The following is a 228,125-nucleotide window of genomic DNA, read 5'->3' on the forward strand; positions in this document are numbered from 1 at the left end:
AGCCCTTGGCCGCCCGCCCAGGCGAATGCCCAGAAAGGCGGCGGCAGGCCGATTTCCGCAAGCTCCTCTTCCGTCTTTAGCCATAGCTCGTGGGCTTCGTCCGCCAGATGCAGCCGAATTTCGGGCACATGCGGCGGCGCCATTGGACTGGTATTCGCGCGGATGAAGACCTCGGGTTCGGTTTTCAACGGCGGCTCACCGCGGCGGATTGTCGAGGCCACCCAGCCGGCAAATCTCGAGATACTCTTCGTCCGTTACCGGCTGGACCGAAAGCCGCATGGAAGTGACGAGCGACATCTTGGCAAACTTCTCGTTGGCCTTGATGTCCTTCAGCGAAACCGGCTTGCGGATATCGCAGACGGCGCGAATGTCGACGCAGTCCCAGCGGTCATCGCCGGCTGCTGTCGAGTCCGGGTGAGACAGAGCGCAGACCTCGACGATACCGACGATCTCGAGACCTTCGTTGGAGTGGTAGAAGAAACCCTTATCGCCAAGCTGCATCGCCCGCATGTTGTTGCGGGCGAGATAGTTGCGGACACCGGTCCATTCGGTGCCCTTCTCGCCGGCCGCCTTCTGCTGCTCCCACGACCAGGAAGCGGGTTCTGATTTGTAGAGCCAATGCGCCACGCTCAAGCCTCCGGATTGTTGAAGACCCAATTGAAGGGCTTGATGTCGACGCTCTCAAAAAGGCCGGCCTTGGCGTAGGGGTCGCTGTCCGACAGCGCCTTCGCCGCTTCGATCGTATCGGCATGAATGATGACCAGGCTGCCGCAGGGCTTGCCATCAGCGTCGAGAAACGGGCCAGCCATCTTCAACACACCCTCGGCATTGAGCTTGTTGAGATGTTCCACATGGGCGGGCCGCGCTTCCATGCGGACGTTGAGGTGATCGGGCTTATCCTTGCAGAGGAGGGCAAAAAGCATATCGGAACTCCTATTCAGTCGTAATCGGACGCGTCATGAGCTGATCGATGGCCTCGGCAATTCCGAGCTTGCCTTCGATGATAGCGGATACGGCATCGGTAATCGGCATGCTGACATTGAGCGACTGCGCAAGGCGCGACGCAACAGCCGCCGCAAAGGCGCCCTCTACGAGTTCGCCATGAGTGGGATCGACGGTCTCGCCGCGACCAAGGGCAATGCCGAAGCGCAGGTTACGAGATTGATGGCTGGTTGCCGTCAGCACCAGGTCGCCAAGGCCGGACAACCCGCGCACCGTGTCCGCCTGCCCGCCTTTGGCGACGACAAAACGCGACATCTCGGCAAGCCCGCGCGCAATCAGCGCCGCCCGCGCAGAGTCTCCGATACCGGCGCCTTCGACAATGCCGCAGGCGATCGCCAGAACGTTCTTCAGCGCTCCGCCGAGCTGGACGCCGATCCGGTCTGACGAGGCATAAAGCCGGAATGTTCGGCCAGAGATCGCATGCGCCAGCCTTTCGGCAACATCGATATCCGCAGCGGCGATCGCCATGGCAGTCGGCAAGCCCTTGGCGATATCGGCGGCAAATCCCGGCCCCGATAGCACGGCGATAGGGTGGCCCGGTATTTCGCGCTCCAGCATGTCGGTCAGCAGATTGCCGGTTGTCCGCTCAATGCCCTTTGCACAGGTCACGACGATCGCATTGTTCTGGAGATAGGGGCGGTATTGTCTTGCCGCATCCGCCTGCGCCTGTGAGGGCATCGCGAAGAGGACGATGTCGGCGTCGCTGATCGCGGCCGGCTCGGCAGAGAAGGCGAGCGACTCCGGCAAGGCGATGCCTGGCAAGACAGCGTCATGCAAATGCTCAGCCTTCAAGTCCGCGATCAGCTCAGGATCTCGGCCGACGAGCGTCACCGCATTGCGCTCGGTGAGCGCGATCACCGCGGCAAGCGCGGTTCCAAAAGCACCAGCTCCGATAACGGCGATCTTCTCGCTCATGCTTTCGCTCCCCGTTTGCCAAAGCCAAGCAGCGTTTCGGCGTTGGAATCCAGCGGCCAGCGCGAACGCGGCTGCACGTCGAGATCATCCGGCTCGACGCCTGTCGCCATGCGCTCCAGACCCGCCCAGGCGATCATCACGGCGTTATCGGTGCACAATCTGAGCGGCGGCGCGACAAAGCGAAAGCCATGCTTGTCGCAAAGCGACTGCAGGGTGCTGCGAACCTCCAGATTGGCAGCGACCCCGCCAGCAACCACAAGGGCCGGTCCGCCGTCGACCTGCGGAAACTCGGCCTTGAAGCGCTCCAGACCCCGGCCAATACGATCCTTCAGCGTTCGCGAGATCGCCTTCTGGAATGAGGCACAGATGTCCGCGACATCCTGCTCCGTCAATGGCGCGATTTCGGTTGCGGCCTGGCGTACGGCCGTCTTCAGGCCGGAAAACGAGAAATTCAGTTTCGCCTCGCCAACCAGAGGGCGCGGAAAGTTGAAGCGGTCCGGGTCACCGCTCTTGGCCGCGCGCTCGACCGCCGGTCCGCCTGGATACGGCAGGCTCAGCAACTTCGCCGTCTTGTCGAAAGCTTCGCCGAGGGCGTCGTCGATCGTCGTGCCCCAGCGCTCGTATTGCCCGACACCCCGGACAAGAATAAGCTGCGTATGGCCGCCGGAAACGAGCAGCATCAGATAGGGAAATGCGAGCCCATCCGTCAGCCGCGCCGTCAATGCGTGCCCTTCGAGATGGTTGACGGCATAGAGCGGTTTTCCGGACGCCTTGGCGATTGCCTTTCCGGTCATGAGGCCGACAAGCAGACCGCCGATCAGGCCAGGCCCCGAGGTTGCCGCGATGGCATCGATATCGGAGAGCGACACATTGGCGCGTTTCAAGGCTTCGTCGATCAGCGTATCGAGTGCCTCGACATGGGCGCGGGCCGCAATCTCCGGCACAACGCCGCCATAGGCGCTGTGCTCCTCGAGCTGGCTCAAGACGACGTCCGAACGCACCGTCGGCTGCCCGTCGACGGCTCGCTCGACCACAGCCGCGGCGGTTTCGTCGCAGCTTGTTTCGATGCCGAGAATACGCAGAAAGGGCGCCATGAAACCTGATCGTTGATTGCGATGGATCTTAAACCTGTTTACGAGGAACTCCGGTAACAACGGATCAATGCGGATGCAAACAAAACCTTTCCGGATCGGTACTCGAGGCAGCCCGCTGGCGCTTGCCCAGGCTCACGAGGCACGTGACAGGCTGATGGCGGCGCATGGACTGCCCGAAGCAATGTTCGAAATCGTCGTACTGAGCACCAAGGGCGATCGCATCACCGACCGTTCGCTGGCCCAGATCGGCGGCAAGGGACTTTTCACCGAAGAGCTGGAGCAGCAACTTGCGAGCGGCGACCTCGACATTGCCGTGCATTCCGCCAAGGACATGCCGACACAGCTTCCGGAGGGGCTCTGTCTTTCGGCCTTTCTGCCGCGCGAGGATGTCCGGGACGCGGTGATCGGACGCACTGCGCCAAAACTGATGGACCTGCCCCACGGCGCGACGGTCGGCTCCTCTTCGCTTCGCCGTCAGGCGCTTATCCGCCGCATGCGTCCAGACATCAACGTCATCACCTTTCGTGGCCTCGTCGATACGCGGCTTAGAAAGCTGCAAGAAGGCCAGGTCGACGCCACGCTGCTTGCGCTTGCCGGCTTGAAGCGGCTCGGCAAGGTCGAGGTGATAACCGATATCCTCCCTGCTGAAACCTTTCCGCCTGCGCCGGCACAGGGCGCCATCTGCATTGAAAGCCGCATCGGCGACACCCGCATCGATAGCCTGCTTGCGCCCATCAACGATGCCGCGACCTTCGACGCGGTTTCCTGTGAAAGGGCCTTCCTTGCCGCCTTGGACGGCTCCTGCCGCACGCCGATCGGCGGTTACGCCGTCTGCGAAGGCGACCAGGTCCGCTTCTCCGGCTTGATCATCACACCTGATGGCCGCAACCAGCATGCCATCAGCGTCGATGGCCACAGGCGCGATGCGGCCGCTTTGGGCACCCGCGCAGGGCAGGAGATCCGCGCCCGCGCCGGCAGCAGTTTCTTCGACGACTGGAGCTGATGTCCTAATGCGCGTGCTCGTGACCCGTCCTCAGCATTCGGGCGAGCGCACCGCCAAGCGTCTTCGCGAGCTAGGACACGAACCGATACTGCTGCCCCTGTCGCATCCGGTTCACGACGCCAACGCGGCGTTGCGCGGCTTGAGCACGAGCAAGGGCAGCATCGCGATCACCAGTGCCGAAACGATCCGGGCGCTCACAGCCCATGACGCCGAGCTGGCCGTTCACCTCGCTCGCCCCCTCTTTGCGGTCGGTGATGCGACGGCTGAGGAAGCGCGGGCGATCGGCTTTAGCTCCGTCACGGCATCGGGCGGCAGCGGCGCCGAGCTTGCTGAGACGATTGCGAAAAAAGCGGGCTCCGTTCTCTATCTGGCGGGATCGCCGAGAGCGGAGACCTTCGAGAAGCGTGCAAGCGAGATCGGCCTGCGGATTACCGTCGCGGAGTGCTACCGGATGGAGCCGACACCGATCGCGCCGCAAGTGCTGGACACAATCTTTGAGCAGCGGCCGGATGCGATCCTGTTTTTCTCGCGCCAGACAGCAGAAGACTTCTTCCGTGTCGCTGAGCCGCAGATGCGACCCGATCGGGTAGACGGAATACGTCTTCTCTGCCTCAGCAAATCCGTTGCAGAGATGGTCCCCGCGTCGCTGCGGGGCGCTGTGAGCATCGCGGCGATGCCGGAGGAGCGCAGCCTTTTGTCGCTCCTTTGAACGCGCTGCGTGCCCAAATTTCGTCTAACCTCTTTCCTTGTCTGGCATCACTGACTAGTTTCGTTGCATTGCATAATTAAGAGGGTCTCATGGCACCAGGAAATCCGCCTCGCCACTCGAAGAGCACCGAGAAGCCGGTCACTATCGATCTGGATAAGCAGGAATTTGCTTCTGCCAAGGATGCCGAGACGAAAGCCGAGGAACCGGCCGATGTGCCGAAACCCGGTGCCGTGGATGAGCCTCAAGCGCAGCCTGAATTGACCGACGAGCCATCGCCTGACGAAGCGCCAAAGGCTGCAGCCGAACCCGCACCCGAAACGAGCGAGCCGGCACCGCCAGCACCGCCCACCTTCCCGCGCAACAGCACATCGGGCCTGATCGCCGCCGGCATTGTCGGCGGTCTGATCGCACTTGTCGGCGCCGGAGCCATTCAATATGCCGGGTTACTGCCCGGCTCGTCCGCGCCTGCTTCACCCCCTGCCGATGTCTCCAATCTCTCGGCTGAAATCGACGGGCTCAAGCAATCGGTCGCCAATCTCGCCGCTGCCCCCTCCACGCCAGATAACGGCGCGCTGGAACAGCGTATTGCTGCGCTGGAAGTGACGGCCAAGACCCCGCCGGCTGCTGCCGACACGGCTGCGGTCGATGCTTTCAATCAGAAGATCGCCGACCTGACCGGCCAGATCGACCAGCTGCGGGCCGCGGTCTCCCAGACAACGGAACAAAAAGCCGCCGACGGCGCCGATATCACGCAACACCTGGCCGAAATCGAGAAGAGGCTGAACGAGCCGCGGCGCGACGTTGCCGTCGCTAAGGCCATCGCGGCCGCCGCTTTGAAGGCGGCGATCGATCGCGGCGGACCGTTCGTCGCCGAGCTCGACACCTTTGCCGGCGTCTCTCCTGACGATCCGGCCGTTGCAGATCTGCGCAACTTCGCCGAAACCGGCGTTCCCTCGCGCGCCGAACTGATCCGCCAGGTCCCGGATGTTGCAACCGCCATCGTCGGTTCCGTCAATCAGGCCGCTCCCGACCAGACTTGGTCCGACCGGTTGATGGCAAGCGCCAAGTCGCTGGTAACGATCCGCCCCGTCGGCAATATTGAGGGTGAGAGCGTCGAGGCAATTGCCGCGCGCATGGAAGACAAGGTGAAGAACGGCGACCTGCAGGGCGCCGCGTCCGAATGGGCCGATCTGCCTGCTCAGGCAAAACAGGCCTCCGCCGCCTTCAAGCAATCGCTGGAAGCCCGCATCCGCGTCGAGGATCTTGTGGGCAGCGCCCTGTCCAACGCGGTCTCCAGCGCCGGCAAGGAGGGCTGAGGCATGGTCAGGCTCGTCATATTTGCCCTCGTCGTCCTCGCACTCGGCTACGGATTTTCCTGGCTGGCAGATCGCCCGGGCGATCTTTCGCTGGTCTGGGAAGGGCAGCTTTACCAGACCCGGCTGGTCGTGGCGGCAAGTGCCCTGATCGCGCTCATCGCGGCCGTGATGGCCGCGTGGTGGCTGCTGCGCACACTCTGGACGTCGCCCTACTCCGTCACTCGCTATTTCCGTGCCCGCAAGCGCGACCGCGGTTATCAGGCTCTGTCGACTGGCCTGATCGCGGCTGGTGCCGGCAATGCGCTGATGGCGCGCAAGATGGCCGCCCGTTCGCAAGGATTGCTCCGCGCCGATCAGGAGCCGCTGATCGCCCTCCTTGAGGCGCAGGCGGCGCTGATCGAAGGTCGCCACGACGAAGCGCGCGCCAAGTTCGAGGCGATGACCAATGATCCCGAGACCCGCGAGCTCGGGCTGCGCGGACTGTATCTGGAAGCCAAGCGGCTCGGCGCCAATGAGGCGGCGCGTCAATATGCGGAAAAGGCCGCGGACAACGCGCCCTATCTGCCTTGGGCAGCACAGGCAACGCTTGAGTATCGCAGCCAGGCGGGTCGCTGGGATGATGCGATGCGACTGCTGGAACAACAAAGGGCTGGCCGCGTCATCGAAAAGGCTGAGGCGGATCGGCTTCGCGCGGTTCTGCTTACCGCCCGCGCCACCGAGAAGCTCGAGAACGATCCGGCGGGAGCACGCGACGACGCCACGCATGCCCTGAAGCTCGCCGCCGACTTCGAGCCTGCCGCGATTGTCGCCGCGAAGGCGCTGTTCCGCGAAGACAAGCTGCGCAAGGCGGCATCCATCCTCGAACAGGCATGGAAATCGGCCCCGCACCCGGACATCGGCCGCACCTATGTTCGCGCCCGCAGCGGCGATTCTGCCGCTGATCGCCTGAAGCGCGCCGAGCGACTGGAGGGGATACGGCCGAACAACGTCGAATCCCTGCTTCTCGTGGCGCAGGCTGCCCTCGACACGCAGGATTTCGCCAAGGCCCGCACCAAGGCGGAGGCTGCCGCCCGGATTGAGCCGCGCGAAGCAACCTTCCTGCTGCTCGCGGACATCGAAGAAGCCGAAACGGGTGATCAGGGCCGCGTTCGCCACTGGCTTGCCCAAGCCCTCAAGGCGCCGCGCGACCCGGCATGGGTCGCCGATGGTTACGTTTCCGACAAATGGTTGCCGCTTTCGCCTATTACCGGTCGGCTGGATGCCTTCGTCTGGAAGGCACCGTTCGACCATGTGGATAATGTTGCCGATGAAAGCAAGACGATCTCCATAGACCGCGCCCTGAAAACGCTGCCGCCGGTGCGCGAAGCTCGCTCCGAAGGCCCGGCCAGCGATCACCGCATCATCGAACTCGAGCGGGCTGCCACGATCGCTGAGGCGGCGCGTCCATCGCCGAAACCGCCGGCATCAAGCAAGCAGGCGGCGGAAGCTGCAACTTCACCCGAACCGCGCCCCTTCTTTGGCGGCCTGCCGGACGATCCCGGCGTTCGCAATCCAGCGGCGGAGCCAGAACCCAAGACACGGCTTCGCCTTTTCTAGACAAACAGGATCTAAATGTTCGAACGCTTCCAGGAATTCTTTCAGAATCTGACTTCCGACAACACAAAGAAAGGCTTCGCGCCGGACGACCCGCGCATCGCGGTGGCCGCGCTCTGTATGCAGGTCATGGAGGCGGACGGGCAGGTCAAGGACAGTGAGACGAAGCGGCTTCGCAAGCTGTTGAAGGACCAGTACGGGCTTGACCGCAAGCAACTCGACGCGCTGATGGCCGCGGGCCGTGAGGCGGAAAGCGATGCCGTCGACTACTACCGCTTCACGTCGGATCTCAAGCGCCACCTCAACACGGAACAGCGGCTCGAGCTGATTGGGGTCCTCTGGGACATTGTCTATGCCGATGGCGAGCGCAGCGAAATGGAAGATGATGCAATCTGGCGCATTGCCGAACTCCTCGGTGTTTCCGCGCGCGAGCGGATCCAGAAGCGGCAGGAAGCAGCACGACGGGTCACGGATACCGAGGTAGTGGGGGACGATGCCGACTGACCGCTTACCGGAGCACGAGAAGCGCCCAGTCCTGATTGTTCTGCATCAGGAGCGCTCGAGCGCTGGCCGGGTCGGTCAGCTGCTGGCCGAGAAAGGGTATCGGCTCGATATCCGGCGCCCGGTTCTCGGCGACAAACTGCCCTCCACACTTGCAGAGCATGCGGGCGCCGTTGTCTTCGGCGGCCCGATGAGTGCCAACGATACCGAGGACTTCGTCAAGTCGGAGATCGACTGGCTGGACGTGCCGCTCAGGGAGAAGCGCCCGCTACTCGGGATCTGCCTCGGCGCACAGATGCTGGTGAGGCAGCTCGGCGGCAAGGTTCAGGCGAACGCCGATGGTTCCACGGAGATCGGTTGGTATCCGCTGCGCCCGACGGAGAAAGGCCGGCTGCTGATGCACTGGCCGAGGATGGTTTACCACTTTCATCGCGAAGGGTTTGACCTGCCGCATGGTGCCGAACTGCTGGCTGAGGGCGATACCTATCCCAATCAGGCGTTTCGCTACGGCGGCCATGCCTGGGGGCTGCAGTTCCATGCCGAGCTGACACGCGCGATGATGCACCGCTGGGTGGTTCACGGCGCCCACCGCTTCATTCTTCCCAATGCGCAGCAGGGTCGTGAGCATCTGGAAGGACGTATGCTCTTCGACGCGCCGCTGAAGGCATGGCTGAACGAGTTCCTCGACATCGTCTTCGAGGGCAAGACGTCCAAATCCGTCGCAGCAGCCAAGGCCGCCACACTTCCCGCCTAGACGGGTGCGCCAGGCACCGCGTCGTGCTAAGGTCGGCGCGTACCATCACTCTGGCTATATTCACCAGCAGGAATGCGTTCCGATCCACGACCCGGTCTTGGAATTGCCGCGCGCGCAATGACGGACCAAAGCTATGTCCGGAGGAATTCCATGGCCAACTATGAGCAGAGACTTGCCGCGATGGGATTGGTTCTACCGCAGCCCCTGAAACTGCCCTCCAACATGGTCCTTCCTTTTCCGTGGGTGAATGTGCGCGGCAATCGCGCATTCGTCTCAGGCCATGGCCCGCAGAATACCGATGGAACACCTGCCGGCCCGTTTGGAGCCGTCGGTGAAAACATCTCCATCGAGGAGGCCAAGGCATCTGCGCGGAAAGTCGCGCTTTCCATGTTGGGCAGCCTGAAGCGGGAGCTGGGTAGTCTCGATCGCATTACTGGCTGGTGTCGTGTGTTCGGCATGGTCAATTGCGCGCCCCGCTTTGCCAATCCGCCAGCCGTAATCAACGGCTTCACCGAGCTGATCATCGAGGTATTTGGACCTGAGGTGGGCAGTCACTCCCGATCCGCGATTGGCGTTGCCGGTCTGCCGCTGAACTTTCCGGTCGAAATCGAAGCGGAAGTCATCGTCTCGACCTGAAGGCCGTCACACCGGCTCCAGCCGCTCCGGCGCATCAAGCGTGTCGATCTTGCGCAGCTTCGGAAAGCTCGTGGACCAAATTGCCGCGACGGCAAGCGTTCCGATGCCGCCGATAATAACCGCAGGGACGGCGCCGAAAATGGAAGCCATCGTGCCCGCGCGGAATTCGCCGAGTTCGTTGGAGGCACCGACGAAGACCATGTTGACGGCATTGACACGGCCGCGCAGTTCGTCCGGCGTCCAGAGCGCGATCAGGCTCTCCCGCACATAGACGGAAATCATGTCGGCCGCACCCATGATGGCGAGCGCCGCGATCGACAGCTCCGTGCTGGTCGAAAATCCGAAAACGATCGTACCGATGCCGAACAGGGCAACGCCGATGAACATGGCAATGCCGGCACTGTGCTTGAGCGGATAGGCGGCGAGAAAAATCGCCATGGCGATCGCGCCGACCCCGGGTGCCGCGCGCAGGAGACCGAGCCCCCAGGGCCCGAGTGTCAGGATATCGCGCGCAAAGATCGGCATCAGCGCCGTCGCACCGCCGAGGAGCACCGCGAAGAGATCGAGCGATATGGCACCCAGCACGACTTTCTCGGCACGAATGTAGCGGAAGCCGCCGAGGATCATATCCCAGCTCTTGGCTTCACCCATCGTCTTCTGCGGCGGCTTGGGGATCATGTAGAGCAGCGCTGCGCCAAGAGCAGCGAAGATGACCGCGACCGTATAGGCTGTATGAGGGTTGATGCCATACAAAAGACCACCGAGAACGGGGCCCGTGATCGCCGCCAGCTGCCATGAAGACGAATTCCAGGCGATGGCGTTTGACAGATCCTCCGGCGGCACAAGGTTCGGCGCCAGCGATTGCACAGCCGGCGACATGAAGGCGCGCTCGATGCCGAAAACCAGCAGGACGGCAAATACCGGCAACGGCGAGAACGTCCCTGTGATCGTCATCAATAGCAGCGCCAGCGTGCACAAGGCGCTGATGAGCGAGCAGATGGCGGCGATCGCACGTCGATTGTGCCGGTCGGCTACGGATCCGGTGACAAGGATCAGGACCAGCGAAGGCAGAAATTGCACTAGGCCTATCAGTCCGAGATAGATGGCACTGCCGGTCTGGTCGTACATCTGCCAGCCGACGGCCACACTGACGATCTGCTGCGAAAAAGACAGCAGAAACCGCGCGAAAAAGAACCGGGTGTAAGACGGATACCGGAACGCGGCAAAACGATCTCCGGTTGGCGAAAAAGACATGGAGACTTTCCAGAAAACAGGCCAGACGCCAACGCACGACGCCGCTGTTAAACATGATTTACAATGCGTTTCGAGACAGCACTTGCCGGTTTAGTCGCCAATGTCTACATGTCTGTCAACAACGAACTGGAGATTGCAATGCTTGCGCTTTTTCAAACCATTGATTTGGCTTTGAATCTCTACACTTGGGTGCTGATCGCCAGCGCTATTTTTTCCTGGCTGTATGCGTTCAACGTAATCAACTCCAGCAATCAGTTCGTCAATTCGGTTGGCATGTTCCTCTACAATGTGACGGAACCGCTGCTGCGTCCGATCCGCCGCGTACTGCCAAATCTCGGCGGCATCGACATCTCACCGATCATTTTGCTGCTGATCATCTTCTTCGTGCGCTCTCTGATGTGGAATTCAATCTTCCCGCTGGTGGCATGAGCCAGCCCTGGGCGGCGTTCAACGACCACATTGCTCTGACCGTTCGTCTGACGCCGAGTGGCGGACGCGACGCAATCGACGGCGTGGAGACAGACGCCGAGGGCAAAGCCCATCTCAAAGCCAGAGTGACTGCCGTTCCCGAGAAGGGCAAGGCGAACAAGGCGTTGATCGAGTTCTTGGCGAAATCGCTTCGCATCGCAAAGTCATCGGTCAGCCTCGCCTCAGGCGAAATGTCGCGCAAAAAAATCCTCCGGATCGACGGCGACCCGGAGGATTTGATCAGGAAATTACAAACTCTTCTCGAAAGCTGATCAGGCCTTTGCCTTCTTGGCGCGTTCGATCGCCTCGAGGATCAGTGCGCCGGCTTCCTTGGAATCACCCCAACCGAAGATCTTCACCCACTTGCCGGGTTCGAGGTCCTTGTAGTGCTCGAAGAAGTGCTCGATCTGCTTCAGCGTGATCTCGGGAAGGTCGGTGTAGTCGTTCACCTTCTCGTAGCGCAGCGTCAGCTTCGGCGACGGCACGGCGATGATCTTCTCGTCCTTACCGGAATTGTCTTCCATCTTGAGAACGCCGATCGGGCGCACGTTGATGACGCAGCCCGGAACAAGCGGACGCGTGCTGGCGATGAGGACGTCGATCGGATCGCCGTCTTCCGAAAGCGTGTGCGGCACGAAGCCGTAGTTGCCCGGGTAGGTCATCGGCGTATAGAGGAAGCGATCAACAACCAGCGTACCAGCTTCCTTGTCCATCTCGTACTTGATCGGATGGCCGCCGACGGGCACCTCAACGATTACGTTGACATCTTCCGGCGGGTTCTTGCCGATGGAAATCGCGTCAATGCGCATAGAGCTTCCCTTTAACGGTTAAGTCGATGGTTGCCAGATACTGGGAATCATCCCGCAACGCAACACGCCAATGTGGATTGGCCCGTCTAAGAGGGCCGTCAAGGTGACACGCGATTTCTCTGCTGTTCGCTTGCAAGAGGCGGAGCGGATCCGAACGACACCCCCTGTCGGCCTGACGGTAGATGGCGCAGGTAATCACCGAGTCGGCTCAACCCTGCCCATAATCGTTGGCCAAGCATGATGCGACGCTGGAGCTGATAGGCAAGTATGCCGCTCAATAGACCGGACACGACCGATACTGCGACCGGTAGCGGCGCGGTAAAAGTCGCGGGATTGGCGCGATCAAACAGGGCCTCCGGCAGAATCCGGTGCAGCAGGTAAATGTGATAGCTCGCCGCAGCGATCGAGACCAGCGCGGCGGCAAGCGTTGCGGGCAGCTTGACCCGAGACACGTAAAGAAGGACGGCAAGTACCGGCAACTGCATACCATAGAGGACCCATGACCCTGCCCAGTTTCCGCCGGTATAGGCCATAAGCGGCATGACCGCGCATCCGGCGGCGATTACCGCAAGTCGTCGTCGTCTCGAATTTGCAAAGGCGGCGCACCATCCGAAAGCCGCAAGGTGCAACACCCAGGCAAGGGTGAATATTTGCCGCTGCCCAACTGGCGAGAGCGCCGGGACCGCGAAATGCGCGAGGACGGCAAACGCCAAAAACAGCATGCCGAAACGGAAAGGATCCCTTGCCGCGGAACGCCGAACGCTCGGCACAGCAAACAAGGCTCCCCAAAGCAGCAGAAGCTGCGCGAAAGCTTCCACGAACCAGTACAGATAAGGCAGCATTTCATGTCGATCAGGTTCAGCGAAGCCAAGGTTGCCGACTAGGAAGACCGAGGCCCACGGTATTGCGCCCCAGGCAACACTGAAACCCAGGACGACAAGGTAGTAGGGCCAGAGAACAAGGCCGAGCGGCTGCAGAAATCGCCTCAGGTCGCCGGCGAAAAGCGCGCTGGACTGGAAGCGCGCCAGCCCGTATCCGCACAGCACCAACATTGTGCCCGCACCGCCGGGAATGGGCCACGGCGTGGCGTGATGTAGCACGACCAGCAGGATTGCGATGGACTTCAGGAGAATGTCACTGGCGATCGTTCGTTGGGGGCTCGTCGAATGCGATAGACTCGCCAGAACACCGACACACATCTTTTCCCAACCGTCCGGCACCCTGCCAAACAGCCCCTCGAGACCAACCGTAAGCTCGAGGTAACGCAACGAATCCCCACCAAGCTCTGCAAAGCTGTCGTTGGGGAGATGCGTCACGGAAAAAACACTTCACGAAACAGGCTCAGGACCGTGGCTTGTTCGCACGCCGTCGGGGATTTCATGCGTAAGCGGAGATGTTCGTAGTCAATCTTACCGTTGGCGAGCCGCGGCAGCTTCTCAAAGCCAATCGCGCGCACCTGCGGCAAGCCGATGCCTTCAATCACCGCCAGCGACTCACGAACATCTTCCTCGCGTTGCGACCCTGCAAAGGCCGCAAGCAGCTGCTCGTCGCTGCCCACAACCGCGGCTGTGATGCCTTTCGCAGCGAGCGCTGCTTCGAGCGCATCGTGGCCGAGACGGACACCGCCGATCTTCGACATCCGCCGCAAACGGCCCGTGATCCGAAACAGGCCGTCCGCGTCGCGCGCGGCCAGATCACCGGTCCGAAGCTCCTCGATATCAGCACCGCGCGCCAGATCTTGACGAGTGTCGGCGTAGCCGAGCATGACGTTGGGCCTACAATAGACGAGTTCGCCGGCAATGTCGGTGTCCGTGATTATTGCATCCTTCCCGTCGACCAGCCACAGCTCACCGCCCGGCACCCGTCCCAATCCGATCGGCACTCCCGGGCCGATGCTCAGGAGGGACGTAAGCAATTCGTGCGGTCGCTTCTGTCTGTCCATACATCACGTAGAAGCGCTGCCCTTCGTTCTGCAGCCAGACATGGTAGCGCCGGGTCGCCTCCGGCTCCATACGTCCTCCGGCAACCGTCATGAAGCGAAGATCGGGATAGTGCTGCTCGCGAAACCCGCGTTGCTCGAGGAGCTCGTAGGAATGCGGAACGCCTGCGAGGCTCGTGCATCGGGCCGCGCTGAAATCATCAAGAAATGCCGGTTCAAGGACAGATGTCCCGGGCATCCAGATCGCAGCACCGACGGCAAGGTGGGAATTGAGAACAGACAAACCGTATGAATAATGAAGCGGCAGGACCAACGCGCCGATATCGCCTGCCTGCAGGCTAAGATAGCCGGCGATCTGTTCAGCCTCTATCCAAAGTGGTTTCGTTGACACCATCTAGTTCACGCCTGGAAGATTGATAATGGCATCGACATTCGATTTACTAATGCCATGACGGAATAAATCGGAATTGAAAGGCTGGCAGGGTTGATCGCGTTTGCGCGCGCTGGCTCTATGGGTAGTTACACGGCCGCGGCTCGATCGCTGGGCATCTCACCCTCTACGGTCAGCAAAAGCATCCAGCGACTGGAGCGTCAGCTCGGCGTCTCCCTGTTTACCCGGACAACCCGGTCCCTGGCGCTTACGAACGAGGGCCGCGATCTACATGAGCGGACGCTCCGCCTGTTGCGCGACGCCGAAGAGGTCGAGCAGGCAGCCAAGGCCGCCCGTGCCGAACCGGCCGGCACGCTGCGGATTGCGGCATCGTTGCCTATTGGTCTGCATGTGATTGTGCCTGCGCTTCCAAGGTTTCGCACGCTCCATCCGAAGGTGTCGATCGACCTCAGGCTGAGCGATCAGAGGATCGACCTAACCGAGGAGGGCATAGACCTTGCCGTTCGGATCGGTGACCAACCCGATTCACGGCTTCTATCGCGGCGCCTCTCGCCGCATCGGCTTTGTTGCTATACCTCACCGGGTTATCTGGGCCTCAAGGGCACGCCGAAATATCCTGATGATCTGCCCGCGCACGATACTGTTAACCTGCGCTATCAGAGCACCGGCCTTATATTTCGCTAGCCATTCCAAATTGGCGAACGGGAGATAGAGATTGTACCGTGCTCTGCGATCGTCGTAGATGCGAGTGAGGCTGTCATTGGATCGATCGCTGCTCGTGCAGGGATTGGCATGGCCACAAGCTTTATGGTCGCCCCTTGGGTCATGCGAGGGATCTGGTCCCCGTTCTTTCCGACTTTGCCGTCGAGCGCCACAACATCGCGGCCGTCTGGCCGGAGAGCCGCCGGACCAACCCTGCCGTCCGCGCTTTCCTTGATGCGATGGTAGAGCTGCTCTGAGCGAGACGGGCCGCTTCAGTCCATGAAAGCCATTCTGGAGAAGTAGGCTATGTCGATTTACGTGGGCCCTTGTCGATGAGCAGCGCGCATTTGATGCGTCAGCGGTTCGAATACCTTCAAGAGCATCATTTTTTAAAACGGCTTAAGTAGCTCGGCCGCATCAGTCCCGAGCGCTTTGGCGAGCTTGTCGACGACTTCGATGGTAGGGCTGTAGACTGCTCTCTCCAGTGAGCTAACGTACGTTCGATCAATGTCGGCTTTGTAAGCGAGGTCCTCCTGCGACAGGCCCTTGGCCTGACGCATCCGCCTCAAGTTTCGCGCGAATGTCTCCCGAATTTCCATCTAAGCAGGAAAATTCTTGTGGAGTATTTCTCCACGGAGTATACTCTACAAAATCGCTGTCGATTGATTTTATTGGCCTGGAGGAGCACAACAAGTGGAACTGCGCCAACTCTCCTACTTCAAAGCAGTGGCCGAGGAACTGCACTTCGGCCGGGCGGCAGCCAGGATGCGCATTGCCCAGCCGGCACTCAGCAATCATGTGATGTCGCTGGAAAGGGAGCTTGGCTGCCCGCTGTTCATCCGCTCGACCAGAAGGGTGGAACTGACCAGGGCAGGGGAAACCTTTTACGATCGCTGTGTGCGGATCTTAAGCGACATCGACCTGACCACCGAACTGACGCGGGCAGCCGGCGGCAGTCGCATCCGCCAGATCAGGATCGGCAGCATCTATCCGGCCACCATGGGCATGCTGCCAACCTTCCTTGCCAAGATCGCCCGCAAGTTTCCCGATGTCCGCATCCATATCGCGTCTGGCAATACCGGCGAGATCATTCGCGGCCTGGAGACCGGCCAGCTCAATCTGGGCTTCATCCGCCCGGTGGAAAACATCGGCTCGTTGCGCTTCGTCTCGCTTGCGCATGAGCGCTACTATCTGGCGGTCGGCCATGCCAATCCACTGGCCGCCAGGGAGGAGATCACGATCGACGATCTGCGCACTCAGAAGATCATCGCCTTTAACCGGCAGAACCTGTCGTTCTCAGAACGCTACTTCAATGAGAAGTTCGCCGAATACGAGCTCACCGCCAACATCGCCTTCAGCTGCGATGACACCTATGCGCTGGTGTCGCTGGTCTCTGCCGGGCTTGGCATCGGCTTTGCCCCGGAATGGACGCTGGATCTTCCCAATCGCGGCTTCGAGCTGAAGAAGGTAAGCGGGATCGACTTTAGGATCGGGCTCGGCATTGCCTGGAGCAAGGAAGATCCAACCGCTGGCCGCGACGACATCGTCGACATCGCACGGTCGCTGGCCAGGCGCGGCTGACAGCATATCCTAGCCGGATGCCAGGGAGGGTCGGTGCAGGGCACACTGGGTTAGCGCTGGCAGAGCCGCTGCGGCTGGAGATCGACACAGGGATTCCTACTGGGCAGCGTCGTGGCCATAAACAACGAACGCAACGTCTTCGATTTTTGCTAAGTCAGATATTTTGGGGGTGCTCTGTCGAATTCGACGTTCGTCGTCCATATCGGTAACGAAGATTGGGCGCGTTTCCGCGTCCGCCAACTGTGCATGACCGCATCTGCCGCAATCAACACATTGCCTGTCACAGGAAGGATTGATGCCGTTTCAGGGGCTCAAATGGAGAATTGCCGTCTTAGCGATCGCGGCTGACTTCGGAGAGCGATTTACGGCGCGCGATGAATTCGCGCAGTATCGGCAGGAAGAAGGCCTTGCTGAACCGGCCAATTGGCGGTTCCGGTTCGAGATAGAACGAGTGACCGATGACGTCGCTGTTGAATTCGTCCATGATGATCCAGAGATGGCGATCTGCATCGAGGCCGGCGCGACGTTTTTCGATTGCCGGGATCTCGAAGGCGAACCGGTCCCGCTCGGGCTGTTTCGTGGTGATCGGGAAAAACAGCACCAGGTCACCATCGGCACGCGCTATCCGCACGCCGACCGCGACGGGGCGCTCCTTGCGTCCCTCCCTCTCGCCTTTTCCTGCTTCTCGATGCCAGAGATGTTGGTGTGGACGGCCCCCGAACGGCATCGAAACGTGCCAGAGTGAGTCGTTAAGATCTCAAACAAAGGAAGCCGCCCATGGAAAAGATTATTCGCATCGGCATGGATACGTCAAAGCATGTTTTTCAGCTGCATGGCGTGGATGCCGCTGAGAAACCGGTCTTGCGCAAAAAGCTGCGCCGCAAGGAAATGATCGACTTCTTCAGGATCTGTCCGCCAACCGTGATCGCCATCGAAGCCTGTGGCGGCTCCCATCACTGGGCTCGGCTGCTGACCGACCTCGGGCATGAGGTGAAGTTGATCGCGCCGCAACTCGTGAAGCCTTATGTCAAGCGGAGCAAGAACGACGCTGCGGACGCTGAGGCGTTATGCGAGGCGATGAGCCGCCCGACGATGCGGTTCGTACCGGTCAAGGCAGCCGATGAGCAGGCCGCCACCATGTTGGTCGGCGTCAGGGATCGCTTGATCCGCAATCGCACCCAACTCGCTAATGCAATCCGAGGTTACGCCGCTGAATTCGGCATTTCCGTCGCCAAGGGACTGGCGCATATTCCCTTGCTGCTTGAACGAACACAGTCCGACGAGACCGTGCCGGAGCTGGCACGGGCATTGTTCGCGAGCCAGGCGGAGGAATACGCCCAGTTGCAAGAAAAGATTACGGATGTGGATGCCAGGCTCATGGCGTGGCAGCGAGCTGACGAACGCTGCAAATGTCTCAATACTATTCCTGGCATTGGTCCGATCGGCGCAGCGCTTCTGATCATGAAGACACCGGCGCCAGAACTCTTCCGATCCGGCCGCCAATTCGCGGCGTGGATTGGGCTGACGCCAAAGGATCACTCGACCGGCGGCAAGCTGCGACTCGGACGCATCACGAAGGCAGGCGATGAGGCATTGAGAGCGGTGCTGGTGGCCGGGGCGACGACTGTCATTCAGCATGCTCGCCGACACGGCAAGACTTCTCCGTGGCTGGCCGAATTGCTCAACCGCAAGCCGTCGAAGCTGGCAGCCGTCGCCCTCGCCAACAAGATGGCGCGTATCGCCTGGAAGCTCATGGTGACCGGGGAAAGTTACAACGCAAAATATGCGTCAGCCCTGATGGTTGGCGCCACATGAAAATCAGCACGATACGGAAAGTTCTAACTTAAGATTCACGTTGGGTTGCTGACAACCGAACTTGCAAGATAGGAGATTAGATGGTGTGATCGATCGATCCAAGACGTGAGACACTCCGTCCTATCCTTTGGCCTTCTGCAAGGTCGTAGAGATGTTTGGAACTCACGCTGCGGAAACCATCTTGGCCAGCGCTCATGTGCGAGCACAACAAAAGGCCGGACATATGGGCGCAAGCGATCGGATCAAATCCGTCTCAGAATATCTTGCGAGCAGGGGGCCGTCCACATAAAGGATAGCGAAGACGGCTGCGGTCTGGATGTCGTCGTAAACACTCATCGCCCGACCTCGTCGTCCTCAGCATATTGTTCGACCGCGCGCTCCATGTCGGCGAACAAGGCGTCGGACATGGTGTCGATCGACCCGATCGCTCGGGCATCGGCACCCTTCGTGAGCCGCTCGTAGTCGTTTATGTTCAAGATTTGCAAGTTTTCGTGACGACAGCAACTGTCAATTTCGCTGGAAAAAGCGATAGGGCAAGGAAGAGCCTCAACCCCAAATGAAGCCAATTTTCTTTAGCCGCTTCTGGTCGAACGTTTCCATGCCCTCGCAATAGTCGACGCCGCCATGGCTGCGATAGAACTGCGCGCCGGTCTCATTCTCCTCGAGGCACCAGACGACCAATCCGTTGCAGCCAAGCGACTTCAGGAGCCGCCGTGCTTCGCCGAACAGCATGTGGCCGAGGCCAATGCCCTGGTACTCCGGCCGAAGATAGAGTTCGTAGATCTCGCCCTCTTGGGGCAGGGCGCGGGCGCGATTGAGGCCGAGCGTTGCGTAGCCTGCGACAGTGCCGGCCACGTCGAGAACGAGAAGCGTTGCCGGCCCGCGGGTGGCCTTGCGCCACCAGTTCTCGCCGCGACGCTCGATCATCTGCCGCAACGCACGATGCGGAATGATCCCCGCATAGGTGTGCTGCCACGCAAGCCGATGCACTTCCGATATGGCTCGGGAATCGTGCGGTTCGGCCCGCCGAACATCGATCGACAACGTCTTCATAACGCGTACTCTGGTCCCATTGTCGGCAATTAACCATATGCGCCCGGCGCATTCAGGTTGTTTGCCCACAGGCTAAACATGTGGACGACAGCTGAAATTTAACGCTTTTTTAACTATTGCGACAAGCGAGATTCGGCAGACTGCACAAATAAAAAACCCCGGCGCAATGGCCGGGGTTGAAGGCTGAAAGACTTCAGTCGCTTAGGCGGACTTCGCCTTGGCGAAGCGCTTGCGGTCGTTGGCGTCGAGATACATCTTGCGCAGGCGGATCGACTTCGGCGTCACTTCCATCAGCTCGTCGTCCTGGATCCAGGAGAGAGCGCGGTCGAGCGTCATGCGGATCGGCGGCGTCAGCTTGACGGCTTCGTCCTTGCCGGCGGCGCGGATGTTGGTCAGCTGCTTGCCCTTGAGGACGTTGACCTCGAGGTCGTTATCGCGCGAGTGGATACCGATGATCATGCCCATGTAGACCTTTTCGCCGGGCTCGATCATCATCGGGCCGCGATCTTCCAGGTTGAACATGGCGTATGCAACGGCTTCGCCCGGAGCGTTGGCCAGGAGAACGCCGTTCGTGCGGCCGCCGATTTCACCCTTGTAAGGCTGGTAGTCCTTGAACAGGCGGTTCATCACGGCAGTGCCGCGCGTATCCGTCAGGAGTTCCGACTGGTAGCCGATCAGGCCGCGGGTCGGCGCGTTGAAGACCAGGCGAACGCGGTTGCCGCCCGAAGGACGCAGCTCGGTCATTTCAGCCTTGCGCTCGGACATCTTCTGCACGACGACGCCGGAATGCTCTTCATCGACGTCGATGACGACTTCCTCGATCGGCTCCATCAGCTGGTCGTTCTCGTCGCGGTGCATGACGACGCGCGGACGCGACACGGCGAGCTCGAAGCCTTCGCGGCGCATGGTTTCGATCAGAACGGCGAGCTGCAATTCGCCGCGGCCGGAGACGTAGAACGAATCCTTGCCTTCGGCTTCTTCGATCTTCAGCGCGACGTTGCCTTCTGCTTCCTTGAACAGGCGGTCGCGGATGACGCGCGAGGTGACCTTGTCACCTTCGGTGCCGGCGAGCGGGCTGTCGTTGACGATGAAGGACATGGTGACGGTCGGCGGATCGATCGGCTGCGCGGTCAGCGCCTCGGTGATCGCGGGATCACAGAAGGTGTCGGCAACCGTGCCCTTGGAGAGGCCGGCGATCGCGACGATGTCGCCTGCATGCGCTTCATCGATCGAGGTGCGCTCGATGCCGCGGAAGGCGAGGATCTTGGAGATACGACCGGATTCGATCAGCTTGCCATCCTGGCCGAGAACCTTGACAGCCTGGTTCGGCTTGATCGAGCCGGAATTGATGCGGCCGGTGATGATGCGGCCGAGGAAGGGGTTGGCTTCGAGGATCGTGCCGATCATCGTGAACGGGCCTTCGGCAACCGTCGGCTCCGGAACGTGGTTGAGCACGAGGTCGAGCAGCGGTGCCAGACCCTGGTCCTTCGGGCCTTCAGGATTGACGTTCATCCAGCCATCGCGACCCGAACCGTAGAGGATCGGGAAGTCGAGCTGTTCGTCGGTCGCGTCGAGGCTGGCGAAGAGGTCGAATACTTCGTTGATGACTTCTTCATGGCGGCCATCGGGACGGTCGATCTTGTTGATCGCAACGATCGGACGGAGGCCGACCTTCAGCGCCTTGGAGACGACGAACTTGGTCTGCGGCATCGGGCCTTCGGAGGAGTCGACCAGAACGATCGCGCCGTCCACCATCGAGAGAATACGCTCGACTTCACCACCAAAGTCGGCGTGGCCGGGGGTGTCGACGATGTTGATGCGAACGCCCTTCCACTCGACCGATGTCGCCTTGGCAAGGATCGTGATGCCGCGTTCCTTTTCCAGGTCGTTCGAGTCCATGACGCGTTCTGCAACGCGCTGGTTCTCGCGGAACGAGCCGGACTGTTTCAGGAGTTCGTCAACCAGTGTCGTCTTGCCATGGTCAACGTGCGCGATAATCGCGATGTTGCGAAGTGCCATATGTCTATATCTCTGAAGCTGGGGCGCCGCGCTGGGAGAAGGCGCCAATTTCATTTGGGCGGCTCATACAGTGTTTTTCGCGTTTGCGAAAGGGGGGAGGCCGGATTGCCTGCCATGCATGGACGTCAACTCGATATCTGCGGATCGAGCGTCGTCCGCCACAGCTCGGTATCGTTCCGATCCATCAGCCTCACGGTCAGTTGCTCGGTCTGCCCGTCGATGTCGACAAGCCCGAAGAACTGCATGCCTGCCGACGGCGGCAGGTTCTGCTCCGCACCGCCGGGTGCGGCTTTCATGAACTTCACCTCCGGTCCGAAAGTCATGTCGAGTTCCTGCGGCCCATAGGTTCCGGAATGCAGCGGACCCGCAACGAACTCCCAGAATGGCAGGAACTCGCGGAACTTGGCCTTACCGGGATCGCAATAGTGTACAGCCGTGTAGTGCACGTCGGCTGTCAGCCAGATCATGTTCGCTATGCCGGCATCGCGGATGAAGCGCAGCAGATCGGCGAACTCCAGCTCGCGGCCAAGCGGGGCGCCATTGTCGCCGTTGGAGATCGACTCGCTGCCCGTCCGGTGGCCGTAATCGTCCCAGATCACCAGCCCGATCGGCAGATCGCAGGCGATCACCTTCCAGGTCGCGGTCGAGCGCACCAGTTCCCGCTTCAGCCACGCCAGCTGGCGCTCGCCCAAAAGCCGCGACTCCGGCGTCGACTCGGCATCGAGCCCATGACTGTTCGGGCCGCGATAGGAGCGCAGGTCGATGAAGAAGACATCGAGCAGCGGACCGTAAGACACCTTGCGGTAGATCCGACCGGGCTCATCGGCCACGTAACGGATCGGCGTCATCTCGTGGAAGGCACGGCTTGCGCGGGCAGCAACCGTGGCGATCGATTTTTCCTTGTAGCGATCATCATCACGGAGGTCGGTCGAGGGCGACCAGTTGTTCAGCACCTCGTGATCGTCCCATTGGTAGAAGACAGGGCAGACCGCATTGAACGCCTTCACGTGCTCGTCGAGCAGATTATAGGTCCACTGGCCGCGAAACTGGTCGAGCGTCTGCGCGATGTCGCGCTTTGCCTCGGTGACGACGCGGTTTTTCCAAACGCCGCCATCTCGCAGCCTGACCTCGTCCGTGATCGGATTGTCGGCGTAAATAGTGTCGCCCGAATGGATCATGAAATCCGGGCGATGGTAGGCGATCGTCGAATAGGTGCGCATCCCCTCCTCGTCGATGCCCCAGCCCTGGCCGGCCGTATCCCCAGACCACGCGAAGCGGATGCTGCGCTTGCCCGCCGGCGCCGTGCGAAACTGTCCATGGATGGGTTCCGACAGGTCGTTGAGGTCCTGCAGGTCGGCCGCACGAAAGCGATAGAAGATCTCTTGATCATCAGGGAGATTCTGGAGCAGCAGCTTTCCCGCAAGATTGGTGCCCGGTGTCACGTCTATGGGCGCGACGCGCACCGCGTTGGCGAACCGGTCGCTCGTCGAATACTCGACATGCAGTCGTGCCGGCCGGTTCACCTGCGCCCAGACCATACCCGAATTCGCATCGACATCGCCGGATTGCACGCCTGCTGTAAAGACCGGGCGACTTGACGAGCCGCGCGCGTAGTAGGGCATCGCCAGCCCCGCCAGTGCAAATCCGCCAACGGCGCCCATGGATGAGAGGAAGCGTCGGCGGGTTGTTTCAGTCAATGTCATGCCAAGGTCTATCCGGCTAACGGGAGGGCCGAACCTATGGCGGCTGTCATGTCATGCGTTTGAAGGCGGCATGACGGTTTTTCGAAACTTCAGCGACAGTTTTGCTACGAGGCGTCGCCGGTGAGGCGCTATTCCGCCACCAAACCACTGCGGCGAAGCAGCGTCAGCAGCAGAAGCGGCAAGAGCGACGTGATGAGGATAGCGATGAAGGCCATCGCCATGCCGAGCCCGATCGATCCCTGTTCGAACTGGCGCCAGATGAAGGTGGCGATCGTCTGCATGCCGACAGGCGCCACGACAACCGAGGCCACCAGTTCGCGCGAGGCGAGCGCAAAGACCAATAGCATCGCCGAAGCAAGGCTCGGGAAGACGAGCGGCAGGAGGATGCGGCGAAAGGCGGTTACCCCGCTTGCGCCGAAGACCCGGGCCGCCGCTTCCAGGCTATCCCCGATCTGCTGGAACGCCGCGGTCGTATAGCGCACCGGCTGCGGCAGCAGTATGCAGCAATAGGCGAGCAGCAGGATGAATGCCGTGTTGTAGGGGGTCGCCGGCAGCCATGGCATGTTCCAAGCAAGGATCAGCCCGACGGCAACGACGATGCCCGGCAGCGCATTCGGCAGGATCGTCATCGTGTCGATCGCCACGCGTCCGCGGATCTTCGTCTTGACGACCGTATAGGCGGCCAGCACGCCGATGAGCCCGGTAATCAAGGCCGTGCCGATGCCAAGCGAGAAGCTGTTGGCGAGCGCCCCCAGAGCGCCGGCGCTGTTGTTGAAGACCGACAGGAAGTTTTCGGCGCTGATGTTGTCGAGCGCCAGACCACCGGAAATCGTCCGCGACAGCGCCGTGAGCAGGATCGATAGCAGTGGCACGCCCGTTGCCAGGAAGGCAACCACGGCAAAGGCGATCATCACGGGAACCTTCATCGCCCCAAGCGGTCGCTTGTCCTTGGCAGCAGGTTTGCCGCCCACCGTTTGATAGGAGCGTCGGGCGAGGATCCATCGCTGCAGCAGGAATGTCAGCAGAGACATGACGACGAGCAGGATCGACAGGATCGCCGCTCCCGGCAGATCGATCGGCCAATCCGAGATCCGCAGGTCGATACCGGTGACCAGCACCTGGAAGCCGGCACGACGACCAAGGGCAGCGGGCGTACCGTATTCCTCGATCGCCGCGGCAAAGACCAGCATCAGGCTGGCAACGAGCCCGGGCGCCGACAGCGGCAGCGTGATCCGAAAGAAGGCGCGCGCCGGCGACGCGCCAAAGACGCGGCCGACATCCGCATAACGCGCACCAACAGCCTCAACCGTGCGCGACACGGCGAAATAGACCACCGGAAAGGTATTGAAGGCCATGACCATGGTCATGCCGAAGAGCGAGAAGAGGAAGGGCGCGAGGTTAAATCCCGCGATCTGCTGAAGATAACCGCGCGGCTGCAGCGCCATGATCCAGCCAAGCGTCGCGATGTAGGGCGGGATCATGAATGGGAGGAGCAGGAGCACATCCCACAGCGGTGCAAGCGGAATGCGGTAGAGTGCCCGAAACACGCCGAGCGGCACCGCCACCAGCGCCGAGGCCAGCACCACGCAACTGCCGAGCAGAATGGTGTTCCCGGCCATGTCGATCAGCGCGCTATCGAAAAGCGTCGCAGCAAGCGAGGAGAAAGGGCCCGCGAACGAGCCCTGTCCGATGTTGGGGAAGATGCCCTGAAGCACAACGGCGATGAATGGAACGGCGACGACAACGGTCAAGCTCGCGATCGCCAGCCAGGCGGCCGGCGCAGCACCGCTACTATCGTTCGTCCTCATCGCCCTGCCCTTATTTGCCGCCGAACGTGTCGGTGACCTGCTTCAGCGTTTCCTTCCGCTTGCCGTAAACGGCAGCGGTGTCGTACTTCAGCAGCTTCAGATCGCTGATCAGCGGACGGTTTGCCGGAATGTCGGTACGAGCCGGCATCAGCATCTGGTCGGCAACGAGCGTCTGGCCTTCGTCGGATAGCATGTAGTCGATGAACTTCTTCGCCTCGTCCTTGTTTTTCGACCAGTTGAGGATCATCGCCGGACGCGGCGCGATGACGGTGCCGGATTCCGGGAAGATCACATCGATGGCCTCGCCCTTTTCCTTGGCGTTGAGCGTGATGTAATCGACGGCGCCGAAGACAGCGGCCTTGGCACCCTGCAGAACCGGGTTCAGAGCCTCGGCATTGGCGCCGGCGATGATCGCGCCATTATCCTTCAGATCCTTGAAGAGCTTGAAGTCGTCCTGGCCGGCCAGTGCCGCCGTCAGCTCGAAGGACGAGCCGGATTGCGCCGGATCCGGAATATTGACGAGGTCCTTGTATTCGGGCTTCGTCAGGTCGGCCCACTCGGCGGGCTTCGGCGTGCCGCTCTTGGTGTTCCAGGCGATGCCGAGCGCCGAGATGCCCTGGGCAACGGCCGTGTCGGTCTTCAGGAAATCAGGAACCCTGGCGGCGTTCGGGCTGCTGTAGGACACGAGCCAGCCGCGCTTGGCGAAGTCGGTTGCCGTATCCCAGGAAGCCGAAATGAGAACGTCGACCACAGGGTTCGAGGCTTCTGCTTCGATACGGGCCATGACCTTGCCGGTCGTTGCCTGGAAGACGTTGACCCTGACCCCAGTCTGTTTGGTGAAGCCGGCCGACAGCTTGTCGATCAGCCCCTGCGGACCGGCGGTATAGACCGTGATGTCGGCGTGGGCGACGCCCGCCATCAACGTTACGGCGAGAACGCCGAAAGTGATGCTCTTCAACGACTTAAGCATGCTCCAAATTCTCCTCTTTGGACAAATGAATTTCTTTGCCGAACCAGCGGATCTGGCCGGGATCGATCGACAGACCGATGCCCTCGCCGGGCCGCAGCTTGGCGCGGCTCAAAACCTGCAATTCGATCTTTTCGGCGCCGACCAGCGAGACGGTCGCCAGATGACCATCCCCGCGGAACTGCGAACGCAGCACCGTTGCGGCAAGTGTGCCTGGCAGGATCTCGCCCGCGCTGATCGATCCGGTGGGGATGAGGACGCGAACGGCGCAATCGACACCATCGACGCCGCGCAGCAATGCAAGGCCGCTACCTTTGAAGAACCAGTGTTCGTCGCGGTATTCGAGTTCGGCGATACCGCCGAGGCGCAGGAAGTCGGCCACCTCGGGCGTTGCGGGCTTCTCGATCAGCTCGTCGGGCGATGCCAGCTGCTCGATCAGCCCGCCACGCATGACGGCAACATCATCCGCCAGCGTCAGCGCCTCGCTATGATCGTGCGTGACGTAGATTGCCGTCAGGCCGAGCGTCGCGATCAGCTCGGCAAGTTCGCCGACCATGTTTTCACGCAGTTCGCGATCGAGATTGGACAGGGGTTCGTCGAAGAGAATGAGCTGCGGTTCGGCAACGATCGCTCGCGCGATCGCGACACGCTGTTGCTGGCCGCCGGAGAGATCGCTCGGCCGGCGGTCTGCATAAGCACCGAGACCGACGCGTTCGAGCGCCCGCATCGTCCGCGACTGCCGTTCGGATTTACCGACGCCGCGCATTTCGAGCGGAAAGGAGACGTTGCCGCCAACGGTCATGTTCGGCCAGAGCGCATAGTCCTGAAATACCATGCCGAGGTTGCGCTTTTCCGGCGGCGAGAAGGCGCCAGTTGCGGCATCGGCAACGGTGCGTCCGGTAATCGCGATCGAACCTTTCGTAGGCGCGAGCAGTCCGGCGACGAGCCTCAGAAGAGTGGTCTTTCCGCAACCGGACGGCCCAAGCAGCGCCAGCGTCTTGCCCTTGGAAAGCGAGATATCAATGCCCTTCAGAACGGGGGTCGCCCCATAGTGCAATTCCACGCCGGCCGTCGAAACGGCCGCATTGGTCTCTGAAGGTTGAGGGGTCATGAAAAAACCGGCATCGGTTGAAAATCGATGCCGGTTGCTTATTAACCTTCAATGACAGTCATGTGACGAAGCGGCAAGAAGCCGTCTTCCATCAATACTTTAGCCGTCGCGTATCGATGACGCGCAATACCTGCCGCCTCAGGCGTCGCTGCCCGACAGTTCTTCAAAGGTCGCAAGACCCTTCTTCACCAGCATGGCATCCGGGCTTGGCAGCTTGCCGCGGAAACCCTTGTAGGCATCCTCAGGATCGATCGCGCCACCGACGGAATAGATGTTGTCCTTGAGCTTGGCCGCCATCTCGCGATTGAACGCGTCGCCGGTTTCCTCGAAGGCGGCAAAGGCATCCGCATCGAGCACTTCGGACCACATGTAGGAATAGTAGCCGGCTGAATAGCCGCCCGAGAAGATGTGCTGGAAGTGCGGCGAGGCATGCCGCATGACGATCGACTTCGGCATGCCGAGCTCCGACAAGACCTCCGTCTGCACGACCATCGGATCCTCCACCTTGTCGCGGGTGTGGAACGCCATGTCGACAAGCGCAGACGAGGTGAACTCGACCGTATTGAAGCCGGAATTGAAGGTGCGCGCGGCCAGAACCTTGTCGAGCAGGGCCTGCGGCATCGGCTCGCCGGTTTCGAAATGCACGGCATATTGCTTCAGGATCGCGGGCACCGTCAGCCAGTGCTCGTAAAGCTGCGACGGCAGCTCGACGAAATCGCGCGAGACGCCCGTGCCCGAAACCGAGGGGTAGGTGACGTTCGACAGCATCCCGTGCAGCGCATGGCCGAACTCGTGGAACAGCGTGCGCGCGTCGTCGAGCGACAGCAGTGCCGGCTTGCCTTCGGCGGGCTTGGCGAAATTGCAGACATTGTAGATGATCGGCAGTTCGCCGTTGCGGCCGTTCTTCAGCGGCAGCTTGTGCTGTGATTGGAAGGAACTCATCCAGGCGCCCGAGCGCTTCGAGCTGCGGGCAAAGTAATCGCCGAGGAAGAGCGCGACCAGCCTGTCTTCGCGATCGCGGATCTCGAACACGCGCACATCGGGATGGTACGCCGGAACACCTTTCTTCTCGACGGCGCGAATGCCGAACAGCCGGCCGGCGACGTCGAAGCAGGCGTCGATGATCTTCTCGAGCTGCAGATAGGGCTTCAGCTCGGCCTCGGAGAAATTGAACCGCTGCGCCCGGATCTTCTCGGCATAGTGCCGCCAGTCCCAGGGCATGACGTCGTGGTTCTTGCCTTCGTCCGCGATAAGCTTGGCGATATCGGCTTCTTCCTCGCCGGCACGCTTGACCGCCTTTGCCCATACCTCCCGAAGCAGGTGGTTCACGGCGTCGGGTGTCTTCGCCATCGTGTTGTCGAGCTTCAGTTCCGCGAAGTTGCCGTAACCGAGCAGCTTTGCCACTTCGTCGCGAAGCGCAAGCGTGTCACGGATAATGCCGCGATTGTCAGTCGCGCCATCGTTTTCGCCGCGCGCAACCCAGGCCTTGAACGCCTGTTCCCGCAGATCCCGCCGCTCAGAGAAGGTGAGAAACGGTTCGATGATCGAGCGCGACAGGGTGACGGCGAATTTGCCGTCTTCGCCGCGCTCGCGCGCAGCCGCCGCCATCGCATCCTTCAGAAATTCCGGAATACCGTCGAGGTCCGCGCCGTCGGACAGGATCAGCGCCCAGCTCTTCTCGTCGGCAAGCACGTTCTGACCGAACTGCGTACCGAGGCCGGCAAGCTTCTCGTTCATGCCCGCGAGCTTCTCCTGCTCGGGCTTCGGCAGTTTCGCGCCCGATTTGACGAAGCCCTTCCAGTGGCGCTCCAGCACGCGCGTCTGCTCCAGCGTCAGGCCAAGGCTTTCGCGCGCTTCCCACAAGGCATCAATACGCGCAAACAACGCCGCATTCATGCCGATCTTGGAATAGTGGCGCGACATCTTCGGCGAAATGTCCCGCTCCAGCGCCTGGATCGTATCGTTGGTATGGGCGCCCGCGCGGTTCCAGAACAGTGCCGACACCCGCGACAGCGCGTCGCCGGCGGTCTCAAGAGCAACGACGGTATTCTCGAATGTCGGCGCCTCGGGGTTATCAGCGATCCCGTCGATCTCTTTCTCATGCGCGGCAAGCGCTGCGTCGAATGCCGGCGCGAAGTCGCCGTCATTGAGAGCATCGAAGCGCGGCAGGCCGTGGAGACCGTTCCATTCGACAAGCGCCGGGTTGAATTCTGATGTGGAAGGCATGCGGAGATCCTCTGTGGCAGGCAACTGAACAGGCAATATAGGGAGGCACGTTCGCAATTGGTATTGCCGATCGGACGCACGTCCCGCGCCCGACTGCGAATAGTTCACGGCAAGAGAATCAACCAATCGCTAGGGATTGAAGCAATCCACGCGCGATCTCAGGCCTTCCGCCAACCGAGTAGGCCCGGCGTCGCATGCCAGAGTGCCTGCACGGCAAAACCCATGAACAGCACGCCGGAGCAACGGACGATCAGCCGCTCGTGCGAGCGATAGAAACGCCGCACCGTGCCCGCGCCGATAATCGTGACCAGGATCATGTCGGCAACAATGAAGCCCAGGAACGAAACGGCGAGCAGGAGCGGCAACGTATGAAACTGCAATGCGCTCGCCGAGCCAGCAACAAGGGCAGTAAACGTCGCGAGCGCGACCGGATATCCCTTCGGGTTCGTGACACCGAAGATCAAGCCGCGGCGGAACGGCCGCTCGACGACCATCAAGGCCTGTCCCTCTCCCTTCGGTTTCGCCCGAACCGCATTCCAGCCGATCCAGGCAAGGTAGAAACCACAAAGAAGACCGAGCGCGTCGAAGACGAAGGTACCGATCGTCCTCGCCCCGATGATCGCGATCAGCGCCAGCGATGCCCACAGCAGATCGCCGACCAAATGCCCGCCGACGAACATTGCGCCGGCACGGCGGCCCTGCCCGGCGCCGATACCAAGCAGCGCAAGGAAGGCAGGCCCTGGAATAAGCACGTAGAGGAGAGCTGCCAGAAAGGCGCCCGCGAGCAAGGATTGCGTCATCGAGAAACTCCGGAAAGGACCGTCGCAGCTTATGCGCCAATCGAAGGGCGTCAAGCCATGATGGCAATCCATGAGATTTTTGAATTGCCGGATCACGCCGCTTCCGACAGAAGAAAGTGCCGCCTCGCGCGGATCGCGCACGTTACCAGAGATCGAGTATCCCCATGCCCCCATTCCGGATGAGCGAACGGCGAACGAGCATGCTCGGCGCGCTTCTCGCAACCATCGGCCCGATCTCGATGTCGATCTACACGCCGGCTATGCCGGAACTCGTCCATGCGTTCCAAACCTCGGACTCGGCGATCAAGATGACGCTCTCCGTCTATTTCGCCGGCTTCTCGGTGGCACAGCTCCTTGCCGGTCCACTCTCGGACGCCTTCGGCCGCCGCACCGCGACACTCCTCTTCATCGGCATCTATGTCGTCGGAAGCCTGCTTGCCGCCTTTGCGCCCGGCATCGAGTGGTTGCTCGCCGGCCGCCTGATACAGGGCGTCGGCGCTTCCGTCGGGATTACGGTGGCGCGCGCCATCGTGCGCGACCAGTTCACCGGGACCGAAGCCTCCCGCATCATGAACCTCATCGGCATCATGATTGCCATCGGACCGGCCGCCGCACCAACGATCGGCGGATTGGCACTCGCTGCCTTCGGCTGGCAGTCGGTCTTCTTCGTGCTGATCGGCTTCGGACTCCTGATCTGTTTTGGCGTGATCGTCTTCATGTTGGAGACGAGCGTGCCGGATCCACGCCGCGCGCTCCCGGTTCCGCTGCTTCGCGCCTACCTGGAGCTTGCGCGCGAAACTCGCTTCGTCTCCGCCTCGCTCGTCCTCGGCGGCTCGATCGGCGCACTCTATGCGCAGGCGACGCTCCTCCCATTCATCCTGATCAAGGTCGTCGGCCTGTCACCGACAGCCTTCGGCTTGGGAATGCTGATGCAGTCGGGTTCCTACTTCTTGGGCTCCGTCTGCCTGCGTTACGCGGCGCCACGCTTGGGCGGCGACGGTTCCGTGCGTGTCGGGCTTGGCCTGCTCGGCTTCGCCGGCATCATGATCGCGCTGTCAGTCCATTTCGTCACGCCATCCTATCTTTCGATCATGGGGCCAATCGCGTTCCTGGCCTTCGGACTGGCGTTCCTGACGCCGCATATGACGACCTCGGGCCTCTACCCCTTCCCGCATATCGCCGGCTCGGCATCCGCGATGATGGGCTTCATCCAGATGGGTGGCGGCTTTGCCGGCGGCGTCGCCGGTTCGCTGATCGGCATGCCGCTTCTCGCCTTCGGAACGGTCATCCCGATCATGGCGCTGATTTCGATCATCAGCTACGTCTGGTTCGTTCGCGCGTCGCGGCACGCAGCAAAGCTCCCTCACGCCACGTCGTGCGAATGAAAAGTGTCCGTACGACGGGCCCTCAGACTGATGAGGACGTGTTCCTTTTTGCGGAACGATCGTTTTATCCGTCATGCCGGCCTTGAGCCGGCATCCAGCGGCACCGCGTCTGCGGTGCGAAAGGTCTGTTGCGCGCAAAGACTTGCGCGTGCTGCACCCCGGCTCGTCGGCCGGGGTGACGACGGGTGGGGCATAAGGCTTTGTCAACAAGCGGAAGGCCCGCACGAGGCGGGCCTTCGATCTCGTGCAAGCTGCTCGCGATTACTTCGAGAGATTACGCTTGGCGAGCGTGCGCAGGCGCAGCGCGTTGAGCTTGATGAAGCCGGCTGCATCCTTCTGGTCGTAGGCGCCCTGGTCGTCCTCGAAAGTAACCAGCTTGTCGGAATAGAGCGACTTCGGGCTCTCGCGGCCGGTAACCATGACATTGCCCTTGTAGAGCTTCAGCGTCACTTCGCCTTCGACATGCTCCTGGCTCTTGTCGATCAGCGCCTGCAGCATTTCGCGCTCCGGCGAGAACCAGAAGCCGTAGTAGATCAGCTCGGCGTAACGCGGCATGATCTCGTCCTTGAGATGCGCGGCGCCGCGGTCGAGCGTGATGGATTCGATGGCGCGATGCGCGGCAAGCAGGATCGTGCCGCCGGGCGTCTCGTAAACGCCGCGCGACTTCATGCCGACGAAGCGGTTTTCCACGAGGTCGAGGCGACCGATGCCGTTGTCGCGACCGTAATTGTTGAGCGCTGCGAGCAGCGTTGCCGGGCTCATGCGTACGCCGTTGATCGAAACGGCATCACCCTTTTCGAAGCCGACCTTGATGGTGGTCGCCTTGTCGGGAGCCGCTTCTGGAGAAATCGTGCGCATGTGCACGTACTCAGGCGCTTCCTGTGCCGGATCTTCGAGAACCTTGCCCTCGGACGAGGAGTGCAGCAGGTTGGCGTCGACGGAGAACGGCGCCTCGCCCTTCTTGTCCTTGGCAACCGGGATCTGGTGCGCTTCGGCAAAGGCCAGCAGGTCGGTCCGGCTCTTGAACGACCAGTCGCGCCACGGCGCAATGATCTTGATATCGGGGTTCAGGGCATATGCGGAAAGTTCGAAACGAACCTGGTCGTTGCCCTTGCCGGTGGCGCCATGCGCGATCGCATCGGCGCCGGTCTTGCGGGCGATGTCGATCAGGTGCTTGGAGATCAGCGGACGGGCGATCGAGGTGCCGAGCAGGTAGACGCCCTCGTAGACGGCGTTGGCGCGGAACATCGGGAACACGAAGTCCTTGACGAACTCTTCGCGCACGTCCTCGATGTAGATTTCCTTGATGCCGAGCATCTCGGCCTTCTTGCGGGCTGGCTCCAGCTCTTCGCCCTGGCCGAGGTCGGCGGTGAAGGTCACGACTTCTGCGCCGAGTTCGGTCTGCAGCCACTTCAGGATGATCGAGGTGTCGAGGCCGCCGGAATAGGCGAGGACGACTTTCTTTACGTCTTTGTGCGATGCCATGATGATGAGGTCCGTTGCAAGAGGGCAGCGGCAAACCCGCCAGGCCCGGTATGGCTGGGCACTTTTAGCGAGATTGGCGGACGACGCAAGGGCAACGGCGGCTATCGGCGACCCAGATAATGTTTGACAGGCCGAAAGCGCAGCCCATATCTGCCAGCGTCCTGACAATGCGGAGGAGAGCTGGCCGTGACGAGAATCCAAGACATCATCAAGAAATCAAACGTCGCTGTCATCACCGGTGGCGCCTCGGGCATCGGACTTGCCGCCGCGAAACACTTTGCCCGATCGGGCATGAGCGTCGCCATTGCCGATCTCGGCGGCGATCGGCTGGCAGCCGCCGCAGAGGAACTGAAAGCGATCTCGGGAGAGGAGCATGTGCTCGCCGTCGAAACCGACGTCGCACAGAAGGAGTCCCTCGAAGCGCTCGAACGGACCGTGATCCAGCGCTTCGGCCGAGTGCACATTCTCATGAACAACGCCGGCGTCGGCCCAGAGACATCGATCTTCAGCGCCCAGGCCAATTGGGACGGGATTCTCGGCGTCAACCTGCTCGGCGTCATCAACGGCACGCGGACCTTCGGCCAGCACATGCTCTCGCATGGCGAACCGGGCCTGATCATCAATACCGGCTCCAAGCAGGGCATCACCACGCCACCTGGCAACCCGGCGTATAACGTCTCGAAAGCCGGCGTGAAGGTATTCACCGAAGCGCTCGAGCATGAATTGCGCAATACCGAAGGCTCGAAGATCTCCGCTCATCTATTGATCCCCGGCTTCGTCTATACCGGCCTCACCAAGGGCGATCGCGCCGAAAAGCCGGCTGCCGCATGGACGCCGGAACAGACGGTCGATTTCATGATCGAAAGCCTGGAACGCGGCGACTTCTACATCCTCTGCCCCGACAACGACGTCGCCCGTCCGGTGGACGAACGCCGCATGGCCTGGGCGATGGGCGACATCATCGAGAACCGCCCACCGCTGTCGCGCTGGCACAAGGATTATGCCGACAAGTTCAAGGCCTATCTCGAACGCAAGGAATAGGTCGTATTAGAAGGTTTGATTAGACATTTTCTGAAAGCCGGATATGACGGCTAAGCTTTCATCCGGCTTTCAGAGTGTACCATGAGCTTCCTGCCCAGCTTTCCGACCCTTCTCGCCTTCGCAGCCGCGACCCTGCTGCTCGCTGCGACGCCCGGCCCCGACATGACGCTGTCCATCAGCCGCGCACTGGCGCAGGGCAAGAAGGCTGCGCTGTTCGTCGTTCTCGGTACGAGCCTCGGTATCGTCGTTCACACCATGCTGGTCGCCTTTGGCGTTTCGGCACTGATCACCGCGTCGCCGACAGCCTTCCTGATCCTGAAGACCGGAGGTGCTGCCTATCTCCTGTGGCTCGCCGTCCAGGCGATCCGCTTCGGCTCGAAGTTTTCGGTCAACAAGGTCGAAACGGCAAAGGGCACGCCACTCGCCAACGTTTCCTCGGGCTTCTGGGTCAACCTCCTGAACCCGAAGGTCATTATCTTCTTCATGACCTTCCTGCCGCAGTTCGTCAGCGCCGGCGATCCGACGGTGACGCAGAAGCTGCTCTTCCTCGGCTTCTGCTTCATCCTGATCGGCATGCCTGTCAACGCAGCCGTGGTCTTCGCGGCCGACTGGCTCGCCAGCTGGCTGCAGACCAACAAGAAAGTTTTGCGCGGCATGGACTTTACCTTCGCCGGCGTCTTCTCCGTCTTCGCGGCAAAAATCCTGCTGACGCAGGCGCGCTAAGCGATCGCCGGGAAGCTCTGGCTTCCCGGAAGCTGTCTATCCTCAGCCGATCAGCAGCGCGTCATCGTCCAGGGTCTGGCCGCGCATCTTGCGGAACATCGCGATCAGGTCTTCGACCTGCAGCGTCTTGCGGCTATCGCCGCTGACGTCGAGAACGACCTCGCCGCCATGCAGCATGATCGTGCGGTGGCCATAATCGAGCGCCTGCCGCATGGAGTGCGTGACCATCAGCGTCGTCAGCTTGCGCTCCGAGACGATCGTCTGCGTGAGGCCCATGACGAACTCTGCCATCCCTGGATCGAGCGCTGCCGTATGCTCGTCGAGCAGCAGCACTTCGGAGCCGGCAAGCGTCGCCATCACAAGCGACACCGCCTGACGCTGACCACCCGATAGCAGGTCCATGCGGTCCCGCATCCGATTCTCGAGACCGAGATTGAGCTCGGCAATCCGATCGCGGAAATGTTCGCGCCGCTTCGGACCAAGCGCTGATACGAGCCCGCGCCTTTCACCACGACGCGCCGCAAGCGCAAGATTTTCCTCGATCGACAGCGAGCCGCAGCTTCCCGTCAACGGATCCTGGAAGACACGGGCAACGAGGCCCGCGCGAGCGGCCGTCGATTTGCGCGTGACATCGGTATGGCCAATCAGGACTTGGCCTTCGCTGGCGAGAACATCACCGGCAAGAACGCCGAGCAGCGTCGATTTGCCGGCGCCGTTCGAACCGATAACGGTGACGAACGAACCTTCCTCGATCGTCAGGCTGACGCCGTTCAGCGCCTGCTTCTGCAGCGGCGTGCCCTTGCCGAAGACGACCTTGATGTCCTTGAGCGTGATCACGATGCGGCACCTCCGCGGCGAAGACGGGGAAGAATGAGCGCTATTGTCACCAGAACGGCCGTCACGAAATTAAGGTCCGAGGCTTGCAGCCCGATGACATCGGTGGAGAGCGCCAATTGGATGGCGATACGGTAGAGGATCGAACCGAGCACGCAGCCGACCAGCGCGATCAGCAGGCCACGACGGCCAAGCAGCGTTTCGCCGATGATGACGGCCGCAAGCCCGACGACGATCGTTCCGACGCCCGAGGTGACGTCCGCAAAGCCGTTGGTTTGCGCGAAGAGCGCGCCGCCGAAGGCAACCAGCGCATTCGAGATCGCCATGCCGAGATAGATCTGGCGGCTGGTGTCGACGCCCTGCGCGCGGGCCATGCGGGCATTCGCGCCGGTCGCGCGCATCGCCAGACCCGAGTCGCTTTCAAGGAAGCGCCAAACGACGATCACGGCAACCACGACAAGGACGCCGACGAACAGCGGTCGAACATAGAAATCCCGCAGGCCGTGACCGAAGAACGGACTGATCATCGTATCCGCATTGATCAGCGCGACGTTCGGCTTGCCCATGACGCGCAGGTTGACCGAGAACAGCGCGATCATCGTCAGGATCGAGGCCAGCAGGTTGAGGATCTTGAAGCGCACGTTGAGCATCGCGGTAACGAGACCTGCCGCAGCACCCGCGACCATGGCGATAAGCGCAGCAAGCCAGGCATTGACGCCAGCGATGATCAACACCGCCGTTACGGCAGCCCCGAGAGGGAAGGAGCCGTCAACCGTCAGATCCGGAAAATCCAGCACACGAAATGCGAGGTAAACGCCGAGCGCCACGAAGGCATAAACCAGCCCCAGCTCCACGGCTCCCCAGAATGCGATCTGACTCAAGGCTCATGCCCTTTCTTCTGACTCGGTCCGCCTGTTACCGGACCCAAGCTTTTAATACCATCAGCCGCCCCCGCGTTAAACGGGAGCGGCTGGATGGCTGGTTTCTCCAAAATATGCGGCGATCAGTCGATCGTCTTCGTCGCGCGCTTCAAGACACTTTCCGGCAGCGTGACGCCCATCTTGGCGGCTGCACCCTTGTTGACGACCAGATCGCTGCCGGCAGCAACCTTCACCGGGATATCGCCCGGGTTCTCGCCCTTGAGGATACGAACGACGATTTCGCCGGTCTGCTTGCCAACATCGTAGTAGTTGAAACCGAGGGCGGCGACCGAACCGCGCGAGACGGAATCCGTGTCGGCGGTGAAGAGCGGCAGCTTGCTCTCTTCGGCAACAGCAACCGCGCCTTCAAGTGCGGAGATGATCGTGTTGTCGGTCGGGACATAGATGGCATCGGCACGGCCGACGAGGGCACGGGCGGCACCCTGCACTTCCGCGGACTTGGTGGCCGCAGACTCGACGACCTTCATGCCTGCCTTCTCGGCTTCCGTCTTCAGAACGGCGAGCAGCGACACGGAGTTTGCCTCACCGGAGTTGTAGAGATAGCCGATCGTCTTGGCGTTCGGCAGAATTTCCTTGATGAGCGCGACATGTTCGGCAACCGGCGACATGTCGGACAGGCCGGTGACGTTGCCGCCGGGCTTGTCCATGTTCTTGACGAGCTGGGCGCCGAGCGGATCGGAAACGGCCGTGAAGACAACCGGAATGTCGCGCGTTGCGGAAACGACAGCTTGCGCTGATGGCGTGGAGATCGGAACGATAACGTTCGGGCCCTCGCCGGCGAACTGGCGGGCGATCTGCGCAGCCGTCGCCGGGTTGCCCTGGGCCGACTCGAACATGAACTTCAGGTTCTCGCCTTCCTTGTAGCCGGCGGCCGTCAGCACATCGAGGACACCCTTGCGTGCGGCGTCAAGCGCCGGATGCTCGACGATCGCCGTGACCGCGACGGTCACGTCTTCGGCCTTGGCAGGCAGGGTCAGGGCCAACGTGGCCGCAACAGCAAACAGAATGGAACGCATTGGGGTATCCTCCAGACATGATTTTGGCCTGCTTCTAGGAAAAGCAGGCCATGAAATCAATCATTAGAAAACACTGAACGGATCAAACTTGCTGATCAGTCGTCCGCGCCATGGTTGGCGATCATCATCGCCTCGAAGGCCAGCCGCTCGGTCTTGCGCATGCGCTCCGACTCCGACTTCAGCTGACCGCAGGCCGCGAGAATGTCGCGGCCGCGCGGCGTGCGGATCGGCGAGGCATAGCCGGCCGAATTGATGAAATCGGCGAACTTCTCGATCTGCGCCCAGTCGGAACACTGGTAGTTGGTGCCCGGCCAGGGATTGAACGGAATGAGGTTGATCTTCGCCGGCACACCCTTCAGCAGCTGAACGAGGCCCTTGGCATCCTCGAGGCTGTCGTTGACGTCCTTCAGCATCACATATTCGAAGGTGATGCGGCGGGCATTCGACAGGCCGGGATATTTGCGGCAGGCGTCGATCAGCTCCTTCAGCGGATACTTCTTGTTGATCGGCACCAGAATATCGCGCAGGTCGTCGCGCACCGCGTGCAACGAGATCGCCAGCATCACGCCGATCTCGTCGCCGGTGCGGAAGATCTCCGGCACCACGCCTGACGTCGACAGCGTGACGCGGCGCTTGGAGAGCGACAGTCCGTCGCCGTCGGTGGCGATCAGCAGCGCCTGCTTCACCGCATCGAAATTGTAGAGCGGCTCACCCATGCCCATCATCACGATGTTGCTGACCTTGCGGCCCTCGGCAGGCATGATCGTTCCTTGCGGCGCTTCGCGGTCCGGGAAATCGCCGAGCCGATCGCGGGCAAGCAAAAGCTGGGAGAGTATTTCTTCAGCGGTGAGGTTGCGGACCAGCCGCTGCGTTCCGGTATGACAGAAGGAACAGGTCAACGTGCAGCCCACCTGGCTGGAGATGCAAAGCGTACCGCGACCCTCTTCCGGGATGTAGACGGCCTCGATCTCGACCGGTCGCCCCGCCCCGCGCGGCGGGAAACGCAGCAGCCACTTGCGGGTGCCGTCGTTCGACACCTGCTCCTCGACGATCTCGGGACGCGCGATGGTGAAATGCTGCTTCAGCATCTCGCGCATGTCCTTGGCGACATTCGTCATGTGATCGAAATCGGAGACGCCGCGCACGTAGATCCAGTTCCAGAGCTGGGCAACGCGCATCTTGATCTGCTTGTCCGGGACGCCCTTTTCGCGCAGCGCAGCCCCCATCTCTTCGCGGCTCAGGCCGATCAGCGAGGGCTTCTGGCCGGCGTCGAGCTGCGGCAACACGCCGGCAGGCTTGGTAACAGTCATCGCATCCATGACGGACATAGTCTCTTATCCCGAATTCAACATGTAATCGCCCCGGTAAGCCGGATGACTTGCGGGCACGACAGGCATGATGGCAGAAATTGAATGCGGACCGGGCGGCAAAGCCGCAATCTATCCGCTGTTGCGCGGGCCTTTAGCATCATTTTCGCCGCGCGTCACTATAGATGGAAACGACGAAGGCCGGCACAAGGCCGGCCTCCTGAAATTTCGTCACCGTAACCGAAGGCTTACTTGCAGCCCTCAACCTGCTTCAGTGCAGCGGAAATGCCGGACAGCGAGTAGCTGTAGGAGGTCGGTGTGCCCTTGCGGGATGTCGCGTTGACCGTCATCGAGTGGCCACCCTTCATCGCCGCGACGAGCGCCGGCTCCTGGGCTGCGTTCTCGACCCAGCCGGCCTTGTCCTTGGTGAACATCACGAAGGTCTTGTTGTCGATCACGACATCGATCTTCGAGTTCTCCTTGACGGTGTAGCCCATCATTGCCTGCGGCTCGTAGGAAATGTTCTGGCCGGGGCGCTGCGAGACGATGAAGAAGTTGTCGCCGTGATCGATGCCGGCCGGCTTCTTTTCCGTCGGCACGGACAGAACGTAGCAGACAGTGCTCGCGCCGGACTTGTAGGAATAGGCGCCCCAAGCCTGGAACTGCTGGATCCGGGTCGGCGCTGTCGAAGCCTGAGTAGCCTGGGGCTGCGCTGCCTGTGGCTGCGCCGCGGGCTGCGACTTCTTGGTCTGAGCGGATGCAATGCCGGCGCCGGCGAGAACGAGGGAAATGGCGATTGCGGTACTTCTAAGAAACATGGATATCCTGCCGGTTCTTGCGATTCGAGCCCGAAGCGAACGGGCGGCGCATAATCACGATCTGCTTTATTTTGACTTAATTCAGGTTACCAAAGCGTCAACGGGGACTGCGAGAAGTCCCTGCCTGTTCCATTCTCACCCAAGTGTCAACATGGACGCGGCGCCTCGCCCGTAATGAAGTGACGCCGCGTGCGCACACGGCTCAACGTCACGGATGAATCTAAGACATAAAGATTCAGGCAAGAGTTTGACCTTTTCAGAAACCGTTGTACGTCAATAAGTATTAGAAATCCGCTGGAGAACTCGCTGAGCCAGGGGGCTTTAGGCCGGACATGGATGCCGAAGAGAAACAGCGCTTCGCCGCCCTCGCAAGGGCCGTTGCGGAACGCCGCGACCAGGAGGCATTCACCGTGCTGTTCGATTACTTCGCACCGCGCCTTAAATCGTGGTTACTTCGCCAAAGAATGTCGAGCGGCGAGGCAGAGGAGCTTGTTCAGGAAGTGATGATCGTGCTCTGGCACAAAGCCGAGCTTTACGATGCAGCGCGATCCTCTCTGTCGACCTGGCTTTTTCGCATCGCCCGCAACCGTCGGATCGATCTCCAGCGCCGGGCCAAAGCACGCACACTGGATCAGGCAGACCCGGCATTGCAGCCGGTCGCCGAAAGCGGCGCAGACGAGATCCTCGTAAACGACGATCGCGATGCCCATATTCGCGCCGCTGTCAGCCAACTCCCCGAAGAACAGCGAGAAATGCTCCGCGCCGCCTTCTTTCTCGGCCAGTCCCATTCGCAAATCGCCGAGGCGACCGGCTTGCCGCTCGGGACGGTAAAATCCCGCATCCGGCTTGCCTTCGGAAAGCTCAGAAAGGTTCTGGAGGCCGAGGGCGCCTGAGGTAACGCTAGATCGTCTTCATGCCTTCAGGCTTATCGGCGAGCGCACGGTCCGCCGCTTCATAGTGCTTCGGTTTCAGATGCCTGCTGACCATGGCGAAGGCCGCGGAAAGGACCGCTACGTCATCCGAAAACCCGATCACGGCAAAAACATCAGGGATCATGTCAACCGGCATGACGAAATAGGCGAGTGCCGCCAGCAGAACGCCGCGCACCCTTGTCGGCGTCTGGGGATCCATCGCGCAGTAGAATGCAGCGACGACATCGCGCGCGAACGGGATCTGCCGTACGGCCTTCTTGAAGGTCGGCCAGAATTTCTTGCGCACTGTCTCTTCACGCCGGCTTTGCGTATCATCGTCGCCCGGCAGCAGGATCTCACCGAATTTGACGTCGTCCATTCCGATTGGTCCTCTCTTTCACGCGCACATATGGTGACGGCGGCACCGGATTCAATCAAGTCGGCGCGCCGCCGCCTTCTCCATCGCTGCCGCCAGCTTGAAATCGAGTTCCGTCAAGCCGCCAGCATCATGGGTGTTAAGCTTTACATCGACGCGCGAATAGACGTTGAACCATTCGGGATGGTGATTGAGCCGTTCCGCAGCAAGTGCCGCTTCGGTCATAAAGCCAAACGCCTCAACGAAATTGCGAAACTTGAAGCTTCGCGATATCGCCGTGCCGGCGGCGTCGAGCGACCAGCCGTCGAGCTTGGCGAGCTCGGCAGCGATGGCTTGCCGTTCCAGTTTTTCCCGTTTCATGCGATTGTCCCTTCTCTTCCGTCATGGACCACAGATGAAACGCATTAGCATCCTGTTTGTTTGCATGGGCAATATCTGCCGCTCGCCTCTTGCCGAGGGGATCCTCTCGCACCTCGTCGATGTGGCCGGCTTTGCCGATCGTTTTGAGATCGACTCGGCCGGCACCGGCGGTTGGCATGAGGGCGAGCATCCGGATCGGCGCTCGATCGCCACCGCGAGAGGCCACGGGATCGACATTTCCCGGCAACGCGCCCGTCAGATCAGGATGAAGGATTTCAGCGGCTTCGACCTGATCCTCGCGATGGATCGCGCAAATGTCGCCGAACTGCATCGCATGAGCCCGGGAGCCGCAAATATCCACCTGTTCGGCGACTTCGCTTTGGCGAGCGGCGAGGATATACCCGACCCCTATTTCGGCGACAGCGACGGCTTCGAACGCGTCTACGCCAGGCTCTTTGCCGGCTGCAGGAAGCTGCTCGAGACGCTGGGCACCGACAATGCCTCATGGAGAGGGAAGATCTCTTCCGTCAAATAAGGCCCACCGCCGACCGATTCCCTCGACGACAAGAGAACGAAGCGCGGAACGGTGAAGGCCGACGTCTGGAAGTTTCCACGCCCGGCGAGATAGTGCACGACATCGTCGACCCGCGACGACTTCAACCGCGCCAGCGTGACATGCGGCGTGAACTTGCGGGGATCCGGCGGCAATCCGATGCGCTGGCAGATCCGCTCGATTTCCGCCTGGAGGGCGTACATCTCGGGTGAAGGCGAGACGCCGGCCCACACCGAATGCGGTTTTTTGGACCCGAATGCGCCGATACCATCGAGACGTATCTGGAATTCGGGCCGGTCGATGCGGTCGAGCCGATCGACAATTTCGTCTGCCGTGCGTCCATCGACATCGCCGATGAAGCGCAAAGTGATGTGGTAGTTTTCCACATCGATCCATCTTGCACCAGGGAGACCACCGCGCAGCAATGAGAGGCTCATCGCGGCATTGCGCGGAATTTCGAGGGCGGTAAACAGTCTCGGCATAACGAGCACTCCCCGAATCTTTTGCAGGTGCTCACACGGAATCACGCATTGAACACCTGCGCAAGTCCCTAATTCTTCACAGTAGAAATCGTTCCTAAGAATTGCGTGATAGCCGGCTCCATCTTTTCGACCATCACATCGATCCCTTTGCTGTTCGGGTGCATCCCATCCTCAAGCTTCAGACCGGCATCGAGGGCGACCCCGTCGAGAAAGAAGGGATATAGCGCAACGCCATGTTTTTGCGCGAGTTTCGCGTAGATCGGGTTGAAGCGCCCCGCATAGTCGTCGCCCATGTTCGGCGGCGCCAGCATACCGACGAGAAGGACCGCAACACCACGTTCCTTTAGCCGGGCAATCATCTGATCGAGGTTCGTTTCACTTTCCTCCGGAGGGATGCCGCGCAGGGCATCATTGCCGCCCAGTTCGAGAATCACGCCATCGGTGCCGTCGGGGACCGACCAATCGATTCGCGCAAGACCACCGGCCGTCGTGTCGCCGGACACGCCCGCGTTCGCGATCGATACCTCGACACCCTTGGCTGTCAGGGCTGCTTGCAACTTTTCTGGAAAGCCATCACCGGGAGGGAGTTGGTAGCCCGCCATCAGGCTGTCGCCAAAACCGACCAGGCTGATTGTCTTTGCATTGGCTACGACCGCAAAGGCCATCGACGCAACAATGACGGCGATGTGAAGGCCGGCAACTTTAAAACTCATTCCGCTTTCCCTAGATTGGCAAGACAATCGGCATCTATATAGGGCGAATACTGTTGGCAAAAACCATCATCGAGTTGAAGCGCGCCGATTTGACGCTTGGCAGCGCCGCCGCCTCCGTCCATGTTTTGAAGGGCATCGACCTCACGATCGGCACCGGAGAGTCGGTCGGCATCGTCGGACCATCGGGTTCCGGAAAATCGACGTTGCTGATGGTGCTCGCAGGGCTGGAAAGGCTCGATAGTGGCGAAATCAATGTCAGCGGCACACCGCTGCATGCCCTGAGTGAAGACGAGATGGCCGACTTCCGCGGCCGCAATATCGGTATCGTTTTCCAATCCTTCCACCTGATCGCCAACATGACGGCCCTGGAAAACGTCGCTGTGCCGCTGGAGCTCGCTAACCTTCCCAATCCGTTCGAAATCGCCCGCCGCGAACTGAAATCCGTCGGGCTTGGCGATCGGTTGAACCACTATCCCGGCCAACTTTCCGGCGGCGAACAGCAACGGGTGGCGATTGCACGCGCGCTCGCACCGTCACCGGCGCTGCTGATCGCCGACGAACCGACCGGCAACCTCGACACCGACACCGGCCGGCAGATTGCGGATCTCCTGTTTTCCAAACAGGCCGAGCGCGGCATGACGCTGCTGCTCGTCACCCACGACACCGCGCTCGCCAAACGCTGCTCCAGGCAGATTCGGGTTCGTTCGGGCCAGATTGAGAGCGATAGTGCGCCTGTCCAGCCTGAGGCGGCGATTGCATGACATTGCTGACCCCGCGCGTCTCCCTCGCCTTTCGTCTCGCGCTCCGCGAGCTGCGCGGCGGCCTTCGCGGCTTCTACATCTTTCTGGCCTGCATCGCTCTCGGCACCGGCGCCATTGCAGCCGTCAACTCGGTTTCGCAGTCCATCACCAACACGATCGCCACGCAAGGTCAGGAGATTCTGGCCGGCGACGCACGCTTCGAGCTCAACAATCGCGAGGCGACGGAAGCCGAAATGGACTTCTTGCGCGGCTTCGGCAAAGTATCGGTGTCGACGGGCCTGCGCTCGATGGCACGCAAGCCCGACGGCTCGGATCAGGCGCTGGTCGAGGTCAAGGCAGTCGATGGCGCCTATCCGCTCTACGGCACCTTCGCGGCCGAACCGAATTATCCGCTGCACGGGCTTCTGTCGGGGCAGAGCGGCACCTATGGCGCGGTAGCCGCTCCGCTTCTGCTGGATCGGCTCGGCCTCTCCATCGGAGATGAGATCCTCCTCGGCAATGTCATTCTGAACGTCACCGGTACGGTCAAGACGGAGCCGGACGCGGTTTCGGAAGGTTTTGGTTTCGCGCCCCGACTCCTTGTGAGCAGGGAAGCACTGAAGGCGTCCGGCCTCATCCAGACCGGTAGCCTGGTCGAGCATGCCTACAAGATTCGCATGGACAACCCGGCCGAAAGATCCACGCTGCGCGATCGCGCCGCGAAGGAATTTCCGTCGGCCGGCTGGTCTATCCGCACCAGCGACCGGGCGGCCCCTGCACTGACGGAGAACATTGAGCGTTTCTCGCAGTTCCTGACGCTGGTCGGATTAACGGCCCTGATCGTCGGTGGTGTCGGCGTCGCGAATGCCGTGCGTGCCTTCCTCGATTCCAAGCGCACGACCATTGCGACATTCAAATGCCTTGGGGCGCCCGCCGCGACCGTCGTGTTGATCTATCTTTTCCAGATCGCCATCATTGCCTTGGGCGGGATGGTGATCGGCCTCGTCATCGGGGCGCTGGCGCCAATCGTAGCGTCGCAATTTCTGGCGCAGTTCCTGCCGGTCTCCACGGCTCTGACGTTCTACCCCGGGGCTCTGGCCCTCGCAGTCCTTTTCGGTATTTTGACAACGCTGGCCTTTGCCATCATGCCGCTTGGGCATTCACGAAAGGTTCCGGCAACGGCCCTGTTCCGCGAGCAGGGCTTCGAGGCGCGGGGCTTGCCTTCCTGGCCCTACATCCTTCTCGCTGCGACCTTTCTTGTTGCCCTTGCCGGCCTTGCCGTCGTAACCGCGTATGATCGTTTCATCGCGATCGTCTTTGTCGGCGCGATCGCCTTCGCTTTCGTGATCCTGCGGCTTGTCGCAGCCGGCATTGCTTGGCTGGCGCGCCGCAGCCCGCGGGTGAATTCGCCAGCCTTGCGGCTCGCAATCGGCAACATCCACCGGCCTGGCGCACTGACGCCCTCCGTCGTCCTGTCTCTCGGTCTTGGCCTCGCACTGCTCGTGACGCTCACCCTCATCGACGGCAACATGCGCCAGCAACTGACCGGGCGCATGTCCGCCGGCGCGCCGAATTTTTTCTTCGTGGACATTCAGGGGTCGGAACTCGAGACATTTCGCAGCGTCGTCAAAGCCGGTTCGCCGGACGGCAAACTGGTCGAAGTGCCGATGCTGCGCGGCCGGATCCTCGCCTTCAACGGCGAGGATGTCACCAAGCGCAAGGTTCCGCCGGGTGGCCAGTGGGTGCTGCGTGGCGACCGCGGCATCACCTATTCGGAAACGCTGCCGGAAAATGCATCGCTGACCGAGGGATCATGGTGGCCGAAGGACTATAGCGGCGAACCGCTCGTCTCCTTCTCTGCCGAGGAGGCAAATGAACTCGGCCTGAAGATCGGTGACACCATCACCGTCAACGTGCTCGGCCGCAACATCACCGCGAGGATTGCGAGCCTGCGCAAGGTCGAGTGGGAGTCGCTTTCCATCAACTTCGTGATGATCTTCTCGCCGAATACATTTCGCGGCGCCCCGCACGCCTGGCTGGCGACGCTCACCGACCCGACGGCGACCTCTGGCCAGGAGGCCGCGATCTTGAAGTCCGTTACAAACACGTATCCGACCATCACAAGCGTGCGGGTCAAGGACGCGATCGACATCGTCAACACGCTGGTGGCGCAGTTGGCGACGGCGATCCGCGCCGCCGCCTCCGTTGCGCTGGTCGCCTCGGTCCTGGTTCTGGCCGGCGCGCTGGCCGCCGGTAACCGCGCCCGTACCCATGACGCGGTCGTCCTCAAGACACTCGGCGCGACGAGGCGAATGCTGATCCGTGGCTTCTGCTACGAATATTTGATCCTTGGGGCGGCGACCGCAGTCTTCGCCCTTTTTGCCGGCAGCGTTGCGGCCTGGTTCATCACCGCCCGGATCATGCGCATCCCCTCGCACTTCCTGCCCGATGTTGCCGGCCTGACACTTGTGACGGCTCTGGTCCTGACCGTTGGTATCGGACTCATCGGCACCTGGCGCATCCTCGGCCAGAAAGCGGCACCCGTTTTGCGCGAACTCTGATTGATCAAACGGAGAAATTTCCTTCACCTTACGGCGATTTAACCCGATCGCGGGTTGCAAGGGCCTTGTTTGCGAAAGCCGAAAGGCTCATATTGTGTGCAGGCATGCTGGGCTCCGCAGCGGCGCCCGGGTCGTTGACCCGCCACCGTGTCCACACCGGAGCTTATAAGAGGAAACTATGGCTGACCTTCGTAATTACCAAGGCCGCGTACAGACTGGCGAGATGATCGACCAGGGCCTGCGCAGCTATATGCTCAAGGTCTACAACCTGATGGCGCTGGGTTTGGCGATCACGGGTGTAGCCGCCTATCTGGGCTTCAATTTCGCCGTCCAGGACGGCCAGCTGACGCAGTTTGGCGTATTGCTTTTCCAGTCGCCGCTCCGTTGGGTGATCATCCTTGCACCGCTGGCTGCCGTGTTCTTCCTGAGCTTCAGGATTAACCGGATGAGCGTTGCCGCCGCGCAGACGACCTTCTGGGTCTACGCCGCGCTGGTGGGCCTGTCGCTTTCGTCGATCTTCCTGGTCTACACGCAGTCGAGCATCACGCAGACGTTCTTCGTGACGGCCGCCTCCTTTGGTGCGCTGTCGCTTTACGGCTACACGACCAAGCGTGATCTCTCCGCGATGGGCTCGTTCCTGATCATGGGTCTCTTCGGCCTGATCATCGCGTCGATCGTGAACATCTTCCTGGCATCGTCTGCCCTGCAGTTCGCGGTCTCCGCGATCGGCGTGCTGATCTTCGCAGGCCTTACCGCCTACGACACGCAGCGCATCAAGGAAATGTACTACGCAGCAGACGGCGCGGATGTTGCCGGCCGCAAGGCAATCATGGGCGCACTGACCCTGTATCTGGACTTCATCAACCTCTTCATGTTCCTCCTGCAGTTCATGGGCGACCGCAAATAAGGAACAGGAACGTTATCGAAAAAGGCGGCTTCGGCCGCCTTTTTTGTTGCTCGATCATGCCGAGGATGATTTCTGGAAGAGTCCATCGTCATATCTGCCGGCCGACCGAATGCCCATCTTCCTCCGCGACGCTTCCTCATCCGACCTCCCTGCCATCACGGCCATCTATCGCGAATCCGTACTGAACGGTGTCGCAAGCTACGAGATCGTCCCACCGGACGAGAGCGAGATGGCGGCACGATTTTCCGCAATCACGGGCCAGAGCTACCCCTACATCGCCGCGATCGATGAGAATGGCGGGCTGCTTGGTTACGCCTACGCCTCGGCCTTCCGCACGCGGCCGGCCTATCGCTGGATGGTCGAGGATTCGATCTACCTGGGGCCGGAAGCGCGCGGCAAGGGAATTGGAAGGCTGCTGCTCGCCGAACTGATCCAACGCTGCACCGATCTCGGCTTTCGCCAGATGGTGGCCGTGATCGGCGGCGCGCATCCGGCATCCATTGCCCTGCATCAGACACTGGGCTTTGCAGAAACCGGCCGACTCAAGGCAACAGGCTACAAGCACGGTCGCTGGCTCGACACGATGATCATGCAGCGTGCCCTGGGTGATGGGGCGGCGACCGACCCCGATGCCTCGACCTATCCAGGCACGCTGTTCAAGGCCTGAGCTCGAGCTACTTCTCGACCAGCTTCAACGCCTTGTTGAAGACCTTCAGAACCTGGGGGAGTTCGTGCCCACGCTTCAGGATAACGCCGTGCGTATTGATAACGGAATAAGCACCCTGCTTGGCAGTGAGCTTCGGATTCTTCTCGATGCGAAAGAGTGGCATTTCACCTGATCGCTTGAAAACGGAGAAGACGGCACGATCCTTCAGATGATCGATCGCATAGTCCCGCCACTCGCCCTCGCCGACCATGCGGCCATAAATCCATAAAATCGCGTCGAGCTCGCGTCGGTGGAATGTAACCGGCGCTGGATCCTTGCTCTGCTTGTATTCCTTGAGATCTACGACGACTGAGGAACTGTTGTCGGCTGACCGGCTCTCGCCGCGCCGCAAATCCGGCTGATCTGTCATCAGTCTCCCTGTGCCTCCGCTTGTGACGGGTACATGACAGTTTGCCTTAGCGTTTACAAATTGCAAGCGGGCGATCAGTCACATTAATCATAGTCTGTGCAATCTCCCGAGCGCCGCAATTCAGTCAAAACAGCGCCTCATTTGGAGGAGAAATTCCCTCACGACTGCGCCGCGGGGCCGTTCGGACCCGCGTCGCACCTGATTTGCGCATGATCTTTTTGCCGGATTTGGTCTGCTGAAAAGGTTTTGTGCGAGTTTGGCGCCAGCGCGCCAAAGGGCCCGGCTGACCGTATCGACCTTAACCCCAGCCCCGAATACGATCAGCCGGGCCGCCCCGTTTTCCATCCGCAAGGCAGATGAAACGGTCAGATATTCTTCCCAGCCATGACGACCGTCGCTCCGAGAATCGCCGATGGATTGCCGTCGGCGGTGGAGGATTGAAGTAGAATCGCGCAGCCCTCAAGATCCGGCTTCTGCATCACGCTGGCCGGCAGCGTCAAGCTCGTTTCCTTGCCCTCCCACATGCCGACGGTTTCGACATCGGCAACGCTGTTCAGATAAGCAATCTTCTGACCGCTGTTTTCGCCCTTCTCGACCTCGATGGTCTTCTCGCGGTTGAAATAGACCATGACGACATTGGCTTTGCCCTGGCCCGCGCCAATCTTGATCTCGAGTTGGTCGTCGCGCATCTGTGCGGTGACCGGCACCGACAATCCCTTGCCTTCGGCTGCATAGCTATCGATTTTCTTATTGATCGCGCCCAGGTCGGCCCCTGCCACATGATCACGACCATTGACGATCACCTGCGGCGTATAGACATTGGCGCGGCCCATGGTCTGCGCGTAGCCATACTGGCGCTCGGTGTTTTCTTTCGAACTCAGCGTGTCGGCCCAGCCCATGTAGTTCCAGTAGTCGACGTGATAAGCGAGGGCAATAACGCCGCCAGCCTCGACAATCTTGCGGAAAGCCGCATCGGCTGGAGGACAAGAAGAACATCCCTGCGAGGTGAAGAGTTCGACCACGCCTTTTGGCGCGTCCTGGGCAAACAGTGGGCCGGCAAGCGCCACACCTGCAACCAGAGAAATCAGAAACCGCGGGGACATTCACTGCACCTTTTCTTCAGCAACCACCGCCACCCTTCGCCATAGGTTCCGATGTCTGAACGTAGAGATAATGGTTCCCGATCTAAACGGAAAGTCACGAAGGGGTGAGACCAAGCTTCGGAGAAGCCAAGCTGAAACACATCAGCGTGACCGGGCATCTAAATACCTCGTACTCAAACAAAAAACCGCCGGAAATCTCTTTCCGGCGGCCATTGTCATGCAAGTCTGTTAACAATCAGGCAGCGAGATCGCGCAGAACCGTCTGCAGGATGCCACCGTTGTTGAGGTAGACCACTTCGTCGAGCGTATCGACGCGCGACAGCAGCGGAACTTCCTTCACGGTGCCGTCCCCGTAGGTAATCTTGGCGATCTTCTTTTCGCGCGGCTTGATGTTCTCAAGGCCCTCGATGCTGACGATTTCGTCGCCCTTCAGGCCGAGGCTTGCCCAGGTCGTGCCCTCTTCGAAGACGAATGGGATGACGCCCATTCCGACCAGGTTCGATCGGTGAATACGCTCGAAGGACTGTGCAATGACCGCCTTCACGCCGAGCAGGTTGGTGCCCTTCGCTGCCCAGTCGCGGGACGAGCCGTTGCCGTACTCGACGCCAGCAAAGATGACGAGCGGAACGCCCTCGGCCTTATACTGCATAGCCGCGTCATAGATCGATTCCTCTTCCTTCGACGGATAGTGGATGGTGTAGCCACCTTCCTTGCCGTTCGGGCCGAGCATGTGGTTGCGGATACGGATATTGGCGAACGTGCCACGCATCATGACTTCATGGTTGCCGCGACGCGTGCCGTACTGGTTGAAGTCGGCAACACCGACGTGGTTCTCAAGCAGGTAAGCACCAGCCGGAGACGCAGCCTTGATCGAACCGGCAGGCGAAATGTGGTCGGTGGTGATCTTGTCGCCGAAAAGGCCGAGAACGCGCGCACCCTTGATATCGGAGATGCCGGTGCCGGTCTTGCCCATGCCCACAAAGTAGGGCGGGTTCTGCACGTAGGTCGACTTGTCATCCCAGGCGTAGGTCTGTCCGGCCGGAACGTTGACGGCTTGCCAGTTTTCATCACCCTTGAAGACGTCGGCGTACTTCGTTTCGTAAAGTTCGCGGGTGACGTACTTCTGGATGAAGTCCTGCACTTCGTGCGAGGTCGGCCAAATGTCCTTGAGATAAACAGGGTTGCCGTTCTGGTCTTCACCGATCGGCTCCTTGGTCAGATCCTTCTGGACCGTGCCGGCCAGAGCGTAGGCAACGACGAGCGGCGGCGAAGCCAGGTAGTTCGCCTGAACATCCGGAGAAATACGGCCTTCGAAGTTGCGGTTGCCCGAGAGCACGCCTGAAACGATCAGACCCTTGTCGTTGATCGTCTTCGAGATCGGCGCCGGCAGCGGACCGGAGTTGCCGATGCAGGTCGTGCAACCGAAGCCGACGAGGTTGAAGCCGAGCTTGTCGAGGTCGGCCTGCAGGCCGGACTTCGCCAGATACTCACCAACGACCTGCGATCCCGGTGCCAGCGAGGTCTTGACCCACGGCTTGGACTTCAGGCCCTTGGCAACGGCGTTGCGGGCAAGAAGACCGGCAGCGATCAGAACCGACGGGTTGGAGGTGTTGGTGCAGGAAGTGATGGCGGCAATCGCCACGTCGCCATGGCCGAGATCGAAGTCGGTGCCTTCGACCGCGTAGCGATTGGAGAGCTGACCGGGCTTCTTGTAATCGGTGTCCATCGAGCCGGCGAAACCGGAAGCGATGTTTTCGAGCGGGATACGGCCTTCAGGACGCTTCGGGCCGGCCATGGCAGGCACAACGTCGCCGAGGTCGAGTTCCAGCGTATCTGTGAAGACGAGGTCCGAACCATCGCCTTCGCGCCACATGCCCTGTGCCTTTGAGTAGGCTTCGACGAGAGCGATGCGGTCCTTACTGCGGCCGGACATGTTGAGGTAGTTGATGGTTTCGCCGTCAACCGGGAAGAAGCCGCAGGTCGCGCCGTATTCCGGACCCATGTTGCCGATGGTCGCGCGGTCGGCGAGCGGCATGTTGTCCATGCCAGGGCCGAAGAATTCAACAAACTTCGAGACAACGCCCTTCTTGCGCAGCATCTGCACGACCATCAGCACGAGATCGGTCGCGGTGACGCCTTCCTTGAGCTTGCCGGTGAGTTTGAAGCCGATGACTTCAGGCAGGAGCATCGAGACCGGCTGACCGAGCATGGCCGCTTCCGCTTCGATGCCGCCGACGCCCCAGCCAAGAACGCCGAGACCGTTGATCATCGTGGTGTGCGAGTCCGTACCGACGCAGGTGTCCGGATAAGCAATCGTCTCGCCGTCCTCTTCCTTCGTCCAGACGGTCTGGCCGAGATATTCGAGGTTGACCTGGTGACAGATGCCGGTGCCCGGAGGAACGACGCGGAAGTTCTTGAATGCCTGCTGGCCCCACTTCAGGAAGCGGTAGCGCTCGCCGTTGCGCTGGTATTCCAGCTCGACGTTCTTGGCGAACGCCTGCGGCGTACCGAATTCGTCGACGATAACCGAGTGGTCGATGACGAGGTCGACGGGAACCAGCGGGTTGATCTTTTCCGGATCGCCGCCGAGCGACACCATCGCGTCGCGCATTGCAGCGAGGTCGACGACGGCGGGAACGCCGGTGAAGTCCTGCATCAGCACGCGCGCCGGGCGATAAGCGATTTCGTTTTCGACAGCGCCCTTGTTGTTCAGCCATTCGGCAACAGCAAGGATGTGGTCCTTCGTCACGGACTGACCGTCTTCGAAGCGCAGCAGGTTCTCAAGCAGAACCTTCATCGAGTAAGGGAGCTTCGAAACACCCGGCAGGCCATTCGCCTCAGCCTTGGGCAGGCTGTAATAGACGTAGTCCTTACCATTCACGGAAAGCGTGGAACGACAATTGAAGCTGTCAAGAGATTTAGACACGAGAGACCCCGTTTCTGATAGCGAACACAATCGTGCGGACGCCTATGCACGTAATGCACATCAGGATGCGGGTACGGCCATTTCCGCTGTCCGCACGTGGAGCGAAGCCCATGTTCGGCGCAAGGATGATATTCACGCCGACCGCTGGCGTGGTTGCGGGTCTTATAGATAATTTCTATGAAAGGTGCCAGAGAGTGCGTGACCCATTTCGGATTTTTTTGCGTTGCGATGACTGAAAAATTAAACCACGGAAAAGTCATGTCTCTCGAGGCCGCCAATCTGGCTGCGCGCCGGGGCGAAGACCTGATTTTCGAAGGCCTCTCCTTTCGCCTGGAATCGGGCGAAGCACTGGTTTTGACAGGCAAAAATGGATCAGGAAAGTCGACTTTGCTGCGCGTCGTCGCCGGTCTGCTGCATCAGGAAAAGGGCTCGGTCAGCTTCACCGATTCGCTCGGCAACACTCACCGGCGCGTCGGGGAAGTCAGCCACTATCTCGGTCACCGCAATGCAATGAAGAGCGAGTTGACGGTCGCCGAAAACCTCGATTTCTGGCGGTGCTTTCTTGGCGATAGCCATGGCGCTTCCACCGTCTCGATCGACGAGGCAGCCGAGGCGGTCGGTCTCGAGGGCATCACGCACCTTCCGTTCGGCTACCTCTCTGCCGGGCAGCAGCGCCGCTTCGCGTTCGCCAAGCTGCTTATCGCCCACCGGCCGGTCTGGATCCTTGATGAGCCGACTGCTGCGCTGGATAAAAGCGGCGACCGTCTGTTTGCCGAGCTTGTTGAAGCGCATCGCTGCAACGGCGGCATCGTGCTCGCGGCAACCCACCAGCCGCTAGGACTGGAAGGCGCGCAGGAATTGCGGATGGCGGGATTTGCCCACGCCGGACCGGGAGTGTGGGAATGACTGCCCTGCTTCTGCGAGACCTCAAGCTTTCGATACGCGCCGGCGGCGGCGCGCTGATCGGCGTTCTCTTTTTCTTGACCATTGTCGCGGTCATCCCCTTCGGTGTCGGGCCCGATCTCGCACTGTTGTCCCGCATCGGCCCGGCAATCGTCTGGATCGGTGCGCTGCTTGCGGCGCTGCTCGGTCTTGACCGCCTGTTTCAAGCCGAGCGCGATGATGGCTCACTCGATCTGATGCTGATGCAGGAAACGCCGCTGGTGCTGACGGTGCTCGTCAAATGCCTGGCGCACTGGGTCGCCACCAGCCTGCCGCTGGTTATCGCCTCGCCGTTGCTTGGCCTCTTCATGAATATGAGCGAGACCGCCATCGGCGCGACCATGCTGACGCTGCTCGTCGGTTCTCCCGCGATTACCTTCATCGGTGCCGTCGGCGCTGCCGTTGCCGTCGCCTTGCCGCGTGGCGGTCTGCTGGTGTCGATTCTGGTGCTGCCGCTGACGATCCCCGTGCTGATCTTCGGCGTCAGTGCCACTTACGCGGCGGTCGAGGGGCCATCGCCCTTTCTGCCGCCCTTCCTCATCCTGATGGCGCTGACCCTCTTCTTCGCGGTGATCGGACCGGTGGCTGCCGCGCTTGCGCTGCGTCACACGTCGGATTGATCGGGCACTCGATTGCGGCGTCAGGCATATCGCGGTAAGGAAAACGGCATGAGCGAAACGAGCCTTGCCATCACGAAATTCAGCGATCTCGCCAATCCGACACGGTTTCTGGCGCTGGCCGCACGCATCCTCCCGTGGATGGCCGGTTTCACGGCCCTCTGTTTTATCGTGGGGCTGTATCTCAGCTTCACGACAGAAGGCGACTACCAGCAGGGTGAAACGGTTCGCATCATGTATGTCCACGTGCCGGCCGCGTGGCTGGCGATGATGGGCTACACGATCATGAGCCTCTCGGCCGTCGGCACGCTGGTCTGGCGCCATCCGCTGGCGGATGTGTCGGCGAAGGCCGCAGCCCCGCTCGGCGCCGCCTTCACGCTGATTGCCCTGGTGACTGGGTCCCTCTGGGGCAAGCCGATGTGGGGCACCTGGTGGGTCTGGGACGCCCGGCTCACCTCCGTCTTCGTTCTGTTCCTGATGTATCTCGGGCTCATCGCCCTCAATCGCGCGATCGACGACCCTTCAAAGGCCGCCCGCGTCAGCGCCGTCCTCATTCTCGTTGGCTTCGTCAACATCCCGATCATCAAGTTTTCGGTCGAATGGTGGAATACACTGCATCAATCCGCGAGTGTGCTGCGCCTCGATGGTCCGGCCATCGATCCCGAGTTCCTGCGGCCGTTGCTGGTGATGGCGGTTGCATTTACCGCGCTCTTCCTCACGCTGCACATCATGGCGATCCGCAACGAGATCTGGCGTCGCCGCGTCGCCGCTCAGCGTCGACTGGCCGCCCGCCTGGCAAGCCGCGAGGGATAGTCATGACACACGCTTTCTATGTCTATGGCGCTTACGGCTTTGCCGCCCTTATCGCGGCCGCGGTTACCCTTTGGACCTGGGCCGATGGCCGCGCTCGGCGGAAAGAACTGGCAGCCCTTGAAGCCTCCGGCATCCGCCGCCGCTCATCGCGAACAACGGATGGCAAATGAGCACCACCCCTGAAACGAACTCCGCCAAGCGCGGATTTGGACGCTATGCCGTCGCCTTGATCCCGTTGGTTGTCTTCGCCGGCATCGCAGCCACCGCAGCAAAGATGCTCTACGATCAGGACGTCCACGGCAAGAATATCTCGGAAATCCCCTCCGCACTGATCGGCACGAAGGCGCCGGCGCTGAACCTTGCGCCGCTCGAAGGCGCCAACCTGCCGGCGCTGACCGACAGTGCCATCAAGGGAAAACTGACGCTCGTCAACGTCTTCGCCTCCTGGTGCATTCCCTGTCGCGACGAGCATCCGATCCTGATGCAACTGGCAAAGGACAGCCGGCTCAATGTGGTTGCCATCAACTACAAGGACAAGAACGACAACGCGCTTCGCTTCCTCGGCGAACTCGGCAATCCTTTTGCCGCCATCGGCGTCGATCCCAAAGGGCAGGCGGCCATCGATTGGGGTGTCTATGGCATCCCCGAGAGCTATCTCGTCGCCCCTGATGGCACGATCCTCTACAAGCGGGTCGGCCCGTTCGACGATGTCAGCCTCAGGGAAGGCCTCTTCCCCGCCGTGGAGACGGCGCTCGGCAAGCCGGCTTCCTGATCAGAGCGCACTCTGCCAGGTCTTGATCGCCTCGACAGGCCAGATCAGCATCAGCACGTTGAGCGTCAGGTTGTCGCGGATCAGGTAGCCGGTCAGAAGCTCGAAGAAGATCGCGATTGCGATCGTCAGTGCAACCGGCGCCCGCGAGGCGAAGAAGAACCCGATCACCATGAAGACCGTGTCCATTGCCGAGTTCAGGATGCTGTCGCCGTAATAGTCGAGCGAGATCGTCGCCGTTCGATAGCGGTCGATGATGACAGGCGAGTTTTCCAGCAGTTCCCAGCCGGATTCGATGACGAGCGCCAGAAGCAGCCGCACGGCAATCGGCTTGCCGCGCAAAAGAAGGTGCGTAACGCCGTAGAAAATGAAGCCGTGAATGATGTGAGACGGCGTGTACCAGTCGGAAATATGCTGAGAGTTACCGCTGGAATTGACGGTGCCTTCCCAAAGCTTGATGTATCCGCAGGTGCAGATGGGGGTGCGGCCCATCATATATTCGGCGATGATCTGGATCAGCAGGACCGCACCGCATGCGGCGAACCAGAAGGTCTGGTGCTTGGCTCTCTCTGCCGTATCCAGTGTCGTCACTTCTCGGTCTCTCCCGCCGAGGTCACAGTGTGCTTCATGATGAGCGGCATCTGCGCCATGGTGAAGATGATGGTGATCGGCATCGTGCCCCAGACCTTGAAGGCGATCCAGAAGTCATCGGAGAAGTTGCGCCAGACGACCTCGTTCAGCACCGCCAGGAAGAGGAAGAAGATTCCCCAGCGGATCGTCAGCTTGCGCCATCCCTCGGCATCGAGCTGAAAGGCCGCATTGAAGACGTAGCCGAGCAGCGACTTGCCGAAAGCCAGGCCGCCCAGCAGCGCAACGCCGAAGAGCGCGTTGACGATGGTCGGCTTCATCTTGATGAAGGTCTCGTTCTGCAGGTAGATCGACAGCGATCCGAAGATGACGACCACGATGCCCGACACGAAGGGCATGATCGGCAGATGCCCGAGAATGATCTTCGAGACCACCAGCGAGGTCACCGTCGCCGCCATGAAGAGGGCCGTCGCCACGAACAGTGGTCCGCCAAGCTCCGACAGAGCCGGAAACCTTTCGACCAGCCAGGCGCCGCGCAGGTTGGCGAAGAAGAAGATCAGCAGCGGGCCAAGCTCCAGCGCCAGCTTCAGCATCGGGTGATGCCGGTCGGCCGCGCTTGGGGTGATATCGCTCTCGGTCGTCATTCTATCTCAAATCCGTTTGTGCCACACGAGACGCTTGCCCGTGTTTGTCGGCATATCTGTGGCATTATTGACCGAGCCCGGCAATGGCGTGCGCGAAATCCTCGGCCTCGAAAGGTTCGAGATCATCGACACCTTCGCCGACGCCGATGAAATAGACCGGCAGCTTGTGCTTGGCAGAGATCGCCACGAGAATGCCGCCACGCGCCGTGCCGTCGAGCTTCGTCATGATCAGTCCGTTCACGCCGGCAACGTTCCTGAAGATTTCCACCTGCGACAGGGCGTTCTGCCCCGTCGTCGCATCGAGCGTCTGCAGCACCGTATGCGGCGCATCCGGATCGAGCTTGCCGAGAACCCGAACGATCTTCTCGAGCTCTGCCATCAGCTCCGCCTTGTTCTGCAGGCGGCCGGCGGTATCGATGATCAACACATCGCACTTCTTCGCCTTGGCCTGCTCGAAGGCATCGTAGGCGAGACCCGCCGCATCGGCACCGAGCTTGGTGCCGATGAATTCAGACTTGGTGCGGTCGGCCCAGATCTTCAGCTGCTCGATGGCAGCGGCGCGGAAGGTATCGCCGGCGGCAACCATCACCTTGAGGCCAGCGCCCGAGAGCTTGGCCGCCAGCTTGCCAATCGTCGTGGTCTTGCCTGTTCCGTTGACGCCGACGACGAGGATGACGTGCGGCTTGTGGGTGAGATCGAGCTGCAATGGTTTGGCGACCGGCTTCAGCACCTTGGCGATCTCGCTTGCCATGATGCGGCTCACGTCCTCGCCGGTGACGTCCTTGCCGTAGCGCTCGGAGGCCAGCGTATCGGTGACGCGCATGGCCGTCTCGACGCCAAGATCGGCCTGGATCAGCAGATCCTCGAGATCCTGCAGCGTGTCGTCATCGAGCTTGCGTTTGGTAAAAAGGGCCGCGATCTGGCCGGTAAGTTGCGACGAGGTGCGGGCAAGGCCGGCGCGCAGGCGCTGGAACCAGGAAAGTCTTGAGGCCGGCACCAGAGGCGCGGACTCGGAAGCCGCGGGACCGGTGGCAAATCCCTTTGGAAGAACGGGAGTCACGGAGATATCTCCGGAAACGCTATCATCCTCCGCCGGCGTAGATACCTCATGCTCGGCGGGAGAGGCCCGATCGGCGATAGGCTGCTGTTCCACATCGGCTTCAGCTGTAAGCTCTGCAGCCGACGTCTCTTCGGTTTCGCCGAGAGATGCTAGTTCCGCGACACTATCATCCTCTGCCTCATCGCCGATTTCCGGCTGCAGGGAAGGCGCAACAGGAACCGTCTCTCCCAGCGTGCTTCCAGCAGGAGTATCGAGCTCCGCTTCGTCTTCAAGCAACGAGAGCGGCACAAGACCCACATCGCCTACCTGCATCTCAGGCGGCAAGACCTCGGAAACGTCGTCCTCAACGGGTGTGAACGCTTCGGCCTGCTCGGCAAGCTCCTCGATCGAGGCGTCCTCAGCTACGTCATCGGCAGGCCCGCCGGCCGTATCCACCTCTTCCGCCAGAACCAGGTCTGCGGCAACCGGAAGGTTCTCCTCGCGCGAATGCGGCTCCAGCTCGGTTTCGAGCGCTTTCGTCTCGACCGCCCCCGGCGCCTGCTCTTCCTCCGGCTTGGGGCCGAAGGTGAAGACCTTTTTGATGAAATTGAACGCCATGAGGATTCCGTAAACTCAGGCCGCGTCGGCGGCCGTCAATTGCATGTCGAGGTGTTTGCCGTTGTGTCCGGTGATGACAGCCTGCACGAAGCTTCGGGGCGCAAGTCCCGCCGCTGCGACAAGCGTGAAGTTCTCGGTATGCGCCAAACCGTTGTTTTCCACCAGCAGCCATTGCTGCGTTCCGACCATTCCGTCGAGATGGGACTGATGCAGGCGATGTCCAGTGGCGCGCAGTCGCGCTGCCCGCTCCTTGACCAGCGCGCGATCGAGCTGCGGCATGCGCGCGGCAGGTGTCCCCGGCCGCGGGCTGTAAGGGAACACGTGGAGATGAGCGATATTGGCCTCTTCCGCCAGCCGCACCGCATTGGCGAACATTTCTTCGCTCTCGGTTGGAAAGCCGGCGATCATGTCCGCGCCGAAGCTCATCTGCGGCCGCAGACGGCGCACGTCGTTGACGAAAGCTAGGGCATCCGCGCTCGAATGGCGACGCTTCATCCGCTTCAGGATCATGTCGTCGCCATGCTGCAGCGAAAGGTGGAGATGCGGCATGAACCGCGCTTCGTCGGCAATGAGGTCCAACAGATGCTTGTCCGCTTCGATGCTGTCGATCGACGAAAGCCGCAGGCGGCGAATATCCGGCACCTGCTTCAACAGCGTCTTGGCAAGCAGCCCGAGCGTCGGCTCACCGGGCAGGTCAGCGCCATAGCTGGTCGCATCGACCCCGGTCAGCACGATCTCCCGGTAGCCGGTTTCGACGAGCTTTCGCGCCTGGTCGACGACCGCCCCCATCGGCACGGAGCGCGAATTGCCGCGGCCATAGGGAATGATGCAGAAAGTGCAGCGGTGGTCGCAGCCGTTCTGGACCTGGATGAAAGCCCGCACATGACCATCGATATGCTTGACCATCTGCGGCGCCGTCTGGCGCACGCTCATAATGTCGTTGACGCGCAGCTTCTCTTCCGCCGAAACGCCGAAATCCGGCAGGGAGCGATAGGAAGCGCTCTTCAGTTTCTCCTCGTTGCCGAGGACAGCATCGACCTCGGCCATATCGGCGAAGGTTTCTTTTTCCGTCTGGGCCGCGCAGCCAGTGACGATGATGCGGGCGTGAGGATTGTCGCGCCGCGCACGTCGGATCGCCTGGCGTGCCTGACGCACAGCTTCGCCGGTAACCGCACAGGTATTGACGAGGATGGCATTATTGAGCCCGGCCTTCTCGGCCTCCGCCCGCATCACTTCGGATTCGTAGGTATTGAGACGACAGCCGAAGGTGATGACCTCGACGCCGCTCACCGCGCTTCGGCTCCCGGCGCCGCATCGCGCGACCACGCACCCGTCGACGGATCGAGCGTGCCCGACCATTCCCATTCAGCCGGGCCCGTCATGATGACGTGAGCATCGCGTTCGCGCCATTCGATCGTCAGAACGCCCTGATTGGGGCTGCTTGCAACCTTCACCGCGACTTCGCGCCCTGTCCGACCAGTGCGGGCGGCGGAAACGGCCGTCGCACAAGCGGCCGAACCGCAGGCGAGCGTCAGTCCCGCGCCCCGTTCCCAGGTGCGCGTCGTGATCGAGTTCGGAGAAGTCACCTGCGCCAGCGTGATATTGGCGCGCTCCGGAAACATCGGATGGTTTTCGAGCAGCGGCCCGAAGCGGCCGAGATCGAACGACATCGGATCACGGTCAACCCAGAAGATCGCATGCGGATTGCCCATGGAAGCGACCGAGGGCGAATGCAGCACGGGATTGTCGATCGGCCCGATTTGCAGCTCGATGCGGCTGGTATCGTGGAATTCTTCCGCAAGCGGGATCTTGTCCCAGTCGAAGACCGGCTTGCCCATATCGACGGAGATCGTCCCGTCTTCATGCTCGGTGGCATTGAGGATGCCGGCCACCGTCTGGAATGTGAAAACCTTCTTGCCGGTTTCCGAAGCAAGCGCCTGCACAACGCAGCGCGTGCCGTTGCCACAGGCCTGCGCCTTCGAGCCGTCGGAGTTCAGAATATCGATCCAGGCATCTGTGCCAGCTGCCTTTGGATCATGGATCGCCATGATCTGGTCGAACTGTGTGTCGTCAGCGGCATTCAGCGCGATTGCCGCCGCAGGCGCTACCTTGTCTGTGCGGCCGCGCATGTCGACGACCAGGATCTTGTTGCCAAGCCCGTTCATCTTCGCGAATTCGACCGTTGCGCTCATAGTGTCATGTCCGTCTCTGTTTGGGCTGTATATGGCGGAAATGCGGGGGAATTACCAGTGGCTTGACTGGCGGTGGATGAGCCACACATTGCCAGAGAGCAAATGCCGTGACCTCATATTTAAGAATGAGTGCAGATATCTAGCGCTTTTCGCCGCTTCGGGGCATTCTTGCTCTGGGATGGTGCTTTTGGCAGGGAGGATCGCCGATGCGCTGCGTCACCGTACTTGGGCCCTCGCAGACGGGAAAAACGACACTCGTCGCAAAGCTGGCCTCGCTCGAGGGAACGCCCAGAAAGTCAGCCTCTCCATATGGATCAAGCCTGACGGAATTTGACTTCAAGGACGAAGCGTGGTGTGCGATCGACACTCCCGGGGCAAATGAGGCACTGGCCCTGGCGCAGGATGCCCTGCTCGTCAGCGACGCCTGTATCCTCTGCATATCGCCGACGCCTGATGAAGCCGTGCTGGCAGCACCCTATCTGCGCGCCATCGAGGCCTCCGGCACGCCCTGCCTGATTTTCATCAACAGGATGGACGAGCCGCGCGGCCGGTTGCGCGATGTCATTGCCGCACTTCAGACCTATTCCAACCATCCGCTTGTCCTGCGGCAAGTACCCATCCGCGAAGGCGACCGGATCGTCGGCAGCTGCGACCTGATTTCCGAACGCGCCTGGCGCTATCGGGAAGGTCAGCCGTCCGCGCTGATCGAGCTGCCGCAGGATGCCGTCGAGCGGGAGCACGAGGCGCGGGCCGAAATGCTGGAACAGCTCTCGGAGTTCGATGACTGGCTTCTCGAGGAGCTCATCGAAGACCGGGAGCCGGCAAGCGATACGCTGTTTACGATCTCTTCGCGAATTCTCAAGGAGAACCGGGTTATCCCCGTGCTGTTCGGCTCAGCCTCGCACAGCAACGGCATCATGCGCCTGATGAAGGCCCTTCGCCACGAAGCGCCGCCGGCAACGGCACTGCGGTCGAGGCTCGCAGGAAGTGTGGAAGAAGCGGCCCTTTCTGCCGTGAGTTTCCACGCCTACCACAAGGCTAATGTCGGCAAGACGGTGCTGGTGCGGGCGCTCGCCGACGGCTTGAAGCAGGGCGCTCCCTTGGGCGGCGCCACGCTGGGTCCGCTGCAGGAGGCCGGCAACGGAAAGCCAATCAGTGGCAGCGTGGAGGCTGGCAGCGTCTTTGCCGCACTCAAATCCGACCATCTGCCAGCGACTGCCCTGCTGACGCAGACAGCCAGCGTCGAGCCGCCCGATTGGACGACACCGCCGACACCGATGCTGGAAAGAATTCTCGTTCCCGGCAGCGAACGGGACGAAACCAAGCTTTCCGCGACGCTGGCGAAACTGGCGGAAACCGATCGCGGCTTGAAGGTGATGCAGGAGGAAGGCACAGGCGCGGCGCTGATCTGCGCCCAGGGGCCGGTCCATCTGCGTGATCTCCGCAAAACACTGTCGGAGGTCTTCCGCGTCGAAGTTTCCGAACGCGCACCAAACCCCGTATACCGAGAAACCATTTCCAAACCTTCGGATGTGCGCTACCGGCACCGCAAGCAAACGGGCGGCGCCGGACAGTTCGCAGACGTGCAACTCAGCGTCAGGCCGAACGAGCGCGGCCAGGGCTTCACCTTCGGCGAAAGCGTCAAGGGCGGGACCGTGCCCCGAAACTACATCCCAGCTGTTGAAGCCGGCGCCCGCGAAGCCATGGAGAAAGGTCCGCTCGGCTTCCAGGTCGTCGATGTCGACGTCGTGCTGACCGACGGTCAGTATCACTCGGTCGACAGCTCCGATTTCGCCTTCCGGACCGCTGGGAAAATGGGCGTCAAGCAAGCGCTTTCACAAGCTTCCGCCGTTCTCATGCAGCCTGTGGTGCGGGTGGAGATCCATATCCCCTCGGTCTATTCCGGCGGAATGGTGACGCTCGTCTCCTCGCTCAAGGGACAGGTGCTCGGCTTCGACCGGGACGAGAACGCGAAGGGCTGGGATATATTTCGAGCGCTCGTGCCTGGCGGCGTGCTTGATGAATTGGCCCGGTCGCTCAGATCGGCAACGCAGGGCATCGGCCACTTCTCCAAGACCTTCGATCATTTCGAAGAACTCTACGGCAAGGAGGCCGACACCATCATCAATGCGCATGGTGCCGGAGCCCACGCGCATTGATCATGCCGCTGGCACGTCGAATACCTCGCCGGCTCTAAGCGGCCTGAACCGCTCCTGCGGTATTTCGCGCTCGGCCAAGGCTGTCTTTAGCGCCTTGACCGGCGTCTCGATTGCCTCGTCGGTCAGCTGGAACGTCGCAAAGTGATGGCCGGCCACATAGGCAGCATTGGCAAGCTCCATTCCCATCACCGCTTCATCAGGATTCTGATGTTGGCCCTTCATGAACCAGCGCGGTTCATAGGCTCCGAAAGGCAGGACGGCGAGGCGAAAGGCACCATGCTTCTGCTGGGCAGCCCTGTAGTTGACGCCCCCATGAAAGCCCGTATCCCCGACATGGTAGATCTTCCCGGCTGGCGTTGACAGGACGAAGGCGGCCCAGAGCGCCATGCGACGATCCCCGGTGCCGCGTGCCGACCAATGATGCACCGGCTCGGCATCGATGCGGATGCCGGCAAGCGGGATGCGCTCGCCCCAATCCATCGCCGTCACCTGCATGGTGGGAACGGCGCGACGAATGATCGTATCGTTGCCAAGCGGCGTTACGACATGCGGCCGATGCCTCGCCTGCAGCCGCCTGAGCGTCGCGACATCGAGATGATCGTAGTGGTTATGCGAAACGAGAACGAGGTCGATCGGCGGCAGGTCGTCGAACGCGATACCGGGTGCCACGACGCGCTTCGGTCCGGCGAAGGCGAAGGGGCTGGCCCGATCGGACCATACGGGATCTGTCAGGATATTGAGCCCCGCGACCTGCACCAGCATCGTCGCGTGGCCGACCATGGTTACCCGCAGATCGTCGCCATCAACGCGCGCATCCGGCTTGGCCGGTACGAAGGGGCTCGGAACCGACTTCGGCCAGCGATCGCGGTTGCCGCCAAACTGCCATCGCATCAGATCTCGAAAACCGAGAGGCTCGATACCATCCGGATTGAAGAAATGCGTGCCGTCGAAGTGATCGGAGACAGGCCCTTGATAGTAGGGATTGCGTCTTTTGGCCGTAGGCATACGAAGCGATTCCGTTGCAGGGAAAGCAGATCTGGGATCGGGCGCGCGCTTTTGAAAGGTCGAAACGCCGTCTTTTCTTGGCGTTCCCTTGACTCGCGGTCCGTTTTCCTGTTTACCGCCGCTCAATCTGCGACGAGCTTCAAGACTCGAGCCACCGACCGGGACCCGTAGAGGTATAAAGAGATCCCGGAGGTCCACACCCGACAGCGCGATGCGCCCTCGGGTGCTTTTTGGCTATGCGTCTTGTTTTCGTCAAGGAAAAGCACAAGGTTTCCGTCTTCAGGAAATCACAAGGAAGAGCCGATGTTTGAGAACCTCCAGGACCGTCTTGGATCCATTCTGAATGGACTGACAGGCCGTGGCGCGCTTTCGGAAAGCGATGTTTCCGCAGCGCTGCGCGAGGTTCGCCGTGCGCTTCTGGAGGCTGACGTGGCGCTCGATGTCGTGCGCTCCTTTACCGATCGCGTCCGCGAAAAGGCCGTCGGCGCCGAGATCCTGAAGTCGATCAAGCCCGGCCAGATGGTCGTCAAGATCGTCCATGACGAGCTGATCGAGATGCTCGGCGGCGAAGGCGTCGGCGTCGACCTGCATGCGGCCGCCCCCGTCGTCATCATGATGGTCGGTCTGCAGGGCTCCGGTAAGACGACGACGACCGCGAAGATCGCCAAACGGCTCACCGACCGCGAGAAGAAGAAGGTGCTGATAGCGTCGCTTGATACGCGACGTCCGGCCGCCCAGGAGCAGCTGCGCCAGCTTGGTGTCCAGACTGGTGTCGACACGCTGCCCGTTATTGCCGGCCAGTCGCCGACCGATATCGCCGCGCGCGCCGTGCAAGCAGCCCGGCTCGGTGGCCATGACGTCGTCATCCTCGACACCGCCGGCCGCACGCATATCGACGAGCCCTTGATGGTCGAAATGGCCGACATCAAGAAGAAGTCGAATCCGCATGAAATCCTGCTGGTCGCGGACTCGCTGACCGGTCAGGACGCCGTCAACCTGGCGCGCAACTTCGACGAGCGCGTCGGCATCACCGGCCTCGTGCTCACCCGCATGGACGGCGATGGCCGTGGCGGTGCAGCACTTTCGATGCGCGCGGTGACAGGCAAGCCGATCAAGCTCATCGGTGTCGGCGAGCGTATGGGCGAACTCGAAGAGTTCCATCCCCGCCGTATTGCTGACCGCATCCTCGGCATGGGCGATATCGTTTCGCTCGTCGAGCGCGCCGCTGAAAACATCGACGCCGAGAAGGCGGCTGCCATGGCCGCCAAGATGGCCAAGGGCAAGTTCGATCTCAACGACCTCGCCGACCAGCTGCGCCAGATGCAGAAGATGGGTGGCATGGGCGGCATCATGAGCATGATGCCCGGCATGGCTGGGATGAAGGACAAGATGGCCTCGGCCGGTCTGAACGACAGCCTGTTCGGCCGTCAGCTCGCCATCATCGGCTCGATGACCAAGGCCGAGCGCGCCAACCCCGATATTCTCAAGCACTCCCGCAAGAAGCGCATCGCCGCCGGCTCTGGCACCGATGCCGCCGACATCAACAAGCTTCTGAAGATGCATCGCCAGATGGCGGACATGATGAAGATGATGGGCGGCAAGGGTAAGGGCGGCCTGATGAAGCAGATGATGGGTGGCCTTGCCGGCAAGATGGGCCTTGGTGGCCTTGGCGGTGGCATGCCCGATCTTTCGAATATCGACCCCAAGCAGCTCGAAGCGCTCCAGAAGCAAGCTGAAGCTGCCGGTCTAGGAAAGCCGGGCGGCGGGCTGCCCGGCCTCGGCGGTGGCGGTTTGCCGGGTCTGGGCGGCGCCAAGCTGCCGGGTCTCGGCGGTGGTTTCCCAGGCCTTCCCGGCCTGCCCAAGAAGAAGTGAAGGGGTCGCGTAGACAATGATTGATCCTGAAATCAAAGCCCAACTTTCGAACTATCGCCAGTCGATCGACAACATCGACGCCGCGCTGGTCCATATCCTGGCCGAACGCTTCCGCTGCACCAAAGAGGTCGGCGTTCTCAAGGCCAAGTACAAGTTGCCGCCGGCCGATCCGGCGCGCGAAGAATACCAGATCGAACGTCTCCGCCATCTGGCGAAGGATGCCAATCTGGATCCGGATTTCGCCGAGAAGTTCCTGAACTTCATCATCAAGGAAGTCATCCGGCATCATGAGCAGATCGCTGCAGACCACGCCGAAAACGGCGCCGCAGCAAAATGAACCATACCGCCGGATCAGGCGGTCCAGAAAAGTCCAAGGAGTAAAGAAAATGGCACTGAAAATTCGTCTCGCACGCGGTGGTTCCAAGAAGCGCCCGTACTACCACATCGTTCTCGCCGACGCCCGTTCGCCGCGCGATGGCCGCTTCCTCGAGAACCTCGGTTCCTGGAACCCGATGCTCGCCAAGGACAACGGCGCTCGCATCACGCTGAACAACGACCGCATCAAGCACTGGCTCGATCAGGGCGCACAGCCGACCGATCGCGTTCTGCGCTTCCTCAACGAAGCCGGCCTCGCAAAGCGCGATGCCAAGAACAACCCGGAAAAGGCAAAGCCGGGCAAGAAGGCTCAGGAGCGCGCTGCTGAAAAGGCTCAGAAGGCCGCCGACGCTGCTGAAGCTGCTGCTTCCGCAGAATAATCGGGAACCTTCCCTTATCGAACGGGCGGCATGGCGACATGCCGCCCGTTTTCGTTTCCATTCCGCTGCACTTCGTTTAAGAGAAGCCCAGATTTGCGGCTTCATGTGAAGGACGTCATGCCAAAGCTTGAAAATCCGGTTCTGATGGCAACGATCGGTGGCGCCCAAGGCCTGCGCGGCGAAGTACGCGCTAAGGCCTATACCGCCGATCCGACCGCGCTCGGCGACTACGGCAACCTGCACAGCCTTGATGGCCGCACCTTCGAGATTCTCGATATCCGGGAAATGAAGAACGTCGTCGTCGTCCGATTCCGCGGCATCAACGACCGCAATGCCGCCGAGGCGCTGAACGGACTGGAGCTCTACATCGAGCGCGACAACCTGCCGGACGAGGAGCTGGAAGAAGACGAATTCTTCTACGCCGATCTCGAGGGTCTGGAAGCGCTCGACGACCAGGGCGTCAGCTATGGCACCGTGACCGGCGTTTTCGACTTCGGCGCCGGCGATCTGCTGGAGCTCAAGGGTCCCGGCAAGCGCCCGGTATTGATCCCCTTCTCTGAAGCCTCGGTTCTCGACATCGACCTTGAAAGCGGCAGGATCACCATCGATCCGCTCGCCGCTGGCCTCGTCGATAGTGAGGATGACGCACCGAACTTCACGCCCGACAAGCCGAAAAAGAAGAAGTGAGGCCGTCGATGGCGTTTCGCGCGACCGTGCTGACCCTCTATCCGGAAATGTTTCCGGGCCATCTCGGCTACTCCCTCGCCGGGAAGGCGATGGAGCGTGGCCAATGGTCGCTCGATACCCTGCAGATCCGCGACTTTGCCACCGACAAACACCGCACCGTCGATGATACGCCCGCTGGCGGCGGCGCCGGCATGGTGCTCAAGCCCGACGTTCTCGCCCGCGCCATCGACAGCGCCTCCGAGAACGACAGCCGCCCCCGGCTGCTGATGAGCCCGCGCGGAAAACCGCTGACGCAGGAACGCGTACGCGAGCTTGCTTCCGGCGATGGCGTCATCATCGTTTGCGGTCGCTTTGAGGGTGTCGATCAGCGCGTCATCGATGCGCGCGAGCTGGAAGAGGTCTCGATCGGCGACTACGTGCTGTCGGGCGGCGAACCGGCTGCACTCACCATACTGGATGCGATCGTCCGCATCCTGCCTGGCGTCATGGGCAATGATCTTTCCGGACTGCATGAGAGCTTCGAAGGCGGCCTGCTGGAGCATCCGCACTACACCCGTCCCCAGGAATGGGAGGGCCGCGAGATTCCGCCGATCCTCACATCGGGCAATCACGGCGCGATCGAGAAATGGCGCCGCGAGCAGGCGTTGCAGCTGACCCGGGAACGACGCCCGGATCTGCTGGAAGAATAAAAAATGCCCGGCCGATGCCGGGCATTCGAGTTTTGGGTGTCAGTTGGTAGCGCCCACCGCAGAGCCGCGTGCGCTCGCGCGCAATGCGTAGTACACATCACCGCCGATGCCGACGCCGAAGAACCAGCCATAGGTCCCCCACCATTCCGGCAAGATCGACGTGAACGTCGGCAGGATCGATGAGAATAGCGAGCCGACCACGAAGGCGATGAAGGCATTCGTGTGCCAGCCATTCTGGAAGCGGAACTCGCCATACTCCTGATAAAGATCCGCGACGTTCAGCTCACCCTTCCGGATCAGATAGTAGTCGACCATCATGATCCCGAAGATCGGGCCCATCGTCGAACCGATGAAGTTGACGAAGTGCGCGGCACCCGTTTCCCACGGCGCGAACGGATAGAGCACCAACGCAATCAGGGCGGCAATCCAACCGCCCCGCTTAAAGCTGATCTGGCGGGGGAAGACATTCGAGAAATCGAAGGCCGGCGAGACGAAGTTGGCGACCACGTTGATGCCGAGCGTTGCAACGGCGAAGGTCAGCGCCGCAAGCAATGCCAAGAACCAGTTGTCGAACTTCGCGGAGATCGCCTCCGGATGCAGCAGTACTTCGCCGTAGACGGTGAATGCCGCCGTCGTTGTGACACCCGCGACGAGGCAGAAGGCGAGCAGGTTGATCGGCAGGCCCCAGAGATTGCCCTTGCGCAAGGTCTTGGTGTCCTTCGTATAGCGCGAGAAATCGCAGAAATTCAGGTAGAGAGCCGCAAGGTAGGGGATCCATGTCGCGGCAACCGCGGCAACAGCCGCAAACGAGCCTGGCTCGCCGGCGATGCTGCTCCCCTGTTGTGCATTTGACAAATATTTAATCAAATGAGTCACAGGCTTGATATCGTGCAGCACTGGCAAAAGCCCAGTTTGGCGGTCGGCGCTGCGAAATTTCCGGGCCAAAGGGGTGACAAAGCCTGCGCAATACGCTATGCGCACGCCCGGAATGGGAAAACTCCCATCAACCACGTAAAGAAAAACAGACGAATTCGCTCCTGCCCTCACCGGCAAATATCTGCGGCTCGACCAAGGATAGATCGTTCAGAGCGCTCTGGCTGTTGAACCAACAAAGAGGTTGAGTCATGAATATCATTCAGCAGCTTGAGGCCGAACAGGTCGCCAAGATCGAAGCCCAGCGCACGCTTCCGGAATTCTCCCCGGGCGACACCGTTCGCGTCAACGTCCGCGTCAAGGAAGGCAACCGTACCCGCGTACAGGCCTACGAAGGCGTTTGCATCGCTCGCTCCGGCGGCGGCCTGCAGGAGAACTTCACGGTTCGCAAGATCTCCTACGGCGAAGGCGTCGAGCGCGTATTCCCGGTCTGCTCCCCTGCTATCGAAAGCGTAGAAGTCGTTCGCCGTGGTAAGGTCCGTCGCGCGAAGCTCTACTACCTGCGCGATCGTCGCGGCAAGTCGGCTCGTATCGTCGAGAACACCGGCACCCGCGCTCGCAAGCTCAACGACGCCGAGCGTCAGGCAGTTGCCGAGGAAAAGGCGCGCCTGGAAGCCGAAAAGGTTGCAGCAGCTCAGGCGCTCGCAGCCGAAAAGGCAGCACAGGAAGCTGCAGAAGCCAAGGCAGCAGCAGAAGCTGCCGCAGCGGCTGAACCGGCAGCAGAATAAGTTTCAATCCTTCGAGATTGTGGGAAGGCGACCTTCGGGTCGCCTTTTTTGTTGCTCGCTAGCGCGCCACTGGCAGGTCGGATCGCGTCAGCCGCGCCCACCGCCATTGTCCGAAATTCCAAACAGCCCGTGCGGAATGCATGCCGTTATCGCAAGAGCCGGTCTGACCTATTTCTGCCCTGTCTTTAAACGGAGCAGATCATGTCCAATCTCGAAAAATCGGGCACATTCACACTCGGCGACAGCACGGTGGCGCGGCTTGGCTACGGGGCCATGCAACTTGCTGGCAAGGGCGTCTTCGGACCCCCGAAGGATCGCGCCGAGGCAATCGCTGTGTTGCGCGAAGCAGTCGAAAGCGGCGTCAACCACATCGACACCAGCGACTTCTACGGCCCGCACATCACCAACCAGATCATCAGGGAGGCGCTGCATCCTTATCGGGATAATCTTGTGATCGTCACGAAGATCGGAGCAACGCGTGGGCCAGACGCGTCGTGGAACCCGGCCTTCTCAAAAGAAGCGCTGACGCTGGCAATTCACGACAACCTCAAGAATCTGGGCCTCGAGGTGATCGATGTGGTCAATCTGCGAGCCATATTTGATGTCCATGGCCCGGCGGAGGGATCTCTGGAAGAACCCCTCACCGTCCTCGCCGATCTTCAGCGCCAGGGCCTTGTCAGACACGTTGGCCTCTCCAACGTCACCACCAAGCAAGTCGCGGATGGCAGAAAGATCACCGAAATCGTTTGCGTTCAAAACCAGTACAATCTTGTGCATCGCGGGGATGATCCGCTGATCGACCAGCTCGCGACGGAAGGAACAGCCTATGTGCCTTTCTTTCCGCTCGGGGGCTTCTCGCCATTGCAATCGTCCACGCTGTCGGATGTCGCTGCGGAGCTTGACGCAACACCGATGCAGGTTGCTCTTGCGTGGCTTCTGCAGCGCGCGCCGAATATCTTGCTCATACCCGGCACCTCGTCACGTCTCCACCTCAGGGAGAACCTCGCGGTCGCCGATATCACCTTGCCCACCGGAGCCATTGAGAAACTGGATGGTATCGCGTCTCGCTGACGACATTTGCGATCTGTCCCGCAAAAATCTTCGCATGGAAGGGCGGTCTTTGGACCGCCTTTTCTGATTTTGAACGGCGACATACGGCAATTCTCTTGCCATCCGCTTCGCAACTATGACAGGTTTCGCGAGCTATATTTCGGGGAGATATTTAATGCCGTTCCGTCGCACTGTCCTTGCAGGACTGACCGCCCTCGTCCTGTCGCCGCTGGCCGCCTTCGCCGCCGACCTTCCCGACCTCAAGGGCAAGTCGGTCGTCGTCGTCACCGAGAACGCCTATCCGCCGTTACAGTTCGTCGATCCGAAGTCGGGCAAGGCGATCGGCTGGGAATATGATGCGATGAACGAGATCGCCAAGCGGCTGAATTTCAAGGTCGAGTACCAGAACACCAGCTGGGACGCGATGATCCAGGCGGTCTCCGACAACCAGTACAACATCGGCATGACCGGTATCACCATCAAGGATGATCGCAAGGCCAAGGTCGATTTTTCCGATCCCTACATGCGTTCGCAGCAGTTCATGCTGGTGCGCGGCGATGAAAGCCGCTTCACCGACGCAAAGACCTTCGGCGCCTTCAATGAAGGCCTCGTCGGCGCGCAGCCGGGCACGTCGCCTTTCTACACCGCCGTCTACGAAATCCTTGACGGCAACGAGCAAAACCCGCGCGTCAAGCTCTTCGAAACCTTCGGCGCCACCGTCCAGGCGCTCAAGGCCGGCGACGTCGACGTGGTGCTGACCGACAGCGTCGCTGCCAAGGGCTATGTCGACGCCTCGAACGGCGGCCTGAAGGTCATTGGCGGCCCGCTCGGCACGGAGGATTTCGGTTTCATCTTCCCGAAGGGCTCCGATCTCGTCGCCGCGGTCAATGCCGCAATCGCAAGCCTGAAGGCCGACGGCACCTTCGACGCGCTGAACAAGAAGTGGTTCCTCGACTACAAGATGGGCGAATGATCCCGTCTTCGGTTAACGCGTGATGGCTCCGCAGCCAGCCCCTGGCGGGCATGTGAAGGGCGACTACCCCTGGTGGCTGGTCGCCCTTGTCGCGATCGGAATCGTCCTTGCCGTCGTCATCATCGCCAACGACATCTATGCGCAGGTCTTCCGCACCGTCTTCAATGGCGTCGGCGTTACCATCTTCGTGACGCTGGTGGGCTTTGCGCTGGCGACCCTTCTCGGCCTCGGCGTCGCGTTGCTCGGATTGTCCGACAGTGTCGCGCTCCGCCAGATCTCGCGTTTTTACATCGAGGTGATCCGCGGCGTGCCGATGCTGGTGCTGCTCTTCTATGTCGCCTTCGTCGGCGCCCCCGGCATCGTCGCCGCCTACAACTTCCTGACCAGTCCGCTGATCCAGGCAGGCTTTAGCGAACCAGTGATGGTGCGCGACTTCTCGCTGATGTGGCGAGCGATCATCGCCCTTATGATCGGCTACTCCTCTTTCATCGCCGAAGTCTTCCGCGCCGGCATTCAGTCCGTCGACCACGGCCAGATCGAGGCGGCCAAGGCGCTCGGCCTGTCGCGCTATCACCGCTTCCGCTTCGTCGTCTTTCCGCAGGCGATCAAGGTGATCTTCCCGCCCCTGTCGAACGATTTCGTAGCGATGGTCAAGGACTCGTCGCTGGTGTCGGTGCTCGGTGTCTCCGACATCACGCAGATGGGCAAGATCTATGCCTCCGGCTCCTTTCGCTTCTTTGAAACCTATTCGATCGTCACCTATATCTACCTCATCCTGACGATCGGTTTGTCGCTTGCCCTGAGGCAGGTGGAGAAACGGATGCGCGGGAAAGACCGGCGCTAGCGGCCGAATGATTCGAATTGCCGCCGTCGCGAAAAATTGGTATGTGACAGCGCATGGAATCCAAGTTCAGTTGCATTGGGGCGCATATTTTCGTGCTGCAGGATCACTACCGCCTGCCGGCACGTTTCTTTGCGGCCGTTTCCGGTGCACTCAACAGCCGACTTCGTTGATCGAATGACGGCCCGGCGGGCCTCACCGCCACCAACTCCATTTTTCCATACGCATCCAAGAACGGACCTACCGCCATGAGCGCACCGCGTACCCTTTACGACAAGATCTGGGACGACCACCTGGTCGATCAGCAGGACGACGGCACCTGTCTTCTCTACATCGACCGCCACCTGGTCCACGAAGTCACCTCGCCGCAGGCCTTCGAAGGCCTGCGCATGACTGGCCGCAAGGTTCGCGCGCCGGAAAAGACGCTGGCTGTGGTCGACCACAACGTCCCGACGTCACCTGATCGCCATCTCGGCATCAAGAACGAAGAGAGCCGTATCCAGGTCGAGCAACTCGCCATCAACGCCGCCGAATTCAATGTCGAGTACTACTCGGAAAACGACAAGCGCCAGGGCATCGTCCACATCATCGGACCGGAACAGGGCTTCACCCTGCCCGGCATGACGATTGTCTGCGGCGACAGCCACACCTCGACGCATGGCGCCTTCGGCTCGCTCGCCCATGGCATCGGCACGTCTGAGGTCGAGCACGTGCTCGCCACCCAGACGCTGATCCAGAAGAAGGCGAAGAACATGCTGGTGCAGGTCGACGGCGTACTGCCGGCTGGCGTCACCGCCAAGGATATCGTTCTCGCCATCATCGGTGAAATCGGCACCGCCGGCGGCACCGGCTACGTCATCGAATACGCCGGCGAAGCCATTCGCGCGCTGTCGATGGAAGGCCGCATGACGATCTGCAACATGTCGATCGAAGGCGGCGCCCGCGCCGGCCTGATCGCGCCCGATGAGACCACCTTCGAGTACATCAAGGGCAAGCCGCGCGCGCCGAAGGGCGAGGCGCTGGAACAGGCAATCGCTTACTGGAAGACCCTGAAGTCGGACGAAGGCGCGCATTTCGACCGCGTCGTGAAGCTCAACGCCGCCGAACTGCCGCCAATCGTATCCTGGGGCTCTTCGCCGGAGGACGTCATTTCCGTTCAGGGCGTCGTTCCGAACCCTGATGAAATCCCCGAAGAGACGAAGCGCGCTTCCAAGTGGCGTGCGCTTGATTACATGGGCCTGAAGCCCGGCACCCCGATCACCGAGATCAACATCGACCGCGTCTTCATCGGCTCCTGCACGAACGGCCGCATCGAAGACCTGCGCGCTGTTGCCAAGGTCGTCGAGGGCAAGACCGTTGCCTCGACCGTCAACGCCATGATCGTTCCGGGCTCCGGCCTCGTGAAGGAGCAAGCGGAGAAGGAAGGCCTCGACAAGATCTTCAAGGCGGCCGGCTTTGACTGGCGCGAGCCCGGCTGCTCCATGTGCCTCGCCATGAACGACGACCGCCTGAAGCCCGGCGAACGTTGCGCCTCGACCTCGAACCGCAACTTCGAAGGCCGCCAGGGCTTCAAGGGTCGTACGCACCTGGTGTCTCCAGCGATGGCCGCCGCAGCGGCGATCGCCGGCCACTTCGTCGATATCCGCGAGTGGAACTAAGCATAAGGGCCTCCCCTTCGGAAACGAGGGGGAGGCTATCTCAGCAGACACCGGACGTATTCGGTGCGACAATCGCCGCGTTCGACCCCCTGGCTCCTTTCAGGTGAGCATATGAGCGCCGCAAATCCCTCCACCAAACGACGCCTGCTTCTTCTTCGTCACGCCAAATCCGCATGGCCGGAGGACGTGGCCGACCACGACCGCCCGCTGGCCGGCCGTGGAGAAAAGACAGCGCCATTGATGGGCCGCTACCTCGCGCGTGAAAAGCTTATTCCCGATCTCGTGCTTGTATCGTCCGCGCGCCGCACGCAGCAGACCTGGAAACTCGTCGCCAAAAAGCTGCCGCCCTCGATCGCAAAGCAGGATTCGGAGGACTTGTACGAAGCCTCTGCGGCGAAGATCGCTGCCGTCGTACAGTCGATCGATCCATCGGTCCGGACCCTCATGCTGATCGGACACAATCCCGGTTTTCAGGATCTTGCGGATGGCCTGATCGGTGCAGGCGACCCGGAGGCATGTGTTGGCATCAGGGAGAAATTCCCGACAGCCGCACTTGCCGTCATCGAGTTCGATGTGGATCGCTGGAAAGGGCTAAAACCAAAGAGCGGCACGCTGGAGCGGTTCGTCACGCCGCGTTCGCTCGCCTGAGTGAAAACTGCGTCTCCCTCCTCCCCGCATAAAGAGGAGGGAGCCCAAACAGATCAGAAATTGGCCGTGTACGGATCCGGCCCCATGCGGGCGCTCTTGTCGTCAAGCTTGGCAATCGCCGCCATGTCGGCTGCATCCAGCTTGAAATCGAAGACCTTGAAATTCTCCTCAATGCGCGACGGCGTCACCGACTTCGGAATGACGACGAGACCGCTGTCGATGTGCCAACGGATGATGACCTGCGCGGGTGTCTTTCCGTGCTTCCTGGCGATCTCGCCAATCGTCGCATCGGCGATCAACTTGCCCTGACCGAGCGGGCTCCAGGATTCGGTGGCAATGTTCAGCTTCTTGTGCGCTTCCTGCGCCGCCCGCTGCTGGAAATCCGGATGCAGCTCGATCTGGTTGATGACAGGGACGACACCTGTATCGCCGATGATCTGTTCGAGATGGTCGGGATAGAAGTTGGAAACGCCGATCGAACGAGCGCGGCCCTCTTCCCGGATCTTCACGAAGGCCTTCCAGGTTTCGCGATAGAGCGCACGCTGCGGCGACGGCCAGTGGATGAGGTAGAGATCGACATAATCAGTACCGAGCTTCCTCAGGCTGCCTTCGAAGGCGCGCATGGTCGCGTCGTAGCCCTGGTCGGTGTTGCGGAGCTTGGTGGTGACGAAAATGTCCTTGCGATCGAGGCCGGACGAGCGGATGCCCTCGCCGACGCCTTCCTCGTTGTCGTAGCCGGACGCCGTGTCGATGTGGCGATAGCCGGCGGCAATGGCCGTGCGCACCGTCGGTGCCGCAATCTCCTGGGGCGTCTGCCACACGCCGAGACCGACCTGGGGAATGGAATGTCCGTCATGGAAAGTGATGATGGGTTGCTGTGCCACAATATGTCTCCGTAATTTTGAAGAATTGGACGAGGCATGATTGAATCCGCTTCTTGCGGATTTCCCTGCGCGCATTTCAGCCGTGCGCCGGTCGAAAGGGCATATAGGTAAGCGGGACTGGTTTATCACCCCCGAGCGTCAAAGAACACGAACGACAGTGCCTCTGCGCATGAAGGGCAGAAGACGCTGCATATCGCGCGGATGAACGGCGACGCAGCCGAACTGGATCAAAGCCCTGCTTTTTTGCCCGGCGCAGGACAAACGAGGAGGGTCGTCGACTTTATCCGCGTCGGACGCCTTGTTTTCTCCATTTTTCTCACATGTGTTTGCGATTGCTAGGATTGTGATTGAAATCACATAGCATCGTATACGACAACAGCTCGGTCGCCCGATCTTTGCCAATGCCGGAAAATTGGCGTAGGAGTGAGGGACCGTAGGCGAGGGAAAGAGCCGCATGACCGCACGCACCATTCTCTTGGTGGATGATGATGACGACCTCCGCGAGACACTCACGGAGCAGCTTTCGCTCTATGACGAATTCACGGTCCTCCAGGAAACGACAGCGGCCAAGGGTGTCGAGCGCGCGCGATCAACGCCGATCGACCTGTTGATCATGGATGTGGGCCTGCCTGACATGGACGGCCGCGAAGCCGTGAAGCTGCTGCGCAAGGGCGGCTTGAAAGCCCCGATCATCATGCTGACCGGCCATGACACGGACTCGGATACGATCCTGGGCTTGGAGGCTGGCGCTAACGACTACATCGCGAAGCCCTTCCGCTTTGCCGTCCTGCTTGCCCGCATCCGCGTGCAGCTCCGGCAGCACGAGCAGAGCGAGGACGCCACCTTCAATGTCGGCCCCTATGTCTTCAAGCCGAGCCAGAAGCTCCTGACGATGGACAGCGGGCAGAAGATCCGTCTGACCGAAAAGGAAGCCGCGATCATTCGCTACCTCTATCGCGCGGAGCAAAAGGTCGTCACCCGTGACGTGCTGCTGGAAGAGGTGTGGGGTTACAATTCGGGGGTGACGACACACACCCTGGAAACCCACGTTTACCGTCTCCGCCAGAAGATCGAACGCGATCCCTCCAACGCCGAGATTCTGGTAACAGAAAACGGCGGCTACAAGATCATACCGTAGCATGGCCCTAAACGACGACATCAGGCTACTGTCGCAGCTGCCGCTGTTCCACGGCATGTCCGAGGATCAGCTGCGTCTGATCGCCTTTGGTGCGGATCGCCGCGTCATGTCGGCCGGCCAGATGCTCTTCCGCGAGGGCTCGCCGGCAGAAAGCGCCTATGTGATCCTCAGCGGCAATGTCGAACTCAGCCGCACCGGTCGCGACGGTCAGCCCGAGATCCAGAACACCGTCGGACCCGGCACGCTTCTATCCGAACTTGCCCTGATCACCTTGGTCGAGCGCAAGTTTACGGCCGTTGCAACGGAAGACACGAGCATCATCCGCATCACGCGCTCACTCTTCCATCGGTTGATCGAGGAGTATCCGGATGCAGCCCGGTTGATCGAGAGCCGTATCCGCGACAATATTGCCGAGCTTGCGGCCAGAGCCGCGGCCCAGCTTCACCGCTTTATCTGACAGATCAGAGATTGAAGTGCGCCGTGACAGGCACGTGGTCGGACGGCCGCTCCCAGCCGCGCGCTTCCTTCAGGATGTCGATGCGCTGCAGGTGTGGCCCAAGATCCTTTGAGCTCCAGATGTGGTCAAGGCGGCGGCCGCGATCGGCCGCTTCCCAGTCCTTGGCGCGATAGCTCCACCAGGTATAGAGCTTTTCGTTCTCAGGCACGTGCTGCCGCATAAGGTCGAGCCAGGCGCCGCGCTGCATCACCTGGAGAAGGCCTTCCGTCTCCACGGGCGTGTGGCTGACGATCTTCAGCAACTGCTTGTGGGACCAGACGTCCTGCTCAAGCGGAGCGATGTTGAGGTCGCCGACAAGGATTGAGGATGTATTCGCCTCGCCATTTGCCTTGAGCTGCTTCATTTCCTCGATGAAATCGAGCTTGTGGCCGAACTTCGGATTGATCTCCCGATCCGGTTCGTCGCCTCCGGCCGGCACGTAGAAGTTATGCAGGCGAATGCGCCGGCTACCGCGCTCGAAGATGGCCGAGATGTGCCGCGCGTCACCGACGTTGCAATAGTCCTGCCGGTGGTCCTCGACCAATGGAACGCGCGATGCAATCGCAACGCCATGATAGCCCTTCTGGCCGTGGATGATGATGTGTTCGTAGCCCATCGCGCGCAACGGCGAGGCAGGAAACAAGTCGTTCGGAACCTTCGTTTCCTGGAAGCAAAGGATGTCCGGCTTATGTTTGAGGACGAATTGCTCGACGATCGGCATGCGCAGCCGCAGAGAGTTGATATTCCACGTCGTAACCGAGAAGCTCATTCCATCTTTGCCTTTCAAAACCGGACGAACTGGCTTTAGAGCAAAGGCTTTGCCGATGGAACGGATACGCGCAAAGAAAAACGCCCCGCGAGATCGCGAGGCGTTCTTCTCATAAAACAGCTGAAATCAATCTCGGTAAGCGGCCGTTCCCGGGATCACTTCATAGGGCACCCTGAACACCTTGTCGTCGAACTGGACGCCCGTCTTGACGTTGAACACCATCACCGAGGTGTCCTTGCCTTGGTTGTCGGTAATCGTCCACTGGCGGAGATCGTAGGTCTTCGGGTCGAACATCATCGTAATTGTCGAGTTACCGAAGATCGTGTTGTTGCCAAGGGCGATCGTCGTCAGGTCGGACTCCTGCTTCACGCTCTTCACCGAGCCGGCCGAGAGATCGATCCGTTGCGCCAGCAGCAGGCTGAGCGGCGTCTTCGACAATGGGTAGAGATCCCACGTCTTGAGCTTCATATTTCCAACAGCAACGTTCTTGCCGTCCGCGATGACACGGATCGGTGACGGATTGTCATAGTTGAAGCGCAGTTTGCCGGGGCGCTTAATGTAGAACTTTCCGCCGGTCTGCTCGCCACGCGGGCCGAATTGAACGAATTCGCCCTGCATCGTAGCGACGCTCGAAAAGTGATCCGCGATCGCCTGCGCGGTGCTGGCACCTGAAGCAGCGGATGCCGCTTGCGCATAGGCAGCAATCGGAATCGCAGATGCCGCAGCGGCGGCCAGCGAGCCGAGAAGATGGCGCCGGCTCAGCGAGATGCGATCCAAGATGGAATCGGAGTTGTTCATCTATGTCTCCTTTATGCAATTCGAATGCTGCGGAAACGCGGCGCCTTCATGGCGTAGTTCGCAGACCTGCATAAACTAACGGTTTCAGCGCGATCAGGTTTCCGTGATCCCGGCATCATTTTGATCGCTGTCGACCTCAACGGTCGAGAATATCGTCTTCGGTCGGAACCAGGATCTCGCGTTTTCCAGCATGGTTGGCGGGACCGATGATGCCTTCCTGCTCCATCCGCTCGATCAGTGATGCGGCGCGGTTGTATCCAATGCCAAGTCTACGCTGAATATACGACGTTGACGCCTTTCCGTCACGCAGAACGATGGCGACAGCCTGGTCGTACGGATCGTCGGAATCGGAGAGATTGGACGTCCCTGCCGGACCGCCGCCGTAGTCGCCGTCTTCGTCGTCATCGGCGGTGATGGCGTCGAGATATTGCGGCGAGCCTTGAGTCTTCAGATAGGAAACGATCTCCTCCACTTCCATATCGGCAACGAACGGACCATGGACGCGCTGAATGCGCCCGCCGCCGGCCATATAGAGCATGTCGCCCATGCCGAGGAGTTGCTCGGCGCCCTGCTCTCCGAGGATGGTGCGGCTGTCGATCTTCGACGTCACCTGGAAGGAAATGCGCGTCGGGAAGTTTGCCTTGATCGTGCCCGTGATGACATCGACGGACGGACGCTGGGTCGCCATGATGACGTGGATGCCGGCCGCGCGTGCCATCTGCGCCAGGCGCTGCACAGCACCTTCGATATCCTTGCCGGCGACCATCATCAGGTCGGCCATCTCGTCGATAATGACGACGATGTAAGGCATGGGCTGCAGGTCGAACTCTTCCGTCTCGTACATCGCTTCGCCGGTATGGCGGTCGAAACCGGTCTGGACGGTGCGCGAGATCACCTCGCCCTTGGCAAGCGCCTGCTCGACGCGGCTGTTGAAGCCGTCGATATTACGGACGCCGATCTTCGACATCTTCTTGTAGCGCTCTTCCATCTCGCGGACGGTCCACTTGAGCGCAACGACTGCCTTCTTCGGATCCGTCACAACAGGCGAGAGAAGGTGCGGAATGCCGTCGTAGACGGACAATTCGAGCATCTTCGGATCGATCATGATCAGGCGGCACTGCTCCGGCGTCATGCGGTAGAGCAGTGACAGGATCATGGTGTTGATGGCGACCGACTTACCGGAACCGGTCGTACCGGCAACCAGCAAGTGCGGCATCTTCGCCAGATCAGCAATCACGGCCTCGCCGCCGATCGTCTTGCCGAGCGCCATGGCAAGCTTGGCCTTGGAGCCCTCGAAGTCACGGGAAGCGATGAGTTCACGCAGATAGACGGTTTCGCGCGTGGAGTTCGGCAGTTCGATGCCGATCGCGTTGCGACCCGGCACGACGGCGACGCGGGCAGCGATCGCGCTCATCGAACGGGCAATATCGTCGGCAAGGCCGATGACGCGAGACGACTTGATGCCAGGCGCAGGTTCCAGTTCGTAAAGCGTGACGACCGGACCGGGACGAACGTGGATGATCTCGCCCTTGACGCCGAAATCCTCGAGCACGCCCTCGAGCATGCGCGCATTCTGTTCCAGCGCGTCGGCAGATAGTGTTGAATCTCGCACGACATTCTTCGGTTCCGCGAGAAGGTGCATCGACGGAAGCTGGAAGCCCTCGGGACGAATGAACGATCCCTGCTGCTCCCGTTCGAGACGCGCACCAGGTTTCGGCCGCGCCGGAGGCTGCACGACGCGCGGTTCCGCGCGCCCGGTCGCCTTGGCCGGCGCGCGAATCATCCAGTCATCGTCATCAGGCAGGATATCGGCCGGCCGCGGCGGCATGTCGTCGAACGGCAGATCGTCGTCATCGTCATCATTGTTCAACGAAATGGACGGCGTAGAAACAATGCGGCGCTGCGAGGCAGCGCGCGGCTCCATTGATGGCTCCATGCGATCGCCGCGCCCGGCCGGCGCCTTTGCGCGAACCGGTTCGTTCAGCTTGCCAAACTCGTCGTCGTTGAAGTCGTACGGCGACTCGAAATCATCCTGCCGGCGCTTGCGCGGACCCATGCCGAGCAGCCGGCGCATTCGGGCCTGGCTCATGTACCAGGCGTGCGTCAGCGCACCGAAGGCAAGCCAGCCGCCTTCATCGTCATCTTCATCTTCGTCGCCGACCGAGCGCAGCTTGGAGCGAGTGCTTGCGTAGGCTTCCTCGGCCTCCTCTTCATCGTCCTCGCTGCGACCGACGATGCCGGCAGCAAACAGCATCATCCAGACGGTCGGGACAGCGAACACGCAACCGACGGCGGTCGCAAAAGCGCCCGTCGGATAGGCACCGACGAACAAGGCAGGAAACCGCAGGATCATATCGCCAATAACGCCGCCGATGCCATTCGGGATCGGCCAGGTGAGTGGTGGCGGGAAGCAGCCAATAACGGCGGAGGAGAGCACGGAACCCAAGCCCCAGGCTGCGGCGCGCGCGGGAATGCGGCTGAAACGCCTGCCTGAGATCAGAGCGAGAGCCCAAGCGACAACCGGCAGAAGCGCCACGACACTGGCCAGGCCAAAGAATTGCATGGCGATGTCGGCGAACGCGGCGCCGCCATAACCCAGGATGTTCGTCGGTTGGTTCCCGGTCGCATAGGAATAGCTCGGGTCCGCGACGTTCCAGGTCGCGAGCGCTGCGACCGCCAATGCGAGCAGCAGGAAGATGGCGAAGCCAAAAAGGGTCTGCGCCTGCCGGAACATGAAACCCGAGAGGGAAAAACGGTCCGGCCGGCCATCCATTGCTGGCGATGTGCTTCTTGCCATGTGTGTACCCGTCCAATGCGTGAGAGCGTTCGAATCGCCAAGCGTCTGCGCTCAGTACCTTCGCCCCACCTAATCAGAGGACAGTTAAAGCGGTATTAACCATGCCGCCCCCACATCTTGCAGCGGAAAATAAAAAAGCCCGAACCTATGGAGGTCCGGGCCAAGAGCGGTCTATTCGGATGAATAGGCCGCGACGGGCTGTTCAGCGGCGCCGGCTTGCGCCAGCGCCGCAATGCCTTGATTACGCGTGGTAAGCGGCTTCGCCGTGGGTCGAAAGGTCGAGACCTTCGCGCTCGGCTTCGACAGAGACGCGCAGACCGATAACGACATCAACGATCTTGTAGAGGATCAGGGAACCGATACCCGACCATGCGATCGTTGTCAGGACGCCCTTCAGCTGAGCGAAGACCTGCGTCGCCGTGCCCGGATAGCCGGCGGCGAAATCGGCCGTCGAGTAATCGACAATGCCTGCGCCGCCGAGTGCCGGGTTGACCAGGATACCGGTGCCGATGGCGCCGAGGATACCACCGATGCAGTGAACACCGAAGACATCGAGCGAGTCGTCGTAGTTGAACTTGTTCTTCACGACGTCAACGAAGAAGTAGCAGACCGGCGAGACGATGAGGCCGAGAACGATCGAACCCATTGGGCCGGCGAAGCCAGCTGCCGGGGTAACGGCAACGAGACCAGCGACAGCGCCCGAAGCTGCACCGAGCATTGAAGCCTTGCCGCGGGTGAAGTTTTCAACGAGGCACCAGGACACAGCGGCAGCAGCCGTTGCGACAAAGGTGTTGATCATCGCGAGCGAGGCGTAGGCATTTGCTTCGAGGTTCGATCCGGCATTGAAGCCGAACCAGCCGACCCACAGAAGCGAAGCACCGACCATCGTGAGGGTCATGGAGTGCGGTGCCATGATTTCCTTCTTATAGCCCGTGCGCTTGCCGAGCATGATGGCGCCGATCAGACCGGCAATACCGGCATTGATGTGGACGACCGTGCCGCCGGCGAAGTCGAGCGCTCCGTAGGAGAAGATCAGGCCAGACGGCGAAGTGTAGGAGCTTGGGCCACCCCAGAACCAGACCATGTGTGCCATCGGGAAGTAGACGAAAGTGACCCACAGAACCACGAACAGCATGACGGCCGAGAACTTGATGCGCTCGGCAAAGGCGCCGACGATCAGGGCTGGCGTGATGCAGGCGAAGGTCATCTGGAAGCAAACGAAGGTCAGCTCGGGAATTGCAACGCCCTTCGTAAAGGTCTCTGACAGGGTGGTCGTGTCGACGCCTGCAAGGAATGCCTTCGAGAAGCCGCCGACGAAGCTGTTGAGCGAACCGCCGTCCGTAAAGGCCAGCGAATAGCCGTAGGTAACCCAGATGATCATGACCACGGCCGTGATCATGAAGACCTGCATGAGAACGGAAAGCATGTTCTTGGCGCGGACGAGGCCACCGTAGAAAAGGGCGAGGCCCGGAATTGTCATCAGCAGGACAAGCACGGTGGAGATGAGCATCCACGTGTTGTCACCCTTGTCGACCGTCATCGCAGGAGCAGCAGCGGCGGCAGCAGGCGCAGCCGTCGTGGCGGCATCCTGCGCGAAGGCGGCGACCGGCGCGAGCAGCGCGGCAGACGCAGCAGCAAGCCGCGCATATGTGGAGGAAAATTTCGAGATTGACATTGAAAGAGGCTCCCTTGCTCTGCCGCTCTTACAGCGCTTCTGTGTCGGTTTCGCCGGTGCGGATGCGCACGGCATGGTCGATCGAATAAACGAAGATCTTGCCATCGCCGATCTGGCCGGTCTTGGCGGATGACACGATGGCCTCAACGGCCTTGTCGACGAGTTCGGAAGCAACCGCGATTTCGATCTTGAGCTTCGGCAGGAAGCTCACCGCATATTCCGTGCCGCGATAAATCTCAGTATGCCCCTTCTGGCGCCCGTAGCCCTTCACTTCGGTCACGGTCAGGCCCTGGATGCCGATCGCCGTGAGGGCTTCGCGCACCTCGTCCAGCTTGAACGGCTTGATAATGGCCATCACAATTTTCATCTGGTTTCCCATCCTTCGTTATCCTCGGCGCGGAGCCGACTCTCCTTGCCGCTGACGTTCACGAACAGCGACCGGGGATATACATTCAAGGAGCGTGCCAGATTCCCACGAGGAAGCTAACATATTGAAATATAATGGTTATATAAAGCGGCACTAATAAACAGGCAAATGACTGCCCAATAATCGCTCAAAAAATACCCAAATGAACAAATGTGCCTACATTTTATTCATTTGCCCTTTTACGAATCAGCCCCTCCTGCGCCACCGACGCAATCAGGGTACCGTCCCTCGTAAACAAGCTACCGCGAGTGAGGCCCCTCGCGCCGGAAGCCGAAGGACTGTCCTGCGTATAAAGAAGCCAATCGTCGAGTTTGGTTGGCCGATGGAACCACATCGAGTGATCGAGGCTCGCAACCTGGATCGTCTGATCGAAGATCGACGTTCCATGCGGATAAAGCGATGTGTCGAGCAGGGTCATGTCGGAAAGATAAGCCAGGATCGCCGCCTGATAATAGCGATCGTCGGGAACCGGCCCCGTCGCCCGCACCCAGACATGCTGAACCGGATCGAGCTTCTCATCCGAGAAATAATGCGTCAGCGATATCGGCCGGATCTCGATCGGCCGTTCACGCTCCCAATATTTGCGAATCGGTGCCGGCGCGTTGGCAAGAAACTGTGCTGCGATCTGCCGTTCATCGAGCAGCTTCTCAGGAGCGGGAACATCCGGCATGAGGATCTGGTGGCCGAAGCCGGGCTCCTCGATCTGGAATGAGGCAGAGAGAGCGAATATCGCCTCTCCATGCTGGATGGCGACGGCGCGGCGTGTATTGAAACTCGACCCATCGCGAATCCGCTCGACCTGATAGACGATCGGCACCGAAGGATCGCCAGGGCGCATGAAATAGGCGTGCAGCGAATGTACAATGCGGTCGCGCGCCACCGTGCGCTGTGCTGCCATCAGCGCCTGCGCGATCACCTGACCGCCAAAAACACGCTGCCAACCAACCTGCGGGCTGCGTCCACGAAAGATGTCGACCTCGATCGGTTCAAGGTCCAGCGTGGAAAGCAGCGTCTCCATCGCAGTCGGTTTTTCGGTGTCACGCGTCATTTTGTATAGCTCCGGACGGTAGGAAGTGCGGCAGCGATGATCTATATAGATCAATACGATATTCACAAGAAACGGAACGGAACTCCATGCGGGACATGCTGGTTGTAGGCGCGGGTTATGTCGGTCTTTCCGCGGCCGTAGCGGTCAAGCAGGCAGCACCTCATCTCGATATCGTGGTCGTCGAGGCAGCACCTGCGGGCGTCTGGCAGAAGGACATGCGTGCCTCGGCGATTATCGCCGCCGCCACCCGGATGCTCGAGGTTTTCGGCATCTGGGATGAGATCGAGCCCGAGGCGCAGCCGATCACCAAGATGATCGTTACCGATTCGAAAACCGCAGATCCCGTACGGCCGGTTTTCCTGACCTTCGATGGCGAAGTGGAGGATGGACGGCCCTTCGCGCACATGATTTCGAATGTCACGCTCGTCCGGGCGCTGCGGGGCGCATGCGAGCGCCTTGGCATCGAAATTCACCACGGCTTCAGCGCAACCGGTCTCTCCGTGGAAGATACGCACGCAACCGTCACCGCCTCGGATGGCAGCGTGTTGGAAGCCCGACTTGTTGTCGCCTGCGACGGCGTCCGCTCACACTTAAGGGATCTGGCAGGCATCAAGACCGTGTCCTGGGACTATGGTCAGTCGGGAATTGTCACAACGGTCGAGCATGAGCGTCCGCATCACGGCTGCGCCGAAGAGCATTTCCTTCCGTCTGGCCCGTTTGCGATCCTGCCGCTGAAAGGAAACCGCTCTTCGCTCGTCTGGACGGAGCCAACGCCGGAAGCAAACCGTCTGGTCACGTCCGACGATCTCATCTTTGAAGAGGAACTGGAGCGCCGCTTCGGTCACAAGCTTGGCACGTTGAGAACTGTCGGTGACAAGCGCGCCTTCCCGCTCGGATTGACGCTGGCGCGGGCATTCGTCGCTCCGCGTGTGGCGCTCGCCGGCGATGCGGCTCACGGCATCCATCCGATTTCCGGCCAGGGCCTGAACCTCGGCTTCAAGGATGTCGCAGCCCTTGCCGAAACCGTTGTCGAGGCCGACCGGCTTGGCCTTGATATCGGCTCGATCAACATTCTCGAGCGCTATCAGGCATGGCGCCGCTTTGACACCTTCCGTATGGGCGTCACGACCGACGTACTCAATCGGCTCTTCTCGAATGACCTGGCGCCGCTGCGCATCGCCCGCGATTTCGGCCTCGGCATCGTCGATCGGCTTCCCGGCCTGAAGTCGTTCTTCATCGGCCAGGCGGCCGGCACCACAGCCAAGGACAATCCTCGCCTGCTCGCAGGACAGACGATCTAGTCAGTCGTCCAGTCCACGGGCCTCCGAGACCAGCATGATCGGAATGCCATCACGGATCGGATAGGCGAGGCGCGCCTTCTCCGACACGAGTTCATTGTGCTCGCGGTCATATGTTAGCCGACCCTTTGTCAGGGGGCATACCAACAGTTCGAGAAGCTTCGGATCAACGCGGCTGAGTTTTTCGTCCATGAATCCGTTTTACTGCAGAACGGTGTCCGAGTCACCGAAGACACGCGCCAGCACGATCTCGGTGATCGCGATCAGCGTTTCCGCTCGTGTCTTTAGGTCGGGCGCCTCCAGGAGCGCCTGCTTCTCGGCAGGCCCGAAGGGTGACATCATTGCCAGCGAATTGACGAGCGTCAGGTTGCTGGCGCGCTCGACGCTTTCCCAATCGGCCTCGAGCTTGTTTGCATCGAGATAGGCCTTGAAAGCAGCCAGAAGCGCGGCGCGATCGACAGCGTCCTCCTCATCGCGTGCCGAGAGATCGGCAATGAACGGTGCTATGCGGAAGGTCCGGAACGGATTGTGCGTCTCGCGCTCCTCTAGAAGGCGAAAACGGCAGATGCCGGTGAGGGAAACGATGTAGCGACCATCCCCTGTTTCGGCGAAGGATGTAATGCGTCCAAGGCAGCCAACCGGGGCCAGAACCTCGCCCTGCCCTTCCTGGTCCCCCAACGCGGGCTGGACCATGCCGATCAGTCGATTTCCCGACAAAGCGGCGTCGAACATCGCGAGATAACGCGGCTCGAAGATATTGAGGGGTAGCTGGCCTGTGGGCAACAGAAGCGCACCGCCAAGCGGAAAGACAGCGATCGTATCGGGCAGATCACCGGGCTTTAAGTATCGTGCATTCCCCACTTGCATAGAGACTGGTCCTGCGTCACCCGCGGACGCGACAGGATGCGCCCGCACAATCGGGAATGTGGGGCCCGCCCCCGAAAACGCAAGGGCAGGCGATCGAAACTTGAAGCCCGAATTACGAAAATAGCATGGCCGAGAGCTTGCGCCGTGCCGAAACCGTCGCAGGATCCTTGAAGCCCCAGACGTCGAAGAACTGCAGCAGTTGCCGGCGAGCGCCATCGTCGTCGAAAGCGCGGTCCTTGCGCATGATATAAAGCAGATGCTCTGCCGATTCTTCGCGCCGACCCTCGACGTTGCGGATTTTGGCAAGCTTCAGGCGGGCCTCATGATCGTCGGGATTTCGCGCTAGGTCCTGCTCCAGAGCGACGGGATCACCAAGCTTGCGCGCCTCCTCGATCTGATCGAGCTTCGTCGATACAGCCTGGATCGCCGGGTCCTTCGCCATCTCCTCAGGCAGGTCAGTCAGCGCCTCGCGCGCACGCTCGTGCTGGTTTGCGGCAATCATGCATTCGGCCATTCCCGCCAAAGCCTTCGCATTCTCGGGATCGGCCTGCATGACGGCGCCGTAAAGCTGTGCGGCACCATTGATATCGCCCGATGCCAACAACTCGTTCGCCTCCTTGAGGACGCCTTCGATTTCGGCCGCCTGGTCGGCGCCGGCCGGACCGGCGATCCGATCGATGAACTGGTTGATCTGGCTCTCCGGCACAGCGCCCATGAAACCATCGGCGGGACGACCGCCGACGAAGGCGATTACGGCCGGAATCGACTGGATACCAAGCTGGCCTGCGATCGACGGATGGTCATCGATGTTCATCTTGACCAGCTTGACGCGCCCTTGCGCTTCATTGACGACCTTTTCCAGCACTGGGGTCAGCTGCTTGCAGGGACCACACCACGGTGCCCAGAAATCGACCAGAACCGGCTGGTTGCGAGATTCCTCGATGACATCCTTCGCGAAATTCGCGGTCGTCGTATCCTTGATGTAACCGCCCGCGCCCGCAGCCGGGGCCGCCCCATAATTCGCCGTTGCCGTCATCTGGCCAAAGGAATTGCTGTAAGGATTGTCGTTGCCGCTCATGGATATCTCCCGCCGTGCCGGTCAGCCGGCTTTTCTAGCGCTAAAATCGTATGTCAGGACGTCACTTTCAAGACAAGCGGCTTATGTCCCGTCGCTTCCATAAAGCGAATAAGATCTCCGCTTGCAATCGAAGTCGTTGCATCATTGGACAGTGGGTGGCAATTGATGATCTCGTCCTTCATCAGATCGGCATCGAGAACGAACGTCACATTTCCACCGGTGTCATTGATGGCCCCAAAGGCCGTGACCGAACCGGGCGCAACCCCAAGATACTCCATCAGCCTTTCCGGCTTTCCGAAGGAGACCTTGCTGGCGGCGCCGATCAGCGTGTGCACCGTCTTCAGATCTACAGTCGCATTTTCTTCAACCGTCAGCAGGAAGAACTGATCCTTTTTGTCTTTGACGAAGAGGTTTTTCGTGTGGCCGCCGGGGATCTCGTCACGCAGTGCGACCGATTCGGCAACCGTAAAGACAGGCGCATGGTTTTTGGTGCTGTGCTTGATATCCAAGCCATCAAGAAAGGCAAAAAGGTCGTCTCTCGTCTTCGGCGTCTCGTCGGTCATCGGAAAATCCATGCGGTCGGGAAAGTGGATGCATGCCTGATTACGTCCCGCCATCATCTTTTGCAACGCTCCCAGTCGACGCTTTGCCCTGCATTTGCGGCACTTCCGATGTCTCCGAACGAGGCAGGCAAATTTTTCTTCGAATTTCCGTCATTTCCCTGTTGCATTTGAAAATCGTTTGGGCGATATAGCGCCCGTCGCCGCAAGGTGGCGCCCACGGTCCTCACAACTACCCCGGACCGATGCGGATTGAGCGGGTGTAGCTCAGGGGTAGAGCACAACCTTGCCAAGGTTGGGGTCGAGGGTTCAAATCCCTTCGCCCGCTCCAAATTTCCTTCTAACAAGTGATCTTTTTTCAGGCTTTGGCCTGACGATCGCTTGTGTTTTCAAGACATTAGAAATGCGTGCTGGGGCTTGGCGAGATCGCCGGGCAGCAAAAAACCGACGTTCGGCCGCGCCAAAGTCGTCGGTTCTCGGATCTCGAAAAACGGCCAGCGGAATTTAGTTGCGAGGCGATGTCCAGGCATCCTCCGCGCCTTTCTTGGTCGGGGCGGTTTCGCGCTCGTCACCACGCTCGGCATTGCCGCGACCCGCTTCACCTTGCCGGTCGGCGATGTAGGGTGCGAGCATTTGCTCCAAATGAGCTGCGGTCAGACCTGCTGCAAAACTTCTCACCTCATCCCTCCGACTGTTTACGCTTTGTAAACACTTAGCGGCTGTGAGCGGTGATCGAAACGGCTCGATCGAACTCTCCACGTGCTTTTGTTCCAGATGAGCGTTGGCCCCGAAGCTAGGGCATTGCGACGCCGAGCCGCTCGGCATGGGACGCGAGCGATGCCATGATGTTGGAGTGCAGGGCGACCCCATCCGCCAGGGCAGAGCGTTTGCGCGCCAGGCCGTTTTCCCCGGGCAGCCGAACGCGGGCAACGCCGGGTCGCGGCGGATTGCTGCGACACGCATCGGCGAGCCAGCCGGTCTGCCGCAGAAAGGCATCGCGACCCCCAAATGCGTCAGGATCGAAAACCTGGACGGTGACAGCAGCATTGGTACCCTTCAGCCCGTCGACGCGGCCAAGCCCTGAAAGACCTTGGGTGAAGGCTTCGACATGAAGCGCCATGCCATAGCCCTTCTGGCCATGATCGAGCCCTCCGACCGGCATAAGCGTGCCACCGCGTTCGATCACTCGCGGATCACGGCTGGGCTCGCCGTTCTCGTCCATCAGCCACGCATGATCATATTGTCGGCCCTCGCGGACCAGACGTTGCGCCATGTTGACCGTCGTGATCGAGGCGCTGATATCGATCAGGATCGGATCGCCGGGCGTCGGAATGCCATGGGCGACGGGATTCGGCGTGTAGATGCCCTTTCGCCCGCCGAAGGGCGCGACCTGCGCCCCCGATGGACTGGAACTCGCGATGCTGACCATATAGCCGCGATCGGTCGCGATGGTGAGATATGCGGCAAGGCAACCGATGTGATGGCTGTCGGCGATTGCGATCGTCGCCGTGCCGTAGGTCGCCGCACGCTCGCAGGCAAGCTTCACCGCCTCCGATGTCAGCCAGGCACCGGGCAGGCGCTGCCCCTGCCACGCAATGGCCGGCCCGCGGTCGGAGACCACCTCCGGCAGACCTTCGCGCTTCATCACGCCATCGGCGATACTTTGGAGATACCAGCCGGCCAATGCCAAACCATGCGTCGTGTGTCCCATCAGATCGGCTTCGAGGAGATAGTGGGCGACGGCGGCCGCTTTCTCCTCCTCGAGCCCGGCAGCGGCAAACACCGCCCGTGCAAATTGGCGCAGCCTATCTGGCGCGTAGCGGATGTCGGATGTCTCGCCCATGGCTTACTCCATTATTTGCCGGCACCGGGCCGCCGGGTCAGCGCGCCAGAAAGCGCGGGTGAAGCGTCACACCGTCGAGCGCGGCAAGCACGTTCTCGGCCGACATGATGGAAACGGCGCGTTTCGCGTCGAGCGTCACGCCCGCGACATGTGGCGTGACGAGCGTGTTCGAAAGCTCTAACAGGGGATTGTCGATGCCCGGCGGCTCGACGGCGAAACTGTCGAGACCGGCTCCGGCGAGGTGCCCATCTTCGAGGGCAGCGACCAATGCCTTCTCATCGACGACTTCGCCCCGCGCCGTGTTGATCAGGAACGCACCTTGTTTCATCAGGCCGATGCGGCGGGCGTCGATCAGGTCTTGCGTCTCAGGTGTCAACGGACAGTGCAAACTGACGATATCGGAGTCCGCAAGAAGCGTATCGAGATCTGTTTCGCGGCTGACCTCATCGCCAAAGGCGCTGTCCGGCGCGTGCGGATCGAAGGCTGAGACGGTCATGCCGATCGCGCCGGCCATTTTCGCCAGCGTCTGGCCGATGAAGCCGAAACCGACGAGGCCAAGCCGCTGGCCGCGCAGCTCGCGTCCCTTGTACTGGTTCTTGTCCCAGATGCCGTCCCGGATCAGCGCGTCCTGGCGCGGCAGATCCTTGACCAGCGCCATGATCAGCGCGAGCGCATGCTCGGCAACGGAGTGCCCGTTGCTGCCCGTAGCCATCGACACCGGAATGCCGAGCGCAGTGGCTGCCTTCACATCGATGTCATTCGTCCCGACGCCGTGCTTGGCGATGTGCCGGAGCTTTCCGCCCGCCTGCATTTCCTCCGAACTAAGAAGATCGGCCAGCAATCGCACGATGACGGCATCCGGTCGGTGGGCCTTCATTGTTTCGATAACGGCTTGCCGGTCGATATAGGGCGGTGTGGCAATGACGCTTGCTCCGGCCTCTTCCAGAAGCGAGCGACCTTCCGGCGCCAGTTCGCCACCGAGAATGACAACAGTCTTTTCCATCGCTCATTTCCTCCAACGAGCAAAGCGGCAGGCGGCGCAACGCTGCGCCGCTGACAATGCAACAAGCACCCGAAGCGTTAAGCCGCCCGTCGGCGTGGAGACCGCGCCATCAGCCGCGCATAGGCAATGGCCGAGAGCATATTCACGTGGTTGGCCTTGCCCGTTCCGGCAATATCGAAGGCCGTCCCGTGGTCGACCGACACGCGATCGATCGGCAAGCCGAGCGAGACGTTGACCGCCGTGTCGAAGGCAATGAGCTTGATCGGGATATGGCCTTGATCGTGATACTGCGCGATGACGAGATCGAAGGCGCCGTTATAGGCACGGGCAAAGACCGTATCCGCCGAGATCGGACCAACGACATCGATCCCCTTCGCCTGCGCCAGCTCGACGGCCGGGGCCAGGAACTCGGTATCCTCGGTGCCAAACAGACCGTTTTCGCCGCAGTGCGGATTGAGGCCCGCGACCGCAATGCGCGCCTTCTTGCCAAGGCGCATGAAGTGGTTGTGGCCTGCCTCGATCGTCGCCAGCACGCGCTCGGTCCTCGCGCGCTCGATCGCGCCCTTCAGCGAAATATGGGTCGAGACATGGATGGTGTTGAGCCGCTCCGAGGCGAGCAGCATGAACGAGCTCTTGGAGCCCGTCAGGTGCGCCAGCAGGCCGGTGTGACCATCATAGTGGTGGCCAGCAAGGTTCATTGCTTCCTTATTGATCGGCGCGGTGACGATGACATCGGCGTCGCCCGACATCGCAAGATCGACCGCGCGGCTGATGTAGCGAACCGAGGCATCGCCCGCCACGGGGCTCACCTTGCCGATCTCCGGTAACGGTGCGCCGAGGTCCACCTCGTCGACGGCAATCTTGCCGGCGACCGCTGCATCCGCCGGCGCAAAGGAAAGTCCGGTTGCTGCCGTTCGATTGGCGCGCTCGAGCGCCTCCGTGTTACCGACGATGACGAAATCGCGCCGCTCCTGTTCCGGCATCGTGGCGAGCGCCTTGACGATCACCTCGGGGCCGACGCCCGCCGGATCGCCGAGCGTCACGGCGACTTTCGCATTTCTGTCCATCACTCACGGTCCTCTTTGAATGGAAGCGCGCCTTAGAAGGCGGCTTCGTAGATCGAGCGGATATCGGCGCGCGACAGGTCGCGCGGATTATTGTCGAGCAGGCGGCGGATGGCAAAGGCATCCTCGGCCATCGCATCCAGATCGCTTTCCGGAACGCCGAGGCCGGAGAGTTTCATCTCAATCCCGAGTTCGGCGCAGAAGGAGTAGGCGGCATCGAACACCGACGCGATCTCGTCGGAGGTCTCGCGACCAAGCGCGTCCATGACGGCACGGGTCTTTGCGGGCACGGCCGGGGTGTTGAATGCGAGAACATGCGGAAAGATCAGGGCGTTTGCCGCGCCATGCGCGACATGCCAGCGTGTACCGAGCGGATAGGCGAGTGCATGGCCGCCAGCCGTATTGACCGGGCCAAGACAGAAGCCGCCATAGAGCGAGGCAAGCGACAGGCCCGCACGCGCCTCGGCGTCGGATCCGTCCTTGACCGCCCGCGCGAGATACTTTCCGACCAACCGCGTACCCTCGATGGCGTAGAGATCAATCATCGGATGCGCCTTGCGATTGGTGAATGCCTCGACACAATGTGCCATGGCATCGACGCCCGTCGCTGCGGTCGTGCGCGCAGGCACGCTGAAGGTAAGCGCCGGGTCGACAACCGCGATATCGGCCAACATGTGCATGCTTTCGACGGCGAGCTTCGCCATCGTCTTCGGGTCAGTGACCAGAGCTCTGATGCCGGCCTCGCTTCCCGTGCCTGATGTGGTCGGCACCTGCGCCAGAGCAACGCGGCGCGGTCCGTGGACCTTGTTCGGTCCTACGACGTCATGAAGCGTTTGCGATGAGCCGGCGAGAACAGCTGCGAGCTTGGCAAGATCCATGGCGCTCCCGCCGCCGAAGCCGACCACAAGCTGCGCATCCGCCGCGTTCGCCGCCGCCAGCACCTTGTCGAGATTGGTAATGTCGGGCTCGGGCGTCACATCGGCAAACACCGTGACCTCACCCTTGAGGGCAAGCGCATCGACCCGCGTCGCATTGAAGGCGTCGGAAATGACGAGAGTCCGGCGATAACCCTTCTCGCCGGCCCACTTGCCGAGCCGCTCCGCCGTACCGACACCGAACTCGATCAGATGCGGCCGAACGATTGTGATAGGCGAATCCAAGCTAACCACCGGACCAGTCCTCCCCTGCAAGTGCTAGCGACACATCAGGTCGCAAAAGATGTAAATTTGTTATACAATGATCGTGTATTTGGCAAGCGACACATTCGATAGTGTCGAAATAAATCGCATTTCTCCTCGAAACCATCGCAGGAAAGAAGATACATTGCATAAGCTAACATATTGAAATTGATTATAACACTCATGCGATCCGTTGTTTGGCGGCGCCGAGAGAGCCAGCACCGAATCGTCGGAAGTAGGGCGCAAAAGTTGTCAAAAACAAACACCCAATCCAACGCGTTTCATGCTCTGATGAAGCCGGGTCGGATCGATGAGGTTCACAACTGACAACCTGTGAAGGCGTCAGGCAATCATATCCGCCGAAAGCCGGACGTATTTGATGGCTCGGCGATAGTAGGTATAGGCGATGTGCACGGCGCCATCTGGTCCCTGGACAATCGAAGGGTAGGAAAACTCGCGATTCACCGAGTCCTTCGAGTTGTTGCTCAGGCAATATCCATCGCCGGTATCGAGGTCGATACGACGTGGGAAGCTTGCGCCGCCGTCGTTGGAGAAGGCGAGACTGAGCGGGGCGCGGGGAACGCCCCAGACGGCCTTGCGGCGCTCGATCGCCGGTGCCGACGCCGCCTTGATCTCATCGTCACCTTCGATCTCATCGTAGAGCGAAAGGCGCCGAGCGTCCGACATCGACGCATTGGAATGGTTATAAACCATTGCTATCACGCCGTTTTTGAGCTTTGTCGCCTGAATTGACGAATTGTTGTTCGGCAGATCGATCGGCTGCGGCGCACTCCAATGCTCGCCGCCATCACTCGAGCGACTGCACAAGACGGATTCGGCGAACCGATTTCGATAGAAGGCGACAAGGTTGCCATCGTCTGTCGGAACGATGTTCATATGGACCGCCCCAATGCTATCAGGGACCTCGGTCATAGCCCAACTCTCACCTTGGTCGCGGGAGATCAGCACGCCTGCCGTGTCCACGTCGCCAGTCCAGCGCTCGCCGGGCAATCCGATGCAGCGAAAGACCGGCAGGAGCCAAGCGCCGGCCTTGTTGACGATGATCGGCTGGCGAACAAAGGTGCCTGGGATGTCGCAGAGAAGGCGGACCTCTCCGAAGGTTTTGCCGCCATCCTCGGAGGTCCGACATTTGACAACAGAACCATCCTGATTCCCCGAGGTCTGCGAGGTGTAAAGCAGCCAGACTTTTCGATCTGGAGCCGTGAAAATCAGCGGATTCTGCTCGGATTTGGTCGGGTCGTCGGACATTTTCTCCGGCTGCGACCAAACATTGGCATCCGGGGCAAGCCGCGACATGTAAATGGAAATGTCGCCCATCCCCTCCATCGTGCCGCCAAACCAAACGCAGGTGAGCGTCCCGCCAGGCAGAAAGGCGAGGTTGGCGGCATGGTTCTGGATGCAAGGGGAGGGCAGATAGGCATCTGCGCGCCCCCTTTCGTTCGCGTTCGCGACGATCTCTCCGGTCATCAGCGCCGGAACGGCCTCGGCTGGCAAAGCTGTGGAACTCATGGTCGCGCTCCCTACGGCAGCTTGGCGTAGGCTTCGGAAAGCGCGACGTAGTCGGCATCGCTGATCGGCATCAGCGGCGCGCGCGTGCGCTTCCAGGCAGCGTTGCCGGTCTTCAGCCCGACCATGGCCTTGATGGTCGGGATCTGCACGTAGGAATTGGAAAGCGTTCTATAGGCGTTGATGCGAGCCTGGGCGGCCTCGACGGCGCCGGCCTGCGTCTCGTCATGCACCTTGTCGTATACGGTTCGCAGCGAATTCGCGACGAGATTGGAGGTTGCCGTGATGCAGCCCGCACCTCCGGCCTTCAGCAGCGGCAAGAGCAGCGGATCGGCGCCCGCCAACACGGAGAAGCCCGGATAAGCTCCGATGATCGCCTGCATGTTATTGAAATCGCCGGCCGATTCCTTGATCCCGACGACCGTGTCGGGGAAGGCTTCTATCAATCGGCCGATCAGCGGAATCGAAAGCGGAACGCCCGAAACCTGCGGGATGTGGTAGAGAATGACCTGCAGCCGGGCGTCGGCGATCTTTTCCAGGACCTGCGAGTAGGCGGCGAATAATCCGTCGTCGGAGACTCCCTTGTAGTAGAAGGGCGGCAGCATCACGACCTTCGTCACGCCGAGCGAAAGGGCGTGCTTGGTCAATTCGACGGTTTCAGGAATGGCAACGACACCCGTCCCCGGGAGCAGCTTGTCGGCCGGCACGCCCGCCTTGAGCGCTGCCTCGAGAATTGCACGGCGCTCGCTGGAGGAGAAAGAGTTTGCTTCCCCCGTCGTGCCCAGCAGGGCGATGCCGTGGCACCCTTCCTGCAACAGTCGCTGGCAGTGCTCGGTGAAAAGGCTGAGATCCGGGCTGCCATCCGCATTGAGTGGCGTCGCGGCCGCGCTAAATACGCCTGTAATCTTGTGATTGCTCATATCGTCCTCCTCGGATGAACGCCGCGAAAAAAGCGGCAGCGACCGGAAATCCGGCCCGCAAGATGGCGTTTTCTTCATCCCCTGAAGCTTTGTTGTCAATATGACAATACAGAGAGCGTCAGTTGTGATTTTTTAACATGTTGAAAAAACTAAAGAAAATATTTCGTTCGTTTTGCCGAGAGCGCCATCGATTAATTTATGTTGACATATTTACATTATCGAGCGAGTGTCTGCGCCATGTCGTGACGCACTTTCGGGAACAGAGTGAAAGTGGTGCCGTCACTGATTTTGTCATGGGAGGACACGATGACTGATCGGAATGAAGGGAATATTGCGCAGAAAGCGCAGATGTCGCGTCGCGACGCGTTGAAGCTTGGCCTCGCCGCCGGCGTCGGCCTCACAATCTTCGGCATGAATGCTCGCATCGTGCTGGCCGATGACGGTCAGGTGTTGAAGGTTGCCAATCCGGCCTTCAACCAGGATTGGTCGCCGTTGCGCGGTGGCGGCGTTCCGTTCCGCTGGAACTCGATCTGGTGGGCCTCGCCGATGTATTTCGACAGCGAAGGCAAGATCAAGCCATACGTCTTCACCAGCTGGGAGTCGCCAGACAACAAGGTCTGGACCTTCAAGATCGATCCCAAGGCTGTCTTCTCGGATGGCAGCAAGATCACCTCGGCTGATGTCAAGGGATCCTGGGAAGTGGCCTCCATGCCCAACACCAAGAGCCAGCGTGCCGACCAGGTACTGAGCAAGGTTCAGGGTTACAAGGAAATCGGCGCCGGTTCCGGCAACGAACTGACGGGCGTCGCCACGCCTGACGAAGGCACCGTCGTTGTGACGCTGGCGGAAGCCGACCCGATCTTCTTCATGCGCCTTGCCAACCATATCGCACCGATCACCAAGGCCGCGCAGTCTCGTGGTAGTGACGGCGAGGAAGTGGCGGACTGGTACAAGCCCGACAGCAGCGCCGTCTATTCCGGCCCGTTCAAGCTGACGAGCATCGACATCGACGCCGGCAAGCTGGTGTTCGAGCCGAACGAGAACTTCTTCGGGCCTAAGCCGAAGCTCGCGCGCATCGAAATCACCTCGATCGAAGACAACGTCACCGCGACGTCGCTTATCAAGTCCGGCGAGTTCAACGCACATACGGAACTGGTCACCTCGACGATTATCCAGGACCTCGGCCCCGAATTCTCTGCCGGTCCGCTGATCCCGACCAGCCAGCACTTCTGGTTCAACGTCACCCGCGCACCGATGGACGATCCGAAGGTTCGCCAGGCATTGATCATGGCGATCGATCGCGACGGCCTCTTCAAGGCTTCCTATCCTGACGGTCCGCACAAGAAGGCCGACCAGATCCTGAATTCCGTTCCCGGCGCCGAAAATTCCGGCTTCGAGCCCTATCCGTACGATCCGGCCGCGGCAAAGAAGCTGCTTGCCGAATCGACCTACGGTGGTCCGGAGCGCCTGCCGAAGATCCTCTTCGTCGGCATTTCCGCCCCGGCTATCGAGGCTGCGGCCCAGTTCATTGCCGAGCAGTGGCGCCAGAACCTCGGCATCACGGCCGTCGACATGAAGCCGCAGCAGGACTCCTATGCCGGTCCGGACCAGAACGCCGTCCAGATCTTCCGCGACGACGTCGGCACTCGTGTTCCCGATGCCGTTTCCTATCTCGCCGGCTGCATCGCCTCGACCTCGTCGAACGCGCAGAACAAGCTCGGCGGCTACAAGAACGACAAGGTCGATGCGGCACTTGCCGAAGCGGCAACGAAAGCCGTCGATGATCCGCAGCGCGTCAAGCTCGCCCAGGATGCCCAGAAGGCATTCCGCGACGATTGGGCATTCATTCCGTGGTATTCTCAGGCGATGTCCCGCTGGGCCACCAAAGAGGTCAAGGGAATGGAGAAGAACCTCGACTGGCAGGTCGTGGCGCCCTGGGACATTTCGATCGGCTGAGCCGGCACGAAACTCTGAAACAGATAGCCCTCGGGCACATTAGCAACCGCGCGAAGACCGCAAGGCCTTCGCGCAAGTTTCAAGAAGACATCGCATGTCCGCCTTGACGCGGAAGGTGTCTGCCAACCGGTGGGAGATGACCTTGTTACGCTATGTGCTGACCCGGTTTGCCATCTGGATTCCGTCCGTGCTGATCGTAATGCTGGCCGTCTACGCGCTGGCTTTCTACGGCGCCGGCGATCCGATCAAGTTGATCTTTCTGCGCGCACCCGGCGACGTCGCCTACAATCCGCAGCGCATCGAAGCCATCCGCGAAAGTGCCGGCCTGAACAGGCCCTTCATCGAACAGTTCGCCCTTTACATCTGGAACCTGCTGCATGGCCAGTTCGGCAATTCGCTGACATCCGGCCGCTCGGTCTGGGCGATGGTGTCGGCCGCAGCCCCCGTTTCTTTCAAGCTTGCGCTCTGTTCCATCATCCTGACGACTGTTATCGCCATTCCGCTTGGCATGATCGCCGCGATGAACCAGAACAGCCGCCTCGATTATACGATCCTCGGCAGCGCGCTCTTTCTGTGGGCGATCCCGGCCTATGTCGCCGGCCCGCTGCTGATGGTCGGCCTTATCGTGCTGCTGCCGATGGTCAAGGTGCCGTATGGCTGGGGTGGTGTTTTCGATGTGCGCATCCTGTTGCCGCTCATCGTGCTCTCATTTCAACCAATCGCGCTGATCGTCCGCCAAACGCGCGCCGCCGTCATCGAGGTGCTGTCTGAAGATTTCGTCCGCACCGCCCGCGCCAAGGGCGTGCCCGAGATGGTCGTAGCGCTGCGCCATATCCTGCGCCCGGTGCTGACGCCCGTCGTGACACAGCTCGGCCTGATCATGATCACCATTGTCAACGGCGCGATCTTCGTTGAGCTCGTCTTCGGTCTTCCCGGCCTCGGTCGCCTGACCGTGCAGGCGCTGACCAATTCCGACTACCCAGTCATTCTGGCGATCACGCTCATCGGATCCTTCCTGGTGATGATCTCGAACCTTCTGGTCGACGTTCTCTATCCGCTGCTTGATCCGCGTGCCAACGATGCAAGAAGGAGCCGCTGACCATGTCCGCCATCCCTCTCTCTCCCGTCGCAGCTCAGGAAGAAGCACCCGTCAGCCTGTGGCGCGACGCCTGGTATCGCCTGAAGCGCAACAAGCTTGCCGTCTTCGGCCTGATCGTCGTGGCAATCCTCGCTTTCACAGCGATCTTTGGCCCGTATCTGACGCCCTATGACTACCTGAGCCAGAATCTGCAGGCCCGCAACGCCGTTCCATCGCTGCAACATCTCTTCGGTACCGACGACCTCGGCCGCGATGTGTTCAGCCGTGTCGTCTTCGGCACCCGCACGGCCTTCCTGGTCGCGGTCATCGTCACAGTCATCGCCGTATTTATCGGCACGATCCTTGGCGCGATCGCTGGCTTCTTCGGCAATCCGTTCGACCGCGTCATCATGTGGCTGACGGACATGACCATGTCGGTGCCGAACCTGCTCCTCGTCGTCGTCATCAATGCATCGCTGAAGTCCCCCATCACCAAATGGATGGAGGCGCAGTATCTGGCGACGCTCAATCCCTTCTATCGCCAGACCATCTGGGTCGACTTCATTCTGGTCTTCGGCTCGATGGCGTTGATCTCCTGGCCGCCCTATGCGCGTCTCGTTCGCGCCCAGGTGCTGTCGATCCGCAGCCGGCCCTACATCACGGCCGCGCAGGCGCTCGGCCTTTCGAACTGGATCATCATGAAGCGCTACGTCATTCCGAATGCGCTTGGCCCGTTGATCGTCTCCGTCAGCGCCGGCCTTGGCACCGCGATGGTTCTGGAAAGCGCCTTCAGCTTCCTCGGCATCGGCGTCAACCCGCCTACCCCAAGCTGGGGCAACATGATCTCGGACGGTCTGCGCGTCTGGCAGCACTATCCGCATCTGCTGGCCGCCCCGGCAGCCGTTCTCGGCCTTGCCTCGGTCGCCTTCAGCTTCCTCGGCGATGGCCTCAACGACGCACTCAATCCGCGGGGTTCGAAGTGATGAACACCACCCGATCCAACGAAAAACTCCTCGATGTCCGCGGCCTGACGGTCGAAATCGATGGCAGAAACGGCCCGGCGGTCGTGGTCGATGGCATCGATCTGCACGTCAACAAGGGCGAGACGCTTGGCGTCGTCGGCGAATCCGGCTGCGGCAAGAGTCTGACCATGCTGAGCCTGATGCGGCTTCTACCCAACAAGATCAAGGTCACCAAGGGATCCGCGAGCTTCGACGGCCACGACCTGCAAAAGATGTCGAACAAGGAACTGCGCAAGGTGCGCGGCGGCGACATCGGCTTCGTCTTCCAGGATCCGATGACCTCGCTCAACCCGGTGATGCGCATTGGCGACCAGATCTGCGAGCCCTTGATCTATCACCGTGGAATGAAGAAGGCCGATGCGCGAGTCCGCGCTGTCGAACTGCTGCGCCTCGTCGGCATTCCCGGGCCGGAAGAGCGCCTGCAAGCTTATCCGCATGAACTCTCCGGCGGCATGCGCCAACGCGTGATGATCGCGATCGGCCTTGCCTGCAATCCGAAACTGCTGATCGCTGACGAACCGACGACGGCGCTCGACGTCACCATTCAGGCGCAGATCGTCGATCTGGTGAAGGATCTGCGCGCCAAGCTCGGCATGTCGGTTGTCTGGATTACCCATGACCTGGCGCTGATTGCCGGTCTCGTCGATCGTGTCGCCGTGCTTTATGCCGGAACCGTCGTCGAGGATGCCCCGGTTGACGAGCTTTATGCCCGCCCAAGCCATCCCTATACGCGCGGTCTGCTCGCCTCGATTCCGAAGCTCTCGGATGCGCCCGCAAGCCGGCTCTCGTCCATCGGCGGTACGCCGCCGGAGCCGGGTCGCCGCCCCAAAGGCTGCCCCTTTGCCCCACGCTGTCCGCTGGCGGAAGCCATTTGCCACGAGCGCGTACCGAAACTCGAACCGCTGTCAGGCGCCGGAAACCACCGTACGGCCTGCTTCGTCGTCCAGAAAATGCAGGAGGCTGCGTGATGGGTGCACAACCGCTGCTCAAGGTCGAAAACCTCGTCAAGCATTTCCACGTCAAGCTCGGCGCCTTCGGCGAGCGTTCGGCGACCGTCTATGCGCTGGACAACGTCAATCTCGACATCATGGAAGGCGAAACCCTCTCGCTCGTCGGCGAATCCGGCTGCGGAAAGTCCACCACCGGCTTCACCATCCTCAACCTCTACAAGGCGACATCAGGCAAGGTCGTCTACAAGGGCCAGGACCTGGCGACCCTTGATGAAAAGCAGATGCGGCCCTTCCGCCGCGACCTGCAGATCGTCTTTCAGGATCCTTATTCGACGCTCAACCCGCGCATGACGATCGGTGAGGCAGTCGGCGAACCGATCCTTTTCCACAAGCTCTGCACCAAAGCGGAGCTCAAGGACAAGATCGCCACCCTGCTGACCGACGTCGGCCTGCCGACGCGCTTTGCGCAGCGCTATCCGCATGAACTCTCCGGCGGCCAGCGACAGCGCGTCGTCATCGCTCGCGCACTTGCCTGCCAGCCTAAATTCATCGTCTGCGACGAAGCGATCTCGGCGCTCGACGTCTCGATCCAGGCGCAGATCATCAATCTCCTGCTCGACCTGCAGGAGAAGTATGGCCTGACTTACCTCTTCATCGCCCACGACCTGGCTGTTGTCCGACATATCAGTACCCGCGTCGGCGTCATGTATCTCGGCCGCCTGGCGGAACTTGCGACGCGCGAGGAGCTGTTCGAGAACCCGCTGCACCCCTACACCAAGGCGCTGCTGTCGGCCGTTCCGGAAACCGATCCGGAGCTGGAGCGCACGCGCAAGCGCCAGATCCTGCAGGGCGACGTGCCGAGCCCGCTCAACCCACCGAGCGGCTGCCGCTTCCACTCGCGCTGCCCGATCGCCATGGACGTGTGCAGCAAGGTCGTGCCGGAATGGAAGGAAGCCAAGCCTGGCCATCTCGTCGCCTGCCACGCTGTCAACTCAGGACAGACTGCATGACGCTGAAGGTCGCGATCATCGCTGACGATTTGACCGGCGCGCTCGACACGGGAACCCCCTTTGTCGACGCCGGACTTTCCGTCGCTGTCGCGATCGACGTCAGTGCCATATCGGAAACGCTTGCGACCGGTTGCGAGGTCGTGGTGGTCAACACGGCTTCGAGAGCTCTCCCGGAGGAGGAAGCGGCAGGAAGGGTCAGCGCTGCGGCGAAGGCCCTTCTTGCCGCCTCGCCTCAAATCGTTCTGAAAAAGATCGACTCCCGGCTCAAGGGGAACGTTGCAGCGGAAAGCGTAGCTTTGGCTGCCGTCTTCGGTCACGAGACAATCGTGGTGGCGCCGGCCATTCCCGATCAGGACCGTTTGACCCACAACGGTCACGTCGTCGGTCGTGGTGTCGACAAGCCGCTGCCGATTGCCGAGCTTTTCGATGCAAGTGGTGGAACCGAAGTGCTGGTCCGCGATGCCGAAACGGACAGCGATCTCGACCAAGTGGTTGAGGCACGCGATTGGAAGAGGGCCCTTGCTGTCGGCGCCCGCGGTATCGGAGCTGCACTTGCCCGCAAGATCGGACAGTCGAACAGGACAAGCAACGCTTTTGCCGCATCGAGCCGGACCGTCTTTGCCTTCGGCTCCCGCGACCCGATCACAACAGCACAAATGGCCAGGCTGGAGGGTACCGGCTGCCTCGCCGCTGCCATCGATGCATCCATGGGAGCAGTGCCTTCCGACGCACAAGTTGGCTTGCCGTTACTCGTCCGCTGTACTGGCGAAATCAGCGGCGAAGCCGTGGCAGTTGCCGACCGCTTCGCAAAAGGCGTAAAATCCATCATAGAGATGACGCGCCCGGACATGCTGATGGTCGGCGGTGGCGATACGGCACTGGCAGTTTTTCGCGAGCTCGGCATTCGGGTTCTGAGGCCGCAGGGCGAAATCGAGGCGGGTATTCCGTGGTTCGACGTCGTAACGGCAGACGGCCTGCGTCTGCGCTGCGCGGTGAAGTCCGGGGGCTTCGGTAATTCGGATAGTTTGGTAAGACTGATCGCGCAGAATCAGGCGGCATAGTTCATGCCGACGGGGAGAGTGAAGGTGGACGAAGCAAACGGTGTACCGGCGAACGCGCAAGCGGCGCCTGCGGCAAAGCCGGAGCGCGGCAAGGCCGTCAAGCTGGTCGATCGCGTCTTCGACCAGTTGCAGGAGCGTATCCGCTCGGGAAACTATCCGCCGGATTCGCGGCTTCCCGGTGAGCATGAGCTTGCATCGATGCTCGGCGTGTCGCGTCCGATCGTGCGCGACGCCTTGGCACGGTTGCGCGATCAAGGCATCGTCTATGCCCGTCAGGGAGCCGGCACCTTCGTCAGCGCCCACGGTTCGCCGACGACGCAGCTTTCCTATTCGCCGGTCAAGACGATCGCCGATATCCAGCGCTGCTACGAGTTTCGACTGACGATCGAGCCTGCCGCCGCCTACTTTGCTGCCAAGCGCCGTGACGAAGCGGCGATCCAGAGGATTGCCGCAGCGCTCGCCGATCTGCGCGAGGCGACCAGCCACCAGCTCCATCGCACCGACGCCGACTTCACCTTCCATCGGGCCGTCACCGAAGCCGCCAACAACCACTATTACACAGCCTCGATCGATGCCCTGAAGGCCCACATCGCCGTCGGCATGCACCTTCACGGCCTATCGCTGCTTGGTCCGCGTCAGGGCCTCGAGCAGGTCTACGAGGAGCACAACAAGATCTACCTCGCCATCGTCGAAGGACGTGCGGAAGACGCGCGGGCTTTGATGAAGGCGCATCTTGAGGGTTCGCAGAGCCGCCTCTTCGAAGGCCGCGCTCTGGACCTTTCCATGTAGTTGCGGCAGTCGGCTTGACAGCTTTGCTGCTCTGGCTCTAACCTTTTTACATTCACCAGGGGGGTCCCGGCAAGGGGCTGAGATACTGCTATCGTGCGCAGTGACCCGTTGAACCTGATCCAGTTCATACTGGCGTAGGGACGGTGCAAGCGCTCGAAAGCATTGGATTCACGCGTGGAATCCGTGCCGGCGTCTTTTCATCATTCCGGCTGAGGACTGGGTCTCCAAACTTAAAACTTGGAGCCTCAAACCATGAATATTGCCGCAAAGACCATCACCCCGACCGTTACAACAGGCCCCCTACCGGCCTCTCGGAAAATCTACATCCCTGGGGACATTCACCCCGATGTCCGCGTGCCGATGCGCGAAATCAGCGTCCACCCGACATCGGGCGAGCCACCGGTCACAGTCTATGATTCCTCCGGCATCTATACGGTCGAAGGCGCTGACATCAGCATCGAGCAGGGGCTTCCGGAACTGCGCCGCAGCTGGGTGCTCGCGCGCGGCGACGTCGAAGCCTATCGGGGTCGCCAGGTGCGCCCCGAGGATAACGGCTTTGCCAGCGGCGAGCGGCTGACGCCGGAATTTCCCGCCAAGCGCCAACCGCTCCGCGCCAAGGACGGCAAGGCCGTGACCCAGCTCGCCTATGCGCGCGCCGGTATCATCACGCCCGAGATGGAGTTCATCGCCATCCGCGAAAATCTCGGCCGCAAGGCTAAGGCCGAGGCAATTGTGCGCGACGGTGAGAGCTTCGGCGCCCATATTCCCGATCACGTCACCCCGGAATTCGTCCGACAGGAAGTCGCCGCCGGCCGCGCCATCATCCCCGCCAACATCAACCACCCGGAAGCCGAGCCGATGATCATCGGCCGGAACTTCCTGGTGAAGATCAACGCCAATATCGGCAACTCCGCCGTCACCTCCTCGATGGCCGAAGAGGTCGAGAAGATGGTCTGGGCCGCGCGCTGGGGCGCCGACACCGTGATGGATCTCTCCACCGGCCGCAACATCCACAACATCCGCGAATGGATCATCCGCAACTCGCCGCTGCCGATCGGCACCGTGCCGCTCTATCAGGCGCTGGAGAAGGTCGAGGGTATCGCCGAGAACCTGACCTGGGAGGTCTATCGCGATACGCTCATCGAGCAGGCGGAGCAGGGCGTCGACTATTTCACGATCCATGCCGGCGTGCGGCTTCACTACATCCCACTTACGGTCAACCGCGTCACCGGCATCGTTTCACGCGGCGGCTCTATCATGGCCAAGTGGTGTCTTCATCACCATCGCGAAAGCTTCCTTTACGAGCATTTCGAGGAGATCTGCGACATCTGCCGCGCCTATGACGTCTCCTTCTCGCTCGGCGACGGCCTGCGTCCGGGTTCGATTGCCGACGCCAACGACGCCGCACAATTCGCCGAGCTGGAGACCCTCGGCGAACTGACGAAGATCGCCTGGGCCAAGGACTGCCAAGTCATGATCGAGGGCCCGGGCCATGTCCCGATGCACAAGATCAAGGAAAACATGGACAAGCAGCTCGCCGTCTGCGGCGAGGCGCCTTTCTACACGCTGGGACCACTGACGACAGATATCGCCCCGGGCTATGACCACATCACTTCGGGCATCGGTGCTGCGATGATTGGCTGGTTCGGTACGGCGATGCTCTGCTACGTCACCCCGAAGGAGCATCTGGGTCTCCCCGACCGCAACGACGTGAAGACCGGCGTCATCACCTACAAGATCGCCGCCCACGCCGCCGATCTCGCCAAGGGTCACCCGGCAGCTCAATCGCGCGATGATGCGCTGTCGCGCGCCCGCTTCGAATTCCGATGGGAGGATCAATTCAACCTGTCGCTCGATCCGGAGACGGCCCGCAGCTTCCACGACGAGACGCTGCCGAAGGAAGCGCACAAGGTGGCGCACTTCTGCTCCATGTGTGGCCCGAAGTTCTGCTCGATGCGGATTTCGCACGACATCCGCGCTGAAGCGCAGAAAGAAGGGCTCGACGCCATGGCGGCGAAATACCGCGAGGGTGGCGATCTCTATATGCCGATCGATACCATCCAAGAGTCGCGTGACTGAGATGCATGTCCTCGTCAAAGGGGCCGGCGTTGCCGGCCTCACGGTCGCGCACGAACTCACTCTTCGAAGTGCTGACGTCACCGTTATGGATCCGAATCCAGATTTCGGCCAGGCAGCATCATGGCTCGCGGGCGGCATGCTGGCACCGTGGTGTGAGCGTGAAGGCGCGGACGAAGCCGTCTTGCTGCGTGGCCGCGGTGCCATCGATCGGTGGGACATGATGCTGCCCGGCGAGGTACACCGAAACGGCACGCTGGTCGTTGCCCCCGCGCGCGACCAGGGTGAACTCGATCGCTTTGCCAGCCGCACCAGCGGCCATGAATGGCTGGGCGAGGAGCAGATCGGCCCATTGGAGCCGGCTCTCGCAGGCCGCTTCAGGCGTGCTCTGTTCTTCCCGCTGGAAGGACATCTCGATCCGAGACGAGTGCTGGGTCTACTGCGAGAAAAGCTCGCCGCTCGGGGCGTAGCATTCATCGACCAAGTGGCCGAGACCACCGGCTACGACGACATCGTCGATTGCACGGGCGCAGCACGCATTGGGCGAACGAGTGGGCTTCGCGGCGTGCGCGGCGAAATGCTCTATCTACACACGCCCGAAGTCGACCTCGCCAGACCCGTTCGCCTGCTGCATCCGCGCTTCCCCGTCTATATCGTTCCGCGTGGAAATGGCCTGTTCATGGTGGGCGCCACCATGATCGAGACCGAGTTCGCCGGTCCCATCTCGGCGCGTTCGATGATGGAACTGCTGAACGCCGCCTACGCTGTGCATCCCGCCTTTGCGGACGCTACCGTTATCGAAACCGGCGCGGGCATCCGGCCGGCATTCGCCGACAATTTTCCACGCGTGACCCGCGAGGCCGAGGCGGTCGTGCTCAACGGCCTCTATCGCCACGGCTTCCTGCTGGCGCCTACCATGGCGCAGGAAGCTGTGGACCTTGTCTTCTCCAGAACCGAACCAGGAGGAAATTGCCGATGAAACTGATCGTCAACGGCGAGTATCACGACCTCGCTGCGCCAACTTTGTCCGAACTGCTGACGCTGATGGAATACGAAGGCGACTGGCTGGCGACCGCCGTCAACGGCGAAATCGTCCACCGCGAGGACCGCGCCGACCACGCGCTCAACGACAATGACAGGATCGAAATCCTGTCGCCGATGCAGGGAGGCTGACCATGCTGACGCTCTACGACACCGTAGTCTCCTCCCGCCTGCTTCTCGGCACCGCACGGTATCCTTCACCTGCGACCCTCGCGGAGGCCGTCAAGCGATCGGGAACGGAGATCGTCACCGTCTCGCTGCGCCGCGAGACCGCGGGCGGACGGAGCGGCAGTGCCTTCTTCGAGATGATACGGGCATTCGGCGTTCGAGTTCTGCCGAACACGGCTGGCTGCCATGGCGTCTCCGAGGCCGTGCTGACAGCCAAGATGGCGCGCGAACTCTTCGGCACCAATTGGATCAAGCTGGAGGTAATCGGCAATCACGATACGCTTCAGCCTGATGTTTTCGGCTTGGTGGAAGCCGCCCGCATCCTTTCCGCCGAGGGCTTTGAGGTCTTTCCCTACACGACCGACGACCTCGTGGTGGCCGAGAAGCTGCTCGAAGCGGGTTGCCGGGTATTGATGCCATGGTGCGCCCCGATCGGCAGTGCCGCGGGACCGCTCAACCTCTCGGCGTTGCGTTCGATGCGCGCACATTTCCCCGACATTCCGCTCATCGTTGATGCCGGCATCGGGCGGCCATCACATGCGGCGACCGTCATGGAGCTCGGCTTCGATGCCGTCCTCTTGAACACCGCTGTCGCCGGTGCCGGCAACCCGGCTACCATGGCGGGCGCGTTTGCCAAGGCGATCGAGTCCGGCCGCGAGGCTTTCGGTGCGGGCATGCTCGAACCGCGCGATGTCGCGGTTCCCTCGACACCCATCATCGGAAAGGCCGTATTTGCATGATGCTAGATCCCTTCTATCTCATCGTCGATAGCGCCGAATGGATCGCACGGCTGGTGCCGCTCGGCGTCAAGCTCGTGCAGCTCAGGATCAAGGATAAAGAGACGGCCGAGCTGCGCACCGAAATCCGAACCGCGAAGGCGATTTGCGCTAAGCATGGCTGTCAGCTCATCATCAACGACTACTGGCAGCTTGCCGTCGAAGAAGGATGCGATTTCGTCCACCTCGGTCAGGAAGATCTGGAAGCGGCCGATCTCGGCGGCATTCGTGCCGCCGGCCTGAAGCTTGGGCTGTCCACCCACGACGATGCGGAACTTGAGACGGCGCTAGCGGCAAAGCCGGACTACATCGCGCTCGGTCCGATCTATCCGACCATTCTCAAGCAGATGAAATGGTCGCCGCAAGGACCGGAACGCCTGCGCCTATGGAAGTCGCGCCTCGGCGACCTGCCGCTCGTCGCCATCGGCGGGTTGAACGTCGATCGAATCGAGGGCGTTTTTTCTCAGGGCGCCGACAGCGCTGCCGTCGTGACCGATATTACCCTGAACCCCGATCCGGAGACACGAACGCGGCAGTGGCTTGCTGTCACCGCACCTTGGCGAAGTGTGGAAATGCCATTGGGTCGGTAGCAGAATAGAACGGTCGATGGATCGTTCGGTCGCAACACCTTCAAAAATGATTGATTTGCGGATCGTGCTTCACCATGTTGAACCGGGGACTGGACAACAAGTTGGGCTTGGCACGTATGTTACAACGGACCGAGGAAACGGATGCCGCGCTGATCGACAGGCTTCAGCAAGGCGCATTCAATTATTTCCCGAAGCACTACAATCCGGAAAACGGGCTGGTCGCGGACACCTCCATCGCGGGCGTTCCCTGCAGCATCGCCGCGGTCGGCTTTTCCCTGTCGTCCTATCCCGTCGCAGTCGAGCGCGGCTGGATGCAGCGTTCCGACGCGATCCAATACACGCTGAAGACGCTATGCTTCTTTGCCAACGGCCACCAAGGTCGTGAGCGGCACGCGATCGGCTATCGCGGTTTCTTCTATCATTTCCTGCACATGGACACCGGCCACCGCGCCTGGAACAGCGAGTTGTCGACGATCGACACCACGCTTCTCGTCGCAGGCATGTTGACCGCGGCGGCCTATTTCGACCGCAACACCGAAGACGAGACGGAGATCCGCAGGCTCGCGAGTTTGGTCTACGAGAGAATCGACTGGCACTGGGCGCTGAACAAGGGCCAGACCGTCTGCATGGGCTGGAAGCCGGGCAGCGGCTTCCTGCGCTGGCGCTGGCAGGGCTACGACGAAGCGATCCTGCTTTATACGCTGGCCCTCGCTTCCCCAACACATCCGATCCCGGCGTCGAGCTACGATGCCTTTACCGCGAGCTATTCGTGGATGCTGTTCGGCGACCAACCTTACGTCTATGCCGGCCCGCTCTTCATTCACTTCTTCTCGCATGCCTGGATCGATTTCCGTGGAATCCAGGACAAGGCGATGGCCGAACGAAACTGGGATTATTTCCGCAACACGCAGATATCGATCGCCGTGCAGCGGGACTACGCCGAGCGTAATCCCGGCCACTTCGTCGGCTACAACAAGGACATCTGGGGACTGTCCGCTTCGGATGGTCCGCCTCCGACCCGCAACATGCGCGGCGGTCGCCATCCGCGCGTGCTCGGCTATGCCGCGCGTGGCGCACCGCTCGGGCCGGATGATGGCACAATCGCACCGTGGGCAGCGCTTGCATCGCTCCCATATGACCGCCAGGCCTCGCTCGATGGCCTTCGCGCCCTGATGTCCACCTATCCGAACCTGCTCTACGAGGATCGCTTCCCCGGTGGATTCAACCCGACTGTCAAGACCAAGCGACTTGAAGGCTGGGTCGACGATCGCTGCGTCGGCATCGACCAAGGCCTACTGGTCATGACGATCGAGAATGACCGCTCGGACTTCATTTGGGGTCTGATGCGACGCGCACCGGTCATCAGGCGCGGTCTCGAGCTAGCGGGATTTAGCGGCGGCTGGTTGTCGGAAGACGAGAACTCTGAACGTAAGATCGCCTGATTAGCGGCTTCCGAGAACATGCGCCTTGCCGGCGATGTCGAGGCGGACATGATCTCCGCGCTCGGGAAGCGCCACGCTGGACGTCTTGATCATGATCGGCGGAAGGGCAACGCCTTCAAGCGACACGGCGACGGTGCAGGTCGCCCCGCCGAATTCCACTTCGACGACCCGTCCGCGATAGGTCTGCGCGCTTTCATCGGGAACGACCCTGATCTGTTCGGGCCGCAGCATGATCTCGACCTTGCCTTTATGGCCGCCGTCGACGGCGACCCGGCCGAGCGCACAATCGGCAAAGCCGTCGCGAACGATGGCTGGAAGCATCACCGCGTCTCCGAGAAACAGAGCTGTCTCCCGATCGAGGGGCTGCAGGTAAACCGATTGCGGCGACCCTGCCTGGATCAACTTCCCTTCCCGCAGGACGGCAACCTGATCCGCAAAGGAGAGAGCCTCCGCCTGATCATGCGTGACGAGGATCGCGGTGATGCCTGCGGACTGAAGAACGCGGGCCACGGCCTTGCGCATATTCTCACGCAGACCGGTATCGAGCGCCGAAAACGGTTCATCGAGCAACATCAGACGCGGCTTGCGGCCGAGCGCGCGGGCAAGTGCCACACGCTGCTGTTGGCCGCCGGAAAGCTGGTGTGGCCGACGGGTGAGCATGTTGCGGTCAAGCTCGACCATATCGAGCAGGTCGATGATGCGTCGTTCGCGATCGGGCGCGCCGCGCTCGAAGCCAAAACCGATATTGTCGGCAACGCTCAGATGCGGAAACAACGCCCCGTCCTGCGACACGATCCCGATGCCTCGCTTGTGCGCAGGCACCGCTACCGGACCATCGGCCAGAACCTCGCCGTCAAGCGTCACACGACCTTCGTCGGGCTGCTCGAAGCCGGCGATGATGCGCAGCAGCGTCGTCTTGCCCGACCCTGATGGCCCGACAACGGCCGTGCGGCTTCCGGCGGCGACATCGAGTGAGATGTCCTGCAATGCCTGGACATGCCCATAGCGCTTGCTGATGCGATCGATCGTAAGCAGCGTCATTGTCCGGCAGTCCGTTTCGATTGGGCATAGAGAAGAAGGGTGAGGGGCAGCGATAGCACGACCATCATGAATGCGTAAGGCGCCGCCGCCACGTAGTCGATCTCGCTGGTCAGCGACCAGAACTTCGTCGCAAGTGTCTCCACCCCATTTGGCGCCAGCATCAATGTCGCGGTGAGCTCATTGGTAATGCCGAGACCGACGAGCGCAACGCTGGCGGCCGCGCCTGGCGCGGCCAGCCGCATGGTGATCTGTCGCACGGCCTGGGCAGGTGTCCGGCCAAGACCCATTGCAGCACGCTCAAGCTCCACGGGCGCCTGGGCGATGCTGGCGCGCAGGCCCACCATGGCGCGCGGCAGGAACAGCAGGATGTAGGCAGCAACGAGGGTCGCGAAGGTCTGGTACAGGGGCAGAACAAGCCGGACGGTAATCGTCACCAGCGCGAGCGCGACGACCACGCCCGGCAGCGAACCGACATAGTAGTGGCAGGCCTCGAGCAGGCGCTGCAGACGCCCTGGCGCCCGGACCGAAAGCCAGGCCATCGGCGCGGCGGCAATCGTGGCAAGCACGCCGCCGGCGATCGCAAGAATAATGGTTTGCACAAACGCATTGCCGACCGTGTCGACGCGCCAGACCTCGAGGCCGCCGAGATAGAGCCACCGCACCAGCGTCACCAAGGGAACACCGAGCGTCAAAGCCGCCAGACCCACCTGCAGTATGATCGCAGGCACTATGAACCCGCCGAGCCGACGGCGATCCGCGGGCCGCGCAGAACCGGATCCAACGCGGGCATACCGCTCATTGCCGCGCAACAGGATTTCGAGACCCAGCAGAAGCAGGCAGCAAGCGACGAGAACGCCACCCAGCATGTTGGCGGCCGGGCTATTATAGGCGGATTGGAACTGGTCGACGATCGCGGTTGCGAAAGTGTCGAAACGGATCATCACGAAGAGGCCGTACTCCGAGAGCAGGTGCAGCCCGATCAGCAGCGAACCGCCACAGATGGCGAAACGCAACTGCGGCAAGATGGTGCGGAAGAACAAACGCCAGGGGCCGAGGCCAAGGGAAGAGGCCGCATCCTCAATGGCTGGATCCAGCCGGCGCAAGGCAGCGGCGACCGGAAGATAAAGAAACGGAAAGTATGCCAGTACGGAGACGAAGACACCGCTCTGCAGCCCACGCATGCCGGGAACGACGCTGATCCAGGCGTAGCTATGGACAAAGGCCGGCACCGCCAGCGGCGCAACCGCCAACCACGACCAAAGCCGGGCGAAGGGGATGTCCGTCCGTTCGACCAACCAGGCCAGCGTTACGGCAAGGGCGATCGACAGCGGAATGGTAAAAGCTTCCAGCAGCACCGTGTTGACAAGCAGTTCGCCAACGCGCGCACGAAACACCAATTCCTTGACGGTCTGCCAACCGACATCAAAGGTTATCCAGCCGATGAAACCAAGCGGAACCAAACTGAACAGCGCCACGACGGAAGCAAAGAGGATGACGGAAGCGTGGGGCAAACGCGCCCGCAGCCGATCTATTCCCGCCACCGGCCGCACCATCGGCCTTTCATGACCGGGAACAAGCAATCTGTTGTCCTGCAGCAAGGCCTGCCGCCTTTATACGCTGAAAAAGGAAGGCAACCGCCTATGAAAGGCGGTTGCCGATTTCGTCATGCCCTACGTTTTTCTTGAGCCAAAAGCAACAGTTTTAACCCCCGGGCCCGTGACAGAAAGACTTAGATGATGCCGGCGGCAGTCATCAGTTCCGTCACCTTCTTGCTGTTCAAGTTGGCTGCATCGACCGTCGGTGCATCGAGATCAGCCAGCGGAACGAGCTTCTCATTCGATGCTGCATTTTTGCCGACCGCATATTCGTAGGACGTGCCGTTCTTGAGGATGTCCTGGCCCGGCTTGCCGGTGACGAACTTGAGGAAGGTCTGAGCCTCCTTGGCATGCTGGCTCGACTTCAGAACGCCGCCGCCGGAAATGCTGACGAAGGCGCCGGGATCCCGGTTCTTGAAGTAGTGGAGGGCAACGTTCTTGCTGTTCTCACCGGTCTTCGCCTGATCGCCGAACCAGTAGTAGTGATAGATCACCGCACCCTCGACTTCGCCGGCATTGACCGCCTTCATGGCGACGCTGTTGCCCTTATATGGCGTGGAGTTTTCCTTGAGCGCCTTGAGCCAGGCCGCGGTCGCTTCCTCGCCCTTGAGCTCGAGCAAAGCGCTGACGATCGCCTGGAAGTCAGCACCAGCAGGTGCAGCGCCCCAACGACCCTTCCAGACCGGATCCGCGAGGTCGAGCAGCGACTTCGGCAACTTGTCTTCGGTCAGCTTCGTCTTGTCGTATGCAAAAACCGTCGAACGGGCGGCAATGCCGGTCCACATGCCATCAGACGGACGATATTGCTCTGGAACCTGCTCGAGCGTTTCCTTGTCGACCGGTGCAAACAGGCCGGCGGCATCGACCAGCGTCATGGCCGGAGAGTTCTCGGTCAGGAATACGTCGGCCGGCGACGCGTCCCCTTCCTGCACGATCTGGTTGGCGAGCTGCATGTCGCTGCCCTGGCGCACCGTTACCTTGATGCCGGTTGCCTTGGTGAACGCATCGATCCACTCGCGCCCGAGGCTCTCGTGTTGCGCATTGTAGACGACGATACCTTCGGATTCCTGCGCGACAGCGGCGCCGGTGGCCAGCGAAGTTGCGGCAACGAGCGAGGCGGCAAGCGCCAGCGCGCCGGAAAGGCGATTAAGGGAAGTTGTCATGAAGCCCTCCATTGTTTCACCGGGGATCCCGGGATGATGAGCCGTATATTTTTGTTGATTTGGAATTTCAAGTTTTAGTGATGGCACAAATATCACAAATACTTGAAACCATTGATCAACTTTAGAATCGTTCTAGAGCTCGCAGATCGTCGCAATCACTTCGTCCTCGACATCGATGCCATGCTCCAGCGCCTGGCGTCGGGCAGTCTGGCCGCGACGCCCCGGAAGCCGCACTCCGGGGTCGGATGAAATCTCGTCCACCAGCCTGGCCAGCCGTTCCGCCACGCCCTTTCCACCGCTGGCGACAGGGTTGATCACGACAAGCATCTGCCCGAGGCCGGGCGCCGAACCCTTGTCGTCAAAAAGCGAGGAGGACTCGAAAGAGAAATTGGCCCCGGTCAGTGCGCCGGCGAGGAATTCGACGATCATCGCCAGCGCTGCCCCCTTGGCTTCGCCGGATGGGGCCATCGTCCCCTCGAGTGCCGCAACCGCATCCGTCGTCGGCTGGCCATTGCGGTCAAAGGCCCAATCCGCAGGGATAGCGACGCCTTTCTGGCGCGCAGCCATCACCTTGCCGCGGGCGACGCGCGAAAGCGCCAGGTCAATAACGAGCGGGTCGGCTGCCGGGATCGGCGCGGCGAACGCGATCGGATTCGTTCCAAAGACGGGTTTGCGCCCGCCCCAGGCGGCCATGGACGCCGTGGCGTTGGCAACCATCAGAGCGACAAACCCCATGTCCGCAAAGCGCTCGACGGTCAAGGCAAGCACGCCGGCGTGGTGCGAACGATGAACCGCTGCCAAGGCGATACCCTGCTCCCTGACGATCTCCGGAAGCGCCGCAGCGGCAAGATCAAAGGCTGGATAGGCGTAGCCATGGCAGGCATCGATGCGCACGACGGCGGGAAACTGCCGTTCGAGCTGCGGCCTGGCAAATCCGTCGACCTTGCCTGCCCTCGCCTGCTTTGCGTAGGCCTCGACCCGGCGCAGGCCATGACCGCCTTGTCCGGCAGCTTCGGCGGCAACGAGTGCCCTGGCGACCGAGCGCGCATTGGCCTCGTCCACACGATTGCGCGTCAAGGCATCGACAACGAGCGTTTCCGCTGCAGCTAGGGTGAAATGCATGGCAACCTGCAAAACGAAATAGTGTGATGACGTGTTATGTCATCACCCTTTCGGCTGCAATGCAGCAATGATCATTCGACGTCGAACTTGACGCCCTGGGCAAGCGGCAGCGTCTTGCCGTAGTTGACCGTGTTCGTCGCCCTGCGCATGTAGGCTTTCCAGGCATCCGAACCAGATTCGCGACCGCCGCCAGTTTCCTTTTCACCGCCGAAGGCACCACCAATTTCGGCCCCGGACGGACCGAGGTTGACGTTGGCAATACCGCAGTCCGAACCGCGAGCAGAAACGAAGGTCTCGGCCTCCCGCATATCGTTCGTGAAGATTGAAGAAGACAATCCCTGCGGCACCGCGTTATGGAGTTCTAGAGCCTCATCGAAATCCGTGTACTTCATCACGTAGAGGATCGGCGCAAATGTCTCATGCTCGACGGGGCCGGCCTGAACAGGCATTTCAACGAGCGCCGGCCGGACGTAGAAGGCGTCTCCCGCACCGTTCTCGACGCGCTCGCCACCGGTAACCTTGCCACCGGCAGCCTTCGCTTGCTCAAGAGCCGACTGCATGTTCGTAAAGGCCTGCCTGTCGATCAGAGGCCCGACAAGCGTCCCCGTTTCCAGTGGGTTGCCGATCGACACCGAGCCATAGGCCTTCTGCAGGCGTGGAACGAGCTTGTCATAGACGCTCTCGTGCACGAACAGGCGACGCAGCGTCGTGCAGCGTTGACCGGCCGTGCCCATGGCCGAAAAGGCAACGCCACGCAGCGTCAGGTCAAGATCGGCCGTTGGGCAGATGATCGCTGCATTGTTGCCGCCGAGTTCGAGGATCGATCGCGCAAAGCGCTGTGACAGGCGGGGACCGACAACGCGGCCCATGGCCGTCGAACCAGTCGCCGAGACGAGCGGCACCTTGGGATGGTCGACGAGCACTTCCCCGACATCGCGGCCACCAATGAGCAACGTCGACAGGTTCGAAGGTGCTACGCCCCCTTCGGCAACGAACCGCTTCAATGCCTTCTCAAACAATGCCTGAACGGCAAGCGCTGTCAGCGGCGTCTTCTCAGAAGGCTTCCAGACTGTCGAGTTACCGCAAACCAACGCCAGGGCAGCATTCCAGGACCAGACGGCGACCGGGAAATTGAAGGCCGAGATGATGCCGACCACGCCCAAGGGGTGCCAGCTTTCCATCATCCGATGCTCTGAGCGTTCGGTGGCAATGGTCAGACCGTAGAGCTGACGCGACAAGCCGACGGCAAAGTCGCAGATGTCGATCATTTCCTGGACTTCGCCGAGCCCCTCGGAGGCGATCTTGCCAACCTCGATCGAGACCAGGCGGCCGAGTGCGGCTTTTGCCGCGCGGAGTTCTTCGCCGAGCAGGCGGACGAGTTCGCCGCGCTTCGGAGCCGGGACAGCCCGCCATTCGAGGAATGCCTTGTGTGCCGCCTCTATGGCGTCCTTTGCTTCCGAGGCAGAATGCTCCTTCAGCGCACCGATCTCCTTGCCGGTTACCGGCGAGGTAACGCGAAGGGTGCCGCCGGTATAGCGGTCGGCGCGGACGCCCAGTTCCGTGAGCAGTTTTTTCGTCTCAGTGGCGAGATCAAGTGCAGAGATGGTCATGGGGTCAACCTCGGTTCTCAAAATCGGGCGTCTGCGAAATGGGCCACTTGGGCGCCGGCTTCGTACCACATTTCCTTCACCGCGCGGAAGCTAGGTTCGGACGGTGCTGTAAGGGGCAGTGGCAAGTCCGCTTCCGTCGTCTGCCCCAGGATGAGCTGGGCGAGCGTGCGGCCAAACACTGTGCCGGGCGCGATCCCGCGACCGTTGTAGCCGGAGAAGCCCACAACATTCGGCGCAAACCTGGGGAAGCGGGGCAGCGCATTGTCGGTCATCCCGATCTTGCCGTACCACTCGCATTCGAACTCGACATCGCCAAGCTGCGGAAAGAGCTTTTTCAAGGACCGTTTGGCCCAGGCCGTGTGGATTTGAAGCCCGGTGTTGCGCAGCGCACCGACGCTGCCGAAGACCAAGCGTCCCGCCTGGTCCATGCGGTAGGAGGAGAGGATTTCCTTCGTATCCCAAACGCCTTCGCGCCCGGCAAGGATCGAGCGGCGCAAATTGTCGCTGAGCGGCCGGGTTGCAAGATTGAAATAGGGCAGATGGACCTGCTCGTTGCGTACCGCTTCCCAAGGGCCGGTGCTGTAGGCGTCCGTCGCCACGATGATCCAGTCGGCCGTAACCTCTCCCTTTGCGGTCCTCACGGTCCAGCGATTGCCCTTCCGCTCAGTTCCGATGACCGGGCTCGACGTGTGGATTGAAACGCCAGCCTTGACGGCCGCATGCGCAAGCCCGCGGGCGTAGGCGAGCGGCTGCAGCGTGCCTGCGCGCATGTCGAGCAACGACCCGGTATAGGCGCTGCTGCCGACGCGCTTGGCCGTCTCCGCCGCGTCCAGCAGCGTCACCGGAGCGCCGCGTGCCGCCCATTGCCGCGCGCGATCCTCGATTTCCTTCAAGCCACTTTCGCCAACGGCGACGTGAAGCGTGCCGTTTCGTTCAAGCTCGCATGCAATGCCGTGCTTGTCGATCAACTCCATCACGAGCCGCGGCGCGTTGCCCAACAGGTCTAACAACCGCTCGCCATAGACCGGGCCGAGAACACCGGGAAGGTCATCAGGCATGACCCACATGCCGGCATTGATGAGGCCGACATTGCGGCCCGCACCGCCGAAGCCGATTTCCTTGGCTTCCAGCAACACGACCTTCGAGCCCGCTTCCGCCAGATGGAGACTTGAGGAAAGGCCTGTATAGCCTCCGCCCACGACTACGACGTCGGCGTTCACAGCGCCTGCGAGCGCCGGTGTCACGGGCGGCTGAGGAGCGGTTTTTTCCCAGAGGCCGTGGGAGCGGGGATCGTTCAGCATCGATCAAAATCCATCCATTAAGCAGGCGGCATTCTAGCGCCGTGCGATTGCTTGTTAAACCGCTGATCAGGTTGCCGATCGTAGCCAGGAGTGCGTAACAGGCAGTTCGATCGTATTTTCAGTTCATTCCGATTCTGTCAGATGGATGACTTTACAAAGCCGAATAAGGCGTAAATATCGACATTTAGGAAATAGCTTATTCTGAAATGGAATGATTGATGCTGCCATCACGACGTTTTCTTCCGTCGACATCCCTGCTTATCGCCTTCGAGGCTGTATCCCGCACTGGCAGCGTGACGGCCGCCGCGCGCGAACTCGACCTTACTCAGAGCGCTGTCAGCCGCCAGATCAAGGCATTGGAAGAGCAGCTCGGGGTCGAACTCTTCGTGCGCGAGCGCCAAACCGTGCGGTTGACGCTGGCCGGCGACGGCTATGCCCGCGAGATACGCGAGGCGCTGCGGCGCATTTCGAGCGCATCACTCAATCTTCGTGCCAATCCGCATGGTGGTACGCTCAACCTGGCGATTCTTCCCACCTTCGGGACGCGCTGGCTGGCACCCCGGCTGGGAGGTTTCCTTGCCGCCAATCCGGGAGTGACGATCAATCTTGTCACCCGGCTGTCACCCTTCGACTTCCGGCTCGATTCGATCGACGCGGCCATTCACTTCGGCCACGCTCATTGGCCGGGCGCGGAGCTGACATTTCTAATGTCGGAGAAGACAATTCCGGCCTGCAGCCCCGAATTCCGCAGCCGACATGCGATCAACGCGGCACAGGATCTACTCGAAGCCCCGCTGCTGCACCTGACGACGCGCCCGGATGCATGGGAGCGCTGGTTTGCGGACAACGGCGTGAGCTTTCAAACCGTGCACGGCATGCTCTTCGATCAGTTCGCGACGGCAGCCCAAGCAGCGATGGCCGGTCTCGGCGTTGCGCTGCTGCCGACGTTCCTGATTCAAGATGAATTGAAACGCGGCGACCTTGTTGCAGCCGTTGATCGCGAAACGGAAAGCAGCGAGCACTACTATCTTGCCTATCCGCCAGAACGGGCCGACTACGCGCCGCTGGATGCATTTCGCGACTGGATCGTTCGAGAAGCCGCGATCTGAAGCCTTGCGCCGACATGGCGCTTTCGATCATTATGCGCCGAACCAGAATATGATGCAGGAAACTCCGATGAAGCCAATTTTCGTTCAGCTCCAGTGCGCGCCAGGCAAGACCTACGAAGTCGCCGATGCCATCTACCAGACCGAGCGCGCTTCGGAGCTCTATTCGACGAGCGGCGACTATGATCTCCTGCTCAAGGTCTACATCGAAGAGGGGCAGGACATTGGCAAGTTCATCAACGATAACATCGCCAACATCCCCGGCATCGTGCGTTCCCTGACGACACTGACCTTCAAGGCCTTCTGAACTGCCGTTCCAGTCCGCTCAACAAGGAGCAGGCTGGAGGTGTCAAAAGGAAAGCGCCCGCGTGCCGCCAAGGCTTGTGACCTCACCCGAGGGTGCCTCTCCGTCTGTCCTTCCAGCCGTCGGAAGCAGACTGACGCGTTTGCTAGCGCCAGGCGCAAGATGAAACCAATCATCCTCCGGCCGATAGCCATCGACGTTGAGGTGGACCGACTGGGCGAACCTGTCGGCTGCGAGATCGACGACCCACCCTTCGTCCTGTGGCGCCACCGACACTTGGATTTCGGCGTCGTGGAGGGCCTTGGAGCGCCCCAACGGAAAATGAAAGGCATCGGCGACCACAGGACCTCCGTCCGGCAGACGCAAGCGCGCGACGGTGACGTCGTGAGACGGCGGGCCGAAGCGGAAGGCGTAAGTCGTGTCAAAAAAGGCGCCAAAGAGATCAGTGGCGGCAAAGGTCTCACAGCTTCTCGGCGCCAAGGTCAGAATGCGGCCGCCGCTGACGGCGTGCTGCCTGCCATGCCGCAAGCAAACCAGCTCGAGATCAAGCTGGAGAGCATGCTCGGTCTCATTCAGGACGTGAACGTCGAGGCCATTTGTGCCCTCGTCGGTCACGACGACCTGCACAGGCCGGAAAGCGCGGCGCAGGGCATACCACACCGGCTTGGGCTCGCCGGTTGAATCGATCACACCCCAACCAGCTCCGGGCATTAGATCCTGCAGGGTCCAGACCAGCGCGCCGTTGCAGCTCGACCCCTTCCGGCGCCATTCGGCAAACGTCGCTTCCGCAACTTCACCGGTGACGACGCGGGAGAGATCGAGGTATCGATCACGATCCTCACGACGGAGACGCGCCGGATCCTCGCCATAGAGTTCCGCCAGATAGAAATCCCTGACGTCCTCGAAATCCCACGATGCGCCGCGATCGCGGGGGACACGTGATTTCCATAGCGGACTATGGACCGGCGGTACATCCAGATGGCGTTGCAGCGTTCGCTGCTGTGGAACATGGGCGAAAGCCAGGCTCTCGGCCGCGAAGCTAACGTTGGCACGGCGCGCGTCGTCAAGCGGGCGCATATAAGCGCCGACCCCGTAATAGTGGGTGACTCCCGCATTCGGAGAAAACGGCATCGCGCCGCCCGAAGGCGAATTTGGCACATAGGGGACGTCGGGGCGCATACGCCCGGCGATCGCCGGAATAATCTCCTCCGTGATCGGACCCGACCAATAGTCCTGCGGCAATCCCAGCATCGCGGCCTGCTGATAGATCTCGCTGCCGCCGCAAACCACCGCCAACGACGGGCACCCCTGAACGGCATGCAACAATTCCTCGACTTCCGCGTGGACTTGCGCAGTGAGAGCCTTGTCGTTCTTCGGATAGTCGAAATTGGCAAACATGAAGTCCTGCCAGACGAGCAGACCAAGCTCGTCGCAGAGCTCAAAGAACTCCCGCGTTTCGTAGGCCATCGTGCCGCCAATGCGGAGCATGTTCATGCCTGCCTGCGCGGCAAGGCGCAGGAACGGCTCATAGTCGGCCTTGCCACCCGGCAGCCGGACGATATCCGCCGTGGTCCAGACCGCACCGCGGCAAAAGATGCGCTCGCCGTTGATCAACAACGCAAAACCCTCTCCGTCTTTTCCGCGGTCGACGTCGATGCGCCGAAAGCCGATTCGGCTGGCGTGATGCTCAACGCCGTCGACGAGGATCGAGAAATCATAGAGGCACTGTGCGCCGTGAGTATGGGGCCACCAGAGATCGACGTTCTCCAGCCTGACGATTGCCGAATAGTGATTCTCGCCGATCTTCTCGAATGTCTGCTGAACGCCTCCGCACCGGAGCACTAGATCCGGATTGTTGACATTTGCATGAAGCGAAACGCTCAGTCGCCCGGTGTTATCCGCCTCGAGCACGGCGCGGACAGAGACGTTGTCAATCGAAACGACATCGCGCCGGACAAGCGTGATGGGGCGCCACGGACCGACAGCATGAACTTCCGGACACCAACCCGGCATGCGCCCGAGCAGCGTTGTTCGAATATTCTTCAAGCCTTGCGGCGTGATCATCTGCGGCCGCCAACGAGCGCGCGGGCCGGGCTCGGCAAGCCGCGGTGCCAGCGCCCGGAAGCAAAGCGCCAGTTCGTCGCCACCGGAAAGCGTCACCGGTATCTCGTGCATGGTGAACATGCTTCCCGATGACAGGATCTCCTGCCCATTGAGGAAAACATGACACAGCGTCGCCAAGCCCTCGAAGCGAAGAAGCGCGTCGCCGGGTTGTACGTCAAAAAGTCGGCAAAGATACCACGCATCGCGCGTGTCGAGCGGCTCCGGGTTTTCACGATCGAAGTGCCCGGCCTTCTCCAATGCCGCGGCAACGGTCCCCGGCACCTCGGCGGCGATAAACTGCGCGGACAACGGAATGTCATGCGGCGTCGCACAAGCGCCCGGTTCCGTCAGAACCAGATTCCAACCTTCGGCGAGCAGAGTTTCCTCCGCACCGACACTCGCCAACCGTCCCCGCATGCTTAGACTCCCGGCTTCACAAGCGCTCCTTGAGAGAAGCTATCATGGAATCCCACGCATCGGCTGCCGGATCAAGCGCCGTGCGTAATGGCTCGTATTTCTTCCGGGTGACCGCCCGGGCGAGCTGAAACTGCACGGACTTCGCGACTTCGGAAATTCGGCACGCGTCTTCAATTGCGGACGCGAATTCGCTCGCAGAAAGCCAAGCCAGGTGATCTCCGGCAAGCTCGAAATTGGCACCGAACTGGCGCAGCGTATTGAATGCGTACTTGTGAAAGAAGCCAAACGGCCGCTCTGCGACTGCTTCCACCTGCTGCGGAAACACTTCGGCAAAGGCGCGAATCGGATTCGAGACTGGGCGGCGACCGAAGTGAATTCCTAGAAGCCTGCGTGCCATAGTGCTGACATGCGCCGTATCCGGCATGCGAACCGGAAATTTCGCGAACTCGGTGTAGGGAAGGAACGACGGATCGTCCGCCGTCAGTTGCAGCTGGAACAGCCCCTCGAAGTCTTCACCCTCAAGCTGGAAATAGCCGCCATTGTGGAAATACTCCACGCGCTTGCCGGTGAGATCGAGCCTGTTGATCGCCACGGTGGTCTTGCCATGCTCGGTCCGATAGGCGGTACCCTGCGTATCCGGCATATAGAACGAGTCCATCTCGATCAGGCAAAGGCGCCCGCGTGCGATCTGCACCTCGATATGCCGTTCGACGCGGTCGAAAATGGCAAGCTCAGTGACGCGGATGTCATAGAGTGACTCGAGATCCTCGAGCGGCACCTTGAAGAAGGTGAACTGATCGCCCTCGAAGTCCTGTGTGAGCGTGAAACCGAGCATCGCCTCCGGTACTGCACCGCAGCCGCTCAGCACTTCGATCCAGAGGTCGACATAGCAATTGGTTTCAGGCCACATGCGCTCGCCCGAATGGAGCGGATGCGGTTGATAGCCGTCCGGGCGGACCCGCGGAAAGACGGCTCTCATCGTTTCATTCAGCCCCACAGCGCTTGACGCACCTTGGAAGGCCAATGCTTGACCTCGAGCCCGTGGTGATGAAACAGCGCGAGCGCGATGCGCTCAAGCCCGAAGCCGACGCAAGCGGTGTGCGCAACGCTCTCGTCTTCGAGGTACAGGCCCCATTTCGCACCAAATGCGTCCTGGTGGTAGTTGAAGCTCATGCAGGCCGTCGGCTTGGCAACCGAGGTGATCGGGATAAGCAGCTCGAACTTCAGGTTCTGATCGCGCTGATTATTGGCCAGCATCTTGCCGGCACGGCCGAAGAACGGGTCGTTCGCGACATCAATGGTCACGTCCAGACCGACCGCCTGCATCATTTCGACGCCGCGATCCATCCAGCGTTGACGGAAATCCGTGACGTGCTGCTCGGTCCCCATGCAAATATATTCGCGCATGCGGAAAAGCTGCTGCCTCGCAGGATCCTGCGAAGGCTCGTGGCGGAAGCAATAGGATTGCAGATCGAAGAGGCCGCCGCTCATCGGCAATTTGCCGCGCCGAGCGACAGTCGGATAAAGCGGATAGCAGGCCGCAGGCGTCAACACGATGTCGGTTGCCTGTTGATCCTTGGTCCAATCATCGCCCACTTCCATGCATTGAAGGAGGCTGATGTGGTCGAGTTCGCTGCCGCAGAAACTGTGAACGGTGCCGGCAAGCTGCGGGAAGCTCTTCATGTAACCGCTCTTCTCGAAGAAGGCGCGGTTCATCCCGGGCGGAAAGCGCATCGCTTCCGCACCATCGGCGCCGCCGAACCTGTCGATCAGGCGCTCGAAGGCGGCGATCACGTCTTCGAATTGTCCGCTGCGCCCGTAAAGACCGTCAACGCCCGTATCGATCAAGAGGCCCGATTCGAAGAGCCTGTCCAGAAACGTTGTCTGCACGTCCATATCGTCACCCCAGTAAGCTAGTGTCCTGCTTGTGAACAAGAAGCATGCTCGACGTATTGCCGAGGATGCGGTCGTTCGAGATCATGAGTTGCGCGGAGTGGGCATCGCGCAGATGGCGGCCGACGCTGAATGGCGTGCCGTTCTTGTAGCCCATGATCCCGCAAATCAGCATCACGTGATTGACGATCTCGAGGATCGTCTCAGATGAGGCAATCTTTACGTTGTTCATCGTGACGGCGAAGCCCATGGAAGAAAGCTTGTCGGCGTCGCTCCTGGCGTCCTCGTAGGCCTTCAGACCGGCGACAACGTTCGATCGAACCATCTGCAGCAAGTTTGACACCTCGGCGAGCCTCAAGGCTCCGGGCGGTGGCGTACCCGGCGACTTGCGCGCTGCGGCGCGCACGAACGCCTGTGCACGGCCAACCGCGTCGACCGCGATGCCATACCACACGCTGCTCCAAAGAAGGTGCGACGATGCCAGCATCGATTGCGCCGCGATCTCTGCGAAAGGCTTCGGCAGGATCTGTTCGGCCGCAGCCTCGCCCTTGAAGAGGAAACCATCCGAGCAGGTACCGCGCATGCCGAGCGTGTCCCACGTATGCGTTTTTTCCAACGTGTACTGCTCCTTCAAAAAGACGGTCAGTACCTGATCGGAAGAGGCGGCAGTTGCGTGGGCACGCGAGGTAACCATGATCGCATCGGCGTGGGAGCCGTAGGATATGACGGTCGCATCTTTCTCCAGACGGCAAATGTCACGATCCACCTCGATCGCGCAGATGCTATTCCTGAGATTGCCGCCGATCCCGCCTTCCGTCGTTGCCGACGCGACCAGCAATTGCTCGGCAGCAACACGTAGCATGAAGGCCCGATGCCACTCGCTCTCGCCGCCGTGCTCAACAAGGCTGCAAAGCTTGATGTGATGCATGGCGAAGACCATGGCAGCCGCAGCACAAGCCTGACCAAGCATCGAGCATAACTCGGCGATCTGTGCGATCGTCGCGCCTTCGCCGCCGAAATGGCGTGGGATCTGAACGCCTAGCAAGCGCTCGGCCCTCATTGCCTCCACGGCTTCGTGCGGGAACCTCCCTTCAAAATCGACGGAGTCTGCATGCTTTGCCGCAATCGCCGACACGCGCGCGGCTCTGGCGGCAAGATCCTCTTGCGCGATTTTGACCGGAAAGTTCATTCAGGCGACCTTCCGGCTATCTTTGATCTGGTCAACGGTCCTTGCGATCGCCGCGATGCTGGCGAAAGACTTGCGATTCAAGAGATTGTCGGGAAACTCGATATCAAAGGCTTCTTCGATGCCAAGCATAAGCTGCACGGAAGCGAAAGACGTTAGGCCGACCGCATAGAGGTCGGCATCATCGGCGACCTGGTCGACAGAGACAGGGAGCTTTCCAAATTTGACCAGGAGCTCACGGATCGTAGTATTCATTATGACTTCTCCAAGATGATCATATCTCGAGTGGCGAAACCGCCTTGTTCTCGGAGTACGCGTAGTCTGGAAAAGACAAAATTGTCCTAAATGACGTAGTTAAAGTCAGCTAAGCTTCTCAGCTAAATTCCTACGAAAGAAACAGGGAAGAGGGGAGCTTGTGTTAGATTTCAACATCTTGCTCGCGAGCTGTATTTTTGGGTGACCAACGGATCTTGTGACACATTGTCCAATAACAACACTTCTTTCGCCCATTTTTGACTAGGCGACCGGCGGATACAGGTGCTCGCCGCCGCGATAATCCGAAACCGAATAGCAGCCTTCGCCCATCTCACTGATCGACTGAGGAGCGATCACTGCTTTGCCATGGCCACCGGGTATGTCGAGTATGTAGGTGGGCTGGCAAAGACCTGAAATCCGGCCACGCAATGCGGCGACGATCTTCTGCCCCTCTTCGATCGTCAGCCGAAAATGGCTCGTGCCGGGCGCCAGATCGGGATGATGCAAATAGTACGGCTTCACACGCGTCTCGACGAAGGCCTTCATCAACTCCGTCAGCACCGCCGGATCATCATTGACGCCCTTCAGAAGCACCGATTGGCTGACCATGACCAAGCCGGCATCGATCAGGCGAGCGCATGCTGCGCGCGCCTCGGCGGTCAGTTCGCGAGGATGATTGGCGTGCAGCGCCACGTAGACGGTCTTGCCACTCGCTCTCAGGGCCGCAATCAGGGCCGCATCCACCCTCGATGGATCAACCACGGGAACCCGGGTATGGAACCGCACGATCTTGACGTGGTCGATCGATGCCAGTTCGCGAAGAATTTCTTCCAGCCGTCGCGGCGACAACACGAGCGGATCGCCGCCCGTCAGGATCACTTCCCAGATTTCCTTATGGTCACGGATATAGGCAAAGGCCGCAGACATTGCCTTGGGGTCAAGCGTGCCCAAGCCTTGCGGACCAACCATCTCGCGGCGAAAGCAGAAGCGACAGTAGACGGGGCAGATATGCACGGCCTTCAACAGCACCCGGTCGGGATAGCGATGAACGATCCCCTGCACGGGACTATGGGCTTCGTCGCCGATGGGGTCGGCGCGCTCTTCGGGCGCAACGATCAGCTCGGCTGCGTCAGGCACGAATTGCCGGGCAATCGGGTCCGAGCCATCGGCGCGGTCGATCAAACCTGCAACGGTCGGAGTCAATGCAACGGCGTAGCGTGCGGCGACATCAGCCAGCGCGTCCCGGTCTCTCTGACCCAGCAGCCCTGCGCGTTCCAGCCCTTCGACGGTCTTGATAGGCCCGATACTGTTCATCTGCCGTACTCCGCGACCGGCGCCCACATTACCTGATCGATCCGCGACGCACCGGTTGCCAGCATCACCAACCGATCGAAGCCGAGAGCGATGCCACTTGCCTCGGGCATGATGGCAAGCGCTTCCAGAAAATCCTCGTCCAGGGGATAGCTCTCGCCGTAGATGCGAGCTTTTTCAGACATCTCGATCTCGAAGCGACGGCGCTGTTCCGCCGGATTGGTGAGCTCGCCGAAGCCGTTTGCAAGCTCGACGCCGCAGGCATAGACCTCGAAACGTTCCGCAACACGGGGATCAAGCGCCGATGGGCGCGCCAGTGCCGCTTCCGACACCGGATATTCGTCAAGAATGGTCACACGGTCGAAACCCAGATGAGGCTCGACCTTTTCGACAAGCACGCGGCTGAACAAATCCGCCCAGCCATCGTCGTCTGCAACGCGCATGCCGATCCGCTTCACTTGGTCAGCGAGATGCGCCCGGTCCGTCGCACCATCGGCGGAAACGGATGCCAACAAATCAATGCCGGCATAGCGCTCGAAAGCCGCGGCGACACTGATCCGGTCCGGTCCGGCAAACGGATCGCAATCCCGGCCCTTATAGGTGAGCCGCGTCGTCTTCATGGTTTCCGCAGCAAGCGCCAGGATCCGAACGCAGTCCATCATCAGGCTCTCATAGCTTTCGCCCACGCGATACCACTCGAGCATGGTGAATTCCGGGTGGTGCAAGGGGCCGCGCTCGCGGTTGCGATAGACGTGGGCGAAACAGGTGATGCGCTTTTCGCCGGCCGAAAGCAGCTTCTTGCAGGCGAACTCAGGCGAGGTATGCAGGTAAAGCGGCGCCGCCGTCTGGCCGTCCGTCGTCAAGGCTTCGGTGGCAAATGCATGGAGATGCGCCTCGTTGCCGGGCGAAACCTGCAGCGTCGCGGTGTCGACCTCCAGAAAATCCTCGCGCAGGAAATAGCCGCGCAGCGCGGACTGGATCGCATTGCGCCCGATCAGGACCGGACGGCGGTCCAAATGCACGCTCGGCGTCCACCACGGCGATACTTTGGCGATCGAGGGATTCATTGGCATCGTCCTGACCGGCCTTCCAACGCTAGGGCTGGCTATTTGCCGGATTTTAGGTTAGTTGCGCCCCCAAAGAACAATCAATCGCGTCTTCGGGGCAGTATCGACAGTCCTCTACGACGCCAAAAGCCGAGTTACAAGGAAGTCTTAATGGTCAAGGTCATCGCCTCTTCCGTCCGCAAGGGCAACGTTCTCGACGTGGACGGCAAGCTCTACGTCGTTCTGACGGCCCAGAACTTTCATCCGGGCAAGGGCACGCCGGTTACGCAGGTCGACATGCGTCGTATCGTCGATGGCGTCAAGGTCTCCGAGCGCTGGCGTACGACCGAACAGGTCGAGCGCGCCTTCGTCGAAGACGTGAACTTCCAGTATCTCTACGAAGATGGCGAAGGCTTCCACTTCATGAACCCGGCGACCTACGACCAGGTGGTCGTGAACGATGAAACGATGGGCGATCAGAAGGCCTATCTGCAGGAAGGCATGACCTGCATCCTGTCGATCCATGAAGGCGTTCCGCTGGCTCTCGAGCTGCCGCGCCACGTGACCCTCGAAATCACGGAAACCGAACCGGTCGTTAAGGGCCAGACGGCTTCGTCCTCTTACAAGCCGGCAATGCTGTCGAACGGCGTGCGCACTATGGTGCCGCCGCACATCAACGCCGGCACGCGCGTCGTTATCGCCACGGAAGACAATTCCTACGTCGAGCGCGCGAAGGACTGATCGTCCACCGCATGCACTGAGAAAATTATGCCGCTTCGGAAACGAGGCGGCTTTTTTGTTGTCGGCAGTTACGCTGATCCGGCGGGTGTTCAAACAAAAAGCGCCGGTCGGGCCGGCGCTTTCGATCTCAAAATAGTAATCCTATCGCCTTAGTAGCGCGGGCAACGTGCCTCGTAGCGGCGGCCGTAGCGGTCTCTGTAGACACAGTAGCCGCGACGTTCAACGGACTGGCCGATCAGTGCGCCAGCGAGACCGCCGGCAACAGCACCGATTGCAGCACCGCCCCAGCTATGGCTGACGGCACCGCCGATAATAGCGCCGGAACCCGCGCCGATTGCGGTTCCCTGTTCCGTCGCCGTGCAGGACGCAAGTGCGCCGACGAGGGCGCCAATGAGCACAATCTTCTTCATCATGACATAACTCCCAGTTTTTTCGTCGCTTAGATGCGACCCATTAGCACAAGAATAACAATAATCAGGAGAACTAGCCCTAAACCGCCGGAAGGTCCATAGCCCCATCCGCGGCTATAGCCCCAATTTGGTAAGGCGCCGATCAAAAGCAGAATAAGGATAATGAGCAGTATGGTGCCAAGCATGGTTCAAGTCCTCGAGGTCATTACACCTGGAATGGACGAGAAACACACCTCACCGATTTTTGTTCCATCTGTATCAAATGTTTGGATTTAAGGGTAAAACGATCTCATCGTGCGCCGTTTTCCGTCCCGCCGCGTAATATTAACCCATGACAAAAGATACGGCAGATGTCGCTCGTTTTTTTCGGGCAAAACGACATTGACAGCCTGGACATAGATCGCGTTGCACGTATGCCGCGAATTTCGCGATTCAGCATCTTGTGGGAAAAAGTGATTCAAAATCAATACTTAGCCGTGAACAAACACTGAATCATGCGGAGTCTGCGATTCGTCTCCGATTCGTTCTCAAGCTGTTCCGAATCGCAAAACGAGCAATCTGCAAGCTATTCGCGCAACAGAAAACTGCAGAGTAAATTCAAATCGGCCCTTGCGTTTGAGACAACGGCTGTCCATGTGTGTGCTGCTCGGAGAGGAGCTGACTTGACCTGGGGCACCCTCGCCTCATCTGCAGGACCATGACACTGACATCGCAGCCGATGATACTGAGTGGGCGCGGAGTAACCGCGGTGCTCGGACCAACCAATACCGGCAAGACGCATTATGCCATTGAGCGCATGGTTGCCCATGGCACCGGCGTGATCGGGCTGCCGCTGCGGCTGCTGGCGCGCGAGGTCTATACACGCGTCGCCGAAAAGGTCGGAATTCAAAACGTTGCGCTGGTAACGGGCGAAGAGAAAATATCGCCTCCCAACGCCCGCTTTTCGGTCTGCACCGTCGAGGCAATGCCACGCGAGACGAAGGCGGCGTTCGTCGCCATTGACGAGGTTCAACTCGCCGGCGACCTCGAGCGAGGGCACATCTTTACGGACCGGATCCTTCATCTGCGCGGCCGCGACGAGACGCTGTTGCTCGGCGCCGGTACAATGCGTCCGATCCTGCAGCAACTGCTCCCTGGAATTACCATCGTCGAGCGTCCCCGGCTTTCCCACCTGTTCTATGCCGGACAGAAGAAGATTACCCGCCTCCCGCAGCGCTCGGCGATCGTCGCCTTCTCTGCCGACGAAGTCTATGCGATTGCCGAGTTGATCCGCAGGCAGCGCGGCGGGGCCGCCGTCGTTCTCGGAGCCCTCAGTCCGCGCACCCGCAATGCGCAGGTGGCACTCTACCAAGCCGGCGATGTGGAATATCTGGTCGCCACGGATGCGATCGGCATGGGCCTCAATCTCGACGTCGACCACGTCGCCTTCGCGCAGGATCGCAAATTCGACGGCTATCAGTTTCGTAACCTCAACCCCGCCGAACTTGGGCAGATTGCCGGCCGTGCCGGTCGACATGTTCGCGACGGGACGTTTGGCGTCACCGGTCAGGTCGATCCCTTTGATGAGGAATTGGTTGAACGCATCGAAGGCCACGAGTTCGACAATGTGAAAGTGCTGCAGTGGCGCACGAAGAACCTCGACTTCAGCTCCCTGCATGCGCTCCGCGTGAGCCTTGAGACCGGCCCTACGGTTTCTGGCCTGACACGCGCGCTCCCCGCCGTCGACCAGCAAGCGCTGGAACATCTGTCGCGCTACCCCGAGATCATCGACCTTGCGAACAATCCGGCGCGCGTCGAGAAACTGTGGGAAGCCTGCGCGCTTCCTGACTATCGCCGCATTACACCGGCCCAACACGCCGATCTGATCTCCACCCTCTTTTCCGATCTCGTCCGCTATGGCACGGTAAACGAGGACTTCCTTGCCGAGCAGGTATATCGCGCGGATCGAACAGACGGTGAGATTGACACGCTTTCGGCGCGAATCGCGCAGATAAGGACTTGGACCTATGTATCGAATCGGCCCAATTGGCTTGCCGATCCGACACACTGGCAGGAAAAGACGCGGGAAATCGAAGATCGATTGTCCGATGCGTTACATGAAAGGTTGACGAAACGCTTTGTTGATCGCAGGACATCTGTGCTCATGAAGCGCCTGAGAGAGAATGCGATGCTGGAAGCTGAAATCAGTGTAAATGGCGATGTCTTCGTAGAAGGACATCATGTGGGGCAACTGTCGGGATTCCGGTTCACGCCCATTTCGGGAGCGGAGGGACCGGACGCTAAGGCTGTCCAGTCTGCTTCGCAGAAGGCGCTCGCTCTGGAATTCGAGGCACGTGCGGCTCGCCTCCATGCGGCCGGCAATGGCGATCTCGCGATCAGCTCCGACGGTTCGATCCGTTGGTTGGGCGACCCGGTGGCGCGCCTGGCAGGCAGCGATCATGTCATGCGCCCGCGTGTCATCATTCTCGCCGACGAGCAGTTGACCGGCAATGCCCGCGACCACGTGGCCGCTCGGATCGAGCGCTTCGTAAATCATCACATCAGCACCGTTCTGAAGCCGCTTGACGATCTGTCCCGCGCAGAGGACCTGCAGGGCCTTGCAAAGGGCCTGGCATTCCAGCTTGTCGAGAACCTCGGCGTACTGTTCCGGCGCGACGTGACCGAAGAAGTGAAGTCGCTGGATCAGGATGCGCGGGCCTCAATGCGCCGCTACGGTGTCCGCTTCGGCGCCTACCACATCTTCGTTCCGGCACTTCTCAAGCCCGCCCCGGCAGAGCTCATCACGCTCCTCTGGGCGTTGAAGAATGATGGCCTCGACAAGCCAGGTTATGGCGATCTCATTCCCGTGCTGGCGGCAGGCCGTACCTCGGTCGTTACCGATCCGGGCTTCGAGCGCACCTTCTACAAGCTGGCCGGCTTCCGGTTCCTTGGCAAACGCGCGGTCCGTATCGACATTCTGGAGCGCCTGGCCGACATTATTCGCCCGCTCCTTCAGTGGAAGCCGGGCCAGGCCAATCGTCCCGAAGGCGCTTATGACGGTCGCCGTTTCACGACGACAACCGCCATGCTTTCGATCCTCGGCGCAACGCTGGAGGACATGGAAGAGATCCTGAAGGGGCTCGGCTATCGCGCCGATGCCGTCAAGGCGGAAGAGGCAGCTGCCCATCTGTCGGCTCAGGACGCTGCCGCAGCGCCGGCGACCGAGACGGCGGTTGAGGATAATGCAGAGAAGGCAGATCACGACGATGCCGACAGCGCATCGGAGGAAGCCCCATCCGAAGCCCCAGCTGCTGTTGAAGCAGTGGCAGTCGAACAGCCGGTCATCGCAAATTCCGAAGAAGCCGAGGAGCCGAAGCCGGTCCTTCTCTGGCGCCTTGGTGGCCGTACGGACAACCAGCGTCAGGCTCGCAGCCCGGGCGAACGCCGTGGCGGCAACAATCGCGGCCAGGACCGGGGGTCCGAACATCGCCGCCAGGGTGCTGCGAATGGCGAGGGCCGCGACGGCAACCGCCAGCATCGCGGCAAGGATGGCGGCAAGCCACAGCAGGGACGCGGTGACCGCAACGAACAGCGTGGCGACCGTCAGGACCGTGGCGACCGCAAGGATCGCAACAACAACCGTGGCGGACCACAGCCGTTGCGCTTCGAGGCAAAGCCACCGCGCAAGGAAAAGCCGATCGATCCGGATTCTCCTTTCGCCAAGCTCGCTGCCTTGAAGGAGCAGATGAAGAAGTAAGCGGATGAGCAGTGAGACACAGCCAGGAAGCGGTTCGCGGCAGCGCATCGACAAGTGGCTGTTCTTCACGCGCATGGTAAAATCGCGCTCGCTGGCACAAAGCCACATTCAATCCGGGCATGTGCGGATCAATGGCGAGCGCGCCCTTCAACCGAGCCAGATGGTCAAGACGGGCGACAGGGTCGAGCTGGCGCTGGAGCGCCGCGATGTTGTCCTCATCGTCAAATCGGGCGGCGAGCGACGTGGTCCCTACGAGGAAGCCCGACTGCTCTATGAGGACCTGACTCCGCCACCCGACGAGGCAAAGCGCCTGACACCTTACGAACAGGCGATGCGCGCTACGGGCACGGGCAGACCCACGAAAAAGGACCGCCGTGCAATCGACAAGCTGATGTCGGACGACGATTAGAAAACTCTGTCCGAACAGCCGGGTTTTGCGACGTCTTTATTCTTGAAATCCGCAGACAAAGCCGATACGTCACAATCAACTTGCCGGATAGCGTAAATGCCTCCCCCGCATTTCACTGCTTCCTTTCCGGTTAGGGGAAAGGCGCGACGTTCCAGGTTGCCCGGCCCCATTGTGTGGAAGTCCTGGAGTTCTTCATGACCTATGTCGTGACCGACAATTGCATTCGTTGCAAATATACCGATTGCGTGGAAGTCTGCCCCGTCGACTGTTTCTATGAAGGCGAGAACTTCCTCGTCATTCATCCTGACGAATGCATCGACTGCGGCGTTTGCGAGCCGGAATGTCCTGCCGAAGCCATCAAGCCGGATACGGAGCCGGGCCTCGACAAGTGGCTCAAGGTCAACGCCGAATATGCGAGCATTTGGCCGAACATCACGATCAAGAAGGATGCCATGCCGGAAGCCAAGGAAATGGACGGCGAAACCGGCAAGTTCGAGAAGTACTTCTCGGAGAAGCCCGGAGCGGGCGACTGATCTTCCGGCCCCAAACCTCGGCCTGAAACCGGGTTCAGTGACGTAGAAAATGCCTGAAGCGTGTCTGCAGCATATGGGTGTCATGTGTTGCGCGCATGACTCAGGTGCAGCAAATTATTGATTTCGTCATATTTTTGTGATAGCTTGCCGACACTGATCCATTTGCGGCATGAAGTATGCCCAAACCACCACGAAAGCAAAACAAATCCAAAAACGCGGTTTCCGTGACATATCAACGCCTTGAGCTGTGAGGCTCTAAGCTTGTGCGCATGGAGATGTTTGTTTTTGTCCGGTGGGACCAGAAGTAAGTCACCCGACGGATCCGACCGTCTCATCCGGGCTTGACTGACCCGGCTCCGGCTGCAGCCGGGAGCGTAACAGGGAGTGTTTGAATAGAATGACGACCCAGCAGAAAAAACCTTCTTCCGCACGTCACGGCTTCAAGACCGGTGAATCGATCGTGTACCCCGCACATGGCGTCGGTACCATCAGCGCCATCGAAGAGCAAGAAGTAGCAGGCATGAAGCTTGAACTTTTCGTTATCGATTTCGAGAAGGACAAGATGCGCCTGAAAGTGCCGGTCGCCAAGGCCATGAGCATCGGCATGCGTAAGCTCTCCGAAACCGATTTCGTCGAGCGTGCATTGAAGGTTGTGCAGGGCAAGGCGCGCGTCAAGCGTACCATGTGGTCCCGTCGCGCCCAGGAATATGATGCGAAGATCAATTCCGGCGACCTCATTTCCATTGCTGAAGTTGTCCGCGATCTCTATCGCGCCGAGAACCAGCCGGAACAGTCCTATTCCGAACGCCAGCTGTATGAAGCTGCACTTGATCGCATGGCACGCGAAATCGCTGCCGTGAACAAGATGTCGGAAACCGAAGCCGTTCGCCTCGTCGAGACCAACCTCAACAAGGGTCCGAAGCGCGGCAAGGCAATCGAGGAAGACGAATCTCAGGATGAAGCTGCATAAGCTCTCCTTGTTTTTCCTGCAAAAAAACCCGGCCTTGTGCCGGGTTTTTTATTGGAACTTTTTCCGACGTGGCGCGTTTTAAAGATGTAGCTGCGGACCGCGTCGGGAACTGACATTACCCTCCTCGAACGCTCGCATCCTGGAAACGATCGATGAGGAGCGGATCATGCCTTCCACGTTCTGCCTATCCGGCAACTTGAAGAAACTGGTCCTACCCGGCCGTATTACCGGCGCATAAACCCTAAGCTAGGGCCCCATCTGGAAACGTCCAGAGTTCGGGGCCTTTATACGTTCAAGACATGAATTTGATCTGGGCAGCCAATGTCCGGAAGCAAGATTTCTTTGCCCTTTTTTGGCGTCACGCCTCAGGAGACCGATATGAAGAACATGTCAGCAGACCGGCGCATGATCAAAATCGCCATGGCGGCTCCCTACCTTGCTCGCGAAGAGGAACACGATCTCGCAATCCGCTGGAAGAACAATGATGATCGTGGTGCCCGCAACCAGATCGCCATGGCCCATATGCGTCTCGTTATCTCCATGGCCGGGAAATTTCGCAATTTCGGCCTGCCCATGAGCGACCTTGTCCAGGAAGGATACGTCGGTCTGCTGGAGGCCGCGGCCCGCTTCGAGCCCGAGCGCGATGTCCGCTTCTCCACCTATGCAAGCTGGTGGATCCGCGCCTCTATCCAGGACTACATCCTTCGCAATTGGTCGATTGTTCGCGGCGGTACGAGTTCTGCCCAGAAGGCCCTGTTCTTCAATCTTCGCCGTCTGCGCGCCAAGCTTGCCAGGGGCGACACGCAGCTCACGCTCCAGTCCATCCACCAGGAAATCGCGGCAGCCCTCGGCGTCAGCCTTTCAGACGTCCAGACAATGGACGCCAGGCTCTCGAGCAATGACGCCTCGCTCCAGGCGCCCTCAGTCTCGGGTGATGCCGACAGCGCCGAGAAGATGGATTTCCTCGTGAGCGACGATCCTCTGCCTGACGAGCAGGTATCGAACATGATCGACGGCGAGCGCCGTCGCAATTGGCTCGCTTCGGCCCTGAAGCACCTCAATGAGCGGGAAATGAAGATCATCAGCGCCCGCAGGCTCGCCGAAGATGGCGCTACGCTTGAGGAACTCGGTGCAGATCTCGGCATTTCCAAGGAGCGCGTCCGGCAGATCGAAAGCCGGGCGATGGAAAAACTCCGCAGCGCTCTCGTGAGTGCTGACCCGTATATGGCCGCATCGGCCTGAAAGAGCTTACTCCCCCAGTGATGCAATTGGCCCGGTGAAAACCGGGCCTCTTTTTATTCTGCAATAATCTTGACGCGGTCGCCGGGAGAGACAGCGGCGCCGGTCGGCAGGGCATTGATAAGCTTGAAGAGATCGAGCTTTCGATCCGTGCCCATCATCCGCGAAGCAAGCGTCGTGATGTTCTCGCCCGGCCGTACCTTGACGACCCGGACCCGCAGAGGCTTCAGGGAAGCCGTTTCATCCGGGGTCATGCGGCGGAAGCTTGCCCGCAAGACGTCGGCCGTCTGCTGCAAGACCGGGCTTCCCTTCGGGACGGCCGTCAGGAACCTGAAAATCTGCGCATTGTTGCGGATCACCGTGACGTCGAAATCCCATCGATCTGCACTCGCGCGTGCCGTTGCGGCCTCCATACCGTTGACCGTGATCTGCTGAATGGTCGACGGATCGAGACCGGTAACCCAGCCGCTCGAGATATAGTTGGTCAGGCTTTGGTTCTGGTTATCGGCAACACCATCGAAGCGGATTGCGATGTCGCCCGGACCGGTCGCCATAACCGCCTCGACCTTGTTGTCGATCTTGAAATCGGGAGGTACGTCGAAGCGAATGCCAAGCCCGCCATGCAGGAAGGTCTGGCCGCGGACATAGCCTTCCTCCGGGCTGTCGCCGTAGAGCAGGCCATCGATCCCATCGAGATAATAGTCCCTGCCCGTATCGCCAACCTTGCCTTCCTGGCCGAAGGCACGTGCATGATCGCGCGCGAGTTCGATGCGCTGCGCAGAGTTCGGGTGGCTGGAGAGGAAGTCGAGGCTCTGATCCGCCTCAGGATCGACCGACATGAAACGACTATAGGCGGCCATGGAGTCCAGGAACCGCGCAGCGGCATAGGGATCATAGCCTGCTTCACCAAGCATACGGACGCCGATCACGTCGGCCTGCAATTCCTGCTGCCGCGAGAAAGCAGCCAATCGGAGCTTGCCGCGCGCCAGAGCCTGCTTGCCGGCAATATCGCTCGACAGCACCTCGGCAACGACGCGGCTGGCAATGACTTCCGCCTCCTCGCGCTTCTGCCGTTCGATGCCGTGGTTTGCCGTAACGTGGCCCATCTCATGCGAGAGAACGGCAGCGACCTCGGATGCATCGTTGGCGAGCGCCAGCAGACCGCGTGTCACATAGAGATAACCGCCCGGCAGAGCGAATGCGTTGATAGCCGGGGAGTTCAGGATGGTGATGCGATAGGACTGGCTCGGGTTCTCGGAGACGGCTGTCAGCGCGCCCGTGATCCGGGCGACCAGGCGCTCGGTCTTTGCGTCCTTGTACTCGCCTCCATAGCTCGCAACGATGCGCGGATGTTCGCGCGCACCCATGGCCGCGCGCGGATCGTTCTTCTGGACTTCATCGACGATCTGCGGATTGGAGGACGGCGCAACGCTTGGCTGATAGGACTGCTCGAGAATGGACTGACAACCGTACAGCGCCATGCTCGTCGCACAGACGACCGAGGCTCGTCGCACCAGACGGCACGCAGACGAGAGCACATCACTGGAAGGCGCGGGGAATTTCCACGTCGGCATACTGTCCAGTCTGGCTCTCCAAGTCATCTTGCGTGTCAACCGGTCCGCTTCCGCGACCCGGCCGGTCTCATCGTGATTCAACAGGCGTCCGTCCCCGCTCTTGCACTGCACAATCGGGGACACAAGTCTTTGCTGTAACTGATTTCCGCATCGGTTGCATAGCGAGACTCTAAGTAAATGTGGCGCCGTTGTATTTTAGCAAGCCTAACGTGCTTTGAGTTTCCTCGGTCGCCTCAAATTATGGCGAAAGTGCCGTTGCGACTGCCAGATTCGTCAACTGCGGAGAAATTGCGTCAATCCTGGATGGTCCGCTCGGCCCAGAAATTCGTCAATTGGAGCCGCCACGACAATCCTGCCGTCTTCAAGGAAAAGACCGAAGTCTGCGATGCGTTTGACCTCGTCCGGATCGTGCGAGACGACGACGACGGTATTGCCGGTTTCACGATGCATGTCGAGCAGCAGCGCCGCCATTCCGTTTCGCAGACCGGGGTCGAGGGCCGCGAAGGGCTCGTCCAGCAGCAGCACCGGCCGGTTGCGAACAAGCGCGCGTGCAAAGGCTACCCGCTGCCGTTCCCCGCCGGAGAGCGTCCCTGGCATCCGCCGCTCGAAACCGGCGAGCCCCACCTTTTCAAGCGAAGACGAGATGGTTCGGCAATCTGCGGTCGTGAGTTTCAACGACGGGCTAATGCCAAGGCCGATGTTGGTAAAGATATCGAGGTGCGCGAACAGATTGTTGTCCTGGAAGACCAGGGAGACCGGCCGCTGCGCCGGGTAAACCTCGGTCACATCTTTTCCGGCGATCAGGATCCGCCCCTTGAGAGCCGTGTCGAAGCCGGCAAGCAGATTGAGGAAGGTTGACTTGCCGGCCCCGGACGTCCCCGTCACGGCAATCACGGCACCGGTGGGAAGCCGGCAATCAAACTGAAAATTCTGATTGCCGAGCTGAAGACCGACCTGCTGCATCTCGATCGCGAACTCAGGATCAACCATGGACGGCAACCTCTCGGCGCGCTGGGCCCATCGTACCGGCGATCGTGAGCAACAGGCAAACGACACCAAGGATCAACGCCAGCCCATCGGCATCGTTCGTCCGATAGCTGCCCATGCGGCTATAGACGAGCCATGGCAGGGTGACGAAGCTGTCCGAACCGAACAGCGCAACCGCGCCCAGATCGCCGAGCGACAGCGCCATCGCGAACGAAAATGCCGTAAGCATCGGCTTGAACAGAGCCGGCGTGTCGATGAGGCGCAGCCGTGCCCAACCTGTGACACCGAGGCTCGCCGCAAGCTTCTGCGTCCGATGCTTGTGGACGATGAAAGCCGGTTCAAGGACGCGCATCACAAAGGGCAGCGACATCAACGCGTTGATGGCGACAATCAGCACCGGAGCGACGGCGCTCGCGTTACCGAGATTTCTCAAGGCAATGAACCAACCGGTCGCAAGGACGATTGTCGGCACGAGCAACACCAGCGACGACGCGCCGCCCATGGCGGCAAAAAGAAACCTACTGCCGAAGGCCCCTGAACCCCGGAGAAGCGCCGTGCGGCGCGCGCTCACCAACGTCATCGAAATCAGCAAAGCGAGAGCAGCCGCCGAAATCGAGATAGCCAGACTGGTCGCAGCCGATTGCCAGAAGATGGGCTCGCGCAAGAGCTTCATCAGATCGGACCGCAGGCCGGCCAGGACCACGGACATTAAAGGGAGCGCTAGAAACAGCGTGGCAAGCAGCAGGACGCCACCATCCACAAGCCGCGCGCCCGGCAGTCGCCCATCCGGACGCCTGACAGGCTTGCCAACTGTCATCCCCTCATCCTTTGGAGCGGGAAGAAGCGACAGGGCTCCGAGGATCATTGATGTAAGTACGATCTGAAGCAGGGAAAGCGTAACAGCCCGGCCAGGGTCGAAATCGAAGCGCAGGGACTGATAGATGGCAACCTCGACCGTCGTTGCCGCAGGGCCTCCGCCCAATGTCAGCACAAGCGTGAAGCTAGTGGCGCACAGCATGAAGATTAGGCCGGCGATACCGGGGATGACCGAACGCAGGACCGGCCATTCGATGAAGCGAAAAGTCGATAGGGGGCGCATGCCCAAGCCACTCGCCATCAGCCAGTATTCCGATGGGACGCGCTCCAGTGCGGCCAGCATCAGGCGCGCCGCCAGAGGCATGTTGAAGAAGACATGCGCCAGCAGGATCCCCGAGAGCCCGTATATGCTGACCGGTTCCGCCAGGCCGAACTTAAGCAGCGCCGAGTTCATGATGCCCTGCCGCCCCCAGATACCGATCAATCCGAGCGCCCCGATCAGAACAGGAAGCCCCATCGGCACGGCCATCAGCCTGATAATCCAGATACGGCCGGGGAAATGCCGTTGACGCGCCAGGGCTTGCGCGACCGGAATGGCAAAAACGATGGAGAGCGCGGTGGAGAGCACGGCCTGCAACAGCGTGAAACGCAATATCCGCAGGATGTACGGTTCAACCACGGTCGCAAGAATCGACGAACCACCGCTCGAGAGAAGCAAGGCAAGGACCGCAAGGCCGACGAAAGCGATAATGCCGGCGAGGCTCGCAGCCCCGCCCAGCATCGCCCGTCGCATCTCGGCCTTGGTCAAGAGCATCAGTTCATGCTCATGGCAGCCAGCCACTCGTCGATCCAGGCTTTGCGATTCTCGGCAACTTCATCCGAGCTCATCAGAAAGGTCTTTGACGGATTCACGAGCTTGCCGAACGCATCCGGCAACGGCTGCGATGTCGCCGAAACCGGCATCATCCAGTTGTTGGTCGGAATGGTGTCCTGGAAGCCCGGCGTCACCATGAATTTCAGGAAATCGCGCGCAAGCTCCTTGTCGGGCGCATTTTTCAGCAGTCCGGCCACTTCGATCTGTATGTAATGGCCTTCTGAAAATGCAGCCGCCTGGTAGCGGTCCGTATTCTCCGCGACCATGTGATAGGCAGGCGACGTCGTGTAGGAAAGCACCATCGGTGCTTCCCCCTTGGTGAACAGCCCATAGGCCTCTGACCAACCGGGCGTTACCGTCAACACCCGCTTCTTGAGTTTTGCCCAGGCCTCCGGCGCCTTGTCGCCGTAGACGGATTTTACCCACAACAGGAGACCGAGCCCGGGCGTCGAGGTGCGTGGGTCCTCGATGACGATCTTCTGCGCAGGGTCGCCTTCGACTAGATCCTTCATGCTTTGCGGAGGGTTCTTGATCGTCTGCGTGTCATAGATGACAGCGAAGTGGCCATAGTCGTACGGCACGAATACATCGTCCTTGTAGCCGCCCGGCACCTTGAGCCCGCCGACATCGATGCCGCTCGTATCGAACAGGCCGGTCGCCTTCGCTTCCGTGGTCAGGTTGGTATCCAGGCCAAGCACGACATCTGCCTTCGTGCCGGCGCCTTCGAGCTTAAGACGCGACAGCAGTGCCACACCATCCGCCACGCTGACGAAATTGACGTTGCAGCCGCAGGTCTTCTCGAACGCTTCCTTGACCTTCGGCCCCGGACCCCATTCGGATGTGAAGCTTTCATAAGTGTAGACGGTAAGCGTCTTGTCTGCCGCCTGCGCGTCCGCGCCGGCTAGGGCTTCAGTCGCAATGAAGATCGTGGCAAGCAACGAACGGCTCAGGGATTTGAATTTGAACATGGCACCTCTCCTCTGGTTTGCTTGAAGGGGAAAAGGGCGGTGCCAGATGTCACGCGTCTAATCCCTCCGCCGGTGTTAGCCGGATCAGGTTCCGCGGGTTGGCTTTCAGCCTCTCAGCCGCGTGCCTGATGGCACGGGCACCCCGTTAGAGCGCTTGAGATGTATCGCCACGCTAGGCGTCTTGCAAGAGGCGGCCTTAGGCCGCCATCGGCATTTACTCGGCGGCTTCGGCCCTTGCCGCCGGCCGCACCTCTACCACGCGGGGCAACTGCGTCGGTTTCAGCATCAAGGCGGCACAAAGGCCGATGAGAGCGATCGCGCAGGATGCCATGAAAAGCGGCGTGAACGCGCTGGCATAGGCGTCGGCGACGGCTTGACGCGCCTGTTCCGGCAACGCCGCCAGCATCCTTGGCGTCAGTTGCTCGATATCGGTCACGCCGGGAATGGAGAGTCCGGTCTTGCTGAGCTGCGAGCCGATGATCGCGCCATAAATGGAGATGGCGATCGATGCGCCGCCCATGCGCGACAGCGTCACCGATCCCGTTGCGGCGCCGACGTCGCGCGCCGGAGCGGCATTCTGGACGCCGATGACCGGGACCTGCTGTGCAAGGCCGACGCCGAAGCCGTGGAGAGCCATCACCGCCCCGATCACCATGACCGGTGTTCCGACATGAACCTGAGTGAGCAGCGCAAACGCGATGGCACTGCAGGTCAGGCTTGCGATCGCGAAGGGCTTGTAGCGCCCGGTGATGGAGATGATGCGACCGGCCGACAGCGACCCGCAGACGATGCCGCCGGTCAGAAGAATGAAGAACGCTCCGGCCGCCGATGGCGAGAGGCCGGTCGTCGTCTGCAGGAACAACGCGAAATAATTGACCATGCCGATGCCGATCGCGCCGCTCATGATCGACATGATGAGCAACAGGCTGAATGTCGAATTGCGAAACAGTGACAGGGGAACGATCGGCTCGGCGGCGCGTCGCTCGACGAAGATCCAACCGATGGCCGCCGCTACACCGAGCGCCATGATCGCCAGGCTTTGAGGAGCAACAAGCGAGCCGAAAACCTGAGAGCCATCGGCGGCAAGAACGATGCTAGCCGTCGTCAAGGCGAGCAGCAGGGCGCCGGCGTAATCGATCTTCGGACGGCGGTTGGGCTTCCGGTAGGGCAGCATCAAGGCCAGACCGACAAGGACGACGAAACCGATCGGAACATTGACGAGGAAGATCGAGCGCCAGCCGAAGAGATCGCTCATTGCCCCGCCAAGGACGGGTCCGATAGCGCCCGACGCCATCAGAACGAGGCTGGAATAGCTCTGGTAACGCGCCCGTTCGCGCGGTTCGAAGAGGTCGGCGTTGACGGCGAAGATCGACACCATGATGCCGCCGCCGCCAAGCCCCTGCAGCACGCGGGCCGCAATCAGCGTGTTCATGGATACCGCCAGTCCGCAAACGGCGGAACCGACCGTGAAGATCATGATCGCGGCCATCATCACATACTTGCGGCCGAAGAGGTCACCGAGCTTGCCGTAAAGCGGCATCACCGCGCTCACGGCGAGAAGATAGGCGGAGCCGACCCAGCTGAACCGCTCGAGGTGGCCGAACTCGCCGACGATCGTCGGCAAAGCCGTTGCGACGATCTGGTTGTCGAGTGTCGCCATGAACATGGCTGCCATCAGGAAAAGGAAGAGGATGAACCGCCGGCGGTGATCCGTCACAAGCGGCGCTGCGGCAATTTGAGTATCCATGAAGCGTCGTTCCAAATTGGAGAGTGGCCATTTATGTGCTGTTAGCATATATTTGTCAACGTCACTTGATTGACATTGGCATATTCTCAATTGACGCCTGAGATGCTATGTTACCGCAATGAACGAGAGCTTGACGAATCCGACCGAGACTGACGCCGAGACGCATGAGCCGGACATCCTGCGCATTGGGCAAAGCATGACCCGTATGCGTCTCATGACCGGGCGGAGACTGATCGGTCGGCTCGCGATCCAAAGTGTCGCACCGGGCCTCGAGCTGTCACACCTCGACGTGCTGGACGCTGTGCGGCGTGCACAAGAGGCTGGCGACGTAACGGTTGGGACGATTGCCGAGATGATGCGGATCGACCCCTCGCGCGCAAGCCGCATCGTCGCGGAAATGGTGGGGCGGAATATTCTGCGGCGAAAGGCATCTCAGGCGGATGCGCGGCGGATCATCGTCGTGATGACGCCGCTCGGGCAGAGGTTGCTGTCGGAAATACGCGCGCAGAAGCTCGCATTCGTTTCCGAAGTGGTCAAAGACTGGAAGCCGGAAGAGATCGAGGCGTTCGGAGAGCTATTCGAGAAGTTCATTTCCGGCTTCGAAAGTGTTTTTGAGGCTCGCGTCAAGGATATCGCTGACGAAGCCTGAGCGGCGGCCCTTTCCCTTCCCCCCTGGTTTGCGCTATGGGCAGTGCCCATGAGCCAATCCACCTTCACCATTCTGCTTGGCGGCGAGTTGCAGATAACCGACCGCCTGCGACATGCCATCTCGGGCAGCCGTTTCATAGCCGCCGATGGTGGCATGCGTCATGCGGCAACACTCGGCGTCGTTCCGGAATTGTGGGTCGGCGATTTCGATTCCACGCCGGCGGATCTCGAAGCCGCTTTTCCTGACGTCCCCAGGCAACCTTATCCCGCTGCCAAGGCCTCAACCGACGGCGAGATTGCGGTTGCGGAAGCGGTCGCCCGCGGCGCGAAACGCCTCGTCTTGGCCGGCGCCCTTGCAGGCGAACGTTCCGACCATGCCATCCAGCACCTGCTCTATGCCGTCAGCCTGGCGGAGCAGGGTTATGACGTACTGCTCACGTCTGGCAGCGAAGAGGCTGTGCCGCTGATTTCAGGCGCAATCGAACTGGACCTGCCACCAGGCAGTCTCTTTTCGGTGCCTGGCTTCAGCGAACTTCGCGGCCTGACAATCGAAAACGCGCGCTACCCGCTTGCCGACTTCCATTTGCCCTTCGGCTCGTCACGCACCATTTCCAATGTCGCGAAAGGCAAAGTGCGCTTTTCGCTCGAGAGCGGCCGCGCCATTGTGCTCGCCCGCCCCTATGATCTTTCCGGAGTCTGATCTTTGGCGCCTCCCATTCTGAAACTCGACGACGTCTTTCTCAGCTTCGGCGGCACGCCATTGCTTGCCGGCGCCGCCCTGCAGGTGGAGCCCGGAGACAAGATCTGTCTCGTCGGCCGCAACGGCTCCGGGAAGTCGACGTTGCTGAAGATTGCTGCCGGTCTCGTCGAAGCACAGTCGGGAGAGGTCTTCCGCCACCCCTCCTCGACCGTGCGTTATCTCGAACAGGCTCCCGATTTCACCGGATTCAAGACGGTGCAGGCCTATGCCGAAGCCGGCCTCGGCCCGGGTGACGATCACTATCGCGTCACCTATCTCCTCTCGCATCTCGGCCTCACCGGTGAGGAAGATCCACAAAACCTCTCGGGCGGAGAAGCCCGCCGCGCTGCCCTCGCCCGCGTACTCGCGCCAGAACCCGACATCCTGCTGCTCGATGAGCCGACCAACCATCTCGACCTGCCGACCATCGAATGGCTGGAAGGCGAACTGCAGAAGAGCCGCAGTGCGCTCGTCCTGATCTCCCACGACCGCCGTTTCCTGGAGAAGGTTTCAACGGCAACAGTCTGGCTCGACCGCGGCGCATCGCGGCGGCTCGACAGGGGTTTTGCCCATTTCGAAGCCTGGCGTGACCAGGTTCTGGAGGCGGAAGAGCTCGAGCAGCACAAGCTCGGCAAGGCGATCGAGCGCGAAGAGCATTGGCTGCGCTACGGCGTCACGGCCCGGCGCAAGCGCAACATGCGCCGGCTTGGCGAACTGCAGACCATGCGTACTCAGTATCGCGGCCACAAAGGTCCGCAGGGCACCGTGCAGGCAACGGTTTCCGATGCGCAGGAGTCCGGCAAGCTCGTCATCGAAGCCGAGAAGATCACGAAGACCTTCGGCGACCGGCCGATCGTCGCTCCCTTTTCCATCCGCGTGCATCGCGGTGATTGCATCGGTCTCGTCGGCCCGAACGGCGCCGGCAAAACCACGCTGTTGAAGATGCTGACCGGGCAGCTCTTGCCGGACAGCGGCACGGTCAAGCTCGGGACCAATCTGGAAATCGCGACGCTGGATCAGAAGCGCGAAGACCTCAATCCGGAAGAGACGCTCGCCCATTACCTGACCGATGGCCGCGGCGAGAACCTCCTCGTCAACGGCGAGCAGCGGCACGTGACCGGCTATATGAAGGAGTTCCTGTTCCAGCCCGAGCAGGCACGCACGCCGATCAGGAACCTTTCAGGCGGCGAGCGCGCACGGCTGATGCTGGCCCGCATCATGTCGCGCCCGGCGAATCTGTTGATCCTCGACGAGCCGACCAACGACCTTGATATCGAGACGCTGGATCTGCTGCAGGAAATCGTCGCCGGCTTCCCCGGCACCGTGATTCTCGTCAGCCACGACCGCGATTTCCTCGACCGCACGGTGACGTCGACAATCGCGCCGGCTGTGCCGGATGCACCTGACGGTCGCTGGATCGAGTATGCCGGCGGCTATTCGGACATGCTGGCACAACGAAAGGGCGCTATCGACGAGCGACGGAAGGCCGAGAAGGCGGCCGAACGAGCGAAGCCGCAGGAGGCAGCCGCTTCCGCCGAAACGGCAAAAGGAAAAGGCAAGCTTTCCTACAAGCAGAAGTTCGCGCTCGAAAATCTTCCGAAGGAAATGGCCAAGGCGGAAGCCGAAATCGCCAAGCGCGAAGAGCGGATGGCAGATCCCAGCCTGTTCAGCAAAGACCCCACCACGTTCAATCGCCTAGCGGCCGAGATGGAGAAATTCCGCGACAGCCTGACGAAGATGGAGGAGGAATGGCTGGAGCTTGAGATGCTGCGGGAGGAGTTGGAGGGCTGAGACAGCACACCCTCCCATTCCGCCCCATCTGTTGCTGGGCAATCTGGCTTCACTTTTCATTGATTCGTCAGCCTTCGACCGGCGGGACTAAGCTGCGCCCCGTAGCCGCAGTTCGTACGACGGCAAGGATGCAGATCATGCCACACAATCTCAACGCATTGACCGGGCTCGTCTGGGCCGCGGGTTTCCTCACTATGGCGTCACACGGCGCGCTTGCCCAGGAGGCGCAACGCGTGCGCGGTGCGATCGAAAGCCTGAACGGCAACACGCTGGTGGTGAAAACGCGAGAGGGCACCGAGCAGACGGTAAAATTGAAGCCGGATTGGAAGGTCCGCGGCATCAGGAAGGCTTCCGTGGAAGACATCAAGCCAGGGGATTTCGTTGGCGTCGCCTCGTTGCCGAAAGCCGATGGCGGCGATGGTGCTCTAGAAGTGCTGATCTTTCCAGCAGCCATGAAAGGCACCGGAGAAGGCAGTCGCCCCTGGGACCTGAAGCCGAACAGCACGATGACCAACGCAACCGTGGCTAAGGCCGTCAAGGCAGTCGACGGCCACACCATCACGCTCACCTATCAGGGCAAGGAAAAGACGATATCCATTGCCGACGATACACCCATCGTTACCATCGCGCCTGCGGGAAAGAAGGATCTTGTCGCAGGAGCGCGCGTGATCGTAATGGGTGAAAAAGCTGCGGACGGCACTGTGTCCTCGGCGAATGTCACGGTCGGCACAAACGGCGCCGTACCGCCGATGTAAGTGATCAGAGTGCTGGTGCCGGCGCGTTCGGCGCCTTTGCCACGACCTTCATCTCAGGCTTCGCGTGCAGCGCTTCAAGATGCAGAACGCGTGGCTTGAAAGTCTCGACGTATGTGTCTGACCGACCGATGTAGATCATCGTTGCCTCAGGCATGGAAGCGAGGACCTGCATCATCGTCGATTGCCATTCCGGCTCCATGCCCTCCAGCACTTCGTCGAATACAATCCATTTCGGCCGCACGAGAAGCAGGCGAGCGAAACCGATCGCCCGCTGCTCGTCTGAGTCAAGCAGCTTGTCCCAGCGGGCTCGGGTATCAAGCCGGGAAACCAGATTTTGGAGACCTGCCTTTTCCAGCGCCGTAACGACATCGGCATTCTGATAGGCGTCCACGGGTTCCGGAAACGCCAATGCTTCGCGAAGGGTACCACCCGGAATGTAGGCCGATTGCGGGACGAAAAGCATGTCGTCCGTGGGCGGCAAGCCGATCTTGCCGCCGCCGCACGGCCAAAGCTCGGAAAGCGCAAGGAAGAGCAATTTGCGATTCACGTTGTGGTCGCCGTTGATCATGACCTTTTCGCCGGCCTTGATCGTCACCGCGCCTTCGTGCATGCGGAAACCACCGCACTGGTCGATGTCCTCACCGATCTTGGCGGCGATCCGGACATGCTCCAGCGTCAGGTTTCCGGAAGGGTTCCGTTCGTACTTGATCGTTCCCTTCATATTGATCTCGTCATTCATGCTGGTGAGCGCCTGCCGGAAATCGGTGACGCGCATCAGGGTGGCGCGCCATTCGGCGATGGGACCGAAATTCGCGACATACCAGCGAAGGGCCGTGTTGACCTGGTTGAAGGCGCCCACGGACACCATCAGCTGGCCAAACGTCAGGCCGCCGGAGAAGTAGGCGGGTGCGGCAACAATGATCGGGATGACAACGACGAGCCAACCGTAGCCGGCCGATACCCAGGTGAGGTTGACGTTGGCCATCGCCACCCGCTTGATGACGGCAAGCACCGCACTGATGTCGGTGTCGATACGTTTCTGCTCATTCTCCTCGCCGCGTGCCACGGTAATCGCCGGCATGTTCTCGTTGGCATGCATCAGCGCGAAGCGAAGCTCTGCTTCCTTCGAGAAACGATCCGCATTGAGCTTTACAAGCTTGCGGCCCACCAGTTGGCTGAGAATCGATGCGGACGCCGCATAAAAGATCGCAGCCCAAACCATATAGCCCGGAATGGAAAAGGAATGCGTGCCGAAACGGAAGATAAAGCCGCTTGAGAGATCCCACAGAACGCCGATGAAACTGATCAGCAGGATCGTCGCCTGCACCAGCCCGATCATCAGGCTCGTGGTGCTTTCCGCGAGGTTGCGGGCGTCTTCGTGCAAGCGCTGATCGGGATTGACGCCGATGAGGCCGCTGGCCGAAAGCCGAAGCGCACGCTTGCGCTGAAGCCACTGGTTGACAAGATCACGCGTCAGGCCTTCGCGCATGTAGACCGCGGTCATCTGATTGAGCCAGGCCTGCACGACGTTGAGCAGCAGCAGCATGCCGGCGATCAACGCGAAGACCTTCAACTGATGGAAGAAGCCGGGCAGATCACGCCGCGCGATGCTGTCGTAAAATGGCGCGTTCCACTGGTTGAGAATGACGGTTGCATAGGCGGTCGCAAGAATGATGGCGATCAGCGCAGTAGCGATCACCAAGACCCTTCCCCGCACGGGCGAATGCCAGAAAGCCGAGAACATGACCCTCAAGCGATAGCCCAGGCTCAGGTCGTATCCTACTCTGTCCTGCCCTTGAATGCTTGGCCTGCCTTTGAGGTCATCTGCCATTACGCGTCCCTAGTCGTCATTCTACTTCAATAAACGTGGTGATTCGCTGTGTCCACCAACAGATTCTAGCAACCTTTAACGTGTGAGTGACTTCGCATCGACCCCACTCTTCGTATGAGCAATTGATTCGCAGCCCGACTGGCGCTATTTAAGGCAATCCGTGGTGATTTGGCCGGCCGGCTTGCAGCCACGTTAAAGAAGTTGCTAAAGGGCCGCGTGCGGACCGATAGCGATATATTCGTTTCTTTGATCGAGTGACCGCAATGCCCATCAAGATCCCCGATACCTTGCCTGCGTTTGAAACCCTGGTTCAGGAAGGCGTACGCGTGATGACCGAGACGGCGGCAATCCGTCAGGACATCCGGCCGCTGCAGATCGGGCTTCTCAACCTCATGCCCAACAAGATCAAGACGGAATTGCAAATGGCCCGCCTGGTCGGCGCTTCGCCGCTGCAGGTGGAGCTTTCGCTCATCCGCGTGGGCAACCATAAAGCAAAGAACACCTCGGAAGACCATCTTCTCGCCTTCTACCAGACGTGGGAGGAAGTGAAGGACCGCAAGTTCGACGGCTTCATCACAACAGGCGCGCCGATCGAGACACTGCCCTATGAGGACGTGAACTATTGGGGTGAAATGCAGCAGATTTTCGACTGGACGGAAACCAACGTCCATTCGTCGATGAACGTCTGCTGGGGCGCGATGGCCGCGATCTATCATTTCCACGGCGTTCCGAAGTACGAACTCAAGGAGAAGGCCTTCGGTGTCTACCGACACCGGAATCTGAAGCCGTCGTCGGTCTACCTGAACGGTTTCTCCGACAATTTCGAAGTGCCCGTGTCGCGCTGGACCGAGGTTCGCCGCAGCGACATCGAAAAGTCACCAGACCTGGAGATCCTGATGGAATCCAGCGAAATGGGCGTCTGCCTGGTGCATGAACGCAAGGGCAAGCGGCTCTATATGTTCAATCATGTGGAGTACGATTCAACGTCGCTCTCGGACGAGTACTTCCGCGACGTGAATGCCGGCGTGCCGATCAAGATGCCGCACAACTATTTCCCGCACAACGATCCGTCGCTGGCGCCGCAAAATCGCTGGCGCAGCCACGCGCACCTGTTGTTCGGCAACTGGATCAACGAGATCTACCAGACGACACCTTACGATCTCAACGACATCGGCAAGGGCAACTGACAGAAGCCGATGCTAAGCGGCCGCGCCTAGTCTGACCGTGCTTCTTTTTTACGACACCCGTTGCGGTTTGCGGCAAATGGGGGCAGGTTCCCTGCCTCAATTAAAGATATATCTGGATGGTCGCTATGGCGGAAATGTTGAAACGGGAAGTTTTTGGGCAAACCCAGTCGGGCGAGACTGTCTTTCGTGTCGAGATCAAGGGTGGCGGGCTGACCGCCAAGATCATCACCTGGGGCGCCGTCATTCAGGATCTCCGCCTTGACGGTCACGATGCGCCGCTGCTGCTTGGCTTCGACGATTTTGACAGCTACCCCGCCCACTCCTCTTATTTTGGAGCGACGCCTGGGCGCTGCGCAAACCGCATCGGCGGCGGCAAGTTCACCTTGGATGGCAAGAACTATCAACTCGATCTCAACGAGAAGGGCGTTACCCATCTTCACGGCGGCAAGGACAACATCGCCAAGCGGAACTGGACAATCGTCGAGCATGATGCCGACCGCGTCGTGTTGAAGATCGTCGATCCCGACGGTCGCGGCGGCTATCCGGGCAACTGCACCATCCAGGCGACGTACCGGGTACACGGCAACGGCGAATTTTCCGTGACCTACGAATCGACGAGCGATCAACCGACGATCGCTAACGTCTGCCAGCATGCCTATTTCAACCTCGACGGCCGCGACGATGCGCTCGGCCACGACATCATGATTGCAGCCGACGGCTACCTCGTGACGAATGAGTTGCAGATCCCGACCGGAGAGGTACGGCCCGTCGCCGGAACGGTTTTCGACTTCCGCGAGATGTCGCCCATGAAGCGGTTCGACGGTAGCGAACAGGCGCTCTACGATCACAATTTCTGCCTCTCCACCGAACGCACCGCAAAGCGCTCCGTCGCGCTTGCCCGCAGCCTGAACTCAGGCGTTTCGCTGGAAGTTCGCACCACGGAGCCCGGCGTACAGTTCTACGCCGGCTTCAAACTCGACGTGCCTGTGCCAGGCCTCGATGGACGCAAGTATGGTCCCTTCGCCGGCTTCTGCCTGGAAACACAGATCTGGCCGGATGCGATCAACCACGAGGGCTTCCCCGATGCCGTTTTGCGCCCGGGTGAAGTGTTGCGTCAGGAAACGGATTACATTTTCTCGAAGAGCTAACGCTCTCGCCTTGTTCTCGAATGAGCCAACCCTCGCAGGCTTCCTGCGGGGTTTTTTTTTGCGCGTCATTTCTTGCTTGCGATTGGTTCTAAATAGGTTCTATTATTGCGAGATGGATAGAACCAGTCTGATAGCGGAACTGAACAGCCGTGGCCTGCGCGACGAGGCGTTGACCGGGCCGCTTTACAAGCGGCTGGCACAGGCGCTGACCGGTTTGATCCAGGAAGGGTTGCTGAAGCCCGGAACGGCGCTCCCCGGCGAGCGCGATCTGGCCGAAGCCTTGAAGGTCGGGCGTGTCACCGTTCGGACCGCCTATCGCGACCTGATGAATTCAGGCACGCTCGAGTCGCGGCACGGAAGCGGCACCTTCGTTTCCGCCAAGGTCGAGCGAATGGAACAGTCGCTGTGGCGGCTCTCGTCGTTTTCTGCCGACATGCGCTCGCGCGGTCGCGCTCCGGCCGCAAGGATCTTGTCTCGGACGGTCAACACGCCATCTCCGGAAGAGGCGTTCCTGCTTGGCCTTGGGCTTGATGAACCGGTTCTTCGCCTCGATCGTCTGCGCCTTGCCGACGGGCTGCCGCTTGCCATCGAACGCGCTGTCGTGCCGATAAAGTTTCTCGGCGAAGGCGGTGGCGGCGAGGGATCTCTTTATGAAGCGCTCGCGGCGAACGGCCACCGCCCGGTCCGAGCGCTGCAGAGATTGACGGCGGTCACACTCGATCCGTCGTCGGCCGCTGCGCTTAACGTGAATGCCGGCGCGCCCGCACTGCTGATCGAACGTGTGTCGCGTCTGGAGGACCAGCGTGTCGTTGAATACACCCGCTCCCACTATCGTGGTGATGCATATGATTTTGTTGCGGAATTGAGAATCGGAGATGACCTATGAGTGAAAGCCCGTCGCTAATGTTGCAGGAAGCCGGCCAGTCGCCGGAGGTCGTCGCAACGCTGCTGCAGAAAGAAAGGCCCGTCCTCGACGAAATTGCAAAGCTGTTTGCATCGGGCGCTCCGAGCGTCGTGACGACCGCGGCGCGCGGCTCTTCGGACCACGCCGCGACCTTCTTCAAATACCTGTTCGAGATTACCTGTGGCGTGCCAGTCGCATCGGTTGGCCCTTCGATCGCCTCGGTCTACAGCGCATCGCTGCATCTGAAGGGTGGCATCCACTTCACAGTGTCGCAATCCGGCGCGAGCCCCGACATCGTTGCCTTGCAGGATGCGGCAAAACGCGGCGGCGCAACGACGATCGCTGTCGTCAACGTCACCGATAGTCCGCTTGCCAAGCAGGCCGACATCGTTCTCGGGCTCAATGCGGGCGCCGAAAAGAGCGTAGCTGCGACCAAGTCCTTCATCGCCTCGGTCGCCGCGCTTTCCGGTGTCACGGCCGCCATCAGCGGCAAGCGCGATCTGCATGCCTCCCTTGAAAAGCTGCCCGATGCCCTCCAGGCAACCAGCGGCATCGATACGAAGGCCGCAGAGGACGTCCTATTCAACGCCAGCTCACTCTACACCGCTGGTCGCGGTCCTGCCTTCGCCATCGCCCTTGAGGCAGCCTTGAAAGCCAAGGAGACGGCAGGCCTGCATGCAGAAGCCTTCTCCCTTGCCGAGCTGATGCATGGTCCGATGCGCCTTGTTCAGCCAGGCTTCCCGATCGTCGCCTTCACGCCGGATGATCCGGCCTTCGGCAATAACGTGCAGGCTCTGGAGCGACTGCAAAAGCTGGGCGCCACCACCGTGCCGTTCTCGGCCAAGCCGGTTTCCGGCATCAATGTCCAGGTGCCCACGACCGGCAGCGGATTGCTCGATCCCCTTGTTTCGCTGCTCGTCTACTACCGCCTGATCGAGTCGGTCACCCGTCGGAAAGGATTCGACCCCGACAAGCCGGCCAACCTGCTCAAGGTCACGGAGACGATGTGATGGTTCGCAAGATCTTCTCCGGCGCGCGGATCTTCGACGGTCAGCGCTTCCACGACGACAAGGCGCTCATTGTCTCGAACGGCCGTGTCGAGGCGATTGCGGCGGCAGGCGACCTTCCTGACGGTGAGCACACGCGCTTTGAAGGCGGCGTGCTTTCCGCAGGTTTCATCGATGCGCAAGTGAACGGCGGTGGCGGCCGGATGCTCAACGACGAGCCGTCGCCAGCCTCCATGTACATGATTGCTGAAGGTCATCGCCCTTACGGAACGACTGCATTGCTGCCGACGCTGATCACCGATACCGCGGAGGCGACAGCAGCAGCAATCGAGGCAGCCAAGGAAGCCGTCAAGTCGAACCGCGGCGTGGCGGGTCTGCACCTCGAGGGCCCGCATCTGGCGCCTGCCCGCAAGGGAGCACACCTTGCCGAGCTCATGCGCCCGGTCGAAGACAGGGACGTGAAGGCGTTCATTGTGGCCAAGGAGGCGATCGGCACGCTGCTGGTAACGATGGCGGCCGAACAGGTCACGTCGAAACAGGTGCGCGAACTCAGCGAAGCCGGCGTCACCGTCAGCATCGGTCATTCCGATTGCTCCAGTGAGGCGGCAGAGGTACGGTTCGATGCCGGCGCACGTGGCGTCACCCATCTTTTCAACGCCATGAGCCAGCTTGGCCACCGGGCGCCCGGTCTGGTCGGTGCGGCCATCGATCACCCCTCGGTCTGGTGCGGCATCATCGCCGACGGCCATCATGTCGATCCGAAGGCGCTTCGAACCGCGCTTCGTGCCAAGCGGGGCGAGGGCAAGCTCTTTTTCGTCACCGACGCGATGTCGCTGGTTGGATCGGAGCAAGACTCTTTCACGTTGAACGGTCGTACGGTTCGGCGCGAAAGGGGCGGGTTCTGCTCGAAGCTGGTTCTTTCGGACGGGACGCTCGCGGGCTCCGATGTCGATATGGCGTCCACCATCCGCTACGGGATTACCTATCTGGAACTGACTCTCGCCGAGGCCCTTCGCATGGCGACGCTCTACCCGGCGCGCTTCCTGCGCCTTGACGACCGCGGCCACCTGTCACCGGGCGCCCGGGCCGACCTGGTGCATCTCACCGACGCCCTGGAGGTCACACGGACCTTCATCAGCGGTGAAGCCGCCTAGAAAGCGAGGATGTGATGACCGCGATCACCGATGCTTATTTCTCCAATCTGATTGGCCGGCTCGAGGCTTTGAAGACGGAACTCGCCGAGCCCATGGCTTTGGCGGCCAGAGCGATCCTGGAAGCCGCCCACAACGACAAGCGGGTCTATGTGTTCGGCACCGGGCACTCGCATATGCTGGCGGAAGAGCTCCACTATCGAGCAGGCGGCCTCGCCTTGACGATCCCGGTCCTCGTCGGCTCCGCAATGCTGCACGAAGGCGCCGTAATCAGTTCCGTTTACGAGCGTACGCAAGGATTGGTGCGGCCGGTACTGGAGCGCTATGGGATGCAGCCCGGCGACGTCATCATCATCGCATCGAACTCCGGCGTGAATGCAGCGCCGATCGAAGCTGCCGATTATGGCCACGAAATCGGCGCCAAGGTGATCGCCATCACGTCGGTCTCCTATTCGAGTGCGATTGCAAACGGCCGGCGGCGGCTGGCCGACATCGCCGATATCGTACTGGACAACGGTCTTCCCCCTGGCGATGCCGTGATAGCGCTCCCGGGCACGGAGCTAAAAGTCGGGCCGGTTTCCACGGCGATCGGTGCAACGGTCCTCAACGCGATCTTCGCAGAGGTTGCTTCGGAGCTGGCGAAGAGCGGCGACGCACCGATCTATCTCAGCGCCAACATGCCGGGCGCGGCAGCGGTGAATCAGCGGCTGGTGTCAAAATACCGACCGCGCAATCCGCACCTCTAGGAGAGCGCGGCGCCCGATTGTCAACGCCACGCCGACAGTCGGTCGCCAAAGTTCAATCTACCGGACCGTGCGAGTGAGGCGCATATTTCTTTCAAGAACAGCGGCAAGCTACGTCCCGCCGACTTGGAAAGGAACGGTCCCATGACGCAGATTATCTTGAATTCCGCGGTCGCCATCCTGATTGCGGCTGCATTCGTGACAACGGCCGCTGCCGCTCTTCGCGGCGAAGATCGCGCAATGCAAAAGGTGCCGGTCAGGGCTAAGGCAAGGCGTCACCCAAAGGGCTGAAAGACAGCCTAATAATTCCTCAAATCCGCCCCAATATCGACACCGGTTTGAACGACCAATGGGCCGTGGGGAATTCGGAGTGCAGGGCATGACCAGAATTATCGGCGCAGCCGCAATATTGACGATCGCCATGGCGACCTATGCGGCATACTTGAATCCGTACGATACGCGCAGCCAGCAAGGCCGCTATTCGCAGCAGATCGAGAGCCACGATAACGGCCTTACAGCCTCCATCCGCTAAACGAACAACTGGCCGCCATTGGCGCTGAGCGTCGATCCGGTAATGAAACCCGCATCATCGGAAACCAGGAAGACGACGCAGCGGGCAACCTCTTCAGGCTCGCCCAAGCGGCCGACCGGAATCTGCGGAATAATCCGTTCATTGAGGACTTTCTCGGGAACTGCGAGAACCATTTCCGTCCCGATATAGCCCGGGCAGATCGCATTCACGGTGATGTTCTTGGCTGCACCCTCCTGCGCAAGTGCCTTGGTGAAGCCGAGGTCGCCGGCCTTGGCCGCCGAATAGTTCGCCTGCCCCATCTGCCCCTTCTGGCCGTTGATCGAAGAGATGTTGACAATCCGCCCGTAGCTTCGGTCGCGCATGCCACCCCAGACCTGGTGCGTCATGTTGAAGAGTCCGGTGAGGTTGGTGTTGACGACCTCGTGCCACTGTTGCGGCGTCATCTTGTGGAACATTGCGTCCCGGGTGATCCCGGCGTTGTTGACAAGGACGTCGACCGGACCCAGTTCAGCCTCTACCTTCGCGATGCCCTCACCGCATGATGCATAGTCGGAAACATCCCATTTGAAGACGGGAATGCCTGTCCTGCTGTGAAAGGCGTTCGCCTTCTCGTCGTTGCCCGCGTAGTTGGCGGCAACTGCATAGCCTGCATTCTTCAGTGCGACGGAAATCGCGGCGCCAATGCCGCGGGTACCACCAGTGACAACAGCCACCCTGCTCATGTTCAGCTCCCTCATTTGAAGGCCCCGCTATCCTGCGGGGCTCAGGTTATGGTTGGATTGCCTGCTGTTCAAAGAGCTTCAAAGCACATCGCGACGCCCATGCCGCCACCGATGCACAACGTCGCCAATCCCTTCTTGGCGCCACGGCGCTTCATCTCGAAGAGGAGCGTGTTGAGCACCCGCGCGCCGGACGCGCCGATTGGGTGACCGATCGCGATCGCGCCACCGTTGACGTTGACGATCGAAGGATCCCAGCCGAGGTCCTTGTTGACCGCGCATGCTTGCGCGGCAAAGGCTTCGTTTGCTTCGACCAGATCGAGATCGCCGACAGACCAACCCGCCTTTTCCAGCGCCTTGCGCGACGCTGGGATCGGTCCGGTTCCCATGACCTGCGGATCAACGCCTGCCGTAGCCCAGGAAACAATGCGGACGAGCGGCTGGATACCACGACGGGAGGCCTCAGCTTCAGTCATAAGCACGGCTGCAGCAGCGCCATCATTCAGGCCCGAGGCATTCGCCGCGGTCACCGTGCCTTCCTTGTCGAAGGCAGGACGCAGCTTGGCCATCGATTCGAACGTCGCACCATGACGGATGTACTCGTCGGCATCGACAGTGACGTCGCCCTTTCGTGTCTGGATAACGTACGGAATGATTTCATCGGCGAAGCGACCCGCCTTTTGCGCGGCTTCCGCCTTGTTCTGCGACGCGACGGCAAAGCGGTCCTGCTCCTCGCGGGAGAGCTGCCACTGGCGGGCAATGTTCTCGGCGGTGATGCCCATGTGATAGCCGTAGAAGGCGTCCGTCAGGCCGTCCTTGATCATGGTGTCGACCATCTTCATGTCGCCCATTTTGACGCCGCCGCGCAGATGCGCAGCATGCGGCGCCATCGACATCGACTCCTGACCGCCGGCGACGATGATCTTTGCGTCACCGAGCGCGATCTGCTGCATGCCGAGCGCCACCGCCCGAAGACCGGAGCCACAGAGCTGGTTGACGCCCCATGCCGTCGCCTCCTTGGGAACGCCCGCCTTCATGGCGGCCTGGCGGGCCGGGTTCTGGCCTTCGCCAGCCGGAAGAACTTGGCCGAGAATGACTTCATCGACTTCGCTGGCATCGACGCCTGCACGCTCCAGCGCACCTTTGACCGCGGCCGCACCCAGTTCATGGGCCGGAACGGTGGCGAACGCGCCATTAAATGAGCCAACGGCTGTGCGGCCTGCACTAGCGATGACGATGGATGAACTCGACATGACGATCTCCTGTTAACTCCATCAGATACAGAGGAAACTGACAAAGCTTCAGCGCCAAGTCAAACGACAAGACGCTAACATTCAATTTTAGGCACTGCTTACGCTGGGGCAAATTATCTCTGCTGCAAAAGGGGTTGCCGCATCGCACAAAGAGATTGTCACTGGGCTTCGTTTGCGTCTACATTCCTCCGTGGAGGAATTTCCATAACAATCAGACGGGCTTCGGGAGACTGATATGGCGAAGAATGACGGGCAGATCGTAATCAAGAAATACGCCAATCGCCGCCTCTACAACACAGGCACCAGCACTTACGTAACGTTGGAAGACCTGGCGGAGATGGTAAAGAAGGGGGAGGATTTTACGGTCCAGGATGCAAAAAGCGGGGACGACATTACCCACTCGGTACTGACACAAATCATTTTCGAACAGGAATCCAAGACGGGCAACACGCTCCTGCCGATCTCGTTCCTCCGCCAGCTGATTACCTATTACGGCGACCAGATGCAGATGGTCGTTCCGAGCTTCCTGGAACACTCCATGCGCGCCTTTACCGAACAGCAGGCGCAGATGCGCGAGCAGGTCACGCGCGCTTTCGGCGAAACGCCGATCGGCAAGAACCTGCAACTGCCGATGCAGCTGGTCGAAGACCAGGTCCGTCGCAATACCGAGATGTTCCAGCAGGCCATGCAGATGTTTTCACCGTTCATGACGCCGCCGGCCAAGGAGAGCCGCAAGGCGGAAGCAAAGGACATCGACGAGCTGAAGGAACAGCTGCGCGCCCTTCAGAACAAACTCGATAGTCTCTAAGCGTCAGAGCCCGATCGAAACATCGCGCCTGGCGGTGCGAATAGATACGGCAAAGCCGCCAATCACATCGATCAACACAATCGTCATCAGGATGAAGAAAACCTGGGTGGCCGCATCCTGGACGAGGAGAAACTCGACCAGGAAGGCAATAAAGACGAGCATCGACAATATGTGATTGGTAAGGCTGCCGTCATTGCGGGTCGCCTTCAATATTTCGAAGAACAGAACTGCAAGCGCGATGACGATGAAGAGGTCGCCGAGCGACATGCTCCACATGGCCCCCGAAATCATCGACAAAACGATGACATCGTTTTCGAGCGATGGAAGCCCGCCGCCGCCCATCAAGCCCAGCATCGACATATTGTAGAGAATGAACGGAATAACCATCAGCGGCACAGCATTGAACATGTGGCAAATCTCCCCCAGCGAGAGAATAGTGCCGTAAATCGCCGCGTGACTTCAAGCCATCCAAAGAATGTATTTGTCGTCGGAAAAAGCAAAAGGCCGGCACATGGCCGACCTCGCAAGTCTTACTCAGACAGAGCGCAAATGTATTATGCGCTTTCCTTCGGCGTCAGAACCTGACGGCCGCGATACATACCGGTCTTCAGATCGATATGGTGCGGACGGCGCAGTTCGCCGGAGTTCTTGTCTTCAACGTAGGTCGCAGCCTTCAGCGCGTCGGCAGAGCGGCGCATACCGCGCTTGGACGGGCTCGTTTTTCTCTTCGGTACAGCCATTTCTCTTACTCCACTTCACGGGCAAACACATCCTACGGCCAGACTGGCGGCCGAAACGACGTATCGCGATTTCGGAAATTTTGCGCGCTTATACATGCCTTGAGGGGGCTTGACCAGTCCCCAAGCTTATTTTTTGAGATTCCTGCGATTCAAGGGTCAGACCTCGTCTTCCTCGACAATCCAGGGCTCGGATCGCGCCGCCTCTTCCCACTTTTTCCAGGCGGGATGCGCCTTGATGGCTGCAATATAACTGAGCGTGTCGCCGGCAGATACCAGGTCGTATACATCGAAACGACTGACAACTGGCGCGAACATCGCGTCGGCGCCTGAAAAACCGCCAAAAAGGAACGGCCCGCCGGAGTGGGCGCGCAGGTCGCGCCAGATCGTCTCGATGCGGGCGACATCGGCCATGACCCCATCAGCAAGCGCGATCTTGCCCTTCGGCCGCCGGATATTCATCGGGCAGGCGTTCCGCAGGGCTCCGAAACCCGCAAGCATTTCCATGGAAACAGCGCGCGCGACCGCTCGCTTCCCACGCTCCCTTGGCCATAGCCCGGCTTCCGGGAAGAGCTCGGCAACATATTCGATGATCGCCAGTGACTGCCAGACACGAACCTCGCCGTGCAGAAGCACAGGAACCTGCCCCGTTGGCGAGAACTCCCTGAAGCGAGGATTGCCGGCGGGAAAATCGAAGGGAACCAGCACCTCCTCGAAGGGAATGCCGGCGGCCGTCATGGCGATCCATGGCCGAAGCGACCAGGACGAATAGTTCTTGTTGCCGATATAGAGCGTGAGCTTGTCCATGAAATCTCCCTTTACGCTGCAGGCGCGAACACAAGCCGCTCCTCGAAATGGTTCATATCGTCGAAAGAGCAGAAGGCCGGAGGCTTCAATTCTATCACCGGAGCGGTTTCGCGCAGTGTGGCAAGCGCGCCATCGAGCATCGCCTGCCATGCCCGGAGCGCCGCTTCCGGCAGCCTTGCGATCGGATAGCAGAATGTGACGTGGAACGCATAGGTGTCATGATCCGGGTGCCGGTAGCCGAACACAGGGGCGAACGCATCCCGCCATTCCTTCATGGTCCGCCGGTCCGCTGCGGTAATGCCGTCCACCGTAAGTCCGACCGGCGTGACCTCGGTGACTTCAACCTCAAACGGGCCCGGTGGCTCGTAGGATTGCAGCCGATCCAGAAAGATCTCGCTCATGCGCTCGATCCCGGTATCAAGCGCCACGTCCTCCGGCCAGTAAGGCGGCGTGCGGCGATACTCGATAATACCCTGAAACAGGGTCATGTGCAGGCTGGAGATCGGCGTGAAGGCGAACTGCGAAGCTTCCGGCATCGCCAGAAACGTCTCACGCGCTTCAACGATCGCCCGCTGCGAGCGCGATCCCTCGACCAGATGACAGACTACCGTATTGCCGGGCTCGCGCAGAAACGTCCCAGTTGCGTCGTAGCGGGTCCCGAGATGCCTCGGCGGGACAGGATTATGAATGGCGGAATAGGTCAGAAGGCTGGGCGAAAGGGCAGAAATCATCGCTGGTAATCCGGTCGTTGATGGAGGGATTTCCGTCCATAATTTTAAAGCACGAATGCCAGATGACACTCATGAGCACCAACGACTTATTGCGATATCAATCATAAATGCATCTGATGTAATCGCCCGACCCTCGCGCGCGGCGCTCGATCAGGCCGGCGAGCCGTCGCAAGCCACGCCCGGGCTTGCCGGCGTTGCGATCGAAGGGGTTGGGAAGCGACACGGCAAGAAGAGCGGCCTGCCGACTGGTCAACTTCGATGCCGGCACGTTGAAATGGTGACGTGCCGCGGCCTCGATGCCGTATACCCCCGGCCCCCATTCGGCAATGTTGAGATAGATCTCCATCAGGCGCCGCTTCGACCAGACGAAATCTGCGGTCACAGCCAACGGCAGCTCCATCGCCTTGCGAACGAAGGACCGGCTATTCCAGAGGAACAGGTTCTTCACCGTCTGCATCGGGATCGTACTTCCGCCACGGGTCGCCTGGCCGCTCAGCGTATCCTCCAACAACATCCGCATCTCGCCCCAATCGACACCGCCGTGGAAGCAATATTGTCCATCCTCGGACATCATCACCGACTGGACGAGAACCGGCGAGATATCGTCGAGCGATACCCATTGCCGGTCGTAGCCGCGCAGCAGCACCAGATCGCGAAGCATGAGCGTGGAAACGGGGTGAACGAAAGGCAGCAGATAGAGGACAATCAGGACATAGGGAAGAATGACGAGCGCCGCCAGTGCGAGAGCGATGCGCATGATCACGGGCCGGCCCTTGAGCCAAAACAACGCGTGCCTGTGAAACGGCACGGTCATGCTTTCCTCTCTCTCCGGCGTGATGTCCAATTCCCCGACCCAGTCTCTTGCCCTTCTCCTCCATACCGTTTGCGAACTGGCATTGCCAGAGACAAAGGAAATCTTCGCCGGATGATCGACAATTCCGTTGCAGAGGGAAGGCAGCTCATGCCAAACAGCGCGCCATGGACGCAAGCTCTGAAACATTCGAAGCCAGATTGACGGCCACCGCGCGCGAGGTCGAGGCTGTGCTCGACACCCTGCTGTCGTCATCCGTATTGAACGGCGAGATCGCCCGTCCGGAACGGCTGCGTTCAGCCGTGCACTATGCCAGCCTGAACGGCGGCAAGCGGCTCCGCCCTTTCCTGGTCATCGAGGCGGCATCGCTGCTCGGCGGGGACAGAGACGCGGCGCTGCGTGTGGGCGCGGCACTCGAATGCGTGCACTGTTATTCGCTGGTTCACGACGATCTGCCGGCAATGGACGACGACGACCTGCGTCGAGGCAAGCCGACCGTGCACATCGCCTATGACGAGGCGACCGCAATCCTCACTGGCGATAGTCTGCTCACCTATGCCTTTGACATCATCGCTGCGCCCGAAACGAAATTGCCTGATGCCGCCAAAGTGGCGTTGACGCTCGCGCTGGCGCGAGCCGCAGGCATCGGGGGCATGGCAGGCGGTCAGGCACTCGACCTTGCCGCCGAGAAGCAGGCGCCGGACGAACAAGGCATCGTGACGCTGCAGGCCATGAAAACAGGCGCGCTCATCCGCTTTGCCTGCGAAGCCGGCGCCATCATTGCCGGCGCTTCGCCGGAGGATCGTACACGACTGCGTCAGTTCGGCGAGAGGATCGGCCTCGCCTTCCAGCTCGCGGACGACATTCTCGATCTCACCTCCGATGCAGCCACAATGGGCAAGGCGACGGGTAAGGACGCCGGTCGCAGCAAGGGCACATTGGTGGCACTGCACGGCATGGCATGGGCGGAAGCCAAGCTTGCCGAGCATGTGCGCGAGGCCGAAGCACTGCTGTCTCCCTATGCCGGGCGCGGCACAGTTCTGACTGAAGCAGCTCGCTTCATTGCCGGACGCAAGAGCTGAAAAAGCGTCACCGAGACAATATTTCCGCCACCTGACGAGATGCAGTCCCTTGTCGTTCGCGTGGAGCCGGGGCAAAAAAACCGGCAATAGCCGAGTGGCCGAACAAGAGACGCAAGATGCATGAGATCCTGACCTACCTGCCGCAGATCCTGCCGGCCTACGTCGCCTATCTGATCGCCGTCATCAGCCCTGGTCCGGCAATCATGGCCATCGTGTCGACGTCGATGACGCACGGCCGGAAGGCAGGCATGACCATCGCGCTTGGCATCTTCGCGGGTTCGTTCACCTGGGCCTGCGCCGCCGCTCTCGGTCTTGCGACCATCCTCCAGACCTACGCCATCGCGCTTGAGATCCTGAAGGTCTTCGGCGGCCTCTATCTGCTTTATCTCGCCTACAAGGCCTTCAAGGCCGTACGCGCCAACAATGACCTGCCGACAGCTGTCGTGCAGAGAAACCTTTCGACGCGGGCCCAGTTGCTACGCGGCTATGGTATCCACATCACCAACCCGAAGGCCATCTTCGCGTGGCTGGCGATCATCGCCCTCGGCATGCCGCAGGGCGCGCCGGCACCCGTCGCCGGCCTGATCATCGGAGTGTGCATGGTGACAGGCTTTACCGTCTTCATGGGCTACGCCGTGTTGTTCTCGACACCACATGCGTTGAAGATCTACCGCAACATACGCCGCTGGATCGAGGGGGCCATGGCCGCCTTCTACTGTGTCGCGGGGCTGAAGCTGCTGACCAGCCGAATCTGAGCGTTTTCGATTGCCGCTTATTCGGCGGCCGTCTTCTGCCCGAAGCGCTTTTCGATGTAGTCGACCACGAGCGCCTCAAAGTCAGAAGCGATGTTCGGCCCGCGCAGGGTCAACGCCTTCTTGCCGTCGATGAACACGGGCGCAGCCGGCGTTTCGCCGGTGCCGGGCAGGGAAATGCCGATGTCGGCGTGCTTGCTTTCACCTGGTCCGTTGACGATGCAGCCCATGACCGCAACGTTCAGCGCTTCGACACCCGGATATTTCTCGCGCCAGACCGGCATGTTCTTGCGAAGGTCGTTCTGGATGTTCTGCGCCAATTCCTGGAATACGGTCGAGGTCGTGCGCCCACAGCCGGGACAAGCCGCAACGACAGGCACGAACTGGCGGAAGCCCATCACCTGCAGCAGCTCCTGGGCAACCTGCACTTCGCGCGTCCGGTCGCCATTCGGCTCCGGCGTCAGCGACACGCGGATCGTATCGCCGATTCCCTGCTGCAGCACATAGCCCATGGCAGCCGATGAAGCGACGATCCCCTTGCTGCCCATGCCGGCTTCGGTAAGGCCGAGATGCAGGGCGTGGTCGGAGCGTTCGGAGAGCATCGAATAGACGGCGATCAGATCCTGGACCTGGCTGACCTTGGCGGACAGGATGATGCGGTTGCGCGGCAGGCCGATCTCTTCGGCCAGATTGGCCGAGATCAAGGCGGACTGCACGATTGCCTCACGCGTCACTTGACGCGCCGAAAGCGGTGAGCCAGCCTCGGCGTTCTGGTCCATCAGCGCCGTCAGCAACTCCTGATCCAGCGAACCCCAATTCACACCGATGCGCACCGGCTTGTCGTAGCGGATCGCCATCTCGATGATGTCGCCGAACTGCTTGTCCTTCTTGTCCTTGAAGCCGACGTTGCCCGGATTGATACGGTATTTCGCCAGTGCCTCGGCGCAGGCCGGATGGTCGGCAAGAAGCTTGTGGCCGATGTAGTGAAAATCACCGACGAGCGGGACGTCCATGCCAAGGCGCAGCAGCCGTTCGCGAATCTTCGGAACCGCGGCAGCGCTCTCGTCGCGGTCGACGGTGATGCGGACAATCTCGGACCCCGCTTTGAAAAGAGCCGCCACCTGCGCAACGGTGGAGTCTATATCCGCAGTGTCGGTATTCGTCATCGACTGGACGACAACAGGCGCACCACCACCCACGATGACGCCACCAACATCGACCGCAACGGATGCGCGGCGCGGCTTCGGATCAAAATCTGCAGCAGAAGACATATAGAGTTCTTGAACCCCTGAATTTCGTGTCTTTCAGGTGGATCATGCCCGCTTTGTTGTCAACCGCCCCGCACATCACTTTTGCTTGGAGCCGTCTCAGTGACCGCCACCCGATATGCCGTCGGCATAGCGTGCAAGGTTCGAAAACAGCAGCACGACGACCAGCAACACCGGCAAAGCCATGAAGACTACGCTGAAGCCGATATGCTCCGCCACGAAACCGATTGCCGACGGAGCCACCAGCATGCCGGAATAGCCCATAGTGGTTACCACCGAGAGGCCAATGCCGGCGCGCAGGCCCGGAATATTGCCGGCAGCCGAAAAGGCAATCGGGACCATGTTCGAGATCCCGATCCCGCAAAGCGCAAAGCCTAGGATCGCAATTTCCGCATTGGGCGCAAAGGCGGCGAGCAGCATGCCTGATATTGCAAACAGCGTGCAGATCCGAAGCGTCATCACGCCGCCAAGCCGGTCGCGAACAAGATCGCCACCAAACCGCATGACCGACATCGTCAGCGAAAACGCCGCAAAGCCGAAGCCGGAAAGCGCCACCGATGCTCCCAGTTCCTCACGCAGGTAGAGCGCGCCCCAATCCAGCACAGCGCCCTCGGGAACCATCGAGAACAGCGCCATCAATCCGATCAGCCATGGCAGCGGCACCAGAGGCAGCCGGAGCTTTTCCTTCTTCTCGTCGGGATGCGGAGGGTCCGCAAGGATCATCCTCCAGGCGATACCCAAAACGATCGCCGCAAGCGCAGTCGCAATCTGCGCATGCCAGATCACGCCGACCTTGGCGATCAGCAGGCCACCGAGGCCGGCACCGATCAAACCGCCCAAACTCCAAAAGGCGTGGCACGAGGACATGATCGACCGCCGCATCGATTGCTCGACCGCAACCGCATTCGCATTCATGGCAACGTCCATGGCGCCCATGAAGCCGCCAAACAGAAAGATCGAGATCGCCCCTGTCGCAACGTTCGGCGCAAGCGTCAGTGCAAGCAGCGCAGGCAGAAGGCACACCGCGGCGATCTGCGCGACAAGTTTCGAGCCATAGCGCGCGATTTGCGCCCCCGCGATTGGCATCAGGGTAAGCGAACCGACACCAAGAACCAGGATCATCAGACCCAACTGAAACTTGCTCAGCTGCAGGCGCTCTGCGAATTCGGGAATTTTCGGCGCCCAGCAGCCAACGATGAAGCCGTTGATGAGAAACAGCAGCGAAACCGCTATCCTGTTCTTCGTTACGTAGCCGCTTCTGACCATCGGCGCTGTGTTAACGTGGTTATCCATGTCTCTTCCCACAGTGTCTCGACGTCGGCACTCGCGCCCGACGCGTTTATTGAATGATAGTTACGTCGTTCCGCCAGCCACGATCGTCCTGCAGCCGCTGTCGCGATAGCGCGCCAGCATGGCCGGGTCGGCGTCCTGCTCGACCACCAGGCATTCGCACTGCGCCACCGGAAGTACACTGTGCGGCGCGGCAGTGCCGAACTTGTCGGACGTCGCGGCGACCAAAACCTTCTTGCTTCGCGATGCTGCAAAACGCTTGAATTCAGCATCTTCGAAGCCGAAAGTCGTCACGCCAGCCGTCAGATCTATCCCGCAAGCACCGAGGATGCAAAGATCGGGCGAGAGGGACTCCATGTCGCGCATGGCCTTCGCGCCGAGCGCGCCGCTGACCTGCCGGTCAATAAGCCCGCCGATCAGGATCACGTTAACCGCCGGCTTCTCGATCAAGGCGGCGGCGATCGCTGGCGCGTTGGTCGCTGCCGTTAGGGTCAAATCCATTGGCAGGGCCGTCGCAATTGCGAGGTTGGTGCTGCCCGCATCGAAAAACACGGTCGAGCCGGGAACGATCTGCGACACAGCGGCGACGGCGAGCGCCTGCTTGCGATCCCGCGCGATCCCTGCCCGGTGGCCAAGGCTCCCACCGGCGGGCGCAACCGGCAACGCGCCACCATAGACGCGCTCGCACAGGCCGGCAGCTGCCATCTCGCGCAGGTCCCTGCGGACCGTGTCTTCGGATACACGGAATTCAACTGCAAGATCTGCGGCTAGCACCCGACCATCACTCTGTAGCTTCCGCAGGATGACGCTTTGGCGCTCCTGCAGGAGAAGTTCGTTCATGTTCATGCCGACTTCAGCCTGGTTGATCAAAAACTGATAAAAACATGCATAAACGGATACAAACGTGCACGCAAGTGTGGTGCGCTATCTCGATCTTCACAAACTGAAACAGGGCGCGCCAAATCTGTGATAAATGAGAAAAATATTCGCAGATGCCGATTTTCTTCGCAGTTTTCTACGCTTCGCAGCGATCAGCTTTTCTGCGATTTTTCGTGCATCAAACACCCTGTGAATTGGATAAAGAAATGAACCTCCTGAAGACCATCGCCGCTGCAGCACTGATCCAGGCCGCCGCCCTTCTTCCCGCCGTTGCCGGCGAAAACCTCGCCGCCGTCAAGTCTGCGGGTGTCTTCAAGATCGGCACGGAGGGCACGTACGCTCCGTTCACCTATCATGACGATAGCGGCAAGCTGGTCGGCTTCGACGTGGAGATCGGCGAAGCGGTTGCTGCCAAGCTCGGCGTCAAGGCCGAATTCGTCGAAGGCAAATGGGACGGCCTGATCGCCGGTCTTGATGCCAAGCGCTACGACACGGTCATCAACCAGGTCGGTATCACCGAAGCCCGCAAGCAGAAGTACGATTTCTCCGAGCCCTACATCGCATCCAAGGCCGTTCTCATCATTCGCGACGGCGACGACAGCATCAAGGGCTTTGCGGACCTGAAGGGCAAGAAGTCGACTCAGTCGCTGACCAGCAACTTCGGCAAGCTTGCCGAACAGTCCGGCGCAGAACTCGTCGGTACCGATGGTTTCGACCAGTCGATCCAGCTCGTATTGACCAAGCGTGCAGACGCGACGATCAACGACAGCCTCTCCTTCCTCGACTTCAAGAAGCACAAGCCTGACGCTCCGGTGAAGATCGTCGCCCAGCAGGAAAATGCCGATTTTTCCGGCATCATCATCCGCAAGGGTGAGCCGGAGCTACTGGAAGCCATCAACAAGGCACTGGCCGACATCAAGGCCGACGGCACCTACAAGAAGATCTCCGACAAGTACTTCGGTCAGGACGTTTCGAAGTAACTCGTAACGCAGGCGGCTTGCTGCCGCCGCCACATCCTTTATATGTTCCCGAGAAAGCGTTCAGCGAAACCTCGCTGGACGCATCTTCTTTGAGGATTGAACCTTGCCGCACTGGCTTCAACTGATGGCGGAGTCGCTTGGTCCGCTCCTCTGGGCCGGCCTGATCTTCACGATCCCGCTGACGCTCCTGTCATTCACACTCGGTCTCATCCTTGGACTGCTGACGGCAATCGCACGGCTTTTCGCGCCGGCGCCGATCGCCGCCATCGCGCGCTTCTATGTCTGGGCCATCAGGGGCACACCGCTGCTGGTGCAACTCTTCGTCATCTTTTACGGCCTGCCGAGCATCGGCATCCTGCTCGACGCCTTTCCGGCAGCACTGATCGGCTTCACCCTCAACATCGGCGCCTATAGCTCCGAAATCATCCGCGCCGTCATCTCCTCCGTGCCGAAGGGGCAGTGGGAAGCGGCCTATTCGATCGGCATGAGCTGGCGCCAGGCGATGAGCCGCACGATCCTGCCCCAGGCCGGGCGCGTTGCTGTACCGCCGCTCTCCAATACGTTCATCTCGCTGGTGAAGGACACGTCGCTGGCGGCCGCCATTACGGTCCCGGAGCTGTTCCAGGCTGCGCAGCGCATCGTCGCGACCACTTACGAGCCGCTCATCCTCTACATCCAGGCCGCATTGATATACCTTGCTTTGAGCTCCGTCCTATCAGCGTTGCAGGTTCGCCTCGAGCGTCGCTTCGCGCGCTATGGCGGCATGCTGGAGGCAAACGCATGATCGAGCTTTCCCATATCGAAAAGCGCTTCGGCGACGCCGTCATCCTGAAAGACATCAGCATCCGGATTCCGGAAGGCAGCGTCACCGCACTCGTCGGCCCCTCGGGCGGAGGCAAGAGCACGCTGCTGCGATGCATCAACCTGCTGGAGATCCCGACAGCAGGCACGATCCGCCTCGGCGACGAGAAAATAAGCTTTACGCTGGGCCAGAAGACCGGCTGGCAGGCGATCCAGAAGATCCGCCGGCAGACCGGAATGGTATTCCAGAACTTCCAGCTCTTTCCGCATCAGACGGCCATCGAGAATGTAATGGAGGGCCTCATCACCGTGCTCAAGTGGCCGAAGGAAAAGGCGCGTGAACGGGCGATGGAATTGCTGACAAAGGTCAACATGGCGCACAAGGCCGACGCCTGGCCTTCGACGCTCTCGGGTGGACAACAGCAGCGCGTCGCAATCGCCCGCGCGCTCGCTCCCTCTCCGCGAGTTCTTCTCTGCGATGAACCGACATCGGCGCTCGACCCCGAGCTTTCCGCCGAAGTCGTCGATGTTCTCGGCCGTCTCGCCCGCGAGGGCACGACGATGGTAATGGCGACGCATGACCTGCGCCTTGCCTCGAAGATCGCCAACGACGTTGTCTTCCTCGAGGCCGGCAGTGTGGTCGAGACGGGAAGCGCAAGGAACATCTTCACGGCGCCGGAGCGAGAGCGCACCAAACGCTTCATCTCGACGATCAACGCCGCCCATACCTACGATATTTAGGGGGCGTGTCGAGTGACAGCGCGCAGCGCGTTCCCCCGACAATCTTGAGCTTGCTCATATCAATTCGCGCATAAAAAGCAGAAGGGCGGCCCGAAGGCCGCCCTGTTTTTGTCCTTCGCATCTTCGTCAGCCCGCGTAGCTGACCAACAGATCCTTGGCGTCGATCTGGTCGCCGGCTTTGACAAGCACTTCCGCGATCGCACCGTCCTTTTCGGCGTGGATCGCCGTTTCCATCTTCATAGCCTCGATGGAAACAAGCACGTCACCGGCATTGACCGCCTGCCCGGGCGAGACAAAGACGCGCGAGATGACGCCTGGCATCGGCGCACCGACATGCGCGGCATTGCCGGGTTCCGCCTTGCGGCGGGCGGCGGCACCGGTCGCACCATGGGCGCGATCCGGCACCTTGATGCGGCGCGGCTGGCCGTTGAGTTCGAAGAAGACAGTCACCATGCCTTGCTCGTCGGTCTGGCTCATCGCCTGGTTGACGACGACAAGCGTCTTGCCCTTTTCGATATCGGCAAACAGTTCCTCGCCATCGGCAAGGCCGTAGAAATAGGCCGGTGTCGGCAGGACGGAGACCGGGCCGTAGGTGTCGGAGGCCAGCGCAAAGTCGGTGAAGACTTTCGGATACATCAGGTAGGACGCGAATTCGAAGTCATTGACCTCGCGCTCCAGCTTGGTCTCGATCGTCTTGCGCTCGGCATCGAGGTCAGCGTCGGCAAGCAGCGAACCCGGACGCACCGTATAGGGCGCATCGCCCTTCAGTGCCTTCTTCTGCAGCGCCTCCGGCCAGCCTGATGGAGGCTGACCGAGATCGCCCTTCAGCATCGAGACAACAGATTCCGGGAAGGAGACTTCCTTGTCGGCGCTGACGACATCGGCAACCGTCAGGTCTTGCGAGACCATCATCAGCGCCATGTCGCCGACGACCTTCGAGGACGGCGTCACCTTGACGATATCGCCGAACATCTGGTTGGCGTCGGCATAGGCCTGCGCCACTTCGTGCCAGCGCGTCTCGAGACCGAGCGAACGGGCCTGTTCCTTGAGGTTGGTGAACTGGCCGCCCGGCATTTCGTGCAGATAGACTTCGGAGGCCGGTCCCTTGAGGTCGCTTTCGAAGGCCGCGTACTGATGGCGCACCGCTTCCCAATAGAAGGAGATACGGCGGATCCATTCCGGATCGAGACCGGGATCGCGTTCGGAGCCGCGCAGGGCCTCGACGATCGAGCCAAGGCAGGGCTGCGAGGTATTGCCGGACAGTGCGTCCATTGCCGCATCGACCGCGTCGACGCCGGCATCGACCGCCGCGAGAACCGTCGCCGCTGCAATGCCCGAGGTGTCGTGCGTGTGGAAGTGGATCGGCAGGCTGGTGGCGTCGCGCAGCGCCTTGAACAGCACCTTGGCGGCAGCCGGCTTCAGCAGGCCCGCCATATCCTTCAGCGCGATGATATGCGCACCGGCCTTTTCGAGCTCAACGGCAAGGTCCGTATAGTACTTGAGATCGTACTTCGGGCGCGCCGAATTCAGGATATCGCCGGTGTAGCAGATTGCCGCTTCGCAGAGCTTGTTCTCCTCGGCCACCGCATCCATCGATACGCGCATGTTCTCGACCCAGTTCAGGCAGTCGAAGACGCGGAAGAGATCGATGCCGCCGGCAGCAGCCTGCCGGACGAAGTATTTGACGACGTTGTCGGGGTAATTCTTGTAACCGACGCCGTTTGCGCCGCGCAGCAGCATCTGCAACAGCAGGTTAGGTGCGGCTTCGCGCACGAGCGACAGACGCTCCCACGGATCTTCCGTCAGGAAGCGCATCGAAACGTCAAACGTCGCGCCGCCCCAGCATTCGAGCGACAGGAGGTTCGGCAAAGCGTGCGCATAGGTGCCGGCGATCCGCGCGATGTCATAGGTGCGCATGCGGGTCGCAAGCAGCGACTGGTGGCCGTCGCGCATCGTCGTATCGGTCATCAGGATGCGCTTTTCGTTGCGCATCCACTCGCCGAACTTCTTCGGGCCGAGCTTGTCGAGAAGCTGCTTGGTGCCGTCGGCAATGCCGCTGCCGTTGGTGTAAGGGACGATCGGCTCGGCGATATCGGCGGACGGCTTCGGCCGATCCTTTGCTTCCGGATGGCCGTTGACCGTCACATCAGCGAGGTAAGTCAGAAGCTTCGTCGCGCGATCCTGTCGCTTGACCTGCTGGAAGAGCTCCGGCGTCGAGTCGATGAAGCGCGTAGTGTAGCTGTTATCCTTGAAATTCGGATGCGTGATGATCGCTTCCAGGAAGGTGAGGTTCGTCGCAACGCCGCGGATACGGAACTCACGCAATGCACGGTCCATGCGGGAGATCGCTTCCAGCGGGTTCGGGGCCCAGGCAGTGACCTTGACCAGCAGCGGATCGTAGTACCGGGTGATGATCGCGCCGGAATAGGAGGTGCCGCCATCGAGACGGATGCCGAAGCCGGATGCCGAACGATAGGCGGTGATGCGGCCGTAGTCCGGAATGAAGTTGTGCTCCGGATCCTCTGTCGTGATGCGGCACTGCAGGGCATGGCCGTTGAGGCGAATGTCCTTCTGCTCGGGAACGCCCGATTCCGGTGTACCGATCGCAAAGCCATCAAGGATGTGGATCTGCGCCTTGACAATATCGATGCCTGTAACGACTTCGGTGACCGTGTGCTCGACCTGGATGCGCGGATTGACTTCGATGAAGTAAAATTTGCCGGTGTCGGCATCCATCAGATATTCGACGGTGCCCGCACCGATGTAGTTGGTGGCACCCGCGATCTTCAGCGAGTATGCCGCCAAGTCCTGGCGCTGGGCTTCCGACAGGTAAGGCGCCGGCGCACGCTCGACGACCTTCTGGTTGCGGCGCTGGATCGAGCAGTCGCGCTCGAAGAGATGAACGACATTGCCATGCGTGTCGCCAAGGATCTGGCTTTCGACATGGCGCGCACGCTCGACGAGCTTTTCGAGATAAACCTCGTCCTTACCAAAGGCCGCCATCGCTTCGCGCTTGGCCTCCGTCACCTCGCGTGCAAGGTCGGCTTCCGAGCGGATGACGCGCATGCCGCGTCCGCCGCCACCCCAGGAGGCCTTCAGCATCACGGGGTAGCCGATCGCCGCCGCCATCTTGGCGACCTCAGCCATATCATCCGGCAACGGTTCCGTTGCCGGCACGACAGGCACGCCGACGGAGATTGCCAGATTGCGCGCGGCGACCTTGTTGCCGAGCTGGCGCATTGTATCGGCCGTCGGGCCGATGAAGATGATGCCTGCCTTGTTGCAGGCATCGACGAATTCCGGGCTTTCCGACAGCAGGCCGTAGCCGGGATGGATCGCATCGGCGCCGGAAAGCTTGGCGACGCGGATCACCTCATCGATCGACAGATAGCTCTCGATCGGACCGAGGTCGCGGGCAAGATGCGGGCCGCGGCCGACCTGATAGCTTTCGTCTGCCTTGAACCTGTGCAGCGCCAGTTTGTCTTCTTCCGCCCATATCGCGACCGTTTTTATCCCGAGCTCGTTGGCCGCGCGAAACACGCGGATGGCAATTTCCGAACGGTTGGCAACAAGTATCTTGGATATGGGCAATGCAGTCTCCTCACGGCATCGAAACGGGCAATGCTGCACCCGCGAAGAGAAGTCTTAACGCGCTGTCACGGAAAGTTCAATTTCCGGAGCCGTCCGAAATAGAATTTCTCTAAGACTAGGTGATCAGCCCATGCCGGAAGGCGACAGCGACCGCGTGCTGTCTATTCTTTGCCTTCAGCTTGTCTTGCAGGCCGTTCATGTACCAGTCGACGGTGTGGTTTGAAATCTTGAGGCGTTTGCCAATCTCAACCGAGGTCATGCCTTCCGCGAGATATTGAAGTATTTCCATCTCCCGGCGCGTCAAACGCGTGTCGATGCCGGAAACTTCTTCAAGCGCATCCGCCTCCCCCTTAAGCTCAAGAAGACGCCAGAAAGCCTTTCGGGCAACGGCATCAAAGAGCGAGATCTCGACAGGAGAGAGGTCTACCGGTGTCCCGCCTATGCTCATATTACCAAGGATGCCGTTTCTGCCCTGGATGGGGAAAATGTAGCCGTCCTTCAGGCCATGGCTATGCGCGTCGGCCATCATTTGCTCCATCCGGCGGTGATGCGGGTCCTTCCGGAAGGCCGCCAGACTATCCTTCCAGCGAAACGGCCTTTGCGCATATGCGAGATAGCGAACCGTCGGATCGCTGAGAACGTATTTTTTCGAAATATAGATCTGCGGCCATTTCTCTGGCCAATGACCGGCAAACATCAGACTGATTGGATCTTCAGTCGCTTTCAGGTGTCGCAAAAGGCCATAATACTGGAAGCCGTAGGCGTGGATGACATGCTCCAGTTCGCCAACAACTCCTTCGGGTCTTCGACACTCTTCCAGAACGACAAGCAATTGAATTAATGAATGAATACTCAAAATAAATGCCCCTACGCCAGTTGGGCTCCTAGCGGAATGATCACGACCAAGGGAAGTGTTTGGTTGGGCGCCCCTGCGACGCATTTAGACGTCAATCTATGGTGTGCCAGCGCGACCATGCAACGCAAGTGAAAATTGCGAGATTTGCGATACGTCCCAAAAAAGTTCAGTCCCTCGGAATGGATTGCTGTGGGTGCGCTCCGTAAAAGAATCTTGCCGCGACCGCTCGTCTGAACGCTTCGTTAATCGCTGGTTCAGGTATCTTTTTGTAGCGTTGCAGCGTCCATTATTTCGCAAATGCACAAGAGGTATCGCCGTGTCGCTATTCAAGGTCTATGCTAGAGCTTTGCGCTATCTCGGCGCCTACAAGCTCCGCGTATCCCTGGTCGTTATTGCGAACATCGTGCTTGCCGCGATCACAATCGCCGAACCGATTTTGTTCGGTCGCATCATCGATGCAATTTCAGGCAAGGGCGAAGTCAAACCCATCCTTTTCATGTGGGCCGGCTTTGCCGTTTTCAACACCATAGCGTTCGTTCTTGTCGCTCGTGAGGCCGACCGGCTGGCCCATGGCCGCCGCGCCACACTGCTGACGGAAGCGTTCGGCCGTATCATCTCCATGCCGCTGTCCTGGCATCATCAGCGTGGCACGTCGAATGCGCTGCATACGCTGCTGCGCGCATGCGAAACGCTCTTTGGCCTTTGGCTCGAGTTCATGCGCAACCACCTGGCGACTGCCGTTGCCATCGCGCTTCTGGTGCCGACTGCGATGTCGATGGACCTGCGTCTTTCGGGCGTGTTGGTCGTGCTCGGCGTCGCCTACTGGCTGATTGGTCGTCTCGTCATGAGCCGCACCAAGGATGGCCAGGCGTCGGTCGAAAACCACTACCACACCGTTTTCTCACACGTCAGCGACTCGATCAGCAACGTATCGGTCCTCCATAGCTACAATCGCATCGAAGCAGAAACCAAGGCACTGAAGTCGTTTGCCGAGCGCCTGCTGCAGGCTCAGTATCCGGTTCTCGACTGGTGGGCTCTCGCGGGCGCCATGAACCGCATGGCTTCGACCATTGCGATGATGATCATCCTCGTCATCGGCACGCTCATGGTTCAGTCCGGCGAGCTGCGCATCGGCGACGTGATTGCCTTCATCGGCTTTGCGAACCTGCTGATCTCGCGTCTCGACCAGATGCGCCAGTTTGCCACGCAGATTTTCGAGGCCCGTTCGAAGCTCGAGGATTTCTACTCGCTCGAAGACTCCGTGCGTGAACGCGAAGAGCCTGCCGGCAATGACGATATCGCCGACGTGAAGGGTGAAGTCGAATTCCGCAACGTGTCGTTCCGCTTCGGCAACACCGCGCAGGGCTTGCACAACGTGTCCTTTACCGCCAAGGCTGGTCAGACGGTTGCGATCGTCGGTCCGACCGGTTCGGGCAAGACCACGATGATCAACCTGCTGCAGCGCGTGTATGACCCGGATAGCGGCCAGATCCTCGTCGATGGTCACGACACGACGAAGATCACCCGCAAGTCGCTGCGCCGCTATATCGCGACGGTGTTCCAGGATGCCGGCCTGCTCAACCGCTCGATCAGCGACAACATTCGCCTCGGCCGGGAAGGCGCCTCGGATGAGGACATGCGTCGAGCAGCTGAAGCGGCCGCTGCCGCCGACTTCATCGAGACGCGCGAAGAGCAGTACGACACCCATGTCGGCGAACGCGGCAACAGGCTCTCCGGCGGCGAACGTCAGCGTGTGGCGATTGCCCGCGCCATCCTCAAGGATGCCCCGATCCTCGTGCTAGACGAAGCGACAAGCGCGCTTGACGTCGAAACCGAAAATCGCGTTAAGGCCGCAATCGACAACCTGCGCCAGAACCGCACGACATTCATCATCGCGCACCGTCTTTCCACTGTTCGCGAAGCGGACAAGGTCCTGTTCCTGGACGGTGGCCGTGTCGTCGAAGAAGGCAGCTTCGATGAGCTCAGCCATAGCAACGGCCGGTTCGCGGCGCTGCTGCGCGCGAGCGGCATCCTCACGGACGAAGAAGTTCGCAAGGCACACACGACCGAGGCCGCATAAGACGGATCGCTCAAGGGAAAAACAGAAGCCGGACGGTACCTGCCGCCCGGCTTTTTTCTTGCCCGCGGGGAGTTCGCGCATAGCTTAAGGGAAACGGTATTGCCGGAGGCGATATGAAGGTCCTGCGAATCGTAGCGAACATCGAAACAGCCGATCCGGCCGCTGCCAAGGTCTTCTATAAGGATATCCTTGGCCTCGACGTACTGATGGATCACGACTGGATCTCCACCTATGGCTCAAACCAATCAATGCGGGTCCAGGTGGGCTTTGCGAGCGAGGGCGGCTCAGACACACCGGTTCCAGGCCTCTCGATCGAGGTCGACGATGTTGACGAGGCCTTCGCAGCCATGAGTGCATCAGCCTTCGAAATCATCTATGGGCCGGCCAATGAGCCCTGGGGCGTTCGGCGCTTCTACGTGCGCGACCCCTTTGGAACAATCGTGAATATTCTTTCTCATAGACCGTGAAGCCGGCAACGCCCGACTCCTCGGGCGGGACGCGCTGCGCCATCCAGCGGCAATTCGCGCGAAGGTGTTAGACTAAAGTCATAATCCCAAAGCCGCTCTCTGTATGGATGAGCTTTTCTGTCACACTCTTGTCAGGCGAACCGCGACCCGAGGGTATGCTTTGAGGAGAGCATGGTGGTCGCGCGCCGCGTTTCACATCATTCTGTGGAGGACAGAAAATGGCAAATATCGCAAGCGTCGACGGCCCCAAGGCCGGTCCGATGACGGGCGAGGAGAAGAAGGTTATCTTCGCTTCATCGCTCGGCACCGTTTTCGAATGGTACGACTTCTACCTTTACGGTTCGCTCGCAACCTATATCGGCGCGACCTATTTTACCCAGTATCCGGAAGCAACGCGAAACATCTTCACGCTTTTGGCCTTCGCTGCCGGCTTCCTCGTGCGTCCGTTCGGCGCACTGGTCTTCGGGCGTCTCGGCGATCTCGTCGGACGCAAATACACGTTCCTGGTGACGATCCTTATCATGGGCCTCTCCACCTTCCTCGTCGGCATCCTGCCGGGTGCGGCGACGATTGGTATCGCAGCACCGATCATCCTGATCGGACTTCGCCTCTTGCAGGGTCTTGCGCTCGGCGGTGAATATGGCGGTGCGGCGACTTACGTGGCCGAACATGCCCCGCATGGACGCCGCGGATACTTCACGTCGTGGATCCAAACCACGGCTACGCTCGGCCTCTTCCTGTCACTTCTCGTCATCGTCGGCGTCCAGTTCCTGATGGGCAAGGAAGCCTTTGCGGCATGGGGCTGGCGCATTCCGTTCCTCGTCTCCGTCGTGCTCCTCGGGATTTCCGTCTGGATTCGACTGAAGATGAACGAATCTCCGGCATTCCAGCGCATGAAGGCCGAAGGCAAGGGATCCAAGGCACCGCTGACGGAAGCTTTCGGTCAGTGGAAGAACGCCAAGATCGCCCTGATCGCGCTTCTCGGCGCAACGATGGGTCAGGCGGTCGTCTGGTACGGCGGCCAATTCTATGCGTTGTTCTTCCTGCAGAACGTGCTCAAGGTTGATCTGCAGTCGGCAAACATCATGGTCGCCATTGCGCTCTTCCTGGGCACGCCCTTCTTCGTCATCTTCGGCGCCCTGTCCGACAGGATCGGCCGCAAGCCGATCCTGATGGCCGGCCTCTTGATCGCCGCCGTTACCTACACCCCGCTGTTCAAGGCCATGACCTGGACTGCCAATCCGGCGCTTGCGGAAGCCCAGGCTTCTATCCGTGCAACCGTGACGGCCGATCCGGCGGATTGCAAATTCCAGTTCAACCCAACTGGAACGTCGAAGTTCACCAACTCTTGCGATGTGGCCACTGCCTTCCTGACCAAGAACTCGGTGCCTTATGATGTCGTGCCCGGCCCGGCAGGCCAGCCTGCCACGATCAAGATCGGTGACGAAACCATCCCCAGCTTCGACGTCGTCGCCGCCGGCGACAAGGCAAAGGCAATGACGGGCGCGTTCGAAAAGGGCGTCAACATCGCCCTTCATGATGCCGGATACCCGCTGAACCGCGGCGCTATCAAGGTGCCGGATGCGAAGCTGGACCCCTTCATCGCGGCCAACCCTGAGCTTGCCCTCAACGCTGACGCAGTACGCGCCGGTGAAAAACAGACCGTACCGGTCGACAAGCTGGTTGCCGACAAGCTGCTGACGGCCGATGAAGCAAAGGGCGCCACCGACATGGCGGTCTATAACATTGCCAAGGGTGGCAGCTTCTCCATGGTAGCCGACCCTGCCCGTGTCAACTGGATCGGCACGATCGCCATTCTGTTCGTGCTCGTTCTCTATGTGACGATGGTCTATGGCCCGATCGCAGCCCTGCTGGTCGAACTCTTCCCGACCCGCATCCGCTACACCGGCATGTCGCTGCCTTACCATATCGGCAACGGCTGGTTCGGCGGCTTGTTGCCGGCGATGGCCTTTGCAATGAGCGCGGCCAAGGGCGATATCTACTTCGGCCTCTGGTATCCGATCGTCTTCGCAGCCATCACGCTGGTCATCGGCCTGATCTTCCTGCCGGAAACGAAGGACCGCGATATCCACGCCATGGATTGAGCCGATTGAGGACTGCAAACATCTGCCCGGCGCTCTCAAGGCGCCGGTTTTTTTATTTATGGAAGGCTAGAGAAGACGGCTCAGCCGCGGCGTCGGCCAGCCGCCATCGCGATCGATGGAGAACACCAAGCCGAAGCGCGCGAAGAGGACCGAGGTGGCAAAGGCGAACCAGGCGCCCAACGCAAGGCCGGCCACGACATCGCTTGGATAATGCACGCCGATGATGACGCGTGTGGCGCCAAGCCAAAGGCCTATGCCGATAAAACCAAGGCGAAAGCGCGGGAAGAGAAGTGCGAGCGCCACGAACAGCGCGCCGATGTTGGCCGAATGGCCCGACGGAAAGCTCTGATGCAGGAAGTCAGCATTGAAAGGCGCGAAGCTGAAGATACCCTCCTGCTCATAGATCAGCGGTCGGGCCCGGCCGATTGCAAACTTCAACACGTTGGCAATGATGCTGGTGACCAGCACAGACAACCCGACATAGGCCGTCATCTGTGTGAAATAGACCATGCGGAACCGCCTGCGCACCTTCCAGAGTCGGCGGCGAACGAGATAGCCGGTGGCAAAGATCGTGCAGAGGCCTGCCAGGATCCAGGCGAGCCTGCCGATATCGGTAATGTCCCCGGCAACGGTGATCAGCCGCGGCGCCAGGTCCTTGGCCGCCTGTCCGAGCGGACGGTCGAAGACGAAGAACGCAATGGCAACCGCGTTGATGGCGGTGAACACGAAGCCCTTCCAGGGAACCCGCCGATAGATCGTACGCCGCGCCTCGTAACGCCTTCGCAGATAGTTCCAGAAACTTGGCTTGCGATCGACGGTCCCGCTCATTCCACTCCGCTCTTTCCTCAATGCAGAAGGGAGATAGGGGCGACAATAACTGCCTTCAAGCAAAGGCCCTCCGCATCAACAGATGCGAAGGGCCAAAAGCGTGTTTCACGTGAAATATCAGGCAGAAAGCGCCTTGAACTCGGCGAGGATCGCGTCGCCCATCTCAATGGTTCCAACCTTCGTGCAACCTTCGGCCATGATGTCGCCGGTGCGGATGCCCTTGTCGAGGACGTTGGCGATCGCCTTTTCGAGGTTGTCGGCTTCCTTCACGAGGTTGAAGGAATAGCGCAGGCACATGGCGAAGGAAGCGATCATCGCGATCGGATTGGCGATGCCCTTGCCGGCAATGTCAGGAGCCGAACCATGCACCGGCTCATAGAGCGCCTTGCGCTTGCCGGTCTTGGCATCCGGGGCGCCAAGCGAAGCCGAAGGCAGCATGCCGAGCGAGCCCGTCAGCATGGCGGCAACGTCGGACAGCATGTCGCCGAACAGGTTGTCGGTGACGATGACGTCGAACTGCTTCGGCGCGCGCACCAGCTGCATGCCACCGGCATCCGCCAGCATGTGCTCGAGCTTGACGTCGGAATACTTGTCCTTGTGCGTCGCTGTGACGACCTGGTTCCACAACACGCCCGACTTCATGACGTTGCGCTTTTCCATCGAGCAGACGCGATTCTGACGCGTGCGGGCCATTTCGAAGGCCACGGCCGAGATGCGCTCGATTTCGTATGTATCGTAGACCTGCGTGTCGATCGCGCGTTTCTGGCCATTGCCGAGATCGGTGATGGTCTTCGGCTCGCCGAAATAGACGCCGCCTGTCAGTTCGCGGATGATCAGGATATCGAGGCCTTCGACCAGCTCCGGCTTCAGCGAGGAAGCGGAAGCGAGCGCCGGGTAGCAGATGGCCGGACGCAGGTTGGCGAAAAGCTCCAGATCCTTGCGCAGGCGCAGCAGGCCGGCTTCGGGGCGTACTTCATAGGGAACATCATCCCACTTCGGACCGCCGACGGCGCCGAAGAGAACGGCGTCGGCTGCGAGCGCCTTCTGCATGTCGCCTTCGGAGATCGCGGCGCCGTGCGCGTCATAGGCGCTGCCGCCGACCAGACCTTCGTCGGTGACGAAGCCGGCATTCATTGCCTCGTTCATATAGGCAATGATCTTGCGGACCTCGCCCATGGCCTCTGGGCCGATGCCGTCGCCCGGCAGCAGGAAAAGATTGCGCGCTGTCATGAAACCCTCCGCGGAAAAACAAGTTGCGGCTTCTTAGACCTGCAAAAACGGCATTTCAAGCGAGTGGGAGGCCGATTCGGTACGGTTGCGGAATTACTGCCGCGATCCCTCGTTGACCGATCGGCGCATGCGGGTCCACAAGAAGAGCGTGCCGGTCATTGCCGTCGAGACCGAAGGGGCCGCTTCGCTTTATGCCAGCCTTGCTGCAGGCGAGCGCCTTACCTTGCCGGCGATCACCTCAATCGCCAGTTCGCTTGGCGCACGTCAGGTGGCGCAGCACGTCTTCGATCTGCCGAAGCACCACCCGATCGAAAGCGTCACGGTCACGGATGCGCAGGCGGTCACCGCCTGCCTGAAGTTCGCCGATGCCTATCGCATTCTGGTCGAGCCCGCCTGCGGGGCCGCCCTGGCGGTGGCCGACGTGCATTCCGATATTCTCGCCCGCTTCAATAATCCGCTGATCGAAGTCTGCGGCGGCATCGGTGTCTCGCTGGAAAAGCTGAAGGTTTGGAAAGAACGGTTGCTGTAAGCAGCAAAAGAAAAGCCGGGCGAAAACCCGGCTTTCTCGAATGCTATGTTTTTAAGACTTAAGCAGCCCAGGGGCGCGATGCCGCGTTCTTGGCTTCGAAGCTGTCGATTGCCTTGCCCTTCTCGAGTGTCAGGCCGATATCGTCGAGGCCGTTCAGCAGGCAGTGGCGCTTGAACTCGTCGAGATCGAACTTGATCGAACCGCCGTCCGGACCGGTGATCTCAAGGTTTTCCAGGTCGACCGTCAGGATCGCATTGGAGCCGCGCGAGGCGTCGTCCATCAGCTTGTCGAGGTTTTCCTGGCTGACCTTGATCGGCAGAATGCCGTTCTTGAAACAGTTGTTGTAGAAGATGTCGGCGAAGCTGGTCGAGATTACGCAACGGATGCCGAAGTCGAGAAGCGCCCATGGCGCATGCTCGCGCGAGGAGCCGCAACCGAAATTGTCACCGGCAACCAGGATCTTCGCATTCTGATAGGCCGGCTTGTTCAGCACGAAATCCGGGTTCGGAGAACCGTCTTCATTGTAACGGGCTTCGGCGAAAAGACCCTTGCCAAGACCGGTGCGCTTGATCGTCTTCAGGTAATCCTTCGGAATGATCATGTCGGTGTCGATGTTGACAACAGGCAGAGGGGCAGCAACGCCCGTCAGCTTTACGAATTTGTCCATGGCCTGGCTCCAATGTCAGCAGACGTAGTTTTGTTGATCAGCGTTTAGTCCAGATTTCGGCCAAAATGAAGGAAAATTTACACCGCGGAAAAGGCTGCGCGCGGATTCGACGCGCAGCCATCCATGGATATCGTGAGATCAACTTGCATTCGCTGGCGCATTCATTGCCCAGAGAACCCCGAACGGATCGCGAAGCTGGCCATACCGATCGCCCCAGAACATCAGCTGAACGGGCATGATCACCTCTACGCCAGCCTGAACCGCGCGCTCCCACCAGAAATCGATATCGTCGATAACAAGCTGGAGACTGAAGCCCTGGTGCTTTTCGAAGGGATGACCATGCTCGGGGTAGGCATCGCAGAGCATCAGCGAGCTTCCGTTGACGTAGAGGTGAACATGCATCGTCCGCCCGTTTTCGTCAGGAGGAACGACAAAAGCCTCCTCGGCGCCGAACGCACGCTTGTAGAATTCCGCCGCCTTCAAAGCACCGTCGACGGTGACATAAGGCAACAAGCCATTCTTGACCGGCGGCATTTTCGTTGCGCCGGTTTCCGTTGCGGTATCCATTCTGTCCTCCATTGTTTGATTTGGTTTGGGCAAAAGCCCTGGCCTTTCAAAGACGCGGGAAGATCAGCCGAGCCGACAGCGATGTCGAAATTTTTCTGGAAACGACCCGACGGTCAGAGGTCGATGATCGTGCCGCGCCCGTCATTCCAGATACGCATGCTCTCGCCGGAATGTGACTTCGTTCTGGCGGTGGCGCGAACGGGGGCCGGTTTCATCTTCAGCGAAAGCGCGCGGCCAACCATGAGCACCGTCAGGATACCGCCAACTGCGAGCGTCACAGAAAATGTGAGGAGCGCCAACGCAATGAAGGCTGTGATGCCTGCGAGCAGGAGGAAGACGGAACGAATGCTTTGCATGGTTTAGACCTTTCTTCGGAAAGGAATGTGGTCCTTCATTTCTTTCTCTGCAAGGTGAGCATGGCTTTTTGTTGTCTTGCCACCCATCACAAAGCTTGGCACAGATTTGTGATGACCCGCAACTCTCCGACTCGTTCCTTGAATCTCCGCCGTTCGGTGCTAAGCGTTCCGGCCATCAATGCACGCGCCTTGGAAAAGACCCATGCGCTCGATTGCGACGCCGTGATCTTCGATCTCGAGGACTCGGTGGCGCCGGAGCGAAAGGCGGAAGCCCGCGACAATCTGAAAGCCTTTTTTTCGGGCCCTCCTCTGGTGAACAAGGAGCGGATCATCCGCATCAATGCGCTGGCTTCCACATTCGGCAATGCCGACATGGAGCTGGTCTTGGCATTGGAACCGGATGCCGTGCTTCTGCCGAAAGTGGCCGAGCCTCAGGATGTGATGTCCATCAGCGACCGGCTTGCCGATGCCGATGCGCCGGAAAGCCTCCGCATCTGGGCGATGATCGAAACGCCCCGCGGCATTCTGAACGCGGCGGCGATCGCCGAAGCCGGACGCACGCCGGGCTCAAGACTCGATTGTTTCGTCGTTGGCCTCAACGACCTGCGCAAAGAGACCGGTGTCTTGCCGCAGCCCGGCCGCACCTATCTCGTGCCCTGGCTGATGCAGGTGGTACTTGCCGTGCGTGCCTATGGCCTCGACGCGATCGACAGTGTCTTCAATGATTTCAAGGACGCAGATGCCTTCGACGCCGAATGCGCGCATGCCCGGGCCATGGGCTTCGACGGCAAGATGCTGATCCATCCTGCTCAGATCGAAGCGTCAAACCGGCATTTCGGCCCGGACAATGCGGCAATTGCCGAGGCGGAGGCAATCATCGCCGCCTTTGCCGACCCGGCTGCCGAAGGTCTGAACGTCATCAATGTCAATGGACGGATGATCGAGCGGCTGCATCTTGTCCAGGCGGAAAGTCTGGTTCATAAAGCCCGCCTGATTACTGAGCGCCAAACGGCGAAGTGAAAGACGACTCTAGATGAAGCTTTATCGCCTTCTGACCGGCCAGGATGATGCCGCTTTCTGTCATCGCGTAACCGACGCCCTCAACAAGGGCTGGTCGCTGAACGGCTCGCCGTCGCTGACCTTCAACACCCAGACCGGCCAGGTGATGTGCGCTCAGGCGATCGTCAAGGAAGTCGAAGGCAAGGACTACCACCCGGACATGAAGCTATCCGAACAGTAAGCGAAGGCTTAGCGTTCGGCCGCCTCTTCGGCACTTGCCTCGATCCGTTCCATGTCGTCGTCGCTGAGACCGAAATGGTGGCCGATCTCGTGGATGAGGACGTGGGTGATGATATCGCCCAGCGTCTCGTCGTTCTCGGCCCAGTAGTCGAGGATCGGCCGCCTGTAGAGGCGGATACGGTTCGGCAGTTCGCCGGTTTCCATCGTGAAACGCTCCGAGATGCCCCGGCCTTCAAAGAGGCCGAGAAGGTCGAATGGCGTTTCCAGCGCCATGTCCTCGAACACGTCGTCGTCAGGGAAATCCTCGATCTCGATGGTCAGATTGGTGGTCAGCGAGCGGAATTCTTCCGGCAGGTGGCTATATGCCTCCATCGCCAACGACTCGAAGGTACTGATCGTCGGCGCGTGGCGATCCCGCCAATCCTCGCTCTGGTCTATGCGGGCCATTAATATTCCTTCCTTTGCCGCCCATATAGAACCTTTGCGCACGATTTTCGAGAGCGGAATCAAAGGCAGGAATAAATTCACATCAAATGCCTGTTGACTCTTTCGCCCGCCTCTGGAATCCATAAGAACATAACAGGAACATCTGAGACTTGGAGAACGTCATGGCACAGTCGGCCGTGACGCGCGAGCGGCTTTTTGCGCTCCGCGAAACCATTGCAAAGCTTGAAGGGAAGCCCGCGCCGGCCTTGGCGGCCGCGCAAAGCGAAGCCTTGGCCGACAAAGGCCTCGCCGCCAAGAACGACAGCGGCCCGCGTCTTCCTCTTGGAATACCCGCACTCGACGAGGCGATCGATGGCGGCTTGCCGCTCGACGGGATCACCGAGGCTCGCACCGACCTCTTGCGGGAGGCCGGTGCCGGCAGCGGCTTTGTGCTGGCGCTTGCCGCCATGCTGCAGCGTCAAGTCGAGGAGAGCCACAGTGCGCCGCTACCGATCCTGTGGATCGCGGACATGGTTTCCACGATGGAAGCAGGCGTCCCCTACGCCGTAGGGTTACGAGATTTCGGTCTGAAACCGGACCAGTTCTTCTATGCCAGTCCGCGCAAGCTTGAAGACGCTCTCTGGCTTGCGGAATCTGCAGTCGAAAGCGGCGTTTTTCCTGCGACGGTTCTGGAGATCCGCGGCAACCCAAAGCCATTCGGCCTGACGGAGAGCCGTCGTTTGAGCTTGCGGGCGAAAGCATCGAAACGCCCGCTTTTCCTGTTGCGGCAGGCTGGAGAGGAAGAAGCCAGCAGCGCTTATTTCCGCTTCCTTGCAGCACCCGCGCCGGCACAGGCGCGCCCCTTGCCGGATGGCACGATGCTGGGCGGTAGCATCGGCAATCCGGTTTTTCATCTCACCCTGGAGAAGAGCCGCAACCCGGCTCCCCTCTCCTTTCTACTGGAGTGGAACCCCCATGACCGCCGTTTTTTCGCCGTCTCCCAATCAGCCAACCCTCGCCTTCCAGACGAACGCGCAACGCATTCTGGCACTCCACTTTCCGCACCTTCCAACCGACCGGATCGCAAGAAAGAAATGGGGGCTCTCCTGGCGTTCGCACGGACGTCCTGAAGCCGCACCGATCGTCTGTTCCAGCCGCCTCAACAATACGATGCGGCTGACGGCACTGGACGAGGCTGCCGAAACACTCAATCTCCGAAAGCATATGGGTGTCGCCGAAGCCCGCGCCATCTACCCCACGCTTGATGTGATCGAGGACGACCCAGCCGCCAACCGGCGCTTCCTGGAAGCGATCGCCGACTGGTGCGATCGCTATACCCCGCTTGTTGCTCTCGACGGCGTCGATGGCTTGTTCCTTGACATTACCGGGTGCGCCCATCTGTTTGGCGGTGAGACGCCCCTTCTCAAGGATATTCTCGCACGGCTCTTCCAGATGGGAATTGACGCCCGCGGCGCCATCTCTTCCTCGCCTGGATTGTCCTGGGCCATCAGCCGTTTTGGCCAAGGCGGCATCATCGAGCATGGGGAGGCAGAACAGGCGTTGGCTCCCCTGCCCGTCGCGGCCCTGCGTCTCGAGGACGAAACCATAGGGGGCCTGGACAAGATGGGCCTCAAATATGTCGGCGATTTGCTGACCGCGCCCCGCGCCCCCCTCGCCCGCCGCTTTGGGGGAGCTGTGCTCTTGAGGCTCGATCAGGCGCTTGGGACCGATGAAGAGCCGGTCTCTCCACGCCTGCCGGTCGCAAGCCTCTCGGTCGAACGTCGCCTGATTGAGCCGATCGGAGCCGAAGACGATATCCTCGCACTCACGGGTCAGGTTGCCGTCTCCCTGAAGCCCTCGCTGGAAGCCCGCGGTGTCGGCGGCCGTATCTTCGAGTTGGTCCTGTTCCGTGTCGACGGCAAGGTTTTTCGCATTTCTGCCGGGACCGCGCAGCCCTTGCGGGAGCCCAAGCGCATTGCCGCCCTCTTTGCCGAACGCCTGCAGGCAATTCACGACGATTTCGATGCGGGTTACGGATTCGAGATCCTTCGTCTCAACGTACTCCTGCACGAAGATTTCGTGACGTCACAGGGAGACTTCGAACACCGCCAGCGGAAGGACGCGTCTCTTGCTGCCTTCGTGGATCGGGTTTCAGCTCGCCTCGGAGAAGACTGCCTGCAAACCTTCCAATTGCGGGAGAGCCACATACCGGAAAGAGCCTACACTACAGTGCCGGCAATCGAACATCTGTCCGCCCCGAAAACCCGGGAGGGGCATCTGCCACCAGCCAGGAGCGAACGGCCCATCCGGCTATTGCGGAAAGCGGAGCCGATGGATGCCTTTGCCATCGAAATCCCTGATGGCGCACCAGCGAGCTTTCACTGGCGGCGCATGCAGCACCGTGTCTTGAAGAGCGAGGGCCCGGAGCGGCTGGCAATGGAATGGTGGCTCGATGGCGTAGATGGAAAGGATGCTGGGGATCGGGACTATTTCCGGATCGAAGACGATAAGGGGCGCCGCTTCTGGATCTATCGCCAGGGTCATTATGAGCGTGACACAACACAGAGTTGGTTCATGCACGGGGTCATTGCCTGATGTCCGCCTTCTTCGAAATCGGCGCCAAGACCAATTTCTCGTTTCTGGAGGGCGCCTCCAAGCCCGAGGAAATGGTCGTTCAGGCTGCCGTTATGAAGCTTGGAGGCCTTGGCATTGCCGACCGCAACTCAGTTGCAGGTGTCGTCCGGGCCCATGCCCAGGCAGAGGCGATCCGGAAGAAGTTCGAACGAATGAAAGCCGGGCTTCTGGAGGAGCGCGAGAAGAAGGACATCATTCCCGACCCGATCCGTTTCCAGCCGGGAGCCCGCCTCGTCTTTGCGGATGGAACGCCTGACATTCTTGCCTACCCCCGAGATCGCCAGGGCTGGGCGCATCTTTGCCGGTTGCTGAGCGCTGGAAACCTGAGAGCCGAGAAGGGTAAGTGCATTCTGTCGGAAGCAGATCTGATGGAATGGGGCGACGACATGATGCTTGCAATCATTCCGCACCCGTCCATTGCCGACGATAACAATCACGCCGCGTTCGAAGCCTGTCTGGAGCGCTTCAGAAAACGCTTCCGGAAAAACATCCACATGGCGCTCGCTCCCGCCTATGACGGCCGCGATAGGCGCATGTTTGCGACCATCTCCATGCTAGCTGACCGTAGCCGCATCCCGCTGATCGCCACCAACCAGCCACTCTACCACGATACGGCCCGCCGCCCCCTCGCCGATATCGTTACGTCGATCCGGGAGCATATTCCCATTCCCGAGGCTGGCTTTCTCCTGGCTCCGAATGCCGAACGCTATCTCAAGAGTGGCAACGAAATTCTGCGCCTCTTCAGAGACTATGCGCACGCCGTAACAAACACAGGGAAGTTCTTTGAAAGCCTTTCCTTTTCGCTCGACGAACTGGAGCACAACTATCCCTCCGAGAATGACGAGGGGGAAACACCCTATGAAACACTGGAACGCCTTACCAATTCAGGTGCAGCAAAGCGCTTCCCCAACGGCGTGCCTGAGAAAGTTCAGAATAACATCGAATACGAGTTGGATCTCGTTCGTCGTAAGCAATATGAACCATACTTCCTGACGGTCCACAGGATCATCCAGTACGCCAGGCATGAGAAAAAAATCCTCTGTCAGGGTCGCGGCTCCGCGGCAAATTCCGTCATTTGCTACTGCCTTGAGATAACCGAGGTGAATCCCGAGAAAAGCACCCTGCTTTTCGACCGCTTCCTGTCGATGGACCGCGACGAACCGCCGGATATCGATGTCGATTTCGAGCATGAGAGGCGCGAAGAGGTCATCCAGCATATCTATGAGAAATACGGCAAGGAGCATGCGGGTCTCACCGCAGGGGTGACCACTTATCGCACCCGGTCCGCCGGACGTGAGGTTTCCAAAGCCTTCGGTCTCTCAGAAGATGTCCAGTCCGCGATCGGCAGCTTGGTCTGGGGCTGGTCGGAAGAGAAGCTATCCGAACGGGAAGCAAAGGCGGCCGGGCTCGACATTTTCGATCCCATGACCAAAAACGTGCTGAAATATGCATCCGAGCTTCTCGGTTTTCCCCGCCATCTCACCCAGCATGTCGGGGGGTTCGTCATCACTAGGGACAGGCTGGATGAAGTCGTTCCGATCATGAAGACGGCAATGCCCGGACGCTACATGGTCGAATGGGACAAGGATGATCTCGACAATCTGAAGATCCTCAAGGTCGATATCCTGGCGCTCGGAATGTTGACCGCCCTGAAGCGGGCATTCGATCTGCTTCTCCTGCATTACGACGTGAAGAAGACCCTCGCCGATCTCGGCAACGATAAGCATGAGGATGAGGAGCCCGTCTATGCGATGATGTGCCGGGCCGACACGCTTGGCGTCTTTCAGATCGAGAGCCGAGCGCAGATGAGCATGCTGCCGCGCCTGAAACCCCAAAAATTCTACGACCTCGTCATCGAAGTCGCCATCGTCAGGCCAGGCCCCATTCAAGGAGACATGGTCCACCCCTACCTGAAACGCCGGGAGGAAAAAGCGCGCGGTATCCCAACGACATATCCAAGCGAGGAACTGAAGGGAGTTCTGGAGCGAACGCTCGGCGTGCCGCTCTTTCAGGAGCAAGCCATGCAGATCGCAATCACCGCTGCGGGATTCAAGCCGGCCGAAGCAGACCAACTGAGGCGGGCCATGGCGACCTTCAAACGAACAGGCACCATCGGCAATTTCGAAACGCGGTTCATCGAAGGCATGGTCGCGAAGGATTACCCCCGCGACTTTGCCCAGCAATGCTTCAACCAGATCAAGGGTTTTGGCGAATACGGCTTCCCGGAAAGCCACGCGGCCTCGTTCGCACTACTGGTATATGCCTCTTCCTGGGTGAAAGCCTACTATCCTGATGTCTTCTGTGCTGCGATGCTGAATTCGCAGCCAATGGGTTTTTATGCCCCCGCGCAGCTCGTCAGGGATGCAAGGGAGCATGGGGTTGATATCCGGCCCGTCGACATCAATGAATCGAACTGGGATTGCTTGCTTGAGGAGGCAGAATTTAACAAGCGTTCAGTCGATTTCCGGCATGCCAGCATGCGGGATGTCATCAAGACAAAGCGAGCCGTTCGGCTTGGCTTCCGGCAGATAAAGGGCCTTTCGGAAGCGAGTATGGAACAACTCGTCGCCAACAGAGGCAGGGGCTATTCTTCCATTCGCGATCTCTGGCTACGCTCAGGCCTGCAGAAAGCGGATATAGAGCGGCTTGCTGATGCGGATGCCTTTCGTTCCATAAAACTGTCGCGGCGGGAAGCGCTCTGGGCGGTGCGGGCGCTTGATGCGAAGAGCGCTGCCGAAAAGCTTCCTCTGTTCGACCAGGTGAGCCACATCGACTTGCAGGTCGAGCCTGAGACGCGGCTGCCGCAAATGCTGCCTGGCGAACAAGTCATCGAGGACTATCGCTACCTCTCGCTTTCCCTGAAAGGTCATCCGGTCTCGTTCCTCCGCGACGAATTCCGCAAAGCCGGGGTCGTGCGGAGTGTCGATCTTCTCACCGTCCCGAACGGCAGAAGGGTGACGATCGCCGGCCTGGTTTTAGTGCGTCAGCGCCCGGGCTCCGCCAAGGGCGTCATCTTTATGACACTGGAAGACGAAACGGGCGTTGCCAATGCCATTGTCTGGCAAAGGGTCTTCGAGAAATATCGCCCGATCGTCATGGGAGCACGACTCGTGAAGATTCATGGCAGGCTTCAGAGCCAGAGCGGCGTGATCCACACCGTCGTCGATCATATCGAGGATATGACCCCCGCGCTCGGCATCCTGCAGAAGGAAGCCCGTCGTTTTGGCGTTAGCGATCGTTCGGATCAAGCGCTCAATCCGACGATGGATCCGCGTCAAAGGAAACTCGCAAACTCAGTTGAGAACGCCGTGATGGAGAAGAGCCTCATCTCCGGCAGTCATGGAGCACGGGAAACAGCTCAGATCATGCCAAAGGGCCGCAATTTCCATTGAGAACGTGCATCAGAACGCCGGATTTGAGGCTTTGCAATGTAGCGGAGAGTACCTTCGACAGTCCCACAATGTGCGACGAATGGCCTATTCCGCGAGTCGATTTTTTCTTGACACCTATCATCTTCTTTTGCAGAAAAGGGGATAGTGAATGTCATGTTTGGAATGACGCCGTGCTTGTCTGCAGCTGCAACTACATAACCGATCACGAAATCCGGGAAGTCATCAAAGAACTTCTCGATGAGGATTGTTGGCAGCTTATCGTGCCTGCAAAGGTATACCACGCCATGGGGAAACGGGGCCGCTGCTGTGGCTGCTTCCCGAACGTGGTCGACATCATCATCCAGACGACCGAGGAATATCACGCCCGTCACCACTCGACGGAAGCCGAAATATTTGATTTCATGTCCCGCCTCAGAGAATTCCATGAAGAAAACAGGAGAGCGGACATTGAAAGGCGACAAAAAAGTCATCGAGCGGCTTAACGAGGCCCTCTTTCTCGAGCTCGGCGCCGTCAACCAATACTGGGTCCATTACCGACTTCTTGAAGATTGGGGCTACACCAAGCTCGCCAAGAAGGAACGGGCAGAATCCATCGAGGAGATGCATCATGCCGATCGTCTGGTCGCGCGCATCATCTTCCTCGAAGGTCATCCCAACCTTCAGACTCTTGCCCCGCTTCGGATCGGCCAGAACGTCAAGGAAGTTCTGGAAGCCGACCTCGCCGGCGAATACGATGCCCGCACGGCCTACAAGAAATCACGCGACATCTGTCATGAGGCCGGGGACTACGTCTCGATGAAGCTTTTCGAGGAGCTCCTGGCAGACGAGGAAGGTCACATCGACTTCCTCGAAACACAGCTGGAGCTGCTCGGCAAGATCGGCGAATCGAAGTACGGCCAGCTCAATGCCGACTCCGCCAACGAGGCCGAATAACGATTGACATGACCGGCAGCCCTGGCCGCCGGTCATTCACTCTGCGGCGCTTAGGCCAGCCAAGTGCCTGAACTCGTCGACCACCTGCTCATAGACCGCCCGCTTGAAGGGCACGATGAGACCGGGCAGGCTTTCCATCGACTTCCAATCCCATGCATCGAATTCCGCCGCATGGCCGCCGGGCGGCGGATTGATTGCGATCTCCTTCTCATCTCCATCGAAACGGAAGGCAAACCAGCGCTGCGTCTGACCCCGGAATTTCCCCTTTAGCCCAATGCCCACCAATTGGGGTGGCAAATCGTAGTTGATCCAGTTCCTGGCTTCCGCAAGCAGCGTCACCGTGCGAATGCCCGTTTCCTCGTAGAGTTCCCGATAGGCGGCATCCAGCGGATCCTCGCCCTTGTCGATGCCGCCCTGCGGCATCTGCCAAAGCTGCGGCGATCCATCATATTCGGAATTCTCTTCCGGAATCCGCCGCCCCGCCCATACGAGACCCTGGCGGTTGAGGATCATAACGCCGACGCAGGGGCGATACGGCAGGTCTTCGGCGTTGACGATCAGCTTGCTCATCAGCTCTCTCTATTTCAGGGTCTCTTCGGGTCGTTGGTCAGCGCAGCGACACCGACGATCTCAATGCCTCGCATCGCGGCCTCCTGCGTCCATTGCGCGATGGCATCAATACTCTCATCGAAGGCGGCGGCAACACCGATTGCCTGGCCATTGCGCTTTGCGACGCGTTCAAGCTCGTCCAGCTTCTGGATGATGGCGTTCACATCAAGCTGCTTGTCCAACTGCACATCAGCAAAGGCGTAGGGCGCCTCCGTTCCCTTTGCGACTGCCGCGGTTTTGGACTGGGCCGACGTTCCGTCGTCAAGAAACAGCAACCCGCGCTTTCCGATATCCCGCATCACCGGCTCCATGGCGTTGGGGTCGGAAAGGAAGCGCCCGCCCTGATAATTCATGATGCCCGTATAATTGGTGATCTCGCCCATCGCCCGGTGCAGGCTTTCAATATTCTTCGCAGCCGACGTCGACGTCAGCAACGTATCCGGCCCGGGATCGTTTGCCGGGTAATCAAAAGGCTCGAATGGAACCTGCAGCAGGATTTCGTGGCCGCCGCGGCGCGCTTCCTGCATCCAGCGCTGCAAGCTGTTGCCGCTGGCGGCAAAAGCGAAGGTGACCTCCTCCGGCAACTGCTGGATCGCCCGCTGCGTGCCTGTCTGGCTTAACCCTAATCCGCTCACAACGATCGCGATACGTGTTCCGTGTGCACCGGACCATGGTCGCGCGTACTGGTCCATCGGGCGACGTCCGTCCGGCCCGACGATCGGGAGCCGCCCCAACGGCGTATTTTCCAGAAGCGCATCGTTCGGCAACGCCGCCATCCGTGGGTCCTGCCCGACCTGCGAGGCATCAACTAGCACCGGGCCATTTCCGTCGCGTTGTCTCGGGGAGTATTTCGTGACGACAGATCCATCGCCCGTGACCATCTGCTCCACATTGGCACCCGATCGGGGATCGGATGGCACCATACCATTTGGAGCGGCAGGGGTCGAAGACCGCGACGGCACCTGATTCTGAATAGTATCGGATGGCGGCAAAGCCGCCTGGTCTTGAACTGGCGGCTTCTCGCGCTTCAGCCCATCTCCGCGGAATGCCGTATAAAGCGACGAAACCCCGATCAGAACGAGGCAAATCCCGGCGACGACACGGCCCGTCCGCAGAATACCCGGCCGCTGCCGCTTAACCTTACGGCCCTGTCCTAGTGGTGCGTGCAGATCGGTATTCAAGCTCGTTTCCGCTTCAGAATCAGGACAGCAAAAAGGCGTCAGGCCGGATACACCATCCGGCCTGACGCCTCAAATTGCAATTACTTGGCGCTAACGGCCTTGTCCGGATTGGGCGGGAAGGACGGGTCCGTCTTCTTGCCGCGAAGCAGGTCAAGCGCGTAGTTGAGCTGAACGTCGTCCTTCGGATCCGGCGGAATATAGGCAACCGAACCGGAGCCTTCGTCCGTCTCGCTCTGGCCCTTGATGTGCCCACGCAGGCTGGACTCGCCTTCGGTGGTCATCTTGCCCTTCAGATCGTCCGGCAGCGGCTCTTCGACCTTGATATCCGGCGTGATGCCGGTGCCTTGGATCGAGCGGCCCGACGGCGTGTAGTAGAGCGCCGTCGTCAGTCGCAGCGCGCCGTTTTCGCCAAGCGGGATGATCGTCTGAACCGAGCCCTTGCCGAACGAGCGCGTTCCGAGAACGGTAGCACGACGCAGGTCCTGCAACGCGCCGGCAACGATTTCCGAAGCAGATGCCGAACCGCCGTTGATCAGGACGATTACCGGCTTGCCGTCCGTGAGGTCACCCGGACCAGCGTTGAAGCGGCGGGTCTCATCGGGATTGCGGCCGCGGGTGGAAACCACTTCGCCACGCTGCAGCAGCGCATCCGACACCTGGATCGCCTGGTCGAGCAGACCACCCGGGTTCAGACGAAGGTCGAGGACGTAGCCCTTCAGCTTGTCAGCCGGAACCGTCTTCTTGATCTTCTCGATCGCCTTCTCGAGATCGGGGTAGGTCTTCTCCGTGAAGGAGATGACGCGCAGATAGCCGACATCATCCTCGACGCGCGACTTCACGGCCTGCACAGCCACAACGTCGCGAACGATCGTCAGCTCTATAGGCTTGTCGGCACCCTTGCGGATCAGCGTCAGCTTGATCGGCGTGTTGACCGGGCCACGCATCTTTTCGACCGCGTCTTCCAGCTTCAGGCCGCGAACGGACTGACCGTCGATCTCGGAAATGTAGTCGCCAGCAAGAACGCCAGCCTTTGCCGCCGGCGTGTCGTCGATCGGCGTGATGACTTTGACGAGCTCGTCTTCCATGGTGACCTCAATGCCGAGACCGCCGAATTCACCCTTCGTCTGGGTCTGCATGTCAGCCGCATCCTTGGCATTCATGTAGCTCGAATGCGGATCCAGCGAAGAAAGCATGCCGTTGATGGCATTTTCGATGAGTTTGTCCTCGGCCGGCGGCGTCACATACTGTGCGCGCACACGCTCAAAAACGTCACCAAAAACGGAAAGCTCCTTGTAGGTGGAGGCTCCGGCTGCTTCCGCAGGCACGCCTGCCGAATAGATGACGCTCATCGCGGTCGCACCCATCAATGCGCCGACCAGAACAAGAGAAGCCCTACGAATCATTGCGTGCCTTTCCAGTGTCTTTAGCGGTCCACCAAGGCCGGGAATCGACCGGTTTTCCATCTTTTCGAAATTCAATGTAAAGCGTCGGACGGTTGGTTTCCAGCGCCAATGCTGTCGCGCTCGCCACTCTTTTCGCGCCCATGGCTGCAAGTGGCTCGCCGGAGAAGACGAACTTCCCCTGGCGCGTGCTGATCGTCTCCATTCCGGAGAGGACAAGGTGGTAGCCGTTGCCGGCATCGAGGATGATCATCTGGCCGTAGCTGCGAAAAGCACCCGCGTAAACGACAAGCCCATCTGCGGGAGCGGTAACCACCGTTTCCGGATTGGTGGCAAGCGTCATTCCCATCGCCTCATGGCCGGTTCCGTCGGCATCGCCGAACTGGCGGAGGATATCGCCTGCCACAGGCAATTCCAGCTTCGCCTTCAATTCTCCGAAGGGATATGCGGGCGCAATGCGGTTTTTATCAGGCACGCCGCTCTCCGCGAGGGCCTTGGCCTGGGCACGCTGCTCGTCGGTTAAGAGCTTGCGGTTTTCCTCGGCCTGGCGGGCCGCGGCGGCGGCGTCGCGAACCGATGCGATCTCGGTTTCCATCGATGCCACCAGTCCCTCGAGACTTGTTGCCTTGCTGGCAAGATCCTCCGACCGCTTCTTCTCCGCATCCAGTTCCGCCACGCTGCTGCGGCTCAGCTTCTCGTTTTCAGCGAGAAGCAAGTCCATCCGGCGCTCTTCCTCGATGCTATTGGTCATCGTCGTGGTGAGCGCCGTTTTCTCCGCAGCGCTTGCCGTTTGCAACGCAGACAGGTTGGCAAGATCGGCGACGAGCTTGTCAGTTTCCTTTCGGATACCGGGAACCACCGCGCCGAGCAGGATTGCGCTGCGAACCGAAGCGAGCGCGTCGTCAGGTGTCACGAGAAGGGCCGGCGGCGGATTGCGGCCCATCCGCTGCAGGGCACCCAGCACCTCGGCCAGCAGGCCACGCCGCTCATGCAATGACCGGCGGACGGCGTCTTCCTTGACGCCGAGATCGGCCAGTTTCTTCTCGCTCTCCAGGATCTGCTTCTCGAGCGACTTGCGCCGCGCCGCGGAATCGATCAGCGCCTGGCGAACGCTGCTGGTGCTCTTGTCCAGATCCGCGATGCTCTTCTGAAGCTCCGCAACCTTATCGGACGAGAGGCTGATGGTCTTCGATAGGGCTTCAAGCTCGGCGCGCGTCTCGTCTCGCTTCTTCGCAAGGTCGGCCGCCGGATCGGGCGGCGGCTGGGCAACCGTTGCGCTTGCCAGGGCAGGGGCCTCCGGCGGCGAGATCCGCGCAGCTTCCGGCGCATCCTGCGCGAAGGCGCCGGAAGCGAAGGGGCGGTTCGCAACTGCCGCCACAGACACGCTCAAGCCTGCAGCCAAGGCCGACAGAATGACGTATTTTGGCTTGAACGCGCGTGTCGGCATACGAGCTTGAAATCCCTTCAAATCGCGCGGAGATTAAGCTGATTTGACATTCTTTGCCAGATCGATTGAGGGACTGAGCACACCAGGACGGACACGCTCACGTGAGCAACGCAATCCATCAGACGCGATGATAGGGGTGGCCGGAAAGGATCGTGACGGCTCGATAAAGCTGCTCGGCGATGAGCGTGCGAACCAACTGATGCGGCCAAGTCATCTTGCCGAGACAGAGGGTTGCATCGGCAACGTCGTATAGCGACGGATCGAGGCCATCGGCACCGCCGATGGCAATCATCAGGTCGCGCTTGCCCTGGTCGCGATAGTTTCCAAGGAGATTGGCAAAGCCTTCACTGTCCAGCGCCTTGCCGCGCTCGTCCAACAGGATGAGAACACTCCCCTCGGACAACGACTTCTGCAGCATCGCCGCTTCATCGCGCTTGCGCGTATCGGCATTCGACGCACGACTTTCAGCCACTTCGGCCACGCGGGAGAATTCGAGGCCGACCGCAGGACCGGTCTTGGCAAAGCGATCGAAATAGCGGGCCGCAAGATCCTTCTCGGGGCCGGACTTCAGCCGCCCCACCGCAAAAAGACCAACACGCATCATCCGCTCCCGCAGTTCGGCAACCGGCGGCACACACCTGCCGCCAGCCGGATTCGTCCGGCCAATAAATGCCGTCTATCAGGCCGCGGACACAGCGTCCAGCAGCCTGTTAGTGCACCGTTTCCTCGTCCATATCGGGCGCGGCCCACATCTTTTCGATGTTGTAGAACTCGCGTATTTCTGGACGAAAGACATGGACGATGACATCGCCGGTGTCGATCAGGATCCAATCGCCGCCTTCCTGACCCTCGACGCGGGCGCTTCCAAGGCCCTCGTCTTTGAGATCAGACAGCAGGTGGTCCGAGATCGCCATGACATGCCTGCTCGAGCGCCCGGAGACGACGACCATGAAGTCTCCCAGTGCCGATTTTCCAGCAATGTCGATGGTGACGATATCTTCAGCCTTAGAGTCCTCAAGGCTAGTGAGGACGGCGTGCAGGGCGCGGGCGGCAGCATCGGCGCCACGTTCCGGGCTCTTCGGGACAACGGCAAGCGTTTTTCCCTTGGCGTGTACTGTTGTCAGTGCTTTCCCTTTCTCGGAATGACAAAACATGCACATCACTGATTTGGTGACCAAATCATAGTTAAGATAGGCACCAAACCATTAACGTTTCAAGACGCGCACAATCACAAAGCGTGAACGACCATTTGACGCGATAGATCATCTGTGGATGAAAGACCGAATGTGGCCCGGCTGTGTACAGTCCTTGCAACCACACGTAAAGTAAGATCGTTTTCGACTATAGAAGACTTGCCGATGAAAAGCCCCGCCGTTGATACGCTCACACCGATACTCCGCATCAGTTTTCCTCATGAAGACCGCCTCGGGCGCGGCAAGATGGAACTGCTCGAACATATCAGGGAAACGGGATCGATTTCCGCGGCAGGCAGGGCGATGGACATGTCCTATCGTCGCGCCTGGTTGCTTGTCAGCGATATGAACCGGATGTTTCGCGAGCCCGTCGTCGAGTCCCAGCGCGGCGGCCCAAAAGGTGGAGGTGCGGCGCTGACGCCGTTCGGCGATGAGCTCCTCGCCCGCTTTCGCAAGATGGAGCAGATGATGAAAACCACTCTTGCGGAAGAACTGGCATGGCTGGAGGCCAACCGATCGCCTGAAAGCAATCGCTGATCATGGCTCAAGCGCGACCGTCTTTATCACAGCAAAAACAGGCGACCCAATCCGCACGCCCAGCCGCTCTGCCGAAAAGCTTGTGATCCGGGAAAGAATGGTGTCCCCACCGCAATCGACGAGAACGTCAATGGTCGCGTCGTCTGCCTGCGTCATGTTCTGAACGGTACCTTCAAGCACGTTGAGCGCGCTCAGCGCTTCCGGCTTTCTCATCGCCAGCATCACGTCGCGAGATGGAATGCGGACGCGAACGGGCTTACCGAGGTTTAGCATCGCTCCCGGGACGTGAAGCCGAGCTGATTTCAGGGCAATTGTCGCAATGCGGTGCTGCACGTCGAGGCTCTCCACCGTCCCTTCAAGAAGAGCCCCCGCATCACGCCGCTCGAATGATGCAGGCGGATGGCTTAGCACATCCACGGCTGAGCCGACTGCCTCCACCTTTCCGTCGCGCATGACCACGACCTGATTGGCGAGGCGGGCGACTTCGGCGATCGAATGACTGACATAGACGATCGGAATGTCCATCTCGTCGCGCAGGCGCTCGAGATAGGGCATGACCTCGGCTTTCCGGGCGTCATCCAACGCCGCCAGCGGCTCGTCCATCAACAGCAGACGGGGAGCCGAAAGCAGGGCTCGCCCAATGGCAACGCGCTGCTTCTCGCCACCGGAGAGCTTTTCCGGCCTGCGCTCGAGCAGGCTTTCGATGCCCAGCAACGAAACAATATGATCCAATCCCTCTGCCGAACCGGTGGCTCTGGCAAACCACCGGCCATAGGACAGGTTGTGACGGACACTGAGGTGCGGGAACAGCCGCGCCTCCTGGAAGACATAACCGAACCTCCGTCGATGCTTGGCGACAAAGATCCGCCGCTCGGTATCTGTCAGGACTTCGCCATCGAGGACGACCTGGCCCGCGTCGGGCCGCGCCAACCCGGCAATGATACGGATCATAGAGGTCTTACCAGAGCCGGAACGGCCGAAAAGCGCGGTGATCCCGCGCCCCGAGGTAAACGCGGCATCGAGCGCGAATGCACCAAGCCGCTGTTTTGCTTTCACGACAAGCGTCATTCCGGATCAATCCTCCGGCCGACGATGCGCGACAGCAATTCCGAGGCAAGCAAGGCAGCCATTGAAATCACGATAGCGACGAGCGTCAACCGCAGGGCGCCGGCATCACCACCCGGGACCTGCGTGAAGGAGTAGATCGCCGCCGAAAGCGTCTGCGTTTCCCCCGGGATGTTGGAAACGAAGGTGATGGTCGCTCCGAACTCCCCCATGGCCTTCGCAAAGGAAAGGATCATTCCTGCTATGATGCCAGGCAGGGTAAGCGGCAATGTTATCGTCATGAAAACCCAGAATGGGCTGGCTCCCAAGGTGCCGGCTGCCTCTTCCAGCTTTCGATCGACCGCTTCGATCGACAGCCGGATGCTGCGCACCATCAACGGAAAGGCCATGACCCCGCAGGCGAGCGCGGCACCCGTCCAGCGAAACGAAAACACGATGCCGAAGTAGTGATCGAGAAAGCTGCCGATCGGTCCGCGCCGCCCGAAAAGGATCAGCAAAATGAAGCCCGTGACGACAGGCGGGAGGATCAGCGGCAAATGAACGACACCGTTGAGAACGGACTTACCCCAAAACCGCCCCCGCGCCAGCAGCAGCGCAACGCCGATGCCGAATGGCAGGCTGGCCAGCATCGCCACCACCGACACGCGCAGGCTGAGCAAGATTGCCGTCCATTCATCATCGCTCAGGCCGAGTGCGTCCAAGCCATTCTCTCCAAAAATAGAAGGCCCGTATCGACGGGCCTTCTCACGCTATGTCTTCGTGCGAGAATTCGCAATCATTTCAAGATGGTGAAGCCCTGCTCGGTAAAGAAATGAGCCACCTTTTCCGATTTCAGGAAGTCGAGGTATGCCGCGGCGTCTGGGTTCTTGCTCTCGGACAGAATAGCGACCGGATAAATGATCGGCGGGTGCGAATCCGCCGGGAAGGTGCCGACAACGGCAACGCCCGGGTCCGCGGAGGCGTCGGTCTGGTAGACAACGCCATAGGGCGCCTCGCCGCGCGATACCAACGCGAGCGCGGCGCGAACGCTTTCAGCTCCGGCAACCTTCGCCTCAACCGAGGGCCAGACGCCCAGCGCTTCAAGCGCAGCCTTGCCGTACTTGCCGGCCGGAACCGACTTCACCTCACCCATGGCGAGCTTGCCATCACCGAGCAGCGTGGCGAGCTCGAAGCCCTTTTTGATCTCGACCGGCTTGGCGTGGTCCCTGGTTGCGACAAGTACGATTCGGTTGCCCAAAAGATTGGACCGGCTGTCGGCCTTGATCAGATTCTTCTTCGCAAGATAGTCCATCCAGTCCAGGTCGGCGGAGATGAAGATGTCGGCGGGTGCGCCGCCTTCAATTTGCTTTGCAAGCGCTGGGCTCGCAGCATACGAGGCGACGGCCTCCTTGCCGGCTTCCTTCGCCCACGCGGCATTCGCTGCATCAAGGGCGTTCTTCAGGCTGGCCGCTGCAAAAACGCTGACCTTTTCCGCAGCGGCGGCTGGCGTTGCGGCAACGCCTAAGAAGACAGCCGAAATGGCTGTGACGGCAAACTTCATCCATTGGCGACGACTGTGCATGATCTCTCCCGAAGCTTTGGAAATATCTGTAGAAATATAACGTCGCTTGCGACTTGGCTAGCGCTATATTTTGGCAAGCATAACCGTCTGCGCGTCTCAGACTTCACACATACGTGATGCGCATGACTGCGGAGATCCCAGTTCCAAAAACGGCGAAAATTCCCCGCCATTTTAGGGGGGAAACCGACAGGAGTTTGAAATCTCGACGAAAATCGTCTCGAATGCCAAAGAATTGGGCAAAATAGAGGAGGGTTTTGGCTACGGCCATGCTTGTAGCGCATTGCTGCAATGCAATGGACCCGCTTCAAGAATCCGGGGACTATGGTACAACACACTCATCGAACGGCGATCTCCTCCTCCCAAAGCCGTTGGATAGGATCGACAACACTCCTCCTCCCAGTTGTCGATCGAGTTTACGAAGCCCGACGGATCTCCTCCCCCGTCGGGCTTTTCATTTGTACGTCTTCCCTGAAAAGTCGAACTATTTTACGGCGCTGTTGGTCGCGCGGATAGCGGTCGAGCTATGACCGGAGCGGGGACCGTGTATGAAGGTCCAGGCTGGTGCCTGGCGCTTCCAGAGCGCGCGGGAATCGTCTTCGTCAACGCGGGCAAAATCGAACGTCCTCGCCATCTTCGATGACAGGAACGACAGCGTGGAGCCCGGGCGGTCGATCACGGCAATCGGAAATGTGTTGACGATATCCTGCCAGCGTTGCCACTGATGGAAGGTCTTCAGGCTGTCGGCCCCCATGATCCAGATGAAATGGACATGTGGGTTGCGCGCCTTGACGCGCGCCAGCGTGTTTGCCGTGAAACTCGTCGCGAAATCGCGTTCGAACGCGGTGACCTTGATCGAAGGGTGTCGGGCTAGCCGCTCGCTCAGAGCGATGCGCTCGGCAAGCGGCAGCAGATGTCGCCGATCCTTCAGCGGGTTCCCGGGCGTGACCATCCACCATAGCTGGTCGAGGCCGAGCCGCTTGATCGCGATTTCGGCGACCAGCGCATGTCCGTCATGCGGCGGATTGAAGGAACCGCCGAAAAGACCGACCACCATGCCCCGCTCGCTATGTGGCATGCGAAGATGGCGCCGGTCGATTTCGTCGTTGATCACGTCAGGGCCGGGTCTGTCCGGTGCCGTGCACGCGGTATTTGAAGGAGGTGAGCTGCTCGACGCCGACAGGGCCGCGGGCATGCATCTTGCCGGTCGCAATGCCGATCTCGGCACCCATCCCGAACTCGCCGCCATCGGCAAACTGCGTCGATGCATTGTGCAGCAGGATCGCGGAATCAACCTCGGTGAAGAACCTCTGCACCACATCGGGATCGTCGGCAATCACCGCCTCGGTGTGGTTCGAGGAATAGGTCTGGATGTGCTCGATCGCACCCGAAATGCCATCGACGACAGCAACCGAAACGATGGCATCCAGATACTCGGTCGACCAGTCCTCCTCGGTGGCTGCCTTCGCGCCAGGCATTGCCTGGACGACCGCAGCCGAACCGCGGATTTCGCAACCGGCTCCAGCAAGGGCCTCCAGCAGCGGGCGAAGATGGCTCTTGGCCACGGCGCTGTCGACGAGAATCGTTTCCACCGCACCGCAGATACCGGTGCGCCGCATCTTGGCGTTGACGACGATCTCCTTGGCCATGCCGAGATCGGCCGATGCATCCACATAGATATGGCAAAGCCCCTCAAGGTGCGCGAAGACGGGCACCCTCGCCTCGTTCTGGACACGCGCAACAAGGCTCTTGCCGCCGCGCGGAACGATAACGTCGATCGCACCATCCAATCCGCGCAGCATCGCGCCGACGGCAGCTCGATCGGTTGTCGGCACGAGATGAATGGCATGCTCTGGAAGTCCCGCGGCCTTCAGGCCCTGCACGAGGCAGGCATGAATTGCGTGCGATGAGCGCCGGGAATCCGAGCCGCAACGCAGAATGACCGCATTGCCGGCTTTCAGGCAGAGCGCGCCGGCATCCGCCGTGACGTTCGGACGGCTCTCGAAGATCACACCGATGACACCGAGCGGCGTCCGAACGCGCTCGATCTTCAGTCCATTCGGGCGTTCCCAGGCGGCGATCACCTCGCCGACCGGATCCTTCAGCGCCGCGATCGCGCGGATACCCTCGGCCATCTCGGCAATGCGCTTGTCGGTCAGTGTCAGACGATCGACGAAGGATGCGAGCATGTCCGTGCCGGCGACATCTTTCAGATCCTTGGCATTCTCGGCGAGGATGTGATCCTTGTTGGCGAGGATCGCATCCGCCATGGCGTTCAGCGCCTTGTTTTTGGCTTCAGTGGACGCAAAGCCTAACGGTCGCGCCGCAGCCTTGGCCTTGCGGCCGATGTCATTCATCAGCGCGTCAATGTCAGGGCTCGGCGCAACTGTATCAAGCATAGCTTGTGTCCTTCTTCTGCCTTTCCGATTTTGAACTGATCTGCGACGTCATCACCATGTCATCGCGATGGATCATTGCCGCACGTCCCGCGTAGCCGAGGATTGCCTCGATCTCCGTCGACTTGCGGCCGGTAATCTGCCGCGCCTCTTCGGCATCGTAGCCAGCAAGTCCGCGCGCGATCTCCCGGCCATGCGGGCCGACGATCGCCACCGTATCGCCGCGGCTGAAAAGCCCGACAACCTTGCGAACCCCGGCAGGAAGCAGGCTCTTGCCGGCGCCGAGCGCAACAACGGCACCCTCGTCGACGTGGAGTTCGCCCGCCGGCTGCAACTGACCAGCAATCCAAGTCTTTCGCGCCGTGACGGGCGTCCCTGAAGGAGCAAACCAAGAGGAGCGCGCCCCATTCTCGATCGCCGAGAGCGGGCTGTCCGCCTTGCCTGAGGCGATGATCATTGCGCAGCCGGCCGTCGTCGCAATCTTGCCGGCGTCGATCTTGGTGCGCATGCCGCCACGCGACAGCTCGGACGCAGCGCCACCCGCCATCGCTTCGATTTCAGGCGTGATCTCGGCGATCGTGGCAAGAAATTCCGCCTGCGGATCGAGGTGCGGCGGCGCCGTATAGAGACCGTCAATATCGGACAGCAGAATCAGCAGATCAGCACCGGTCATGGTCGCGACCCGCGCAGCCAGGCGATCATTGTCGCCGTAGCGAATTTCGCTGGTAGCAACGGTATCATTCTCGTTGATAATCGGCACGGCGCCGATCTTCAGGAGCTGATTGATGGTGGCACGCGCGTTGAGATAGCGACGGCGCTCTTCCGTATCGCCGAGCGTCAAAAGGATCTGACCAGCAACGATCTCGTCGTGGGACAGACTTTCCGACCAGGCACGCGCCAGAGCGATCTGGCCGACGGCCGCCGATGCTTGACTTTCTTCGAGCTTCAGGGCTCCCGAAGGGAGATCGAGGACCGATCGGCCGAGAGCAATCGCGCCGGACGAAACAACAAGGACGTCGACGCCCTTGGCCTTCATGGCCGCAATATCGCGGCACATTGCGTCGAGCCACGCCTTCTTCAGACCGGTCTTGCGATCGACGAGGAGAGCCGAGCCGATTTTAATGACGATGCGGCGATAGCGCTCAAGCGACTTACGCGTCGTCATGGGCCTCGCCTTCATCATCCGACACCGTATCGCGATGGCGGAGCTTCGGTGCCTTGGCGAGCTTTTCCGCCCCGCCGGCATTCGCCTCGACAATGACATCCCGCAAGGCTCGCAGCACTTCCGTCATGCCCTTGCCCGTCGCCGCGGAAATCTGGAACGGCGTCTTGCCGCAGGCCTTGGCCAGTTCCCTCGTCTTCTTCTTCAAGGTGGCGTCATCGAGAACGTCGATCTGCGACAGGGCGACGATCTCGACCTTTTCGCCAAGATCACTGCCATAGGCCTCGAGTTCGCGCCGGACGGTCGTGTAGGCCTTGCCGACCTTTTCCTCTTGCGAGGAAACGAGATGCAACAGAACGCGCGTACGCTCGACGTGGCCGAGGAAGCGGTCACCGATCCCGACGCCTTCATGCGCGCCTTCGATCAGCCCCGGAATGTCGGCAAGGACGAATTCTTGACCGTCAACGGTCGCGACACCCAGGTTCGGGTGCAATGTCGTAAAGGGATAATTTGCAATCTTCGGCCGGGCACGGGTGACGGCTGCAAGGAACGTGGACTTGCCGGCATTCGGCAATCCAACAAGGCCAGCGTCTGCAATCAGCTTCAAGTGCAGCCAGATTGTCTTTTCCTCACCGGGAAGACCGGGATTGGCCCAGTCCGGCGCCTGGTTGACCGAGGATTTGAAGTGCGCATTTCCGAAGCCACCATTGCCGCCGGTAGCGAGCCGGTAGCGTTGGCCTTCCTCGGTGAGATCGCAAATGAGCGTTTCCTTGTCTTCCTCGAAAATCTGCGTGCCGACGGGCACCTTAAGCGTCACGTGCTCACCATTGGCGCCGGTACGGTCCCTGCCCATCCCGTGCGTACCGATCTTGGCCTTGAAGTGCTGCTGGTAGCGGAAGTCGATCAGTGTATTGAGACCGTTGACCGCCTCGACCCAGACATCACCGCCGCGTCCGCCGTCACCGCCATCGGGGCCACCAAACTCGATGAACTTCTCGCGTCGGAACGAGACGCTGCCCGCGCCGCCGTCTCCGGACTTGATGTAGACTTTTGCTTCGTCGAGAAATTTCATCTTACTTCCATTGTGGCCGTTCATCGCTCCTCTTGCCGCTTTCGATATAGGCGGTTCAATCGGAGGTCAAAGGATTATCGTGAGGTTTGCGAGCTATAGCATACAGTACGGCTGCGGTCTTGATGGTATCTACGACCTCGACCGTTCGGCAACATCATCGCATCCAGCAACCTGAAATCCGCGAAGATCGACATAGCTCCGACCATTTCCGCATCTGGGTCGTTATTCGGTAGTTGGGGTTGAGGCGCCCCGACGATCGGGACGCCTCGCGTTCGTCTCAAGCAATCCTGGCCTGTTGCAGGGCACCCGGCTTCAGCATCGTCTCGACATGCGTGACCATGGTGTTGCGGGCGAAGCTGTAGATTTCGCTGCAACCGGTCATGCGGAAGCCGAGCCTTTCCTGCAGCTTCAACGAAGCCGGGTTGTCCGCGAAGACCCCGGAATGAACCGTCGTCTCCGGCATACGGCGCGAAAAGCGCTCCAGCACCGCCGTTACCGCCTCGCTCATATAGCCGCGCCGCCAGTAGAAGCGGTTCAGCCAGTAACCGAGGTGCCAAAGGCCATGGCGAAGCTCGATGGCGGCGACGCCGATATGAGCGTCGTCGCCAGTCGTGATGGCAAACTGCCAGTCGGCCATGCCACCCGCCGTCACCGGAACCAGCCAGTCGAGTGCGTCCTGCCTGTCATAAGGCGCAGGAACGCGCGCGAGCATGCGGGTAACGGCGAAGTCGGACAGCGTGTCCGCGATCGCATCGGCATCGCTCAGCCTGTGCGGGCGGAGCACCAGCCGGTCGGTGGTGATGACCGGCAATGGGCCGGGCGTCATCGACTGGCTCCTGGGTCTCTGAAGGCTGATCGCGTTCATAGGACGCTCCCCCAGCTTCTCAGCGACATCCAGGTCTTGCGGTCGAGCCTGTACCATTCGACGGGCACATTGCTGCCGAGAGCCAGCGATGCCGCCAACCCCGATCCCTGGAACTGGAAACCGCACTTCTGGATGACCCGCCGCGAAGCGACGTTCATCACCCGGCAACGAGCATCGATCTGATCGACATCCTGCCGCGTGCGAAAGACCATATCGACCAAAGCATGGCATGCCTCGGTCATAAAGCCTTGATTCCAGTACGGTTCTCCAAGCCAGTACCCGATCTCGACGGTCCGCCCGTCAAGATGCGGTTCGACCCCGCAGCACCCTACAAAGGCGCCGTTCTCGGCCTTGGTGATCGCATAGACGCACTTGCCAATCTCGCCATTTTTCGTGCGTCGCACGAAGTCGGCGGCATCATTGGCCGTGTACGGGTGCGGCATGCGCGACACCATGGTGGCGACTTTGGCGTTGTTGGCGAGATGGGCAAGGGCGTCGATGTCTTCTTCGTGCGGTGCGCGCATGACGAGCCGCTCCGAGAGTAAGACAGGGCAATCGGTCCTTAACCGCTCCGGCCTCAGCCGTTCCTTGGGAGACCGCTGGTCTTCCCTGAAAGACCGCGATTGGCCTTCCCTCAATAGTTCGCCTTGCATGTTCAGTCCTCCTTCGTTGGACAAGAAAAAAGGGGAGATGGCGCCCCATCTCCCCTGTTTTCTGGACTGAACCTGATACGCTCAGCCGGGTCGATGAGACGCCGGCTGTTTTAGAGCGCTACCGGCTTATTCCGCTGCTTCCGCTTTCGGCATTACAGACACGTACACGCGGCCATTGGCCTTCGTACGGTAGTTCACATTGCCGGCCGTAAGCGCAAAAATGGTGTGGTCCTTGCCGAGGCCGACGTTGGCGCCCGGATGCCACTGCGTACCGCGCTGACGCACGATGATGTTGCCTGCGATGACGGTTTCGCCACCGAACTTCTTCACGCCAAGGCGCTTGGATTCGGAATCACGACCGTTGCGCGATGAACCGCCAGCTTTTTTGTGTGCCATTGGTGTTCTCCTTTAAACCTTAAAGTCCCGTGATCTTACTTGGCAGCCACGATGTCCGTGATACGGACAACAGTGTGGTGCTGGCGATGGCCGCGCGAACGCTTCGAGTTCTGACGACGGCGCTTCTTGAAGGCGATGACCTTCTTGCCGCGGTTGTGCTCGACCACTTCGGCCTTGACGGAAGCGCCCTTGACGAAGGGAGCACCAATCGCAGCGTCGGCGCCTTCGCCGATTACGAGGACTTCGGTGAATTCAATTGCGTCGCCAGCGGTTGCTTCAAGCTTCTCGATGGTCAGCACGTCGTTTGCCGCCACACGGTACTGCTTACCGCCGGTCTTGATGACTGCGAACATTTTTTATCCTTTCATGTTCGTTCCGGCTCGTGCCCGCCAATCAGCAGGTGGCCGTCTTTTTATCAGTCGAGGTTAAGCAGGGATTTCAAAGGCTTTGACCCAGAACTCTCGCTGCCGGTGATCTGCCTCGCGAGCGCGAAGCAGGCAAGGCGCGGACTTATCCACACCTATTGCGCAGCCGAGATACGCGAGCATAAAAAAACTGTCAAGGCAAAAGGATGAAAAGCTTTGAGATTTCGTCTTGCCAGCCCGTCATTCTGTCGCTATGTAGCCCCCCGCGCCGAACAAGCGCCGACCTGACCGCGGAGAGGTGGCAGAGTGGTCGAATGCACCGCACTCGAAATGCGGCATACCTGCAAGGGTATCGTGGGTTCAAATCCCACCCTCTCCGCCATTCTCCCCAATTAGCTGCCTTGTTGTGGTTTTCTCTAACTCCGGCGGCGGAGCCCGTCTTGGTAACGAGCCGGATCCAGCGCGTGAAGTGCGCCCGGCGACCATGCTCGCGGCGACCGCGTGAGCTGCACGCTGAATGGCACCGCTCACGCCAACATGCATGCGCCAGCAGAACAATCCTCGTTATCGCTAGTCGACGGTATCAGGATGCGTCGATGCCTTCAGATCGGCCAGACCGCGGTTTGCATCCTTGTTGCCGATCGCGGCCGCGGCAGTGAATATCCGCTCGGCGTCGCCGTACATCTTCATGTTCAGGTAGGCATATCCGCGGAGCACCATCAGATCGATGGGTTCCTGGCGAAGCTGGGCGCGCTGATCGAGGTATATCAAGGCCTCACGATAACGCTTTGCGTCGAAGGCGGCGAGAGCCCGGTCGGCCAGGATCGCAATCTGCAATTCGGCCGCGCGCTGTTGCGTCTGCGGTGCCTTCGTCGCGGCGACGGCAGCATTGTTGGATAGGCCGGCGCGCAGGTAGGCGAGGCTCTGGCCATAGGCTGCGTCCTCGCGCGTCTTGCGGTTTGGACTGGCGAGCGCTGCCTCGAAAGCCTTGGCTGCCTCCATCGGACGATTGATGTCCATCAGGCACCAGCCCCGTGACAGTGCGGTTTCCGGATCGAGCAGTTGCGCATTGACCGTAGTCGTGCATCCGCGCAGTTGCCGTGCACCGCGGCGAACCGTGACCGTTTGCATCGCAGGCTGGCGTACGACCTCGGTGACGGCTGGCGGGTTTGCACTTTCGATGCGCTCCGGCGGTGCCCGGACAATCTCCGGTGACGCGGCCGTTGGACCTTGCGGCACCATCTGCCCGGGAGGAGCGGGCAGGGGAGGTGTTGTGGTCCGTTGGTTCGTGGCCTCACCCAACTGTGCGATGCGCTCGGACCTGCCAGCCCACAGGCGCTGGATCTCAACTACGCCCGCCCGGTCCCGCAACTGCTGGCGCGTGATGGCCAATCCGTAAGCGGACGGTTCGTCATCCGGCTTCCAGCGTAGCGCCGTCTCGAACCAGCGCGCCGCTGTTTGCGGTTGATTGAGAGTGCGGGCAAACCAGCCGAATTGCTGTGCCGTCGGCACATATTTCTGGGCAATGATTTCGCTGGCGATGCGCGAAAGTACCTCTTCGCTGAGGTTGGCAGGCGGCTGCAGGGCCATCAGGTTCGCCGTCGCAGCAAGATATGTCGCGGTCGCATCCTTGGAGGCACCACGCCACTTGTACATGACGTCCTCCGCCTCTTGCGGTTTCTTCTCGGCAATCAGCGCCAGCGCCAGACCCTGGGAAGCGATTGCCGAGTCTTCCTTCTCCCGCGCTGCCCGAAACCATCTTTCCGCATCGGGATAGTTTTCCCGGCGAAGCTGGTACCAGCCGAGAAGAAGGCTGTCGGATGCCAGCCGCTCCGTTTCAGCAAGTCGTTGCACGATTGAAAGATAAGCCGGCGCCACAGCCAGATCGGGGTCATCGTTGCCGGCGGCGACAAAGCGGCGGGCAAGCTCATTGCGAATGCCATCGAATTCGCGGCCGCCGTTGCCATCGGGGCGTTCAAGCGCCAGGAGATCCTGCATCACTGCGTAGGAAAGCAAGGCGGCCGCCTTCTGAATGGTCGCCACACGCTCTTGCGGATTTGTGCAATTCTTCAGGATATAGACATAGGCATCCCGGGCGCGCGGTGCGCGATCGGTCTTCGCGAAAGCTTCGGCAACCCGCCATAGCACGTCGATGTCGCTGCATGTCAGGAGGCTCGGTGTATTGGCGCCGATCTGGACGACGGTTGCATATTGCTTCAGGTCCGACGCATTGACGAGGCGCGCGCGGGCCTCGGCGACATCCAGCCGGTCAAGCAGGTCAGGCGGCGGCTGCCATCCCGATTCGGACGCCTGCCGGTCGGCAATCGCCTTGCGGAGTTCCGCGTAGCGTCCCTCCGAATACAGTTGCCACATCTGCTCCAGCTGCCTGTCGCCACTCTGCGGAACGGCCAGAGGATCGGCGGGCGGCACCCAGTTCGGGTACAGCGCCTGAAGCCGCGCGATCTCGGCCTGCAGGCGCGCCTTGTCGCCGCGGCTGGCGAAATAGCGCAAGGCACTCTCATCGACTTTCGGCTGGGCTGACTTGGCTGGCTGAGCCGCCGTAGGCTGCTGTTGAGGCGCCTGCGCGACCATCAACGACTTTTCGGCCTCGTCACCGGCGGTCTCACCCTGTTGAGGAAGCGGCGGAACCAGTGTTGCTGCGTGTAGCCGATCGGCAATGGCCTGGACGTCGATCTGCGGCTTGGGACTGGTTTCCGGTCCCGTGACACGACCCATGAGCATGAATTGTGGCGCAGCTGCGTGACCCGACTGCCCGAAGCCCAGCATCTCCTGAAGTGCCACGCGGTCCCTCAGGGCGGTCACCAGACCAGCCACCGCCACCGCAACGACAATTGCAACGGATGAGGATTTCACAGACACTCCGGATGCTTCTCCCCGACAAATGCCAACCCAAGAAGATGAAGGGTCGATGGATAGTAGAGCGACGGCTCAAAATGCTGCGACGACTCAGGCAGCTTGGTTCCTTCCGTCACACAGGCCACGACATCGTTAACAATTCGATAACCCGGGTCCGACAGCAGCGCCTTCGGCTTGCCGGACGAGAGGTCGATTGTCGCCGGAGTGCCCTCCTCGGCGGTCATTCCCTTTCGCAATCTTGACAGCAGAGCCTTGTCCGAAACTCCCGCGCGCACGAGATAGAGCGGGATGCGCAGGCTGTTGTATCCGAATTCCGCGTCGAAGCCGGCTGCGGGCTCCGGCATGCGATTGAGGCTCACCCAATCGGCGGGCAGTTTTCGTGGTCCGAACTGCATGGCCTGCAGCAGCTGCAGACCGTCGTCCGACAGCTTCTGCCAGGCGTTGGACGGGGCTAGGAGCGCCATGACCGGGATCGCCTCATACACCCAGTAGGAGGGATTGATGACGGGGCCGTCCTTGCGATCAGGGGAATTGAAACCGCTGACGCCAGGGAGCAACAGGGTGTGTCCGTTTGAACTGATGACGACATGCGAAAGAAGGGCCTGAGCCATCTTCGCAGCCGCCTCCATATAGTCGGTCTTGTTCCACGCAGACCCCGCAAGGGCCAACGCATAGGCGATCAGCAGATCGCCATCCGATGCATTGTTGCTATCGGTGACATGCGGCGTGACGGCAGGATCCCATCTCCAGGCGGCCAGGCCGTCATCGCGCAGCAACAGTTCGGTGCGCGTGAAGTACCATATCTGTTCGAAGTCAGCTGGGTTGTTGGCAAGGTAGGCAAGCAGCAGGCCGTAACCCTGGCCTTCGCTGTGGCTGATATTGCCGTTGCCATCATCGACGATGCGGCCGCTGGCATCCAGGAACTTCGCCTTGTAGGCGCCCCATGCCTGCGGGCTAATTCCGGGACCTTGCGCCTGCGCGGGCTGGCAGACAGCAACAACCGCGAAGCTTGCGGCGCAGAGCAGTTTCAGCAACCTCTTCATTCGCGCCTGCCCAGCCGGGAAAGCATGCTTGCCGTGGTAACACCGATCAGCAGCGAAAGGACGACCAGAAGGAAGGCGTAGGACAGTATGTTCGTTGATAGCCAGTTCGCAGCAATCAGGCGATAATTTGAGAGGGACCAGGGCTGAGAGGCCACGAAATCGAAGCGACCGACCGGGACGCTTTCGACCTTGCCGGTCTTGCTGGAATAGGTGGTGATATGACCTGCGATCTGCGGCCAGTTGACCTGTGTGGTAACGGCTTCGGCGCCCTCGCGCAGGTCCTTGGCGGAAGGAGCCGTTACAATCGTCCAGGAGGATCCCCCGGCAGCGCTTTTGCCCTGAGCGATCAAGAAGCTGTCGTCGTTCGAGGGCGTGAAGACTTCCTCGGACCCTGGTACGAACTGCAGTGAACTCAGCGAAATGTCGAAGTTGCGGCGCAGCCACTCCTGAAATGATGTGATCTGCCCGCGCCATACCCCGCCGCTGACCTTGGAGCGCCAATCGTCAAAGGTCACAGAAGGCTCGGTCTGGTTCGATTGGACGGCGGCGGGCGGTCGCCAGGACGCCTGACTGGTCGTTGCTACATTCAACTGCGTCAACACGGCCGGCGGCATCTGCGAGATCGAGCCGATGAAAATCGCATCCCGTTCGCCGATGGCGCCCGGTGTCGCGGCCGGTTCAATGTCGAGCGGGCGGCCGGCAACCACTGCCATTTGCCCGAGTAGCGTGGCCGTCGCCGACAGCGTGTCGCTATCAATCCGGTCGATGAACAGCGGAATGGGCTGTGTCGCGCGATTGTAGGGATAGCCAGTCCCTGACAGTCCGGCGAGGTTTGGTCGCTGCCCGATGCGGGCAAAGTCCGGAATGTGAATCTCGCTGGTGTCGAAGAGCGCAAAGCGCGGCGTGGTACCGGCCGTCGTGCCCGGCACGCATATGTCGTCCTCTTTCGTCATCAGGATGGCTTCGAGAGACAGTGTGTTTAAGCCCGGCTTGAAATGCCGCATCGTCACGCGAATGGGCAAGTGCCGGAAGATGCCCCCACCCGTTGATGAAATCGGCACCGTTGAAGCGATGTTGCCGTTGACGTAGATGTCGATATGGCTGCCGGGCAGGACATTCTGCGTGAAGGCGGCGTCCAGCAGTACCGTCGCATCGCCATAGGCGTTCGCGTAGAAATCAGACGGCACGGCGATGTTGAAACTGGTCCGGAAGCGTCGTCCCGAAAATTCCGTTGTCTTCACGCCCAACTGCGCAAATGTCAGGTTTGTGGCCGAGAGAACAAGCGGTGCATCCGGTGCGCTCCAACGCTGGGTTACCAACGTATCGCGAATGGCGGTCGCGGGCCGATCCACCGTCGACACAATGGTTTCAATCGCGGCCGAAATTGCGGGCCAGGACGGGCCGCTGATCAAAAGAACGGGTGCCCCCGACTTCGGGTCGGTCACAAAGGAGGCCAGCGGCGCCGCTTGCGCGGCCGGCGGGGGGGCGAAGAATGGTTGGAGCTCTGCCGGCGTTCCGACAACCACAGTCATGCGCCCGGGACCAGACTGGGGCAGTGCATCCGCGCTGAAGGAGAATGTCTCGTTCGGCATGCCGCTCAGAACCGAGAGTCCCTGGGCAAGGCGCAGAAGAGGTTTTGTCGTGCCTGGCTGCTCGAGTGCCGGTACGACAAAATTGAACTGCGTCCTGCCGGTTTCATCGACGCCGATCGCGCGAATGGCGTCCGTGCTGGAAAACTTCGCTGCCTCTTGACCGCTGAAGCTCAGATAGGTCTTGGCCGGGTCGATATCCGTCCAAAGCTCGTAGGTCGATTCAATGGTACAATCGGTGCGGTGGCGTTGTGTGGCTTCGAATGTCAGAAGATTTGCGCCCGGTTGCAGCAGTCCCGCTGGGACATCAAAGGAGACATTCGATGGTGCATCCGGTGAGGCGATCGCCTGTTGGCCGACGATCCGATTGTTCAGAAGAACGGTCAGTTGTGACGCCTCCGGGGCGACAACAACCGCATTCTGATAGGCGAAGTTGAACTTTGCAGGCGCGGCGGCCTGCTCCGGCGTGATGTAGACCGACCACGACTTGCGATCATACTCGCCATCCAGGCCGAGCTTGGCGAACGGAACAACATATCTTCGAAGCGCGGCGCTTAGGCTTGATTGGACGGCAGGCAGAGGGGGTGGCGTGGCAGTTTGTGGGCGAGGCGCTTCCACCTGCGCGGGCGGCGGTTGAGCCGCGGCTGGCGGTGAGGCGGGTGCGATGGCGAATGGTGGCGTCGGGTTAGCAGCGGGTGCAGGCGGCGTGGAGGGTGTTTGCGGGCCGGTCGCCGGCGCAGGCGTGGCCGGTAATGTCAGGCGCGGCACCATCGGGGCGCTCCCTTGCTCACGCTCGCCCGACATGTCGAAGGGCGCGGTCTGTGCATAGGCAACCGCGGAGGCGGAAAGGAGAAACGCCAGGATTGATGTGATCTTCCTCATCAGTTTCCTGCCTTCGCGACCTGATGCGGGCGCTCGCTCTCAGATCTCGTGCTCCGGAAGAGGTACACGAGGCCACGGCTTGTCTGATAGAGCGAAAGGCCGAGAAACCAGATTGTTCCTCGAATGAGGCCTGGGTTATGGCGTCGCGCCTGCTGGAACTGTGTCCACTGATCGGAATTCGCAAAGATCAGGTCGGCGATCAGGCGGTGGTCGAGCGCGCGCTTCGGAATGTATTGGCAGCCAACGGCCAGGATCTCGCCGGACGGCTGGATATTGCGGACGATTAGGGGGAGTGTTTCCATGCTTGCGCCGCTATGAGGCTGAAAGCGAATTTCCCCCTCGGTCCCGATCACCATGGGATCCAGCTGCTTGTTGAAAACATGCAGTCGCGCGCCGTGCACCGACACGTCTTCGATCGATGCCGTGTACCACTTGCCACCGACCCCGAATTCACAACGCCGGTTCACACGCACGCGTCGGGACGCAGCCCGCTCGCCACGTTCGGACACGACCCCGAGGGCACAGCCGGCCATAATGAGGTTGATGACGTTCCAGCCACCGACCACCAAGGTCACATCGGCCTTATATGGCTCGGCATAGATGCGATAGATGGTCACCGCCAGAGCAATCAGCTGGACAGCAAAGATCACGAAGAACGGCCGGCTGATTTCCGATAAGCGGCTGACGGCAATCGACTCGTCCTTCGCCGTCACCTTGAAGGTTGGCTTGCGCGGATTGAGCATGACCGAAACCACCGCCGGGAGCAGGTGGACCGTCTGGACATACTCGTAGAGCTCCGAGATCCACGGCCAGCGGAAGGACCCGTAGAGATAGTTCTGCATCATCAGGTTCACGAGCATATAGGCAAGCGTATAGGCCAAGAACTCGCCGCCCGATGCCGTGAAGATCTCAAGATCGAAGAAGAGATAGAAAAGCGGCGCGAACAGGAAAATCGTACGCGGGAAGGGGAAGAGCCAGAAGAGCGTCGACGACATATAGCAAAGGCGTTGCGGCAGTGTCAGGCCACGCTTCAGCAGCGGGAAACGGAAACGCAAGATCTGCATCATTCCCTGCGCCCAGCGGCTGCGCTGGCCGATGAAGCTCGCAAATGTCGCGGGCTGCAGCCCGGCGATCAGCGGCTTGTCCACATAGATGCTGTTCCATCCGCTGCCATGAAGCGCAAGCGCGGTTTCGCAATCCTCGGTGATGCTGATGCCGCTGAAGCCTCCCTGGGATTCGAGCGCCCTCCGGCTAAGGACGGCGGCTGAACCGCAGAAGAAGGCGGCATTCCATTTGTCGAGACCGCGCTGGATGATGCCGTAAAACATCTCGTTCTCGCTCGGCATCCTCTCGAAGGTTCGAAGATTTCGTTCGAGCGGATCCGGATTGATGAAGAAATGCGGGGTCTGGACAAGAAACAGCTTCGGATCGTCGTCGAAATAGCCGACGGTTTCGAGCAGGAAGTCGCGTGCCGGCGCGTGGTCCGCATCGAACACGGCGATCAGCTCGCCGCTTGATTGCTTCATTCCGTTGTTGAGGTTGCCCGCTTTGGCATGCTCATTGCGGTCACGCGTGAGGTAGCGGACGTCGAGATCCTCGCAAAGCTTCTTGAGTTCGTCATGGCGCGCCACCGCGGCCTGGGCTTCGAGAAGCTTGTTGGAATTGCGCTTCTGCAGTGTACCACCGTCATCCAGCAGCCAGACGTGCAGTCTTTCGGCCGGATAATCCATGGCCTTTGCCGCGGCCAGCGTGTTGGCGAGAAGGTGGGAGTCCTCGTTGTAGGAGGGGACGAACACGTCGACATGCGGAAACCGCTCTTCCTTGCTCGCGCGCGATGGACGCGGAGGCAAGGGCGTGGCGACGATGAACAGGCTGAGTGCCAACATCGCCACGCTATACATTTCCGCGAGATAGAGCAGCAGGCCAGGGATGAAATTTTCCGGCTGGTTGATCGGCGGCAGCGTATTGGTCGTTCGCCAATAGACATAGCGAAGAACGATGGAGGTGCCAAAGGCAAGCGCAATCAGTCTCCAGGTGCCTTCAGCCTTCAGCCCCTTGATGATCGCCATCACGGCGACGACAACAAAGCTCGCGATCAGCTGTGTCTGCAGGTTCACAGGCAATGTGATCAGAACGATCACGCACAGAGAAACGAAGGCCCACGTAATGATGCTTCGGGCTTTATGCATCAACATCCCTTTGACAATGCGGGCCGGGCGCTTAGGAACACCGCAGCCGTCTCACGTCTACTTCTTCTGGCACGCGGCCGTCATGGCCGAATCCCCTATGCACTCCGGTGACGGCACCGTCAGGCCGCTCGCCACCGCGGTTCTCGGTTGCGTCTGTTCGGCCGAAGGCGCGGCTGACATGTCTGGCTGCGGCAGACTGCTCGAGCCATCAGGCAACGGAACGCGAGGGCCGGTCGGCGGCGGCAATTGCACGGGCGCCTCCTCGACTCTCGGCTGAACGCTGCGTACGCGAACGACACGAGATTGGATTTCCGGACGGGCTGGTTCATAGCCAAAAGCCATCCGCGTGTTTCTATAGCCGCCCTCGTCTGGATAGATCGGATTGCCGGGGCGCCCGAGCGTCGGATCAGTGCCCTGCGGATGCCCGAACGGATTCCAGATTTCTCCATCCAGCATCCCAACGATCGTGTAGCCGTACATGATTCCGAGCAACTGTCTTTCGGTTGCCCGGGCATCACAGAGGCGCAACCGCACCTGGATCATTCCGAAGTTGCGCGCTTGCGTCTGCGCGGATCTGCTTGAGCGGATCTGCTGCCAGCCATAAATACAGGTATCGCCCGAACCGCTCAGGCCCGAGGCATAGCCGAACGGTCCATAGCTGTTTTGCAGATAAGTCGCCGAGCGCGTCATCTGCACGCCGGGAACGGCCGCAAAGGCTTCGCGGATTATCCCGTCCTCGCTGACCATCCTAAAGGAGGCGTTTCCGATGCCAGGATTGGCTCCTGATGCCCCAAAAAACTGCACCCCGAGAAAATTCTGACCGGACACGGAAGACGACGTGTAGAGCGAAATCGTCTGCTCTGTGCCATTGCCACGCTTGCGCTCGACGACACTGACGATCGAGGGACCACCAGGCGGGGGCAAGGCCAGCGCCCTTTCGGCGGGCACCGTCTCGGAGACGTTTGGGCGCCTGACATTTCCTGACGACTGACATCCGACCACAAGCCCGGCAAGCAGTGCCAAGCATGACGCCTTCAGTACACTGGACGTTTCGGGTCGCCGCAATCGTCTTTCCTCACGTCCATGCGAGATTACGCATTGGACTTCCGAATCAACGACCCTTGAGGCCGCTACCTATGGTAAACGACGATTATGGTTAACCCATAGTTAATGTGCGACAGCGAGTGTTGATCTGGGAAGGGAATGGCACTCGGTGCAGCTGTCCGGCAACGTCGTCGACGGATTCCGATCCTCGCGGTGTTCTCCGTCTGGCGTTGAACACGGTGTGTCGATCATCCTGGATAGACTGCGAAATCACCTCGCGAAACTGATTTGCATTTTATTAAACATGTAACCAAATCGCATTCTTCCTTGAGGACCGATTTGCTCTCCTGGCGCGTTAGACCGGCATCCGAAACGGAGTATGCGAGTAGTGGCAAAGATCCTTATCGTGGAAGATGAACCCCTCATTCGCTTCGTGCTGGCAGACCAACTGCTTGAGGAAGGTTACAGCGTCATCGAATGCGGGAACGTGCTTGAGGCGATCGCGGCACTTGGAGTGAACGATGACGTTGATGCGATCGTGACCGACGTGGAGATGCCTGGGGCACTCAACGGCCTGGATCTCGCGAGGCTCATCAAGGCGACAAAGCCGTTCATCCACGTCTTGGTGACGTCTGGTCGTGAAATCGATCTTACTGACCTGGATTGGGACGCGAGCTTCTTTCCCAAGCCTTACGATCTAAAGGCTATCGCCAACGAAATCGGGCGACGGGTCGGTTCCCACGCGTCGCGTTTTTTGCCGAAGCGGCCAAACGCTACCAGATAGCGCGAGGATGTCGTGACCATCCTGAAGGTCATGCGGACGCGGAGTCTGGCTGCCCCCATACAATTGATGCCAGCGCCACAACAGAAGCGTTAGCGATCCTGGCGCGAGCTCTCAAATCCCTGACCCGTCGAGCTCCTGTGCGTCGTCGCCTTCCCAGGGTGAGGGCATCGACGCACGATTGAGATTGGCCGAGGGCATCGGCATCCAGCACTTCATTTCGGGCTCGGCATATTCAATGATTCGGCCTGGCGAGGAATCAGAGGCACGCCAGCCTTCCGCACCGAACTGATCGCCATTCGACCAATAGGCGAGGTCGACTTCTGCCGGCCCCTGTTCGGACTGGCGGATCGTGACGAGGATCCGACTGCCGTCTTTCGGCGCGCTTGCCATGTGACGCCAGCGGTCTTGCTCGTCCATCGTTCTCTCTCTCCCGCCTTGCTGCAGGTTGCAAGTGTCGTCCCGCCATCGAAAACGGTCAACTCATTCTTTGTAGAATCCGTCCTCTATCGGATCTGCTGGTTTACGATCTCCACTGTGACGAAGATGAACGGTTGCGGAGGGGCGGGGGTGCACCAGCATGGTTTCACCTTTCTCACAAAAAAAGCTTGCCAGAATCTCCGGCTCCTCCCAGCAATACCCCGGCGACGGGTGCACTTACTGTCCGTCGAACGGACTTTCCGCCGCAGGAAATTGGCGATTTGATCGATTCGATTGTCAAAAAACCATAATTTGCTTGACCTAGATCGCACATTGACTCTCGGCCTTAAGAATTGGATCAACGCTGAATGCGCATAACCTATGTTTTCCTTGGTGCAGTTCTTGCAATCGTACAGCCTGCATATGCTGACGTCGCGTCTCCGCCTGTTTTGCAGCCGCAAAAGCAACAGGCACAAGCCGCTCAGCTAAGTGCGCAATTCCTCACGCGGTTCAGCTATAAACCCATTCCTCTTGACGACGCCTTGTCGGCCAAGGTCCTGGATCGGTACATCAAGTCCCTCGATCCGGACCACATGCTCTTTCTGCAAACGGATATCGACAAGTTCATGTCTGAACGGAACGAGATCGACGATTCCATCAAACGGGAGGACTTGAAGATCCCGTTTGCGATCTTCAACGTGTATGAGAAACGCGTTGTCGACCGCATGAACTACGCGCGCACCTTGATTAAGCAGGACTTCGATTTCGGTGCGAAGGAAGATTTTTCCGTCCTGCGCGATAAGGAACCTTGGCCGCAGTCGGAAGCCGACAGCAACGAGCTTTGGCGCAAGCGCGTCAAAAGCGACTGGTTGCGGTTGAAACTAGGCGGTAAAGCCGACGCGGCTATTCGCGAGACGCTCGACAAACGGTACGCAAACACGCTCGAGCGCGCTTACAAGTACAAGAGCGACGACGTTTTCCAGTCGTTCATGGACGCCTATACGACCTCGGTCGACCCGCACACGGACTATTTCGGCGCGACCGCTTCCGCCGACTTCGATATCGCGATGAAGCTTTCACTGGTTGGCATCGGTGCGGTGCTACAGGAACGCGACGACTACACGACAATCCGTGAACTCGTGCCTGGGGGGCCGGCGCAGCTATCCGGTAAGCTCTCGGTCGGAGACCGCATCACCGGTGTCGGTCAAGGCAAGGACGGGGCGATAAAGGACGTGATGGGTACACGCCTCGATGAAGTCGTGCAATTGATACGAGGCAAGAAAGGCTCCGTCGTGCGCTTGGACGTCCTGCCGGCGGATGCCGGAGCAGATGCCACCCATCGCACCATCAGCCTGGTGCGCGACAAAATCAGCCTCGAGAAGCAGGCTGCCAGCAAGACCGTGCTGCCCGTGAAAGTGGGCGACGCCACGCGTAAAGTCGGGGTGATCACCCTACCGGCATTCTATGAGGATTTTGAAGCCAAGCGCAAAGGCGACAAGGACTATAAAAGCGCAACCCGCGACGTCGCAAAGCTTCTCGGCGAACTGGAGCAAGAAAAGGTCGACAGCGTTCTTATTGACCTGCGCAACAATGGCGGCGGCTCTCTAGACGAAGCGGTCGATTTGACCGGTCTGTTCATCGGCAAGGGTCCGGTCGTTCAACAACGCGGCAGCGACGGCAAGGTCGCGGTGAGACGCGCTGATTTTAAGGCGCCAGTCTGGACAGGCCCCGTGGGCGTCCTGATCAATCGCGGATCAGCATCGGCGTCGGAGATCTTTGCCGCGGCGATCCAGGATTACGGTCGAGGCGTGATCGTCGGCGAACCAAGCTTCGGTAAAGGTACCGTTCAAACCGTCGTCGATCTTGATGACATGGTTCGCAACAGCAAACCGGAATTCGGCGAGCTGAAAGTGACGATTGCCCAGTTTTTCCGGATTAACGGCGGTACGACGCAGCTGCGGGGCGTGACGCCTGATATCAGCTTGCCGGGGTTCTCGGATCCGACAAGCTTCGGCGAGACCAGTTATGATAACGCCCTGCCCTGGGCGCAAATCAAGCCTGCGAACTATACGCCGGCAAAGGTTGTAGCGGCATCGCTGCCGACGTTGCAAAGCCGCCATGATGCACGGGTCGAGAGCGACCCGGACTTCCAACGACTGTTGAAAGACATTGCTGACCTGAAGGCGCAGCGCGAGAAAGGGGTTATCTCCCTGAATGAAGCCGAACGTCGCAAGGAAGCGGCTGCTCGCGAGGAGCGGCTCAAGTCTCAAGCGCAAGCAAGCGATAGCGAAGATTCTGGTTCAGATGATGGACTGCAGTCAAACGAGCGCAGCCTGAGCGCTGATATTGCTATGGAAAATGCCCGCAAGAACGCAAAAGACGTCTTGCTGAACGAGACCGCCGCCATTCTTGCCGATGAGGCGGACTTACAAGGGAAGGCAAAGACTGCCGCAAAACTATCGGGAAGCACCGACGGAAAATAGCTCTATCCGATGGCGTGGCAGGCGATAAACCTAACCGAGTTCGGCAAGCGAGTTCTCGTGACTGCCTGCGGCCCCATCGGATACACTTGCGGCGGCCCGCGCTCGTAGCTCGCCGAACGGTAGGCGAAGCCGATTTTATCTTGAGCTGCATTGCTCTAAGCTGTCGGCTGAGCACTCCGTTGGGTTGGTGTATCATGGTCGGCCAGCTAACCATCAAGGTATTGGGCGAACTTAACGTCACGCAGCAGGGACAGCTTTTGCCTCTGCCGCAGTCAAAGAAAACCCGTGCCCTTCTTGCCTATTTGGCTGTCGTCGGAAGAGCCCAACGTCGCGAGCATCTTTGCAAGATGTTCTGGGAAGTTCCGGACGACCCTCGGGCTTCCCTAAGGTGGAGCCTTCACAAGCTGAGGCCAATCGTGAATACGGAAGGTCATGTGCGTCTGCATGCGGACCACAATTCCGTTCTCCTCAGCCCCCAGACGGTCGAGGTGGACTTCAAGGGTATGGCTTCTCTGAGGCCCGCGGACCTCGACCGCTTGGACACGGAGAGATTGGAGTCGCTTGCCGCGACATTTCGTGGTGAATTTCTCGATGGCCTATGCCTCCCGCACTGCCCAAACTTTGAAGCGTGGCGGCTATGTCACCGGGATATTACGCTTCGGGTGCACATGGAGATTCTGCGCGCCCTTGTTCGACGCCTGCAAGACCGACCTGAGCGAGTAAACGTCTATTCCCTGGTGCTCGATCGCCTTACCAACGAGATTGCCGCCGTCGATCGCCCCGAACAGTGGCCGGAGCCTTCAGTCTCCGGCGTGAGCAACGGGTCTCGCGATGTCCCGCTCCGGTCACTTCCACCTTCACAGCCTGGATCAGCTTTCATCTCGCGGAACTTTGAAACGGATGTCCCGTGGCCAGCAGTGACGCCCAGCAAAAGATCGCAGGAAATTCGCTTCTGCAAAACCGCGGATCGGGTAACAATCGCTTACGCGGTGTGTGGGCGGGGATCACCGATCGTAAGAGCCGCACATTGGATGTCGCATCTCCAGTATGATTGGGAAAGTCCGGTGTGGACGCATTGGATCGACGCCCTGTCGGAGAAGACGAAGCTGATACGCTACGACGAGCGCGGCACCGGACTCTCGGACTGGATTGCCGAGGATATCTCGTTTGCGGCGATGATTGCGGACCTGGAGAGCGTGGTCGACGCGGCGGGCCTCGATCGGTTCACGCTGCTGGGTGTATCGCAAAGCTGTGCCGTCTCCGTTGCCTACGCTGTCCGACACCCCGAACGGATTTCGGGGCTCATCCTGTACGGAGGATTTGTAAAAGGCTGGCGAAAGCGAAGCGACAGCCATGAGGTGGCAACGCATGAGGCAATGACCGCTTTGATCAGGGAAGGATGGGGTCAGAACAATCCGGTTTTTCGACATCTGTTCACTGCAATGTTCATTCCAGGGGCGGACGAGGTGCAGATGGATTGGTTTGACGAATTGCAGCACATTTCTGTGTCGCCCAGCAACGCAGGTCGCCTGCACGAGGCGTTCGGAGAGATCGACGTTTCGGATGTCCTGTCGCAGGTGACGATTCCGACGCTGGTCTTGCACGCAAGAAAAGACATGGTCGTTCCCTTTCAGTGCGGAAGGGAGTTTGCGACCGGCATCCCCGGGGCTCGATTTGTCGATCTCGATAGCGCCAACCACATTCTCCTCGCCAACGAACCCGCCTTTGAGCGGTTTGTTCGTGAAGTAACGCGCTTCGTCGCCGAAACAGCGTAGCCTTGTGACTGGCGCCTTGGCGCGCCCGACGGTCTTGGAGACGCTATCAACCGAGTTTGGCTCCCGCCTCTCGTTCAAGCGCGATCGCACCCGAGGGGCGCCTTTTCAACGATCCGCCCGGCATTTTCAACGATTCCTCCCACACTCCTTCTCACGCCGGCAGAACAAAGTGCTTCCTACAGTTCTCGACGCTGACGAGGAGGCACGACGATGAAGGTTCACACTGTAACCGGCGGCGCAGGATTGCGACTGCATGTTCGCGAGTGGGGAAAAGAAGACGCTCCTTCGATCCTCTTCATCCACGGGTGGTCACAGAACCATCTCTGCTGGAAGAACCAGTATGAGAGCATGCTTGCCGAGGACTTTCGCCTCGTAGTCCTGGACCTGCGCGGTCACGGCATGTCGGAGGCCCCGCTCGAAACGGAGTATTATACCGAGCCGCAGCTTTGGGCCGACGATATCGCCGCTGTCGTAGATCAACTCAACCTCCGCAGTCCCGTTTTTGTGGGCTGGTCCTACGCCGGCTTCATTATTTGCGACTACCTCCGGGCCCATGGAACGGCGAAGGTTGCGGGCATCAACTTTGTAGGCGCGGCGACCACGCTCAATAAGGCAGCATTCGGCACCTTGATTGGCCCGGGCTTCCTTGACCACGTCATTGGTGCCACGAGCGAGGACCTGCCTGGCAACATCGAAGCAATCCGCAATTTCGTGCGCGGGTGTACTTATTCGCAACTGCCTTCCGAAGTATTCGAAACGGCGATCTGCTGGAACATGGCCGTGCCAGCGAAAATCCGGGCTGCGCTGCTCACCCGCGAGATCGATTCTGACGATGTACTGACCGCTCTTGCGGTGCCCATCCTTGTCACGCACGGCCAAGAGGACACGGTGATCCTGCCGGCGATGGGGCGGCACCTTCTAGCGTTATGTCCTGAAGCCACGGCATCGTGGTATGCGGCAACGGGCCACGCACCTTTTTTGGAGAACCCTACCAGGTTCAACGATGAGCTATGTCGTTTTGCAGATGACGCAAAGGTGTCCCGGGAAGGTATCTCTTCGAGGCTGGAAGGGAGCACATTGGCTGGAACAAGTCCCGTTTTCAATCGCACTTGACCGCGCGGACGAGTTTCAGTTCCTCCAGCGGCGAAGGATACGGCACCAGTACACACACAGCTGGCTTCGAATGTCGGATAACTGGCGCGCCCTCGCGGCCATCCGACCTCACACGCCGCCTTCACCGTGCCGCCACTGACCGGTCTCGAAGCTTCCCGTTATCGATTCGACCGCCGCTTTTCGAAGAAGGCGGTTATGCCCGCCTGCGCCTCTGTGGTCTCCCAGCTATCTGCAAGCTGGGAAATCACGCTCTCGATGATCTCTTCCGTGATGGGCGGCGCAAGAGACAGCGCAAGGGCCTTGGCGCGTGTCGCTGCCTCCGGTGAGGCCGCGATGAATTCCGCGATCTCGAGGTCGACAGCACGGTCGAGGTTCGCAGCGGGAACAACAGAGGCGACGAGACCGATGGATTTGGCATGGGCAGCATCGAAGGTTCGACCGGAGACGAAGAGGGATCGTGCCGCAGGGCTGCCGATCCGCGCTACGACGTAAGGGCTGATCGTTGCCGGTATCAACCCAAGCCGAACTTCCGTCAGGCCGAAGCGCGCCGCCTCCGAGGCAATCACTGTATCGCAGACGCTGATCAGCCCGATACCGCCGCCAAAGGCGCTCCCGTGGACGCAGCCAATGAGCGGCTTCGGAAGCTCGTTCAGGGCCTTGAACATCATCGCCAGCCGCCGCGCTTCGGCGATTCTCTCCGCCCGGCTCGCCTTGAACTGGGCTCTCATCCACTCCAGGTCACCGCCGGCACAGAAGCTCTTGCCCGCTCCAGCAAGCACGACGACTCGCACCCGTCCATCCGACCCGAGCGCGCTTGCGGCCTCCGTCAACTCGTCGATCATTTCGGCGGACATGGCATTGTGCTTGTCCTCACGGGTGAGGGTAAGCCGCGCAACGCCGCGTTCGTCGATCGAAATCATCAGCGTTTTCGGCATTATGCCTCGCTCCTTAGGCTCTGGGCAAAATCGGCGGCCTCTTCCAGCTTCTCGGGCGCGAGCCCGGTCCGATAGCCCTTGCGGGTAAGGAACTCAGCGACAGCCAAGGTATCGACATTGCCCTTTGCGCCCGGAGCATAGGGGCAACCGCCCAATCCGCCGACCGACGCGTCGAAAACCCGCAGCCCGTGCTTCAAGGAAACCCCGATATTGTCCAAGGCCCAGCCGTCGGTGTCGTGGAAGTGACCCGCAAGCATCGTCGCCGGCGCACAGGAGAGGACCGTTACCAGCATCTGATCGACCTCTTCCGGTCGTCCCTTGCCGATCGTGTCGCCGAGACTGATCTCGTAGCAGCCCAATGCATGCAGGCTCTCGACGACGCGCGCCGTCGCATCCGGCGAAATGGCGCCCTCATAGGGACATTCGACCACGCAGCTGACATAGCCACGCATTGGAACGCCACGTGCACGGCTTGCTTCGGCAACCGGCTTGAAGCGTTCGATACTCTCGGCGATGGAACAGTTGATATTCTGTTGCGAGAAGCTCTCCGAGGCGGACGCAAAGATCGCGACTTCGTCCGCGCCCGCGGCCATTGCAGCCTCAAACCCCTTCATATTCGGGGTCAAAGCGGCATAGCGGACCCCCGGCCTGCGCTTGATGCCGGCCATCACTTCGGCGGCGTCAGCAAGTTGCGGCACCCACTTCGGGCTGACAAAGCTCGTCGCCTCGATCCGCTCGAAACCACATTCCGAGATCATGTCGATGAGGGCGATCTTCGTCGCCGTCGGGATCAGGTTCTTCTCGTTCTGGAGGCCATCGCGCGGTGCCATCTCGACGATCGAGACGTCCCGGGGCAGCAATGACGATTCTCCGGGCTGCATCACGTCTCCTCTACCCGCAGCGTCAGAAGTACGGCGCCTTCGTCGACTTGCTGCCCTTCGCTCACCTCGACGGCTTCCACCGTCCCATCGCGGGCTGCGACAAGCGTCAGCTCCATCTTCATGGCTTCCATGACGACAAGCGCATCACCCTTGGCGACCTCCGCCCCCGAACCCGTCCGCACGATCTTCACAAAGCCCGGCATCGGCGCGATCAGTCTGTTGCCATCAGCAACATCCGTGGCACTGAAATCGAGCGGGTTACCGAGATGGAACACATGCGTTCGGTGGTCGACGCTGACGACCAGGTGATGTGCCGCCATACTGGCCTTGACCTGCACCTGCCGGGCATCGACCTCCACCCGGCAACCATCGTCCTGCCGGCTGACGATCTTCACGGGAATGACCCGCCGTCCATCATGCACGGCGAAGAAATCGAAACCCTTAGCCGCAATCCGTAGCGTTGAATGCCCTCCTTCATAGTTCAGAACGACGATGCGCTGCATCTCGCTCCAAAGCTGCCAATGTCCCAGCGTGAGCCAGGGATCGCCATCCGATGATCGCGCAAGCGTACCCAGTGACAACACGCCGGCAAGCGCGATCACCGTGTCCGCAGGCGGCTCAAGCGCGGTCAGAGATTGAAGATTGCGATCGATCAGCCCGGTATCCGGATGGCCAGCGACAAATTCGTCCTGCTCGCTCAATCTGGCGAGGAAGTCGAGATTGGTGGTGACACCGACGACATGCGAGCTCTGCAAGGCCCTGGTCAGTCGCAACAGGGCGACACTCCGGCTGGGCCCGTGTACGACCATCTTGGCGATCAGGGGATCGTAGTGAGCCGAGACGGTATCGCCCGGACGGATCCCGGCATCGATCCGCGCCGTAACCTCCGGAAAATCCAGATGCCTGATCGTCCCCGTCGCGGGCAGGAAGCCTTTGGCCGCATCCTCCGCGTAGATCCGGGCCTCGAAGGCCCAGCCATAGATCTCAAGCTCCGACTGCTTCTTCGGCAGCGGCTCGCCGAACGCCACACGCAATTGCCACTCGACGAGATCGACCCCGGCAATCGCTTCGGTAACGGCATGCTCGACCTGAAGACGGGTATTCATCTCCATGAAATAGAAACGATCCGGCCAGAGGCCGTTCGAGACATCCGCGATGAACTCGACGGTGCCGGCACCACGATAGGAAATGGCACGCGCCGCGCGTACCGCGGCTTCACCCATGGCACGACGCATCTCCGGCGTCATTCCCGGCGCCGGCGCTTCTTCGATCACCTTCTGATGGCGGCGCTGGAGCGAACAATCACGTTCGAAAAGATGCACAACATTGCCGTGCCGATCGCCGAAGATCTGAACCTCGATATGGCGCGGGCGAATGAGGTAGCGCTCGATCAGAACGGCATCGTCGCCGAATGCGGCCTTCGCCTCTCGCCGCGCAGCAGCAAGTGCTTCGGGAAAATCCTCCTCGCTGTCGACGCGGCGCATGCCCTTGCCGCCGCCACCCGCGCGTGCCTTGATCAGCACGGGGTACCCGATCAGGGTCGCCTGATCGGCGAGAAACCCGTCGTCTTGTTCCTCGCCATGGTAGCCGGGAACGACCGGCACGCCCGACTGATCCATTAACGCCTTTGCGGCATCCTTCAATCCCATGGCACGAATGGACGACGGCTGCGGCCCAATGAAGACAATGCCGGCGGCCTCTACGGCTGCGGCGAAGTCTGCATTCTCCGAGAGAAACCCGTAACCAGGATGAATGGCTTCGGCGCCAGTTCGCTGCGCCGCAGAAAGGATCCGCTCGATCGAGAGGTAACTCTCCTGCGCGCTCGCGGGCCCCAGCCGAACCGCTTCGTCGGCCATCTCGACGTGCAGCGCCCCAACATCGGCATCCGAATAGACCGCCACCGTGGCGATCCCCATGCGCCTGGCGGTTCGGATCACCCGGCAAGCAATCTCGCCACGGTTTGCGATGAGAATTTTCTGGAACATCGCTACCTCACATCCGGAACAGGCCGAAGCGCGTCTCTTCAATCGGTGCATTCAGCGCCGCAGACAGCGAGAGACCGAGCACGTCGCGGCTCTTGGCCGGGTCGATCACCCCATCGTCCCATAGCCGCGCCGACGCGTAGAGCGGATGGCTTTGCCGTTCGAAAAGATCGAGCACCGGCTGCTTGAAACTGGTCTCCTCCTCCGGTGTCCATGGCGTGCCGGCACGGGAGAGCGCCTCGCCCCGCACAGTCGCAAGCACGCCGGCCGCCTGCTCTCCGCCCATGACCGAGATGCGGCTGTTCGGCCATGTCCAGAGAAAGCGCGGCGAGAAGGCGCGACCGGCCATCCCATAGTTGCCCGCACCGAAGGAACCGCCAACCAGCATCGTCACCTTTGGCACCCCGGTCGTTGCGACTGCGGTAACGAGCTTCGCACCATTCTTCGCGATGCCTTCGGTTTCGTATTTGCGGCCAACCATGAAGCCGGTGATGTTCTGCAGGAAGACGAGCGGTATCCTGCGCTGCGAGCAGAGCTCCACGAAATGGGCGCCCTTCAGGGCCGACTCGGAGAACAGCACGCCGTTGTTGGCGACAATGCCCACCGGGATACCATGGACATGTGCAAAGCCGCAGACCAGCGTCGTCCCGTAGCGCGCCTTGAATTCATCGAAACGCGAGCCGTCGACGATACGGGCGATAACTTCGCGCACGTCGTAGGGCACGCGCAGGTCGGCCGGGACGATCCCTGCGATTTCCGAGGGATCGAACAGTGGTGCCTCAACCGCCTGGCGCTCGACGCCACCCCCCTTGGATCGATTGAGATTGGCGACGGCGCGCCTCGCCAATGCCAGGGCATGCGCGTCATCTCGCGCAAGATGGTCTGCGACACCGGAGAGCCTTGTGTGCACATCGCCACCGCCAAGGTCCTCGGCCGAAACGACTTCGCCGGTTGCGGCCTTCACCAGCGGCGGGCCGGCGAGAAAGATCGTCCCCTGCCCCTCGACGATGATTGCCTCGTCGGACATGGCAGGCACGTAGGCACCACCTGCCGTACACGAGCCCATGACGACGGCGATCTGTGGAATTCCTGCCCCCGACATATTGGCCTGATTGTAGAATATCCGACCGAAATGATCGCGATCCGGAAAGACCTCGTCCTGATTCGGCAAGTTCGCGCCGCCCGAATCCACCAAGTAAATGCAGGGCAGATTGTTCTGGGCCGCGACTTCCTGCGCGCGCAGGTGCTTCTTTACCGTCATCGGAAAGTAGGTGCCACCTTTGACGGTCGCGTCATTGCAGACGATCATGCAATCGCGGCCTGAAACGCGGCCGATGCCGGTTATCAGCCCAGCACCCGGCGCCTCATTGCCGTACATGCCGTGGGCTGCGGTCAATCCGATTTCGAGAAATGGCGTAGCCGGATCGAGCAGGGCGGCGATCCGATCCCGTGGTAGCATCTTGCCGCGGGCAACGTGACGCTCGCGCGCTGCAAGTCCGCCCCCATTCGCCGCACTCAAGGCTGCGTCCTCGATGGCACGGATAGCTTCGGCCATCGCCGCGCGATTTGTCCTGAAGCTCTCCGAATTCGTCGAAATCTGCGACTTCAAAACCGTCATTGTTCACCAGGATGGTTGTCGGATGAAACGTTCGGATCAGGCCGTTTCGGAAAAGAGCTCGCGGCCAATCAGCATGCGTCTGATCTCAGAGGTTCCGGCACCGATCTCGTAGAGCTTGGCGTCACGCAGCAACCGGCCGGCGGGATAATCGTTCGTGTAGCCATTCCCCCCGAGCGCCTGGATTGT

219 protein-coding genes, 2 tRNA genes, 3 pseudogenes and 3 riboswitches (2 of these 227 cut by a window edge) are annotated in these 228,125 nt (G+C 60.5%); of the genes and pseudogenes, 98 read left to right on the plus strand and 126 right to left on the minus strand.

The window, feature by feature from the left end:
* The 5 genes in view from C934_RS0105790 to tsaD are tightly spaced (at most 10 nt apart) and all read right to left on the minus strand, a layout consistent with a single transcriptional unit that may run on beyond the window.
* Window positions 1-188, minus strand: partial view of a class I SAM-dependent methyltransferase gene (locus C934_RS0105790; protein WP_026371593.1) — the start only. 460 nt of this gene lie to the left of the window's left edge; the window shows 188 of its 648 coding nt (coding positions 1-188); it begins with the start codon at window positions 186-188; the stop codon falls past the left edge of the window.
* A gap of 7 nt (window positions 189-195) precedes the next feature.
* Window positions 196-627 (minus strand): EVE domain-containing protein, encoded by a 432-nt coding sequence (locus C934_RS0105795; protein ID WP_018855760.1) that lies wholly within the window; start codon window positions 625-627, stop codon window positions 196-198.
* Window positions 628-629: 2 nt separating this feature from the next.
* A complete protein-coding gene (locus tag C934_RS0105800; RefSeq protein WP_018855761.1) occupies window positions 630-923 on the minus strand; it encodes a YciI-like protein in 294 nt (97 codons plus the stop codon).
* A gap of 10 nt (window positions 924-933) precedes the next feature.
* Window positions 934-1,917 carry an NAD(P)H-dependent glycerol-3-phosphate dehydrogenase gene (locus tag C934_RS0105805; protein ID WP_018855762.1) on the minus strand — a complete coding sequence of 328 codons (984 nt, stop codon included), beginning with the start codon at window positions 1,915-1,917 and terminating at the stop codon, window positions 934-936.
* The gene (tsaD, locus tag C934_RS0105810) at window positions 1,914-3,011 is read right to left on the minus strand and encodes a tRNA (adenosine(37)-N6)-threonylcarbamoyltransferase complex transferase subunit TsaD (RefSeq protein ID WP_018855763.1); all 1,098 of its coding nucleotides are present in this window, start codon (window positions 3,009-3,011) and stop codon (window positions 1,914-1,916) included. The genes C934_RS0105805 and tsaD overlap by 4 nt, the downstream gene beginning before the upstream one ends.
* Before the next feature lie 73 nt (window positions 3,012-3,084).
* Here tsaD and hemC point away from each other — a divergent pair, with 73 nt between their 5' ends.
* The 7 genes from hemC (at window position 3,085) to C934_RS0105845 (ending at window position 9,523) form a co-directional block, all read left to right on the plus strand.
* Complete coding sequence (gene hemC, locus C934_RS0105815; RefSeq protein ID WP_018855764.1) at window positions 3,085-4,014, plus strand: hydroxymethylbilane synthase; 930 nt, start codon at window positions 3,085-3,087, stop codon at window positions 4,012-4,014.
* A 7-nt stretch (window positions 4,015-4,021) separates the two neighbouring features.
* The gene (locus tag C934_RS0105820) at window positions 4,022-4,723 is read left to right on the plus strand and encodes a uroporphyrinogen-III synthase (RefSeq protein WP_018855765.1); all 702 of its coding nucleotides are present in this window, start codon (window positions 4,022-4,024) and stop codon (window positions 4,721-4,723) included.
* A gap of 89 nt (window positions 4,724-4,812) precedes the next feature.
* On the plus strand, window positions 4,813-6,039 hold the full coding sequence (locus C934_RS0105825; protein WP_018855766.1) for a COG4223 family protein: 1,227 nt from the start codon (window positions 4,813-4,815) through the stop codon (window positions 6,037-6,039).
* A 3-nt stretch (window positions 6,040-6,042) separates the two neighbouring features.
* Window positions 6,043-7,635, plus strand: coding sequence for a heme biosynthesis protein HemY (locus tag C934_RS0105830; protein WP_018855767.1), 1,593 nt, complete (start codon window positions 6,043-6,045; stop codon window positions 7,633-7,635).
* A 15-nt stretch (window positions 7,636-7,650) separates the two neighbouring features.
* The gene (locus tag C934_RS0105835) at window positions 7,651-8,136 is read left to right on the plus strand and encodes a tellurite resistance TerB family protein (RefSeq protein WP_018855768.1); all 486 of its coding nucleotides are present in this window, start codon (window positions 7,651-7,653) and stop codon (window positions 8,134-8,136) included.
* Entirely contained in the window at window positions 8,126-8,887 is a 762-nt protein-coding gene (locus C934_RS0105840; protein WP_018855769.1) for a glutamine amidotransferase, read from the plus strand. The genes C934_RS0105835 and C934_RS0105840 overlap by 11 nt, the downstream gene beginning before the upstream one ends.
* Window positions 8,888-9,037: 150 nt before the next feature.
* Window positions 9,038-9,523 carry a RidA family protein gene (locus C934_RS0105845; protein ID WP_018855770.1) on the plus strand — a complete coding sequence of 162 codons (486 nt, stop codon included), beginning with the start codon at window positions 9,038-9,040 and terminating at the stop codon, window positions 9,521-9,523.
* Between the two features lie 6 nt (window positions 9,524-9,529).
* Here C934_RS0105845 and C934_RS0105850 read toward each other — a convergent pair whose 3' ends face one another.
* Window positions 9,530-10,777: an MFS transporter gene (locus C934_RS0105850; RefSeq protein WP_018855771.1), complete on the minus strand. Its 1,248-nt coding sequence runs from the start codon at window positions 10,775-10,777 to the stop codon at window positions 9,530-9,532.
* Window positions 10,778-10,915: 138 nt separating this feature from the next.
* On the opposite strand from C934_RS0105850, the gene C934_RS0105855 reads away from it, so the two are divergent.
* Both C934_RS0105855 and C934_RS0105860 read left to right on the plus strand, forming a co-directional pair.
* Window positions 10,916-11,206 (plus strand): YggT family protein, encoded by a 291-nt coding sequence (locus C934_RS0105855; RefSeq protein WP_016556606.1) that lies wholly within the window; start codon window positions 10,916-10,918, stop codon window positions 11,204-11,206.
* Window positions 11,203-11,517: a DUF167 domain-containing protein gene (locus C934_RS0105860; protein ID WP_018855773.1), complete on the plus strand. Its 315-nt coding sequence runs from the start codon at window positions 11,203-11,205 to the stop codon at window positions 11,515-11,517. Before C934_RS0105855 ends, C934_RS0105860 begins: the two co-directional genes overlap by 4 nt.
* Here the strand turns inward: C934_RS0105860 and ppa are convergent, their stop codons facing one another.
* The 4 genes from ppa to C934_RS36150 form a co-directional block, all read right to left on the minus strand.
* On the minus strand, window positions 11,518-12,054 hold the full coding sequence (ppa, locus tag C934_RS0105865; RefSeq protein WP_018855774.1) for an inorganic diphosphatase: 537 nt from the start codon (window positions 12,052-12,054) through the stop codon (window positions 11,518-11,520).
* Window positions 12,055-12,152: 98 nt separating this feature from the next.
* Window positions 12,153-13,370: a hypothetical protein gene (locus C934_RS35540; protein WP_051085564.1), complete on the minus strand. Its 1,218-nt coding sequence runs from the start codon at window positions 13,368-13,370 to the stop codon at window positions 12,153-12,155.
* Window positions 13,367-13,924 (minus strand): AMP-binding protein, encoded by a 558-nt coding sequence (locus C934_RS36145; RefSeq protein ID WP_281419568.1) that lies wholly within the window; start codon window positions 13,922-13,924, stop codon window positions 13,367-13,369. The genes C934_RS35540 and C934_RS36145 overlap by 4 nt, the downstream gene beginning before the upstream one ends.
* On the minus strand, window positions 13,902-14,387 hold the full coding sequence (locus tag C934_RS36150; protein ID WP_051085566.1) for an AMP-binding protein: 486 nt from the start codon (window positions 14,385-14,387) through the stop codon (window positions 13,902-13,904). The genes C934_RS36145 and C934_RS36150 overlap by 23 nt, the downstream gene beginning before the upstream one ends.
* 117 nt (window positions 14,388-14,504) lie before the next feature.
* On the opposite strand from C934_RS36150, the pseudogene C934_RS36290 reads away from it, so the two are divergent.
* A pseudogene (locus C934_RS36290) lies at window positions 14,505-15,343 on the plus strand (LysR family transcriptional regulator).
* A 132-nt stretch (window positions 15,344-15,475) separates the two neighbouring features.
* On the opposite strand, the gene C934_RS0105880 reads toward C934_RS36290, so the two are convergent.
* Window positions 15,476-15,685 (minus strand): helix-turn-helix domain-containing protein, encoded by a 210-nt coding sequence (locus tag C934_RS0105880; RefSeq protein ID WP_018855775.1) that lies wholly within the window; start codon window positions 15,683-15,685, stop codon window positions 15,476-15,478.
* A 94-nt stretch (window positions 15,686-15,779) separates the two neighbouring features.
* Here C934_RS0105880 and C934_RS0105885 point away from each other — a divergent pair, with 94 nt between their 5' ends.
* Window positions 15,780-16,667: a LysR family transcriptional regulator gene (locus C934_RS0105885; RefSeq protein ID WP_018855776.1), complete on the plus strand. Its 888-nt coding sequence runs from the start codon at window positions 15,780-15,782 to the stop codon at window positions 16,665-16,667.
* A gap of 331 nt (window positions 16,668-16,998) precedes the next feature.
* On the opposite strand, the gene C934_RS0105890 is transcribed toward C934_RS0105885, so the two are convergent.
* Entirely contained in the window at window positions 16,999-17,394 is a 396-nt protein-coding gene (locus C934_RS0105890; protein WP_018855777.1) for a hypothetical protein, read from the minus strand.
* 50 nt (window positions 17,395-17,444) lie between these two features.
* Here C934_RS0105890 and C934_RS0105895 point away from each other — a divergent pair, with 50 nt between their 5' ends.
* On the plus strand, window positions 17,445-18,482 hold the full coding sequence (locus C934_RS0105895) for an IS110 family transposase (protein WP_018855778.1): 1,038 nt from the start codon (window positions 17,445-17,447) through the stop codon (window positions 18,480-18,482).
* 332 nt (window positions 18,483-18,814) lie between these two features.
* Here C934_RS0105895 and C934_RS33525 read toward each other — a convergent pair whose 3' ends face one another.
* The 9 genes from C934_RS33525 to C934_RS0105940 form a co-directional block, all read right to left on the minus strand.
* Window positions 18,815-18,958, minus strand: a complete 144-nt coding sequence (locus C934_RS33525) for a hypothetical protein (RefSeq protein WP_192303240.1) — start codon at window positions 18,956-18,958, stop codon at window positions 18,815-18,817.
* Between the two features lie 70 nt (window positions 18,959-19,028).
* The gene (locus C934_RS0105905; RefSeq protein WP_018855780.1) at window positions 19,029-19,535 is read right to left on the minus strand and encodes a GNAT family N-acetyltransferase; all 507 of its coding nucleotides are present in this window, start codon (window positions 19,533-19,535) and stop codon (window positions 19,029-19,031) included.
* Between the two features lie 201 nt (window positions 19,536-19,736).
* Complete coding sequence (gene typA / locus C934_RS0105910; RefSeq protein WP_018855781.1) at window positions 19,737-21,554, minus strand: translational GTPase TypA; 1,818 nt, start codon at window positions 21,552-21,554, stop codon at window positions 19,737-19,739.
* Window positions 21,555-21,679: 125 nt separating this feature from the next.
* Window positions 21,680-23,257: an alkaline phosphatase D family protein gene (locus C934_RS0105915; protein ID WP_026371594.1), complete on the minus strand. Its 1,578-nt coding sequence runs from the start codon at window positions 23,255-23,257 to the stop codon at window positions 21,680-21,682.
* 128 nt (window positions 23,258-23,385) lie between these two features.
* Complete coding sequence (locus tag C934_RS0105920; protein ID WP_018855783.1) at window positions 23,386-25,065, minus strand: ABC transporter permease; 1,680 nt, start codon at window positions 25,063-25,065, stop codon at window positions 23,386-23,388.
* Window positions 25,066-25,075: 10 nt separating this feature from the next.
* The gene (locus C934_RS0105925; RefSeq protein WP_018855784.1) at window positions 25,076-26,035 is read right to left on the minus strand and encodes an ABC transporter substrate-binding protein; all 960 of its coding nucleotides are present in this window, start codon (window positions 26,033-26,035) and stop codon (window positions 25,076-25,078) included.
* Window positions 26,028-27,143 carry an ABC transporter ATP-binding protein gene (locus C934_RS0105930; protein WP_018855785.1) on the minus strand — a complete coding sequence of 372 codons (1,116 nt, stop codon included), beginning with the start codon at window positions 27,141-27,143 and terminating at the stop codon, window positions 26,028-26,030. The genes C934_RS0105925 and C934_RS0105930 overlap by 8 nt, the downstream gene beginning before the upstream one ends.
* A gap of 138 nt (window positions 27,144-27,281) precedes the next feature.
* The gene (locus C934_RS0105935) at window positions 27,282-29,369 is read right to left on the minus strand and encodes a M3 family metallopeptidase (RefSeq protein WP_018855786.1); all 2,088 of its coding nucleotides are present in this window, start codon (window positions 29,367-29,369) and stop codon (window positions 27,282-27,284) included.
* A gap of 158 nt (window positions 29,370-29,527) precedes the next feature.
* On the minus strand, window positions 29,528-30,169 hold the full coding sequence (locus tag C934_RS0105940) for a LysE family translocator (protein WP_026371595.1): 642 nt from the start codon (window positions 30,167-30,169) through the stop codon (window positions 29,528-29,530).
* Window positions 30,170-30,369: 200 nt separating this feature from the next.
* On the opposite strand from C934_RS0105940, the gene C934_RS31655 reads away from it, so the two are divergent.
* On the plus strand, window positions 30,370-31,554 hold the full coding sequence (locus C934_RS31655; protein WP_018855788.1) for a multidrug effflux MFS transporter: 1,185 nt from the start codon (window positions 30,370-30,372) through the stop codon (window positions 31,552-31,554).
* Window positions 31,555-31,815: 261 nt separating this feature from the next.
* On the opposite strand, the gene C934_RS0105950 is transcribed toward C934_RS31655, so the two are convergent.
* Window positions 31,816-33,039: an argininosuccinate synthase gene (locus tag C934_RS0105950; RefSeq protein WP_018855789.1), complete on the minus strand. Its 1,224-nt coding sequence runs from the start codon at window positions 33,037-33,039 to the stop codon at window positions 31,816-31,818.
* A gap of 186 nt (window positions 33,040-33,225) precedes the next feature.
* Between C934_RS0105950 and C934_RS0105955 the strand changes: the two genes are divergently transcribed.
* Window positions 33,226-34,080 carry an SDR family NAD(P)-dependent oxidoreductase gene (locus C934_RS0105955; protein WP_018855790.1) on the plus strand — a complete coding sequence of 285 codons (855 nt, stop codon included), beginning with the start codon at window positions 33,226-33,228 and terminating at the stop codon, window positions 34,078-34,080.
* 81 nt (window positions 34,081-34,161) lie between these two features.
* Window positions 34,162-34,803, plus strand: coding sequence for a LysE family translocator (locus C934_RS0105960; protein ID WP_018855791.1), 642 nt, complete (start codon window positions 34,162-34,164; stop codon window positions 34,801-34,803).
* Window positions 34,804-34,845: 42 nt separating this feature from the next.
* Here C934_RS0105960 and C934_RS0105965 read toward each other — a convergent pair whose 3' ends face one another.
* The 5 genes from C934_RS0105965 to C934_RS0105985 all read right to left on the minus strand — a co-directional run bounded on the left by C934_RS0105965 (window position 34,846) and on the right by C934_RS0105985 (window position 39,719).
* On the minus strand, window positions 34,846-35,640 hold the full coding sequence (locus tag C934_RS0105965) for an ABC transporter ATP-binding protein (protein WP_018855792.1): 795 nt from the start codon (window positions 35,638-35,640) through the stop codon (window positions 34,846-34,848).
* Window positions 35,637-36,518 carry an ABC transporter permease gene (locus C934_RS0105970; protein ID WP_016556625.1) on the minus strand — a complete coding sequence of 294 codons (882 nt, stop codon included), beginning with the start codon at window positions 36,516-36,518 and terminating at the stop codon, window positions 35,637-35,639. Before C934_RS0105970 ends, C934_RS0105965 begins: the two co-directional genes overlap by 4 nt.
* A 122-nt stretch (window positions 36,519-36,640) precedes the next feature.
* Complete coding sequence (locus C934_RS0105975) at window positions 36,641-37,594, minus strand: ABC transporter substrate-binding protein (protein WP_018855793.1); 954 nt, start codon at window positions 37,592-37,594, stop codon at window positions 36,641-36,643.
* A gap of 95 nt (window positions 37,595-37,689) precedes the next feature.
* Entirely contained in the window at window positions 37,690-38,922 is a 1,233-nt protein-coding gene (rlmN, locus tag C934_RS0105980; protein WP_018855794.1) for a 23S rRNA (adenine(2503)-C(2))-methyltransferase RlmN, read from the minus strand.
* A 227-nt stretch (window positions 38,923-39,149) separates the two neighbouring features.
* Window positions 39,150-39,719, minus strand: a complete 570-nt coding sequence (locus C934_RS0105985) for an invasion associated locus B family protein (RefSeq protein ID WP_018855795.1) — start codon at window positions 39,717-39,719, stop codon at window positions 39,150-39,152.
* Between the two features lie 332 nt (window positions 39,720-40,051).
* Between C934_RS0105985 and C934_RS0105990 the strand changes: the two genes are divergently transcribed.
* Window positions 40,052-40,612 carry a sigma-70 family RNA polymerase sigma factor gene (locus C934_RS0105990; protein WP_018855796.1) on the plus strand — a complete coding sequence of 187 codons (561 nt, stop codon included), beginning with the start codon at window positions 40,052-40,054 and terminating at the stop codon, window positions 40,610-40,612.
* Between the two features lie 7 nt (window positions 40,613-40,619).
* Here C934_RS0105990 and C934_RS0105995 read toward each other — a convergent pair whose 3' ends face one another.
* A complete protein-coding gene (locus tag C934_RS0105995) occupies window positions 40,620-41,009 on the minus strand; it encodes a YkvA family protein (RefSeq protein WP_018855797.1) in 390 nt (129 codons plus the stop codon).
* 51 nt (window positions 41,010-41,060) lie between these two features.
* Window positions 41,061-41,366, minus strand: a complete 306-nt coding sequence (locus C934_RS0106000) for a 4a-hydroxytetrahydrobiopterin dehydratase (protein ID WP_018855798.1) — start codon at window positions 41,364-41,366, stop codon at window positions 41,061-41,063.
* A 34-nt stretch (window positions 41,367-41,400) separates the two neighbouring features.
* Between C934_RS0106000 and C934_RS0106005 the strand changes: the two genes are divergently transcribed.
* The gene (locus C934_RS0106005; RefSeq protein WP_026371596.1) at window positions 41,401-41,901 is read left to right on the plus strand and encodes a low molecular weight protein-tyrosine-phosphatase; all 501 of its coding nucleotides are present in this window, start codon (window positions 41,401-41,403) and stop codon (window positions 41,899-41,901) included.
* Here the strand turns inward: C934_RS0106005 and thpR are convergent.
* Window positions 41,808-42,401 carry an RNA 2',3'-cyclic phosphodiesterase gene (gene thpR, locus C934_RS33530; RefSeq protein WP_083929825.1) on the minus strand — a complete coding sequence of 198 codons (594 nt, stop codon included), beginning with the start codon at window positions 42,399-42,401 and terminating at the stop codon, window positions 41,808-41,810. The genes C934_RS0106005 and thpR overlap by 94 nt on opposite strands.
* A 68-nt stretch (window positions 42,402-42,469) precedes the next feature.
* Window positions 42,470-43,114 (minus strand): arylesterase, encoded by a 645-nt coding sequence (locus tag C934_RS0106015; protein ID WP_018855801.1) that lies wholly within the window; start codon window positions 43,112-43,114, stop codon window positions 42,470-42,472.
* A gap of 53 nt (window positions 43,115-43,167) precedes the next feature.
* On the opposite strand from C934_RS0106015, the gene C934_RS0106020 reads away from it, so the two are divergent.
* The 4 genes from C934_RS0106020 to C934_RS0106035 all read left to right on the plus strand — a co-directional run bounded on the left by C934_RS0106020 (window position 43,168) and on the right by C934_RS0106035 (window position 47,989).
* Window positions 43,168-43,875, plus strand: a complete 708-nt coding sequence (locus C934_RS0106020; RefSeq protein WP_018855802.1) for an ABC transporter ATP-binding protein — start codon at window positions 43,168-43,170, stop codon at window positions 43,873-43,875.
* Window positions 43,872-46,415 (plus strand): ABC transporter permease, encoded by a 2,544-nt coding sequence (locus C934_RS0106025; RefSeq protein ID WP_018855803.1) that lies wholly within the window; start codon window positions 43,872-43,874, stop codon window positions 46,413-46,415. The genes C934_RS0106020 and C934_RS0106025 overlap by 4 nt, the downstream gene beginning before the upstream one ends.
* A 178-nt stretch (window positions 46,416-46,593) precedes the next feature.
* A complete protein-coding gene (locus C934_RS0106030; protein WP_018855804.1) occupies window positions 46,594-47,322 on the plus strand; it encodes a Bax inhibitor-1/YccA family protein in 729 nt (242 codons plus the stop codon).
* 109 nt (window positions 47,323-47,431) lie between these two features.
* Window positions 47,432-47,989, plus strand: coding sequence for a GNAT family N-acetyltransferase (locus C934_RS0106035; protein ID WP_026371597.1), 558 nt, complete (start codon window positions 47,432-47,434; stop codon window positions 47,987-47,989).
* Window positions 47,990-47,996: 7 nt separating this feature from the next.
* Here C934_RS0106035 and C934_RS0106040 read toward each other — a convergent pair whose 3' ends face one another.
* The 3 genes from C934_RS0106040 to acnA form a co-directional block, all read right to left on the minus strand.
* Window positions 47,997-48,398, minus strand: a complete 402-nt coding sequence (locus tag C934_RS0106040; protein ID WP_018855806.1) for a DUF2794 domain-containing protein — start codon at window positions 48,396-48,398, stop codon at window positions 47,997-47,999.
* Window positions 48,399-48,763: 365 nt separating this feature from the next.
* On the minus strand, window positions 48,764-49,501 hold the full coding sequence (locus tag C934_RS0106045) for a DUF1223 domain-containing protein (protein ID WP_018855807.1): 738 nt from the start codon (window positions 49,499-49,501) through the stop codon (window positions 48,764-48,766).
* Window positions 49,502-49,736: 235 nt separating this feature from the next.
* Window positions 49,737-52,427 (minus strand): aconitate hydratase AcnA, encoded by a 2,691-nt coding sequence (gene acnA, locus C934_RS0106050; protein WP_026371598.1) that lies wholly within the window; start codon window positions 52,425-52,427, stop codon window positions 49,737-49,739.
* 258 nt (window positions 52,428-52,685) lie between these two features.
* Between acnA and ccmA the strand changes: the two genes are divergently transcribed.
* Genes ccmA through C934_RS0106075 form a run of 5 tightly spaced genes read left to right on the plus strand, consistent with a single transcriptional unit; the run spans window position 52,686 to window position 55,571 of the window.
* Entirely contained in the window at window positions 52,686-53,333 is a 648-nt protein-coding gene (gene ccmA / locus C934_RS0106055; protein WP_018855809.1) for a heme ABC exporter ATP-binding protein CcmA, read from the plus strand.
* Entirely contained in the window at window positions 53,330-53,989 is a 660-nt protein-coding gene (gene ccmB / locus C934_RS0106060; RefSeq protein WP_018855810.1) for a heme exporter protein CcmB, read from the plus strand. The genes ccmA and ccmB overlap by 4 nt, the downstream gene beginning before the upstream one ends.
* 48 nt (window positions 53,990-54,037) lie before the next feature.
* The gene (locus tag C934_RS0106065; protein WP_018855811.1) at window positions 54,038-54,799 is read left to right on the plus strand and encodes a heme ABC transporter permease; all 762 of its coding nucleotides are present in this window, start codon (window positions 54,038-54,040) and stop codon (window positions 54,797-54,799) included.
* Window positions 54,800-54,801: 2 nt separating this feature from the next.
* Entirely contained in the window at window positions 54,802-54,969 is a 168-nt protein-coding gene (ccmD, locus tag C934_RS0106070) for a heme exporter protein CcmD (protein ID WP_018855812.1), read from the plus strand.
* The gene (locus C934_RS0106075) at window positions 54,966-55,571 is read left to right on the plus strand and encodes a DsbE family thiol:disulfide interchange protein (protein WP_018855813.1); all 606 of its coding nucleotides are present in this window, start codon (window positions 54,966-54,968) and stop codon (window positions 55,569-55,571) included. The genes ccmD and C934_RS0106075 overlap by 4 nt, the downstream gene beginning before the upstream one ends.
* On the opposite strand, the gene C934_RS0106080 is transcribed toward C934_RS0106075, so the two are convergent.
* The 5 genes from C934_RS0106080 to dapF all read right to left on the minus strand — a co-directional run bounded on the left by C934_RS0106080 (window position 55,572) and on the right by dapF (window position 60,649).
* Entirely contained in the window at window positions 55,572-56,159 is a 588-nt protein-coding gene (locus C934_RS0106080; RefSeq protein ID WP_018855814.1) for a DUF2585 domain-containing protein, read from the minus strand.
* On the minus strand, window positions 56,156-56,800 hold the full coding sequence (locus C934_RS0106085; RefSeq protein WP_018855815.1) for a septation protein A: 645 nt from the start codon (window positions 56,798-56,800) through the stop codon (window positions 56,156-56,158). Before C934_RS0106085 ends, C934_RS0106080 begins: the two co-directional genes overlap by 4 nt.
* A gap of 64 nt (window positions 56,801-56,864) precedes the next feature.
* Window positions 56,865-58,457, minus strand: coding sequence for a signal recognition particle-docking protein FtsY (ftsY, locus tag C934_RS0106090; RefSeq protein WP_018855816.1), 1,593 nt, complete (start codon window positions 58,455-58,457; stop codon window positions 56,865-56,867).
* 15 nt (window positions 58,458-58,472) lie between these two features.
* Complete coding sequence (gene mtaB, locus C934_RS0106095; RefSeq protein WP_018855817.1) at window positions 58,473-59,747, minus strand: tRNA (N(6)-L-threonylcarbamoyladenosine(37)-C(2))-methylthiotransferase MtaB; 1,275 nt, start codon at window positions 59,745-59,747, stop codon at window positions 58,473-58,475.
* Window positions 59,744-60,649 (minus strand): diaminopimelate epimerase, encoded by a 906-nt coding sequence (gene dapF / locus C934_RS0106100; protein ID WP_018855818.1) that lies wholly within the window; start codon window positions 60,647-60,649, stop codon window positions 59,744-59,746. The genes mtaB and dapF overlap by 4 nt, the downstream gene beginning before the upstream one ends.
* 206 nt (window positions 60,650-60,855) lie before the next feature.
* On the opposite strand from dapF, the gene C934_RS0106105 reads away from it, so the two are divergent.
* Window positions 60,856-62,808 (plus strand): elongation factor G, encoded by a 1,953-nt coding sequence (locus tag C934_RS0106105; protein WP_018855819.1) that lies wholly within the window; start codon window positions 60,856-60,858, stop codon window positions 62,806-62,808.
* On the opposite strand, the gene C934_RS0106110 is transcribed toward C934_RS0106105, so the two are convergent.
* The gene (locus tag C934_RS0106110; RefSeq protein ID WP_018855820.1) at window positions 62,809-63,813 is read right to left on the minus strand and encodes an MBL fold metallo-hydrolase; all 1,005 of its coding nucleotides are present in this window, start codon (window positions 63,811-63,813) and stop codon (window positions 62,809-62,811) included.
* A gap of 303 nt (window positions 63,814-64,116) precedes the next feature.
* On the opposite strand from C934_RS0106110, the gene ffh reads away from it, so the two are divergent.
* The 5 genes from ffh to trmD all read left to right on the plus strand — a co-directional run bounded on the left by ffh (window position 64,117) and on the right by trmD (window position 67,816).
* Window positions 64,117-65,685, plus strand: a complete 1,569-nt coding sequence (ffh, locus tag C934_RS0106115; RefSeq protein ID WP_018855821.1) for a signal recognition particle protein — start codon at window positions 64,117-64,119, stop codon at window positions 65,683-65,685.
* Between the two features lie 16 nt (window positions 65,686-65,701).
* Window positions 65,702-66,022, plus strand: a complete 321-nt coding sequence (locus tag C934_RS0106120; RefSeq protein ID WP_016556656.1) for a chorismate mutase — start codon at window positions 65,702-65,704, stop codon at window positions 66,020-66,022.
* Window positions 66,023-66,071: 49 nt separating this feature from the next.
* The gene (gene rpsP / locus C934_RS0106125; RefSeq protein WP_018855822.1) at window positions 66,072-66,440 is read left to right on the plus strand and encodes a 30S ribosomal protein S16; all 369 of its coding nucleotides are present in this window, start codon (window positions 66,072-66,074) and stop codon (window positions 66,438-66,440) included.
* Window positions 66,441-66,557: 117 nt separating this feature from the next.
* Complete coding sequence (rimM, locus tag C934_RS0106130; RefSeq protein ID WP_018855823.1) at window positions 66,558-67,127, plus strand: ribosome maturation factor RimM; 570 nt, start codon at window positions 66,558-66,560, stop codon at window positions 67,125-67,127.
* 8 nt (window positions 67,128-67,135) lie between these two features.
* Complete coding sequence (gene trmD, locus C934_RS0106135) at window positions 67,136-67,816, plus strand: tRNA (guanosine(37)-N1)-methyltransferase TrmD (RefSeq protein ID WP_018855824.1); 681 nt, start codon at window positions 67,136-67,138, stop codon at window positions 67,814-67,816.
* Between the two features lie 39 nt (window positions 67,817-67,855).
* Here trmD and C934_RS31660 read toward each other — a convergent pair whose 3' ends face one another.
* A complete protein-coding gene (locus C934_RS31660; RefSeq protein WP_442965918.1) occupies window positions 67,856-68,710 on the minus strand; it encodes a cytosine permease in 855 nt (284 codons plus the stop codon).
* A 230-nt stretch (window positions 68,711-68,940) separates the two neighbouring features.
* Here C934_RS31660 and rplS point away from each other — a divergent pair, with 230 nt between their 5' ends.
* The 6 genes from rplS (at window position 68,941) to C934_RS0106175 (ending at window position 74,647) form a co-directional block, all read left to right on the plus strand.
* Entirely contained in the window at window positions 68,941-69,477 is a 537-nt protein-coding gene (gene rplS, locus C934_RS0106145) for a 50S ribosomal protein L19 (protein WP_018855826.1), read from the plus strand.
* A 201-nt stretch (window positions 69,478-69,678) separates the two neighbouring features.
* The gene (locus C934_RS0106150) at window positions 69,679-70,548 is read left to right on the plus strand and encodes an aldo/keto reductase family oxidoreductase (RefSeq protein ID WP_018855827.1); all 870 of its coding nucleotides are present in this window, start codon (window positions 69,679-69,681) and stop codon (window positions 70,546-70,548) included.
* A 154-nt stretch (window positions 70,549-70,702) separates the two neighbouring features.
* Window positions 70,703-71,500 (plus strand): transporter substrate-binding domain-containing protein, encoded by a 798-nt coding sequence (locus tag C934_RS0106155; protein WP_018855828.1) that lies wholly within the window; start codon window positions 70,703-70,705, stop codon window positions 71,498-71,500.
* Window positions 71,501-71,522: 22 nt separating this feature from the next.
* The gene (locus C934_RS0106160; RefSeq protein WP_026371599.1) at window positions 71,523-72,344 is read left to right on the plus strand and encodes an amino acid ABC transporter permease; all 822 of its coding nucleotides are present in this window, start codon (window positions 71,523-71,525) and stop codon (window positions 72,342-72,344) included.
* A gap of 245 nt (window positions 72,345-72,589) precedes the next feature.
* Entirely contained in the window at window positions 72,590-73,999 is a 1,410-nt protein-coding gene (gene leuC / locus C934_RS0106170) for a 3-isopropylmalate dehydratase large subunit (RefSeq protein ID WP_018855831.1), read from the plus strand.
* Window positions 74,000-74,110: 111 nt separating this feature from the next.
* Window positions 74,111-74,647: a SixA phosphatase family protein gene (locus C934_RS0106175; protein WP_018855832.1), complete on the plus strand. Its 537-nt coding sequence runs from the start codon at window positions 74,111-74,113 to the stop codon at window positions 74,645-74,647.
* 53 nt (window positions 74,648-74,700) lie between these two features.
* On the opposite strand, the gene C934_RS0106180 is transcribed toward C934_RS0106175, so the two are convergent.
* Complete coding sequence (locus tag C934_RS0106180) at window positions 74,701-75,531, minus strand: aldo/keto reductase (RefSeq protein WP_018855833.1); 831 nt, start codon at window positions 75,529-75,531, stop codon at window positions 74,701-74,703.
* Between the two features lie 454 nt (window positions 75,532-75,985).
* Here C934_RS0106180 and C934_RS0106185 point away from each other — a divergent pair, with 454 nt between their 5' ends.
* Both C934_RS0106185 and C934_RS0106190 read left to right on the plus strand, forming a co-directional pair.
* Window positions 75,986-76,669 (plus strand): response regulator transcription factor, encoded by a 684-nt coding sequence (locus C934_RS0106185; RefSeq protein ID WP_018855834.1) that lies wholly within the window; start codon window positions 75,986-75,988, stop codon window positions 76,667-76,669.
* Window position 76,670: 1 nt separating this feature from the next.
* Window positions 76,671-77,126 (plus strand): cyclic nucleotide-binding domain-containing protein, encoded by a 456-nt coding sequence (locus C934_RS0106190; RefSeq protein WP_018855835.1) that lies wholly within the window; start codon window positions 76,671-76,673, stop codon window positions 77,124-77,126.
* A gap of 4 nt (window positions 77,127-77,130) precedes the next feature.
* Here the strand turns inward: C934_RS0106190 and C934_RS0106195 are convergent, their stop codons facing one another.
* The 6 genes from C934_RS0106195 to tesB all read right to left on the minus strand — a co-directional run bounded on the left by C934_RS0106195 (window position 77,131) and on the right by tesB (window position 84,679).
* Window positions 77,131-77,934: an exodeoxyribonuclease III gene (locus tag C934_RS0106195; RefSeq protein ID WP_018855836.1), complete on the minus strand. Its 804-nt coding sequence runs from the start codon at window positions 77,932-77,934 to the stop codon at window positions 77,131-77,133.
* A 126-nt stretch (window positions 77,935-78,060) separates the two neighbouring features.
* Window positions 78,061-78,732, minus strand: a complete 672-nt coding sequence (locus C934_RS0106200; protein WP_018855837.1) for an outer membrane lipoprotein carrier protein LolA — start codon at window positions 78,730-78,732, stop codon at window positions 78,061-78,063.
* Between the two features lie 136 nt (window positions 78,733-78,868).
* Window positions 78,869-81,529, minus strand: coding sequence for an FtsK/SpoIIIE family DNA translocase (locus tag C934_RS0106205; RefSeq protein ID WP_026371600.1), 2,661 nt, complete (start codon window positions 81,527-81,529; stop codon window positions 78,869-78,871).
* Between the two features lie 241 nt (window positions 81,530-81,770).
* A complete protein-coding gene (locus C934_RS0106210) occupies window positions 81,771-83,204 on the minus strand; it encodes an ammonium transporter (protein ID WP_018855839.1) in 1,434 nt (477 codons plus the stop codon).
* A 28-nt stretch (window positions 83,205-83,232) separates the two neighbouring features.
* Window positions 83,233-83,583 carry a P-II family nitrogen regulator gene (locus tag C934_RS0106215; protein ID WP_018855840.1) on the minus strand — a complete coding sequence of 117 codons (351 nt, stop codon included), beginning with the start codon at window positions 83,581-83,583 and terminating at the stop codon, window positions 83,233-83,235.
* Window positions 83,584-83,794: 211 nt separating this feature from the next.
* Complete coding sequence (gene tesB, locus C934_RS0106220) at window positions 83,795-84,679, minus strand: acyl-CoA thioesterase II (protein ID WP_018855841.1); 885 nt, start codon at window positions 84,677-84,679, stop codon at window positions 83,795-83,797.
* Window positions 84,680-84,765: 86 nt separating this feature from the next.
* Here tesB and C934_RS0106225 point away from each other — a divergent pair, with 86 nt between their 5' ends.
* Entirely contained in the window at window positions 84,766-85,980 is a 1,215-nt protein-coding gene (locus C934_RS0106225) for a ubiquinone biosynthesis hydroxylase (protein WP_018855842.1), read from the plus strand.
* On the opposite strand, the gene C934_RS0106230 is transcribed toward C934_RS0106225, so the two are convergent.
* The 4 genes from C934_RS0106230 to C934_RS0106245 all read right to left on the minus strand — a co-directional run bounded on the left by C934_RS0106230 (window position 85,981) and on the right by C934_RS0106245 (window position 88,485).
* The gene (locus tag C934_RS0106230) at window positions 85,981-86,169 is read right to left on the minus strand and encodes a Trm112 family protein (protein WP_007794429.1); all 189 of its coding nucleotides are present in this window, start codon (window positions 86,167-86,169) and stop codon (window positions 85,981-85,983) included.
* Between the two features lie 9 nt (window positions 86,170-86,178).
* The gene (locus C934_RS0106235; RefSeq protein ID WP_018855843.1) at window positions 86,179-86,844 is read right to left on the minus strand and encodes an LON peptidase substrate-binding domain-containing protein; all 666 of its coding nucleotides are present in this window, start codon (window positions 86,842-86,844) and stop codon (window positions 86,179-86,181) included.
* 112 nt (window positions 86,845-86,956) lie between these two features.
* Complete coding sequence (gene trxA / locus C934_RS0106240; RefSeq protein WP_018855844.1) at window positions 86,957-87,922, minus strand: thioredoxin; 966 nt, start codon at window positions 87,920-87,922, stop codon at window positions 86,957-86,959.
* Window positions 87,923-87,975: 53 nt separating this feature from the next.
* On the minus strand, window positions 87,976-88,485 hold the full coding sequence (locus C934_RS0106245; protein WP_026371601.1) for a prolyl-tRNA synthetase associated domain-containing protein: 510 nt from the start codon (window positions 88,483-88,485) through the stop codon (window positions 87,976-87,978).
* 253 nt (window positions 88,486-88,738) lie between these two features.
* Here C934_RS0106245 and C934_RS0106250 point away from each other — a divergent pair.
* A tRNA-Gly gene (locus C934_RS0106250) sits at window positions 88,739-88,813 on the plus strand.
* Window positions 88,814-88,986: 173 nt separating this feature from the next.
* On the opposite strand, the gene C934_RS35040 is transcribed toward C934_RS0106250, so the two are convergent.
* The 7 genes from C934_RS35040 to C934_RS0106285 form a co-directional block, all read right to left on the minus strand.
* Entirely contained in the window at window positions 88,987-89,160 is a 174-nt protein-coding gene (locus C934_RS35040) for a hypothetical protein (RefSeq protein ID WP_198011801.1), read from the minus strand.
* A gap of 115 nt (window positions 89,161-89,275) precedes the next feature.
* Window positions 89,276-90,325, minus strand: a complete 1,050-nt coding sequence (locus tag C934_RS0106260) for an Ldh family oxidoreductase (protein ID WP_018855847.1) — start codon at window positions 90,323-90,325, stop codon at window positions 89,276-89,278.
* A 37-nt stretch (window positions 90,326-90,362) separates the two neighbouring features.
* On the minus strand, window positions 90,363-91,328 hold the full coding sequence (locus tag C934_RS0106265) for a hydroxyacid dehydrogenase (protein WP_018855848.1): 966 nt from the start codon (window positions 91,326-91,328) through the stop codon (window positions 90,363-90,365).
* 77 nt (window positions 91,329-91,405) lie between these two features.
* Window positions 91,406-92,395: a 4-hydroxythreonine-4-phosphate dehydrogenase PdxA gene (gene pdxA / locus C934_RS0106270; protein ID WP_018855849.1), complete on the minus strand. Its 990-nt coding sequence runs from the start codon at window positions 92,393-92,395 to the stop codon at window positions 91,406-91,408.
* Window positions 92,396-92,427: 32 nt separating this feature from the next.
* Window positions 92,428-93,561: an iron-containing alcohol dehydrogenase gene (locus tag C934_RS0106275; protein WP_026371602.1), complete on the minus strand. Its 1,134-nt coding sequence runs from the start codon at window positions 93,559-93,561 to the stop codon at window positions 92,428-92,430.
* A gap of 351 nt (window positions 93,562-93,912) precedes the next feature.
* Window positions 93,913-95,100 carry a sialidase family protein gene (locus C934_RS0106280; protein ID WP_018855851.1) on the minus strand — a complete coding sequence of 396 codons (1,188 nt, stop codon included), beginning with the start codon at window positions 95,098-95,100 and terminating at the stop codon, window positions 93,913-93,915.
* An 11-nt stretch (window positions 95,101-95,111) separates the two neighbouring features.
* Entirely contained in the window at window positions 95,112-96,017 is a 906-nt protein-coding gene (locus C934_RS0106285; protein ID WP_018855852.1) for a dihydrodipicolinate synthase family protein, read from the minus strand.
* 306 nt (window positions 96,018-96,323) lie between these two features.
* On the opposite strand from C934_RS0106285, the gene C934_RS0106290 reads away from it, so the two are divergent.
* The 13 genes from C934_RS0106290 (at window position 96,324) to C934_RS0106350 (ending at window position 109,976) form a co-directional block, all read left to right on the plus strand.
* On the plus strand, window positions 96,324-97,973 hold the full coding sequence (locus C934_RS0106290) for an ABC transporter substrate-binding protein (protein ID WP_018855853.1): 1,650 nt from the start codon (window positions 96,324-96,326) through the stop codon (window positions 97,971-97,973).
* A gap of 142 nt (window positions 97,974-98,115) precedes the next feature.
* Window positions 98,116-99,072, plus strand: a complete 957-nt coding sequence (locus C934_RS0106295; RefSeq protein ID WP_025658110.1) for an ABC transporter permease — start codon at window positions 98,116-98,118, stop codon at window positions 99,070-99,072.
* 2 nt (window positions 99,073-99,074) lie between these two features.
* Window positions 99,075-100,034 carry an ABC transporter permease gene (locus C934_RS0106300; protein ID WP_018855855.1) on the plus strand — a complete coding sequence of 320 codons (960 nt, stop codon included), beginning with the start codon at window positions 99,075-99,077 and terminating at the stop codon, window positions 100,032-100,034.
* Entirely contained in the window at window positions 100,034-101,041 is a 1,008-nt protein-coding gene (locus C934_RS0106305; protein WP_018855856.1) for an ABC transporter ATP-binding protein, read from the plus strand. Before C934_RS0106300 ends, C934_RS0106305 begins: the two co-directional genes overlap by 1 nt.
* Window positions 101,041-102,033 (plus strand): ABC transporter ATP-binding protein, encoded by a 993-nt coding sequence (locus C934_RS0106310; RefSeq protein ID WP_018855857.1) that lies wholly within the window; start codon window positions 101,041-101,043, stop codon window positions 102,031-102,033. Before C934_RS0106305 ends, C934_RS0106310 begins: the two co-directional genes overlap by 1 nt.
* On the plus strand, window positions 102,030-103,094 hold the full coding sequence (locus C934_RS0106315) for a four-carbon acid sugar kinase family protein (RefSeq protein WP_018855858.1): 1,065 nt from the start codon (window positions 102,030-102,032) through the stop codon (window positions 103,092-103,094). The genes C934_RS0106310 and C934_RS0106315 overlap by 4 nt, the downstream gene beginning before the upstream one ends.
* A gap of 24 nt (window positions 103,095-103,118) precedes the next feature.
* The gene (locus tag C934_RS0106320) at window positions 103,119-103,883 is read left to right on the plus strand and encodes a FadR/GntR family transcriptional regulator (protein ID WP_018855859.1); all 765 of its coding nucleotides are present in this window, start codon (window positions 103,119-103,121) and stop codon (window positions 103,881-103,883) included.
* A gap of 47 nt (window positions 103,884-103,930) precedes the next feature.
* Window positions 103,931-104,042, plus strand: a riboswitch (TPP riboswitch).
* 93 nt (window positions 104,043-104,135) lie between these two features.
* On the plus strand, window positions 104,136-105,962 hold the full coding sequence (gene thiC, locus C934_RS0106325; protein ID WP_018855860.1) for a phosphomethylpyrimidine synthase ThiC: 1,827 nt from the start codon (window positions 104,136-104,138) through the stop codon (window positions 105,960-105,962).
* A 1-nt stretch (window position 105,963) separates the two neighbouring features.
* On the plus strand, window positions 105,964-106,938 hold the full coding sequence (gene thiO / locus C934_RS0106330; RefSeq protein WP_018855861.1) for a glycine oxidase ThiO: 975 nt from the start codon (window positions 105,964-105,966) through the stop codon (window positions 106,936-106,938).
* Window positions 106,935-107,132, plus strand: coding sequence for a sulfur carrier protein ThiS (thiS, locus tag C934_RS0106335; protein ID WP_018855862.1), 198 nt, complete (start codon window positions 106,935-106,937; stop codon window positions 107,130-107,132). Before thiO ends, thiS begins: the two co-directional genes overlap by 4 nt.
* Window positions 107,133-107,134: 2 nt before the next feature.
* Entirely contained in the window at window positions 107,135-107,908 is a 774-nt protein-coding gene (locus tag C934_RS0106340; RefSeq protein ID WP_018855863.1) for a thiazole synthase, read from the plus strand.
* Window positions 107,905-108,534 (plus strand): thiamine phosphate synthase, encoded by a 630-nt coding sequence (locus C934_RS0106345; protein ID WP_018855864.1) that lies wholly within the window; start codon window positions 107,905-107,907, stop codon window positions 108,532-108,534. The genes C934_RS0106340 and C934_RS0106345 overlap by 4 nt, the downstream gene beginning before the upstream one ends.
* A gap of 116 nt (window positions 108,535-108,650) precedes the next feature.
* Complete coding sequence (locus C934_RS0106350; RefSeq protein ID WP_018855865.1) at window positions 108,651-109,976, plus strand: glucoamylase family protein; 1,326 nt, start codon at window positions 108,651-108,653, stop codon at window positions 109,974-109,976.
* Here the strand turns inward: C934_RS0106350 and C934_RS0106355 are convergent, their stop codons facing one another.
* The 6 genes and pseudogenes from C934_RS0106355 to C934_RS0106380 form a co-directional block, all read right to left on the minus strand.
* On the minus strand, window positions 109,977-111,017 hold the full coding sequence (locus C934_RS0106355) for an ABC transporter ATP-binding protein (protein ID WP_018855866.1): 1,041 nt from the start codon (window positions 111,015-111,017) through the stop codon (window positions 109,977-109,979). It lies immediately after the preceding gene.
* Window positions 111,014-112,631 (minus strand): annotated as a pseudogene (locus C934_RS0106360) (ABC transporter permease). The gene C934_RS0106355 and the pseudogene C934_RS0106360 overlap by 4 nt, the downstream one beginning before the upstream one ends.
* Window positions 112,632-112,746: 115 nt before the next feature.
* Window positions 112,747-113,775 carry an iron ABC transporter substrate-binding protein gene (locus tag C934_RS0106365; protein WP_026371603.1) on the minus strand — a complete coding sequence of 343 codons (1,029 nt, stop codon included), beginning with the start codon at window positions 113,773-113,775 and terminating at the stop codon, window positions 112,747-112,749.
* A gap of 132 nt (window positions 113,776-113,907) precedes the next feature.
* Window positions 113,908-114,897: an Ldh family oxidoreductase gene (locus C934_RS0106370; protein WP_018855869.1), complete on the minus strand. Its 990-nt coding sequence runs from the start codon at window positions 114,895-114,897 to the stop codon at window positions 113,908-113,910.
* 71 nt (window positions 114,898-114,968) lie between these two features.
* Window positions 114,969-116,507 (minus strand): L-piperidine-6-carboxylate dehydrogenase, encoded by a 1,539-nt coding sequence (amaB, locus tag C934_RS0106375; RefSeq protein ID WP_018855870.1) that lies wholly within the window; start codon window positions 116,505-116,507, stop codon window positions 114,969-114,971.
* A gap of 17 nt (window positions 116,508-116,524) precedes the next feature.
* A complete protein-coding gene (locus C934_RS0106380; protein ID WP_018855871.1) occupies window positions 116,525-117,808 on the minus strand; it encodes an NAD(P)/FAD-dependent oxidoreductase in 1,284 nt (427 codons plus the stop codon).
* Between the two features lie 218 nt (window positions 117,809-118,026).
* On the opposite strand from C934_RS0106380, the gene C934_RS0106385 reads away from it, so the two are divergent.
* Complete coding sequence (locus C934_RS0106385) at window positions 118,027-118,917, plus strand: LysR family transcriptional regulator (protein WP_018855872.1); 891 nt, start codon at window positions 118,027-118,029, stop codon at window positions 118,915-118,917.
* Window positions 118,918-118,984: 67 nt separating this feature from the next.
* Window positions 118,985-119,221: an Lrp/AsnC ligand binding domain-containing protein gene (locus C934_RS0106390; RefSeq protein WP_007794587.1), complete on the plus strand. Its 237-nt coding sequence runs from the start codon at window positions 118,985-118,987 to the stop codon at window positions 119,219-119,221.
* 42 nt (window positions 119,222-119,263) lie between these two features.
* Here the strand turns inward: C934_RS0106390 and C934_RS0106395 are convergent, their stop codons facing one another.
* From C934_RS0106395 to epmA, 7 genes are all read right to left on the minus strand, one after another.
* Window positions 119,264-121,738: a glycoside hydrolase family 2 protein gene (locus C934_RS0106395; protein WP_018855873.1), complete on the minus strand. Its 2,475-nt coding sequence runs from the start codon at window positions 121,736-121,738 to the stop codon at window positions 119,264-119,266.
* A gap of 16 nt (window positions 121,739-121,754) precedes the next feature.
* A complete protein-coding gene (locus C934_RS0106400; RefSeq protein ID WP_018855874.1) occupies window positions 121,755-122,717 on the minus strand; it encodes a DUF1839 family protein in 963 nt (320 codons plus the stop codon).
* Window positions 122,718-122,725: 8 nt separating this feature from the next.
* A complete protein-coding gene (locus tag C934_RS0106405; protein WP_018855875.1) occupies window positions 122,726-123,634 on the minus strand; it encodes an amino acid--[acyl-carrier-protein] ligase in 909 nt (302 codons plus the stop codon).
* A 4-nt stretch (window positions 123,635-123,638) separates the two neighbouring features.
* A complete protein-coding gene (locus C934_RS0106410; RefSeq protein ID WP_018855876.1) occupies window positions 123,639-124,820 on the minus strand; it encodes an acyl-CoA dehydrogenase family protein in 1,182 nt (393 codons plus the stop codon).
* A complete protein-coding gene (locus C934_RS0106415; RefSeq protein ID WP_018855877.1) occupies window positions 124,821-125,072 on the minus strand; it encodes an acyl carrier protein in 252 nt (83 codons plus the stop codon).
* Window positions 125,073-125,333: 261 nt separating this feature from the next.
* Window positions 125,334-126,386 (minus strand): lysine-2,3-aminomutase-like protein, encoded by a 1,053-nt coding sequence (locus C934_RS0106420; protein WP_018855878.1) that lies wholly within the window; start codon window positions 126,384-126,386, stop codon window positions 125,334-125,336.
* Window positions 126,383-127,450, minus strand: a complete 1,068-nt coding sequence (gene epmA / locus C934_RS0106425; RefSeq protein WP_018855879.1) for an EF-P lysine aminoacylase EpmA — start codon at window positions 127,448-127,450, stop codon at window positions 126,383-126,385. Before epmA ends, C934_RS0106420 begins: the two co-directional genes overlap by 4 nt.
* Window positions 127,451-127,600: 150 nt before the next feature.
* Here epmA and efp point away from each other — a divergent pair, with 150 nt between their 5' ends.
* On the plus strand, window positions 127,601-128,170 hold the full coding sequence (gene efp, locus C934_RS0106430; protein ID WP_018855880.1) for an elongation factor P: 570 nt from the start codon (window positions 127,601-127,603) through the stop codon (window positions 128,168-128,170).
* Between the two features lie 149 nt (window positions 128,171-128,319).
* Here the strand turns inward: efp and C934_RS0106435 are convergent, their stop codons facing one another.
* A complete protein-coding gene (locus C934_RS0106435; RefSeq protein WP_018855881.1) occupies window positions 128,320-128,583 on the minus strand; it encodes a YMGG-like glycine zipper-containing protein in 264 nt (87 codons plus the stop codon).
* A gap of 26 nt (window positions 128,584-128,609) precedes the next feature.
* Entirely contained in the window at window positions 128,610-128,765 is a 156-nt protein-coding gene (locus C934_RS33535) for a DUF3309 family protein (protein ID WP_018855882.1), read from the minus strand.
* A 512-nt stretch (window positions 128,766-129,277) separates the two neighbouring features.
* Here C934_RS33535 and C934_RS0106445 point away from each other — a divergent pair.
* The 5 genes from C934_RS0106445 (at window position 129,278) to C934_RS0106465 (ending at window position 135,470) form a co-directional block, all read left to right on the plus strand.
* On the plus strand, window positions 129,278-132,316 hold the full coding sequence (locus tag C934_RS0106445; RefSeq protein ID WP_026371605.1) for a helicase-related protein: 3,039 nt from the start codon (window positions 129,278-129,280) through the stop codon (window positions 132,314-132,316).
* A gap of 4 nt (window positions 132,317-132,320) precedes the next feature.
* A complete protein-coding gene (locus C934_RS0106450) occupies window positions 132,321-132,725 on the plus strand; it encodes an RNA-binding S4 domain-containing protein (RefSeq protein WP_018855884.1) in 405 nt (134 codons plus the stop codon).
* A 194-nt stretch (window positions 132,726-132,919) separates the two neighbouring features.
* Entirely contained in the window at window positions 132,920-133,258 is a 339-nt protein-coding gene (fdxA, locus tag C934_RS0106455; protein ID WP_025658085.1) for a ferredoxin FdxA, read from the plus strand.
* 397 nt (window positions 133,259-133,655) lie between these two features.
* Window positions 133,656-134,228, plus strand: a complete 573-nt coding sequence (locus C934_RS0106460; protein WP_007528356.1) for a CarD family transcriptional regulator — start codon at window positions 133,656-133,658, stop codon at window positions 134,226-134,228.
* A 378-nt stretch (window positions 134,229-134,606) separates the two neighbouring features.
* A complete protein-coding gene (locus C934_RS0106465) occupies window positions 134,607-135,470 on the plus strand; it encodes an RNA polymerase factor sigma-32 (protein ID WP_018855886.1) in 864 nt (287 codons plus the stop codon).
* A 53-nt stretch (window positions 135,471-135,523) separates the two neighbouring features.
* Here C934_RS0106465 and C934_RS0106470 read toward each other — a convergent pair whose 3' ends face one another.
* From C934_RS0106470 to C934_RS0106490, 5 genes are all read right to left on the minus strand, one after another.
* Complete coding sequence (locus C934_RS0106470; protein WP_026371606.1) at window positions 135,524-137,068, minus strand: M48 family metalloprotease; 1,545 nt, start codon at window positions 137,066-137,068, stop codon at window positions 135,524-135,526.
* A 246-nt stretch (window positions 137,069-137,314) separates the two neighbouring features.
* A complete protein-coding gene (locus C934_RS0106475; protein WP_018855888.1) occupies window positions 137,315-138,031 on the minus strand; it encodes a thiamine ABC transporter ATP-binding protein in 717 nt (238 codons plus the stop codon).
* A complete protein-coding gene (gene thiP / locus C934_RS0106480; protein ID WP_018855889.1) occupies window positions 138,024-139,658 on the minus strand; it encodes a thiamine/thiamine pyrophosphate ABC transporter permease ThiP in 1,635 nt (544 codons plus the stop codon). Before thiP ends, C934_RS0106475 begins: the two co-directional genes overlap by 8 nt.
* Window positions 139,658-140,686 carry a thiamine ABC transporter substrate binding subunit gene (thiB, locus tag C934_RS0106485; RefSeq protein ID WP_018855890.1) on the minus strand — a complete coding sequence of 343 codons (1,029 nt, stop codon included), beginning with the start codon at window positions 140,684-140,686 and terminating at the stop codon, window positions 139,658-139,660. Before thiB ends, thiP begins: the two co-directional genes overlap by 1 nt.
* Window positions 140,687-140,730: 44 nt before the next feature.
* Window positions 140,731-140,841, minus strand: a riboswitch (TPP riboswitch).
* A gap of 59 nt (window positions 140,842-140,900) precedes the next feature.
* Window positions 140,901-142,433, minus strand: coding sequence for an MDR family MFS transporter (locus C934_RS0106490; protein ID WP_018855891.1), 1,533 nt, complete (start codon window positions 142,431-142,433; stop codon window positions 140,901-140,903).
* 118 nt (window positions 142,434-142,551) lie between these two features.
* Between C934_RS0106490 and C934_RS0106495 the strand changes: the two genes are divergently transcribed.
* The 4 genes from C934_RS0106495 to C934_RS0106510 all read left to right on the plus strand — a co-directional run bounded on the left by C934_RS0106495 (window position 142,552) and on the right by C934_RS0106510 (window position 146,366).
* On the plus strand, window positions 142,552-143,082 hold the full coding sequence (locus tag C934_RS0106495; protein ID WP_018855892.1) for a MarR family winged helix-turn-helix transcriptional regulator: 531 nt from the start codon (window positions 142,552-142,554) through the stop codon (window positions 143,080-143,082).
* Between the two features lie 48 nt (window positions 143,083-143,130).
* Window positions 143,131-143,781, plus strand: a complete 651-nt coding sequence (locus C934_RS0106500) for a thiamine diphosphokinase (RefSeq protein ID WP_018855893.1) — start codon at window positions 143,131-143,133, stop codon at window positions 143,779-143,781.
* Between the two features lie 3 nt (window positions 143,782-143,784).
* On the plus strand, window positions 143,785-145,611 hold the full coding sequence (locus tag C934_RS0106505; RefSeq protein ID WP_018855894.1) for an ABC-F family ATP-binding cassette domain-containing protein: 1,827 nt from the start codon (window positions 143,785-143,787) through the stop codon (window positions 145,609-145,611).
* 194 nt (window positions 145,612-145,805) lie between these two features.
* Window positions 145,806-146,366 (plus strand): DUF5666 domain-containing protein, encoded by a 561-nt coding sequence (locus C934_RS0106510; RefSeq protein ID WP_245267918.1) that lies wholly within the window; start codon window positions 145,806-145,808, stop codon window positions 146,364-146,366.
* Window positions 146,367-146,370: 4 nt separating this feature from the next.
* Here C934_RS0106510 and C934_RS0106515 read toward each other — a convergent pair whose 3' ends face one another.
* Entirely contained in the window at window positions 146,371-148,197 is a 1,827-nt protein-coding gene (locus tag C934_RS0106515; protein WP_026371607.1) for an ABC transporter ATP-binding protein/permease, read from the minus strand.
* Window positions 148,198-148,347: 150 nt separating this feature from the next.
* A riboswitch (SAM riboswitch) is annotated at window positions 148,348-148,425 on the plus strand.
* Window positions 148,426-148,460: 35 nt separating this feature from the next.
* Between C934_RS0106515 and metA the strand changes: the two genes are divergently transcribed.
* The 8 genes from metA (at window position 148,461) to C934_RS35050 (ending at window position 154,869) form a co-directional block, all read left to right on the plus strand.
* Window positions 148,461-149,384 (plus strand): homoserine O-acetyltransferase MetA, encoded by a 924-nt coding sequence (gene metA / locus C934_RS0106520; protein ID WP_018855897.1) that lies wholly within the window; start codon window positions 148,461-148,463, stop codon window positions 149,382-149,384.
* A gap of 125 nt (window positions 149,385-149,509) precedes the next feature.
* Window positions 149,510-150,532, plus strand: a complete 1,023-nt coding sequence (locus C934_RS0106525; protein ID WP_018855898.1) for an aldose epimerase family protein — start codon at window positions 149,510-149,512, stop codon at window positions 150,530-150,532.
* 112 nt (window positions 150,533-150,644) lie between these two features.
* Entirely contained in the window at window positions 150,645-151,418 is a 774-nt protein-coding gene (locus C934_RS0106530; RefSeq protein ID WP_018855899.1) for a GntR family transcriptional regulator, read from the plus strand.
* Window positions 151,415-152,446, plus strand: coding sequence for an SIS domain-containing protein (locus C934_RS0106535; protein WP_026371608.1), 1,032 nt, complete (start codon window positions 151,415-151,417; stop codon window positions 152,444-152,446). The genes C934_RS0106530 and C934_RS0106535 overlap by 4 nt, the downstream gene beginning before the upstream one ends.
* On the plus strand, window positions 152,446-153,597 hold the full coding sequence (nagA, locus tag C934_RS0106540; RefSeq protein WP_018855901.1) for an N-acetylglucosamine-6-phosphate deacetylase: 1,152 nt from the start codon (window positions 152,446-152,448) through the stop codon (window positions 153,595-153,597). Before C934_RS0106535 ends, nagA begins: the two co-directional genes overlap by 1 nt.
* A gap of 14 nt (window positions 153,598-153,611) precedes the next feature.
* The gene (locus tag C934_RS0106545; protein ID WP_018855902.1) at window positions 153,612-154,340 is read left to right on the plus strand and encodes an SIS domain-containing protein; all 729 of its coding nucleotides are present in this window, start codon (window positions 153,612-153,614) and stop codon (window positions 154,338-154,340) included.
* 141 nt (window positions 154,341-154,481) lie between these two features.
* Window positions 154,482-154,628 (plus strand): hypothetical protein, encoded by a 147-nt coding sequence (locus tag C934_RS35045; protein WP_018855903.1) that lies wholly within the window; start codon window positions 154,482-154,484, stop codon window positions 154,626-154,628.
* Window positions 154,629-154,716: 88 nt separating this feature from the next.
* Complete coding sequence (locus tag C934_RS35050; protein ID WP_167354919.1) at window positions 154,717-154,869, plus strand: hypothetical protein; 153 nt, start codon at window positions 154,717-154,719, stop codon at window positions 154,867-154,869.
* Here the strand turns inward: C934_RS35050 and C934_RS0106560 are convergent.
* The gene (locus C934_RS0106560; protein ID WP_018855905.1) at window positions 154,866-155,591 is read right to left on the minus strand and encodes a beta-ketoacyl-ACP reductase; all 726 of its coding nucleotides are present in this window, start codon (window positions 155,589-155,591) and stop codon (window positions 154,866-154,868) included. The genes C934_RS35050 and C934_RS0106560 overlap by 4 nt on opposite strands.
* A gap of 68 nt (window positions 155,592-155,659) precedes the next feature.
* The gene (locus C934_RS0106565; RefSeq protein WP_018855906.1) at window positions 155,660-156,841 is read right to left on the minus strand and encodes an acetyl-CoA C-acetyltransferase; all 1,182 of its coding nucleotides are present in this window, start codon (window positions 156,839-156,841) and stop codon (window positions 155,660-155,662) included.
* 235 nt (window positions 156,842-157,076) lie between these two features.
* Here C934_RS0106565 and phaR point away from each other — a divergent pair, with 235 nt between their 5' ends.
* Window positions 157,077-157,649: a polyhydroxyalkanoate synthesis repressor PhaR gene (gene phaR, locus C934_RS0106570; protein WP_018855907.1), complete on the plus strand. Its 573-nt coding sequence runs from the start codon at window positions 157,077-157,079 to the stop codon at window positions 157,647-157,649.
* Window positions 157,650-157,652: 3 nt separating this feature from the next.
* Here phaR and C934_RS0106575 read toward each other — a convergent pair whose 3' ends face one another.
* From C934_RS0106575 to mtgA, 5 genes are all read right to left on the minus strand, one after another.
* Window positions 157,653-158,057: a hypothetical protein gene (locus tag C934_RS0106575; protein WP_018855908.1), complete on the minus strand. Its 405-nt coding sequence runs from the start codon at window positions 158,055-158,057 to the stop codon at window positions 157,653-157,655.
* 146 nt (window positions 158,058-158,203) lie between these two features.
* Entirely contained in the window at window positions 158,204-158,389 is a 186-nt protein-coding gene (gene rpmF, locus C934_RS0106580; RefSeq protein ID WP_016556742.1) for a 50S ribosomal protein L32, read from the minus strand.
* 156 nt (window positions 158,390-158,545) lie between these two features.
* Entirely contained in the window at window positions 158,546-159,193 is a 648-nt protein-coding gene (locus C934_RS0106585) for a glutathione S-transferase family protein (protein WP_018855909.1), read from the minus strand.
* A gap of 11 nt (window positions 159,194-159,204) precedes the next feature.
* Window positions 159,205-159,924 carry a DUF1868 domain-containing protein gene (locus tag C934_RS0106590; RefSeq protein WP_018855910.1) on the minus strand — a complete coding sequence of 240 codons (720 nt, stop codon included), beginning with the start codon at window positions 159,922-159,924 and terminating at the stop codon, window positions 159,205-159,207.
* A 97-nt stretch (window positions 159,925-160,021) separates the two neighbouring features.
* Window positions 160,022-160,768, minus strand: a complete 747-nt coding sequence (gene mtgA, locus C934_RS0106595) for a monofunctional biosynthetic peptidoglycan transglycosylase (protein WP_026371609.1) — start codon at window positions 160,766-160,768, stop codon at window positions 160,022-160,024.
* 134 nt (window positions 160,769-160,902) lie between these two features.
* Between mtgA and C934_RS0106600 the strand changes: the two genes are divergently transcribed.
* Window positions 160,903-161,817 carry a polyprenyl synthetase family protein gene (locus tag C934_RS0106600; RefSeq protein WP_018855912.1) on the plus strand — a complete coding sequence of 305 codons (915 nt, stop codon included), beginning with the start codon at window positions 160,903-160,905 and terminating at the stop codon, window positions 161,815-161,817.
* Window positions 161,818-161,933: 116 nt separating this feature from the next.
* Complete coding sequence (locus C934_RS0106605; RefSeq protein WP_018855913.1) at window positions 161,934-162,572, plus strand: LysE family translocator; 639 nt, start codon at window positions 161,934-161,936, stop codon at window positions 162,570-162,572.
* Window positions 162,573-162,589: 17 nt separating this feature from the next.
* Here the strand turns inward: C934_RS0106605 and ispG are convergent, their stop codons facing one another.
* The 3 genes from ispG to C934_RS0106620 all read right to left on the minus strand — a co-directional run bounded on the left by ispG (window position 162,590) and on the right by C934_RS0106620 (window position 165,967).
* Entirely contained in the window at window positions 162,590-163,840 is a 1,251-nt protein-coding gene (gene ispG, locus C934_RS0106610; protein WP_018855914.1) for a flavodoxin-dependent (E)-4-hydroxy-3-methylbut-2-enyl-diphosphate synthase, read from the minus strand.
* 96 nt (window positions 163,841-163,936) lie between these two features.
* A complete protein-coding gene (locus tag C934_RS0106615) occupies window positions 163,937-165,130 on the minus strand; it encodes an MFS transporter (RefSeq protein WP_018855915.1) in 1,194 nt (397 codons plus the stop codon).
* A 60-nt stretch (window positions 165,131-165,190) separates the two neighbouring features.
* Window positions 165,191-165,967, minus strand: a complete 777-nt coding sequence (locus tag C934_RS0106620; protein WP_026371610.1) for a DeoR/GlpR family DNA-binding transcription regulator — start codon at window positions 165,965-165,967, stop codon at window positions 165,191-165,193.
* Between the two features lie 245 nt (window positions 165,968-166,212).
* On the opposite strand from C934_RS0106620, the gene C934_RS0106625 reads away from it, so the two are divergent.
* From C934_RS0106625 to C934_RS0106635, 3 genes are all read left to right on the plus strand, one after another.
* Window positions 166,213-166,986, plus strand: a complete 774-nt coding sequence (locus tag C934_RS0106625; protein WP_026371611.1) for an amino acid ABC transporter substrate-binding protein — start codon at window positions 166,213-166,215, stop codon at window positions 166,984-166,986.
* 103 nt (window positions 166,987-167,089) lie between these two features.
* Window positions 167,090-167,770 carry an amino acid ABC transporter permease gene (locus C934_RS0106630; protein ID WP_025658056.1) on the plus strand — a complete coding sequence of 227 codons (681 nt, stop codon included), beginning with the start codon at window positions 167,090-167,092 and terminating at the stop codon, window positions 167,768-167,770.
* The gene (locus C934_RS0106635; protein WP_018855919.1) at window positions 167,767-168,528 is read left to right on the plus strand and encodes an amino acid ABC transporter ATP-binding protein; all 762 of its coding nucleotides are present in this window, start codon (window positions 167,767-167,769) and stop codon (window positions 168,526-168,528) included. The genes C934_RS0106630 and C934_RS0106635 overlap by 4 nt, the downstream gene beginning before the upstream one ends.
* A gap of 126 nt (window positions 168,529-168,654) precedes the next feature.
* On the opposite strand, the gene pyc is transcribed toward C934_RS0106635, so the two are convergent.
* Window positions 168,655-172,119, minus strand: a complete 3,465-nt coding sequence (gene pyc, locus C934_RS0106640; RefSeq protein WP_018855920.1) for a pyruvate carboxylase — start codon at window positions 172,117-172,119, stop codon at window positions 168,655-168,657.
* 115 nt (window positions 172,120-172,234) lie between these two features.
* Window positions 172,235-172,975 carry a helix-turn-helix transcriptional regulator gene (locus C934_RS0106645; RefSeq protein WP_026371612.1) on the minus strand — a complete coding sequence of 247 codons (741 nt, stop codon included), beginning with the start codon at window positions 172,973-172,975 and terminating at the stop codon, window positions 172,235-172,237.
* 316 nt (window positions 172,976-173,291) lie between these two features.
* Here C934_RS0106645 and C934_RS0106650 point away from each other — a divergent pair, with 316 nt between their 5' ends.
* From C934_RS0106650 to C934_RS0106660, 3 genes are all read left to right on the plus strand, one after another.
* Window positions 173,292-175,055: a glucan ABC transporter ATP-binding protein/ permease gene (locus C934_RS0106650; protein WP_018855922.1), complete on the plus strand. Its 1,764-nt coding sequence runs from the start codon at window positions 173,292-173,294 to the stop codon at window positions 175,053-175,055.
* Window positions 175,056-175,168: 113 nt separating this feature from the next.
* The gene (locus tag C934_RS0106655) at window positions 175,169-175,522 is read left to right on the plus strand and encodes a VOC family protein (RefSeq protein WP_018855923.1); all 354 of its coding nucleotides are present in this window, start codon (window positions 175,169-175,171) and stop codon (window positions 175,520-175,522) included.
* A 218-nt stretch (window positions 175,523-175,740) separates the two neighbouring features.
* A complete protein-coding gene (locus C934_RS0106660) occupies window positions 175,741-177,627 on the plus strand; it encodes an MFS transporter (protein WP_018855924.1) in 1,887 nt (628 codons plus the stop codon).
* Window positions 177,628-177,693: 66 nt separating this feature from the next.
* On the opposite strand, the gene C934_RS0106665 is transcribed toward C934_RS0106660, so the two are convergent.
* Complete coding sequence (locus C934_RS0106665) at window positions 177,694-178,455, minus strand: phosphatase PAP2 family protein (protein ID WP_018855925.1); 762 nt, start codon at window positions 178,453-178,455, stop codon at window positions 177,694-177,696.
* A gap of 117 nt (window positions 178,456-178,572) precedes the next feature.
* Complete coding sequence (gene leuB, locus C934_RS0106670; protein ID WP_018855926.1) at window positions 178,573-179,685, minus strand: 3-isopropylmalate dehydrogenase; 1,113 nt, start codon at window positions 179,683-179,685, stop codon at window positions 178,573-178,575.
* A 148-nt stretch (window positions 179,686-179,833) separates the two neighbouring features.
* Here leuB and C934_RS31665 point away from each other — a divergent pair.
* Window positions 179,834-180,214: pseudogene (locus C934_RS31665) on the plus strand (pyridoxal-phosphate dependent enzyme); the annotation flags it as partial.
* Window positions 180,215-180,272: 58 nt separating this feature from the next.
* Here the strand turns inward: C934_RS31665 and leuD are convergent.
* The 3 genes from leuD to C934_RS0106690 all read right to left on the minus strand — a co-directional run bounded on the left by leuD (window position 180,273) and on the right by C934_RS0106690 (window position 181,804).
* Window positions 180,273-180,881 (minus strand): 3-isopropylmalate dehydratase small subunit, encoded by a 609-nt coding sequence (leuD, locus tag C934_RS0106680; RefSeq protein WP_018855928.1) that lies wholly within the window; start codon window positions 180,879-180,881, stop codon window positions 180,273-180,275.
* 138 nt (window positions 180,882-181,019) lie between these two features.
* Complete coding sequence (locus tag C934_RS0106685; RefSeq protein WP_018855929.1) at window positions 181,020-181,448, minus strand: VOC family protein; 429 nt, start codon at window positions 181,446-181,448, stop codon at window positions 181,020-181,022.
* Between the two features lie 113 nt (window positions 181,449-181,561).
* On the minus strand, window positions 181,562-181,804 hold the full coding sequence (locus C934_RS0106690) for a hypothetical protein (RefSeq protein ID WP_018855930.1): 243 nt from the start codon (window positions 181,802-181,804) through the stop codon (window positions 181,562-181,564).
* 111 nt (window positions 181,805-181,915) lie between these two features.
* On the opposite strand from C934_RS0106690, the gene C934_RS0106695 reads away from it, so the two are divergent.
* Both C934_RS0106695 and C934_RS0106700 read left to right on the plus strand, forming a co-directional pair.
* Window positions 181,916-182,824: an HpcH/HpaI aldolase/citrate lyase family protein gene (locus C934_RS0106695; RefSeq protein WP_026371613.1), complete on the plus strand. Its 909-nt coding sequence runs from the start codon at window positions 181,916-181,918 to the stop codon at window positions 182,822-182,824.
* A 13-nt stretch (window positions 182,825-182,837) separates the two neighbouring features.
* On the plus strand, window positions 182,838-183,044 hold the full coding sequence (locus C934_RS0106700; protein WP_018855932.1) for a DUF1737 domain-containing protein: 207 nt from the start codon (window positions 182,838-182,840) through the stop codon (window positions 183,042-183,044).
* Between the two features lie 8 nt (window positions 183,045-183,052).
* Here the strand turns inward: C934_RS0106700 and C934_RS0106705 are convergent, their stop codons facing one another.
* Window positions 183,053-183,490: a metallopeptidase family protein gene (locus C934_RS0106705; protein ID WP_018855933.1), complete on the minus strand. Its 438-nt coding sequence runs from the start codon at window positions 183,488-183,490 to the stop codon at window positions 183,053-183,055.
* A 161-nt stretch (window positions 183,491-183,651) separates the two neighbouring features.
* Here C934_RS0106705 and C934_RS35550 point away from each other — a divergent pair, with 161 nt between their 5' ends.
* From C934_RS35550 to bfr, 5 genes are all read left to right on the plus strand, one after another.
* A complete protein-coding gene (locus C934_RS35550) occupies window positions 183,652-184,599 on the plus strand; it encodes an ImuA family protein (protein ID WP_018855934.1) in 948 nt (315 codons plus the stop codon).
* A 10-nt stretch (window positions 184,600-184,609) separates the two neighbouring features.
* Window positions 184,610-186,064, plus strand: coding sequence for a Y-family DNA polymerase (locus tag C934_RS0106715; RefSeq protein ID WP_272481245.1), 1,455 nt, complete (start codon window positions 184,610-184,612; stop codon window positions 186,062-186,064).
* On the plus strand, window positions 186,064-189,495 hold the full coding sequence (locus tag C934_RS0106720; protein WP_018855936.1) for an error-prone DNA polymerase: 3,432 nt from the start codon (window positions 186,064-186,066) through the stop codon (window positions 189,493-189,495). Before C934_RS0106715 ends, C934_RS0106720 begins: the two co-directional genes overlap by 1 nt.
* Window positions 189,496-189,563: 68 nt before the next feature.
* Window positions 189,564-189,977 carry a (2Fe-2S)-binding protein gene (locus C934_RS0106725; RefSeq protein ID WP_018855937.1) on the plus strand — a complete coding sequence of 138 codons (414 nt, stop codon included), beginning with the start codon at window positions 189,564-189,566 and terminating at the stop codon, window positions 189,975-189,977.
* On the plus strand, window positions 189,943-190,428 hold the full coding sequence (gene bfr, locus C934_RS0106730; protein ID WP_007528518.1) for a bacterioferritin: 486 nt from the start codon (window positions 189,943-189,945) through the stop codon (window positions 190,426-190,428). Before C934_RS0106725 ends, bfr begins: the two co-directional genes overlap by 35 nt.
* Window positions 190,429-190,464: 36 nt before the next feature.
* On the opposite strand, the gene C934_RS0106735 is transcribed toward bfr, so the two are convergent.
* The 6 genes from C934_RS0106735 to rsfS form a co-directional block, all read right to left on the minus strand.
* Complete coding sequence (locus C934_RS0106735) at window positions 190,465-190,998, minus strand: RNA pyrophosphohydrolase (protein WP_018855938.1); 534 nt, start codon at window positions 190,996-190,998, stop codon at window positions 190,465-190,467.
* A gap of 14 nt (window positions 190,999-191,012) precedes the next feature.
* Complete coding sequence (locus tag C934_RS0106740) at window positions 191,013-192,218, minus strand: divergent polysaccharide deacetylase family protein (protein WP_018855939.1); 1,206 nt, start codon at window positions 192,216-192,218, stop codon at window positions 191,013-191,015.
* Window positions 192,219-192,298: 80 nt separating this feature from the next.
* Entirely contained in the window at window positions 192,299-193,621 is a 1,323-nt protein-coding gene (locus tag C934_RS0106745) for a S41 family peptidase (RefSeq protein WP_018855940.1), read from the minus strand.
* Window positions 193,611-195,065, minus strand: coding sequence for a murein hydrolase activator EnvC family protein (locus C934_RS0106750; protein WP_018855941.1), 1,455 nt, complete (start codon window positions 195,063-195,065; stop codon window positions 193,611-193,613). The genes C934_RS0106745 and C934_RS0106750 overlap by 11 nt, the downstream gene beginning before the upstream one ends.
* A gap of 118 nt (window positions 195,066-195,183) precedes the next feature.
* Window positions 195,184-195,666 carry a 23S rRNA (pseudouridine(1915)-N(3))-methyltransferase RlmH gene (gene rlmH, locus C934_RS0106755; protein WP_026371615.1) on the minus strand — a complete coding sequence of 161 codons (483 nt, stop codon included), beginning with the start codon at window positions 195,664-195,666 and terminating at the stop codon, window positions 195,184-195,186.
* Window positions 195,667-195,775: 109 nt separating this feature from the next.
* Window positions 195,776-196,219 carry a ribosome silencing factor gene (gene rsfS / locus C934_RS0106760; RefSeq protein ID WP_018855943.1) on the minus strand — a complete coding sequence of 148 codons (444 nt, stop codon included), beginning with the start codon at window positions 196,217-196,219 and terminating at the stop codon, window positions 195,776-195,778.
* A 204-nt stretch (window positions 196,220-196,423) separates the two neighbouring features.
* Between rsfS and C934_RS0106765 the strand changes: the two genes are divergently transcribed.
* Window positions 196,424-196,795 (plus strand): winged helix-turn-helix domain-containing protein, encoded by a 372-nt coding sequence (locus tag C934_RS0106765; RefSeq protein ID WP_018855944.1) that lies wholly within the window; start codon window positions 196,424-196,426, stop codon window positions 196,793-196,795.
* Here the strand turns inward: C934_RS0106765 and modC are convergent, their stop codons facing one another.
* The 11 genes from modC to rplU form a co-directional block, all read right to left on the minus strand.
* Window positions 196,796-197,863 (minus strand): molybdenum ABC transporter ATP-binding protein, encoded by a 1,068-nt coding sequence (gene modC / locus C934_RS0106770; RefSeq protein WP_018855945.1) that lies wholly within the window; start codon window positions 197,861-197,863, stop codon window positions 196,796-196,798.
* The gene (gene modB / locus C934_RS0106775) at window positions 197,860-198,561 is read right to left on the minus strand and encodes a molybdate ABC transporter permease subunit (protein WP_018855946.1); all 702 of its coding nucleotides are present in this window, start codon (window positions 198,559-198,561) and stop codon (window positions 197,860-197,862) included. Before modB ends, modC begins: the two co-directional genes overlap by 4 nt.
* 74 nt (window positions 198,562-198,635) lie before the next feature.
* On the minus strand, window positions 198,636-199,421 hold the full coding sequence (gene modA, locus C934_RS0106780; protein WP_026371616.1) for a molybdate ABC transporter substrate-binding protein: 786 nt from the start codon (window positions 199,419-199,421) through the stop codon (window positions 198,636-198,638).
* Window positions 199,422-199,902: 481 nt separating this feature from the next.
* The gene (locus C934_RS0106785) at window positions 199,903-200,496 is read right to left on the minus strand and encodes a nicotinate-nucleotide adenylyltransferase (protein ID WP_245267919.1); all 594 of its coding nucleotides are present in this window, start codon (window positions 200,494-200,496) and stop codon (window positions 199,903-199,905) included.
* Window positions 200,497-200,533: 37 nt separating this feature from the next.
* Window positions 200,534-201,817, minus strand: a complete 1,284-nt coding sequence (locus tag C934_RS0106790; RefSeq protein WP_018855949.1) for a glutamate-5-semialdehyde dehydrogenase — start codon at window positions 201,815-201,817, stop codon at window positions 200,534-200,536.
* The gene (gene proB, locus C934_RS0106795) at window positions 201,810-202,979 is read right to left on the minus strand and encodes a glutamate 5-kinase (RefSeq protein WP_018855950.1); all 1,170 of its coding nucleotides are present in this window, start codon (window positions 202,977-202,979) and stop codon (window positions 201,810-201,812) included. Before proB ends, C934_RS0106790 begins: the two co-directional genes overlap by 8 nt.
* Window positions 202,966-204,048: a GTPase ObgE gene (gene obgE, locus C934_RS0106800; protein WP_018855951.1), complete on the minus strand. Its 1,083-nt coding sequence runs from the start codon at window positions 204,046-204,048 to the stop codon at window positions 202,966-202,968. Before obgE ends, proB begins: the two co-directional genes overlap by 14 nt.
* Before the next feature lie 277 nt (window positions 204,049-204,325).
* Window positions 204,326-204,913: a GNAT family N-acetyltransferase gene (locus C934_RS0106805; RefSeq protein ID WP_026371617.1), complete on the minus strand. Its 588-nt coding sequence runs from the start codon at window positions 204,911-204,913 to the stop codon at window positions 204,326-204,328.
* Window positions 204,910-205,566, minus strand: coding sequence for a GNAT family N-acetyltransferase (locus C934_RS0106810; RefSeq protein WP_026371618.1), 657 nt, complete (start codon window positions 205,564-205,566; stop codon window positions 204,910-204,912). Before C934_RS0106810 ends, C934_RS0106805 begins: the two co-directional genes overlap by 4 nt.
* Before the next feature lie 126 nt (window positions 205,567-205,692).
* A complete protein-coding gene (gene rpmA, locus C934_RS0106815; RefSeq protein ID WP_018855954.1) occupies window positions 205,693-205,962 on the minus strand; it encodes a 50S ribosomal protein L27 in 270 nt (89 codons plus the stop codon).
* Window positions 205,963-205,997: 35 nt separating this feature from the next.
* Window positions 205,998-206,315, minus strand: coding sequence for a 50S ribosomal protein L21 (rplU, locus tag C934_RS0106820; protein ID WP_007528566.1), 318 nt, complete (start codon window positions 206,313-206,315; stop codon window positions 205,998-206,000).
* A gap of 304 nt (window positions 206,316-206,619) precedes the next feature.
* Between rplU and C934_RS0106825 the strand changes: the two genes are divergently transcribed.
* A tRNA-Ser gene (locus C934_RS0106825) sits at window positions 206,620-206,709 on the plus strand.
* Between the two features lie 188 nt (window positions 206,710-206,897).
* Here the strand turns inward: C934_RS0106825 and C934_RS0106830 are convergent.
* Genes C934_RS0106830 through bcsN form a run of 5 tightly spaced genes read right to left on the minus strand, consistent with a single transcriptional unit; the run spans window position 206,898 to window position 215,972 of the window.
* A complete protein-coding gene (locus tag C934_RS0106830; RefSeq protein ID WP_018855955.1) occupies window positions 206,898-209,201 on the minus strand; it encodes a cellulose synthesis protein in 2,304 nt (767 codons plus the stop codon).
* The gene (locus tag C934_RS0106835) at window positions 209,198-210,247 is read right to left on the minus strand and encodes a glycosyl hydrolase family 8 (protein ID WP_018855956.1); all 1,050 of its coding nucleotides are present in this window, start codon (window positions 210,245-210,247) and stop codon (window positions 209,198-209,200) included. Before C934_RS0106835 ends, C934_RS0106830 begins: the two co-directional genes overlap by 4 nt.
* Window positions 210,244-212,718, minus strand: coding sequence for a cellulose biosynthesis cyclic di-GMP-binding regulatory protein BcsB (locus tag C934_RS0106840; RefSeq protein ID WP_018855957.1), 2,475 nt, complete (start codon window positions 212,716-212,718; stop codon window positions 210,244-210,246). The genes C934_RS0106835 and C934_RS0106840 overlap by 4 nt, the downstream gene beginning before the upstream one ends.
* Window positions 212,718-214,907, minus strand: a complete 2,190-nt coding sequence (bcsA, locus tag C934_RS0106845; protein ID WP_018855958.1) for a UDP-forming cellulose synthase catalytic subunit — start codon at window positions 214,905-214,907, stop codon at window positions 212,718-212,720. The genes C934_RS0106840 and bcsA overlap by 1 nt, the downstream gene beginning before the upstream one ends.
* Window positions 214,908-214,964: 57 nt before the next feature.
* Window positions 214,965-215,972 (minus strand): cellulose biosynthesis protein BcsN, encoded by a 1,008-nt coding sequence (gene bcsN, locus C934_RS0106850; protein WP_198011802.1) that lies wholly within the window; start codon window positions 215,970-215,972, stop codon window positions 214,965-214,967.
* Window positions 215,973-216,330: 358 nt separating this feature from the next.
* Between bcsN and C934_RS0106855 the strand changes: the two genes are divergently transcribed.
* Entirely contained in the window at window positions 216,331-216,735 is a 405-nt protein-coding gene (locus C934_RS0106855) for a response regulator (protein WP_026371620.1), read from the plus strand.
* A gap of 111 nt (window positions 216,736-216,846) precedes the next feature.
* Here the strand turns inward: C934_RS0106855 and C934_RS0106860 are convergent, their stop codons facing one another.
* Window positions 216,847-217,152 carry a hypothetical protein gene (locus tag C934_RS0106860; RefSeq protein WP_018855961.1) on the minus strand — a complete coding sequence of 102 codons (306 nt, stop codon included), beginning with the start codon at window positions 217,150-217,152 and terminating at the stop codon, window positions 216,847-216,849.
* A gap of 368 nt (window positions 217,153-217,520) precedes the next feature.
* Between C934_RS0106860 and C934_RS0106865 the strand changes: the two genes are divergently transcribed.
* From C934_RS0106865 to C934_RS0106875, 3 genes are all read left to right on the plus strand, one after another.
* Window positions 217,521-219,635 carry a carboxy terminal-processing peptidase gene (locus C934_RS0106865; RefSeq protein ID WP_018855962.1) on the plus strand — a complete coding sequence of 705 codons (2,115 nt, stop codon included), beginning with the start codon at window positions 217,521-217,523 and terminating at the stop codon, window positions 219,633-219,635.
* A 551-nt stretch (window positions 219,636-220,186) separates the two neighbouring features.
* The gene (locus C934_RS35555; RefSeq protein WP_245267916.1) at window positions 220,187-221,410 is read left to right on the plus strand and encodes an alpha/beta fold hydrolase; all 1,224 of its coding nucleotides are present in this window, start codon (window positions 220,187-220,189) and stop codon (window positions 221,408-221,410) included.
* A gap of 243 nt (window positions 221,411-221,653) precedes the next feature.
* Entirely contained in the window at window positions 221,654-222,523 is an 870-nt protein-coding gene (locus C934_RS0106875) for an alpha/beta fold hydrolase (RefSeq protein ID WP_245267917.1), read from the plus strand.
* Window positions 222,524-222,681: 158 nt separating this feature from the next.
* On the opposite strand, the gene C934_RS0106880 is transcribed toward C934_RS0106875, so the two are convergent.
* The 5 genes in view from C934_RS0106880 to C934_RS0106900 are tightly spaced (at most 36 nt apart) and all read right to left on the minus strand, a layout consistent with a single transcriptional unit that may run on beyond the window.
* On the minus strand, window positions 222,682-223,458 hold the full coding sequence (locus tag C934_RS0106880; protein ID WP_018855965.1) for a crotonase/enoyl-CoA hydratase family protein: 777 nt from the start codon (window positions 223,456-223,458) through the stop codon (window positions 222,682-222,684).
* On the minus strand, window positions 223,458-224,339 hold the full coding sequence (locus C934_RS0106885; RefSeq protein ID WP_018855966.1) for a hydroxymethylglutaryl-CoA lyase: 882 nt from the start codon (window positions 224,337-224,339) through the stop codon (window positions 223,458-223,460). The genes C934_RS0106880 and C934_RS0106885 overlap by 1 nt, the downstream gene beginning before the upstream one ends.
* Window positions 224,339-226,324 (minus strand): acetyl/propionyl/methylcrotonyl-CoA carboxylase subunit alpha, encoded by a 1,986-nt coding sequence (locus tag C934_RS0106890; RefSeq protein WP_018855967.1) that lies wholly within the window; start codon window positions 226,322-226,324, stop codon window positions 224,339-224,341. The genes C934_RS0106885 and C934_RS0106890 overlap by 1 nt, the downstream gene beginning before the upstream one ends.
* A 7-nt stretch (window positions 226,325-226,331) precedes the next feature.
* Window positions 226,332-227,939: a carboxyl transferase domain-containing protein gene (locus C934_RS0106895; RefSeq protein WP_018855968.1), complete on the minus strand. Its 1,608-nt coding sequence runs from the start codon at window positions 227,937-227,939 to the stop codon at window positions 226,332-226,334.
* Window positions 227,940-227,975: 36 nt separating this feature from the next.
* Window positions 227,976-228,125, minus strand: the 3' end of a protein-coding gene (locus C934_RS0106900; protein WP_018855969.1) for an isovaleryl-CoA dehydrogenase. It continues 1,014 nt past the right edge of the window; 150 of the gene's 1,164 nt are visible here — the last part of the coding sequence; the start codon falls outside the window, past its right edge; it ends in the stop codon at window positions 227,976-227,978.

Source organism: Rhizobium sp. 42MFCr.1, from assembly GCF_000377185.1.
GTDB classification, from domain to species: Bacteria; Pseudomonadota; Alphaproteobacteria; order Rhizobiales; family Rhizobiaceae; genus Rhizobium; species Rhizobium altiplani.

Coding starts and splice junctions, on each gene's coding strand:
- C934_RS0105800 (WP_018855761.1), bottom strand. CDS start 923: ATGCTTTTTGCCCTCCTCTGCAAGGATAAGCCCGATCACCTCAACGTC.
- C934_RS0105805 (WP_018855762.1), bottom strand. CDS start 1,917: ATGAGCGAGAAGATCGCCGTTATCGGAGCTGGTGCTTTTGGAACCGCG.
- tsaD (WP_018855763.1), bottom strand. CDS start 3,011: ATGGCGCCCTTTCTGCGTATTCTCGGCATCGAAACAAGCTGCGACGAA.
- hemC (WP_018855764.1), top strand. CDS start 3,085: ATGCAAACAAAACCTTTCCGGATCGGTACTCGAGGCAGCCCGCTGGCG.
- C934_RS0105820 (WP_018855765.1), top strand. CDS start 4,022: ATGCGCGTGCTCGTGACCCGTCCTCAGCATTCGGGCGAGCGCACCGCC.
- C934_RS0105825 (WP_018855766.1), top strand. CDS start 4,813: ATGGCACCAGGAAATCCGCCTCGCCACTCGAAGAGCACCGAGAAGCCG.
- C934_RS0105830 (WP_018855767.1), top strand. CDS start 6,043: ATGGTCAGGCTCGTCATATTTGCCCTCGTCGTCCTCGCACTCGGCTAC.
- C934_RS0105835 (WP_018855768.1), top strand. CDS start 7,651: ATGTTCGAACGCTTCCAGGAATTCTTTCAGAATCTGACTTCCGACAAC.
- C934_RS0105840 (WP_018855769.1), top strand. CDS start 8,126: ATGCCGACTGACCGCTTACCGGAGCACGAGAAGCGCCCAGTCCTGATT.
- C934_RS0105845 (WP_018855770.1), top strand. CDS start 9,038: ATGGCCAACTATGAGCAGAGACTTGCCGCGATGGGATTGGTTCTACCG.
- C934_RS0105850 (WP_018855771.1), bottom strand. CDS start 10,777: ATGTCTTTTTCGCCAACCGGAGATCGTTTTGCCGCGTTCCGGTATCCG.
- C934_RS0105855 (WP_016556606.1), top strand. CDS start 10,916: ATGCTTGCGCTTTTTCAAACCATTGATTTGGCTTTGAATCTCTACACT.
- C934_RS0105860 (WP_018855773.1), top strand. CDS start 11,203: ATGAGCCAGCCCTGGGCGGCGTTCAACGACCACATTGCTCTGACCGTT.
- ppa (WP_018855774.1), bottom strand. CDS start 12,054: ATGCGCATTGACGCGATTTCCATCGGCAAGAACCCGCCGGAAGATGTC.
- C934_RS36150 (WP_051085566.1), bottom strand. CDS start 14,387: ATGGTGTCAACGAAACCACTTTGGATAGAGGCTGAACAGATCGCCGGC.
- C934_RS0105880 (WP_018855775.1), bottom strand. CDS start 15,685: ATGGAAATTCGGGAGACATTCGCGCGAAACTTGAGGCGGATGCGTCAG.
- C934_RS0105890 (WP_018855777.1), bottom strand. CDS start 17,394: ATGCCGTTCGGGGGCCGTCCACACCAACATCTCTGGCATCGAGAAGCA.
- C934_RS0105895 (WP_018855778.1), top strand. CDS start 17,445: ATGGAAAAGATTATTCGCATCGGCATGGATACGTCAAAGCATGTTTTT.
- C934_RS0105905 (WP_018855780.1), bottom strand. CDS start 19,535: ATGAAGACGTTGTCGATCGATGTTCGGCGGGCCGAACCGCACGATTCC.
- typA (WP_018855781.1), bottom strand. CDS start 21,554: ATGGCACTTCGCAACATCGCGATTATCGCGCACGTTGACCATGGCAAG.
- C934_RS0105915 (WP_026371594.1), bottom strand. CDS start 23,257: ATGACATTGACTGAAACAACCCGCCGACGCTTCCTCTCATCCATGGGC.
- C934_RS0105920 (WP_018855783.1), bottom strand. CDS start 25,065: ATGAGGACGAACGATAGTAGCGGTGCTGCGCCGGCCGCCTGGCTGGCG.
- C934_RS0105925 (WP_018855784.1), bottom strand. CDS start 26,035: ATGCTTAAGTCGTTGAAGAGCATCACTTTCGGCGTTCTCGCCGTAACG.
- C934_RS0105930 (WP_018855785.1), bottom strand. CDS start 27,143: ATGACCCCTCAACCTTCAGAGACCAATGCGGCCGTTTCGACGGCCGGC.
- C934_RS0105935 (WP_018855786.1), bottom strand. CDS start 29,369: ATGCCTTCCACATCAGAATTCAACCCGGCGCTTGTCGAATGGAACGGT.
- C934_RS0105940 (WP_026371595.1), bottom strand. CDS start 30,169: ATGACGCAATCCTTGCTCGCGGGCGCCTTTCTGGCAGCTCTCCTCTAC.
- C934_RS31655 (WP_018855788.1), top strand. CDS start 30,370: ATGCTCGGCGCGCTTCTCGCAACCATCGGCCCGATCTCGATGTCGATC.
- C934_RS0105950 (WP_018855789.1), bottom strand. CDS start 33,039: ATGGCATCGCACAAAGACGTAAAGAAAGTCGTCCTCGCCTATTCCGGC.
- C934_RS0105960 (WP_018855791.1), top strand. CDS start 34,162: ATGAGCTTCCTGCCCAGCTTTCCGACCCTTCTCGCCTTCGCAGCCGCG.
- C934_RS0105975 (WP_018855793.1), bottom strand. CDS start 37,594: ATGCGTTCCATTCTGTTTGCTGTTGCGGCCACGTTGGCCCTGACCCTG.
- rlmN (WP_018855794.1), bottom strand. CDS start 38,922: ATGTCCGTCATGGATGCGATGACTGTTACCAAGCCTGCCGGCGTGTTG.
- C934_RS0105985 (WP_018855795.1), bottom strand. CDS start 39,719: ATGTTTCTTAGAAGTACCGCAATCGCCATTTCCCTCGTTCTCGCCGGC.
- C934_RS0105990 (WP_018855796.1), top strand. CDS start 40,052: ATGGATGCCGAAGAGAAACAGCGCTTCGCCGCCCTCGCAAGGGCCGTT.
- C934_RS0105995 (WP_018855797.1), bottom strand. CDS start 41,009: ATGGACGACGTCAAATTCGGTGAGATCCTGCTGCCGGGCGACGATGAT.
- C934_RS0106000 (WP_018855798.1), bottom strand. CDS start 41,366: ATGAAACGGGAAAAACTGGAACGGCAAGCCATCGCTGCCGAGCTCGCC.
- C934_RS0106005 (WP_026371596.1), top strand. CDS start 41,401: ATGAAACGCATTAGCATCCTGTTTGTTTGCATGGGCAATATCTGCCGC.
- thpR (WP_083929825.1), bottom strand. CDS start 42,401: ATGCCGAGACTGTTTACCGCCCTCGAAATTCCGCGCAATGCCGCGATG.
- C934_RS0106015 (WP_018855801.1), bottom strand. CDS start 43,114: ATGAGTTTTAAAGTTGCCGGCCTTCACATCGCCGTCATTGTTGCGTCG.
- C934_RS0106025 (WP_018855803.1), top strand. CDS start 43,872: ATGACATTGCTGACCCCGCGCGTCTCCCTCGCCTTTCGTCTCGCGCTC.
- C934_RS0106030 (WP_018855804.1), top strand. CDS start 46,594: ATGGCTGACCTTCGTAATTACCAAGGCCGCGTACAGACTGGCGAGATG.
- C934_RS0106035 (WP_026371597.1), top strand. CDS start 47,432: ATGCCCATCTTCCTCCGCGACGCTTCCTCATCCGACCTCCCTGCCATC.
- C934_RS0106040 (WP_018855806.1), bottom strand. CDS start 48,398: ATGACAGATCAGCCGGATTTGCGGCGCGGCGAGAGCCGGTCAGCCGAC.
- C934_RS0106045 (WP_018855807.1), bottom strand. CDS start 49,501: ATGTCCCCGCGGTTTCTGATTTCTCTGGTTGCAGGTGTGGCGCTTGCC.
- ccmA (WP_018855809.1), top strand. CDS start 52,686: ATGTCTCTCGAGGCCGCCAATCTGGCTGCGCGCCGGGGCGAAGACCTG.
- ccmB (WP_018855810.1), top strand. CDS start 53,330: ATGACTGCCCTGCTTCTGCGAGACCTCAAGCTTTCGATACGCGCCGGC.
- C934_RS0106065 (WP_018855811.1), top strand. CDS start 54,038: ATGAGCGAAACGAGCCTTGCCATCACGAAATTCAGCGATCTCGCCAAT.
- ccmD (WP_018855812.1), top strand. CDS start 54,802: ATGACACACGCTTTCTATGTCTATGGCGCTTACGGCTTTGCCGCCCTT.
- C934_RS0106075 (WP_018855813.1), top strand. CDS start 54,966: ATGAGCACCACCCCTGAAACGAACTCCGCCAAGCGCGGATTTGGACGC.
- C934_RS0106085 (WP_018855815.1), bottom strand. CDS start 56,800: ATGACGACCGAGAGCGATATCACCCCAAGCGCGGCCGACCGGCATCAC.
- ftsY (WP_018855816.1), bottom strand. CDS start 58,457: ATGGCGTTCAATTTCATCAAAAAGGTCTTCACCTTCGGCCCCAAGCCG.
- dapF (WP_018855818.1), bottom strand. CDS start 60,649: ATGAGCGCAACGGTCGAATTCGCGAAGATGAACGGGCTTGGCAACAAG.
- C934_RS0106105 (WP_018855819.1), top strand. CDS start 60,856: ATGCGCTGCGTCACCGTACTTGGGCCCTCGCAGACGGGAAAAACGACA.
- C934_RS0106110 (WP_018855820.1), bottom strand. CDS start 63,813: ATGCCTACGGCCAAAAGACGCAATCCCTACTATCAAGGGCCTGTCTCC.
- ffh (WP_018855821.1), top strand. CDS start 64,117: ATGTTTGAGAACCTCCAGGACCGTCTTGGATCCATTCTGAATGGACTG.
- C934_RS0106120 (WP_016556656.1), top strand. CDS start 65,702: ATGATTGATCCTGAAATCAAAGCCCAACTTTCGAACTATCGCCAGTCG.
- rpsP (WP_018855822.1), top strand. CDS start 66,072: ATGGCACTGAAAATTCGTCTCGCACGCGGTGGTTCCAAGAAGCGCCCG.
- rimM (WP_018855823.1), top strand. CDS start 66,558: ATGCCAAAGCTTGAAAATCCGGTTCTGATGGCAACGATCGGTGGCGCC.
- trmD (WP_018855824.1), top strand. CDS start 67,136: ATGGCGTTTCGCGCGACCGTGCTGACCCTCTATCCGGAAATGTTTCCG.
- rplS (WP_018855826.1), top strand. CDS start 68,941: ATGAATATCATTCAGCAGCTTGAGGCCGAACAGGTCGCCAAGATCGAA.
- C934_RS0106150 (WP_018855827.1), top strand. CDS start 69,679: ATGTCCAATCTCGAAAAATCGGGCACATTCACACTCGGCGACAGCACG.
- C934_RS0106155 (WP_018855828.1), top strand. CDS start 70,703: ATGCCGTTCCGTCGCACTGTCCTTGCAGGACTGACCGCCCTCGTCCTG.
- C934_RS0106160 (WP_026371599.1), top strand. CDS start 71,523: ATGGCTCCGCAGCCAGCCCCTGGCGGGCATGTGAAGGGCGACTACCCC.
- leuC (WP_018855831.1), top strand. CDS start 72,590: ATGAGCGCACCGCGTACCCTTTACGACAAGATCTGGGACGACCACCTG.
- C934_RS0106175 (WP_018855832.1), top strand. CDS start 74,111: ATGAGCGCCGCAAATCCCTCCACCAAACGACGCCTGCTTCTTCTTCGT.
- C934_RS0106185 (WP_018855834.1), top strand. CDS start 75,986: ATGACCGCACGCACCATTCTCTTGGTGGATGATGATGACGACCTCCGC.
- C934_RS0106190 (WP_018855835.1), top strand. CDS start 76,671: ATGGCCCTAAACGACGACATCAGGCTACTGTCGCAGCTGCCGCTGTTC.
- C934_RS0106195 (WP_018855836.1), bottom strand. CDS start 77,934: ATGAGCTTCTCGGTTACGACGTGGAATATCAACTCTCTGCGGCTGCGC.
- C934_RS0106200 (WP_018855837.1), bottom strand. CDS start 78,732: ATGAACAACTCCGATTCCATCTTGGATCGCATCTCGCTGAGCCGGCGC.
- C934_RS0106205 (WP_026371600.1), bottom strand. CDS start 81,529: ATGGCAAGAAGCACATCGCCAGCAATGGATGGCCGGCCGGACCGTTTT.
- C934_RS0106210 (WP_018855839.1), bottom strand. CDS start 83,204: ATGTCAATCTCGAAATTTTCCTCCACATATGCGCGGCTTGCTGCTGCG.
- C934_RS0106215 (WP_018855840.1), bottom strand. CDS start 83,583: ATGGGAAACCAGATGAAAATTGTGATGGCCATTATCAAGCCGTTCAAG.
- tesB (WP_018855841.1), bottom strand. CDS start 84,679: ATGACGCGTGACACCGAAAAACCGACTGCGATGGAGACGCTGCTTTCC.
- C934_RS0106225 (WP_018855842.1), top strand. CDS start 84,766: ATGCGGGACATGCTGGTTGTAGGCGCGGGTTATGTCGGTCTTTCCGCG.
- C934_RS0106230 (WP_007794429.1), bottom strand. CDS start 86,169: ATGGACGAAAAACTCAGCCGCGTTGATCCGAAGCTTCTCGAACTGTTG.
- C934_RS0106235 (WP_018855843.1), bottom strand. CDS start 86,844: ATGCAAGTGGGGAATGCACGATACTTAAAGCCCGGTGATCTGCCCGAT.
- trxA (WP_018855844.1), bottom strand. CDS start 87,922: ATGAGCGGCAACGACAATCCTTACAGCAATTCCTTTGGCCAGATGACG.
- C934_RS0106245 (WP_026371601.1), bottom strand. CDS start 88,485: ATGACCGACGAGACGCCGAAGACGAGAGACGACCTTTTTGCCTTTCTT.
- C934_RS0106260 (WP_018855847.1), bottom strand. CDS start 90,325: ATGGGCGAGACATCCGACATCCGCTACGCGCCAGATAGGCTGCGCCAA.
- C934_RS0106265 (WP_018855848.1), bottom strand. CDS start 91,328: ATGGAAAAGACTGTTGTCATTCTCGGTGGCGAACTGGCGCCGGAAGGT.
- pdxA (WP_018855849.1), bottom strand. CDS start 92,395: ATGGACAGAAATGCGAAAGTCGCCGTGACGCTCGGCGATCCGGCGGGC.
- C934_RS0106280 (WP_018855851.1), bottom strand. CDS start 95,100: ATGAGTTCCACAGCTTTGCCAGCCGAGGCCGTTCCGGCGCTGATGACC.
- C934_RS0106285 (WP_018855852.1), bottom strand. CDS start 96,017: ATGAGCAATCACAAGATTACAGGCGTATTTAGCGCGGCCGCGACGCCA.
- C934_RS0106290 (WP_018855853.1), top strand. CDS start 96,324: ATGACTGATCGGAATGAAGGGAATATTGCGCAGAAAGCGCAGATGTCG.
- C934_RS0106300 (WP_018855855.1), top strand. CDS start 99,075: ATGTCCGCCATCCCTCTCTCTCCCGTCGCAGCTCAGGAAGAAGCACCC.
- C934_RS0106305 (WP_018855856.1), top strand. CDS start 100,034: ATGAACACCACCCGATCCAACGAAAAACTCCTCGATGTCCGCGGCCTG.
- C934_RS0106310 (WP_018855857.1), top strand. CDS start 101,041: ATGGGTGCACAACCGCTGCTCAAGGTCGAAAACCTCGTCAAGCATTTC.
- C934_RS0106315 (WP_018855858.1), top strand. CDS start 102,030: ATGACGCTGAAGGTCGCGATCATCGCTGACGATTTGACCGGCGCGCTC.
- thiC (WP_018855860.1), top strand. CDS start 104,136: ATGAATATTGCCGCAAAGACCATCACCCCGACCGTTACAACAGGCCCC.
- thiO (WP_018855861.1), top strand. CDS start 105,964: ATGCATGTCCTCGTCAAAGGGGCCGGCGTTGCCGGCCTCACGGTCGCG.
- thiS (WP_018855862.1), top strand. CDS start 106,935: ATGAAACTGATCGTCAACGGCGAGTATCACGACCTCGCTGCGCCAACT.
- C934_RS0106340 (WP_018855863.1), top strand. CDS start 107,135: ATGCTGACGCTCTACGACACCGTAGTCTCCTCCCGCCTGCTTCTCGGC.
- C934_RS0106345 (WP_018855864.1), top strand. CDS start 107,905: ATGATGCTAGATCCCTTCTATCTCATCGTCGATAGCGCCGAATGGATC.
- C934_RS0106350 (WP_018855865.1), top strand. CDS start 108,651: ATGTTACAACGGACCGAGGAAACGGATGCCGCGCTGATCGACAGGCTT.
- C934_RS0106355 (WP_018855866.1), bottom strand. CDS start 111,017: ATGACGCTGCTTACGATCGATCGCATCAGCAAGCGCTATGGGCATGTC.
- C934_RS0106365 (WP_026371603.1), bottom strand. CDS start 113,775: ATGACAACTTCCCTTAATCGCCTTTCCGGCGCGCTGGCGCTTGCCGCC.
- C934_RS0106370 (WP_018855869.1), bottom strand. CDS start 114,897: ATGCATTTCACCCTAGCTGCAGCGGAAACGCTCGTTGTCGATGCCTTG.
- amaB (WP_018855870.1), bottom strand. CDS start 116,507: ATGACCATCTCTGCACTTGATCTCGCCACTGAGACGAAAAAACTGCTC.
- C934_RS0106380 (WP_018855871.1), bottom strand. CDS start 117,808: ATGCTGAACGATCCCCGCTCCCACGGCCTCTGGGAAAAAACCGCTCCT.
- C934_RS0106385 (WP_018855872.1), top strand. CDS start 118,027: ATGCTGCCATCACGACGTTTTCTTCCGTCGACATCCCTGCTTATCGCC.
- C934_RS0106390 (WP_007794587.1), top strand. CDS start 118,985: ATGAAGCCAATTTTCGTTCAGCTCCAGTGCGCGCCAGGCAAGACCTAC.
- C934_RS0106395 (WP_018855873.1), bottom strand. CDS start 121,738: ATGCGGGGACGGTTGGCGAGTGTCGGTGCGGAGGAAACTCTGCTCGCC.
- C934_RS0106400 (WP_018855874.1), bottom strand. CDS start 122,717: ATGAGAGCCGTCTTTCCGCGGGTCCGCCCGGACGGCTATCAACCGCAT.
- C934_RS0106405 (WP_018855875.1), bottom strand. CDS start 123,634: ATGGACGTGCAGACAACGTTTCTGGACAGGCTCTTCGAATCGGGCCTC.
- C934_RS0106410 (WP_018855876.1), bottom strand. CDS start 124,820: ATGAACTTTCCGGTCAAAATCGCGCAAGAGGATCTTGCCGCCAGAGCC.
- C934_RS0106415 (WP_018855877.1), bottom strand. CDS start 125,072: ATGAATACTACGATCCGTGAGCTCCTGGTCAAATTTGGAAAGCTCCCT.
- C934_RS0106420 (WP_018855878.1), bottom strand. CDS start 126,386: ATGAACAGTATCGGGCCTATCAAGACCGTCGAAGGGCTGGAACGCGCA.
- epmA (WP_018855879.1), bottom strand. CDS start 127,450: ATGAATCCCTCGATCGCCAAAGTATCGCCGTGGTGGACGCCGAGCGTG.
- efp (WP_018855880.1), top strand. CDS start 127,601: ATGGTCAAGGTCATCGCCTCTTCCGTCCGCAAGGGCAACGTTCTCGAC.
- C934_RS0106435 (WP_018855881.1), bottom strand. CDS start 128,583: ATGATGAAGAAGATTGTGCTCATTGGCGCCCTCGTCGGCGCACTTGCG.
- C934_RS33535 (WP_018855882.1), bottom strand. CDS start 128,765: ATGCTTGGCACCATACTGCTCATTATCCTTATTCTGCTTTTGATCGGC.
- C934_RS0106445 (WP_026371605.1), top strand. CDS start 129,278: ATGACACTGACATCGCAGCCGATGATACTGAGTGGGCGCGGAGTAACC.
- C934_RS0106450 (WP_018855884.1), top strand. CDS start 132,321: ATGAGCAGTGAGACACAGCCAGGAAGCGGTTCGCGGCAGCGCATCGAC.
- fdxA (WP_025658085.1), top strand. CDS start 132,920: ATGACCTATGTCGTGACCGACAATTGCATTCGTTGCAAATATACCGAT.
- C934_RS0106460 (WP_007528356.1), top strand. CDS start 133,656: ATGACGACCCAGCAGAAAAAACCTTCTTCCGCACGTCACGGCTTCAAG.
- C934_RS0106465 (WP_018855886.1), top strand. CDS start 134,607: ATGAAGAACATGTCAGCAGACCGGCGCATGATCAAAATCGCCATGGCG.
- C934_RS0106470 (WP_026371606.1), bottom strand. CDS start 137,068: ATGACTTGGAGAGCCAGACTGGACAGTATGCCGACGTGGAAATTCCCC.
- C934_RS0106475 (WP_018855888.1), bottom strand. CDS start 138,031: ATGGTTGATCCTGAGTTCGCGATCGAGATGCAGCAGGTCGGTCTTCAG.
- thiP (WP_018855889.1), bottom strand. CDS start 139,658: ATGCTCTTGACCAAGGCCGAGATGCGACGGGCGATGCTGGGCGGGGCT.
- thiB (WP_018855890.1), bottom strand. CDS start 140,686: ATGTTCAAATTCAAATCCCTGAGCCGTTCGTTGCTTGCCACGATCTTC.
- C934_RS0106490 (WP_018855891.1), bottom strand. CDS start 142,433: ATGGATACTCAAATTGCCGCAGCGCCGCTTGTGACGGATCACCGCCGG.
- C934_RS0106495 (WP_018855892.1), top strand. CDS start 142,552: ATGAACGAGAGCTTGACGAATCCGACCGAGACTGACGCCGAGACGCAT.
- C934_RS0106500 (WP_018855893.1), top strand. CDS start 143,131: ATGAGCCAATCCACCTTCACCATTCTGCTTGGCGGCGAGTTGCAGATA.
- C934_RS0106510 (WP_245267918.1), top strand. CDS start 145,806: ATGGCGTCACACGGCGCGCTTGCCCAGGAGGCGCAACGCGTGCGCGGT.
- C934_RS0106515 (WP_026371607.1), bottom strand. CDS start 148,197: ATGGCAGATGACCTCAAAGGCAGGCCAAGCATTCAAGGGCAGGACAGA.
- metA (WP_018855897.1), top strand. CDS start 148,461: ATGCCCATCAAGATCCCCGATACCTTGCCTGCGTTTGAAACCCTGGTT.
- C934_RS0106525 (WP_018855898.1), top strand. CDS start 149,510: ATGGCGGAAATGTTGAAACGGGAAGTTTTTGGGCAAACCCAGTCGGGC.
- C934_RS0106530 (WP_018855899.1), top strand. CDS start 150,645: ATGGATAGAACCAGTCTGATAGCGGAACTGAACAGCCGTGGCCTGCGC.
- C934_RS0106535 (WP_026371608.1), top strand. CDS start 151,415: ATGAGTGAAAGCCCGTCGCTAATGTTGCAGGAAGCCGGCCAGTCGCCG.
- nagA (WP_018855901.1), top strand. CDS start 152,446: ATGGTTCGCAAGATCTTCTCCGGCGCGCGGATCTTCGACGGTCAGCGC.
- C934_RS0106545 (WP_018855902.1), top strand. CDS start 153,612: ATGACCGCGATCACCGATGCTTATTTCTCCAATCTGATTGGCCGGCTC.
- C934_RS35045 (WP_018855903.1), top strand. CDS start 154,482: ATGACGCAGATTATCTTGAATTCCGCGGTCGCCATCCTGATTGCGGCT.
- C934_RS35050 (WP_167354919.1), top strand. CDS start 154,717: ATGACCAGAATTATCGGCGCAGCCGCAATATTGACGATCGCCATGGCG.
- C934_RS0106560 (WP_018855905.1), bottom strand. CDS start 155,591: ATGAGCAGGGTGGCTGTTGTCACTGGTGGTACCCGCGGCATTGGCGCC.
- C934_RS0106565 (WP_018855906.1), bottom strand. CDS start 156,841: ATGTCGAGTTCATCCATCGTCATCGCTAGTGCAGGCCGCACAGCCGTT.
- phaR (WP_018855907.1), top strand. CDS start 157,077: ATGGCGAAGAATGACGGGCAGATCGTAATCAAGAAATACGCCAATCGC.
- C934_RS0106575 (WP_018855908.1), bottom strand. CDS start 158,057: ATGTTCAATGCTGTGCCGCTGATGGTTATTCCGTTCATTCTCTACAAT.
- rpmF (WP_016556742.1), bottom strand. CDS start 158,389: ATGGCTGTACCGAAGAGAAAAACGAGCCCGTCCAAGCGCGGTATGCGC.
- C934_RS0106585 (WP_018855909.1), bottom strand. CDS start 159,193: ATGGACAAGCTCACGCTCTATATCGGCAACAAGAACTATTCGTCCTGG.
- C934_RS0106590 (WP_018855910.1), bottom strand. CDS start 159,924: ATGATTTCTGCCCTTTCGCCCAGCCTTCTGACCTATTCCGCCATTCAT.
- C934_RS0106600 (WP_018855912.1), top strand. CDS start 160,903: ATGGACGCAAGCTCTGAAACATTCGAAGCCAGATTGACGGCCACCGCG.
- C934_RS0106605 (WP_018855913.1), top strand. CDS start 161,934: ATGCATGAGATCCTGACCTACCTGCCGCAGATCCTGCCGGCCTACGTC.
- ispG (WP_018855914.1), bottom strand. CDS start 163,840: ATGTCTTCTGCTGCAGATTTTGATCCGAAGCCGCGCCGCGCATCCGTT.
- C934_RS0106615 (WP_018855915.1), bottom strand. CDS start 165,130: ATGGATAACCACGTTAACACAGCGCCGATGGTCAGAAGCGGCTACGTA.
- C934_RS0106620 (WP_026371610.1), bottom strand. CDS start 165,967: ATGAACGAACTTCTCCTGCAGGAGCGCCAAAGCGTCATCCTGCGGAAG.
- C934_RS0106625 (WP_026371611.1), top strand. CDS start 166,213: ATGAACCTCCTGAAGACCATCGCCGCTGCAGCACTGATCCAGGCCGCC.
- C934_RS0106635 (WP_018855919.1), top strand. CDS start 167,767: ATGATCGAGCTTTCCCATATCGAAAAGCGCTTCGGCGACGCCGTCATC.
- C934_RS0106655 (WP_018855923.1), top strand. CDS start 175,169: ATGAAGGTCCTGCGAATCGTAGCGAACATCGAAACAGCCGATCCGGCC.
- C934_RS0106660 (WP_018855924.1), top strand. CDS start 175,741: ATGGCAAATATCGCAAGCGTCGACGGCCCCAAGGCCGGTCCGATGACG.
- C934_RS0106665 (WP_018855925.1), bottom strand. CDS start 178,455: ATGAGCGGGACCGTCGATCGCAAGCCAAGTTTCTGGAACTATCTGCGA.
- leuB (WP_018855926.1), bottom strand. CDS start 179,685: ATGACAGCGCGCAATCTTTTCCTGCTGCCGGGCGACGGCATCGGCCCA.
- leuD (WP_018855928.1), bottom strand. CDS start 180,881: ATGGACAAATTCGTAAAGCTGACGGGCGTTGCTGCCCCTCTGCCTGTT.
- C934_RS0106685 (WP_018855929.1), bottom strand. CDS start 181,448: ATGGATACCGCAACGGAAACCGGCGCAACGAAAATGCCGCCGGTCAAG.
- C934_RS0106690 (WP_018855930.1), bottom strand. CDS start 181,804: ATGCAAAGCATTCGTTCCGTCTTCCTCCTGCTCGCAGGCATCACAGCC.
- C934_RS0106695 (WP_026371613.1), top strand. CDS start 181,916: ATGACCCGCAACTCTCCGACTCGTTCCTTGAATCTCCGCCGTTCGGTG.
- C934_RS0106700 (WP_018855932.1), top strand. CDS start 182,838: ATGAAGCTTTATCGCCTTCTGACCGGCCAGGATGATGCCGCTTTCTGT.
- C934_RS0106705 (WP_018855933.1), bottom strand. CDS start 183,490: ATGGCCCGCATAGACCAGAGCGAGGATTGGCGGGATCGCCACGCGCCG.
- C934_RS35550 (WP_018855934.1), top strand. CDS start 183,652: ATGGCACAGTCGGCCGTGACGCGCGAGCGGCTTTTTGCGCTCCGCGAA.
- C934_RS0106720 (WP_018855936.1), top strand. CDS start 186,064: ATGTCCGCCTTCTTCGAAATCGGCGCCAAGACCAATTTCTCGTTTCTG.
- C934_RS0106725 (WP_018855937.1), top strand. CDS start 189,564: ATGTGCGACGAATGGCCTATTCCGCGAGTCGATTTTTTCTTGACACCT.
- C934_RS0106735 (WP_018855938.1), bottom strand. CDS start 190,998: ATGAGCAAGCTGATCGTCAACGCCGAAGACCTGCCGTATCGCCCCTGC.
- C934_RS0106745 (WP_018855940.1), bottom strand. CDS start 193,621: ATGATTCGTAGGGCTTCTCTTGTTCTGGTCGGCGCATTGATGGGTGCG.
- C934_RS0106750 (WP_018855941.1), bottom strand. CDS start 195,065: ATGCCGACACGCGCGTTCAAGCCAAAATACGTCATTCTGTCGGCCTTG.
- rlmH (WP_026371615.1), bottom strand. CDS start 195,666: ATGCGTGTTGGTCTTTTTGCGGTGGGGCGGCTGAAGTCCGGCCCCGAG.
- rsfS (WP_018855943.1), bottom strand. CDS start 196,219: ATGTTTTGTCATTCCGAGAAAGGGAAAGCACTGACAACAGTACACGCC.
- C934_RS0106765 (WP_018855944.1), top strand. CDS start 196,424: ATGAAAAGCCCCGCCGTTGATACGCTCACACCGATACTCCGCATCAGT.
- modC (WP_018855945.1), bottom strand. CDS start 197,863: ATGACGCTTGTCGTGAAAGCAAAACAGCGGCTTGGTGCATTCGCGCTC.
- modA (WP_026371616.1), bottom strand. CDS start 199,421: ATGCACAGTCGTCGCCAATGGATGAAGTTTGCCGTCACAGCCATTTCG.
- C934_RS0106785 (WP_245267919.1), bottom strand. CDS start 200,496: ATGCCACATAGCGAGCGGGGCATGGTGGTCGGTCTTTTCGGCGGTTCC.
- C934_RS0106790 (WP_018855949.1), bottom strand. CDS start 201,817: ATGCTTGATACAGTTGCGCCGAGCCCTGACATTGACGCGCTGATGAAT.
- proB (WP_018855950.1), bottom strand. CDS start 202,979: ATGACGACGCGTAAGTCGCTTGAGCGCTATCGCCGCATCGTCATTAAA.
- obgE (WP_018855951.1), bottom strand. CDS start 204,048: ATGAAATTTCTCGACGAAGCAAAAGTCTACATCAAGTCCGGAGACGGC.
- C934_RS0106805 (WP_026371617.1), bottom strand. CDS start 204,913: ATGAACGCGATCAGCCTTCAGAGACCCAGGAGCCAGTCGATGACGCCC.
- C934_RS0106810 (WP_026371618.1), bottom strand. CDS start 205,566: ATGCAAGGCGAACTATTGAGGGAAGGCCAATCGCGGTCTTTCAGGGAA.
- rpmA (WP_018855954.1), bottom strand. CDS start 205,962: ATGGCACACAAAAAAGCTGGCGGTTCATCGCGCAACGGTCGTGATTCC.
- rplU (WP_007528566.1), bottom strand. CDS start 206,315: ATGTTCGCAGTCATCAAGACCGGCGGTAAGCAGTACCGTGTGGCGGCA.
- C934_RS0106835 (WP_018855956.1), bottom strand. CDS start 210,247: ATGAAGAGGTTGCTGAAACTGCTCTGCGCCGCAAGCTTCGCGGTTGTT.
- C934_RS0106840 (WP_018855957.1), bottom strand. CDS start 212,718: ATGAGGAAGATCACATCAATCCTGGCGTTTCTCCTTTCCGCCTCCGCG.
- bcsA (WP_018855958.1), bottom strand. CDS start 214,907: ATGCATAAAGCCCGAAGCATCATTACGTGGGCCTTCGTTTCTCTGTGC.
- C934_RS0106855 (WP_026371620.1), top strand. CDS start 216,331: ATGCGAGTAGTGGCAAAGATCCTTATCGTGGAAGATGAACCCCTCATT.
- C934_RS0106860 (WP_018855961.1), bottom strand. CDS start 217,152: ATGGACGAGCAAGACCGCTGGCGTCACATGGCAAGCGCGCCGAAAGAC.
- C934_RS0106865 (WP_018855962.1), top strand. CDS start 217,521: ATGCGCATAACCTATGTTTTCCTTGGTGCAGTTCTTGCAATCGTACAG.
- C934_RS0106880 (WP_018855965.1), bottom strand. CDS start 223,458: ATGCCGAAAACGCTGATGATTTCGATCGACGAACGCGGCGTTGCGCGG.
- C934_RS0106885 (WP_018855966.1), bottom strand. CDS start 224,339: ATGCAGCCCGGAGAATCGTCATTGCTGCCCCGGGACGTCTCGATCGTC.
- C934_RS0106890 (WP_018855967.1), bottom strand. CDS start 226,324: ATGTTCCAGAAAATTCTCATCGCAAACCGTGGCGAGATTGCTTGCCGG.
- C934_RS0106895 (WP_018855968.1), bottom strand. CDS start 227,939: ATGACGGTTTTGAAGTCGCAGATTTCGACGAATTCGGAGAGCTTCAGG.